218 protein-coding genes and 3 pseudogenes (2 of these 221 cut by a window edge) are annotated in these 222323 nt (G+C 59.8%); 138 read left to right on the plus strand and 83 right to left on the minus strand.

From position 1 onward, the window contains the following. The 3 genes in view from AC07OJ_RS09585 to mfd are tightly spaced (at most 11 nt apart) and all read right to left on the minus strand, a layout consistent with a single transcriptional unit that may run on beyond the window. On the minus strand, nt 1–2613 hold the 5' portion of the coding sequence (locus tag AC07OJ_RS09585; RefSeq protein ID WP_120447900.1) for a DEAD/DEAH box helicase. The gene continues 81 nt to the left of window position 1, outside the view; the window shows 2613 of its 2694 coding nt (coding positions 1–2613); it begins with the start codon at nt 2611–2613; its stop codon lies beyond the left edge, outside the window. Between the two features lie 9 nt (nt 2614–2622). After that, on the minus strand, nt 2623–3189 hold the full coding sequence (locus tag AC07OJ_RS09590; RefSeq protein ID WP_065901998.1) for a CsiV family protein: 567 nt from the start codon (nt 3187–3189) through the stop codon (nt 2623–2625). 11 nt (nt 3190–3200) lie between these two features. After that, a complete protein-coding gene (gene mfd / locus AC07OJ_RS09595; RefSeq protein ID WP_106804813.1) occupies nt 3201–6650 on the minus strand; it encodes a transcription-repair coupling factor in 3450 nt (1149 codons plus the stop codon). Nucleotides 6651–6990: 340 nt separating this feature from the next. On the opposite strand from mfd, the gene AC07OJ_RS09600 reads away from it, so the two are divergent. Next, nucleotides 6991–8454 carry a glyceraldehyde-3-phosphate dehydrogenase gene (locus AC07OJ_RS09600; protein ID WP_106804812.1) on the plus strand — a complete coding sequence of 488 codons (1464 nt, stop codon included), beginning with the start codon at nt 6991–6993 and terminating at the stop codon, nt 8452–8454. A 172-nt stretch (nt 8455–8626) separates the two neighbouring features. Here AC07OJ_RS09600 and AC07OJ_RS09605 read toward each other — a convergent pair whose 3' ends face one another. Beyond that, nucleotides 8627–9160: a chalcone isomerase family protein gene (locus tag AC07OJ_RS09605; protein WP_201143749.1), complete on the minus strand. Its 534-nt coding sequence runs from the start codon at nt 9158–9160 to the stop codon at nt 8627–8629. 234 nt (nt 9161–9394) lie between these two features. On the opposite strand from AC07OJ_RS09605, the gene sthA reads away from it, so the two are divergent. Further along, nucleotides 9395–10789 (plus strand): Si-specific NAD(P)(+) transhydrogenase, encoded by a 1395-nt coding sequence (gene sthA, locus AC07OJ_RS09610; protein ID WP_016975273.1) that lies wholly within the window; start codon nt 9395–9397, stop codon nt 10787–10789. Between the two features lie 42 nt (nt 10790–10831). Here sthA and AC07OJ_RS09615 read toward each other — a convergent pair whose 3' ends face one another. Beyond that, on the minus strand, nt 10832–11554 hold the full coding sequence (locus AC07OJ_RS09615; RefSeq protein ID WP_065901990.1) for a glycerophosphodiester phosphodiesterase: 723 nt from the start codon (nt 11552–11554) through the stop codon (nt 10832–10834). 43 nt (nt 11555–11597) lie between these two features. After that, complete coding sequence (locus tag AC07OJ_RS09620) at nt 11598–12182, minus strand: PilZ domain-containing protein (protein ID WP_065901988.1); 585 nt, start codon at nt 12180–12182, stop codon at nt 11598–11600. Nucleotides 12183–12276: 94 nt separating this feature from the next. On the opposite strand from AC07OJ_RS09620, the gene AC07OJ_RS09625 reads away from it, so the two are divergent. The 3 genes from AC07OJ_RS09625 (at nt 12277) to AC07OJ_RS09635 (ending at nt 15524) form a co-directional block, all read left to right on the plus strand. Then, nucleotides 12277–13527 carry a lipoprotein-releasing ABC transporter permease subunit gene (locus AC07OJ_RS09625; RefSeq protein ID WP_120447903.1) on the plus strand — a complete coding sequence of 417 codons (1251 nt, stop codon included), beginning with the start codon at nt 12277–12279 and terminating at the stop codon, nt 13525–13527. A 7-nt stretch (nt 13528–13534) separates the two neighbouring features. Next, nucleotides 13535–14218 carry a lipoprotein-releasing ABC transporter ATP-binding protein LolD gene (gene lolD, locus AC07OJ_RS09630; protein ID WP_162946070.1) on the plus strand — a complete coding sequence of 228 codons (684 nt, stop codon included), beginning with the start codon at nt 13535–13537 and terminating at the stop codon, nt 14216–14218. Between the two features lie 61 nt (nt 14219–14279). Beyond that, nucleotides 14280–15524 carry a lipoprotein-releasing ABC transporter permease subunit gene (locus AC07OJ_RS09635; RefSeq protein WP_495094443.1) on the plus strand — a complete coding sequence of 415 codons (1245 nt, stop codon included), beginning with the start codon at nt 14280–14282 and terminating at the stop codon, nt 15522–15524. 93 nt (nt 15525–15617) lie between these two features. Here AC07OJ_RS09635 and AC07OJ_RS09640 read toward each other — a convergent pair whose 3' ends face one another. Then, nucleotides 15618–16973: a heavy metal sensor histidine kinase gene (locus AC07OJ_RS09640; protein WP_495094533.1), complete on the minus strand. Its 1356-nt coding sequence runs from the start codon at nt 16971–16973 to the stop codon at nt 15618–15620. Next, the gene (locus tag AC07OJ_RS09645) at nt 16970–17650 is read right to left on the minus strand and encodes a heavy metal response regulator transcription factor (protein ID WP_495094444.1); all 681 of its coding nucleotides are present in this window, start codon (nt 17648–17650) and stop codon (nt 16970–16972) included. Before AC07OJ_RS09645 ends, AC07OJ_RS09640 begins: the two co-directional genes overlap by 4 nt. Before the next feature lie 157 nt (nt 17651–17807). Between AC07OJ_RS09645 and copI the strand changes: the two genes are divergently transcribed. Next, nucleotides 17808–18329, plus strand: coding sequence for a copper-resistant cuproprotein CopI (copI, locus tag AC07OJ_RS09650; RefSeq protein WP_106804810.1), 522 nt, complete (start codon nt 17808–17810; stop codon nt 18327–18329). 66 nt (nt 18330–18395) lie between these two features. Beyond that, nucleotides 18396–19226 carry an NADPH-dependent 7-cyano-7-deazaguanine reductase QueF gene (queF, locus tag AC07OJ_RS09655; RefSeq protein ID WP_065901974.1) on the plus strand — a complete coding sequence of 277 codons (831 nt, stop codon included), beginning with the start codon at nt 18396–18398 and terminating at the stop codon, nt 19224–19226. A 136-nt stretch (nt 19227–19362) separates the two neighbouring features. On the opposite strand, the gene AC07OJ_RS09660 is transcribed toward queF, so the two are convergent. Both AC07OJ_RS09660 and pcrP read right to left on the minus strand, forming a co-directional pair. Beyond that, a complete protein-coding gene (locus AC07OJ_RS09660) occupies nt 19363–19629 on the minus strand; it encodes a DUF4404 family protein (RefSeq protein WP_065901972.1) in 267 nt (88 codons plus the stop codon). A gap of 110 nt (nt 19630–19739) precedes the next feature. Further along, on the minus strand, nt 19740–20348 hold the full coding sequence (gene pcrP / locus AC07OJ_RS09665; protein ID WP_495094445.1) for an HAD superfamily inactivated hydrolase PcrP: 609 nt from the start codon (nt 20346–20348) through the stop codon (nt 19740–19742). A 195-nt stretch (nt 20349–20543) separates the two neighbouring features. Between pcrP and AC07OJ_RS09670 the strand changes: the two genes are divergently transcribed. Next, nucleotides 20544–21233: an MlaA family lipoprotein gene (locus AC07OJ_RS09670; RefSeq protein WP_065901968.1), complete on the plus strand. Its 690-nt coding sequence runs from the start codon at nt 20544–20546 to the stop codon at nt 21231–21233. Between the two features lie 62 nt (nt 21234–21295). On the opposite strand, the gene AC07OJ_RS09675 is transcribed toward AC07OJ_RS09670, so the two are convergent. Further along, nucleotides 21296–21592, minus strand: coding sequence for a PilZ domain-containing protein (locus AC07OJ_RS09675; RefSeq protein WP_065901966.1), 297 nt, complete (start codon nt 21590–21592; stop codon nt 21296–21298). 276 nt (nt 21593–21868) lie between these two features. Between AC07OJ_RS09675 and rssB the strand changes: the two genes are divergently transcribed. Beyond that, nucleotides 21869–23050, plus strand: a complete 1182-nt coding sequence (rssB, locus tag AC07OJ_RS09680) for a two-component system response regulator RssB (RefSeq protein WP_017737359.1) — start codon at nt 21869–21871, stop codon at nt 23048–23050. After that, complete coding sequence (gene rssC / locus AC07OJ_RS09685; RefSeq protein ID WP_003172602.1) at nt 23050–23532, plus strand: anti-sigma factor antagonist RssC; 483 nt, start codon at nt 23050–23052, stop codon at nt 23530–23532. Before rssB ends, rssC begins: the two co-directional genes overlap by 1 nt. Before the next feature lie 183 nt (nt 23533–23715). Here the strand turns inward: rssC and tal are convergent, their stop codons facing one another. Then, nucleotides 23716–24642 (minus strand): transaldolase, encoded by a 927-nt coding sequence (gene tal / locus AC07OJ_RS09690; RefSeq protein ID WP_065901958.1) that lies wholly within the window; start codon nt 24640–24642, stop codon nt 23716–23718. Nucleotides 24643–25023: 381 nt separating this feature from the next. Beyond that, the gene (gene dusA, locus AC07OJ_RS09695) at nt 25024–26034 is read right to left on the minus strand and encodes a tRNA dihydrouridine(20/20a) synthase DusA (protein ID WP_495094446.1); all 1011 of its coding nucleotides are present in this window, start codon (nt 26032–26034) and stop codon (nt 25024–25026) included. A gap of 103 nt (nt 26035–26137) precedes the next feature. Between dusA and AC07OJ_RS09700 the strand changes: the two are divergent. The 6 genes and pseudogenes from AC07OJ_RS09700 to AC07OJ_RS09725 all read left to right on the plus strand — a co-directional run. After that, nucleotides 26138–26326 (plus strand): annotated as a pseudogene (locus AC07OJ_RS09700) (site-specific integrase); the annotation flags it as partial. After that, nucleotides 26302–26829 (plus strand): annotated as a pseudogene (locus AC07OJ_RS09705) (DNA adenine methylase); the annotation flags it as partial. The pseudogenes AC07OJ_RS09700 and AC07OJ_RS09705, both read left to right, overlap by 25 nt. A 234-nt stretch (nt 26830–27063) precedes the next feature. Next, nucleotides 27064–28233: a UDP-N-acetylglucosamine 2-epimerase gene (neuC, locus tag AC07OJ_RS09710; protein WP_083221343.1), complete on the plus strand. Its 1170-nt coding sequence runs from the start codon at nt 27064–27066 to the stop codon at nt 28231–28233. Next, on the plus strand, nt 28233–29165 hold the full coding sequence (locus AC07OJ_RS09715) for a GNAT family N-acetyltransferase (protein ID WP_495094534.1): 933 nt from the start codon (nt 28233–28235) through the stop codon (nt 29163–29165). The genes neuC (AC07OJ_RS09710) and AC07OJ_RS09715 overlap by 1 nt, the downstream gene beginning before the upstream one ends. Nucleotides 29166–29200: 35 nt before the next feature. Continuing rightward, nucleotides 29201–29863: a PIG-L deacetylase family protein gene (locus AC07OJ_RS09720; RefSeq protein ID WP_065901913.1), complete on the plus strand. Its 663-nt coding sequence runs from the start codon at nt 29201–29203 to the stop codon at nt 29861–29863. 398 nt (nt 29864–30261) lie between these two features. Further along, on the plus strand, nt 30262–32241 hold the full coding sequence (locus AC07OJ_RS09725) for an acyltransferase family protein (protein WP_495094447.1): 1980 nt from the start codon (nt 30262–30264) through the stop codon (nt 32239–32241). A 584-nt stretch (nt 32242–32825) separates the two neighbouring features. Here the strand turns inward: AC07OJ_RS09725 and AC07OJ_RS09730 are convergent. After that, nucleotides 32826–33488 carry a Wzz/FepE/Etk N-terminal domain-containing protein gene (locus tag AC07OJ_RS09730; RefSeq protein WP_495094448.1) on the minus strand — a complete coding sequence of 221 codons (663 nt, stop codon included), beginning with the start codon at nt 33486–33488 and terminating at the stop codon, nt 32826–32828. Nucleotides 33489–33743: 255 nt separating this feature from the next. Between AC07OJ_RS09730 and AC07OJ_RS09735 the strand changes: the two genes are divergently transcribed. Continuing rightward, nucleotides 33744–33950 carry a hypothetical protein gene (locus tag AC07OJ_RS09735; RefSeq protein WP_495094449.1) on the plus strand — a complete coding sequence of 69 codons (207 nt, stop codon included), beginning with the start codon at nt 33744–33746 and terminating at the stop codon, nt 33948–33950. Nucleotides 33951–33988: 38 nt separating this feature from the next. Here AC07OJ_RS09735 and AC07OJ_RS09740 read toward each other — a convergent pair whose 3' ends face one another. Then, complete coding sequence (locus AC07OJ_RS09740) at nt 33989–35176, minus strand: MFS transporter (protein ID WP_495094450.1); 1188 nt, start codon at nt 35174–35176, stop codon at nt 33989–33991. A gap of 493 nt (nt 35177–35669) precedes the next feature. Between AC07OJ_RS09740 and mqo the strand changes: the two genes are divergently transcribed. Then, nucleotides 35670–37316 (plus strand): malate dehydrogenase (quinone), encoded by a 1647-nt coding sequence (gene mqo / locus AC07OJ_RS09745; protein WP_201143752.1) that lies wholly within the window; start codon nt 35670–35672, stop codon nt 37314–37316. 71 nt (nt 37317–37387) lie between these two features. On the opposite strand, the gene AC07OJ_RS09750 is transcribed toward mqo, so the two are convergent. Further along, nucleotides 37388–38224, minus strand: coding sequence for a LysR substrate-binding domain-containing protein (locus tag AC07OJ_RS09750; RefSeq protein ID WP_495094451.1), 837 nt, complete (start codon nt 38222–38224; stop codon nt 37388–37390). 98 nt (nt 38225–38322) lie between these two features. Between AC07OJ_RS09750 and AC07OJ_RS09755 the strand changes: the two genes are divergently transcribed. Continuing rightward, nucleotides 38323–39222 (plus strand): DMT family transporter, encoded by a 900-nt coding sequence (locus AC07OJ_RS09755; protein WP_495094452.1) that lies wholly within the window; start codon nt 38323–38325, stop codon nt 39220–39222. 131 nt (nt 39223–39353) lie between these two features. Further along, nucleotides 39354–39683, plus strand: a complete 330-nt coding sequence (locus tag AC07OJ_RS09760) for a YXWGXW repeat-containing protein (RefSeq protein WP_157955096.1) — start codon at nt 39354–39356, stop codon at nt 39681–39683. A gap of 55 nt (nt 39684–39738) precedes the next feature. Here AC07OJ_RS09760 and AC07OJ_RS09765 read toward each other — a convergent pair whose 3' ends face one another. The 3 genes from AC07OJ_RS09765 to AC07OJ_RS09775 form a co-directional block, all read right to left on the minus strand. Then, nucleotides 39739–40113 carry a hypothetical protein gene (locus AC07OJ_RS09765; RefSeq protein WP_106804800.1) on the minus strand — a complete coding sequence of 125 codons (375 nt, stop codon included), beginning with the start codon at nt 40111–40113 and terminating at the stop codon, nt 39739–39741. Between the two features lie 71 nt (nt 40114–40184). Continuing rightward, nucleotides 40185–40580 (minus strand): type II toxin-antitoxin system VapC family toxin, encoded by a 396-nt coding sequence (locus AC07OJ_RS09770; RefSeq protein ID WP_065901895.1) that lies wholly within the window; start codon nt 40578–40580, stop codon nt 40185–40187. After that, a complete protein-coding gene (locus AC07OJ_RS09775; RefSeq protein WP_065901893.1) occupies nt 40577–40834 on the minus strand; it encodes an AbrB/MazE/SpoVT family DNA-binding domain-containing protein in 258 nt (85 codons plus the stop codon). Before AC07OJ_RS09775 ends, AC07OJ_RS09770 begins: the two co-directional genes overlap by 4 nt. Before the next feature lie 145 nt (nt 40835–40979). Between AC07OJ_RS09775 and AC07OJ_RS09780 the strand changes: the two genes are divergently transcribed. Then, nucleotides 40980–41372, plus strand: a complete 393-nt coding sequence (locus AC07OJ_RS09780) for a RidA family protein (RefSeq protein ID WP_065901888.1) — start codon at nt 40980–40982, stop codon at nt 41370–41372. 1 nt (nt 41373) lies between these two features. On the opposite strand, the gene ppnN is transcribed toward AC07OJ_RS09780, so the two are convergent. Next, nucleotides 41374–42747, minus strand: a complete 1374-nt coding sequence (ppnN, locus tag AC07OJ_RS09785; RefSeq protein WP_065901886.1) for a nucleotide 5'-monophosphate nucleosidase PpnN — start codon at nt 42745–42747, stop codon at nt 41374–41376. A 151-nt stretch (nt 42748–42898) separates the two neighbouring features. Next, a complete protein-coding gene (locus tag AC07OJ_RS09790; RefSeq protein ID WP_495094453.1) occupies nt 42899–43723 on the minus strand; it encodes an aspartyl/asparaginyl beta-hydroxylase domain-containing protein in 825 nt (274 codons plus the stop codon). Between the two features lie 310 nt (nt 43724–44033). Between AC07OJ_RS09790 and fabV the strand changes: the two genes are divergently transcribed. Next, the gene (fabV, locus tag AC07OJ_RS09795) at nt 44034–45227 is read left to right on the plus strand and encodes an enoyl-ACP reductase FabV (RefSeq protein ID WP_120447914.1); all 1194 of its coding nucleotides are present in this window, start codon (nt 44034–44036) and stop codon (nt 45225–45227) included. Nucleotides 45228–45283: 56 nt separating this feature from the next. Here fabV and AC07OJ_RS09800 read toward each other — a convergent pair whose 3' ends face one another. Next, nucleotides 45284–46516, minus strand: coding sequence for an anthrax toxin-like adenylyl cyclase domain-containing protein (locus AC07OJ_RS09800; protein ID WP_495094454.1), 1233 nt, complete (start codon nt 46514–46516; stop codon nt 45284–45286). A 304-nt stretch (nt 46517–46820) separates the two neighbouring features. Here AC07OJ_RS09800 and AC07OJ_RS09805 point away from each other — a divergent pair, with 304 nt between their 5' ends. Beyond that, nucleotides 46821–47444 (plus strand): HAD family hydrolase, encoded by a 624-nt coding sequence (locus AC07OJ_RS09805; RefSeq protein ID WP_065901880.1) that lies wholly within the window; start codon nt 46821–46823, stop codon nt 47442–47444. Here AC07OJ_RS09805 and AC07OJ_RS09810 read toward each other — a convergent pair. Next, a complete protein-coding gene (locus AC07OJ_RS09810) occupies nt 47441–48346 on the minus strand; it encodes a LysR family transcriptional regulator (RefSeq protein ID WP_201143758.1) in 906 nt (301 codons plus the stop codon). The genes AC07OJ_RS09805 and AC07OJ_RS09810 overlap by 4 nt on opposite strands. A 103-nt stretch (nt 48347–48449) precedes the next feature. On the opposite strand from AC07OJ_RS09810, the gene AC07OJ_RS09815 reads away from it, so the two are divergent. After that, nucleotides 48450–49619 (plus strand): aspartate aminotransferase family protein, encoded by a 1170-nt coding sequence (locus AC07OJ_RS09815; protein WP_495094455.1) that lies wholly within the window; start codon nt 48450–48452, stop codon nt 49617–49619. A gap of 60 nt (nt 49620–49679) precedes the next feature. Here the strand turns inward: AC07OJ_RS09815 and punR are convergent, their stop codons facing one another. Next, a complete protein-coding gene (gene punR, locus AC07OJ_RS09820; protein WP_065901871.1) occupies nt 49680–50594 on the minus strand; it encodes a DNA-binding transcriptional activator PunR in 915 nt (304 codons plus the stop codon). A gap of 122 nt (nt 50595–50716) precedes the next feature. Here punR and punC point away from each other — a divergent pair, with 122 nt between their 5' ends. Beyond that, a complete protein-coding gene (gene punC / locus AC07OJ_RS09825) occupies nt 50717–51907 on the plus strand; it encodes a purine nucleoside transporter PunC (RefSeq protein WP_106804794.1) in 1191 nt (396 codons plus the stop codon). Nucleotides 51908–52009: 102 nt separating this feature from the next. Here the strand turns inward: punC and AC07OJ_RS09830 are convergent, their stop codons facing one another. Continuing rightward, on the minus strand, nt 52010–52843 hold the full coding sequence (locus AC07OJ_RS09830; RefSeq protein WP_065901867.1) for a nucleoside-binding protein: 834 nt from the start codon (nt 52841–52843) through the stop codon (nt 52010–52012). A 158-nt stretch (nt 52844–53001) separates the two neighbouring features. On the opposite strand from AC07OJ_RS09830, the gene AC07OJ_RS09835 reads away from it, so the two are divergent. Further along, the gene (locus AC07OJ_RS09835; protein WP_065901865.1) at nt 53002–54504 is read left to right on the plus strand and encodes a nucleobase:cation symporter-2 family protein; all 1503 of its coding nucleotides are present in this window, start codon (nt 53002–53004) and stop codon (nt 54502–54504) included. 98 nt (nt 54505–54602) lie between these two features. On the opposite strand, the gene AC07OJ_RS09840 is transcribed toward AC07OJ_RS09835, so the two are convergent. Further along, nucleotides 54603–55529, minus strand: a complete 927-nt coding sequence (locus tag AC07OJ_RS09840) for a proline iminopeptidase-family hydrolase (protein ID WP_201143762.1) — start codon at nt 55527–55529, stop codon at nt 54603–54605. A gap of 95 nt (nt 55530–55624) precedes the next feature. Continuing rightward, nucleotides 55625–56389 (minus strand): LuxR family transcriptional regulator, encoded by a 765-nt coding sequence (locus AC07OJ_RS09845; protein ID WP_065901861.1) that lies wholly within the window; start codon nt 56387–56389, stop codon nt 55625–55627. Nucleotides 56390–56572: 183 nt separating this feature from the next. Between AC07OJ_RS09845 and AC07OJ_RS09850 the strand changes: the two genes are divergently transcribed. The 6 genes from AC07OJ_RS09850 to AC07OJ_RS09875 are packed head-to-tail and all read left to right on the plus strand — an operon-like array spanning nt 56573 to nt 62730. Next, the gene (locus tag AC07OJ_RS09850; protein ID WP_495094456.1) at nt 56573–57460 is read left to right on the plus strand and encodes a proline iminopeptidase-family hydrolase; all 888 of its coding nucleotides are present in this window, start codon (nt 56573–56575) and stop codon (nt 57458–57460) included. A 3-nt stretch (nt 57461–57463) separates the two neighbouring features. Beyond that, entirely contained in the window at nt 57464–58411 is a 948-nt protein-coding gene (locus tag AC07OJ_RS09855; protein ID WP_106804790.1) for an ABC transporter permease, read from the plus strand. Further along, nucleotides 58408–59265 carry an ABC transporter permease gene (locus AC07OJ_RS09860; protein ID WP_201143763.1) on the plus strand — a complete coding sequence of 286 codons (858 nt, stop codon included), beginning with the start codon at nt 58408–58410 and terminating at the stop codon, nt 59263–59265. Before AC07OJ_RS09855 ends, AC07OJ_RS09860 begins: the two co-directional genes overlap by 4 nt. Next, nucleotides 59262–60218, plus strand: coding sequence for an ABC transporter ATP-binding protein (locus AC07OJ_RS09865; RefSeq protein ID WP_495094457.1), 957 nt, complete (start codon nt 59262–59264; stop codon nt 60216–60218). Before AC07OJ_RS09860 ends, AC07OJ_RS09865 begins: the two co-directional genes overlap by 4 nt. Next, complete coding sequence (locus AC07OJ_RS09870) at nt 60215–61234, plus strand: ABC transporter ATP-binding protein (protein WP_495094458.1); 1020 nt, start codon at nt 60215–60217, stop codon at nt 61232–61234. The genes AC07OJ_RS09865 and AC07OJ_RS09870 overlap by 4 nt, the downstream gene beginning before the upstream one ends. Next, on the plus strand, nt 61216–62730 hold the full coding sequence (locus AC07OJ_RS09875) for an ABC transporter substrate-binding protein (RefSeq protein ID WP_120447924.1): 1515 nt from the start codon (nt 61216–61218) through the stop codon (nt 62728–62730). Before AC07OJ_RS09870 ends, AC07OJ_RS09875 begins: the two co-directional genes overlap by 19 nt. A 136-nt stretch (nt 62731–62866) precedes the next feature. Here AC07OJ_RS09875 and AC07OJ_RS09880 read toward each other — a convergent pair whose 3' ends face one another. The 4 genes from AC07OJ_RS09880 to AC07OJ_RS09895 form a co-directional block, all read right to left on the minus strand. Further along, nucleotides 62867–63607: a YciK family oxidoreductase gene (locus AC07OJ_RS09880; RefSeq protein ID WP_065901843.1), complete on the minus strand. Its 741-nt coding sequence runs from the start codon at nt 63605–63607 to the stop codon at nt 62867–62869. A gap of 170 nt (nt 63608–63777) precedes the next feature. Next, nucleotides 63778–64449, minus strand: a complete 672-nt coding sequence (gene mupP / locus AC07OJ_RS09885) for an N-acetylmuramic acid 6-phosphate phosphatase MupP (protein WP_065901841.1) — start codon at nt 64447–64449, stop codon at nt 63778–63780. 4 nt (nt 64450–64453) lie between these two features. Beyond that, nucleotides 64454–65152 (minus strand): bifunctional 2-polyprenyl-6-hydroxyphenol methylase/3-demethylubiquinol 3-O-methyltransferase UbiG, encoded by a 699-nt coding sequence (ubiG, locus tag AC07OJ_RS09890; RefSeq protein ID WP_003172645.1) that lies wholly within the window; start codon nt 65150–65152, stop codon nt 64454–64456. A gap of 64 nt (nt 65153–65216) precedes the next feature. Beyond that, nucleotides 65217–66548 carry a TRZ/ATZ family hydrolase gene (locus tag AC07OJ_RS09895; protein WP_495094459.1) on the minus strand — a complete coding sequence of 444 codons (1332 nt, stop codon included), beginning with the start codon at nt 66546–66548 and terminating at the stop codon, nt 65217–65219. Nucleotides 66549–66657: 109 nt separating this feature from the next. Here AC07OJ_RS09895 and mtnA point away from each other — a divergent pair, with 109 nt between their 5' ends. From mtnA to AC07OJ_RS10025, 26 genes are all read left to right on the plus strand, one after another. After that, nucleotides 66658–67728, plus strand: a complete 1071-nt coding sequence (gene mtnA, locus AC07OJ_RS09900) for an S-methyl-5-thioribose-1-phosphate isomerase (RefSeq protein WP_201143767.1) — start codon at nt 66658–66660, stop codon at nt 67726–67728. 424 nt (nt 67729–68152) lie between these two features. Continuing rightward, nucleotides 68153–70807, plus strand: coding sequence for a DNA gyrase subunit A (gene gyrA / locus AC07OJ_RS09905; RefSeq protein WP_028619469.1), 2655 nt, complete (start codon nt 68153–68155; stop codon nt 70805–70807). 243 nt (nt 70808–71050) lie between these two features. After that, a complete protein-coding gene (serC, locus tag AC07OJ_RS09910; RefSeq protein ID WP_495094460.1) occupies nt 71051–72136 on the plus strand; it encodes a 3-phosphoserine/phosphohydroxythreonine transaminase in 1086 nt (361 codons plus the stop codon). Further along, complete coding sequence (pheA, locus tag AC07OJ_RS09915; RefSeq protein WP_034096534.1) at nt 72136–73230, plus strand: prephenate dehydratase; 1095 nt, start codon at nt 72136–72138, stop codon at nt 73228–73230. The genes serC and pheA overlap by 1 nt, the downstream gene beginning before the upstream one ends. Nucleotides 73231–73239: 9 nt before the next feature. Beyond that, a complete protein-coding gene (hisC, locus tag AC07OJ_RS09920) occupies nt 73240–74352 on the plus strand; it encodes a histidinol-phosphate transaminase (RefSeq protein WP_106804783.1) in 1113 nt (370 codons plus the stop codon). A gap of 28 nt (nt 74353–74380) precedes the next feature. After that, nucleotides 74381–76591: a bifunctional prephenate dehydrogenase/3-phosphoshikimate 1-carboxyvinyltransferase gene (locus AC07OJ_RS09925; protein ID WP_495094461.1), complete on the plus strand. Its 2211-nt coding sequence runs from the start codon at nt 74381–74383 to the stop codon at nt 76589–76591. Beyond that, the gene (gene cmk / locus AC07OJ_RS09930) at nt 76588–77277 is read left to right on the plus strand and encodes a (d)CMP kinase (RefSeq protein ID WP_003172653.1); all 690 of its coding nucleotides are present in this window, start codon (nt 76588–76590) and stop codon (nt 77275–77277) included. Before AC07OJ_RS09925 ends, cmk begins: the two co-directional genes overlap by 4 nt. A gap of 119 nt (nt 77278–77396) precedes the next feature. Continuing rightward, nucleotides 77397–79088, plus strand: coding sequence for a 30S ribosomal protein S1 (rpsA, locus tag AC07OJ_RS09935; protein ID WP_065901832.1), 1692 nt, complete (start codon nt 77397–77399; stop codon nt 79086–79088). A gap of 160 nt (nt 79089–79248) precedes the next feature. Continuing rightward, nucleotides 79249–79536: a hypothetical protein gene (locus AC07OJ_RS09940; protein ID WP_065901830.1), complete on the plus strand. Its 288-nt coding sequence runs from the start codon at nt 79249–79251 to the stop codon at nt 79534–79536. Between the two features lie 132 nt (nt 79537–79668). Continuing rightward, a complete protein-coding gene (gene ihfB / locus AC07OJ_RS09945) occupies nt 79669–79965 on the plus strand; it encodes an integration host factor subunit beta (RefSeq protein ID WP_065901828.1) in 297 nt (98 codons plus the stop codon). Between the two features lie 24 nt (nt 79966–79989). Then, nucleotides 79990–80232, plus strand: coding sequence for a lipopolysaccharide assembly protein LapA domain-containing protein (locus AC07OJ_RS09950; RefSeq protein WP_495094462.1), 243 nt, complete (start codon nt 79990–79992; stop codon nt 80230–80232). A 756-nt stretch (nt 80233–80988) separates the two neighbouring features. Next, complete coding sequence (locus AC07OJ_RS09955; protein WP_065901824.1) at nt 80989–81969, plus strand: NAD-dependent 4,6-dehydratase LegB; 981 nt, start codon at nt 80989–80991, stop codon at nt 81967–81969. A 9-nt stretch (nt 81970–81978) separates the two neighbouring features. Further along, nucleotides 81979–83130, plus strand: a complete 1152-nt coding sequence (locus tag AC07OJ_RS09960; RefSeq protein WP_495094463.1) for a LegC family aminotransferase — start codon at nt 81979–81981, stop codon at nt 83128–83130. Continuing rightward, nucleotides 83127–84281: a UDP-N-acetylglucosamine 2-epimerase gene (gene neuC / locus AC07OJ_RS09965; RefSeq protein WP_495094464.1), complete on the plus strand. Its 1155-nt coding sequence runs from the start codon at nt 83127–83129 to the stop codon at nt 84279–84281. The genes AC07OJ_RS09960 and neuC (AC07OJ_RS09965) overlap by 4 nt, the downstream gene beginning before the upstream one ends. A gap of 3 nt (nt 84282–84284) precedes the next feature. After that, nucleotides 84285–85367, plus strand: coding sequence for an N-acetylneuraminate synthase (gene neuB, locus AC07OJ_RS09970; RefSeq protein WP_495094465.1), 1083 nt, complete (start codon nt 84285–84287; stop codon nt 85365–85367). Nucleotides 85368–85402: 35 nt separating this feature from the next. Next, nucleotides 85403–86056: an acetyltransferase gene (locus tag AC07OJ_RS09975; RefSeq protein WP_495094535.1), complete on the plus strand. Its 654-nt coding sequence runs from the start codon at nt 85403–85405 to the stop codon at nt 86054–86056. Then, a complete protein-coding gene (locus AC07OJ_RS09980; RefSeq protein ID WP_065901810.1) occupies nt 86053–87099 on the plus strand; it encodes a nucleotidyltransferase family protein in 1047 nt (348 codons plus the stop codon). The genes AC07OJ_RS09975 and AC07OJ_RS09980 overlap by 4 nt, the downstream gene beginning before the upstream one ends. Next, nucleotides 87096–88118, plus strand: coding sequence for a Gfo/Idh/MocA family protein (locus AC07OJ_RS09985; protein ID WP_495094466.1), 1023 nt, complete (start codon nt 87096–87098; stop codon nt 88116–88118). Before AC07OJ_RS09980 ends, AC07OJ_RS09985 begins: the two co-directional genes overlap by 4 nt. Then, nucleotides 88115–88816 carry an acylneuraminate cytidylyltransferase family protein gene (locus AC07OJ_RS09990; protein WP_065901806.1) on the plus strand — a complete coding sequence of 234 codons (702 nt, stop codon included), beginning with the start codon at nt 88115–88117 and terminating at the stop codon, nt 88814–88816. The genes AC07OJ_RS09985 and AC07OJ_RS09990 overlap by 4 nt, the downstream gene beginning before the upstream one ends. Next, nucleotides 88803–89564 carry an oxidoreductase gene (locus AC07OJ_RS09995; protein ID WP_495094467.1) on the plus strand — a complete coding sequence of 254 codons (762 nt, stop codon included), beginning with the start codon at nt 88803–88805 and terminating at the stop codon, nt 89562–89564. Before AC07OJ_RS09990 ends, AC07OJ_RS09995 begins: the two co-directional genes overlap by 14 nt. A gap of 66 nt (nt 89565–89630) precedes the next feature. Then, on the plus strand, nt 89631–90899 hold the full coding sequence (locus tag AC07OJ_RS10000) for a hypothetical protein (RefSeq protein WP_495094468.1): 1269 nt from the start codon (nt 89631–89633) through the stop codon (nt 90897–90899). 19 nt (nt 90900–90918) lie between these two features. Further along, nucleotides 90919–92175 (plus strand): lipopolysaccharide biosynthesis protein, encoded by a 1257-nt coding sequence (locus AC07OJ_RS10005; RefSeq protein WP_495094469.1) that lies wholly within the window; start codon nt 90919–90921, stop codon nt 92173–92175. An 84-nt stretch (nt 92176–92259) separates the two neighbouring features. Continuing rightward, a complete protein-coding gene (locus AC07OJ_RS10010; protein ID WP_495094470.1) occupies nt 92260–93552 on the plus strand; it encodes a hypothetical protein in 1293 nt (430 codons plus the stop codon). Nucleotides 93553–93585: 33 nt separating this feature from the next. After that, on the plus strand, nt 93586–94728 hold the full coding sequence (locus tag AC07OJ_RS10015) for an N-acetyl sugar amidotransferase (RefSeq protein WP_065901797.1): 1143 nt from the start codon (nt 93586–93588) through the stop codon (nt 94726–94728). Then, entirely contained in the window at nt 94725–95339 is a 615-nt protein-coding gene (hisH, locus tag AC07OJ_RS10020; protein WP_065901795.1) for an imidazole glycerol phosphate synthase subunit HisH, read from the plus strand. The genes AC07OJ_RS10015 and hisH overlap by 4 nt, the downstream gene beginning before the upstream one ends. Before the next feature lies 1 nt (nt 95340). Further along, nucleotides 95341–96123 (plus strand): AglZ/HisF2 family acetamidino modification protein, encoded by a 783-nt coding sequence (locus AC07OJ_RS10025; RefSeq protein WP_065901793.1) that lies wholly within the window; start codon nt 95341–95343, stop codon nt 96121–96123. 56 nt (nt 96124–96179) lie between these two features. On the opposite strand, the gene AC07OJ_RS10030 is transcribed toward AC07OJ_RS10025, so the two are convergent. Genes AC07OJ_RS10030 through AC07OJ_RS10045 form a run of 4 tightly spaced genes read right to left on the minus strand, consistent with a single transcriptional unit; the run spans nt 96180 to nt 99893 of the window. Next, nucleotides 96180–97706: a hypothetical protein gene (locus tag AC07OJ_RS10030; protein WP_495094471.1), complete on the minus strand. Its 1527-nt coding sequence runs from the start codon at nt 97704–97706 to the stop codon at nt 96180–96182. Nucleotides 97707–97759: 53 nt separating this feature from the next. After that, nucleotides 97760–98176, minus strand: coding sequence for a GtrA family protein (locus AC07OJ_RS10035; RefSeq protein WP_226939983.1), 417 nt, complete (start codon nt 98174–98176; stop codon nt 97760–97762). Between the two features lie 13 nt (nt 98177–98189). Further along, nucleotides 98190–98903 (minus strand): class I SAM-dependent methyltransferase, encoded by a 714-nt coding sequence (locus tag AC07OJ_RS10040; protein WP_495094472.1) that lies wholly within the window; start codon nt 98901–98903, stop codon nt 98190–98192. Between the two features lie 3 nt (nt 98904–98906). Further along, nucleotides 98907–99893: a glycosyltransferase family 2 protein gene (locus tag AC07OJ_RS10045; RefSeq protein WP_065901785.1), complete on the minus strand. Its 987-nt coding sequence runs from the start codon at nt 99891–99893 to the stop codon at nt 98907–98909. A 630-nt stretch (nt 99894–100523) separates the two neighbouring features. Between AC07OJ_RS10045 and AC07OJ_RS10050 the strand changes: the two genes are divergently transcribed. The 8 genes from AC07OJ_RS10050 (at nt 100524) to AC07OJ_RS10085 (ending at nt 109629) form a co-directional block, all read left to right on the plus strand. Next, nucleotides 100524–101558, plus strand: coding sequence for a polysaccharide biosynthesis protein (locus tag AC07OJ_RS10050; RefSeq protein ID WP_065901784.1), 1035 nt, complete (start codon nt 100524–100526; stop codon nt 101556–101558). 3 nt (nt 101559–101561) lie between these two features. Next, nucleotides 101562–102680 carry a UDP-2-acetamido-2,6-beta-L-arabino-hexul-4-ose reductase gene (gene wbjC, locus AC07OJ_RS10055; protein WP_065901783.1) on the plus strand — a complete coding sequence of 373 codons (1119 nt, stop codon included), beginning with the start codon at nt 101562–101564 and terminating at the stop codon, nt 102678–102680. A 24-nt stretch (nt 102681–102704) separates the two neighbouring features. Next, nucleotides 102705–103835, plus strand: coding sequence for a non-hydrolyzing UDP-N-acetylglucosamine 2-epimerase (gene wecB / locus AC07OJ_RS10060; protein WP_065901781.1), 1131 nt, complete (start codon nt 102705–102707; stop codon nt 103833–103835). A gap of 7 nt (nt 103836–103842) precedes the next feature. Beyond that, entirely contained in the window at nt 103843–105105 is a 1263-nt protein-coding gene (locus AC07OJ_RS10065; RefSeq protein ID WP_065901780.1) for a glycosyltransferase family 4 protein, read from the plus strand. After that, a complete protein-coding gene (locus tag AC07OJ_RS10070; protein WP_120447947.1) occupies nt 105105–106067 on the plus strand; it encodes a UDP-glucose 4-epimerase family protein in 963 nt (320 codons plus the stop codon). Before AC07OJ_RS10065 ends, AC07OJ_RS10070 begins: the two co-directional genes overlap by 1 nt. Next, entirely contained in the window at nt 106064–107101 is a 1038-nt protein-coding gene (locus AC07OJ_RS10075; protein ID WP_495094473.1) for an MraY family glycosyltransferase, read from the plus strand. The genes AC07OJ_RS10070 and AC07OJ_RS10075 overlap by 4 nt, the downstream gene beginning before the upstream one ends. A gap of 88 nt (nt 107102–107189) precedes the next feature. Next, on the plus strand, nt 107190–109184 hold the full coding sequence (locus AC07OJ_RS10080) for a polysaccharide biosynthesis protein (RefSeq protein ID WP_065901947.1): 1995 nt from the start codon (nt 107190–107192) through the stop codon (nt 109182–109184). 112 nt (nt 109185–109296) lie between these two features. Then, entirely contained in the window at nt 109297–109629 is a 333-nt protein-coding gene (locus AC07OJ_RS10085) for a ComEA family DNA-binding protein (protein WP_065901777.1), read from the plus strand. A gap of 16 nt (nt 109630–109645) precedes the next feature. Here the strand turns inward: AC07OJ_RS10085 and AC07OJ_RS10090 are convergent, their stop codons facing one another. After that, nucleotides 109646–110224, minus strand: coding sequence for a TetR/AcrR family transcriptional regulator (locus AC07OJ_RS10090; RefSeq protein ID WP_065901775.1), 579 nt, complete (start codon nt 110222–110224; stop codon nt 109646–109648). 132 nt (nt 110225–110356) lie between these two features. Between AC07OJ_RS10090 and AC07OJ_RS10095 the strand changes: the two genes are divergently transcribed. After that, complete coding sequence (locus tag AC07OJ_RS10095) at nt 110357–111001, plus strand: GntR family transcriptional regulator (protein ID WP_495094474.1); 645 nt, start codon at nt 110357–110359, stop codon at nt 110999–111001. A gap of 15 nt (nt 111002–111016) precedes the next feature. Beyond that, on the plus strand, nt 111017–111865 hold the full coding sequence (locus AC07OJ_RS10100) for an urea carboxylase-associated family protein (RefSeq protein ID WP_120447950.1): 849 nt from the start codon (nt 111017–111019) through the stop codon (nt 111863–111865). Between the two features lie 9 nt (nt 111866–111874). Here AC07OJ_RS10100 and AC07OJ_RS10105 read toward each other — a convergent pair whose 3' ends face one another. Both AC07OJ_RS10105 and eat read right to left on the minus strand, forming a co-directional pair. Further along, nucleotides 111875–112042, minus strand: a complete 168-nt coding sequence (locus AC07OJ_RS10105) for a DUF2897 family protein (RefSeq protein ID WP_012722955.1) — start codon at nt 112040–112042, stop codon at nt 111875–111877. A 111-nt stretch (nt 112043–112153) separates the two neighbouring features. Beyond that, the gene (eat, locus tag AC07OJ_RS10110) at nt 112154–113518 is read right to left on the minus strand and encodes an ethanolamine permease (RefSeq protein WP_495094475.1); all 1365 of its coding nucleotides are present in this window, start codon (nt 113516–113518) and stop codon (nt 112154–112156) included. Nucleotides 113519–113960: 442 nt separating this feature from the next. On the opposite strand from eat, the gene kdpF reads away from it, so the two are divergent. From kdpF to AC07OJ_RS10140, 6 genes are all read left to right on the plus strand, one after another. Continuing rightward, nucleotides 113961–114050, plus strand: coding sequence for a K(+)-transporting ATPase subunit F (kdpF, locus tag AC07OJ_RS10115; protein WP_003218754.1), 90 nt, complete (start codon nt 113961–113963; stop codon nt 114048–114050). 10 nt (nt 114051–114060) lie between these two features. Beyond that, nucleotides 114061–115755, plus strand: coding sequence for a potassium-transporting ATPase subunit KdpA (gene kdpA, locus AC07OJ_RS10120; RefSeq protein ID WP_495094476.1), 1695 nt, complete (start codon nt 114061–114063; stop codon nt 115753–115755). Nucleotides 115756–115767: 12 nt separating this feature from the next. Beyond that, nucleotides 115768–117825: a potassium-transporting ATPase subunit KdpB gene (kdpB, locus tag AC07OJ_RS10125; RefSeq protein WP_495094477.1), complete on the plus strand. Its 2058-nt coding sequence runs from the start codon at nt 115768–115770 to the stop codon at nt 117823–117825. Between the two features lie 133 nt (nt 117826–117958). Continuing rightward, nucleotides 117959–118504 carry a potassium-transporting ATPase subunit KdpC gene (kdpC, locus tag AC07OJ_RS10130; protein ID WP_065901764.1) on the plus strand — a complete coding sequence of 182 codons (546 nt, stop codon included), beginning with the start codon at nt 117959–117961 and terminating at the stop codon, nt 118502–118504. Nucleotides 118505–118629: 125 nt separating this feature from the next. Further along, a complete protein-coding gene (locus AC07OJ_RS10135; protein WP_065901761.1) occupies nt 118630–121281 on the plus strand; it encodes a DUF4118 domain-containing protein in 2652 nt (883 codons plus the stop codon). Between the two features lie 37 nt (nt 121282–121318). Beyond that, nucleotides 121319–122008, plus strand: a complete 690-nt coding sequence (locus AC07OJ_RS10140; RefSeq protein WP_106805704.1) for a response regulator — start codon at nt 121319–121321, stop codon at nt 122006–122008. A gap of 332 nt (nt 122009–122340) precedes the next feature. On the opposite strand, the gene AC07OJ_RS10145 is transcribed toward AC07OJ_RS10140, so the two are convergent. Beyond that, nucleotides 122341–123378 carry a patatin-like phospholipase family protein gene (locus AC07OJ_RS10145; RefSeq protein ID WP_065901760.1) on the minus strand — a complete coding sequence of 346 codons (1038 nt, stop codon included), beginning with the start codon at nt 123376–123378 and terminating at the stop codon, nt 122341–122343. Between the two features lie 217 nt (nt 123379–123595). On the opposite strand from AC07OJ_RS10145, the gene AC07OJ_RS10150 reads away from it, so the two are divergent. From AC07OJ_RS10150 to AC07OJ_RS10160, 3 genes are all read left to right on the plus strand, one after another. Further along, nucleotides 123596–123874: a hypothetical protein gene (locus AC07OJ_RS10150; RefSeq protein ID WP_010176194.1), complete on the plus strand. Its 279-nt coding sequence runs from the start codon at nt 123596–123598 to the stop codon at nt 123872–123874. A 53-nt stretch (nt 123875–123927) separates the two neighbouring features. Continuing rightward, complete coding sequence (locus AC07OJ_RS10155; RefSeq protein WP_495094478.1) at nt 123928–124689, plus strand: CHAD domain-containing protein; 762 nt, start codon at nt 123928–123930, stop codon at nt 124687–124689. Between the two features lie 90 nt (nt 124690–124779). Further along, complete coding sequence (locus tag AC07OJ_RS10160; protein ID WP_065901756.1) at nt 124780–125577, plus strand: acyl-CoA thioesterase; 798 nt, start codon at nt 124780–124782, stop codon at nt 125575–125577. Between the two features lie 2 nt (nt 125578–125579). Here the strand turns inward: AC07OJ_RS10160 and AC07OJ_RS10165 are convergent, their stop codons facing one another. The 3 genes from AC07OJ_RS10165 to AC07OJ_RS10175 form a co-directional block, all read right to left on the minus strand. Then, entirely contained in the window at nt 125580–125942 is a 363-nt protein-coding gene (locus AC07OJ_RS10165) for an Mpo1-like protein (protein WP_065901754.1), read from the minus strand. 271 nt (nt 125943–126213) lie between these two features. After that, nucleotides 126214–127695 (minus strand): methyl-accepting chemotaxis protein, encoded by a 1482-nt coding sequence (locus tag AC07OJ_RS10170; RefSeq protein WP_495094479.1) that lies wholly within the window; start codon nt 127693–127695, stop codon nt 126214–126216. Between the two features lie 96 nt (nt 127696–127791). Further along, on the minus strand, nt 127792–128598 hold the full coding sequence (locus AC07OJ_RS10175; protein ID WP_120447953.1) for a TatD family hydrolase: 807 nt from the start codon (nt 128596–128598) through the stop codon (nt 127792–127794). 236 nt (nt 128599–128834) lie between these two features. Between AC07OJ_RS10175 and AC07OJ_RS10180 the strand changes: the two genes are divergently transcribed. The 3 genes from AC07OJ_RS10180 (at nt 128835) to AC07OJ_RS10190 (ending at nt 131364) form a co-directional block, all read left to right on the plus strand. Next, nucleotides 128835–130256 (plus strand): MltF family protein, encoded by a 1422-nt coding sequence (locus AC07OJ_RS10180; protein ID WP_065901750.1) that lies wholly within the window; start codon nt 128835–128837, stop codon nt 130254–130256. Nucleotides 130257–130359: 103 nt separating this feature from the next. Then, nucleotides 130360–130794 carry a DoxX family protein gene (locus AC07OJ_RS10185; RefSeq protein WP_065901747.1) on the plus strand — a complete coding sequence of 145 codons (435 nt, stop codon included), beginning with the start codon at nt 130360–130362 and terminating at the stop codon, nt 130792–130794. 261 nt (nt 130795–131055) lie between these two features. Continuing rightward, nucleotides 131056–131364, plus strand: a complete 309-nt coding sequence (locus tag AC07OJ_RS10190) for a hypothetical protein (RefSeq protein ID WP_065901740.1) — start codon at nt 131056–131058, stop codon at nt 131362–131364. Nucleotides 131365–131367: 3 nt separating this feature from the next. Here AC07OJ_RS10190 and AC07OJ_RS10195 read toward each other — a convergent pair whose 3' ends face one another. The 3 genes and pseudogenes from AC07OJ_RS10195 to AC07OJ_RS10205 form a co-directional block, all read right to left on the minus strand. Beyond that, a complete protein-coding gene (locus tag AC07OJ_RS10195; RefSeq protein WP_495094480.1) occupies nt 131368–133113 on the minus strand; it encodes a Gldg family protein in 1746 nt (581 codons plus the stop codon). Nucleotides 133114–133126: 13 nt separating this feature from the next. Next, nucleotides 133127–133851: pseudogene (locus tag AC07OJ_RS10200) on the minus strand (ABC-2 transporter permease). Then, on the minus strand, nt 133848–134768 hold the full coding sequence (locus tag AC07OJ_RS10205; RefSeq protein WP_495094481.1) for an ABC transporter ATP-binding protein: 921 nt from the start codon (nt 134766–134768) through the stop codon (nt 133848–133850). Before AC07OJ_RS10205 ends, AC07OJ_RS10200 begins: the two are co-directional and overlap by 4 nt. Nucleotides 134769–134990: 222 nt before the next feature. Between AC07OJ_RS10205 and AC07OJ_RS10210 the strand changes: the two genes are divergently transcribed. Together AC07OJ_RS10210 and greB are read left to right on the plus strand one after the other, a co-directional pair. Next, complete coding sequence (locus tag AC07OJ_RS10210; protein WP_495094482.1) at nt 134991–135977, plus strand: hypothetical protein; 987 nt, start codon at nt 134991–134993, stop codon at nt 135975–135977. 113 nt (nt 135978–136090) lie between these two features. Beyond that, the gene (gene greB / locus AC07OJ_RS10215) at nt 136091–136564 is read left to right on the plus strand and encodes a transcription elongation factor GreB (RefSeq protein ID WP_053130756.1); all 474 of its coding nucleotides are present in this window, start codon (nt 136091–136093) and stop codon (nt 136562–136564) included. 45 nt (nt 136565–136609) lie between these two features. Here greB and AC07OJ_RS10220 read toward each other — a convergent pair whose 3' ends face one another. Beyond that, nucleotides 136610–139120 carry an ABC transporter permease gene (locus AC07OJ_RS10220; RefSeq protein ID WP_495094483.1) on the minus strand — a complete coding sequence of 837 codons (2511 nt, stop codon included), beginning with the start codon at nt 139118–139120 and terminating at the stop codon, nt 136610–136612. Continuing rightward, a complete protein-coding gene (locus AC07OJ_RS10225) occupies nt 139120–139803 on the minus strand; it encodes an ABC transporter ATP-binding protein (protein ID WP_065901727.1) in 684 nt (227 codons plus the stop codon). The genes AC07OJ_RS10220 and AC07OJ_RS10225 overlap by 1 nt, the downstream gene beginning before the upstream one ends. A gap of 10 nt (nt 139804–139813) precedes the next feature. On the opposite strand from AC07OJ_RS10225, the gene AC07OJ_RS10230 reads away from it, so the two are divergent. From AC07OJ_RS10230 to AC07OJ_RS10240, 3 genes are all read left to right on the plus strand, one after another. Beyond that, nucleotides 139814–140419, plus strand: coding sequence for an arylesterase (locus tag AC07OJ_RS10230; RefSeq protein WP_065901725.1), 606 nt, complete (start codon nt 139814–139816; stop codon nt 140417–140419). Nucleotides 140420–140477: 58 nt separating this feature from the next. Further along, nucleotides 140478–140771: a hypothetical protein gene (locus AC07OJ_RS10235; protein ID WP_003172705.1), complete on the plus strand. Its 294-nt coding sequence runs from the start codon at nt 140478–140480 to the stop codon at nt 140769–140771. Nucleotides 140772–140882: 111 nt separating this feature from the next. After that, nucleotides 140883–141851 (plus strand): L,D-transpeptidase family protein, encoded by a 969-nt coding sequence (locus AC07OJ_RS10240; RefSeq protein ID WP_065901724.1) that lies wholly within the window; start codon nt 140883–140885, stop codon nt 141849–141851. 136 nt (nt 141852–141987) lie between these two features. Here AC07OJ_RS10240 and oprI read toward each other — a convergent pair whose 3' ends face one another. After that, entirely contained in the window at nt 141988–142239 is a 252-nt protein-coding gene (gene oprI / locus AC07OJ_RS10245) for an outer membrane lipoprotei OprI (protein ID WP_003172710.1), read from the minus strand. A 611-nt stretch (nt 142240–142850) separates the two neighbouring features. On the opposite strand from oprI, the gene AC07OJ_RS10250 reads away from it, so the two are divergent. After that, complete coding sequence (locus AC07OJ_RS10250) at nt 142851–143132, plus strand: GNAT family N-acetyltransferase (RefSeq protein WP_003189869.1); 282 nt, start codon at nt 142851–142853, stop codon at nt 143130–143132. Between the two features lie 72 nt (nt 143133–143204). Here AC07OJ_RS10250 and AC07OJ_RS10255 read toward each other — a convergent pair whose 3' ends face one another. Continuing rightward, complete coding sequence (locus AC07OJ_RS10255; protein WP_016975370.1) at nt 143205–144281, minus strand: 3-deoxy-7-phosphoheptulonate synthase; 1077 nt, start codon at nt 144279–144281, stop codon at nt 143205–143207. A 131-nt stretch (nt 144282–144412) separates the two neighbouring features. Further along, nucleotides 144413–144847: a PilZ domain-containing protein gene (locus AC07OJ_RS10260; RefSeq protein WP_106804747.1), complete on the minus strand. Its 435-nt coding sequence runs from the start codon at nt 144845–144847 to the stop codon at nt 144413–144415. Here AC07OJ_RS10260 and AC07OJ_RS10265 point away from each other — a divergent pair. From AC07OJ_RS10265 to cysB, 5 genes are all read left to right on the plus strand, one after another. After that, entirely contained in the window at nt 144846–145232 is a 387-nt protein-coding gene (locus AC07OJ_RS10265; protein WP_065901722.1) for a YbbN family protein, read from the plus strand. The two genes, AC07OJ_RS10260 and AC07OJ_RS10265, sit on opposite strands and share 2 nt — an antisense overlap. Next, entirely contained in the window at nt 145229–146182 is a 954-nt protein-coding gene (locus tag AC07OJ_RS10270; RefSeq protein WP_120447959.1) for a putative 2-dehydropantoate 2-reductase, read from the plus strand. The genes AC07OJ_RS10265 and AC07OJ_RS10270 overlap by 4 nt, the downstream gene beginning before the upstream one ends. A gap of 15 nt (nt 146183–146197) precedes the next feature. Continuing rightward, nucleotides 146198–147103 carry a 5'-nucleotidase gene (locus tag AC07OJ_RS10275; RefSeq protein WP_201143802.1) on the plus strand — a complete coding sequence of 302 codons (906 nt, stop codon included), beginning with the start codon at nt 146198–146200 and terminating at the stop codon, nt 147101–147103. Between the two features lie 70 nt (nt 147104–147173). Continuing rightward, nucleotides 147174–147674 carry a universal stress protein gene (locus tag AC07OJ_RS10280; RefSeq protein WP_065901717.1) on the plus strand — a complete coding sequence of 167 codons (501 nt, stop codon included), beginning with the start codon at nt 147174–147176 and terminating at the stop codon, nt 147672–147674. Nucleotides 147675–147778: 104 nt separating this feature from the next. After that, complete coding sequence (cysB, locus tag AC07OJ_RS10285) at nt 147779–148753, plus strand: HTH-type transcriptional regulator CysB (RefSeq protein ID WP_003189876.1); 975 nt, start codon at nt 147779–147781, stop codon at nt 148751–148753. A 72-nt stretch (nt 148754–148825) separates the two neighbouring features. Here cysB and AC07OJ_RS10290 read toward each other — a convergent pair whose 3' ends face one another. Next, nucleotides 148826–149308 carry a GreA/GreB family elongation factor gene (locus tag AC07OJ_RS10290; protein ID WP_065901715.1) on the minus strand — a complete coding sequence of 161 codons (483 nt, stop codon included), beginning with the start codon at nt 149306–149308 and terminating at the stop codon, nt 148826–148828. Nucleotides 149309–149320: 12 nt separating this feature from the next. Beyond that, nucleotides 149321–149689: a hypothetical protein gene (locus tag AC07OJ_RS10295; RefSeq protein ID WP_495094484.1), complete on the minus strand. Its 369-nt coding sequence runs from the start codon at nt 149687–149689 to the stop codon at nt 149321–149323. 132 nt (nt 149690–149821) lie between these two features. On the opposite strand from AC07OJ_RS10295, the gene earP reads away from it, so the two are divergent. Together earP and AC07OJ_RS10305 are read left to right on the plus strand one after the other, a co-directional pair. Further along, complete coding sequence (earP, locus tag AC07OJ_RS10300; protein ID WP_495094485.1) at nt 149822–150955, plus strand: elongation factor P maturation arginine rhamnosyltransferase EarP; 1134 nt, start codon at nt 149822–149824, stop codon at nt 150953–150955. Nucleotides 150956–151004: 49 nt separating this feature from the next. Next, nucleotides 151005–151577 (plus strand): elongation factor P, encoded by a 573-nt coding sequence (locus tag AC07OJ_RS10305; protein ID WP_003172723.1) that lies wholly within the window; start codon nt 151005–151007, stop codon nt 151575–151577. Between the two features lie 60 nt (nt 151578–151637). Here AC07OJ_RS10305 and AC07OJ_RS10310 read toward each other — a convergent pair whose 3' ends face one another. From AC07OJ_RS10310 to AC07OJ_RS10320, 3 genes are all read right to left on the minus strand, one after another. Further along, entirely contained in the window at nt 151638–152057 is a 420-nt protein-coding gene (locus AC07OJ_RS10310; protein ID WP_106804741.1) for an organic hydroperoxide resistance protein, read from the minus strand. A gap of 175 nt (nt 152058–152232) precedes the next feature. Further along, nucleotides 152233–152685 carry a MarR family winged helix-turn-helix transcriptional regulator gene (locus AC07OJ_RS10315; RefSeq protein ID WP_065901707.1) on the minus strand — a complete coding sequence of 151 codons (453 nt, stop codon included), beginning with the start codon at nt 152683–152685 and terminating at the stop codon, nt 152233–152235. A gap of 80 nt (nt 152686–152765) precedes the next feature. Continuing rightward, nucleotides 152766–153716: a LysR family transcriptional regulator gene (locus AC07OJ_RS10320; RefSeq protein WP_106804740.1), complete on the minus strand. Its 951-nt coding sequence runs from the start codon at nt 153714–153716 to the stop codon at nt 152766–152768. A gap of 108 nt (nt 153717–153824) precedes the next feature. Between AC07OJ_RS10320 and AC07OJ_RS10325 the strand changes: the two genes are divergently transcribed. Next, nucleotides 153825–154574, plus strand: coding sequence for a sulfite exporter TauE/SafE family protein (locus AC07OJ_RS10325; protein ID WP_065901703.1), 750 nt, complete (start codon nt 153825–153827; stop codon nt 154572–154574). Here the strand turns inward: AC07OJ_RS10325 and AC07OJ_RS10330 are convergent. Beyond that, a complete protein-coding gene (locus tag AC07OJ_RS10330) occupies nt 154564–155445 on the minus strand; it encodes a LysR family transcriptional regulator (RefSeq protein WP_120447963.1) in 882 nt (293 codons plus the stop codon). The two genes, AC07OJ_RS10325 and AC07OJ_RS10330, sit on opposite strands and share 11 nt — an antisense overlap. Nucleotides 155446–155515: 70 nt before the next feature. Here AC07OJ_RS10330 and AC07OJ_RS10335 point away from each other — a divergent pair, with 70 nt between their 5' ends. Continuing rightward, nucleotides 155516–155722: a DUF1127 domain-containing protein gene (locus AC07OJ_RS10335; RefSeq protein WP_495094486.1), complete on the plus strand. Its 207-nt coding sequence runs from the start codon at nt 155516–155518 to the stop codon at nt 155720–155722. 45 nt (nt 155723–155767) lie between these two features. After that, nucleotides 155768–156997, plus strand: a complete 1230-nt coding sequence (locus AC07OJ_RS10340; protein WP_120447964.1) for a winged helix-turn-helix domain-containing protein — start codon at nt 155768–155770, stop codon at nt 156995–156997. A gap of 69 nt (nt 156998–157066) precedes the next feature. Here the strand turns inward: AC07OJ_RS10340 and AC07OJ_RS10345 are convergent, their stop codons facing one another. Then, complete coding sequence (locus tag AC07OJ_RS10345; protein WP_106804736.1) at nt 157067–158413, minus strand: class II 3-deoxy-7-phosphoheptulonate synthase; 1347 nt, start codon at nt 158411–158413, stop codon at nt 157067–157069. 124 nt (nt 158414–158537) lie between these two features. Here AC07OJ_RS10345 and AC07OJ_RS10350 point away from each other — a divergent pair, with 124 nt between their 5' ends. After that, nucleotides 158538–159293 carry a spermidine synthase gene (locus AC07OJ_RS10350; RefSeq protein WP_065901696.1) on the plus strand — a complete coding sequence of 252 codons (756 nt, stop codon included), beginning with the start codon at nt 158538–158540 and terminating at the stop codon, nt 159291–159293. Between the two features lie 99 nt (nt 159294–159392). Here AC07OJ_RS10350 and AC07OJ_RS10355 read toward each other — a convergent pair whose 3' ends face one another. Beyond that, nucleotides 159393–160184 (minus strand): crotonase/enoyl-CoA hydratase family protein, encoded by a 792-nt coding sequence (locus AC07OJ_RS10355; protein WP_065901693.1) that lies wholly within the window; start codon nt 160182–160184, stop codon nt 159393–159395. Nucleotides 160185–160606: 422 nt separating this feature from the next. Between AC07OJ_RS10355 and AC07OJ_RS10360 the strand changes: the two genes are divergently transcribed. Continuing rightward, entirely contained in the window at nt 160607–162280 is a 1674-nt protein-coding gene (locus AC07OJ_RS10360; protein WP_065901692.1) for a DEAD/DEAH box helicase, read from the plus strand. 129 nt (nt 162281–162409) lie between these two features. Here the strand turns inward: AC07OJ_RS10360 and AC07OJ_RS10365 are convergent, their stop codons facing one another. Next, nucleotides 162410–163177, minus strand: coding sequence for a DODA-type extradiol aromatic ring-opening family dioxygenase (locus AC07OJ_RS10365; protein ID WP_495094487.1), 768 nt, complete (start codon nt 163175–163177; stop codon nt 162410–162412). Nucleotides 163178–163280: 103 nt separating this feature from the next. Here AC07OJ_RS10365 and AC07OJ_RS10370 point away from each other — a divergent pair, with 103 nt between their 5' ends. Beyond that, nucleotides 163281–163937, plus strand: a complete 657-nt coding sequence (locus AC07OJ_RS10370; RefSeq protein WP_495094488.1) for a thiopurine S-methyltransferase — start codon at nt 163281–163283, stop codon at nt 163935–163937. A gap of 190 nt (nt 163938–164127) precedes the next feature. On the opposite strand, the gene htpX is transcribed toward AC07OJ_RS10370, so the two are convergent. Together htpX and AC07OJ_RS10380 are read right to left on the minus strand one after the other, a co-directional pair. Continuing rightward, nucleotides 164128–165015, minus strand: a complete 888-nt coding sequence (htpX, locus tag AC07OJ_RS10375; RefSeq protein WP_034102803.1) for a protease HtpX — start codon at nt 165013–165015, stop codon at nt 164128–164130. A 304-nt stretch (nt 165016–165319) separates the two neighbouring features. Continuing rightward, nucleotides 165320–166531, minus strand: a complete 1212-nt coding sequence (locus AC07OJ_RS10380; RefSeq protein ID WP_016978462.1) for a pyridoxal phosphate-dependent aminotransferase — start codon at nt 166529–166531, stop codon at nt 165320–165322. Between the two features lie 202 nt (nt 166532–166733). Here AC07OJ_RS10380 and msrB point away from each other — a divergent pair, with 202 nt between their 5' ends. From msrB to AC07OJ_RS10395, 3 genes are all read left to right on the plus strand, one after another. Further along, nucleotides 166734–167126 (plus strand): peptide-methionine (R)-S-oxide reductase MsrB, encoded by a 393-nt coding sequence (gene msrB, locus AC07OJ_RS10385; RefSeq protein ID WP_495094489.1) that lies wholly within the window; start codon nt 166734–166736, stop codon nt 167124–167126. 191 nt (nt 167127–167317) lie between these two features. Continuing rightward, a complete protein-coding gene (locus tag AC07OJ_RS10390) occupies nt 167318–167803 on the plus strand; it encodes a glutathione peroxidase (protein WP_065901684.1) in 486 nt (161 codons plus the stop codon). Then, nucleotides 167800–168291: a MarR family winged helix-turn-helix transcriptional regulator gene (locus tag AC07OJ_RS10395; RefSeq protein ID WP_201143810.1), complete on the plus strand. Its 492-nt coding sequence runs from the start codon at nt 167800–167802 to the stop codon at nt 168289–168291. Before AC07OJ_RS10390 ends, AC07OJ_RS10395 begins: the two co-directional genes overlap by 4 nt. Here the strand turns inward: AC07OJ_RS10395 and AC07OJ_RS10400 are convergent. After that, nucleotides 168245–170554, minus strand: a complete 2310-nt coding sequence (locus tag AC07OJ_RS10400; RefSeq protein ID WP_495094490.1) for a hybrid sensor histidine kinase/response regulator — start codon at nt 170552–170554, stop codon at nt 168245–168247. The genes AC07OJ_RS10395 and AC07OJ_RS10400 overlap by 47 nt on opposite strands. A 162-nt stretch (nt 170555–170716) precedes the next feature. Between AC07OJ_RS10400 and AC07OJ_RS10405 the strand changes: the two genes are divergently transcribed. Then, on the plus strand, nt 170717–171607 hold the full coding sequence (locus tag AC07OJ_RS10405; RefSeq protein WP_065901679.1) for an ATP-binding protein: 891 nt from the start codon (nt 170717–170719) through the stop codon (nt 171605–171607). Then, a complete protein-coding gene (locus AC07OJ_RS10410) occupies nt 171604–172086 on the plus strand; it encodes a GAF domain-containing protein (protein WP_201143812.1) in 483 nt (160 codons plus the stop codon). Before AC07OJ_RS10405 ends, AC07OJ_RS10410 begins: the two co-directional genes overlap by 4 nt. 26 nt (nt 172087–172112) lie before the next feature. Here the strand turns inward: AC07OJ_RS10410 and AC07OJ_RS10415 are convergent, their stop codons facing one another. From AC07OJ_RS10415 to AC07OJ_RS10450, 8 genes are all read right to left on the minus strand, one after another. Next, entirely contained in the window at nt 172113–175748 is a 3636-nt protein-coding gene (locus tag AC07OJ_RS10415; protein ID WP_213550991.1) for a transporter substrate-binding domain-containing protein, read from the minus strand. Nucleotides 175749–175756: 8 nt separating this feature from the next. Then, complete coding sequence (locus AC07OJ_RS10420; RefSeq protein ID WP_065901673.1) at nt 175757–176383, minus strand: response regulator transcription factor; 627 nt, start codon at nt 176381–176383, stop codon at nt 175757–175759. 249 nt (nt 176384–176632) lie between these two features. Beyond that, the gene (locus AC07OJ_RS10425; protein WP_106804727.1) at nt 176633–177034 is read right to left on the minus strand and encodes a response regulator; all 402 of its coding nucleotides are present in this window, start codon (nt 177032–177034) and stop codon (nt 176633–176635) included. 171 nt (nt 177035–177205) lie between these two features. Further along, nucleotides 177206–178537, minus strand: coding sequence for a deoxyguanosinetriphosphate triphosphohydrolase (locus tag AC07OJ_RS10430; protein ID WP_065901669.1), 1332 nt, complete (start codon nt 178535–178537; stop codon nt 177206–177208). Nucleotides 178538–178608: 71 nt separating this feature from the next. After that, complete coding sequence (locus AC07OJ_RS10435; protein ID WP_495094491.1) at nt 178609–179772, minus strand: EAL domain-containing protein; 1164 nt, start codon at nt 179770–179772, stop codon at nt 178609–178611. 92 nt (nt 179773–179864) lie between these two features. After that, nucleotides 179865–180203, minus strand: a complete 339-nt coding sequence (locus AC07OJ_RS10440) for a hypothetical protein (RefSeq protein WP_065901665.1) — start codon at nt 180201–180203, stop codon at nt 179865–179867. Further along, nucleotides 180200–180583 (minus strand): phage holin family protein, encoded by a 384-nt coding sequence (locus AC07OJ_RS10445; RefSeq protein WP_065901663.1) that lies wholly within the window; start codon nt 180581–180583, stop codon nt 180200–180202. The genes AC07OJ_RS10440 and AC07OJ_RS10445 overlap by 4 nt, the downstream gene beginning before the upstream one ends. A gap of 3 nt (nt 180584–180586) precedes the next feature. Beyond that, the gene (locus tag AC07OJ_RS10450; RefSeq protein ID WP_065901661.1) at nt 180587–180901 is read right to left on the minus strand and encodes an ElaB/YgaM/YqjD family protein; all 315 of its coding nucleotides are present in this window, start codon (nt 180899–180901) and stop codon (nt 180587–180589) included. A 347-nt stretch (nt 180902–181248) separates the two neighbouring features. On the opposite strand from AC07OJ_RS10450, the gene AC07OJ_RS10455 reads away from it, so the two are divergent. Beyond that, nucleotides 181249–182457, plus strand: a complete 1209-nt coding sequence (locus AC07OJ_RS10455; protein ID WP_495094492.1) for an ammonium transporter — start codon at nt 181249–181251, stop codon at nt 182455–182457. Here the strand turns inward: AC07OJ_RS10455 and AC07OJ_RS10460 are convergent. Beyond that, nucleotides 182444–184180, minus strand: coding sequence for a cation:proton antiporter (locus AC07OJ_RS10460; RefSeq protein WP_495094493.1), 1737 nt, complete (start codon nt 184178–184180; stop codon nt 182444–182446). The genes AC07OJ_RS10455 and AC07OJ_RS10460 overlap by 14 nt on opposite strands. Before the next feature lie 342 nt (nt 184181–184522). Here AC07OJ_RS10460 and AC07OJ_RS10465 point away from each other — a divergent pair, with 342 nt between their 5' ends. From AC07OJ_RS10465 to AC07OJ_RS10475, 3 genes are all read left to right on the plus strand, one after another. After that, the gene (locus tag AC07OJ_RS10465; protein WP_065901659.1) at nt 184523–184759 is read left to right on the plus strand and encodes a glutaredoxin family protein; all 237 of its coding nucleotides are present in this window, start codon (nt 184523–184525) and stop codon (nt 184757–184759) included. Between the two features lie 74 nt (nt 184760–184833). Then, complete coding sequence (locus AC07OJ_RS10470; protein ID WP_065901657.1) at nt 184834–185169, plus strand: transcriptional regulator; 336 nt, start codon at nt 184834–184836, stop codon at nt 185167–185169. 71 nt (nt 185170–185240) lie between these two features. Further along, a complete protein-coding gene (locus tag AC07OJ_RS10475; protein ID WP_495094494.1) occupies nt 185241–186131 on the plus strand; it encodes a pseudouridine synthase in 891 nt (296 codons plus the stop codon). 57 nt (nt 186132–186188) lie between these two features. Here the strand turns inward: AC07OJ_RS10475 and AC07OJ_RS10480 are convergent, their stop codons facing one another. Together AC07OJ_RS10480 and mobA are read right to left on the minus strand one after the other, a co-directional pair. Further along, nucleotides 186189–186410 (minus strand): YgdI/YgdR family lipoprotein, encoded by a 222-nt coding sequence (locus tag AC07OJ_RS10480; protein WP_065901933.1) that lies wholly within the window; start codon nt 186408–186410, stop codon nt 186189–186191. Nucleotides 186411–186490: 80 nt separating this feature from the next. Beyond that, nucleotides 186491–187093, minus strand: coding sequence for a molybdenum cofactor guanylyltransferase MobA (gene mobA, locus AC07OJ_RS10485; RefSeq protein WP_495094495.1), 603 nt, complete (start codon nt 187091–187093; stop codon nt 186491–186493). Between the two features lie 76 nt (nt 187094–187169). Here mobA and moaB point away from each other — a divergent pair, with 76 nt between their 5' ends. Continuing rightward, nucleotides 187170–187709 carry a molybdenum cofactor biosynthesis protein B gene (moaB, locus tag AC07OJ_RS10490; protein WP_065901653.1) on the plus strand — a complete coding sequence of 180 codons (540 nt, stop codon included), beginning with the start codon at nt 187170–187172 and terminating at the stop codon, nt 187707–187709. After that, nucleotides 187693–188919: a molybdopterin molybdotransferase MoeA gene (locus tag AC07OJ_RS10495; protein ID WP_495094496.1), complete on the plus strand. Its 1227-nt coding sequence runs from the start codon at nt 187693–187695 to the stop codon at nt 188917–188919. The genes moaB and AC07OJ_RS10495 overlap by 17 nt, the downstream gene beginning before the upstream one ends. A 30-nt stretch (nt 188920–188949) precedes the next feature. On the opposite strand, the gene AC07OJ_RS10500 is transcribed toward AC07OJ_RS10495, so the two are convergent. Both AC07OJ_RS10500 and fliK read right to left on the minus strand, forming a co-directional pair. Continuing rightward, nucleotides 188950–189279 carry an EscU/YscU/HrcU family type III secretion system export apparatus switch protein gene (locus AC07OJ_RS10500; RefSeq protein WP_495094497.1) on the minus strand — a complete coding sequence of 110 codons (330 nt, stop codon included), beginning with the start codon at nt 189277–189279 and terminating at the stop codon, nt 188950–188952. Further along, the gene (fliK, locus tag AC07OJ_RS10505; protein WP_495094498.1) at nt 189276–190853 is read right to left on the minus strand and encodes a flagellar hook-length control protein FliK; all 1578 of its coding nucleotides are present in this window, start codon (nt 190851–190853) and stop codon (nt 189276–189278) included. Before fliK ends, AC07OJ_RS10500 begins: the two co-directional genes overlap by 4 nt. A gap of 200 nt (nt 190854–191053) precedes the next feature. Between fliK and ccmA the strand changes: the two genes are divergently transcribed. The 10 genes from ccmA (at nt 191054) to AC07OJ_RS10555 (ending at nt 198404) form a co-directional block, all read left to right on the plus strand. After that, on the plus strand, nt 191054–191689 hold the full coding sequence (gene ccmA / locus AC07OJ_RS10510; RefSeq protein WP_065901648.1) for a cytochrome c biogenesis heme-transporting ATPase CcmA: 636 nt from the start codon (nt 191054–191056) through the stop codon (nt 191687–191689). Continuing rightward, nucleotides 191686–192354: a heme exporter protein CcmB gene (ccmB, locus tag AC07OJ_RS10515; protein ID WP_017734375.1), complete on the plus strand. Its 669-nt coding sequence runs from the start codon at nt 191686–191688 to the stop codon at nt 192352–192354. The genes ccmA and ccmB overlap by 4 nt, the downstream gene beginning before the upstream one ends. A gap of 86 nt (nt 192355–192440) precedes the next feature. Next, nucleotides 192441–193196 carry a heme ABC transporter permease gene (locus AC07OJ_RS10520; RefSeq protein WP_106804719.1) on the plus strand — a complete coding sequence of 252 codons (756 nt, stop codon included), beginning with the start codon at nt 192441–192443 and terminating at the stop codon, nt 193194–193196. Next, the gene (ccmD, locus tag AC07OJ_RS10525; RefSeq protein ID WP_003172771.1) at nt 193193–193369 is read left to right on the plus strand and encodes a heme exporter protein CcmD; all 177 of its coding nucleotides are present in this window, start codon (nt 193193–193195) and stop codon (nt 193367–193369) included. Before AC07OJ_RS10520 ends, ccmD begins: the two co-directional genes overlap by 4 nt. Then, nucleotides 193366–193821, plus strand: a complete 456-nt coding sequence (gene ccmE / locus AC07OJ_RS10530; protein ID WP_065901643.1) for a cytochrome c maturation protein CcmE — start codon at nt 193366–193368, stop codon at nt 193819–193821. Before ccmD ends, ccmE begins: the two co-directional genes overlap by 4 nt. Before the next feature lie 3 nt (nt 193822–193824). Continuing rightward, a complete protein-coding gene (locus tag AC07OJ_RS10535) occupies nt 193825–195813 on the plus strand; it encodes a heme lyase CcmF/NrfE family subunit (RefSeq protein WP_065901642.1) in 1989 nt (662 codons plus the stop codon). Then, nucleotides 195810–196346: a DsbE family thiol:disulfide interchange protein gene (locus AC07OJ_RS10540; RefSeq protein ID WP_016972113.1), complete on the plus strand. Its 537-nt coding sequence runs from the start codon at nt 195810–195812 to the stop codon at nt 196344–196346. Before AC07OJ_RS10535 ends, AC07OJ_RS10540 begins: the two co-directional genes overlap by 4 nt. After that, complete coding sequence (locus AC07OJ_RS10545; RefSeq protein WP_065901641.1) at nt 196343–196816, plus strand: cytochrome c-type biogenesis protein; 474 nt, start codon at nt 196343–196345, stop codon at nt 196814–196816. The genes AC07OJ_RS10540 and AC07OJ_RS10545 overlap by 4 nt, the downstream gene beginning before the upstream one ends. Further along, nucleotides 196809–197993, plus strand: coding sequence for a c-type cytochrome biogenesis protein CcmI (ccmI, locus tag AC07OJ_RS10550; RefSeq protein ID WP_065901639.1), 1185 nt, complete (start codon nt 196809–196811; stop codon nt 197991–197993). Before AC07OJ_RS10545 ends, ccmI begins: the two co-directional genes overlap by 8 nt. Nucleotides 197994–198008: 15 nt before the next feature. Continuing rightward, a complete protein-coding gene (locus AC07OJ_RS10555) occupies nt 198009–198404 on the plus strand; it encodes a hypothetical protein (RefSeq protein WP_065901637.1) in 396 nt (131 codons plus the stop codon). Between the two features lie 433 nt (nt 198405–198837). Here the strand turns inward: AC07OJ_RS10555 and AC07OJ_RS10560 are convergent, their stop codons facing one another. Beyond that, nucleotides 198838–200043: an MFS transporter gene (locus AC07OJ_RS10560; RefSeq protein WP_495094499.1), complete on the minus strand. Its 1206-nt coding sequence runs from the start codon at nt 200041–200043 to the stop codon at nt 198838–198840. Nucleotides 200044–200153: 110 nt separating this feature from the next. Here AC07OJ_RS10560 and AC07OJ_RS10565 point away from each other — a divergent pair, with 110 nt between their 5' ends. From AC07OJ_RS10565 to AC07OJ_RS10635, 15 genes are all read left to right on the plus strand, one after another. Next, nucleotides 200154–201056, plus strand: a complete 903-nt coding sequence (locus AC07OJ_RS10565) for a LysR family transcriptional regulator (protein WP_495094500.1) — start codon at nt 200154–200156, stop codon at nt 201054–201056. A gap of 751 nt (nt 201057–201807) precedes the next feature. After that, a complete protein-coding gene (phnC, locus tag AC07OJ_RS10570; protein WP_495094501.1) occupies nt 201808–202641 on the plus strand; it encodes a phosphonate ABC transporter ATP-binding protein in 834 nt (277 codons plus the stop codon). A gap of 32 nt (nt 202642–202673) precedes the next feature. Next, nucleotides 202674–203675 (plus strand): phosphonate ABC transporter substrate-binding protein, encoded by a 1002-nt coding sequence (phnD, locus tag AC07OJ_RS10575; RefSeq protein ID WP_065901633.1) that lies wholly within the window; start codon nt 202674–202676, stop codon nt 203673–203675. A 147-nt stretch (nt 203676–203822) separates the two neighbouring features. Beyond that, complete coding sequence (phnE, locus tag AC07OJ_RS10580; protein WP_058427920.1) at nt 203823–204605, plus strand: phosphonate ABC transporter, permease protein PhnE; 783 nt, start codon at nt 203823–203825, stop codon at nt 204603–204605. Between the two features lie 36 nt (nt 204606–204641). After that, the gene (gene phnF, locus AC07OJ_RS10585; RefSeq protein WP_162946071.1) at nt 204642–205346 is read left to right on the plus strand and encodes a phosphonate metabolism transcriptional regulator PhnF; all 705 of its coding nucleotides are present in this window, start codon (nt 204642–204644) and stop codon (nt 205344–205346) included. Between the two features lie 11 nt (nt 205347–205357). Beyond that, the gene (gene phnG / locus AC07OJ_RS10590) at nt 205358–205795 is read left to right on the plus strand and encodes a phosphonate C-P lyase system protein PhnG (protein ID WP_106804714.1); all 438 of its coding nucleotides are present in this window, start codon (nt 205358–205360) and stop codon (nt 205793–205795) included. After that, nucleotides 205795–206385 (plus strand): phosphonate C-P lyase system protein PhnH, encoded by a 591-nt coding sequence (gene phnH / locus AC07OJ_RS10595; RefSeq protein WP_213551012.1) that lies wholly within the window; start codon nt 205795–205797, stop codon nt 206383–206385. Before phnG ends, phnH begins: the two co-directional genes overlap by 1 nt. Next, nucleotides 206385–207461 carry a carbon-phosphorus lyase complex subunit gene (locus AC07OJ_RS10600; RefSeq protein ID WP_120447979.1) on the plus strand — a complete coding sequence of 359 codons (1077 nt, stop codon included), beginning with the start codon at nt 206385–206387 and terminating at the stop codon, nt 207459–207461. The genes phnH and AC07OJ_RS10600 overlap by 1 nt, the downstream gene beginning before the upstream one ends. Then, nucleotides 207454–208320: an alpha-D-ribose 1-methylphosphonate 5-phosphate C-P-lyase PhnJ gene (locus AC07OJ_RS10605; protein WP_106804712.1), complete on the plus strand. Its 867-nt coding sequence runs from the start codon at nt 207454–207456 to the stop codon at nt 208318–208320. Before AC07OJ_RS10600 ends, AC07OJ_RS10605 begins: the two co-directional genes overlap by 8 nt. Beyond that, the gene (gene phnK / locus AC07OJ_RS10610; RefSeq protein WP_168167060.1) at nt 208281–209090 is read left to right on the plus strand and encodes a phosphonate C-P lyase system protein PhnK; all 810 of its coding nucleotides are present in this window, start codon (nt 208281–208283) and stop codon (nt 209088–209090) included. Before AC07OJ_RS10605 ends, phnK begins: the two co-directional genes overlap by 40 nt. Then, complete coding sequence (gene phnL, locus AC07OJ_RS10615; RefSeq protein WP_495094502.1) at nt 209087–209809, plus strand: phosphonate C-P lyase system protein PhnL; 723 nt, start codon at nt 209087–209089, stop codon at nt 209807–209809. Before phnK ends, phnL begins: the two co-directional genes overlap by 4 nt. Next, a complete protein-coding gene (locus AC07OJ_RS10620) occupies nt 209799–210944 on the plus strand; it encodes an alpha-D-ribose 1-methylphosphonate 5-triphosphate diphosphatase (RefSeq protein WP_213551014.1) in 1146 nt (381 codons plus the stop codon). Before phnL ends, AC07OJ_RS10620 begins: the two co-directional genes overlap by 11 nt. Next, on the plus strand, nt 210944–211516 hold the full coding sequence (gene phnN / locus AC07OJ_RS10625) for a phosphonate metabolism protein/1,5-bisphosphokinase (PRPP-forming) PhnN (RefSeq protein ID WP_213551015.1): 573 nt from the start codon (nt 210944–210946) through the stop codon (nt 211514–211516). The genes AC07OJ_RS10620 and phnN overlap by 1 nt, the downstream gene beginning before the upstream one ends. Further along, on the plus strand, nt 211507–212256 hold the full coding sequence (phnP, locus tag AC07OJ_RS10630) for a phosphonate metabolism protein PhnP (protein WP_106804708.1): 750 nt from the start codon (nt 211507–211509) through the stop codon (nt 212254–212256). The genes phnN and phnP overlap by 10 nt, the downstream gene beginning before the upstream one ends. Nucleotides 212257–212604: 348 nt before the next feature. Beyond that, complete coding sequence (locus tag AC07OJ_RS10635) at nt 212605–214095, plus strand: M10 family metallopeptidase C-terminal domain-containing protein (RefSeq protein WP_282397870.1); 1491 nt, start codon at nt 212605–212607, stop codon at nt 214093–214095. Here AC07OJ_RS10635 and AC07OJ_RS10640 read toward each other — a convergent pair. Together AC07OJ_RS10640 and AC07OJ_RS10645 are read right to left on the minus strand one after the other, a co-directional pair. Then, nucleotides 214085–214966: a LysR family transcriptional regulator gene (locus AC07OJ_RS10640; protein WP_120447983.1), complete on the minus strand. Its 882-nt coding sequence runs from the start codon at nt 214964–214966 to the stop codon at nt 214085–214087. The two genes, AC07OJ_RS10635 and AC07OJ_RS10640, sit on opposite strands and share 11 nt — an antisense overlap. Before the next feature lie 14 nt (nt 214967–214980). Further along, nucleotides 214981–215637, minus strand: a complete 657-nt coding sequence (locus tag AC07OJ_RS10645; RefSeq protein WP_213551018.1) for a peroxiredoxin-like family protein — start codon at nt 215635–215637, stop codon at nt 214981–214983. A 226-nt stretch (nt 215638–215863) separates the two neighbouring features. Here AC07OJ_RS10645 and AC07OJ_RS10650 point away from each other — a divergent pair, with 226 nt between their 5' ends. Together AC07OJ_RS10650 and AC07OJ_RS10655 are read left to right on the plus strand one after the other, a co-directional pair. Next, nucleotides 215864–216052, plus strand: a complete 189-nt coding sequence (locus AC07OJ_RS10650; RefSeq protein WP_065901605.1) for a type II toxin-antitoxin system HicA family toxin — start codon at nt 215864–215866, stop codon at nt 216050–216052. Between the two features lie 11 nt (nt 216053–216063). After that, nucleotides 216064–216468 carry a type II toxin-antitoxin system HicB family antitoxin gene (locus AC07OJ_RS10655; protein ID WP_016978509.1) on the plus strand — a complete coding sequence of 135 codons (405 nt, stop codon included), beginning with the start codon at nt 216064–216066 and terminating at the stop codon, nt 216466–216468. A gap of 6 nt (nt 216469–216474) precedes the next feature. On the opposite strand, the gene AC07OJ_RS10660 is transcribed toward AC07OJ_RS10655, so the two are convergent. Beyond that, on the minus strand, nt 216475–217671 hold the full coding sequence (locus AC07OJ_RS10660; protein WP_083221339.1) for an MFS transporter: 1197 nt from the start codon (nt 217669–217671) through the stop codon (nt 216475–216477). Between the two features lie 178 nt (nt 217672–217849). On the opposite strand from AC07OJ_RS10660, the gene AC07OJ_RS10665 reads away from it, so the two are divergent. Further along, complete coding sequence (locus tag AC07OJ_RS10665; RefSeq protein ID WP_201143827.1) at nt 217850–218464, plus strand: DUF5666 domain-containing protein; 615 nt, start codon at nt 217850–217852, stop codon at nt 218462–218464. Nucleotides 218465–218590: 126 nt separating this feature from the next. Here AC07OJ_RS10665 and AC07OJ_RS10670 read toward each other — a convergent pair whose 3' ends face one another. The 4 genes from AC07OJ_RS10670 to pyk all read right to left on the minus strand — a co-directional run. Next, nucleotides 218591–219595 carry a sulfate ABC transporter substrate-binding protein gene (locus AC07OJ_RS10670; protein WP_065901602.1) on the minus strand — a complete coding sequence of 335 codons (1005 nt, stop codon included), beginning with the start codon at nt 219593–219595 and terminating at the stop codon, nt 218591–218593. 105 nt (nt 219596–219700) lie between these two features. Next, entirely contained in the window at nt 219701–220525 is an 825-nt protein-coding gene (locus AC07OJ_RS10675; RefSeq protein WP_495094503.1) for an ion transporter, read from the minus strand. Between the two features lie 31 nt (nt 220526–220556). Next, entirely contained in the window at nt 220557–221432 is an 876-nt protein-coding gene (locus AC07OJ_RS10680) for an urea transporter (RefSeq protein ID WP_495094504.1), read from the minus strand. 122 nt (nt 221433–221554) lie between these two features. Continuing rightward, nucleotides 221555–222323, minus strand: the 3' portion of a protein-coding gene (pyk, locus tag AC07OJ_RS10685; protein ID WP_495094505.1) for a pyruvate kinase. Its footprint extends 647 nt past the window's final position; 769 of the gene's 1416 nt are visible here — the last part of the coding sequence; its start codon lies beyond the right edge, outside the window; the stop codon is at nt 221555–221557.

The raw sequence follows: 222323 nt of genomic DNA on the forward strand, positions 1-222323 counted from the left end.
ACGCCCATCCAGCACGCCCGCCGCCAGATCGGATTTCTCCTTCTGCAGGTGTTGGATTTTCTCCTCTACCGTGCCCCGCGCGATCATCTTGTACACGAACACCGGCTTCTCCTGGCCGATCCGATACGCACGGTCGGTGGCCTGGTTTTCAGTGGCCGGGTTCCACCAAGGGTCATAGTGGATCACGGTGTCGGCTTCGGTCAGGTTCAAGCCCACGCCACCAGCCTTCAGGCTAATCAGAAAAATCTGCAGTTTGCCGCTCTGGAAATCCTTCACCGGTGTGCGCCGATCACGGGTCTGGCCGGTCAGCAGTGCGTAGGCAACACCGCGCTTTTGCAGTTCGACTTCAATCAGGCTCAGCATTGAGGTGAACTGGGAAAACAGCAGGATCCGCCGGCCCTCGGCAAACAATTCCTCGAGCATCTCCATCAGGCTGTCCAGCTTGCCCGAGCTGCTGCCACGCGCGGGCAGGGTGGCGTCGTTGACCAGGCGCAGGTCGCAGCACACCTGGCGCAACTTGAGCAGTGCTTCAAGAATGATGATCTGGCTGCGTGCCACACCTTTGCGGGTGATCTCGTCACGGACCTTTTTATCCATGGCCAGGCGCATGGTTTCGTACACGTCGCGCTGGGCCTCGTTGAGGTCGACCCAGTGGATGATCTCGGTCTTGGGTGGCAACTCGGTCGCCACCTGTTCCTTGGTGCGGCGCAGCAGGAACGGCTTGATCCGACCGTTGAGGTGCTGCAATCGCACATCACTGGCGCGTTTTTCGATCGGCACGCGGTAATCGCGATTGAAGCTTTTGACGTCACCCAGCCAGCCCGGCAACAGGAAGTGGAACAACGACCATAGCTCGCCCAGATGGTTTTCCAGCGGGGTGCCGCTCAGGCACAGGCGCTGCCGGGCATTCAGCTCGCGTGCCGCCTGGGCGGCCTTGCTCGTCGGGTTCTTGATGTACTGGGCTTCGTCCAGGATCAAGACGTGCAGGGGCAGGGCCGCGAGTGTCTCGATGTCCTTGGGCAACAGGGCATAAGTGGTCAATAGCAGGTCGTAGTCCTGCAGGTTGGCGAAATGTTTTTTGCGTCCGGCGCCGTACAACGCCAGCACTTTGAGCTGCGGGGTGAAGTGCGCCGCTTCGTCCAGCCAGTTGGGGATCAGGCTGGTGGGCATCACCACCATGCATGGCCGATCCAGGCGCCCGGCGGCTTTTTCAGTAAGAATATGCGCCAGGGTCTGCAGGGTTTTGCCCAGGCCCATGTCATCCGCAAGAATTCCGCCGACATCCAGCTGGCGCAGTGACTGCATCCAGCTCAAGCCTTCCAGCTGATAAGGCCGCAGCGTGGCGTTCAACCCTGCAGGCGCGACGCTGGTGAAGTCCTTGATGTCGCGCAGGCGCTGGGCAAAGTTGCGGATCTTTTCACCGCCTTGCCACTGCAGCGGCAGGTCATCCAGCGGGTTGAGGCGGATCGCATCCGCCTTGGCCAGGCGCAGCGTGGTGGTGCCGGGTTCCTGCAGATAAAACTCGCCGAGGGTGGCCAGGACCGGTTTCAACCGGCCATAGGGCAATGCCACTTGCAGCGGGCCATGGCCGCCATTCGGCAAGCCGGGGATATTCACCAGGATCAGTTCATCATCGCGGCGCCGCGCGAGTTTCTCCGGGTTGAGGATTTCGGTGTGGGAGCGCATCAGGTTGAGCAGGATCGGCAGCAGGCTCAGGCGCTCGCCATTGACGATGATCCCCAGTTCGAGGTCGAACCAATCGCGCTCGGGGCCTTCGTCGACGGTGGCATACCAGTCGTCCACCGGGCTCAGGTCGAAGCCGAAATCCTCATCGATCTGCAGCTCCCAGCCCTCGGCGCGCAGGGTGGGCGAGGCGTTGAGGGTGAAGTTCAGCCAGGCGCTGTCATTGACCATCTCGAACAGTTCGCCGGCGCTTTCCGGCAAGGCCTTGCTCTGGCGCGTGGCGATCTTGAAGCCCAGCAGGCGCAGTTGCTCGCGATAGGGCTGCTCCAGCTCTGGATGGCGCTTGATGCGCAGGCTCTGGGTTTCCTGGCGCACAATGATATCGGCGTTCTTCTGCCCACTGACATAGTTGCCCAGGTAATTGAACGACAGCGCCGCGCGATGCTGGATATAGCGCTGCATTTTGCCGTTGCGCGGTTCAAACGCGCTGAACTCGACACTCGCCAGCCACAGGCGTGGCACCGGCGGCACGTCTTCCATCACCACCTGCGGTACCACCACGCGGTTATCCAGCACGGCCTGCAGCTTCTCGAGCAGCTCGGCATCCTGGGCGGCGGCCGGGTAGGCGAGGGTTTCCTGGACCTTGAGCAGTACTGCCGCGATGTGTTTGCAATTGGTGTGCACCGGGCAGGTACAGCGGCTGTCGACGAGGATCAACGTGCCCTTGGCCGATTCGCGCAACGAGATGGTCTGCCGATACACGTTGCCGCCCGAGCCTTCGCAACTGGCAACGATGGTGCTGTCGCCGGACTCGACGATGCGCACGCGGTTCTCCAGCGCATAACGCCGCCCGCGCTCCAGGCTCTGCTCTTTGAAGCGGTTGGCCCACGAAGGGGCCAGGGGTTTGGTCAACGACGACGTCAGGGGCATGGCGCTGGATCAGTCCTGAATGTCGGGCGGCGGCGCGCTGGGGGGCTTGGCGGTCAGCGAGGTGATCTTGATCAGCAGCGCCAGGTGGCCGCCGTCGAGGTAGTTGAGTTGGTTGTTCTTGGTGCGCACGTCGTGCTGGCTCAGGTGTTCGCTGGCAATCACGCTGCCGTTGGCGTCGAATTGATTGATCCAGAAATCCGCGTCTATATCGGTGAAACGCCCCAGTTGCAGGTTCAGCACGCCCTCGATGGGAAACTGGCCGAACTGCTCCTGGCCGTCGCTGATCGCGATCTTCACGGGCTGCTCGCCGAGGTTCTGCTCCCAGGCCTTGTGCGCGAGCACGGTGTAGCTAGAGTCGGCGCTGAGCTTGTCGACGATATTGCCCAGGCGTGGCGGGCTCATCCGCTCACCCAGCCGCGCGGCGCCAGCATCCCAGTTTTCCGGCGCGGGGCGGCTGTTGATCACCGGCTCGGCGTTCTGTCGCACCAGGATCATTTCCACCAGGTACGGGCTGTCGGCAAACGCCGAAGGTGCGAGTACCACCAACAACAGGCTCAGAATGCGGAACAGGCGCATGGGGGCGTCCTTCAAGCAGATTTCGGGATGAGGCGCTCAAACAGCGCCTCCAGGGTATTGAAGCGTTCTTCGGCACGCTCCATCGGCACCATGAACTTGAACAGCGTAGCCCCTTCGAACTTGTAGCGGTTGGGCTGGCCCTGGATCAGCTTGATCAGTACCAGCGGGTCGACCGGCGTCTGCGCTTCGAACTCGATACGCCCGCCCTGCGGCCCGGCGTCGACTTTCTTGATACCCAACTGCTCAGCCTGCAGCTTGAGCAGGGTCAGGCGCACCAGGTTCTTGGTCGGTTCGGGCAACAGGCCGAAGCGGTCGATCATCTCTACCTGCAGGTCCTTGAGGCCTTCTTCGTCGGTCGCCGAAGCGATGCGCTTGTACAGGATCAGCCGTGCATGCACATCCGGCAGGTAGTCCTCGGGAATCAGCGCCGGTAAGCGCAGGTTGATTTCCGGACCGCCGCCCAGGGGTTGGTCGAGGTTCGGTTGTTCGCCTTTGCGGATGGCTTTCACCGCGCGCTCGAGCATCTCCATATAGAGGGTGAAGCCCACGGCCTGGATCTGCCCGCTCTGGCCGTCGCCGAGCAATTCACCGGCGCCACGGATTTCCAGGTCGTTGGTCGCGAGCACAAAGCCGGCGCCGAGGTCCTGGGTGTTGGCGATGGCTTCCAGGCGCTTTTCGGCGTCGCCGGTAATTTGCTGGCGCGGTGGCGTCAGCAAGTAGGCATAGGCCTGGTGGTGACTACGCCCGACCCGGCCGCGCAACTGGTGCAGCTGCGCCAGGCCGAACTTGTCGGCACGCTCGATGATGATGGTGTTGGCGCTCGGCACGTCGATGCCGGTCTCGATGATGGTCGAGGCAATCAGCACGTTGAAGCGCTTGTGGTAGAAGTCGCTCATCACCTGTTCGAGTTCGCGTTCGCGCATCTGCCCGTGGCCGATGGCGATACGCGCCTCCGGCACCAGTTCGGCGAGGTCGGCGGCGCATTTCTCGATGGTCTTCACGTCGTTGTGCAGGTAGTACACCTGGCCGCCGCGGAGCAATTCGCGCAGCAGTGCTTCCTTGACCGTGCTTTTGTTCTGCTCCATCACGAAGGTGCGCACCGACAGTCGGCGCGCCGGCGGCGTGGCGATGATCGACAGGTCGCGCATGCCCGACACGGCCATGTTCAGCGTGCGCGGAATCGGCGTGGCGGTGAGGGTGAGGATGTCGACTTCACTGCGCAGGGCCTTGAGCTGTTCTTTCTGGCGCACGCCGAAGCGGTGTTCTTCGTCGATGATCACCAGGCCCAGGTTCTTGATCTTCACATCGTCGGACAGCAGCTTGTGCGTTCCGATCACGATGTCGATCTTGCCTTCGGCGAGGTCGGCGACGGCGGCATTCACTTCCTTGGCGGACTTGAAGCGGCTCATCACCTCCACGGTCACCGGCCAGTCGGCAAAGCGGTCGCGGAAGCTGTTGTAGTGTTGCTGGGCGAGCAGGGTGGTCGGCACCAGGATCGCCACTTGCTTGCCGCCGTGCACCGCGATGAAGGCGGCGCGCATCGCCACTTCGGTCTTGCCGAAGCCGACGTCGCCGCACACCAGGCGGTCCATCGGCTTGGGCGCGAGCATGTCGGCGCGCACCGCTTCGATGGTGGTTTGCTGGTCCGGGGTTTCTTCGAAGGCGAAGCCGGCGCTGAAGGTGGCGTAGTCGGCCTTCGGATCGGCGAAGGCGTAGCCCTCGCGTGCGGCGCGGCGTGCATAGATGTCGAGCAACTCGGCGGCGACATCGCGCACCTGTTCGGCGGCCTTGCGCTTGGCTTTCTGCCAGGTCTCGGAGCCCAGGCGGTGCAACGGCGCCAGCGCGTCGTCGCTGCCGGTGTAGCGCGCGATCAGGTGCAGGTTGGCCACCGGCACGTAGAGCTTGGCGCCCTCGGCGTATTCCAGGGTGAGGAACTCAGCTGCCTGGTTGTCGATCTCCAGGGTTTGCAGGCCCAGGTAGCGGCCGACACCGTGATCGATGTGCACCACCGGCGCGCCTTCGCGCAGCTCGGTGAGGTTCTTGATCACGGCGTCGTTGTTGGCGTCGGCGCGTTTTTCACGGCGCCGACGCTGCATCACGCGCTGGCCGAACAGTGGGCTCTCGGCGATCAGTGCCAGGGCTGGGTCATCCAGCAGCAAGCCTTCATCCAGCGGGGCGATGGTGATCGCCAGGCGGTCTTTGCCGGCGACGAAGTCTGGCCAGCTGTCGACGGTTTTCGGCCGCAGCTTCAAGCGTTCCAGCAGCTCCAGCAGCACTTCGCGGCGCCCGGCGGATTCGGCGGTGAACAGCACGCGGCCGGGGAAATCACCGAGGAAGTTGGACAGCGCCTCCAGCGGTTGCGTGGCTTTGGCCTGGATCGCCAGATCCGGCAGCGTGCCTGCAGGGAAACGCTCGCGGCCACTGCCGGCGTCCACGTCCTGTTGGCTGGCGACCACACGCGGCCAGTTTTTCAGGCGCGCGAAGCAGTCTTCTACCGGCAGGAACAGTTCGGCAGGCGGTAATAAAGGACGGGAAGGGTCGACGCGGCGCTCTTCATAGCGGTTGCGCACGTCGTTCCAGAAATTCTCGGCGGCCTGCTCGATGCCGGGCAGCGAGAACACTTGAGTGTCCTGGGGCAGGTAATCGAACAGGGTCGAGGTTTCGTCGAAGAACAACGGCAGGTAGTACTCGATACCGGCCGGGGTAATCCCGCTGCTCAGGTCCTGAAAGATCGGGCAGCGGCGGAAGTCGACATCGAAGCGTTCACGAAAGCGCGCCTTGAAGCGCGTGACCGCATCTTTTTGCAACGGGAATTCACGCGCCGGCAGCAGCTTGATCGACTCGACTTTATCGATGGAGCGCTGGTTTTCCGGATCGAAGGTGCGCAGGGTTTCGATTTCGTCATCGAACAGGTCGATGCGATACGGCAACTTGCTGCCCATCGGGAACAGGTCGATCAGCGCGCCCCGCACGGCAAACTCGCCGTGCTCGTACACCGTATCGACGCAGCGGTAGCCGCTGGCTTCCAGGCGCGTGCGCATCTGTTCGACATCGAGCTTCTGGCCGATATCCAGCACCAGGCTGCTGCCCAGCAGGAACTTGGTCGGCGCCAGGCGATGCAGGGCCGTGGTGATCGGCACCACCAGCACGCCGTGGGCCAGTTCCGGCAGGCGGTACAGGCTGGCGATGCGCTGGGAAATGATGTCCTGGTGCGGCGAGAACAGATCGTAGGGCAGGGTTTCCCAGTCGGGAAAATGCAGCACCGGCAAATCGGGGGCGAAGAAGCTCAGCTCCTGCTCGAGTCGCTCGGCACTTTGGCTGTCGGCGGTGAGCAGCAGGGTAAAGCGCTTGGCTGCGCTGGCAGCCTCGGCAATGGCCAGGCTCAGGGCGGCACCGGGCAGGTTGCCCCAGTGCTGTTTACCTGCCGCGGCAGGGAGAAGCGGTAGACGCAGAACGGGCACGGAAGGTTGAGCTCCAAGCGTTGCGACAAAGTCGGTAATTGTAACGGCCCGAGGTGCCGCCTGTCAGTTGCTGACTGAGCCTATTACGGTTTGTAGGAAATGTAGTGGCTAAGACAAACAATGGCGTGTTTTGACTCAATATGTAGTGCCATTTCGCGCGTATGTTTCGGAGGGTTACGGACAAGTCGGCGTTACCGGCGAATAGGTGGCCTTCTGGAACCCGCGTATTTACTGGGCTGCAGCGCGGTGTTGGTTTTTGGCAAGCACTTTTTGTTGCCGGGCGCGCATTGCTCCGAGGGCGGTCGGGCGGCATAATGTAGCCCCTTTTTTCTGCCCCTACATGTGGAAGGTTCCCGTGACTCAGAAGCCCGACCAGTGTCTTGGTGAATGGATCGACCGTGAAGCACTCGCTGAAGCGATGATTCCGCTTATCGGTCAGCTGTACCGCAATAACAATGTGGTGAGCTCGATCTATGGCCGCAGCCTGATCAACCAATCAGTCATCGCGATTCTCAAGGCGCATCGCTTTGCTCGCCATCGCTCTGCCGACGACAGCGAACTCTCCGTCCACGAAACATTCCCCCTGCTCAAGGCCATGAGCGAGCTCAAGCTCGGCGCGGCTTCGGTAGACCTGGGCAAGCTGGCCTATAAATTCCGCAAGGAAGGTGCCGGCCGCAGCGCCGAGCAGTTCGTGCGTGAAGAAATGGCCGAAGTGGTTGGCCAGCAAAACGCCGCAGCCCGCAAAGGCACCGACGTCGTGCTGTACGGCTTCGGTCGTATCGGCCGCCTGCTGGCGCGCATCCTGATCGAAAAAACCGGTGGCGGCGACGGCCTGCGCCTGCGTGCCATCGTCGTGCGCAAAGGCGCCGAGAACGACCTGACCAAGCGCGCAAGCCTGTTGCGTCGTGATTCGGTACACGGTCCGTTCAACGGCACCATCGTCATCGACGAAGAAAACAACACCATCACCGCCAACGGTAACCTGATCCAGGTGATCTACGCGAAGAACCCGTCCGAGGTGGATTACACCCAGTACGGCATCAAGGACGCCCTGCTGGTGGACAACACCGGTGTCTGGCGTGATGCCGAGGGCCTGGGCCAGCACCTGGCCTGCCCGGGTATCGATCGCGTTGTCCTGACCGCTCCGGGCAAGGGCAAGCTGAAGAACATCGTTCACGGCATCAACCACGCCGAAATCACCGCTGACGACAAGATCGTGTCCGCCGCTTCCTGCACCACCAACGCCATCGTGCCGGTGCTGAAGGCTGTGAACGACAAGTTCGGCATCGTCAACGGTCACGTCGAAACCGTTCACTCGTACACCAACGACCAGAACCTGATCGACAACTTCCACAAGGGCGATCGCCGTGGCCGTAGCGCCGCGTTGAACATGGTGATCACCGAGACCGGTGCTGCCACCGCTGCTGCCAAGGCCCTGCCTGAGCTGGCCGGCAAGCTGACCGGTAACGCGATCCGTGTGCCGACGCCGAACGTGTCGATGGCGATTCTCAACCTGAACCTTGAGAAAGCCGCCACCCGTGAAGAGATGAACGAGTACCTGCGCTACATGGCGCTGCACTCCGACCTGCATAAGCAGATCGACTTCGTCAATTCGCAGGAAGTGGTGTCCACCGACTTCGTCGGCTCGCGCCACGCCGGTGTGGTGGACGCGGAAGCGACCATTACCCAGGACAACCGCGTTGTGCTGTACGTGTGGTACGACAACGAGTTCGGCTACAGCTGCCAGGTGGTTCGCGTGATGGAAGACATGGCTGGGGTCAACCCGCCTGCATTCCCGCGCTAAGCCTGTGCGCTGAATGAAAAAGCCCCGACTGGTTCGGGGCTTTTTTGTGCCTGCGAGGGCCTCTTCGCGAGCAAGCCCGCTCGCACATTCGACCGGGTGTCTTCAGGGCGCGCGCGGTTAAATGTGAGAGCGGACTTGCTCGCGAAGGCGGTCGTTCAGCCAGCGCAAATCTTCAATTGAGCAACTGGGTACGCAAGCGTTCGGACAGCCCATTGGGCGCCAGCCAGAGGCTCAGGTAGGTCCTGGCAAGCTCATCGTCACCACTGCTGAACACCACCTGCCCATTGATCTCCAGGTTCAAGCCCCGCCCCGGACGAAAATCCAGGGCATACCGATCGCCGCTGCGGATATCGCGAAAACTGGCGTGCAGTTTGTCTATCTCGGGCTTCAGTCGGGCGCTGGCCTGCTGGCGCTGCAGCGTGGCAGTGGCGGCTTTGATCACGTCGTTGCGGTCGATGTCGCGAAAGTAATACAGCGTCAGGCGCAACGCTTTTTGTTGCGACCAGGCCTGCTTGGCGCTCAGGTCGGACGGGGCATACAGCGCCGCCGCGTAGACATCCGCCCACAGGTAGGTAAGCACCGCCTGGTTTTTCAGCGCCAGTTCATGGGATTGCAGCGGAAAATCGGCTTGCCGGAGCCGATCCGCCTCACTCGCCTGCGCCGCCAGCGAAAAAATCATCATTAAACAGAAAACGACATGCCGCATAATGGCTCGTCCTGTAAAGGTGCGTGCCAGCAGTGTAATGCCTGTTTCGTGTTTCTGTAGTAAAGGCAAGACTGGCCTACGACGCGACCAAGGGTTAATGTGCGCGGCGTTGAGCCTTATATAGACTGTGCCCCGGTTCACACACTTGAGCCAAATTGTCCTTCATGACCGCTGGCCGCGGCATGATTTAGCCAGGCGTTCAACCGTGCGCCTGGCCTGTTCTGAGGAGTACGCATGGCTGTCTACAACTACGACGTGGTGGTACTGGGTTCCGGCCCGGCTGGAGAAGGTGCGGCGATGAACGCCGCGAAGGCAGGGCGCAAGGTGGCGATGGTCGATAGCCGTCGCCAGGTCGGCGGTAACTGCACCCACCTGGGTACCATCCCGTCCAAGGCCTTGCGTCACTCGGTGCGCCAGATCATGCAGTTCAACACCAACCCGATGTTCCGGGCGATTGGTGAGCCGCGCTGGTTCTCGTTCCCGGACGTGCTGAAAAGCGCCGAGAAGGTGATCTCCAAGCAAGTGGCTTCGCGCACCGGTTACTACGCCCGCAACCGTGTCGACCTGTTCTTCGGTACCGGCAGCTTCGCCGATGAGCAAACCATCGAGGTGGTATGCCCCAACGGCGTGGTCGAGAAGCTGGTGGCCAAGCACATCATCATCGCCACCGGTTCGCGTCCGTATCGCCCGGCGGATATCGATTTCCACCACCCGCGTATCTACGATAGCGACACCATCCTCAGCCTGGGCCACACCCCGCGCAAATTGATCATCTACGGCGCCGGCGTGATCGGCTGTGAATACGCCTCGATCTTCAGCGGCCTGGGTGTACTGGTAGAGCTGGTCGACAACCGCGACCAACTGCTGAGCTTCCTCGACTCGGAAATTTCCCAGGCGTTGAGCTACCACTTCAGCAACAACAACATCACTGTGCGTCACAACGAAGAGTACGAGCGGGTCGAAGGCCTGGACAACGGGGTGATCCTGCACCTCAAGTCCGGCAAGAAGATCAAGGCCGACGCCTTGCTGTGGTGCAACGGCCGTACCGGCAACACCGACAAGCTGGGCATGGAAAACATCGGGGTCAAGGTCAACAGCCGTGGCCAGATCGAGGTGGACGAGAACTACCGTACCTGCGTGGCGAACATCTATGGCGCCGGTGACGTGATCGGCTGGCCAAGCCTGGCCAGTGCCGCGCACGACCAGGGCCGTTCAGCCGCTGGCAGCATCGTCGACAATGGCAGCTGGCGTTATGTGAATGACGTGCCGACCGGGATCTACACGATTCCCGAGATCAGCTCGATCGGCAAGAACGAACATGAGCTGACCAAGGCCAAGGTGCCTTACGAAGTGGGCAAGGCGTTCTTCAAGAGCATGGCGCGTGCGCAGATCGCCGGTGAGCCGCAAGGCATGCTGAAGATCCTGTTCCACCGCGAGACCCTTGAGGTGCTCGGCGTGCACTGCTTTGGCTATCAGGCGTCGGAGATCGTCCACATCGGCCAAGCCATCATGAACCAGCCGGGTGAACTCAATACCCTCAAGTATTTCGTCAACACCACGTTCAACTACCCGACCATGGCCGAAGCCTATCGGGTAGCGGCCTACGACGGCCTCAACCGGCTTTTTTGAGCGGCTCCGGCCGGTGGCCTGAGCCGGCCGGGGAGACCGATTTCAGTAATTCTCGAGGGTGGCAGTGGCCAAACCGGGAAAGTCTGTAATCAGGCTATCTACGCCGAAGTCGGCGAGCCTGCGCATCAGCGCGGGTTCGTTGACTGTCCACACGGACACGTGCAAGCCCTGGCGCTGGGCTTTTTCCAGACGCTCAGGGGTGCACAACGTCCAGTTCAATGCCAGAAACTCACAACCATAGTTCTGCGCGACCTTCAGCGGGTCGAGCCAGGCGTATTCGGCGACCAGGCCGCGTGACAGGTCCGGGGTCAGTTCAACCGCTGCCTTCAGCACTTCCCGCGAGCTTGAGGTCACGGTGACCTTGTCCATCAGGCCAAAGCGCACCGCCATTTCGCGGATGGCCAGTACGGTGGTTGCGGCGCGGGTGCGCGAGGCACTTTTGACTTCCAGTTGCCAGTGATCGAAGTCGCACTGCTCGAACAGCTCTTCCAGGCGTGGGATCGGGCACGGCTTGACCCAGCCGGGGCCGCCTTTGCGCGCGTCCATCTTCACCAGGTCCGCCGCCGAATACTCGACGACCTTGCCGCGCCGGTCAGTGGTGCGCTTGAGCGTCGGGTCGTGGATGACCATCAGCTCGCCATCCATGGACAGGTGCAAATCCAGTTCGCAGCGGCGTACACCGTGCTTGAGGCACTCCTGGAAGCTGGTCAGGGTGTTTTCCGGTGCTTCGCCTTTGGCACCGCGGTGGCCGTAAATCAGGGTCACAGTTGCTCCTATGCGCCAGGTCTGCTGGCGGGGTGATACGAATTCAGGTGTCTTGGGCGTCGCTCTGTTCCCGCGCCAGGCGCCGTTCCTGGGCTTGTTTCTGCAGGATATAGCGCGCGAGCAGCTGGCGTTGGGCATCGGTCATGGATTCGAATTCCGTGCCCACATCAAAACCTGCGCCCTTGGGATCGCAGTGGGTGACCCGCGCGCGCAACAACAGGCCGAGCGCCTGGGGCATCAGCACCAGCTTGACCGCCAGGTGCGCGCCGGTCGGCAGGGGCGTAGGGTGCTGGAAGTCGATGCCGCCTTCGGAAATGATCACCGGCTGCGGCGCGCCAACTTCATCCAGCAGGCCGCGCGCCATGATCTGGCTGAGCAGGTCCAGGCGTTTGTTCTGCACGCGCAGAAAGGCGGCGAGGGTACGGTCTTTCTCGCTGAGCTGGCGTAACAGGTGCTGGGCTTCGAACTCGCTCAGGTGCAGTTCACTGAGCAGATTGAACAGCGGGGAATCATCCAGCAACACTTCTTTGCTCGCCGCTTCGGGGGCAGACAGGCTTTTGATTTGAAGTGCGATCATGTCGTCGATACGGTAGTATTCGCGGCGCTCTTCTTCATCTAATGTCGACATGGCGAACCCCAGGTAACGGTAATGGTCTGAGTGTAAAGCTGCTTACCAGACCCCGCCACCGGGACGTCTTCTTTTCCTCCGAACAAGCCCCGACATGTTCAGACCTCTCTTCGTATTTATCGGCACGCGTTATACCCGTGCAAAGCGTCGCAATCATTTTGTGTCGTTCATTTCCCTGACCTCGATGATCGGGCTCGCCTTGGGCGTGGTCGTGATGATCGTGGTGTTGTCGGTGATGAACGGCTTCGATCATGAGATGCGCACCCGCGTGCTGGGCATGGTGCCCCACGCGACCATCGAGGGCGATGCGCCCATCAACGACTGGCAAAGCCTGGCCGCCAAGGTCAAGCAGAACCCCAAGGTAGTGGCCGTAGCGCCGTTTACACAGATGCAGGGGCTGCTGACCAATGACGGCAAGGTGCAGAAAATCCTGCTCAATGCCATCGACCCGGTCCAGGAGCGCAACGTCTCGATCATCGACAAGTTCATGCTGCAGGGCAAACTCGACGACCTCGCGCCCGGCAGCTTCGGCATCGTCATCGGTGACAAGGCCGCGGCGAAGCTCGGCGTGGGCCTCGGCGACAAGCTGACCTTCGTCGCCCCGGAAGTCACCGTGACCCCGGCCGGGATGTTCCCGCGCATGAAGCGCTTCACCGTGGTCGGCACCTTCCACGTCGGCGCCGGCGAGATCGACGGCTACCTCGGCCTGACCAACCTCACCGACCTGGCGCGCTTGCACCGCTGGCAGCCGGACCAGGTGCAGGGCCTGCGCCTGAAGTTCAACGACCTGTTCGACGCCCCGCGCGGCGCCTGGGAAATTGCCCAGCACCTGGGCGAATCCCAGTACTACGCCCGCGACTGGACTCGCACCCACGGCAACCTGTACCAGGCCATCCGCATGGAAAAAGCCATGATCGGCCTGCTGTTGCTGCTGATCGTCGCCGTCGCCGCCTTCAACATCATCTCCACGCTGGTGATGGTGGTGAATGACAAGAAAGGCGATATCGCCATCCTGCGCACCCTGGGCGCCACGCCGGGGCAGATCATGGCGATTTTCATGGTGCAGGGCACCGTGATCGGCGTGGTCGGCACCTTGATCGGCACGGCCGTGGGAATCCTGGCCGCACTGAATGTGAGTGCGGCGATCGCCGGCCTCGAAACCCTGATCGGCCACAAGTTTCTCAACGCCGACGTCTACTTCATCGATTACCTGCCGTCCCAGGTGCAAACCCAGGACGTGCTGATGGTGGGTGGCGCCGCGTTGGTCCTGAGTTTCCTTGCCACCCTGTATCCAGCCTGGCGCGCGGCACGTACCCAGCCAGCACAGGCCTTACGTTATGAGTGAATCGGGCATGAGTGAAAAAGCAATCCTGAGCTGCCGCAACCTGGGCAAATCCTATGAGGAAGGCCCGGAATCGGTGGTGGTGCTGTCCAACCTGCAACTTGAACTGCATCCGGGCGAGCGCGTGGCGATCGTCGGCAGTTCCGGCTCCGGCAAAAGTACCTTGCTCAACCTGCTGGGCGGCCTCGATACGCCGTCCCAGGGCAGCGTCTGGCTGGCCGGTGAAGAGCTGTCGGCCCTGGGTGAAAAAGCCCGTGGCCAGTTGCGCAACCGTTCGCTGGGCTTTGTGTACCAGTTTCACCACCTGTTGCCGGAATTCACTGCGCTGGAAAACGTGTGCATGCCGCTGTTGATCGGCAAGACTGCGATCCCGCAGGCGCGCGAGCGTGCCAAGGCGTTGCTGGAGCGCGTCGGCCTTGGCCATCGCCTGGAGCACAAGCCGGCCGAATTGTCCGGCGGCGAGCGCCAGCGTGTGGCGATTGCCCGTGCCCTGGTGAACAACCCGGGCCTGGTGATGCTCGATGAGCCGACCGGCAACCTCGACTCCCACACCGCCCAGGGCATCAAGGACTTGATGCTGGAACTGAGCACCCAGATGCGCACCGCGTTCCTGGTGGTGACCCATGACATGAGCATGGCCCGCCAGATGGACCGTGTGCTGCACCTGCAGGAAGGTCACTTGGTCGCCATCTGACCCGTTTCAAGCCCGGTGCCTATAGCGCCGGGTTTTTTCATTTTTTCAACGGTGCCCGCGAATGTTCAGACCGTTATCGATTTTCATCGGCACGCGCTATACCCGCGCCAAGCGCCGCAACCGTTTTGTTTCGTTTATCTCGATGACCTCGATGATCGGCCTCGCCCTGGGCGTGCTGGCAATGATTGTGGTGCTGTCGGTGATGAACGGCTTCCAGCGCGAAATGAGCTCGCGCATCCTCGGCATGGTGCCCCACGCGACCATCGTCGGCGTGAACCCGATCGATGATTGGCAGCCGGTAGCTGCGGAGGCGATGAAAAATCCAGAAGTCACCGCCGCTGTTCCGTTCACGCAGATGGACGGCATGTTCTCCTACAAGGGCGCGATGCAGCCGATCGAGATCAGTGGCGTCGATCCGGCGCAGGAAGGCAAGGTGTCGATCGTGGCCCAGCACATCGTGCAGGGCAAACTCGACGACCTGAAGCCCGGCGAGTTCGGCGTGGTCGTCGGTGAAATCACCGCGCGGCGTTTTCGCCTGAGTGTGGGCGACAAGCTGACCCTGATCGTGCCGGAAATCAGCAGCGCTCCGGGCGGTATCACCCCACGCATGCAGCGCTTGAATGTGGTCGGCATCTTCAAGGTCGGCGCCGAGTTGGATGGCTCCATGGCCCTGATCCATATGGCCGACGCTGCCGAGATACAGCATTGGCAGCCGAACCAAGTGCAGAGCGTGCGCCTGGCGGTGAAGGACCTGTACGCAGCGCCCAAGGTCTCGACGGACATCGCCGGCAGCCTCGGTGCAGCCTACAAGGCGGACGACTGGACCCACACCCAGGGCAGCCTGTTCAGCGCGATGAAGATGGAAAAGACCATGATCGGCCTGCTGTTGCTGATGATCGTCGCCGTGGCCGCGTTCAACATCATCGCGACCTTGATCATGGTGGTGAATGACAAGGGCGCAGACATCGCGATCCTGCGCACCATCGGCGCCACGCCTCGGCAGATCATGGCGATCTTCATGGTGCAGGGGACGGTGATCGGCATCGTCGGCACCTTGATCGGCGGCGTGCTGGGGGTGATTGCGGCGCTGAATGTCAGTGAGCTGGTGGGCTGGCTGGAGCGCGTGACGGGGCAGCATATCTTCAGTTCGGATGTGTATTTTGTCAGCAACCTGCCGTCGGAGCTGCAGGGTGGGGATGTGTTGTTGATTTGCTCTGCGGGGTTTGTGTTGAGCTTCTTGGCGACCATCTACCCGGCGTATCGCGCGGCGAAGATTGAGCCGGCGCATGCCCTCAGATATTCGTAGCCGTTAACACCGCGATCGCAGGCAAGCCAGCTCCCACATTTTTGAATGTATTCACAAGCTGGCTTGCCTGCGATACGGCCTGCCCAGCTTGCCTCAATCCTCCTTCGGCAACTCAATCACAAACCGCGTCCATCCTGCCTGCGACTCACAATAAATCCTTCCGCCATGCGCTCGCACGATCGATTGGGTAATCGCCAAGCCCAGCCCCGCATGCTCGCTGCTGCCTTCGCGGCGCGCCGGGTCGACTCGATAGAAGCGATCAAACAGGCGCGGTAACAGCGCCGGTGCAATACCTTCACCGTTGTTCTCTACGGTCAGCGTCACCCCGCGGGCATCTTCTGTCATCCGTACCCGCACTTCGCCACCCGCCGGGGTAAACCGCAACGCGTTATCCAGCAGGTTCGACAAGGCCCGGCGCAGCATGCTGCGATCGCCGCGTGTCTGGGCAGCGCCTGCGCACACCAGGCTGACCTGCGCGTCTTCGGCCAGCAGCGTGAAGAACTCCAGCAACGCGTCGACTTCCTCCGCCAACGCCAGCGGTTCGCGCGTGGGCACCAGCAAGCCGTGGTCGGCCTTGGCCAGGTAGAGCATGTCGTTGACCAGTTGCGCCATCCATTGCAGCTCTTCCAGGTTGCTGTGCAGCGCCTCGCGGTAGTCCTCCAGCGGGCGCGGCTGGGTGAGGATGACCTGGGTGTGGGTCAACAGGTTCGACAGCGGCGTGCGCAGTTCGTGGGCGATATCGGCGGAGAACGCCGAAAGGCGCTGGAACGCGTCGTCCAGGCGACCGAGCATCGCGTTGAAGACCTGCGCCAGTTCCGCCAGCTCTGGCGGCATGTGCTGCTCGGGCAGACGCTGGGTCAGGGAATGCGCGGAGACGCTGGCCGCCACATCGCCCATGCGTCGCAAGGGCCGCAACCCACTGCGCGCGGCCCAGGCGCCGAGCAATGCGGTGGCCAGGGCCGAGAGGCCGACAGTCAACCAGATCAGGTGCTGCATGCGCTGCAGGAAGTGTTGGTGGTGAGTGATGTCGAGTATCAGGCTCAGTTGCGGCGAGTCCGGCTGGCTTGGCGCCAGTGGCACGTTGTACACGCGGTAGTCGGTGCCGGCGTTCTGCAGGCGGTGCAAGCCCGGTGCCTCGGGCAAGCTCATGCCCGCCGCGCTGTCAAACCAGCGCTGGCCAGCGGCGCTGATGCGCAGCGTCAGGTCGGGTTGGCGAGTGAGTTCGGTGCGCAGTTGCGCTTCGCGCTGGGCAAACAGCTGCGGCGTGTCGACGCCTTGCAAGGTACTGCGCAAGGCGACTAGTTTGCCGTCGAGCAGTTGCTGGTCCAGCTCGATAAAGTGCGTTTCACTGGCATGATTGAACAGCACGCCGGCCAGCAGCGACACCACCGCAGTACAGCCGGCAAACAGCAAGGCCAGGCGGCTGGCCAGGGACAGGCGCGAGATCAATTGCACCGTGCCTCCAGCACATAACCCATGCCGCGCACGGTGTGGATCAGCTTGGTGGGGTAGTTGTCGTCGACTTTCAGGCGCAACCGGCGGATCGCCACTTCGATGATGTTGGTGTCGCTGTCGAAATTCATGTCCCAGACCTGGGAGGCAATCAGCGACTTGGGCAGCACTTCGCCCTGGCGGCGCAGCAACAGTTCCAGCAGCGAGAACTCCTTGGCGGTGAGGTCGATGCGCTGGCCGTCCCGTTCGACACGGCGGCGAATCAAATCCAGGCGCAGGTCGGCCAACTGTAAGGCGGTTTCCTGCGGGGCACTGCTGCCACGGCGCAACAGGCTGCGCACGCGTGCCAGCAGTTCGGAAAAGGCGAAGGGTTTGACCAGGTAGTCGTCAGCGCCGAGTTCCAGGCCGTGCACGCGGTCTTCCACGGCGTCCCGGGCGGTCAGGAACAGCACCGGAATATCCAGGCCGGCGCCGCGCAGCGCTTGCAGGATTTGCCAGCCGTCGCGGCCGGGCAGCATCACATCGAGGATCAGCAGGTCGTAGTCGCCGGTCAACGCCAGGTGCTGGCCGCTGGCGCCGTCGGCCACCCATTCGGTGGTAAAGCCAGCCTCGGCCAGGCCCTGGCGCAGGTATTGGCCGGTTTTGGCTTGGTCTTCGACAATCAACAATTTCATGGGCAGCTCTTGGCAAACAGGGCACGACCGGCTTTATACCGTGGGGGCCGGGGTAAGGGCGCAACCTGACAAAGTTGTAATCTAGCAGTCAGCTGGCTGGCAGCGGCGTCATCTTAGAGTGCTGATCCTGCGGTTTACATAGTTTCGGAGAAGAGAGATGGCGTTGCGTACTCCCCTGATGTTGGCGGGCTGCCTGTTGGCGCTGAGTTTCGGTGCGGCGGCTGACACGGCTCACACTTACGCGTTCGGCCAGCCGGCACCGGCGAACCAGGCCACGCGCACTGTGCAAGTCACGCTGCAGGACATTTCCTTTTCACCCAAGTCCTTGGACGTCAAGGCTGGTGAGACGGTGCGCTTTGTACTCGTCAACAAAGGCCAGTTGCTCCATGAATTCAACCTGGGTGACGCGGCGATGCATGCCGAGCACCAGAAGGAAATGTTGCAGATGCAAGCCAGCGGCATGCTTACCGCCACCGGTATGGGCAAGATGGACCACAGTGCGATGGGCCATGGCGACATGGGCGGCATGAAGCACGACGACCCCAACAGTGTGCTGGTGGAGCCGGGCAAAACCGCCGAGCTGACCTGGACCTTTACCAAGGCCACCGGGCTCGAGTTCGCGTGCAACCTGCCGGGGCATTACCAGGCGGGGATGGTCGGCAAGCTGACCGTCGAGTAAGGCGGTTCTTAGAGGCGGGATCAAAGGCTGGTAGACTGGCTGGGTTTATTTAGCCAGGTTTCCGCCATGCATCCCGCAGCCGAACATTCGCCGCTGGGCAAGTCCAGTGAATACATCTCCACCTACACCCCCTCGTTGCTGTTCCCGATTCCGCGCGCCGCCAAATGGGCCGAGCTGGGCCTGAGCGCCGAAACCCTGCCTTATAAAGGCGTGGATTTCTGGAATTGCTTCGAATTGTCCTGGTTGTTGCCATCGGGCAAGCCGGTGGTGGCCATCGGTGAATTCAGCATTCCGGCCGATTCGCCGAACATCATCGAATCCAAGTCATTCAAGCTGTACCTCAATTCGCTCAACCAGAGCGCGTTTGCCGACGTACACAGCCTGGAAGCCACCCTGCGCACCGACCTCAGCGCGGCTGCCGGCAAGCCTGTGAGCGTGCGCGTGCGCAGCCTGGCCGAGGTTGAAGCCGAAGGCGTGCAGGCTTTGCCGGGTGTGTGCATCGACGATCTGGATATCAGCGTCAGCAACTACGAACACCCGCGCCCCGAACTCTTGCGCTGCGATGCTTCGCGTGTGGTCGAGGAGAGCGTGCACAGCCACTTGCTCAAATCCAACTGCCCGGTGACCAGCCAGCCAGACTGGGGCAGCGTGGTGGTGGACTATCGCGGGGCGGCACTCGATCACGCCAGTTTGCTCGAATACCTGGTGAGCTTTCGCCAGCATTCGGACTTCCATGAGCAGTGCGTGGAGCGCATCTTCCTGGACCTGCAGCGCTTGCTCAAGCCAGAGAAACTGACGGTGTATGCGCGGTATGTGCGGCGTGGCGGGCTGGATATCAACCCGTACCGCAGCACCGAGGATGTGGCGTTCCAGAACGTGCGCCTGGCTCGCCAGTAGCTATCACGCAAATCAAATGTGGGAGCTGGCTTGCCTGCGACTGCGGTGTATCAGTCACCCGATGGATGACTGAATGATCGCGATCGCAGGCAAGCCAGCTCCCACATGGGTTTCTGCGCTTGCCTTGGGGCTGGGTTCAGATCCCGATGTTGCCCAGGGTGATCATGATATTGCGCAATGTGCCGGAAATGACCGGATGATCGGCATCGAACTCTATGGCCGCTTGGTTCACATCATCGGAAATACTCGGCGTCTGAGTCGCCGGTTCAAGTTCAAGTTGTAATTCAAACTTGGCAATCAAGGCTTCCAGCGCTTCGCGTTTTTCTTCCGGCAGCGGCGGTTCCTGTTCCAACTGCCCGCGCAGGATCTCGACCTGTTCTTCCAGTTTTTTGCGATCAGGCATGACGTGGTTCCTTTTATCGATAGGCACTGGCATAGACCACGGCACGCCGAGAAAGGTCTACGAGCTGACCTGTAGATTAATCCACTGGCGCCCTCCGTGCATGATCTCGATCAGGGCTTCTCGCCCTTGAGCTGGCGCAGGCTGATGTCGGCCAGGCAACTGCCGAGCTCGCCCAGGTGGTCGATCACCGAGTGCACGCCCAGGCCATACAGGGCGACGGTGGCCTTGCCGCGCTTGTACTCGCGCTCCTGCTCGCTCAGTGCCTGCCATTGCTCGGGGGCCATGCCGCACAGCGAGCCGCACGAGGCCAGGCCGATGGTCCACAGGCCGGCGTTCAGCCCCGATTGCAGCAAGCGCGGCTCGCCGCTGACCAGCACGCAGCCTTCCAGGCGTTCGATATTCAGTTCCATCAAGGCTTGCCAGCACGCGTGGGGCGCCGGCCAGCGGATGGAGGAGGGCGATGCAGCCTTGAGCCACTCGGGGAGTGAGGCCGACAGCGCGGTGGTCACCGGGGGTGGCAATTCATCCAGCCAGGCACAGGGCACGCCTTGATCCTTCAGGCTGCGCAGGATTTTCAGGGCGCCGGGTGTGGCATCGGAACCAAGCGTGGGGGAATCGGTGCGTGCCCGGGAACCGAAGTCCACCAGGCAGCCACTCAGGCCAAACAGAACTGCAGTCAAGGCAGGCGCGCTGGCGATGGCAATCTCGGCGTGAGGCATTTCAACATCCCTGAAATAGCCCTGACGCTAACGGGTCACGATGACAGGCCGATGACAGCAGGGTTAATTGTAGGAATTTTGTGCATTTCCCGTATGTCGTTTCCTGCATGCTGCCTAATTGGACACTTCCGTCATATACTGGCCGTCTTATTCAGGGCATAGCGCCCATGACAGACCATTCAAGGAGCAAAAGCTATGCGCTGGAGCCACTACTTCGCTCAGCTGTCGGTGTGTGCCACTGTGCTGCTGGCGCCGTTCGCCGCACAGGCCGCGTCCGAAGACGATCCATGGGAAAGCGTCAACCGCCCGATCTTTACCTTTAACGACACCGTTGATACCTACGCGCTCAAGCCGTTGGCCCAGGGCTATCAGTTTGTGACCCCGCAGTTCGTGCAGGACGGCGTGCACAACTTCTTCCGCAACATCGGCGATGTCGGCAACCTGGCCAACAACGTGCTGCAACTCAAGCCGCATGCGGCGGGTGTGGACACGGCTCGCCTGCTGATGAACACCACCTTCGGTGTGCTGGGCTTTATCGACGTCGGCACCAAAATGGGGCTGCAGCGCAGTGACGAAGACTTCGGCCAGACCCTCGGCTACTGGGGCGTCGGCAGCGGGCCTTACGTGATGCTGCCGTTGCTGGGCCCGAGCACCTTGCGTGACGCGCCGTCCAAGTACGTGGACAGCTACACCCAACCGTACCGCTACATGAACGATATCGGCTGGCGCAACAGCACCTTCGGCCTGAATATCGTGGACACCCGTGCCAGCCTGCTCGACAGCGAGAAGCTGATCACCGGCGACAAATATACGTTTATCCGCAACGCCTACCTGCAGAACCGTGAGTTCAAGGTCAAGGATGGCAAGGTCGTCGACGACTTCTAAGCCGTGACGTTTTGAAATGAAAAAAGGCGACCCTGGCGGTCGCCTTTTTTTGTGCGCACTTTTCAGTGCATTTTCAAGATCTTGAGGCCCAGTTGCTGCTCCTCACCGGTGGTCTTGGTCCAGACCACTTCGGTGTCCGCCTCCAACCCCTTGAGTGCGGCGTGCTCCGATTCGATGCGCACCGTCAGGTGGTCGCCCGCCTTGAATTGGCGAGGCGCCTGGACCTGCATTCCGGAGCTTGAAAGGTCCACGCACACCCCGGCAATCTCCTGCCCGGCGTGGATAAGAGACACATCGGCATCCACGCGCATGCGGATGAAATCGCGTTTTTCGGCGTAGTCGCGCTCGTGTTCGCTCATGGGTTCCATCCTTACTTTGTGTTGTGGTCGTGCCCGTTCTTATAACTCCCGGTGATTTGCGGTGTAAAGACGCCCGGCGACCATCGGCATGAGCTTGAAACCCCTGGCGGATGGGAGTACCGTCTGCGCCTTAGAAGGGCACCTCTGCTTTACCGTTGTGCGTGGGCTAAAATCCCGTATGTTGTAGGACAGAGAGGCTAGAAAGCGAATCCAGTACGTGCGCCCGGCCATTGCCGAGCCACCTACGCCAACCTAATTCTGGCGCCGTTTGCCCACATGCAAAAAACCAGTGCCACGCTGCTGATAATCGATGACGACGAAGTAGTGCGCGCGAGCCTCGCGGCCTATTTGGAAGACAGTGGCTTCAGCGTCCTGCAGGCCAGCAATGGCCAACAGGGTCTCCAAGTGTTCGAGCGCGACAAGCCCGACCTCGTGATCTGCGACCTGCGCATGCCCCAGATGGGCGGCCTCGAGCTGATTCGCCAGGTGACCGAGCTTGCCCCGCAGACGCCGGTGATTGTCGTGTCCGGTGCCGGGGTGATGAACGATGCCGTAGAGGCCTTGCGCCTGGGCGCTGCCGACTACCTGATCAAGCCCCTGGAAGACCTGGCGGTGCTGGAGCACTCGGTACGTCGCGCCCTGGACCGTGCACGCCTGTTGTTGGAAAACCAGCGTTACCGCGAAAAGCTCGAAACCGCCAACCGCGAACTCGAAGCCAGCCTGAACCTGCTCCAGGAAGACCAGAACGCCGGTCGCCAGGTGCAGATGAACATGTTGCCGGTCAGCCCGTGGACCATCGACGAATTCCAGTTCGCTCACCAGATCATCCCGTCGTTGTACCTGTCGGGTGATTTCGTCGACTACTTCCGTGTTGATGAGCGGCGTGTCGCGTTTTACCTGGCCGATGTTTCCGGCCATGGCGCATCCTCTGCCTTTGTAACCGTGTTGTTGAAGTTCATGACCACACGGCTGTTGTTCGAGTCCAAGCGCAATGGCACCTTGCCGGAGTTCACCCCCTCCGAGGTGTTGGGCCACATCAACCGGGGCTTGATCAGTTGCAAGCTGGGCAAGCACGTGACGATGGTAGGCGGCGTGATTGATGAAGAAACCGGTCTTTTGACCTACAGCATCGGCGGTCACCTGCCGATGCCGGTTTTGTACACTCCCGACAGTGTGCGCTACCTGGAAGGGCGTGGCCTGCCCGTAGGCTTGTTCAATGAAGCGACCTACGAAGACCACATCCTGGAGCTGCCGCCGACGTTCAGCCTGACGCTGATGTCCGATGGCATCCTGGACCTGCTTCCAGAGCCTACACTCAAAGAGAAAGAAGCTGCCTTGCCCCAAAAGGTCAAGTCGGCGGGCGGCAGCCTGGATGGCCTGCGGCAGGTTTTTGGATTGGCCACGCTAGGGGAGATGCCGGATGATATCGCCCTATTGGTGTTGAGCAGGAATCTTTGATGAGTACCGGAAGAATCCAATTCGCCGAGCAAGACGGGACCTTCGTCCTGAAATTTGTCGGTGAAGTGCGCCTGACCTTGTGTTCGGCGCTGGATGCGACGATTGAGCGGATTTTCACAGCGTTGAATTTTTCGGCGATCGTGATCGATCTGACCGAAACCCGCAGCATCGATAGCACCACCCTTGGGTTGTTGGCCAAGTTGTCCATTCTGTCTCGGCAGAAGGTCGGCCTGTTGCCGACGGTCGTCACCACCCATGAAGACATCACCCGTCTGCTGCAGTCCATGGGCTTCGACCAGGTGTTCAACATCGTTGATCGCCCGATCCCATGCCCTGAATGCCTGACCGACCTGCCTTCCCAGGATCAGTCCGAGGAAGTGGTGCGGGTCAAGGTGCTGGAAGCGCACAAGATCCTGATGGGCCTGAACGAGTCCAATCGCGAAGCGTTCCACGATCTCGTGAATGCCCTCGAACGCCACTGACCTGGATTCCAACGGTAGGCGCTGGCTTGCTAGCGATGGCGGCGTGTCGATCACCTTATCCGTTGCTGCCGCACCCGTGAGCAAGCGTGCGCCTGCAACTTGAACGGTGGCCAGCTCAAGATCGATGAAACACAAAAAAGGGCGGTACCCGCGAGGGTGCCGCCCTTTTTGCTACCGCCGCTTTTACAGCTTGGCAGTCAGCAACGCCTCCAGTTTCTCCTGGTCGCGAGCAAACTGACGAATACCCTCGGCCAGTTTCTCGGTGGCCATCGCATCCTCGTTGGACTCCCAACGGAACTGCGCTTCTGTCAGATGCACACGGGCTTCGCCGGCATGGCCTGGCGAAAGCTTGCGCTCCAGCTTGCCTTCATCGGCTGCCAGCTTCTCCAGCAGATCCGGGCTGATGGTCAGGCGATCACACCCGGCCAGCTCTTCGATCTGGCTCAGATTGCGGAAGCTCGCCCCCATCACCACGGTCTTGTAGCCATTGGCCTTGTAGTAGTTGTAGATGCGCGTTACCGACTGCACACCTGGGTCTTCGGCGCCGGTGTAGTCATTGCCATTGGCCTTCTTGTACCAGTCATAGATACGGCCCACGAACGGCGAGATCAGGAACACGCCGGCTTCTGCGCACGCTACGGCCTGGGCGAAGGAGAACAGCAGCGTCAGGTTGGTCTGGATGCCTTCTTTCTCGAGCTTCTCCGCCGCGCGGATACCTTCCCAGGTGGAGGCGATCTTGATCAGCACGCGATCACGGCCAACACCAGCCTTGTCGTACAGGTCGATCAGGCGATGCGCACGCTTGAGCACGGCGTCGGTATCGAATGACAGGCGCGCATCCACTTCGGTGGAGATGCGCCCAGGTACCACTTTCAGGATCTCCTGGCCGACGGCCACTGCAAACCGGTCGCTGGCCAGGCCGACATCACCGTTGCAGTCCTTCACACACTCATCCAGCAGCTTGGCATAGCCTGGAATCGAGGCGGCCTTGAGCAGCAGGGAAGGGTTGGTGGTGGCGTCTTGCGGCTTGAGCTTGGCGAGGGTTGAGAAATCGCCGGTATCGGCTACGACAGTGGTGAATTGCTTGAGTTGTTCCAGCTTGGAAGTCATGGGCGTGCTCTGTCCTATGGGTCTGATGACATTACCCGAGCGCTGGCAGGCGCTCAAGGGCGCAAATGCGTTCGATCGTTTGCGAGGGCAACAACCTGAAAACAGCCGTTTGAATGACTGATCTTGCTGGTAAATAGGAGGGCAAAACGGCCGGCAGGTTCAACCCAACTGCCCTGCGGGCAACGCAGCCCCGTGGAAGCCGTCTCCCTGTGGCGAGCAGGCTTGCCCTGCGTTGGGTCGCGCAGCGGCCCTGAAACCTATCAACGCATTCCAACTGAAAAATCGCACCAGTCCTACTGGGGGCGCTTCGCCCCCCAACGCAGGGCAAGCCTGCTCGCCACAACAGCCCAGCCACTCAACATTTCCCTGACACGCAGCCCATCAGCGCCCCTCCAACAACTCCCCAGCCTGGTCCAGCAACGCCAAAGGGTCCGTGGCTTTATGAATGTCCACCGACAACAACTGCCGAAACTTGCGCGCCCCGGGGAAACCCGTGCCCAGTCCCAGCACATGCCGTGTGATGTGATGCATCGAACCGCCCGTGGCCAAGTGCTCCGCTATATAAGGCCGCAATTGCGCCAGCGCCTCAGCCCGGCTGATCACCGGCTGCGAGCTGCCATACACCTGCTGATCCACCTCTGCCAGCAAATACGGATTGTGATAGGCCTCGCGGCCGAGCATTACGCCGTCAAATGTCTGCAAGTGCTCGTGGCACTGCTCCAGCGTCTTGATCCCGCCATTGAGGATAATCTCCAGCTCGGCAAAATCCTGCTTCAACTGCGCCGCCACGTCATAACGCAACGGTGGAATGTCCCGATTCTCCTTGGGCGACAACCCCTCCAGGATCGCAATCCGCGCATGCACGGTAAAACTGGTGCAGCCCGCGTCCTTGACCTGCCCGACGAAATCACACAGCTCGGCGTAACTGTCCCGGCCGTTGATCCCGATACGATGCTTCACCGTCACCGGAATCGACACTGCATCGCGCATCGCCTTCACACAATCGGCCACCAGGGCCGGGTGACCCATCAAGCACGCGCCAATCATGTTGTTCTGCACGCGGTCGCTGGGGCAACCCACGTTCAGGTTCACCTCGTCATACCCCGCAGCCTCAGCCATGCGCGCGCACGCAGCCAGATCCGCCGGCACACTGCCGCCCAACTGCAACGCAAGCGGGTGTTCGGCTTCGTTGTGACGCAGGAAGCGTTCGTGATCGCCGTGCAGGATTGCGCCGGTGGTGACCATCTCGGTGTAGAGCAGGGCGTGCTTGGAGAGCAGGCGCAGGAAGTACCGGCAGTGGCGGTCGGTCCAATCCATCATCGGGGCGACGGAAAAGCGCCGAGACAGTGCGGGGCTTGATTCTGCTGGGCTAAAGCTCTGTTTATCTAGCATTTTACTCAACGTGTTCTTGACGTGTTTTGGGGCGTTTTCAGGCTTTTTTACAGGTTTGGTGGTACGAGGTACCGTTCAAAAACTGACGCGTACCACTTTCGATATGGCGACTATCAGGGCAAGAAAACTGGCAGATGGGACGGTGAGCTACACAGCTCAAATCCCCATCAAGCGCGACGGAGTGCAAGTCTACCAAGAGAGCCAGATCTTCGCCCGGAAACAGGCCGCCCAGGCCTGGATCAAGCGACAGGAGACGGAGTTGGCTCAGTCCTCGACGACAGAAACGGCGACCTAGTGACGCTGTACCGCGTCGTGCAGAACCACCTGGAAGAATTCGTGCGCCAGTTCAAATGGGCGCTAAGCTCCCGCCAGGTGTTCGAGTGGCAGAAGATGACACGTCCTGAGACCCTCACCGACACCCAGTATGCCGGGCACCACGCCTTCGCTGCCAAGGTACGAGGCGGACGTTTGGCGCCGCGACCACATCCTGGTTGGAGCGCGCTGAATGTTACGATCGGGCCCACAACTTTCACTGGATGCATTCGCCTTACTGGCAGACGACAGGCGATGGGGTAGATGTTCCTTTTTGAGAATTATCAGCGCATGGGCGGACTTCATGCGGCGCGGTAAGGGAAGGTGATGGTCCTCATCAATGACCACTCCTATAGTCATAAGGTGTTTGGAGAGTTTTACTGTATCTGCTATAGCACTGCTATTGGACGGCAGAGAAAGGCGCAGGCCGGCGGAGAACTGATTGTTATGAATTGCAAGTCAGATGCTTTGGAAGGGCGATTGAAGCGTGCTGTGAAGCAACGCAATCCGGGCTTCCTAGCCAGCGGCAATGCTCTGCGCAGGTTTAGCAGTTCTTGACTTGACTTGACTTGACCAACAGACTGCATGCATGTAGAACATCCTTCAGCCATTTAAGCGGCAGGGTAGAAAAGCACTCAAGATGAATGCGGTATTAGTGTTTAGTTGAAAAGTAAGACGCCCGTCGCAATATAAAATATTAAAATTTATCGTGTGAATATGACCTCTCTGAAAAAAATATGTGTTGTTACTGGTACCCGAGCAGACTACGGGCTGTTGCTTCCGCTTATTAAAAAAATATCTGAAGATTCCTCCTTTGAACTTCAAATTATTGCTACCGGTTCACACTTGTCTCCTCAGTTCGGTCTCACGTATAGGGAGATTGAGGCAGACGGGTTCACGATAAATAGTAAAGTTGAAATACTCACTCGATCAGACTCTGCAGTGGGGGTTCTAAGCTCCATGGCATTAGGGTTAGTGGGGATTTCAAGTGCTTTTAGTGAGTTGAAACCGGACCTGATTGTAGGGCTGGGTGACCGATACGAACTCATGGTGACCGCACAAGTAGCATTAATGATGCAAATACCGCTTGCTCATTTGTCGGGTGGTGATACGGGTAGCGGAACCTACGATAATACCATTAGGCATTGTGTGACGAAGATTGCGTCTCTGCACTTTGTGACTCATGAGGATGCCAGGCAACGAGTGTTGCAGCTTGGAGAAAGGGATGACCGGGTGTTTTGCCTTGGGTCAACGTGTGTTGAAAATATAAAGAATACACCACTTCTGTCTCGGGAAGCGTTGGAAGAAAGCCTGGGGGTGAAGTTACAGGAAAAGCTATTTTTGGTTACTCATCATCCGTTAACGATGGGTGATGAATCGTCTGAAGATGAGTTGCGCGAACTGCTGAATGCAATCCGGACGTATTTGGACCGAGGTGACGTATCTGTAATTTTCACCAAGGCCAATGCCGATAATGGTGGGCAAGCAATCAACCAGATTCTTGAAGATTTTTCTGATAGCCAACAGAATGCCTTTCTTTTTGACTCCCTTGGACGGCTTCGCTATTTGAGTGCGGTCAAACACGCGGCGGTTGTGATAGGGAATTCGTCAAGTGGGATTTACGAAGCTCCTTATCTCAATACTCCGACAGTAGATATTGGTCTGCGCCAGAGCGGGCGCGCCGCGCCAACCTCCGTCATAAGGTCGACAGCCATTGCACATGATATTTGTGAAGCGATAGATCGTGCACTGAGTGAAAATTTTGACGGTGTGCAAATGATTTATGGAGAGGGTAATACATCTGGGCAGATATTGGAAAAAATTAAACAAATGATAGGTATTCCAAACCTGTCGGCCAAAGAGTTTGTAGACAGGGAGGTCAAGTGATGATTTTGGATTTTTCAGAGTGGTCGAGCTACAAGGAACGTTTGGAAGCGCTGTTTCACGATAGTTTTGGTAAAAGTATTGACCCTGCCTACTTTGACTGGCGTTATATAAATAATCATAAAGAGCAGCTTCTTTTCTCTCTTGAGGTCGATGCTCAGACAGTTGCTGCAAGCTATTCTGCATTCCCGGTAGACTTGGAGTGTGATGGGAAGGTTGTGCGCACTGCACTGTCCATGACCACAATGACGCATCCAGAATGGCGCGGGAAGGGGTTGTTTCCGAAGTTGGCTACTGAGCTCTACACCGAGTCGAAGGGCGAAATAGCTGCGATCTGGGGGTTCCCTAATGCGAACAGTCACTCCACATTTATCAATAAGTTAGAGTGGTCGGATATTTACGAAATCCCAACGATGACGCTTGATCTTGCAAAGGTACAGGCCGGCCATTTTCAAGATGATTTCCTCGTGAAAAGAGACGATGATTTTTTGGAGGAGTACTCTCATCAGCACGATGACGGACTTATCAGGGTTCATAAGTCTCGCGAGTATTTACGTTGGAGATATGCGGACAACCCAGTTAATAGCTATGAAAATCATATTGTTTCTAAGGCTGGGGTCGCTTCCTCGTACCTAGTGACTAAGGTTTTCGGAAATAGTATCGATGTGGTTGACATGTGTTTTTCTAATGCCGCAGAAGCGAAAGCTCTTCTTGGTCACATTATCAAAAAGTCGATTTCCGAGAGCCTGGTGAGCATCAATTGCTGGATGCCTACTCATCATTGGTCTCATGCGATTTTAGAACGGCTGGGTTTCACAAATGTGGCACCGATAACCTATTTTGCCGGGCGGCAGTTGAATCCTGAAAAGCTCCCTGAGCAGTGGGCTAGCTATCGTGGGTGGTACTTACAGATGGGTGATTCGGACGTTTATTGATTTTCCAAATAATTCTGAACTTCAAGTGTTGAACTATGAAAACTTTGATTATTGCACCGCACCCGGATGATGAGATTTTAGGCGTTGGTGGGACGGCACTTCGCAGGAAAGCGGAAGGCTGCAGTGTGGCATGGCTAATTGTAACTTCCATTTCCGTAGACGATGGATGGCCAAAAGAGAAAGTCGATAAAAGGGCGGCGGAAATTAAGCGCGTTAGAGAATTGATCGGCTTCGATGAGGTTTATGAGCTGGGTTTTCCGGCCGCTAACGTTGATAAGTTTCCACTGGGCGATTTGGTTCAGTCGTTTTCGGAAGTGTTCAAATCATTTGAGCCGGATGAGGTGTTTCTTCCTCATTTTTCAGATGTGCATTCCGATCACCGTGTGACATTTGATGCCGTTGCTGGATGCACAAAGTGGTTCAGATATCCATCGGTCAAACGAGTTTTGGCTTATGAAACCCTTTCTGAGACAGAGTTTGGGTTGGGTGGGCAGACTAAGTTTTCACCGAATTTCTATATCGATATCAGTGCCCATCTCGAAAAGAAGCTGGCGGCTATGGCAATTTATGAGTCAGAGCTTGGCGTGTTTCCTTTTCCTCGTAGCAACGAGGCTATACGAGCACTCGCGACGCTGCGGGGCGCTGCCTCGGGTTGCCTGGCAGCCGAAGCGTTTGAGCTTTTAAGAGAGCGCCAGTAAGCCGTTTGGGTGGGGTTAGGGATCGTTGCAGCGAATGACTAGGCTGCACGATCTTTACTCCAATGCCTAGATTTATCAGTCGCTCATATTTCAGGCTACACAATGTAGCACTGTCTACTGGATGCAATCCTTTACCTTCAGGTGTTGGGACTATCGGCGGCTAATGGTCTGCTGCGAGTTCCGGCATCATGCTTGCGTAAATATGCCCTCGAAAGTTTGGTTGCGCCGCCTGTTGAATATGGGTAGGCTCTTCTGGTTTTTTCCCATGCTCACCGAAATGTTATAGCTGAGAGAACAGCTATAGCTAACCGACACTCTTATTAGACTCGGCGGGTTTGAAGGGGCGTAGGCGTATCTGAAAATACGTATGTTGTACTTGATAAAATGGAATTTTTAAATTGATCGATCGGCCTATTGCTGTAAAAGATTTCCGCAGAGATATCAACGCTCTGAGAGCTATTGCCGTTCTGGTTGTAGTGCTATTTCATTTTGGAGTGCCCGGTTTTTCCGGTGGTTTTGTTGGTGTTGATATCTTCTTTGTCTTGTCGGGCTTCTTGATGACAAAGATTATTATCACAGGAATGGAAAACCAAAACTTTTCGCTGCTTAATTTTTATCTTGATCGAGCAAGGCGAATCATTCCCGCGTTGGTTGTGCTATGCGCGGTCTTAGTGCTGGTAGGATGGTTTTGTTTGCCTACCAAAAATTATCAGCAGCTTGGTACGCATATTGTAGCGTCCGTAGCATTTCTTTCAAATTTTAAGTTTTGGAAAGAGACTGGCTATTTTGACGGCGGGGCAAACGAAAAATGGCTGCTCCACACGTGGTCATTGTCGGTTGAGTGGCAGTTTTATATTTTACTTCCGTTGGGGATTTTGATTGTTTGGAAGCTGTTGGGGCCGAAGGCGGTTAAGTGGGTATTAATCGGCGTTGGTATCGGCTCGCTTGCGTTGTCAATTATCATTAGTCAGCGCTCTCCAAGTGGTGCGTTTTATCTGATCCCTACACGTGCTTGGGAGATGTTGGCCGGGGGACTGGTGTGGTGGCTATGTAGATCCCGCATCCAGTTGACGCGGAAATTGTCTGGTTATGTAATGGCTGTTGGTCTAATTATTTTAGGTGTATCAGTTGCGGTATTCGACTCTACAACCATATGGCCAGGGGCTTCCGCAATTTGGCCTGTAGTTGGAACGATGTGCATCCTGGCGGCAAATCTGCAGAACGTGCCAGTGTTGTCTAACAGTTTTATGCAGCGAATTGGTAACAGTTCTTACTCTATTTATTTGTGGCATTGGCCATTTGTTGTTGCATTGGCATATGCTCGATTGGAATCAAATTGGATACTGATTTGTTTGGGGGTCGTATTGTCAATCGTCATGGGCGAGATCTCGCTAAGAATGATAGAGACGCCTGCACGGACCAAACTACGAGCATATTCCAGGGGCAGCCAGTTGAGCATTTTTATTGGCGGGGCATCAGTCGTCCTTTTGATCGGCGCTCTAGCCGCATTTAAAACTTTTCCTGGCAGAATACCAGAAAGTGTCGAACGGGTATCTGCAGCAGCTTATGATATGGATCCTCGGGCTGAGCAATGCTGGGAGTCAACGGACGGTCGGACTACCCCTGTATGTTTCTACGGTACAGGCAATCTTGCCGCGATTATGATTGGAGACAGTCACGCCGGTGCAACAATCACAGCTTTTGCCGAGGCCGCTCGAATTGAATCAAATAATGGCGTTTCTTTGTTTGGGAAAAAAGGTTGCCCAACGTTGACTCATGCGAAGCGAGATGGATATGAATGTGATGATTTTAACTCGTGGATGCTTAAAACTACGTCTGAAATCCCTTCTAATATACCGGCTGTAATCATCAATCGAACCACGTCTTATGTTGACGGACTAATGGCTAACGAGTCTCCAAAAAACCTAGTGGGTGTTCCCATAGTCTACTTTGATAAGAAAGGAGACACGGCGACGCTCTATTTTCGAGAGAAATTCAGGTCTGACCTGATCTCTACAGCTTGCAGCTTAGCTCAGGCGAGAGAGGTTTTTTTGGTCAGGCCCATACCTGAAATGGGAGTGGATGTTCCTCGGTCAATGTCGCTTTCACTGTTATTTAGCGGCAAAAGCACCGATGTTTCGATCTCCTTGGAGGATTATCACAAGCGACATGCCTTCATATGGGAGGCTCAAGATGACGCTGTTCGAAGCTGTGGAGTTAAAATTTTGGACCCTTTACCATTTTTGTGCGGCGAGAGTCGGTGCTGGGGAAGCAAAGATGGCCAACCCCTCTATTTTGATGATGATCATTTGAATGAGTTTGGCAATAAGCTATTGATACCGATGTTTCGCCAAGTGTTCAATCAGGGCCGTCTCTAGGTGCTGACTTGGTATTGATCAACACACTTTAGGCTCTGCGAGCGACGCCATTGTTTCTTCAGAATCGCTACGAGAATAAAATTTCATAGCTTTACGAGTAAGCCTGATCTTGTATTTTCGGATTGCTATGTTCAATCCATCATCGGAGCAATGGAAACGGCGGGACGAGAGTTGCGATAAAGCGCTGGTCGGGGACTTTGTCTGAGTAGGTAGGGTAGGGGGCAAGTTTATGAGAGATCAGGGGCAGGATTCATGCTGTGCCTGCCCTGGTCTTGGATGCCCGCTTCAATCACCCCCGAAACGACAGTCCCTTTTTTTAAAAATCTCAAGACTGTCGCGGCGGTGAAGGTTGCACGCCGGCTTGCCTATCGACCGAAGAGGGGGGGCTCTCCTCGGCCACTAGGGCAAAAAAACGCTGTGAAAAAAAAGCGGCGCAGTGCAATAATGGCTTAAGGCCATTATCTGATTTCTTATAAGTACTATTAATGAAAACGACATTTTCTGCGAAATTGTTTATTGTTTTTGTTGCGTCGCTATTGGTCTGCATTATCTATTTTCTGGTTGAAGCATTTCTGTAGCGAACTTCACGTCCGGCGGGCGTGTTGGTGTTGCTGTATGAGAAATCTACTGATCACAAACAGGCTGCCCAATATCAAGCCTAAAAAGCCACCTAGCAAAATGAATTTTTTTGAGGGTGTGGTATTGGTGGCTTTTACGTCGTCGAGGGCGTTGAACGCTCGCACGTTATTGCCAGGAGCCAAGGCAGGTAAGTTCAGCGCGATGGCGTCCGTGTTCGCTGTATCCAGGGCGGATTTGAGTTGCGATCGCGCCAGCGCTTCAGTTGTCGCGGTGGCCGATGCGACATACAGGATAGCCTCGTTTTTACCTGTTTTCGGCGTAGTTTCCTTCACGTTAACCGACTGCGCCGCCATCACGCCCATGGCCGTATAGAACATGTCGTTTTGTATTGAACTGTAGAGTTCGGTTTCCTTCAGTGGTGGATTCGCTTGGGTGCTTGCATCGTTGTCTTTAATTTCTTTATATAAGCTGTAGAGCGACGACTTGGTGATGTAAGTACTGGCAGTCCATTGTTCGGGAGCCGTTGCATTGATTGCAAATGAGACAGCCGCGCCCGCGAGAGTGGTGGCTATGATGGTTTTCTTACTTGACCACAAGGCGAGGAGAATTGGAATCAGGTCTATTTCATCATCTGTGGAACGCGGTTTTGAATTCGTTGAAATGCTCACGAAAAATTCCTTTATTTACGTTCCCGGATTGTAGAGAAAAAACCGACATATGACATGTATTAATCCCACCGCGATTAAATGCGAATAGTTCCTGTTTGTTGTGGCGGGTGTTGTTTCAATCGACTGTTCGCGCTTTGATTGCAGTTTGAACTGCAACTGGCACGTACAGAAGTTTCATGATGCCTGGCAACACACTGGCATAGGATCACTCGCATGACCGATTCGTTCACGCTCGAGCCGCCAGGAATCTGAAAAATGCGCTTGAACCTGATAAAAACCATGCTTATTGCCGGTGTTGTGCTGCTCAGTGGTTGCTCGGGCGTCAGCACCAGTACATGCCTTTCCGAAGGCTGTCAGTCGTTCGATGGCCATGGCGCCGCGAATGCGACCAAGGTGAACGTTGGCGGGAGCGGGTTGGGCAGTAGTTTCAGCCAGTACAGCTCAGGCTTGCTGCACGATTAAACCCGTGATCGGGGCAGGGTTGCCTGCCCCTTTTTCGTTCAATGACCGCCTTGCATCCGTCGTGCGATCAGGTAAACGCCCAGCCCGACCAGCGCCGTGGCCGCGCCGATATACCCGGTGCTGGTCCATCCCAGCCCCGCTGTAATCGCCATGCCGCCAAACCACGGGCCCAGCGCGTTGGCCAGGTTGAACGCAGCATGGTTGGACGCGGCCGCCAGGCTCGGTGCTTCGTGCGCGATGTCCATCAGGCGGATTTGCAGCGGTGCGGCCAGTGACACCATGGTGCCGACCAGGCCGATGCCCAGCAGCACGCCCCAGAGCGACCCGGCGGCGAATGGGAAGAACAGCAGCACCGCCATCGACCACACCAGAATCAAACCCACCGCCCGAAATTGCAGGCGATCAAACAGCTTGCCGCCGGCAATGTTGCCGATAATCCCGCCGACGCCAAATGCGGCCAGCCCGAACGGAATCCATTGCGGTGACACCTTGGTGACTTCAAGCATCGTCGGCGCCAGGTAGCTGAACACGCAGAACATCCCGGCAAAGCCGATGGCGCCAATGGCCAGGGCCATCCACACCTGGGGTTTGGTGAAGGCGCGCAGTTCCTTGCGCGGGTCGCTGCGTGGTTCATCGCGGCGATCGGGGACGTAGTGCCAGACCAGCGCAATCGTGCACACGGCGATGGCACTGACCAGTGCAAATGCCGAACGCCAGCCCAGATACTGGCCGAGGAAGGTGGCAATCGGGTTGCCCAGCAGCATCGCCAGGGTCAGCCCCATCATTACCCGCGCGACGGCGCCGGCGCGTTTGTCGGTGGGCACCATGCTGGAGGCGACAACGGCAGCGATGCCAAAGTAGGCGCCATGGGGCAGGCCACTGATAAAGCGGAAAGCCACCAGTGAACCAAAGGTCGGGGTGAACGCCGTGGCCAGGTTGCCCAAGGCATACAGCCCCATCAACAGCAGCAACATATGTTTGCGCAGCAGTTTGGCGCCGAGGATTGCCAGCAGTGGCGCGCCGACCATCACGCCCAGGGCGTAGGCACTGATGGCGTGGCCGACCTGGGGTTCGCTGAGGTTGAGGTTGTGGGCAATGTCGGGCATCAGGCCCATGATGGCGAATTCGCCGGTACCGATAGCGAAAGCGCCCACGGCCATGGCCGCTTCCATTTTGGCGGCACTGCGCGCGGGCAGCACGTGCCCGGGAGTTTGGTGGATAGACATGGATCGCTCTGTTTGGATGAATGGCACGAAGGAGAGCCGCCGATGCTACGCAAGCAGCGACGAAGGTGTCTAGAACAGCCTTTTTCGGCAGAGTTCCATCGCCCTGGCCACCCTGTGACCCCACGTCGCGCCCATCGGGCTTGACAGTAAAGCGTTAAAACCCGCGTTTTAGAGCTGTCAATTGGCCAAACAGCGCATAACCGCTGTTTGGCGTGATATTCTGCGCGCCGTCTTGGTCTAGTCTTTCTCCGGTGCGTACACCCGTATACGTCCCGGTGATTGGCTGTCGCCCAGGTAGCTGAAGCCAATAATGATAAGAAGTCAGCGCAGAAGGGACATAAAAGTGAGGTCGACACGTCGGCCTTGTGTGCCCACCCTGCGGTCCCCGAATGAATGTGCACACCCCGCGATGCGTTGCCTGGCGCAGCGTGATTGAGGGGTGCCCATGATCCGGATCGGCAGGGCGGATGGCGTTTTATCATAGGTGCTACTGATGTTTAAAAAAGTAAACACTGCCCTGCTGGGGCTGGCTTTGTCGCTGGGGATAACGTCCGTTCACGCGGAAGAGGCAAAGAAAGTCGATGTGCTGCTGATCGGCGGCGGCATCATGAGTGCGACCCTGGGTGTATGGCTCAATGAGCTGCAGCCGGACTGGTCGATGGAAATGGTCGAGCGCCTCGACGGCGTGGCCGAAGAAAGCTCCAACGGCTGGAACAACGCCGGTACCGGTCACTCGGCCCTGGCTGAGCTGAACTACACCCCCGAAGACAAGAACGGCAACGTTGAGATCCCTAAAGCGGTCGAAATCAACGAAGCGTTCCAGATCTCCCGTCAGTTCTGGTCCTGGCAGGTCCAGCAGGGCGTGCTGAAGAACCCGCGTTCGTTCATCAACTCCACGCCGCACATGAGCTTTGTGTGGGGCGATGACAACATCAAGTTCCTCAAGAAGCGTTACGAAGCACTGAAAGCCAGCCCGCTGTTCGCCGGCATGCAGTACTCCGAAGACCCGGCGCAGATCGCCAAGTGGGTTCCGCTGATGATGGAAGGGCGTGACCCGAACCAGAAAATCGCGGCCACCTGGACCCCGATCGGTACCGACGTGAACTTCGGCGAGATCACCCGCCAGTTCGTCGCTCACCTGCAAACCACGCCGAAGTTTGATCTGAAACTGTCGAGCGAAGTGCAGGACATCACCAAGAACGCCGACGGTTCGTGGCGCGTCAGCTACAAAAACCTGAAAGACGGCACCAAGACTGAAACCGACGCCAAGTTCGTGTTCATCGGCGCTGGCGGCGGTGCCTTGCACCTGCTGCAGAAGTCGGGCATCCCGGAAGCCAAGGAATACGCCGGCTTCCCAGTGGGTGGTTCGTTCCTGGTGACTGATAACCCAGCCATCGCCGAACAGCACCTGGCCAAGGCCTACGGCAAGGCTTCGGTTGGCGCGCCACCGATGTCGGTTCCGCACCTGGACACCCGCGTGCTTGATGGCAAGCGCGTAATCCTGTTTGGCCCATTCGCGACCTTCTCGACCAAGTTCCTGAAAGAAGGCTCGTATCTGGACCTGCTGACCAGCACCACCACCCACAACATCTGGCCAATGACCAAAGTCGGTATTCGCGAATACCCACTGGTCGAGTACCTTGCCGGCCAACTGATGCTGTCGGATGACGACCGCTACAACGCGCTGAAAGAGTACTTCCCGAACGCCAAGAAAGAAGACTGGCGCCTGTGGCAAGCCGGTCAGCGCGTGCAGATCATCAAGCGTGACGAAGAGCAGGGCGGCGTCCTGAAACTCGGTACCGAAGTGGTCAGCTCCGCCGACAACACCATCGCAGGCCTGTTGGGTGCATCGCCAGGCGCGTCCACCGCGGCTCCGATCATGCTGACCGTGCTGCAGAAAGTGTTTAAGGACAAGGTCGCGACCCCTGAGTGGCAGGAAAAACTGCACCAGATCGTACCGAGCTACGGCACCAAGCTGAACGACAGTCCTGAGGCTGTTGCCAAGGAATGGGCGTACACCGCCGGTATCCTGCAACTGACCCCACCGCCTGCGATTCCGCAGCTCACCGCTCCAACGGCCACCGAGGCTGCCAAGCCTGCGGCTGAGCCGAGCAAGCCGGCTTCTGACCTGGCGCTGTAAGCCGAGTACCGAGCCTGTGTAAAAAGCCCGCTGAACCGGTAACGGTCAGCGGGCTTTTTTGTGCGCAGTGTCTACACCTTGAAGTGCCTGACCTGCTCGTGCAGGTGCAACGCCAATGCATTGCCGGTATCGCTGAGGAGGTACAGGTGCTGCGCCGACAGCGGCGGCAGTTCCGTCATGTGTTTCAACCCTTCGCCCATGCGACTTTTTTCCATCAGGCCTACCGCCACGCCACTGCGCACACAGGCTTCAACCGCTGATGAGTTGGGGCTCTCCAGCAACACACGGTGGTAAACCCCGTGATCCTTCAACGCCTGCAAGGCCGCCGCGCGGTAGGGGCAGCCGGCGACAGGCACGGTGATCGGCAGTGCCGCATTCGACGCACAGCTAAAGCCCTCGGCCGCAACCCACAACGGTTGAACCGACCCCAGGCGTTCACCCTGTGCCAGCGGTTGTGCGCTCACGGTAATGGCCAGGTCCAGCTGGTTTGCCATGAATAAATTCAGCAATTCACCACTGGTACGTGCTTCTACTTCCAGTTCGAGCAGCGGGTTGTCGGCGATCAAGTCGGGCAGGAATTCCTGCATGAATGCCGGTGCGTAGGTGTCGGGAATGCCCAGGCGGATTTTGCCCTGCATGCGCTGGGGCATCAGCGTGATCAGCAGGCGGTCGTGGCTCTTGAGAAATTCGGTGGTTTCGCCGAGGAGTTTCAGGCCGTACAGCGTCAGTTCCACACCCTGGTTGCTGCGGCTGAACAGGCGTTGGCCGACTTGGTCTTCGAGTTTTTGAATCTGCGTGGTCACGGTCGACGCGCTGCGGTGCACATGTTCGGCCGCCTCGTTGAAGCGCCGAAAGCGCGCCACGGCGTGGAAGGTGCGTAACAAGTCGATATTCAATTGTCTGGCCATGATTCCACTATTACGGATTGGTAGTGCGGGTTATTCAAATATACAGAATCATGCGTGGCCCTTAGCCTTTCAGTCAACGTGCACTGACCGGAGGCTTCATGACGCGATCAACCTTAAAGCGGCTGCTATTGCAGGTGGCGTTCGTGCTGTCGTGGAGCTCAGGCTATATCGGCGCCAAATTGGGCACGCAGGGTAGTGGTGCGTTCAACTTGCTGTTCTGGCGTTTCCTGTTGGTCTCGGTGTGCCTGGGACTGTTCCTCAATGTGAGGTTACTGCGGATCTCGTGGGCACAGGTTCGCCATTACGCCGTGATCGGGTTTCTCTCGCAGTTCCTGTATCTGAGTTGTCTCTATGTCGCGATTCAGAATGGCTTGCCGCCCGGCATCGCGGCGATCATCGCCGCGTTGCAGCCGTTGATGACGGCGGCATTGTCGACCGGCAGCGCTACCGAGCGCAGTGGGGGCTGGCAGTGGATCGGCCTGATGATCAGCTTCGCTGGCGTTTCCATTGTGATAGCTGGGCAGCATGGCAGTGATGCGGGCAGCGTCGGCTGGGTCATGTACGTGTTGCCACTCGCCGCGGCACTGGGGCTGACGCTGGCGACCCTGTATGAGCGCCGCACGGTGCAAAAAACCGACGCTGGGTTGGTGTTGCCGCTGTTCATCCAGTCGCTGCTGACCTTGATCGGCTTTACCGGCGCCGTGCTCTACACCGACACGCTGAGTATTCCCCACGACCCTGACGTGTTGATCTCAATCGTCTGGCTCACCGTGTTCTCGACCTTCGTCGCCTATTTGAGCCTGTGGATGCTGCTGCGCGTGATGACCGCGACCCACGTGGCCGCGCTGGTCTATCTGGAGCCACCGGTCACCCTGGTGTGGGCGGCACTGATGTTTGGCGACGTGATCCATGCGCCGACCTACGCCGGCATTGCTGTGGTCGCCGCCGGGCTGCTTTTGGTGCGCCTGAAACGACCGACCGTCGCGTGCAGCGCTTGAGGGCTGTGGGTTCAGCAAGCTGACAGACACCTCCTGTTAAAAAGTACCCAGGGCCAAGCAGGAGCGTGGCTGCAACAAGGGGGCATTTTTCAGCGATGCAGGTACTGGGCGCCAGCGCCCGAGGATTGTTTATGTGGCTACGTTATGCGGCACTGGCGGCCATGGTCGTCGCGGCATCCGGGTGTGTGCAAGAACGCGTTGTGCATGAGCGCAGGCCGGTGCAACGTGAGTATGTCGAAGTCGTCGCGCCGCAACCGCCGCCGGTGCAAGTGATTGAAGTCGAGCCGCCGGTTCGCTACGGCTACATCTGGTCACGCGGTTACTGGCGTTGGGAAGGTGGGCGCTACGTCGCGGTGCACGGCCATTGGGAGCCGGTGCGCGAAGGTTATCGCTATGTGCATCCGCATTGGGTGCAGCGCAATGATGGGTATCACTGGCAGGCGGGTGGTTGGGTTCGCTGACCCCGGCTGAATCGGTAGCGTTTTTGCAGGCGCAAGCTTGCGCCTGCAAAAAACCTTAAATCGGCTTCTGGGTACCCAGCAGCCGAACTTCCCGCAACAGCGCCGCGCCCAATTGATCGGTGCCCAACTCCCTATAACCCACCGCCTTGACCTCGCCATTCTCCTCTGCCTGGATGAGGATCACCGGGGTTTCCTTGCCGGTGGCTTCGTCCACATGCATGGCGTACTGGGGAATATCCAGCTTGATCGGTGTACCCGCCGCCTGGCCTTTCACGTTGATCAGGAAGGCGGCGCAACCGGTATCGACATCCATGCTGGTGGCGGAGCGGCCGCTGACAAAGCAGCTCTTCGGCAGGTCGGGCCAGGTGATGGTGTCGGCCAGGACGAGGGTCGGGGCGATGGCCAGGGCGGCGAGTAGAAACGTGCGCACGTCAGTCTTTCTCTCGATCAAGGTTAGAAACGGTTTTTACCAAAGCCCGCCCGTAGTCGCAACGCTGCGGTTCAGCCCAGGCGTTTCATGCCCGTTGTCTTGATCGCGTTGAGGTCGAAGGTGGCCGTGTACTTGCAACCGGCGGCATGGGCGCAGCGTTCGATCAGGCAGTCTGCAAAGTCGGCCTTGTTCGCCACAAACTTGCGCAGTGCCTGCCAGATGATCTCCCCATGCTCCACGGTCAATTCGCGGGTGCGTAGCAGGGTTTCCAGTACCGTCACCACATCGCTCTTGGCCGACTGGTAGCAGCTTTGCAGTACCCACACCAATTCCACGATCGACACCATGCTGACAAAGCCGGGCGAGGCGGTGGTCAGCGATTCGATCAGCTCGGATGCCTTGGCGGATTGAACCGGATCATCCTGGGTGACGTAGCGCACCAGCACATTGGTATCCAGTCCGATCATCCGGCTTTTGCCCCCTGTGCTGCGATGGCCTGGTTCATCTCCTCGATGGAAACGGCCTTGGCAGGTTTGCGGATCAAGCCCTTGAGGTCCTGAACCCTGTGGCTCGCGGCAATGATGGAAAACTGCCCGTTTTCCATTTCAACAAACTCGACCCGGTCGCCTGTTTCCAGGCCAAGGGCTGTCCTGACTTGGACAGGAATGGTGATTTGACCTTTCGAGGTCAGTGTGGCGGTCGCCATAGTGAAGATCTCCATCGTTATATTCCTTACCTTAGGGTAAGGAGTGACAGAGGACAATATCCGTTGGTCCATAGGTCGCTCATCTGGTGTGGGTTAGTCGGAACAGGTAAAACACTAGTCCGAACTGTTCCCGCCCACAGGGTTTAAAGAGATACAAACCATGACCGACCGCTTTCTCATCATTCCCCCTTCCATGCACCCCATCGTCGAGCGCGCCGGCTACGTGCCGGCGGTCAAAGTCGGCAAGACGTTGTACTGCGCAGGCCAGGTCGGGCGGACGGCTGCATTGGCGGTGATCGAGGACCCCGAGGCGCAGTTCGTCGCGGCCTGGGAGAATCTGCGGGAGGTTCTGGAGGAGGGTGGCTGCACCTTCGACGACGTGGTGGACATGACCACCTATCACGTCAACATGAGCCAGCACATGGCGGTTTTTCGCGAGGTGAAAAACCGTCTGTTCCCACGCGGGCATTGCGCCTGGACCACGATCGGAGTGTCTGAACTGGCACACCCCGGTCTGCTGGTGGAAATCAAATGTGTGGCGGTACAACGCTAATTCATTGCACCACGCGGTAGCACGGTACGTACGCCGCGCCGCCCGGTAGCTTCATGCGGTGCTGGGCGACGAAAGCCTGCAATAGCTCGTCCAGCGGTTTCATGATGGCCGGGTCGCCGTGGATCTCATACGGACCATGCTGCTCGATCAGGCGGATGCCCTTGTCCTTGACGTTGCCTGCCACGATCCCCGAGAACGCGCGGCGCAAGTTGGCGGCGAGTTCGTGGGGCGGCAGCGCGTGGCTCAGTTGCAGGCTGGCCATGTTGGCGTGGGTCGGGTCGAACGGGCGCTGGAAACCTTCGTCGATTTTCAGCAGCCAGTTGAAATGGAATGCGTCATTGCGCTCGCGACGGAACTGTTTCACCGCCTTGAGACCCGCGGTCATCTGCCGCGCCACTTCGGCCGGGTCGTCGATGATGATCTGGTAGTGCGCCTGTGCGGCCTCGCCCAATGTAGCGCCGACGAAGGCATGCAGTTGTTGCAGGTACGGCGCGGCGTGCTTCGGCCCGGTGAGGATGACCGGGAACGGCAGGTCGCGGTTGTCCGGGTGCATGAGGATGCCCAGCAGGTACAGGAACTCTTCGGCCGTGCCGGCGCCGCCTGGGAAGATGATGATGCCGTGGCCGACACGCACGAACGCTTCCAGGCGCTTCTCGATGTCCGGCAGGATCACCAGTTCATTGACGATCGGGTTCGGCGCTTCGGCGGCGATGATGCCCGGCTCGGTCAGGCCCAGGTAGCGGCCGCCGGTAATTCGTTGTTTGGCGTGGGAAATGGTCGCGCCTTTCATCGGACCTTTCATCACGCCAGGGCCGCAACCGGTGCACACGTCCAGGCTGCGCAGGCCGAGTTCGTGGCCGACTTTCTTGGTGTATTTGTATTCTTCGGTATTGATCGAGTGCCCGCCCCAGCACACCACGATTTTCGGCTCGACACCCGGGCGCAGCGTGCGCGCATTGCGCAGCAGGTGGAACACGTAGTCGGTGATGCCCTGGGAGTTGCTCAGGTCGATGCGCTGGCTGTCCAGCTCGTTCTCGGTGTAGACGATGTCGCGCAGGGCGCTGAACAGCATCTCGCGGGTACTGGCGATCATCTCGCCATCGACGAAAGCGTCGGCCGGTGCGTTCAGCAGCTCCAGGCGCACGCCGCGATCCTGCTGGTGGATGCGCACTTCAAAATCTTTGTAGGCGTCGAGGATGGTCTTGGCGTTGTCGATGTGCGCGCCGGTGTTGAGGATCGCCAGGGCGCATTGGCGGAAGAGGGTGTAGATGCTGCCGGTACCGGCTTCGCTCAGTTGCTGGACTTCACGTTGCGACAGGGTTTCGAGGCTGCCCTTGGGGCTGACGGAGGCATTGATGACTTGACGTTGGGGCATTCTGATTCCTTGAAAGCACAGCCACCGCGCCCGATAGAACTACGCGATGGCTTGAGAATGATGGGCGCCGAAAACGGTCGCACGAGACGATTATTTACCTCAGGCATGCCGCCGAGTGCAAACACCGTCCAGCACCATCATGCCGCAGAAGTTACTGAATCAGCTTCCAGTTTTTGTAGAAAACCCGACGCAGGGTAAAGACCAGCCCGGCAAACCCCGCGATCACGGCGTTCAATACTGAAGGCAGCGGAGTCGGCCGTACGATATCGATAAACAGGCAGTAGCGTTTTGCATCATTCTTGTTGAAGGACGCGTGCATCAACGTGTCATCGAAGATAAACAGCGGGTCGTCGTGCCAGTAGTGCTTGTGCTTGCCCACCTGGATGTAGACGCCGTCGTGATGGGGCGCCGGTGCCATGTTGTAGAGCACGCGAAACATCATGCGCAGCGGGCCGAAGTGGAAGGAGGTCGAACGGTTTTCGTTGAACACCGATACGCCGACAGTCTTCACGAACGGCAGCTTCTCCCGCAGTTGCGGAATGTTCAGCGTGGTTTCGATCGGCCGTCCGTACCATTGGAAAAACAGCATGCCGCGCTTCTTCTCGGCCATGCGTTCATCCAGGTAACCGATGATTTCATCCTTGTGAGCCATGGCATCACTGATCACCTGCTGCAGGTCTGCGCGCCAGGCGGGCGGCAGGTCGGCCATCGTATACACGTGACGGTTGCGCGAACTCAGCAGGTCGAACAGCGTGTTGAACGGCGCCAGCAGCCAGGTGTTACGACCGCTGCCGATAAAGTATTTCTTGATGGTGGGCGCGTCATACAAGCCATTGCGCAGGAAATCGTAGATGCCGCAGACCAGCACCAGGCCGAGAAACACCAGGGTGGTTTCGGGGAAGACCGCAATAATCAGCAATACGCCCAATACCCAGGCGATCGATACGGCCTTTTTATGCAACGCAGACTTGTTCATGACACTCAGCTCCAGCAGGACGCCATTCGACAGGTCCGGATCCGTGGCCGCGAGTGGTGGGGGTTTGAAACATATTGAAACAACTACGTCATGATAAGGCGTTCAGTGCCGGAGAGGCGTTTTAAATCGTGCAAAATTGTGAAGGCTCTACACCGTTTTTAACCGTTGCCCCGCGTGAGTGGATTGGATTTTGTAAACGGAAGATTTGCGACTATCGTGACGCTTCGGTTTTTCAGGCGTCATAGACCGGTACGATTGAAGTTGAATGGCCACCATTGGCCTTCGGCACCTTGGAAGAGGCAGAAATTTTATGATCATCAAACCGCGGGTTCGTGGCTTTATCTGTGTGACCGCTCACCCTGTTGGCTGTGAGGCGAACGTCAAGGAACAGATCGACTACGTCACCCAACACGGCGCCATCGAAGGCGGCCCGAAGAAGGTGCTGGTCCTCGGCGCTTCCACCGGCTACGGCCTGGCCGCGCGCATCAGTGCTGCGTTTGGCTGCGGCGCCGACACCCTGGGCGTGTTTTTTGAAAAAGAAGGCGAAGAAGGCAAGCTCAGCTCTGCCGGCTGGTACAACAGCGCCGCATTCGAGAAGTTTGCCGTCGAAAAAGGCCTGTACGCCAAGAGCATCAATGGCGATGCGTTTTCCGACGAGATCAAGCGCCTGACCATCGAAACCATCAAGAAAGACCTGGGCAAGATCGACCTGGTCGTCTACAGCCTGGCCGCGCCACGTCGCACCGACCCGCAGGGCGTGGTGCACAATTCCACTCTCAAGCCGATCGGCAAGGCCGTAACCCTGCGCGGGATCAACACCGACAAGGGCGTTGTGGTCGACACCACGCTCGAGCCGGCGACCCAGGAAGAAATCGACGGCACCGTGAAAGTCATGGGTGGCGAAGACTGGCAGCTGTGGATCGACGCCCTGCGTGACGCCGACGTGCTGGCCGAAGGCGCCAAGACCACCGCGTTCACCTACCTTGGTGAGAAGCTGACCCAGGATATCTACTGGAACGGCTCCATCGGCGAAGCCAAGAAAGACCTCGACAAGAAAGTCCTGACCCTGCGCGACAACCTCGCCGCACTGAAGGGCGACGCCCGCGTATCGGTGCTCAAGGCCGTGGTCACCCAGGCCAGTTCCGCGATCCCGATCATGCCGCTGTACCTGTCGTTGCTGTTCAAGGTGATGAAAGAGCAGGGCACCCACGAAGGTTGCATCGAGCAGGTCTATGGCCTGTTCAAGGACAGCCTGTACGGCGCCGAGCCTAAGCTGGACGCCGACGGTCGCCTGCGTGCCGACCTGGCCGAGTTGGAGCCAAAGGTCCAGGACGCGGTAGCAGCCCTGTGGAACCAGGTTACCGACGACAATGTCAACGAGATCAGCGATTTTGCCGGCTACAAGGCTGAATTCCTGCGCTTGTTCGGCTTCGAGATCGATGGCGTGGACTACGACGCTGATGTAAACCCTACTGTGAAGATCAACGGCCTCATTAACGCGTAAGCGCAGTGACCGGTAGCAGCCTCGATCATCTGAGTATCGAGGCTGCCGCCTGGCGCTCAGCTACGGTCAAAGGCTCGCGCCAGGCGCGCCTGCGCTTGGATGAAGCCTGAGCGTTTGACACTGATCACTTCTTTTTCCCACAGCGGATTCAGGGGCACGTGATAGCCGCTGTCTTTCGCGGTCCTTACCAGTTCTGCCATTTCCTTGCTGTTATTGATCAGGCAGATTTCGTCGAATTGTCCCAATTTGGCCGGCAGAAAAAAAGTCGCCGGATAGTTGGTCGCCACATCTGCAGCGGGGCTGCCTGAATCCGCGTTGTGGTGGACCACTCGCTCTGCATCGCCCACCAGCTTTTGGTTGATGAGCTCGATCATGTGCTTGATGCGCGGCGTGGCGTTACCGAGGTCGGGATCTTCTCTGCTATAAAAGTGGCCTGCGCTTTCAAAATCCGCGCGCAACGCTTCTGGCACTTGATAGTCGTCGACATCGGCGTGGCGATGCTTGTAGCTGTTGATGCGATCTGTGTAAACACTATGAGCGATATCGGGTACGGGGAGTCTGTCCTGGCGACCGTAGTCGCTGATATGGGGCGCGATCGTGTGCAGGTCATAGTCTGCCGTCAATGCCTTGCCCTCCGGACTTTTCGCCAGCACTTGCACGGGCTTGCCCTCTTGGCTGATGACATAGCGCTCGTCTGAAGACGAAGCGCGCTTGCCTTCGAATACATACTGCTGCTGGCTGGGCCCCAGGGCCTTGAGGTGGATAGTGCCGTCGTCGTCGGGCAGCGTCAGCTCAGAGAGCTTGCCCAGGCCGAGCAATTCATCCAGGCGCGCGCGGGAGATCTCCAGTGGGACGCTTACTGCATGGCCATCGCGAATGCATGCCTGTATTTGCTCGTTGGCGCGTGCGATTTTCTCCGGTGCCAGTGTTGCAGACTTCTCGAGCTTGCTAAGTGCCTGGTCTGCGCAGATCAGACCCGCCTGCGGCCCCCAGTCAGCGCTTTTTCCTTTGATATGGAAGTCCTTGGTGGGGTGTCCTTCCCGTATCAATCCGGTGGCGACGGATTCCACCGGGCGGATACCAATGATGGTGTTGGTCTGTGTTGCGAGGCTTTGCAAGGGAATCAGGTGGTCCGACAGGATTCCGGTCCCGTCCTGGGCACGTGCTGCCGCCGCTTCCACTGAATTCAACGCCGATTGCGCGTGACTCTGCGGACTGGAAGGGCGGGGCTCCAAGGGCGCCTGATTGCGGCTGGATGCAGAGCAATGGGCGTTGATCACGTTTGTCATGGGGAGCTCCAACTGAGGTTTCAGCATACCGTTGGATAATCCTTTCCAGGCTGAGGCATTCCCTCCTTTGCACGTCGGACCCTAAACAGATCGGTTGGCCTGGGCTAAATAAAAAATATGACTACTTGTATGCCCTAAACTCGCGCGAGGGAGGTCAAAGCGCGATTATCGGGGATGCAGGCGCAGTTTATCTGTAGGTAAACTGCGAAATTCCCAGAAGATTCCTACGTTTCTTTGTTCTTCTAGAAGCATGCCAGCATGCCAGACTGGTGTGCCTGTCACGCCACACTAAAGGGGAGGCCCCATGACCATTCGTGCAGTAGTTTTTGATTTCGGCGGTGTCCTGTTCGACTGGAACCCGCAGCACCTCTACCGCCAGCTGATTGCCGATGATCACGAGCGGCAACACTTTCTCGACACTGTCTGCACCCAGGCCTGGAACACCGAGCAGGACGCCGGCCGCAGCCTGGCAGAAGGCACTCGCCACCTCGTCGAGCAATACCCCGAACACGAACCTTTGATCCAGGCCTATTACGCCCGTTGGCACGAGATGCTGCGTGGCTCGTTGCCAGAAGGCGTGGCGATTCTCGAAGCGCTGCATGCCGCCGATATGCCGCTGTTCGGGCTCACCAACTGGTCCGCCGAGACCTTCCCTTATGCGCGGGCCAACTATCCGTTCCTGCAACGCCTGCGCGATATCGTGGTGTCGGGAGAGCTGAAGCTGATCAAGCCGGATGCGGCCATTTATCACGCGAGCCTCGCCCAGGTGCGGGCGCATCTGCCGGATATCCAGCCCGGTGAAGTGGTGTTTATCGACGATGTTGCCGGCAATATCGACGCTGCGGTCGCCTTGGGCTGGCAGGGTATTCACCATGTGTCGGCCGAGCGCACAGCAGCGCGCCTGCGCGAGTTGGGTGTGAGCTTCTAGCGCGCCCATTTTTCCATGGCGAAATCCACAAAGGCGCGCAGTTTGGGCAGGCGGTAGCGATCCTGTCTGTAGAGCAGGTGCATGGGGCGCGAGGGCAGTTGGTAGCCGGGTAACAGGGCCACCAGCTTGCCGCTCTCCAGGTCCGGTTGCACCAGCGCATCGGCCAGCATGATGATGCCCATGCCGTTGACGGCGGCCTGGCGCAAGCCTTGCGAGCTGTTGATGGTCAACGAGCCGGACACCGGCACCTCCACCTCGCCTTCCGCGCCGGTCATGCGCCAGAGTTTGTCGGTGTCTCGCCAGTTGTCGCTGGCCGGGTAGGCGAACGCCAGGCAGTCGTGCTGCTGCAGGTCTTCGGGTGTCTGCGGCGTGCCGCGACGCGCCAGGTACGCAGGTGATGCACACAGCGTGAGGGTGTAGGCCTGCAGGGGCCTGGCGATCAGGCTGGAAGTTTCCAGCTCGCCGAGGCGGATCGCCACGTCGAAGCCGCTGTCGACCAGGTCCATGCGCTCGTTGCTCAGCACCACGTACAGGTTGATCTGCGGGTAACGTTGGGCAAACTCGCTCAGGGCGGGCGTCAGGCGTTCGGTGCCGAACACCGGTGGCGCAGTGATGCGCAGGCTGCCTTTGGGGATTTCGCTGTGGGCCTGCTCCGCCAGTAGCTCGGAGTCGGCTACCAGGCCCAGCACCTCCAGGCAGCGCTGGTAATACTGGCCGCCAAATTCCGTGAGGCTTTGCTTGCGGGTGGTGCGCTTGAGCAGGCTGACGCCCAGCCGCTGCTCCAGGGCGCGCAGGTGATTGCCGACCATGGTGGTCGACATCCCGCATTCGTGCGCGGCGGCCGTCATGCTGCCGGTCTCCACCACTTTCACGTACACCGACATTGCCTGGAACAGATCCATTATCAAGCCCTGGTTTAAAGTTATTGCAGAGTTGCGCAGTTTATCCAGCTCAGATGGCTAACGATACTGGAGGCATCTCAACGATGCACTGGAGCCCGCCACCATGACTGCCGCCTGCCTGATGACTACCTACCAACCCATGGCCCTGAGTTTTACCCGCGGCCTGGGCACGCGCCTGTGGGACCAGCAGGGGCGCGAATACCTGGACGCGGTGGCGGGTGTGGCAGTGACCAATGTCGGGCATTCCCACCCCAGGTTGGTGGCGGCCATCAGCGAGCAGGCCGGTTTGCTCTTACACACTTCCAACCTCTACAGCATCGACTGGCAGCAACGTCTGGCCGAGCGTTTGACCCAGCTGTCAGGTCTGGATCGCGCGTTCTTCAACAACTCCGGCGCCGAAGCCAACGAGACAGCGCTGAAGCTGGCGCGGTTGCACGGATGGAAAAAAGGCATTGAAGAGCCGCTGGTGGTGGTGATGGAGAACGCTTTTCACGGCCGTACGCTGGGGACCATGGCCGCGAGCGATGGTCCGTCGGTGCGCTTGGGTTTCCAGCGTTTACCGGGGGATTTCCTCAAGGTGGGCTTTGGGGACCTGACGGCGCTGGAGGCCATCACCCGGACGTTTGGGGCGCGTATCGCGGCGGTCCTGCTCGAGCCGATCCAGGGCGAAAGTGGCGTACTGCCGGCCCCCGCCGGCTATCTGCAAGCCCTGCGTGATCACTGCACACGCCATGGCTGGCTGATGATGCTCGACGAAATCCAGACCGGCATCGGCCGCACTGGTGCCTGGTTTGCGTTCCAGCATGAAGGCATCGTGCCCGATGTCATGACCCTGGCCAAAGGTCTCGGCAACGGAGTGCCCATCGGCGCCTGCCTGGCCCGAACCGCGGTGGCCCAGCTGTTTACCCCGGGCAGTCACGGCAGCACGTTTGGTGGCAATCCACTGGCCTGCCGGGTGGGCTGCACCGTGCTGGATATCATCGAAGAACAGGGGTTGTTGCAGAACGCCGCACTTCAGGGCGAACGCTTGCTGGCGCGGTTACGCGTGGAGTTGAGTGAACACCCGCAGGTGCTGGCGATTCGTGGGCAGGGCTTGATGATCGGGATCGAATTGGCGACCCCGTATCGCGACCTGTCGCAGCGGGCGGCCCAGGAGCATGGCCTGCTGATCAATGTCACGCGGGGCAAGGTCATTCGCCTGCTGCCGCCGCTGACGCTGGACGCCAAGGAAGTCGAGATGATCGTACGCGCCATTAGCCGCCTATTGGATTGAAGCGAGATCCGCCCTTGTAGGAACGAGCTTGTCCGCTCCTACGAGGGATCTTCATCATCCTCAGAGGTCGTTTCCGTTCAGCCACTCCTGGTTCATCGTTTCGGTATCTCCCAGGTATTCCAGCAACCAGGCCATGGCCGGGGACAGCTTGCCCTGTGCCCAGGCCACGCACGACGGGCTGGCCGGGAAGGGCCGCGACAGGTGCAGCGCCACCAATTCACCCCGTTCGATCCACGGCAGTACCTGATGCGCCGGTGCCATGCCGACGCAGAGGCCGTCGCGCAGGCAATCAATGGCGGAGGCCCAGTTGGGCACCACCAGGCGGCGTTGGTTATCCAGGGTCCAGGTGTCGCGCTTGGGCAGGTTGCGAGAAGTGTCGGTCATGCACAATGAGGCGAATGGGCGCAGTTGGTCGTCATTGAGCAACCCTTGCATGGCTGCCAATGGATGTTTCGCGCTGACCACACACAGCCAGTTCAGCAAGCCCATGTCGCGAAAGGTGAAATGGCTGGCCACCGGCACCGCGCTGGTGGCACCGATGACGATATCGGTGCGCTCATCCGCCAGGGCATCCCACACGCCGTTGTACACCTCGTACTCCAGCAGCAATTCCACTTCAGGAAACTGCCGGTAGAAATCCAGCACCAGTTGCCGACAACGCTGGGGCTTGACGATGGAGTCCACGGCCACCTTCAGCTGGCCGCTCCAGCCATTGGCAACCTGCTGGCACAAACGCCGGGTGCCGAGCATTTTTTTCATCACGCCGCGAGCTTCGTCGATAAACAGGCGGCCGGCGGGGGTCAGCTCGACGTCACGGTGGCGCCGTACAAACAATGGAACCGCCAGCCACTCCTCAAGCTGACGCACCGTATAGCTGATGGCCGACGGCACGCGGTGCAGTTCCTGGGCAGCGGCGCTGAAGCTGCCGTGGCGCGCCACGGCATCGACCACATCCAGGGAATATTCGGACCACATGGCGGCTGCCTTCAAAAATATTGATAAGAGTGTCCAATTATTATCGCTTCACACAAAAACTGTCAGCTTCATAATGGGCGCCAGTCAGCAAATAGTTTGATGGCAGGATCTACAAGGCTTCAATGAAAAATTCTTTTGGTTTTACCGGGTATCTGGCGGGGCTGAGCATGCTCGGCTATTTGGCGATGGACATGTACCTGCCGGCGTTCGGCGCCATGGGCGAGCAGCTGCAGATCAGCGCAGGCGCGGTCGGCGCCAGCTTGAGTATTTTCCTCGCGGGCTTTGCGCTGGGGCAATTGTTGTGGGGGCCGTTGTCCGATCGGCTGGGGCGCAAGCCGATCCTGCTCGCCGGCCTGAGCCTGTTCGTGCTCGGCTGTGCGGGGATGTTCTGGGTCGAAACGGCGCCGCAGTTGCTGGCCTTGCGGTTTATGCAAGCGGTGGGTGTGTGTGCCGCTGCCGTCAGTTGGCAGGCGCTGGTGATCGACCGCTACCCGGCCGACAAGGCTCACCGCGTGTTCGCCAGCATCATGCCGCTGATGTCGCTGTCGCCGGCCCTGGCGCCGCTGCTGGGCGCGATGGTACTGAATCACTTGGGGTGGCAGGCCATCTTCGGCGTATTGCTGGGGGTGTCGGTGTTGTTGCTGGTGCCAACCTTGTTCCTGCGCAGCCTGCCGAAACGTCCGATAGAAGAGGGCGAACCTACGCGTCTGGGGTATGGGCAATTGCTCACGTCCCGCGTGTTTACCGGCAATGTGATGATCTTTGCCGCGTGCTCGGCCAGCTTCTTCGCCTGGCTGACCGCTTCGCCGTTCATCCTTGGGGGCATGGGCTACAGCCCGAACGATATCGGCCTGAGCTACGTGCTGCCGACCCTCGCGTTCCTGATCGGCGGCTACAGCTGCCGCAGCGCCTTGCAGCGCTTCCAGGGCAAGACGCTGTTGCCGTGGCTGCTGCTGGCTTATTGCATCAGCATGGTCGCGTTGTACCTGGTCGCGACATTCACCGCGCCGACTCTCACCACGTTGCTGATTCCATTCTGCCTGATGGCGCTGGTCAACGGTGCCAGCTACCCGATTGTGGTAGCGAATGCGCTGATGCCGTTTGCGGAAAACTCCGGCAAGGCGGCGGCCCTGCAAAACACCCTGCAACTGGGCCTGTGCTTTCTCAGCAGCCTGCTGGTGTCGTCGATGATCGATGAGCCGCTGATGATCACCGTGATCGTGATGCTGGCGACCGCACCGTTGGCGGTGCTGGGTTACTGGCTGGCGCGGCCGAAAACCGTCCATTCAGCGCTGGCGCCGGATCTGGAGTGACACCCCGGTCAAGCTGTAGGCGCTGGCTTGCCTGCAATGCGGACGACTGGGTGCATCAGGTACACCGAGCCGATGCGGTCGCAGGCAGGCCAGCGCCTGCCGTCAGAAGGTGATTTCCAGGTTCACCGTCGGCGTTGAGGTGCGGCTGCCCCGGCCGCCGTCCACGCCGAACTTGTTATGCCAGTACTCATAACCCACCCCAAGGTACAGGTTCGGCTTCACGCTTTTACCCGGTCGCACCGCCACCATCAGTGCAGTGCGCATCAGCGCTTCCGGTGCCGTGTCACGGCCATGGTAGTCCTCGCCTTTTTCCCCGACGTAATTGATGAACCCCTGGAATTTCGCCGCGTGGTTGGCGATCTCGAAAGGACGCATCCACGTCAGGTTGAGCATGTAGGTGTCATCGAAGGTGTGATTGGACTCCTGCGCGCCGGGGATGCCGGTGTGATTGCGTTCCTTGTAGTACATCAGGCTCAGGTCCAGCACCCCCACGGTGTTGAATTTCAGGGTCGGGCCGATCACCAGCGCACGTTTTTTTGCCGACGCGAAGTTGTTGTTGCGGTTGGCGTCGAAGCCCAGGGTTAGCGCGTAGTCCTTGATCAGGCCAGTGCCCAGCGGCCTATCGAACACCCGTGATGCATACAACTGGTGCCGGTACACGGCGTACACCTCGCTGCCCCCGTGGTCGGTGCCCTTGCGCGGGTCGCGGCTGTCGGACAGGAACACATCCAGGTTGAGAAAATTACTGCCGTACGTGTAGCCGCTGGCATGGGTAAAGCTGTAGATGCGCTTGCTGAATTCGTCGGGGTTATTCGGGTTGGTGAACTGCTGGCCGTAGCGAAATCCTACGCTGTTGTTCATCCATTCCACCGCGACAGCCTCCCCGCCGCCGAGGAGGGTGAGTGCGACGGTTGCTCCCTGTAGGGCTTTTTTCATTGTTATCGGTCCTTGGGCGTTCTGGCTCATCACGGCCGGATTATTTTTGTAACGCCGATGGAGGGTATCTTGTTCGGCGGATTGTATACAACTCTATGGACATCCGCTCCAAATATTGCATACAGTGTCCGCACAACAAAAACAGAGAACCCCTCACCATGACTATCCCGAAGGCGTCACCGCAGCGGCCAGAAGATGAGAATCTCGGCGTCGCCGCCAACATGGCTTACGGCCTGCAGCATGTGCTCACCATGTACGGCGGCATCGTCGCGGTACCGTTGATCGTCGGCCAGGCAGCCGGGTTGTCGCCGGCAGATATCGGTCTGTTGATCGCTGCATCGCTGTTTGCCGGCGGCCTCGCAACGCTGCTGCAAACCCTGGGGCTGCCGTTTTTTGGCTGTCAGTTGCCGCTGGTGCAGGGCGTGTCGTTTGCTGGCGTGGCAACCATGGTTGCGATTGTCGGCAGCGACGGCGCCGGCGGGGTACCGGCGATTCTCGGCGCGGTGATGGCCGCGTCATTCATAGGCCTGCTGATCACCCCGGTGTTCTCGCGGATCACCCAGTTTTTCCCGCCACTGGTCACAGGCATCGTGATCACCACCATCGGCTTGACGCTGATGCCGGTGGCGGCGCGCTGGGCCATGGGCGGCAACAGCCGCGCGGCGGATTTTGGCAGCATGCCCAATATCGGCCTGGCGGCACTGACATTGGTGCTGGTGTTGTTGCTGAGCAAAATCGGCAGCGCGACCATCTCGCGCCTGTCGATCCTGCTGGCGATGGTGATCGGCACCGTGATTGCGGTGTTCCTCGGCATGGCCGACTTCTCCGGTGTTACCCAGGGGCCGATGTTCGGCTTCCCCACGCCTTTCCATTTCGGCATGCCGACGTTCCATGTGGCCGCGATCATTTCGATGTGCATCGTGGTGATGGTGACCCTGGTGGAAACCTCGGCAGATATCCTGGCGGTGGGTGAGATCATCGACACCAAGGTCGACTCCAAGCGCCTGGGCAACGGCCTGCGCGCCGACATGCTGTCGAGCATGTTTGCGCCGATCTTTGGTTCGTTCACCCAGAGCGCGTTTGCCCAGAACGTCGGCCTGGTGGCGGTCACCGGGGTGAAAAGCCGCTTTGTGGTGGCCACCGGCGGACTGTTCCTGGTGATCCTCGGCCTGCTGCCCTTCATGGGGCGGGTGATCGCCGCGGTGCCGACTTCAGTGCTGGGCGGTGCCGGGATTGTGCTATTCGGCACGGTGGCGGCCAGTGGCATTCGCACCCTGTCGAAGGTCGATTACCGCAACAATATGAACCTGATCATCGTCGCCACGAGCATCGGTTTCGGCATGATCCCGATTGCCGCGCCGAGTTTCTACGACCACTTCCCCACCTGGTTCGCGACCATTTTTCACTCAGGCATCAGTTCGTCGGCAATCATGGCGATCTTGCTGAACCTGGCGTTCAACCATTTCACCGCAGGCAACTCCGACCAGCAGTCGGTGTTCGTCGCGGGGACTGAGCGCAGCCTGTGCTTCCACGACGTGGCGGCCTTGCGCGAGGGGGATTACTTCAGCGGCGGCAAGTTGTTCGATGCCGAGGGCAAGGAGATTCCGATGGTAGCGGATGTGCCGAGGAAAATGACAAAGCCCGAAACCAGCCACGTTTAACCCTGTGGAAGCGGGCTTGCTCGCGAATGCGGTGAATCAGTCGAAACATAGACCGGCTGACAGACCGCATTCGCGAGCAAGCCCGCACACACGGAGATTCAACTGGCCTTGAGCACTTGGTGCGAACACACCTCATCCAGAAACTTCACCACCGTGCCCATGCACGCCTGGCGCTCTTCCACATGGGGCATGTGGCTGGAGTCTTCAAACAGCGCCCAGCGCACATCGGCGATTTCATCCAGGAACGGCTTGACCACCAGCGGGGTGGCCTCGTCATGCCGGCCGGAAATCACCAGGGTCGGGACATTGATTGCCGACAGGCGGCCGATCGACTTCCAGTCCTTCAAACTGCCGATCACGTGGAATTCAGTCGGGCCGCTCATGGCGTGGTACACCGTGGGGTCCGAATCGACTTGGGCGAAGGTGCGCGCGACTTCTTCCGGCCATGGGTTGACCCGGCACACGTGGTGGTCATAGAACACCCGCGAGGCGGCGAGGTATTCCGGGTCCTGATAAGTGCCGGCGGCTTCATGCTTGAGCAGGGTTTCATGCACACCTTCGGGCAACAGCTTGCGCAGGCGGTTGGCCTCGCTGACCCAGGTGCGCATGCACGTCGGTGAGTTGGCCGGGATAAACGCCCGCAGGCCCTTGGGTTGCAGGATCGCGTGTTCACTGCCGAGCATGCCGCCCCAGGACTGGCCGAGGATCGCGTAGTCGTCGCTGATCTGCAGGTGGTCCAAGAGGTTGTTCAGCTCTGCGAGAAACAGGTCGACCGTCCAGAAAGAGCGGGCCTCGCCGGGCAGGTGGGTCGAGCGGCCGTTACCCAGTTGGTCGTAGTGGATGACGGCGTGGCCGCTGGCGGCGACATCCTTGAACGCGTCTACGTAGTCATGGGTGCAGCCGGGACCGCCGTGAATGACCACCAGCGGGGTGAGGCCGCTGGAGAGGTCGCCGGTGACGCGGTACCAGGTCTGGTAGGCACCAAACGCCGCATAGCCTTCGCGGATTTTTTCGATGAATTCCATTTCGTACCCTGCTCTCTTTGAAAAAGGATCAGGGACACGATAATGCGTGCGCGAAATTTAAGTAACTAGCAAAACAGCTAGGTTTTGCCCAGGGATCAATCTTCGAGCAGGCGGTAATGGGTGGCACGCACCACCGCCTGCACACGGTTCTTGGCCCCCAGCTTGTGCATCGCCGAGGCCAGGTGCAGGGTGACCACGGCCAGTGAGCGGCTCAGTTGCGTGGCGATTTCGGCGGCGGTCAGGCCTTCGGCTGCCCATTTGAGGCACTCGCGCTCGCGCTTGGTCAGATGAATATGCGGGTAAGTGCGCAGTTCCTTGCTGAACAACGGGTAGGCCGCTTCCTGCAATGCGTGGGAAATCAGGCTGAAGTCCGACAGGGTCTGCTGCGCGTCCTGCAACACGGAATGTGCTGTGCCGGTCCGCAGGCCTGTGAGCGAGGCGAAGCCGCCACGGGGCAGGTGGATCGGCACGCTGACACCGCAGGTCAGTTGCTGGTCGTGCAGGTAGGACGAAACGGGGGCGTGGCAGGGGTCGATGATGGTTTGCAGGGCGGTGTCGGCCTTGGCTTCGTAGGACCAAACAAACGCCGACACCGTGCGCAAGGCCAGGTGTTGCACCGGGTCGATCTGGTAAAACCCTTTGCTGCACCACAACGCATGCCAGTCGGGCGGGGTGTTGCGCAGTTCCAGTACCGAGGGGGTGATCAGTGCACCATCCTGGTCAATCGGCACCGGGGTGTAGTCATACACCAGCGCGTCGAAACCCAGCTGTTGGGCGAGGATAAAAGTGTTGTCCATCTGCTCGTCCAGGCTCCTGCCCGGCATCAGACGCTGATTGAAGGCAGTTAGCTTGGCCAGCATCCGTTCTGCTCCCGAATTCATTTGAATCTCGACTTGCTGCAAGTAGAATGCCACGCCCCGGCGAAGGACAGCCAGGCCAAACCTATAAGAAATGCTAGGTTATGGACGCGCGGCATCCTCGGTAGTGTTGGCTCGACAAAAGGCCGCTACCTGCCAGGCCGACACAACACAAGGAATGTATGCATGTGGCGTGAAATTGCCCCCGACCAGCAGTACAACGTGCAAGTCGACGGTCATAACCTCGTGGCCTACAGCTTTGGCGCAGGCGATGAGGTGCTGCTGTGCCTCAATGGCGGCCCGGGGCTGCCGTGTGACTACTTGCGCGACGCCCATGGCTGGCTCAAGGAGCAAGGCCTGCGAGTGGTTGCATTCGACCAGCTTGGCACGGGCGCATCAGCCAGACCGACCGATGTTTCGCTGTGGGAAATCCGCCGTTATGTCGAAGAAGTTGAAACCGTGCGCCAAGCCCTGGGTCTGGGACGCGTGCACCTGCTCGGGCACTCCTGGGGCGGCTGGCTCGGTATCGAATACGCCATCCATTATCCCGACGTCCTGAAAAGCCTGATCCTCGAGAACACCGTCGGCGACATTCCCCACCTGTCCCAGGAACTCGAACGCCTGCGCGGCGCGCTCGGCAGCGAAACCGTGGCCATGATGCAGCGCCATGAGGCCATGGGCACCCTTGACCACCCGCAGTACCAGGCCGCGATCACCTTGCTCAACTACCGCCACGTCTGCCGCCTGGACGAGTGGCCCGAGCCGGTCAAGCGCTCCCTGGGCGACTGGAACATGGGGCCCTACGAAACCATGCAGGGGCCCAACGAATTCCTCTACATCGGCAACCTCAAGGACTGGAACCGCCTTCCTGAAATGGCCGCGTTCAAGATGCCGATCCTGATTACCACCGGCCAGCACGACGAACTCACCCCGGCCTGCGCCATGCGCATGAAAATGGCGGCCCGGCACGCCGAATTGCACGTATTCCCCAACAGCAGCCATATGCCATTTTATGAGGAGCCCCAAGCGTATTTCCCCGTGCTGCTGGACTTCCTCGCTCGCCATCGAGGTTGACGGATGAACCTGGCGCGCTACCGTTTTGTGCTGTCCCGGCCGCTGCAATTGCTGCCGGTGCTGTTTGGCATCAGCCTGATTACCTTCGTGCTGGTGCGCTCGATTCCGGGCGACCCGGCGCGCGCCTTGCTGGGGTCGCGCAGCACACCCGATGCGTTGCTGAAGATCCGCGCCCAGTACGGCCTCGACCAGCCGCTGTGGCTGCAATATTTCTACTTCCTGAAAAACCTGCTCAAGGGCGACCTCGGCCAATCGCTGCTGTACAAGGTCGACGCCCTGAAACTGATCGTCACCCGCATCGAGCCGACCCTGGTACTGGTGCTCGGCAGTGTGCTGCTGGCGCTGCTGATTGCGCTGCCGTTGGCAAGCTGGGCCGCGCGTAACAAGGGCGGTTGGGTGGATAACCTGATCCGCGTGTTTACCACCGTGGGCCTGGGCATGCCGGCGTTCTGGCTGGGCCTGATGCTGATCCTGCTGCTCAGCGTGCAATGGGGCTTGTTCCCGGTGTCCGGCTACGGGCGGACCTGGCTGGACAAGGCCCACCACATGGTTTTGCCGTGCCTGACCATCGCCCTGGCATTGTCGGCGGTGCTGGTGCGCAACCTGCGGGCGAGCATGTTGATGGAGTTGCAGGCCGACCACGTCACCGCCGCCCGAGCGCGCGGGCTATCGGAAGCGGCGGTGTTTCGCCGCCATGTGTTGCCCAACTCCCTGGTGCCGGCGGTCAACCTGCTGGCGGTGAATATTGGTTGGCTGATCAGCGGTACGGTGGTGATCGAAAGCCTGTTCGCGATTCCCGGTATCGGCCAACTGCTGGTGCGCGGCATTTTCACCCGCGACTACATGGTGGTGCAGGGCGTGGCCATGGTGCTGGCGTGCGCGACGGTGCTGGTCAACTTTGTCGCGGACGTGGTGACAGTGGCCCTCGACCCTCGGGTAAAAATGCAATGAGCAGCCGCCCGTTGATTGCCCCGTGGCGCTTGCGTCTGCGTTTGGGTTTGCGCAATGGCCGGCTGACGGCCGCGTGGGGGCTGCTGGTGCTGCTGCTGTGGTTGGCCCTGGCGGTGTTTGCGCCGTGGATCGCGCCGTATGACCCGATTGCGCAGAACACCGATATCAGCTTGCTCGGCCCAAGCCTGGCCCATCCATTTGGCACGGACAACTATGGCAGGGATATCCTTTCGAGGGTGATCTGGGGCGCGCGTATCGACCTGCAACTGGCGATCATCGGCGTGATCTTTCCGTTCATGATCGGCACCTTTGTCGGTGCGGTGTCCGGTTACATCGGCGGGCGCTTCGACAGCGTGTGCATGCGCGTGATCGACGTGATTCTGGCGTTCCCGTTCCTGGTGTTGATGCTGGCAATCATGGCCATCCTGGGGCCCGGCCTGAAGAGTTTTTATATCGCCATGGCATTGGTGGGCTGGGTGTCGTACGCGCGGCTGATCCGCTCGCAGATCCTGGTGCTCAAGGAAAGCGACTTCGCCCTGGCCGCCAAGAGCCTGGGCTTTGGCCATGGGCGCATTCTGTTTCGGCACTTGCTGCCCAATGCGCTGTTTGGCTCGATCGTGTTTTCCATGTCCGATGCCGTGTTGGTGCTGCTCAATGGCGCCGCCGTGAGCTACCTCGGCCTGGGGGTGCAGCCACCGACGGCCGAGTGGGGGACGATGGTCGCCGAAGGCCAGGCGTTTATCACCACGGCCTGGTGGATCTGCACCTTTCCCGGCCTGGCCATCGTCACCCTGGCCATGGGCTTCAGCCTGCTGGCCGATGGGGTGGCGCAAGTGTTGGGGGATCGCGCATGAGCGTGTTGCAGGTGCGTGACTTGAGTGTGATCGCCAACAACGCCGGGCACGATGTGACCCTGGTGGACCGGGTGTCCTTCGACCTCGCCGAAGGTGAAGTCCTGGGCCTGGTGGGCGAGAGCGGCTCGGGCAAGACCATGGCCTGCCGTGGCCTGATGCGCCTGTTGCCGTCGCCCAGCCTGCGCGTGCAAGGCGGTGCCGTGCATCTGGCTGGTCGTGACCTGCTGCAACTCGACGATGCCGGCATGCGCGCCGTGCGGGGTGGGCAACTGGGAATGATCTTCCAGAACCCCAGCAGCCACCTCGACCCCTTGATGCGCATCGGCGCGCAGATCGCCGAGGGCGTGCGCCTGCATCAAGGCGCATCGAAAAAAGACGCGCACCGCCAAGCCATCGAGGTGTTGCGCCAGGTTGGCATTCCCGATCCCCAGGCACGGGTCGACAACTATCCCCACGAATTTTCCGGCGGCATGCGCCAGCGCGCGATGATCGCCGTGGCCTTGGGTTGCAACCCGAGAGTGCTGATCGCCGACGAGCCAACCACTGCCCTGGATGTGACGGTACAGGCGCAAATCCTGCGGCTGTTGCTCGACCTGCGCGACCAGCGCGGCCTGTCGATCATCATGATCACCCATGACCTCGGCGTGGTGGCGCAGACCTGCGATTCCATCGCGGTGATGTACGCCGGGCGCTTGTGCGAGCACGGCAGCAAATACGCGCTGCTGGCGCATCCGCAACACCCGTACACCGCCGGCCTGATCGACTGCCAGCCGGCCCACAGCAGCGGGCATGCCTTGTTGCGCACCATTCCCGGCCAGCCGCCGTTGCTGGATGCGCTGCCGGCGGGCTGCCGGTTCAACCCGCGCTGCCCACAGGCCGGCGCCCTGTGTACCGAAGTGTTGCCCGAAGGTGCGCGGGTGGCGTGTCACTATCCGTTGGGAGTTCGCCCATGAGCTTGTTGCAGATCAAGGATCTGGAGGTGCGCTTTGCGGCGTCCGGCACGGGTGTGTTCGGCCTGAACAAGCAGTGGGTGAGGGCGGTGAACGGCGTGTCGCTGAACCTGGCGGCGGGTGAGACCCTGGGGCTGGTCGGCGAGTCCGGCAGCGGCAAGAGCACGCTGGGACGGGCGATCCTGCACCTCAATCCGATCAGCGCCGGGCAGGTGTTGTTCGATGGCGTCGACATGGCCCACGGCAGTGCGATCGACATCGCCCGGTTGCGTCACGAAACCGCGATGATTTTCCAGGATCCGTATGCCGCGTTGAATCCGCGCCATTCCATCGGCGAGACCATCGCCGAGGTCTTGCGGGTACAGCGCAAGGTCACGCCGGCGCGGATTCCCGACCGCGTTGCCGAGTTGCTCGAACTGGTCGGCCTGCGCCCCGAACTGGCCGGCCGTAAACCCGCCTCCCTCAGCGGTGGCCAGTGCCAGCGCGTGGGGATTGCCCGGGCGCTGGCGGTGGAGCCGCGCCTGATCATCGCCGATGAATGCGTGGCGGCGCTGGACGTGTCGATCCAGGGCCAGATCATCAATCTGTTGCTGGAACTGCAACAGCGCATGAACCTGGCGATCCTGTTTATCGCCCACGACCTGGCCATCGTGCGCCGCCTGTGCGACCGCGTGGCAGTGATGTACCTGGGCAAGATTGTCGAGGAAGGCCCGGTGGAAGCGGTGTTTACCACGCCGCGTCATCCCTACACGGCGGCCTTGATCCAGGCGATTCCGGAGATCGACCCGTATCGGCCATTGCCTGCCGAGCCGTTGCCCGGCGAACCCCCGAGCCCGCTGAATTTGCCTGCGGGCTGCGCCTTTCACCCGCGTTGTCGGTATGCCCGGGCCATGTGTTCCGTGGTGTTGCCGCCGACTCATTTCCTGCACGAGCATCGGTACAGTTGCGTGCTTGAAGAACCGTTGACCCTTCCTGCCCATCATGAACAAGGAGTTATGACATGCAATCGCGCCACTTGAAGTTGCTTGCCGCCGCCACGCTGACGGCGTGGTCGCTGACCGCCGGTTTTGCCCAGGCCGCCGGCGTCCTGACCATCGGCTGCCGTGAAGACAGCACCACGTTCGACCCGATCAAAAGCGCGCAAAACCGCGACACCTGGGTGTTCGCCAACGTTTACGACACCCTGGTGCGCGTGGATAACCTGGGCACCAAGATGGAACCTGGGCTGGCAGAAAGCTGGGACATCTCCAAGGACGGCCTGACCTACACCTTCAAGCTGCGCGATGCGAAATTCTCCGATGGCTCGCCGATCACCGCCGACGACGCCGCGTTCAGCCTGCTGCGCATCCGCGACAACAAAGCCTCGCTGTGGGCAGACCCTTTCAACCTTATCAACACGGCCAAGGCGGCTGACGCGAAAACCCTGGTGGTCACGCTGAAGACCCCGGCGGTGGCGTTTCTCTCGCAACTGGCGTCGCCGACGGTGTCGATCCTGTCGGAAAAGGCCATGACCAAAATGGGCGAGGACGCCTACTCGGAGAATCCAGTGACCTCCGGTGCGTTCACCGTCGACGAGTGGCGCAAGGGTGACCGGGTGATTCTGAAAAAGAACCCGAACTTCTGGCAGGCCGGAAAGGTGAGCCTGGACGGCGTCGAATGGGTGTCGGTGACCGATGACAACACGCGCATGCGCATGGTGCAGAACAACGAACTGGACACAGCGATCTTCGTGCCGTTCTCGCGGGTGGAAGAGCTGAAGAAAGACCAGAACGTGGTGATCCACGCCGACCCGTCCACCCGTGAAGATCACCTGCTGATCAACCACGAGCACGGCCTGCTGGCCAAGCCGCAAGTGCGTCAGGCGTTGGACATGGCGATCGACAAGCAATCGCTGGTCAAGACCGCCACGTACGGTCAAGGCACCGTGGCTTATTCCTACATACCGAAAGGCTCGCTGTACCACTACGCCAACAACCTGCAGCGCCCGTATGACCCGACCGCCGCCAGGAAACTGCTGGACGAGGCGGGGGCCAAGGACTTGAAACTCAACTACGTGGTCAACGCCGGCAACGAAGCCGACGAGCAGATTGCGGTGATCATCAAGGATCAACTGGCCAAGGTCGGCGTCACCGCCAACCTGCAGAAGGTCGACCCGACCCAAAGCTGGCAGATGCTGGTGGACGGTGACTACGATATTTCGGTGATGTACTGGACCAACGACATTCTCGACCCGGACCAGAAGACCACCTTTGTGCTGGGTCACGACACCAACCAGAACTACATGACCCGCTACAAGAACGACCAGGTCAAGGCACTGGTGGCGGCAGCGCGGATCGAGGCCGATCCGGCCAAGCGTGAGCAGATGTATATCGACCTGCAGAAACTGGCGAAACAGGATGTGAACTGGATCGACCTGTACTACAGCCCTTACATCAACATCTCACGCAAGAATGTGAGCAACTTCCTGCAAAATCCGCTGGGTCGCTTCACCCTTGAGGAAGTGGTGAAAAACTAAACCTCAGGTACACCGAACATCAACTGTGGGAGCTGGCTTGCCTGCGATAGCGGTCGGTCAGTTGGCATGTGTGCTGGCTGACACTGCGCTTTCGCAGGCAAGCCAGCTCCCACAGTTGCCCTGCGGTGTTTCAGGGTTATTGCGCGTCAAACGCCTGCCCGTTGATCCCGGCACTGTCCGGCCCCATCAGGTACAGGTACACCGGCATGATCTCTTCCGGCGCCGGCCGCTCCATCGGGTTTTCACCCGGATACGCCTGGGCGCGCATGCTGGTGCGTGTGCCGCCGGGGTTGATGCTGTTGGAACGTACCGCCGCCACATCCTCGAGTTCGTCGGCCAGGGTTTGCATCAAACCTTCCGTGGCAAACTTCGACACCCCATACGCCCCCCAATACGCCCGGCCCTTGCGCCCGACGCTGCTGGAAGTGAACACCACCGACGCATCCTGGGACAGCTTGAGCAGCGGCAGCAAGGTGCTGGTCAGCATGAACATCGCGTTGACGTTCACGTGCATCACGCGCATGAAGTTTTCACCGGACAACTGCTCGATCGGCGTGCGTGGGCCGATGATCGAGGCGTTGTGCAGCAACCCGTCGAGGTGGCCGAAGGCCTTTTCGATCATCGCCGCCAGCTCATCGTATTGATGCGGCAGGGCCGTTTCCAGGTTGAACGGGATCACCACCGGCTGCGGGTGGCCTGCGGCTTCGATCTCGTCGTAGACCTGGGCCAGGTTGGCTTCGGTCTTGCCCAGCAGCAGCACCGTGGCGCCATGGGCCGCGTAGGTTTTCGCCGCCGCCGCACCAATCCCGCGACCGGCACCGGTCACCAGGATGACGCGGTCTTTCAGCAGTTCTGGACGTGCGGAGTAATCAAACATAAATAGCCTCGACAAAATTCAACAGATTGCTAACACCACGCTTGAGAGTAGTGAAGATCCCCTGTGGGAGCGGGCTTGCTCGCGAAGGCAGCGTGCCAGTCAATGAACGTGTCAACTGACCCACCGCCTTCGCGAGCAAGCCCGCTCCCACATTTATATCTTCATTGGCCTCAGCAACTGCACAGCGCGTTATCCAGCACCTTGCGCAGCTCCAGCGGGTGATCCACCACCACATCGGCGCCCCAGTGACGCGGGTTGTCATCCGGGTGGATGTAGCCGTAGGTCACCGCCGCCGTGCGCGTGCCGGCGTCGCGGCCGGACTCGATGTCGCGCAGGTCATCGCCCACGAACAGCACGCTGGCCGGGTCCAGGTCGAGCATCTTGCAGGCCAGGATCAGCGGCTCCGGGTCCGGCTTGCTGTTCTTCACATGGTCCGGGCAGATCAACAGCGCCGAACGCTCGGCCAGGCCCAGTTGCTGCATGATCGGCTCGGCAAAGCGCACCGGCTTGTTGGTGACCACGCCCCAGATCAGCTTGGCTTTCTCGATGTCTTGCAGCAGTTCTTCCATGCCATCGAACAGCTTGCTGTGGATCGCGCAGCCCTTGAGGTAGCGCTCCAGGAACTCCTGGCGCAACGCTTCAAAACCTGGCGATTCGGGGTCCATGGAAAAGGTCACGGCGACCATGGCGCGGGCGCCACCGGAGATTTCATCGCGGATGTGCTGGTCGTTGATCGGCGCCAGGCCGCGATCGGCACGCATCGCCTGACAGATGGCGATAAAGTCCGGCGCGGTGTCCAGCAGGGTACCGTCCATATCGAAGAGAACCGCTCGCAACTTCACAGGCTTACTCCTCGCGCAGGGTCTGGATCATGTAGTTGACGTCAACGTCGCTGGCCAGCTTGTAGTGCTTGGTCAATGGGTTGTAGGTCAGGCCGATGATGTCCTTGACGGTCAGCCCGGCCTGGCGACTCCAGGCACCCAGCTCGGAAGGACGGATGAATTTCTTGAAGTCGTGGGTGCCGCGCGGCAGCAGCTTCATGATGTATTCGGCGCCGATGATCGCGAACAGGTAGGCCTTGGGGTTGCGGTTGATGGTGGAGAAGAACACCTGGCCGCCCGGCTTGACCATGCGGAAGCAGGCGCGGATCACCGAGGACGGGTCTGGCACGTGCTCGAGCATTTCCAGGCAGGTGACCACGTCGAACTGCTCGGGCATTTCCTCGGCCAGGGCTTCGGCGGTGATCTGGCGGTATTCCACGCTCACGCCGGATTCCAGCTGGTGCAACTGGGCCACGGCGAGCGGCGCTTCGCCCATGTCGATCCCCATCACGGTGGCGCCGCGCTGGGCCATGGCTTCGCTGAGGATGCCGCCGCCGCAACCGACGTCCAGCACCTTCTTGCCGGCCAGGTTGACGCGTTCGTCAATCCAGTTGACCCGCAGCGGGTTGATGTCGTGCAGGGGCTTGAACTCGCTCTCGCGGTCCCACCAGCGGTGGGCGAGGGCTTCGAATTTGGCGATTTCGGCGTGGTCGACGTTGCTCATGGTGAATCCTCTAAACCTGATAAATCGTGTGGTCGGTGCCCGGCGCGCACGCCTGGCACCGGCGTTATTCGTGGTGCCCGCTGATGCGTTGGCCCCAGGCAATGGCCGTGGCGGTCAACTGTTGTTCATCCATGCGGGTCAATTGCCGGTCGTCGAGCAACTGCTTGCCGGCGACCCAAAGGTGTTTCACGCAATCGCGTCCGGTGGCATATATAAGCTGTGAGACCGGATCGTAGATCGGTTGTTGCGCCAGCCCGGAAAGATCGAAGGCCACCATGTCCGCGGCCTTGCCGACTTCCAGCGAGCCGATTTCATTCTCCAGGCCCATGGCGAGCGCGCCGTTGAGCGTCGCCATACGCAGTGCACGGTGGGCATCCAGGGCGGTGGCCGAGCCGGCGACAGCCTTGGCCAGCATCGCCGCTGTACGGGTTTCACCCAGCAGGTCCAGGTCATTGTTGCTGGCGGCGCCGTCGGTGCCGATGGCCACATTGACCCCAGCCTGCCACAGGCGCTCCACCGGGCAGAAGCCACTGGCCAGTTTCAGGTTCGACTCCGGGCAATGGATGATGCTGGTGTTGCTTTCTACCAGCAAAGCCAGGTCGTCCTCGCTGATTTGGGTCATATGAACGGCCTGGAAGCGCGGGCCGAGCAGCCCGAGGCGGCCCAGGCGTGCCAGCGGCCGTTCGCCGGTCTGCTCGACGGCCTGTTGGACCTCGAAGGCGGTTTCGTGCACATGCATATGGATCGCGGCGTCCAGCTCCTCGGCGATTACGCGGATCTTTTCCAGGTTGGCATCGCAGACGGTGTAGGGCGCGTGGGGACCGAAGGTGATCTTGATGCGCGGGTGGTGCTTGAGGTCGCCGAACAGCTCGATGCCCTGGCGGATCGCCTCATCGGCGCTGCTGGCGCCGGGAATCGGGAAGTCGAGGATCGGAATCGCGATCTGCGCGCGCATGCCGCTGTTGTGCACGCAATCGCTGGCGACCTTGGGGTAGAAATACATGTCGGAGAAGCAGGTGATGCCGCCCTTGAGTTGCTCGGCGATGGCCAGGTCGGTGCCGCCCCGCACAAAGGCCTCATCGACCCATTTGGCTTCGGCGGGCCAGATGTGCTTTTCCAGCCACGTCATCAGCGGCAGGTCATCGGCCAGGCCGCGAAACAGGCTCATCGCCGCGTGCCCGTGGGCGTTGATCAGGCCCGGGCTGAGCAGCATGCCCGGCAACTCGCGGACCTCGGTGGCCGCCAGTTTCAGCGCGGCGGCCCGTGGGCCGATAAAGGCAATGCGCCCATCGCGGATCCCCAGGGCATGCTCCTTGAGCACCACGCCGGCAGGTTCGACAGGCACCAGCCAGGTCGGCAGGAGTAATAAGTCGAGCGGGGCGGCAGTGGCGGTCATCGCAGGCTTCTTCCGGGGCAGCTATAAAAGAAGGGCGAAGTATACCCGAGCGTCCAGGCTGGCGGATCGCTATAATCGGCGGCTTTTGTTGATGAGTACGGGGTGAGGGATGCGCGATCGACTGTTGGCAGCGGAGAAAGTGAAGGCCATCGATTGGCGTGATGGCGCACTGCACCTGCTCGATCAGCGTGTTTTGCCCTCCCGCGAAAGCTGGGTGGTGTGTTCGACGGTCGAAGACGTCGCCGCTGCCATCCGCTCGATGACCGTGCGTGGTGCGCCGGCCATCGGCATCAGCGCAGCCTACGGCCTGGTGCTCGCTGCCCGTCGACGCATTGCCGAAGGCGGTGACTGGCAGGCGGCATGGGAAGAGGACTACGCGTTGCTGGCCGATTCGCGTCCGACAGGGTCGAACCTGTTCTGGGCCCTCAAGCGCATGCGTGACCGCCTTGATCGTCTCAAGAAGCACGCCGACCCGGCGGCGGTGCTGGAAGCAGAAGCCATCGCGATCCACGAAAGTGACCGTGAAGCCAACCTGAGCATGGCGCAGCTGGGCCTTGAGCGGATTCGCAAGCACCAGGGCAATGCCCAGGCGATCCTCACCCATGGCAATGCTGGCGCCCTGGCCACCGGGGGTGTCGGCACGGCCCTCGGGGTGATCCGCGCTGCCTTCCTGGAGGGGTTGGTCGAGCATGTCTACGTCAACGAAACGCGCCCCTGGCTGCAGGGCTCGCGGCTGACGGCCTGGGAGCTGGCGGGCGAGGGGATTGCGACCACCGTCAATGCAGACTCGGCCGGCGCGCATATCCTCAAGACCAAAGGGGTGACCTGGGTGGTGGTCGGCGCCGACTGCATCGCGGCCAATGGTGATGTGATCGGCACGATCGGCACTTATCAACTGGCGGTGTGTGCCATGCACCATGGCGTGCGCTTCATGGTGGTGGCGCCGAGTTCGACGCTGGACCTGATGATGGCCACTGGCGAGGACGTCGCCCTGGAAGAGCGCGACGCGGGCGAGTTGCTGGAAGTCGCCGGGCAGCGTTTGGACGCGGCGGCTTTCAACCCCGTGTTCGACGTGACTCCCGCCGACCTGATCGATGTGATCGTGACTGAAAAAGGCATCGTCGAACGGCCGGACACCGCCAAGCTGGCCAAGTTGATGTGCCGTAAACGATTGCATTGAGGGTGTTGCGGCCTTCGAGATTGCTATCGCTGGCAAGCCAGTTCCTGCAGTGGCGGTGCGCACTGTGCAAAATTGTAGGAACTGGCTTGCCGGCGAACCCCCTCAAATGTCAACAAAACCATTGGATCCATACGCAAAAAATAGCACCAAGGCATCTCTGAGCCCCTCTCGTCGCCCTCAAGCCTGTCATCCGTCAACTTACTATGCTCCATGCGCATCAGGGGGATAGGTGCGTGGCGGCGATTGTGATAACATCCGGCGGTTTCCAGGGCTGCCCCGAGGGGTGGCCTATAACGTGCAGATCCGTGTCATAACTCGTTGATTTGTCGTAAGTCGTTGTCAGGCACTGTGCCGGCAGCGGCGAGCTTCGTTCGTCCCATATGGATGTGACGAAGTTTCACCCGAAAAAGGAATCAGGCTTCTCATGGGCGAACTGGCCAAAGAAATCCTCCCGGTCAATATCGAAGACGAGCTGAAACAGTCCTACCTCGACTACGCGATGAGCGTAATTGTCGGTCGGGCACTGCCTGATGCGCGCGATGGCTTGAAGCCCGTGCACCGGCGTGTGCTGTTCGCGATGAGCGAGCTGGGTAACGACTGGAACAAGCCGTACAAGAAATCTGCCCGTGTTGTCGGTGACGTGATCGGTAAGTATCACCCTCACGGCGACACTGCGGTGTACGACACCATCGTTCGGATGGCCCAGCCGTTTTCCCTGCGCTACCTGCTGGTAGACGGCCAGGGCAACTTCGGTTCGGTCGACGGCGACAACGCCGCGGCCATGCGATACACCGAAGTGCGCATGACCAAGCTGGCGCACGAGCTGCTGGCCGACCTGCATAAAGAAACCGTGGACTGGGTGCCGAACTACGACGGCACCGAAATGATCCCGGCCGTCATGCCGACCAAGATTCCCAACCTGCTGGTCAACGGCTCCAGCGGTATCGCCGTGGGCATGGCCACCAACATCCCGCCACACAACCTCGGTGAAGTCATCGACGGTTGCCTGGCCCTTATCGACAATCCTGAGCTGACTGTCGATGAGCTGATGCAATACATCCCCGGTCCGGACTTCCCGACCGCTGCGATCATCAACGGTCGCGCCGGTATCATCGAAGCCTACCGCACCGGTCGCGGGCGCATTTACATGCGCGCCCGCTCGATCATCGAAGACATCGACAAGGTCGGTGGTCGCCAGCAGATCGTCATCACCGAACTGCCGTACCAGCTGAACAAGGCGCGGCTGATCGAGAAGATCGCCGAGCTGGTCAAAGAGAAGAAGCTCGAAGGCATCACCGAGCTGCGCGACGAGTCCGACAAAGACGGTATGCGCGTGGTGATCGAGCTGCGTCGTGGCGAAGTGCCTGAGGTTATCCTCAACAACCTCTACGCCCAGACCCAGCTGCAAAGCGTGTTTGGTATCAACGTGGTAGCACTGATCGACGGCCGCCCGCGCATCCTGAACCTCAAGGATCTGCTCGAAGCCTTCGTTCGTCACCGCCGCGAAGTGGTCACCCGCCGTACCGTGTTCGAACTGCGCAAGGCCCGCGAGCGCGGCCACATCCTGGAAGGCCAGGCAGTTGCGCTGTCGAACATCGACCCGGTGATCGCCCTGATCAAGGCCTCGCCAACCCCGTCGGAAGCCAAGGAAGCGCTGATCAGCACCCCTTGGGAATCCAGCGCCGTGGTGGCCATGGTTGAACGCGCCGGCGCCGACTCGTGCCGTCCGGAGACCCTGGACCCGCAATACGGTCTGCGCGAAGGCAAGTACTTCCTGTCGCCGGAACAGGCCCAGGCCATCCTGGAGCTGCGCCTGCACCGCCTGACCGGCCTGGAGCACGAGAAGCTGCTGGCCGAGTACCAGGAGATCCTCAACCAGATCGGCGAGTTGATCCGCATCCTCAGCAGCGCCGTGCGCCTGATGGAAGTGATCCGCGAAGAACTGGAAGTGATTCGCGCCGAATACGGCGACGTGCGCCGCACCGAAATCCTCGATGCGCGTCTCGACCTGACCCTGGGTGACATGATCCCGGAAGAAGAGCGCGTCGTGACCATTTCCCACGGTGGTTATGCCAAGACCCAGCCCCTGGCTGCGTACCAGGCCCAGCGTCGTGGTGGTAAAGGTAAATCGGCTACCGGCGTGAAGGATGAGGACTACATCGCTCACCTGCTGGTCGCCAACAGCCACACCACGCTGCTGCTGTTCTCCAGCAAGGGCAAGGTGTACTGGCTCAAGACCTACGAGATCCCGGAAGCCTCGCGTGCCGCCCGTGGTCGTCCGTTGGTCAACCTGCTGCCGCTGGACAGTGATGAGTACATCACCACCATGCTGCCGGTCGAGGAATACACCGAAGGTCACTTCATCTTCATGGCGACCGCCAAAGGCACCGTGAAGAAGACCCCGCTGGAATCCTTCAGCCGTCAACGCAGCGTGGGCCTGATCGCCCTGGAGCTGGACGAAGGCGACGTACTGATCTCCGCCGCCATTACCGATGGCGAGCGTGAAGTCATGCTGTTCTCCGACGGCGGCAAGGTCACGCGCTTCAAGGAATCCGACGTCCGCGCCATGGGCCGTACCGCCCGCGGTGTGCGTGGCATGCGCCTGCCGGAAGGGCAGAAGCTGATTTCGATGCTGATCCCGGAAGAAGGCAGCCAGATCCTCACGGCTTCCGAGCGTGGTTATGGCAAGCGCACCGCCATCAGCGAGTTCCCGGAGTACAAGCGTGGCGGCCAGGGCGTGATCGCCATGGTCAGCAACGATCGCAACGGCCGTCTGGTCGGCGCGGTCCAGGTGCTCGACGGCGAGGAGATCATGCTGATTTCCGACCAGGGCACACTGGTACGTACCCGTGTGGCTGAAGTGTCGAGCCTGGGCCGTAACACCCAGGGCGTGACGCTGATCAAGCTGGCTAAAGACGAAAAACTGGTGGGCCTGGAGCGTGTGCAGGAGCCATCGGAAGTCGAAGGCGAAGAGCTGGAAGGTGAGGAATTCGACGGCGAGGTGATCGCAGCAGGCGATGACAACGTCGACGAGCCAACCCTCGACGCTGCCGCAGACGAAGAAGAACCGCAGGAATAAGCGGACACACAGGGGGCGGATGAAGATTCGCCCCCTTGTTGTTTGTCCCTTGTGAAATAACACGTCCTTTGGCTGGACGCGCTCAATGTGGGAGCTGGCTTGCCCGCGATGGCAGCGCCACGGTATCACTGCGCTACCGAGGTGCCCTTATCGCCGGCAGGCCAGCTCCCGCAAGGGTCCGCTCCAGAGAAAGGTTGTTGCCGAACATGATTGCAGCCCCACCAGATCAGAGTGAGATTGGATGTGAGCAAGAGAGCCTATAACTTCTGTGCCGGTCCCGCGGCGCTTCCTGAAGCAGTCCTGCAGCGTGCGCAGGGTGAACTCCTCGACTGGCATGGAAAAGGCCTCTCCGTGATGGAAATGAGCCATCGCAGCGATGAGTTCGTGTCCATTGCCACCAAGGCCGAGCAGGATCTGCGCGACTTGCTGGACATCCCATCCAACTACAAAGTGTTGTTCCTGCAGGGCGGCGCCAGCCAGCAGTTCGCCCAGCTGCCCCTGAACCTGCTGCCGGAAGGCGGCACCGCCGACTACATCGACACCGGTATCTGGGGCCAGAAGGCCATTGAAGAGGCTTCGCGCTACGGTCACGTCAACGTTGCCGGTACCGCCAAGCCCTACGACTATTTCGCCATTCCCGGCCAGAACGAGTGGAAGCTGTCGAAGGACGCGGCCTACGTGCACTACGTAGCGAACGAAACCATCGGCGGCCTGGAATTCGACTGGGTACCGGAAGTAGGCGACGTCCCGCTGGTGTGCGACATGTCCTCGGACATCCTCTCGCGCCCGATCGATGTGTCCAGGTACGGCATGATCTACGCCGGCGCGCAGAAGAACATCGGCCCGAGCGGCATCCTGGTCAACATCATCCGCGAAGACCTGCTGGGGCGTGCCCGTTCGCTGTGCCCGACCATGCTCAACTACAAGGTCGCGGCCGATAACGGCTCGATGTACAACACCCCGCCGGCGTTCGCCTGGTACCTGTCCGGCCTGGTCTTCGAGTGGCTCAAGGAGCAGGGTGGCGTGGCTGCCATGGGCAAGCTGAACGAAGAGAAGAAGCGCACCCTGTACGACTTCATCGACGCCAGCGGCCTGTACAGCAACCCGATCAACCTGACCGACCGCTCGTGGATGAACGTGCCGTTCCGCCTGGCCGATGACCGCCTGGACAAGCCGTTCCTGGCCGGTGCCGACGCGCGCGGCCTGCTGAACCTCAAGGGCCACCGTTCGGTCGGTGGCATGCGCGCCTCCATCTACAACGCTGTCGACATCCACGCCATCAACGCGTTGGTGGCCTACATGGCAGAGTTCGAAAAGGAACACGGCTAATGTCTGAGCAAGAACTCAAGGCCCTGCGCGTGCGCATTGACAGCCTGGACGAGAAAGTCCTGGAGCTGATCAGTGAGCGCGCGCGGTGCGCCCAGGAAGTGGCACGGGTAAAGATGGCCTCCCTGGCCGAAGGCGAAGTGCCAGTGTTCTACCGGCCCGAGCGTGAAGCCCAGGTGCTCAAGCGTGTGATGGAGCGCAACAAGGGCCCATTGGGCAATGAAGAGATGGCGCGGTTGTTCCGTGAAATCATGTCTTCCTGCCTGGCGCTGGAGCAGCCACTGAAAGTGGCTTACCTCGGGCCTGAAGGCACCTTCACCCAGGCGGCGGCCATGAAGCACTTCGGCCACGCGGTGATCAGCAAGCCAATGGCGGCGATCGACGAAGTGTTTCGTGAAGTGGCGGCCGGTGCCGTGAACTTTGGCGTGGTGCCGGTGGAAAACTCCACCGAAGGCGCGGTCAACCACACGCTGGACAGCTTCCTCGAGCACGACATGGTGATCTGTGGCGAAGTCGAGCTGCGCATCCATCACCACCTGCTGGTGGGCGAGAACACCAAGACCGACAGCATCAGCCGTATCTACTCCCACGCCCAGTCGCTGGCCCAGTGCCGCAAGTGGCTGGACGCGCATTACCCGAATGTGGAGCGCGTGGCGGTGTCCAGCAATGCCGAGGCGGCCAAGCGGGTCAAGGGTGAGTGGAATTCGGCGGCCATTGCCGGTGACATGGCTGCAGGCCTGTATGGCCTTACGCGCCTGGCCGAGAAAATCGAGGATCGCCCGGACAACTCCACGCGGTTCCTGATGATCGGCAACCAGGAAGTGCCGCCGACCGGCGACGACAAGACGTCGATCATCGTCTCCATGAGCAACAAGCCCGGCGCGCTGCATGAGCTGCTGGTGCCGTTCCACGACAACGGGATTGACCTGACGCGTATCGAGACTCGTCCTTCGCGCAGCGGTAAATGGACTTACGTGTTCTTTATCGACTTCGTCGGCCATCACCGCGACCCGCTGGTCAAGGGTGTGCTCGAGAAAATCAGTCAGGAAGCCGTGGCACTCAAAGTGCTGGGCTCTTACCCGAAAGCGGTTTTGTGAGGCTTTAACATGAGTGGCAACTTCCTCGCCCTGGCTCAGCCGGGCGTGCAACAACTGTCGCCTTACGTTCCAGGCAAGCCTGTGGACGAGCTGGCGCGTGAGTTGAACCTGGATCCTTCGAAGATCGTCAAGTTGGCCAGTAACGAAAACCCGCTGGGCCCAAGCCCCAAGGTGTTGGCGGCCATTCGTGAGGAGCTGGCCGAGCTGACCCGTTACCCCGATGGCAACGGCTTTGCGCTCAAGTCCCTGCTGGCGCAAAAGTGCCGGGTCGAGCTGAGCCAGGTGACCTTGGGCAACGGTTCCAACGACATTCTCGAGCTGGTCGGCCGTGCCTACCTGGCGCCGGGCCTCAACGCGGTGTTCAGCGAACACGCGTTTGCGGTCTATCCGATCGTGACCCAGGCGGTCGGCGCTGATGCGCGCATCATTCCTGCGAAGGAGTGGGGCCACGACCTGCCGGCCATGCTGGCGGCCATCGACGCCCAGACCCGTGTGGTGTTCATCGCCAACCCGAACAACCCGACGGGCACCTGGTTCGACGCGCAGGCGCTGAACGACTTCCTGCAGGATGTGCCGGAGCACGTGCTGGTGGTGCTGGACGAGGCCTACATCGAGTACGCCGAAGGCAGCGACTTGCCGGACGGCCTCGACTTCCTGGCGGCCTACCCGAACCTGCTGGTCTCGCGCACCTTTTCCAAGGCCTATGGACTGGCGTCGCTGCGGGTGGGCTACGGCCTCTCCACGGCGGTCGTCGCGGACGTGCTGAACCGCGTGCGCCAACCGTTCAACGTCAACAGCCTCGCGTTGGCGGCGGCCTGTGCCGCCGTGCAGGATGCCGAATACCTGGAAGAGGGCCGGCGCATCAACGAAAGCGGCATGTTGCAGTTGCAGGCAGGCTTTCGCGAACTGGGCCTGGGCTGGATTCCGTCCAAGGGCAACTTCATCTGTGTCGACCTCGGCCAAGTGGCTGCTCCGGTATTCCAGGGCCTGCTGCGCGAAGGTGTGATCGTGCGTCCGGTGGCTAACTACGGTATGCCGAACCACCTGCGTATCACCATTGGCTTGCCGGCAGAAAATAGCCGCTTCCTGGAGGCGTTGGCCAAGGTTCTGGCTCGTGGTTGATGTCACTGCATTGCAACCTGTTGTGCCTATGATCGGTCGCCTGGTGGTGGTCGGTCTGGGGTTGATCGGCGGCTCCTTCGCCAAAGGCCTGCGTGAGAGTGGGTTGTGTGGCGAAGTGGTCGGTGTGGACCTGGACCCGCAATCGCGCAAGCTGGCGGTCGAGTTGGGCGTGGTGGATCGCTGCGAAGCGGACCTCTCGCTCGCATGTCAGGGCGCTGACGTGATCCAGTTGGCGGTGCCGATCCTGGCCATGGAGAAATTGCTGGCGGTATTGGCGGGCATGGACCTGGGGCAGGCGATCCTGACGGACGTCGGCAGCGCCAAGGGCAATGTGGTGCGCGCTGCGCAACAGGCGTTTGGCGGCATGCCCGCGCGCTTCGTGCCGGGCCATCCGATTGCCGGTTCCGAGCAGAGCGGGGTTGAAGCATCGAATGCGCAGCTGTTCCGGCGCCATAAGGTGATCCTGACGCCGCTCGAGCAGACCGATCCTGCGGCGTTGGCCGTGGTTGACCGGCTGTGGCGTGAGCTGGGCGCTGACGTGGAGCATATGCAGGTCGAGCGCCACGACGAAGTGCTGGCGGCGACCAGTCACTTGCCGCATCTGCTGGCATTTGGCCTGGTGGACTCGCTGGCCAAGCGTAATGAAAACCTCGAGATTTTCCGTTACGCCGCCGGTGGCTTTCGCGATTTCACGCGGATTGCCGGCAGCGACCCCGTGATGTGGCACGACATCTTCCTCGCTAACCGCGAAGCGGTGTTGCGCACCCTGGACACCTTTCGCAGCGACCTCGACGCCCTGCGCGACGCGGTTGATGCCGGGGATGGCCACCAGTTGTTGGGCGTGTTCACCCGTGCGCGGGTGGCGCGTGAGCATTTCAGCAAGATCCTGGCGCGCCGGGCCTATATGGAAACTGCCGTAAACGCCGATGACCTGACCTTCCTCGCCAGCCCGGGCGGCCGCTTGAGCGGACGTATCCGGGTGCCGGGTGACAAGTCGATCTCGCATCGCTCGATCATGCTCGGCTCTTTGGCCGAGGGTGTGACAGAGGTTGAAGGTTTCCTCGAGGGTGAAGACGCCCTGGCGACCTTGCAGGCTTTTCGCGACATGGGTGTCGTCATCGAAGGTCCGCACCATGGGCGCGTGACCATTCATGGCGTGGGCTTGCATGGCTTGAAAGCCGCGCCGGGGCCGATCTACCTGGGTAACTCCGGCACATCCATGCGGCTGCTGTCGGGGTTGTTGGCGGCGCAAAGCTTCGACAGCGTGTTGACCGGCGATGCGTCCTTGTCCAAGCGCCCGATGAGCCGCGTGGCCAAGCCGCTGCGGGAAATGGGCGCGGTAATCGAGACCGGTCCGGAAGGGCGTCCGCCATTGACCATCCGCGGCGGCCAGGTGTTGAAAGGCCTGGCCTATTCGATGCCGATGGCCAGTGCACAGGTCAAATCCTGCCTGTTACTGGCCGGGTTGTACGCCGAGGGCGAGACTTCGGTGACCGAGCCCGCGCCGACCCGTGACCATACCGAGCGCATGTTGCGCGGTTTTGGCTACCCGGTGGCGGTGAGCGGCGCGACCGCGTCGGTGCAATCGGGTCATGCACTGACCGCTACCCATATAGAAGTGCCGGGGGATATTTCCTCGTCGGCGTTTTTCCTGGTGGCGGCGTCGATTGCCGAGGGTTCCGAGTTGTTGCTGGAGCATGTCGGCGTCAACCCGACGCGGACCGGGGTGATCGATATCCTGCGGCTCATGGGCGCAGATATCACCTTGGAAAACCCGCGTGAAGTAGGCGGCGAGCCTGTCGCGGACTTGCGTGTGCGTGCTGCGGCCCTGAACGGTATCGAGATCCCCGAGGCTTTGGTGCCGTTGGCGATCGACGAGTTTCCGGTGCTGTTTGTTGCGGCGGCCTGTGCCAAGGGCCGCACTGTGTTGCGCGGGGCGCAGGAGCTGCGCGTGAAGGAATCCGACCGTATCCAGGTCATGGCCGACGGTCTGTTGGCGCTGGGCGTGAAGTGTGAACCGACTCCCGATGGGATTATCATTGACGGTGGCCTGATGGGCGGTGGTGAAGTGCACGCCCAGGGTGATCACCGGATTGCCATGGCGTTCAGTGTGGCTTCCCTGCGGGCGACGGCACCTATTCGTATCCGTGACTGCGCCAATGTTGCTACGTCTTTTCCGAACTTTCTTACACTGTGTGCCCACGTCGGCATCCGTGTTGCCCAAGAGGCTCAATTGTGAATATCAAAGCACCGGTGATTACCATCGACGGGCCAAGTGGCTCGGGCAAAGGCACGATCGCCGGCATCCTGGCCAAGCGCCTGGGCTGGTGTCTGCTCGATTCCGGCGCGCTGTACCGCCTGCTGGCGTTTGCCGCACGCAACCATGGCGTCGACCTGACCAACGAAGAATCGCTGAAGCTGCTGGCGGCGCATCTTGATGTGCAGTTTGTCGGGGCGACGGAAGGTCATCCCCAGCGCATCATCCTTGAAGGCGATGATGTGACCGATGACCTGCGCAATGAACAAGTCGGTTCCTGGGCCTCCCAGGTTGCCGCGCTGCCGGCCGTGCGCGATGCCTTGCTGCAGCGTCAGCGGGCGTTTCAGGAGCCGCCGGGCCTGGTCGCCGATGGTCGCGACATGGGCACGGTGGTGTTTCCGGAGGCGCCGCTGAAGATTTTCCTCACCGCCAGTGCCGAGGAGCGGGCGCGCCGCCGCTACTTGCAGTTGAAGGGCAAAGTCGATGGTGTTAGTCTGTCGAGTCTGCTAGATGAGATCCGTGCACGCGATGAGCGTGATACCCAGCGCGCAGTAGCCCCGCTAAAGCCGGCGGCTGATGCCATACAGCTGGATTCCACGGAGTTGTCCATCGAGCAGGTGCTGGAACGCATCTTGAGCGAAATCGCCATTCGCGATATCGCCGGGTGACCAAGAAGGCCGCAGGGGACCAGTCATAGTCCTGGGGCGCTTCTTCTAATTGAAACTAACCCACACCGTCTGGGGTGTGGAGATGGGCGTATTCTTCGCCCTTATCAACAGGAATTAAAATGAGCGAAAGCTTTGCGGAACTCTTTGAAGAAAGCCTAAAAACCCTGAACCTTCAGGCAGGCTCCATCATCACCGGTGTTATCGTTGATATCGATTACCAAGCTCGCTGGGTAACCGTTCACGCTGGTCTGAAGTCTGAAGCTCTGATCCCGCTGGAACAGTTCTACAACGATGCTGGCGACCTGACTATCAATGTCGGTGACGAAGTTCACGTTGCTCTGGACTCGGTTGAAGACGGTTTCGGTGAAACCAAGCTGTCCCGTGAAAAAGCCAAGCGCGCTGAATGCTGGATTGTTCTCGAAGCAGCCTTCGCAGCTGAAGAAGTGGTCAAGGGCGTTATCAACGGTAAGGTTAAAGGCGGCTTCACTGTCGACGTTAACGGCATCCGTGCGTTCCTGCCAGGTTCTTTGGTCGACGTTCGTCCAGTGCGCGACACCACGCACCTGGAAGGCAAAGAACTCGAATTCAAGGTCATCAAGCTCGACCAGAAACGCAACAACGTTGTCGTTTCCCGTCGCAGCGTCCTGGAAGCAGAAAACTCCGCCGAGCGTGAAGCTCTGCTGGAATCCCTGCAGGAAGGCCAACAAGTCAAAGGTATCGTCAAGAACCTCACCGATTACGGCGCATTCGTCGATCTGGGTGGCGTCGATGGCCTGCTGCACATTACCGACATGGCTTGGAAGCGTATCAAGCATCCTTCCGAAATCGTCAACGTTGGCGACGAGATCGATGTCAAGGTTCTGAAATACGATCGCGAGCGCAACCGTGTTTCCCTGGGCCTGAAGCAGCTGGGTGAAGATCCATGGGTTGCTATCAAAGCCCGTTACCCAGAAAGCACTCGCGTGACCGCGCGTGTTACCAACCTGACCGACTACGGCTGCTTCGCAGAGCTGGAAGAAGGCGTGGAAGGCCTGGTACACGTTTCCGAAATGGACTGGACCAACAAGAACATCCACCCTTCGAAAGTCGTACAAGTCGGCGACGAAGTGGAAGTTATGGTTCTGGACATCGACGAAGAGCGTCGTCGTATCTCCCTGGGCATCAAGCAGTGCAAATCTAACCCATGGGAAGATTTCTCTGGCCAGTTCAACAAGGGCGATAAAATCTCCGGCACCATCAAGTCGATCACCGATTTCGGTATCTTCATTGGTCTGGACGGCGGCATCGACGGCCTGGTTCACCTGTCCGACATCTCCTGGAACGAAGTGGGCGAAGAAGCTGTTCGTCGTTTCAAGAAGGGCGACGAGCTGGACACCGTTATCCTGTCGGTTGACCCAGAGCGTGAGCGTATCTCCCTGGGTATCAAGCAGCTGGAAAGCGATCCGTTCTCCGAGTACGTTCAAGAGAACGACAAAGGCGCAATCGTTAAGGGCACTGTGAAAGAAGTTGACGCTAAAGGCGCCATCATCACTCTGGCCGACGATATCGAAGCGACTCTGAAAGCCTCCGAAATCAGCCGTGACCGCGTTGAAGACGCGCGCAACGTTCTGAAAGAAGGCCAGGAAGTAGAAGCCAAGATCATCAGCGTTGACCGCAAGAGCCGCGTAATCCAACTCTCCATCAAGTCGAAAGACGAGATCGAAGAGAAAGAAGCCATCCAGAGCCTGCGCGACAAGCCAGCCTCGTCGGATGCTCCAGTTGACACCACTCTTGGTGCTCTGCTGCGTGCGCAAATGGAAAAACAGAACTAAGTTCTGTCAGACCATAGAAAAAGGGCGACTTCGGTCGCCCTTTTTTGTGCCTGAAATTCGTTGAATCAACATCGAGAACCAAGACGCACAGCTCACTGTCAGAACTGACTATAGTCTTCATGAAAGCTGTTCCAGCGTTGTTGTTTTGATAAGGATTTAAATGAACAGGCTTATCGTGCTATTTGCAGTGCTAGTAGTGCTTGCAGGTTGCTCCAGTACCAGCGCCAAGACCCACGCCAAGCGTGGAGTCAGCGGCATCGAGATCGATTGCTCGGGCTTGGGCAACAAATGGGAGAAGTGCGAGAAGCGCGCCGCCCGCGAGTGCAAGATGCAGGGCTACAAGGTGATCACCCGCTCCAGTGATGCCAAGGACGAAGAGGGTGACTACCTGTTCGGCTGGAACCCTGCTGGCGCCGTAACCCGTACCATGCTGGTGATCTGCAATTGATGGCGTTGCGCCGGCCAGACAGGCTTCCATCTATCCCGCAGATAAGTTGCCGCGCGGGCTGTTCAAATTCATCAAGTCATGCTAAAACCTTCGAAGCGCTTTTCCTAGCTGCTTGAAAAAGAAGGGAAAAATATGACGAAGTCGGAGTTGATCGAACGAATTGTCACCCATCAAGGGCTGCTCTCATCCAAGGATGTCGAGCTGGCCATCAAGACCATGCTCGAGCAAATGTCCCAGTGCCTGGCTACCGGGGATCGGATTGAGATCCGTGGGTTTGGCAGCTTCTCCCTGCACTACCGCGCACCGCGTGTGGGGCGGAACCCCAAGACTGGGCAGTCGGTGAGTCTGGATGGGAAGTTTGTGCCTCATTTCAAGCCGGGGAAGGAGTTGCGGGATCGGGTGAATGAGGATGAGGATGAAGGTGTTTGAGTCGTTTTAAATCAGGAGAGGGATATGTATCACGCTAGGCGAGCTTTGCTTGCTCTAATTCTGCTTATCGTAGCGCTGGGCGTTTTGGTATTTGTACTGGAGAATCAGCAAGTGCTCGCCCTTTCCTTTCTGGGTTGGACCACTCCGCAAATACCGGTCTCTATCTTTATCGCGCTTTCTCTGTTAGTGGGTCTCCTTTTAGGGCCTCTTCTTGGCTTTATTTTTCGGCGTAAGGCAAGTCGTCTGTCGGTCTCCTCGGGTCGCTAGCTAAGTCGCTTATCACTCAAGTAGCCATGCGCTTGTAGGCCTCCTCATGATGCTGACTGCCCTGGTGGTGTGCGAGCGTCATGGTTCGCGTCTTTGTGCTATATCATTGTAATCAAGTCATTTCCGTTAGCGGTTGAGGGTGTTGTGCTCTCGCGGTAAGATTTTTATTGTTAAGATTAATGAAATCGCTAAGTGGTGTGCGCTGACGGGTGGGCGTCGGCGTGCAGTCTTTGTCTGCATCTTTAGTCGGAACGAAAGATCAAGTGATATCGTTAGCAGGGTTAGTTCGGCAGCTGTTGATTGTGGTCCTTTTTAGACGGGCTTGTGTTTGAATTATCGAATTTATTTATTTGTTTTTTTTGGTTAGACATGGATCGATATTTCGAGTCGCCGCCTTGGAGGCTCGGCCCGGGATTTTAATATGCTGGGCGGCATTGAAATCTAAATCTATCGCCGATGAATACTGGTATGCATAGTTGTGTTTCGGTGAGTTATTTTTTTTGGGTTTCGGCTGGCTTTCACGTGGGTCAGGGTAGGAGTGGCTTCCAGGTCGGGGTTGCGCCCCATGCGGCCGGCGCTGGCCAGCCTCGCGACTGGTTTTATGAGGTCAAAGTCTGTAAATTGTCAGTAGAAGAATTCCATGCATTCATCGATTAAATGGGCGGTGAGTGCAGGCTGATGGGGGCTATAGCATATTTTTGCTCGCGTCACATAGCGAAGTCACGTCGTAGTTAGGTTTACAGTCAAGGTGAAATGATGAAAACAGTTTTAGTGACCGGAGCGGATGGATTTATTGGATCGCACCTGACTGAGCTATTGGTTCGGGAAGGGTACAAGGTAAAGGCGCTATCTCAATATAATTCCTTTAATTACTGGGGCTGGCTTGAGGATGTAAGTTGCCTGAAAGATATTGAGGTTTTGAATGGTGACGTGCGCGATCCGCATTATTGCAAACACATCACTAAAGGTGTCGATGCTGTTTTTCACTTGGCGGCGTTGATTGCTATTCCTTATTCCTATGTGGCGCCCGACAGCTATGTGGATACTAACGTCAAAGGTACGCTGAATATTTGCCAGGCTGCAATTGACAATGGTGTGCAACGGGTGATCCACACGTCCACCAGCGAAGTCTACGGTACTGCGCAATACGTGCCTATTGATGAGAAACACCCGCTTCAGCCGCAATCACCTTACAGCGCCTCTAAGATGGGCGCCGATGCAATGGCCATGAGCTTTTTCAACGCATTTGATTTGCCTCTGACCATCGCACGTCCCTTCAATACTTATGGGCCTCGTCAGTCTGCACGTGCTGTGATTCCCACAATCATCACTCAGATTGCCAGTGGCAAGAAGCAGATCAAGCTGGGTGATGTTTCACCCACTCGCGACTTCAACTATGTAGCTGATACCTGCCGCGGCTTTCTAGAACTCCTGCGCTGCGACAAGGCTGTAGGTGAGATCGTCAATATCGGCTCAAACTTTGAAATCACTGTGGGTGACACGCTGAACCTCATCCGCGAGTTGATGAGCAGTGATGTCGAGTTCTTGATGGATGACCAGCGTCTGCGCCCTGAGAAATCCGAGGTGTTCCGGTTGTGGTGTGATAACACCAAGATTCAGGGTCTAACGGGGTTCCAGCCACAGTACTCGATCCGACAAGGGCTGCAGGAAACAATTGATTGGTTTACTCGGCCTGAGAACCTGGCTAAATACAAAGCCGATCTCTACAACGTCTGAGGCGCCATCATGCTTGACGCTCTGGTGAAATTTGTACGCGAGCAATACCGTACCAACGAGTTCATTCCTTTGCATGCGCCAATATTTGGCGGGAACGAAAAAAGCTACGTCCTCGAAACCATAGATTCAACGTTTGTTTCCAGCGTTGGGGCTTTCGTTGATCGATTCGAGCGAGACATGGAAACCTACACCGGCAGTCCCCGGGCGGTTGCGACCGTCAATGGCACGGCCGCATTGCATGTCGCACTGATGTTGGCGGGTGTTAAGGCCGGTGATCTGGTGCTCACACAGCCACTTACCTTTGTGGCGACTTGCAATGCCATTGCTTACTGCGGTGCGGAGCCAGTATTCATTGACGTAGACAAGCACACGCTGGGGCTTTCGCCGGTAGCGATGGAGTGCTGGTTGCAGGAGTTTGCTTACCTGGATAGCGATGGCGCTTGCCGGGTTAAAGAAAGCGACAAAATTATCCGTGCCTGCCTGCCCATGCATACTTTTGGTCATCCGGTCGAACTCGACCTGTTGATTGAAGTTTGCACCCGCTGGGGGCTGGTGATAGTCGAGGATGCTGCCGAGTCGCTGGGGAGTCTCTATAAAGGGCGGCACACCGGTACATTTGGTGCTGTTGGCACTCTGAGCTTCAACGGAAACAAGACCATCACAACAGGTGGTGGGGGCATGATCCTGGCGGGAGAGGCTTTGGGTGCCCGGGCAAAGCACTTGACCACGACTGCGAAAAAAGCTCACCCCTTTGAGTACGTTCATGATGAGGTGGGCTACAACTATCGCTTACCTAATCTTAACGCCGCTTTGGGATGTGCCCAGCTTGAACAGCTGGACTCGTTTATTAGCGCAAAGCGTCTTCTTGCGGCGCGTTACCAGTCATTCCTGGAGGGCGGACCCTTCCAGTTTGTTGTTGAACCTCAAGGGTGTCGTTCCAACTATTGGCTTAACGCGATCATCTGTGAGGACCTTGGACAGCGTGATGAATTGTTGGCTTTCAGCAATCAGGCTGGTGTCATGACGCGACCTATCTGGAAGTTGATGAGCCATTTGCCCGCTTACTCTTCAAGCCTGCGGGGCGAATTGACTAATGCATTATGGCTCGAGCAACGTGTTGTCAATCTGCCGAGTAGTGTGGTGCCGGAGTTGCAGGTTTGAAGCGTAACGTTGCAGTGTTCACAGGCACGCGTGCCGAATATGGATTGCTCTATTGGCTGATGAAAGATATTCACGCCAGCCAGAGCATGGCGCTGCAAGTGATTGTAAGTGGCATGCACCTCTCGCCTGAGTTTGGTGAAACGTGGAGGGGCATAGAAGCCGACGGGTTCACCATTGACGCAAAAGTTGAAATGCTTTTGTCTTCCGATAGCGATGTTGGTGTTGTCAAGTCGATGGGGCTCGGTACGCTGGGCTTCGCTGATGCTTTGGACCGGTTGCGGCCCGGGATCTTGATCGTGCTGGGAGATCGGTTTGAGGCACTCGCCATCGTACAAGCGGCATTGATCATGAAGATTCCGGTTGCGCACCTGCATGGTGGCGAGATTACCGAGGGGGCCTACGATGACGCCATCCGACACGCTATTACCAAAATGGCGTTCTTTCATTTCGTAGCCGCCGAACCCTATCGCCAACGCGTTATTCAGATGGGCGAATCACCTGAACGAGTATTTAATGTGGGTGCGATTGGGCTTGACCATTTGCTGCGTAGCCCACGTATGACTCGGGACGAACTAGCGCAAAGCCTGGACTTTGCGTTGGATGGGCCGTTCCTGTTGGTGACTTACCATCCGGTGACCGCACTCGAGGAAGATCCTGCCCGAAGTTTCAATGCGCTATTGTCGGCGCTTGATCAGTTTCCTGAACATAAAGTCATTCTTACCTACCCTAATGCCGATAATGGCGGTCGCGCGATAATTCCCCTGCTGGAGGAGTATGCGCAGCGTAGCCCCCAACGAGTAATACCCATACCTTCGCTCGGATTTCGGCGTTATCTGAGTGTGGTAGCGCTGGCGGATGCGGTCGTAGGCAACTCCTCCAGTGGCATTATTGAGGTGCCGGCGTTTGGCGTGCCGACAGTTAACATAGGTGCACGACAGACCGGTCGTTTATCCTCGGCATCGGTTGTCCACTGTGCTCCGGATGCTGAATCCATCGGAAATGCAATACGCCTTGCACTGACTGACTCGTTCGCTGAAACCTGTAAGAAGGCGGTAAACCCCTACGGTGCTGGCAATGCTGTGCGTGGCATTATGGACGTCCTCGAGCGTTTCCACGGGGAATATCACAAGTCATTTCACGATTTGAGCTAAACCATGAAAGTATCTAACGAAGACTCGGTCTATATCATCGCTGAGGCCGGCGTTAACCATAATGGTGAGCGAGCCCTTGCGTTTGCCCTCGTGGACGCAGCGGCTGAAGCGGGTGCTGATGCAGTGAAATTTCAAACCTTTGATGCCGCACGTCTAGCGTCGAAGGCGGCTCCCAAGGCCTCTTATCAAAAGCAGAGTACCGACGCGGCCGAAAGCCAACTTGCCATGCTCAAAAAACTTGAATTGCCCAAAGAATGGCATGCGGATCTTCAGGCTCATGCACATAGTAGAGGGATTGAGTTTTTATCCACGGCATTCGATACCGATAGCCTGACTTTTTTGTGTGAGATGGATCTGCCATTTTTCAAAGTGCCTTCCGGCGAACTCACGAACGGTCCGCTTTTGTGGCAGTTTGCACATACTGGAAAGCCACTCGTGTTGTCGACCGGTATGGCTACATTGAGCGAAGTCGAGCAGGGCCTGGCGATCGTTGCACATGCGCTGGCGTCTGATCGAGAGCCTGCGAACATGGACGAGGTTTGGAAGAGCTGGAGCGAGCCGCAAACTCGCGCACGTCTCAAGGGACATGTCACCTTACTACATTGCACCTCCCAGTACCCTACGCCGTGGGAGGAAGTGAACTTGCGCGCAATGGATACGTTAAAAGCGTTCGATCTGGCGGTGGGTTACTCCGATCATACGGAAGGTGGCTTGATTTCCGTCGCTGCGGTAGCCCGAGGCGCTAGGGTCATCGAGAAACATTTCACGCTGGACCGCGCTATGCCAGGGCCGGATCATAAGGCATCCCTTGAGCCCGGCGAATTAAAGGCAATGATTAGCCAGATCCGCGTGCTGGAGTTGGCCTTGGGCGATGCCTGCAAGGCGCCTCAACCCAGTGAATGGGACACCCGCAGGGCCGCGCGCCAGCAGGTAGTGGCGGCGCGCGATATTGCTGAAGGCTCCATCATTGGCAGGGACGATTTGACAACGGCGCGCGCCGGCTCGGGATTGCCGCCCACAGCGTTATGGGAGTTGGTTGGAACCCGCAGCAAATTTGCCGTGCAGGCCGGTGAGACCATCAATTAATGAATCAGCCATCTAACCCATCATTGAACTTGGTGATGCTGGGCGCGGGCGGGCATGCCAAGGTCCTGCTTTCACTTGCAAAGGCCTCGGGTTTGCACGTGATAGGCGTCTGTGATCCAGAGCTTCACCGTTCAGGCGTCCTGATGTGGCGCGGACTTACCGTGTTGGGTGGGGATGATGCGTTGGAACCGCTTGATCGCGCGCGCGTCGGTCTGATAAACGGCATTGGTCAGGTAGTTGGGAGTACTCTTCGACGGACCATTTATGAGTCGGCGGTAGCCAGGGGGTTTCTATTTCCTCCACTTGTACACCCGTCTGCTTGTGTGGATGAATCCGCTGTGCTGGGTCACGGAGTACAAGTAATGGCCGGCGCTATCATCCAGCCAGATGTGATCCTGGGATGCAATACCATTATCAATACCCGAGCCAGCGTGGATCATGATTGCACTGTGGCTGCCCATGTACACATCGCCCCCGGAGCGACCCTCTGCGGGAACGTTCAGATAGGCACCGGCGCATTTGTAGGTGCGGGAGCAACTGTTATTCAGGGCTTGATGCTGGGCGAGTACGCTGTCGTCGGTGCCGGGACGGTCATGGTTCGTGACCTGGCAGCCCGTAATGTTTTATTAGGACAAGCGGCGCGTTCCAAATTCGTTCCTGACGAGACAAATAGAGAAGGTAATCAATGAAACAGTGGGAGTTAACACTCGTCGGTCCAGAGTGCTCAATGGAGGAGGCCATCGCGACACTTGATCGTGTTGCTGTGCGTATCGTTATGATTGTCGACGAGGAACGCTGCCTGTTAGGTACTTTGACTGATGGCGACGTGCGTCGAGCGTTGTTGAAACAGAAGGCTTTGTCCACGCAAGTCAAAGATGTGATGTGCACGACGCCGCGCACTGCCGGTCCTAACTGGAGCCGTGAGCGCATTATGGCGGTTATGGACACCTACCAATTATTGCAGTTACCGGTAATAGACACTGAAGGTAAAGTTATCGGGCTTGAGACGTTGCATGAGTTGTTGACCCGCAGGCGTCGTGATAATCCAGTTTTTTTGATGGCGGGCGGTTTCGGCACTCGTTTGCGACCGTTGACACATAACTGTCCAAAACCGCTGCTCAAGGTGGGAGACAAGCCCATTCTCGAGTTAATTCTAGAGAGGTTCATTAGTTCTGGCTTCCACAGATTTTTCATCTCGACTCACTACATGCCTGAAATGATTAGGGAGCACTTTGGCGATGGTAGTCAGTGGGGAGTCTCCATTCGCTACATTCATGAAGATGAACCCTTGGGAACGGGAGGAGCACTGGGGCTGTTGCCTCACGATGAAATAGATGCTCCGCTGTTCTTGATGAACGGTGATCTGTTAACCACGTTGAATTTTGAAAATCTTCTTGAGTTTCATCAAGAGCACCAGGGCGCCGCGACTATGTGTGTGCGTGAATACGAGTATTGCGTTCCTTATGGTGTGATACAAAGTGATGGTCATCGCATACGCTCTATGGTCGAAAAGCCGATTCAGCACTTTTTCATCAATGCGGGTATTTATTTGCTCTCGCCAGAATTAGTGAAGAGTGTCGCCGCGAAAACACGAGTGGACATGCCCACGTTATTGGAAGGCGAAATCGCGGCGGGTCGAGATGTAAATATGTTTCCCGTTCATGAATATTGGCTTGATATAGGCCGGATGGAAGATTTCCAGCGGGCGCAGCAAGAGTTCGGTGGGCTATGAGCGAGCAGGTGAATTATCTAGTCATCGGCAGCGGTAGTATTGCAAAGCGTCATCTTGCAAATCTCAAAAGGCTTTTCGGCGGTAGTCACACGACAATAGGGTGTGTTTCTGCTTCAGGCAGAACTATCTCTGCAAGTGAAGTGGGCGAAGGGATAGTGATTTATAACACGCTGGCGCAGGCGCTCGAAAATGAATATGCGTTTGCTATTATTGCTTCACCAGCACCTTGGCATATAGAGAATGCCGCACAGTTGCTGCAGAAAAATATTCCATTATTAATTGAAAAGCCGTTGTCTGATTCATTAAAAAATTTTAGGTTGTACGAAAGTACGTTGTTAGCACATCAGGATAAAATTGAAGTTGCGTACAATCTTCGCTTCTTGCCATCGGCTGTTAAATTTAAGGCTTTGCTTGAAGATCAGGTAGTGGGGGCAGTGCAGGGGGTCAGCGTTGACGTCGGTCAGTATTTGCCCGATTGGCGCCCGGCGAGTGACTATCGGAGGAATGTCTCTGCTCGTAAAGAATTGGGCGGTGGTGTATTGCTCGAGCTCAGTCATGATCTTGATTACTTAGGTTGGCTGTTTGGTAGATTTGAAACTGCCTATTGCGTCTCTAGAAATACTGGTACGTTGGATGTAAATGTTGAAGATGTCGCGGATGCGCTGTTAGTGCGCGAGGATCGCCTCACTGTTGCGGTGCATATGGATTTTCTACAGCGATCTCCCGTGCGCACGTGCAAAGTAATCGGAGCGCTCGGAACATTGGTTTGGGATATCATCAGCAATACAATTACTCTCCGTACGGGCGCAAATGAAAAAAGGGTACTGTTCGAAGATTCCGAGTATGACAGGAATAATATGTACCTTGATCAACTTCGGCATTTTTCAGATGTTGCCAGTGGGAACGTCTCCCCGGCCATCAGCATTAACGAAGGGCTTAACACGCTATATCTGATTGAGGCAATGAAGGCGTCTGTTTTGACAGGGCTGTCGGTCAAGATTGAGGAGAGTCAAGCGTGAGCACCTATGCTTTTATTTTTGCGCGGGGCAATTCCAAGGGGTTGCCGGGAAAAAACATTAAGTTACTGGGAGGGAAGCCGCTCTTAGCGCATTCCATCTGTGTCGCTCAGCAGGTGCCGGGTATAGACAAGATTTTTGTCTCTACCGATTCTGCCGAAATTGCGGCAGTGGCAGAAGCTTTCCAGGCCACAGTAATCATGAGACCTGACGAACTGGCCACGGATACTGCTTCAGAATGGCTCGCGTGGCGGCATGCGATCGAGACGTTACAAGCTCAGGGAGATAGTTTCGATGTATTTGTGAGTTTACCCGCGACGAGCCCCTTGAGGAACGTTGGAGACGTTCAGCAATGCATGGCAAGCCTTGATGAACAGTCGGACGTAGTCGTTACAGTTACACCCGCTTCACGAAGTCCATACTTCAATATGGTTGTACGTGATGAAGAAGGAGCCAGCCAATTGGTGTGCTCGGGCTCGCAGGTAAGTCGTCGTCAAGATGCGCCGGTCGTGTATGACATGACGACAGTGGCTTATGTGGCTCGCCCAGAATTCATTATGTCCAATGAGCGTATTTTTTCAGGTCGCGTAAAATCCGTTGTTATACCACGCGAGCGTGCGGTCGATATTGATGATATTTATGATTTCAAGTTGGCCGAAATGTTTTTAGAAAGTAAGGACACTGTACATGTTGGAAAATAAAACTATTCTTGTTGTGGGTGCGGGTGGTTTGCTCGGATCAAATCTTGTGTCGGCCTTGCTGGGGCAAGGCGCGTCTGTCATCGCCGCAGATATAAACCGGCAGGCAATGCTTTCTCGCCTGGAAAAGGTATCTGGTTTCGACGCCAGTGGTAATTTAACACTCGTAGAACTTGACTTGAATGATGCCCAAGCCGTCAAAGCTTTTTTTAAGGGGGCCAAGGGGTTGGATGGCGCGGCCAACTGTGCATATCCGAGAAATAAGCATTATGGTGCAAAGTTGTTTGATGTCGAGCTAGAGCACTTTAATGAAAATGTAAGTCTTCATCTGGGTGCCACGTTCTTGTTTATGCAGCAATGTGCCGCGTATTTCCAGAGGGAGCAGCAGGCATTTTCGCTGGTCAATATTTCTTCGGTTTATGGCGTTATTGCTCCGCGGTTTGAAATATATGAAAACACCGCCATGACAATGCCAGTCGAGTATGCGGCAATAAAGGCGGGTGTCCTGCAGCTGAGTAAATATTTAACCGCTTACGTGTCTAATAGCTTGTTCCGATCCAACTGTGTGAGCCCAGGCGGTATATTTGACAACCAGCCTCAGCCTTTTTTGGAGAAGTATAAATCATACTGTATGGGTAAGGGCATGCTTGATATTAGTGATGTCACCGGCACTGTTCTATTCTTGCTGTCTGAAAGCGCGAGATATGTTAATGGGCAAAATATAATTGTTGATGATGGGTTTTCACTATGAGGCCTGTATCGTTGTTGGTCGAGCGTCTAATGCTTAATGCTACTTCATTGGCGGCGACTTAACTTTATGAAACTCCTCGTTATTGGATACATGCTTTGTGTTTATTTTCTGTTGAGAAATAAGCATGTGCTGAGTCCTTCAAATATAGTGTTTGCAAGTTACTTTCTATATTTTGTTTTCCCCGCGTCACTTTTTTATATCCTTGAAGCTCTGAGTTGGCAATATGTGCTTCCCTGGGGAAAAATAAATGACTGGGCGGCGCTCTCCAACGAGGCAGTGTTGTCTTATGCTTATGTGTTCACACTTTTTTTCCTGATAACTCGCTTGCTTGAGTTAATAATAGACCGTCGCCACACGTCTGATATTTTTTTTGAGTATCAGGTAAGGCCCATCGGAATCGCGCTATTGGCCTTCGTCGTTTTGCTAGGAGGTATTTATTTCTTCCAGGTTACCGGCGGTATGGATGCTTGGTTCAGCGATTACAGTAAAACCTATCTTGAGAAAAAGAAAGGGTATGGGGTATTGAATTTTCTGCTCTTGATGGGGGCGAACTTTCTTGCTTTTGCATTGGGCGTACATTGGCGAACAAAAACGCGACTTAATGTGCCATTGGTGCTTTTGGTCCTGGTAGTGTTGGTTTTTTGTGCTTATATTCAAGGGATTAAGAGTAGGATATTTTATTTCCTGATATTTTTTAGCCTGCCGTGGCTAAGTACATTTAAATTGACACTTATAAAATCCAGTTTGATCTTTGCAGGATTTGTCCTGCTGTTTAGTTTTTCCATGTATTTCCGGTCCAATGGATTTTATAATACGCCTGAAATGTTATTGGAGTACTTTCTAAATTATTTCAACACTATCTTTCTGCACGATATGATTTTAAGGGACATGCCACCTGATTTTTTCCTTACGTTCGACTTCCCGTTTAAAAAATGGATGACATTTGTGGGGGTTCCGTCAGAGGGATATTTGCATGATATCAGTCGTTGGCTGACGTCCATTTACTTCCCTTCTCAATGGTTTGATGAATCTGCGACCCAACAATGGCCTATAGAAACAGAGTTGTATTTGAATTACGGTAGTTACATTTTCTGGTTTATTCCTGTTCTGTTGTGCTCGCTCTATATATGTGGTTTGTATTATTTCAGGTTCAGAGGTGGGCCTGTTTTTCTATTTATTTATGTCTCTGAACTGTTGCTGTTCTTAAGTATGTTCAGGGGGAGTATGTTTCAGTGGATAGCGCTCTTTAATATGGGCTTCTATATTTGTATTTGGGCCGGCCGACGCTTGTTGTTTTCCCGTACACGGCAGCTTAGCTCTATACCTACTACATGAACGTCTGGCGGTTGGTTTTATGTTAAGAGAACACGTAGTCCGTGTCGCCAATATCACATTGCGTGGGATGACGCTCGTCAGTAAGTTTGTACTGCTATTTTTTCTTGCTAAATTTCTTCAGGCAAGTGAGGTAGGGTTATATGGATTGCTTTCTGCAACTATTGGCTATGCCCTCTACGTTATCGGTTTTGAGTTCTATAATTTTTCCACGCGAGAAATGATCGGTGAGGACTCCAAACATTGGTTGGGGATGATCCGGGATCAGTTGGCCTTGTATGGGGTTTTGTACTGCATATTCCTGCCTTGCGCGCTTTTCATATTCTATATGGGGTGGCTCCCATGGTCACACGTATTCTGGTTTCTCGTCCTGGCGTTGCTTGAGCATATAGCTCAGGAACTCAATCGTATATTGGTTGCCATCTCTCAACAGCTGTTAGCCAGCGTGGTGCTTTTTTTACGCAGCGGCGCTTGGTGTCTGGCAGTGGTCGTCGTCATGTGGGTGGATGTGTCGGCCCGAAACTTGGACGTATTGCTCGGAGGTTGGGTCGTAGGTTGCTTGCTGGGCTGTATACTGGCTATCAAGAAGATTTCTGAATTTGACCGGAATTCCCTGCGCCGAAAAATAAACTGGAGCTGGGTTTCCCGGGGGGTGAAGATTGCGATCCCATTGCTGGTTGCCAGCCTTGCCATGAGAGGTGTCTTCACCTTTGACAGGTATTTTATTGAGAGTACCGCTAGCCTTGAAGTCCTGGGGGCCTACGTGTTGTTTGTCGGAATGGCATCTGCAGTGCTGTCTTTTTTGGATGCGGGTGTGATTGTGTTTTTCTATCCGAAATTGGTGTCGTCTGCGAAAAAAGGAGATCTGCCACTATTCCGCAAGCAGATGAAGATGCTTGCATTTAACGTTTTAGGCGTCACGGCATTCCTTGTGTTGGCATGTTATGGAGTTAGTGGTCTCGTTTTACACTGGTTGAATAATGCTATTTATTCAGAGAATATTCATATTTTATATTGGTTGTTGTTGGCAGTCGCTGTGTACTCGGTGAGTATGATTCCACATCTTGGACTTTATGCGTTTGGGTTTGATAAACCCCTTTTGTACAGCCAAGTGGTTGGCTTGTTTGTTTTCTTGGCTGGCGCTTACTGGCTCCAGGGCGAAGAGGGTTTTTATGCTGTACCCATATCTATGTGTATTGCCTTTTTTGTGATTCTAATATGGAAGTCATTTGCTTATGTTTTAAGGGTGCGACGTATAAGCTCCAGCGTGCTTATATAATGTGAACTCAATGATCGGATGAGAAGGTTCTCGTGGAATTGAGTGATTCGAATAATAAAGTAGAAACGGTTTGATGGTTGCTCTATGAAAGAAGAATTATTAGTTATTGTTGCAGATTACATTCGGGCAACTGAGAATGAAATTTCCATAGATAAGAGTGTTTACGATCTCGCGAATACGTCTCCCGAGCGCTTGGGTTACATGCCGCGTCCGGCTAAGATACTCAATAAATTCATAAAACGACCTGTATTGTTCAAGCTATTGGTCATGGTGTTGAGAGGACTTTGGCGCGCAGGCGGCGCTTCATTGTTCTTTTTCTATGAAATGATCGTTTTTTACAAATACTCTCGACGTGTCCCTGCGCAGTTAGAAAGTGAAAATCACTCGCGTGAGTACGCGTTAGCTTTTTCAGCACGGGCCGCTGATATATTAACGTCGAAAGTTCTTTCTTTTGAACCGGAGTGCTGGATTACGTTTCCATGGGTGCAAACGAATTTCGAGCGGGAAGTAGAGTCGATTGATGTGTTCTCCTTATTGAAAGGAAAGGATATCTTCGCCGCTTTTGTTCTTGCTGTCATTGCGTCGAGAAAAATCGCTCACAGTAAAAAAAATCAGAGATGGATGCTTCAAAGCTATACCGCATTTCGTTGGTTTGCTGTTCGTATTGCCTTGGGAAAATTGCGTACCCATAAATTAATTATTGCTGAACATTATGATCGGTGGGCTATGCTCGCAGACAGTGTGGCGTCGCGATGCGGGAGAGATCCAGGAAACCAGAGTGATTCAGGCATGGAATTAGTCATGGTGCAGCATGGTTCCCTGTCCGGACTTGCATCACTGGAGTATCAGGCACGCCCCTCGTTACCATTTAAACTTGGGCATAAGCTGAAAAATGTAACTCATGCGTTCGTCTACAACGAAGACGCTAAAATGATATTTGCGTCGGATATCCTCTCGTTTAGTTGTACAGCCGCGGGGGTTGCATTTACCTATTTTAGCCCAGCCATAAAGTTGACTACATATCCCTCTGAAAACCCTGTACGGGTTTTATTTGTTGGTCATCCTATTTGTGAAGGACTGCATGCGCATTTACTTCGGGATCTCGTTCAAGCCTATCAAGTGAGTTTTTATTACAAACCACACCCTACCGCGGGTGCTGCGGAGTCTGTGCAACACGAGGCATGGCAGGTAATTGTGGGGCGTGAGTCTTTCCCGGAGGTCGATTTTCTTATAGCTTACCCCTCAACCTTGGTGATTGAGTACGCCGCATCAGGAATTTCTGCGATACTCCACCCGTTGGATTTGAATCCAGAGGTTTCCTCTGGCCTTCTGGAGTCAATCAAGTCAAAATTAGACACAATGGGCTGTAAAAAATAGAATGAGCGTTATGGTTACTTTAAAGGAGTGGGTATGAGCGGTAAAGACTATCAAATGTGCTCTCGCTGTATTATGGATAGTAGTGATCCGCATATCCACTTTAACGAACAAGGGTTGTGTGATTATTGCGTCAATTTTGATTTGGCGATTATGCCTAACTGGCACCCAAACGAGCGCGGCCACGCCGAACTCATGAAGTTGAGTGAAAAAATAAAGAAAGACGGACAGGGGCGAGATTTCGATTGTATTATTGGGTTGAGCGGGGGCCTGGACAGTTCGTATGTGAGCTACTTGGCCAAGGAAGTTATGGGCCTGCGCCCCTTACTTTTCCATGTGGACGCAGGGTGGAATACAGACCAGGCTGTTGGCAACATTGAAAAGTTGGTCGACGGCTTGGGCTTGGACCTGTACACCGAAGTCATCAATTGGGAAGAAATGAAAAGCCTGCAATTGGCCTTTCTCAAGGCGCAGGTCGCTGATCAGGATATCCCCCAAGACACTGCGTTTTTCTCTGGGCTCTATAAGTTCGCCAAAGCTCACAAAATTAAATACGTACTGACGGGGGGGAACTTTTCCACTGAGTGTTGCCGTGAGCCTGAGGAGTGGGGCGCCTATCCTGGTATCGACAAGACGTTGATCAACGACATTCACGGTCAGTTCGGCTCGCGGAAGTTGAAGAGCTTCCCGATTGTTGACGTATTGGCCTATAAAATTTACTACCGTTACGTTCTAGGCATGCAAGTGGTGCGCCCGCTGAATTTGGTGCCCTACGTCAAGCACGATGCTGAGGCAACCCTGGAGCGATTGTTTGGTTGGAAGAAATTTCAACATAAGCACCATGAGTCGCGTTTTACCCGTTTTTACGAAGACTATTGGATGCCGCGTAAGTTTGGTTATGAAAAGCGGCGCGCGCATTTTTCCAGCCTCATTATGACGGGGCAGATGACGCGTGAAGAGGCATTGCAGCGTATTTCCAAGCCCGAACTTGATGAACAGTTCCTGATGTCAGAGTTTGAGTATGTTGCCAGCAAGCTAGACCTCAGTGTTACAGAGTTGCAGGCGCTGTTTGAGGGGAAGAATAAGACCTTTCACGATTATAAGAATAAGCATTTCATGATTGGCTTGGGAGCTCGAGTACTGTCTGCGTTGGGATTGGAAAGAAGGCTGTTTAGATGATCACCATTATTGATTATGGCCTCGGAAATATTCAGGCTTTTGTGAATGTTTATAGGCGTTTACATATACCTGTCACCATTGCTCGTACTGTGGAGGACTTGCACTCTGCGACCAAGCTTATCCTACCAGGCGTGGGCGCCTTCGATCATGCGATGGAAAGATTGAACGCCTCAGGTATGCGCGCAATGCTTGATGAGTTGGTATTGGTCCGGAAAATCCCGGTGATTGGTATCTGCGTGGGCATGCAGATGCTAGCAGACAGTAGCGATGAAGGCTCACTTCCCGGGCTTGGGTGGGTTCCGGGGCGCGTGCGACATTTTGGCTCTGTACCCGGATTAACAAACCTCCCTTTGCCGCATATGGGGTGGAATGATATTGAGTCTTCACCTGGGCACTCTTTGTTCAGAGGGCTGGAGAATGAGGCAAGGTTCTACTTCCTTCACTCCTTCTATTTTGAATGCGCACAAGATGTTAATGAGGTTGCTCGAACCGAGTACGGTCTGAATTTCAGCTGCGCAGTTTCTGAGGGAAATATCTACGGTGTTCAGTTTCACCCGGAAAAAAGCCATCACTTTGGTGTCGCGCTTCTAAAAAATTTCGCGGAATTATGAAATGTTAAGACCTAGAATTATTCCCTGCTTGCTGATTCAAGATAGCGGACTGGTGAAAACGGTACGCTTCAAGGACCCTAAATACGTCGGGGATCCCATTAATGCTGTCAAGATTTTTAACGAAAAGGAGGCTGACGAATTAATCGTCCTGGATATTGATGCGACGGTTAATAATCGTGAGCCAAATTATAAGCAAATAGCAATTTTGGCTGCGGAATGCCGAATGCCACTTTGTTATGGCGGTGGTATACGTACTGTTGACCAAGCCCGGAAAATTATTGCATCAGGTGTGGAGAAAGTGGCCATCAGTGCTGCCGCTTTGGAGAACCCGCAGCTGGTGGCTCAAATAGCAAATGAAGTAGGTCGGCAAAGTGTCGTTGTAGTTCTTGATCATAAAAAGCGACTGCTGAGCAAGCAGCATGATGTATGGACGCATAATGGCAAGGTCAACACAAAGCGCAATGTACTCGATGTGGCCAAGGAGATGGAGGTTCTGGGGGCGGGCGAAGTGGTGATTAACTCCATTGACAACGACGGTCGCATGAAAGGCTATGATCTTGAGTTGCTTATGCAGCTACGCAAGACTGTCAATACGCCTGTGACGATCCTCGGGGGGGCTGGATCCTTGGAAGATATGGGCAAGGTCATATCGAACTGTGGGGCGGTGGGGGTTGCGGCAGGTAGTTTCTTTGTTTTCAAAGGGCCATATCGGGCTGTGTTGATCAGTTATCCCGATATTACCCAGAAAGAAAAGTTTATTTTTTCAGCGTTGCGCTCTAATTGATCAGCCATTGATCGCAGTAAAAGTTATTCAGCTCAATGCTTCTACTGCGATCAATATCAGGGTCGACTCATTTCCGAGATTGATACGGTTACGATAGAGTCGCCCTTTCCTGAAAGGTATTTAGCAAAAGTTTTTCCAGCGTTCCATTTACCAACTGATGTGCTGATGTTCATATCCACGATGCAGTTCGGCATCTGCGCGGGCATGAAATACTTCTTCTTATAGCTCTCTTTGGTGAATTTCCCATAAAGTTCTTTCATGTCGAAGATTGGGTCTTTCGAATCCCCCAGTGGTAATTGATTTGTGTCGCCGTAGGCTCGATAGAATATATCGCCATATTCATAATTTGTTAACGTTCCAACCCCTTTGCTTCGGATGTTGATAGCGCAATAAGGAAGTGGCGCAAGGCCTTTCAGTTCGCTAATCAAGCCACGCTGAAAGAGTACCTCCTTCATTTTTCCCTCATGTGCATAAATATTAATTGCGCATGCGTGTATCAATATTGATGCTAGTGCCAGGTACCGCAAGCGGGGCATGTGAGCTAGAGACTGCCAAATCGCCGGTAGCAGTAGTACTGCAAAAACAGTGCTGGTGAATGTAAATCGGAGGCTCTCGCCGTGCATCAACCCGATTTCAGATACGCCCGGTACTTTATTGACGGCGATATAGGCAACGCCATTAAATAAAATGCCCAGAAAGAGAATTGAAAAAAGATAGAATGTTTTCTTTTCGCGCCGATAGTATAAGGCTAAACAGGCGGCAGCAAGGCTAGGTAAATACAGGATTGCATAATATTTTGTGAGTTTAAGATAGCTTCCGATGTTGAAGATATTTTTGAGATGAATTTCGTTGTATGTGGCGTATAAGCCGTAGGTGGGGAATATTTTTCTGAGGGCAAAAAAACCTGCTGTTATGAATATGATAAGACCGGCATTGATGAGGCGGTCTTTTGTGTGGGTGTGTTGATACAGGCAGCTTAGTAATATAAGTGATATTGACAGTGGCGCATTCGACGACTGTTGAAATGAAAGGAGAAGCAAGGGGAGACATAATGCCAGTGCTTTTCGATCCAGTAGATAGCGTGTGCAGATTAACGTGGCAAACAACGTAAGTGAATGCATCAAGTAAATGTTTGAGTAGTAAAGCACCCAGGCAGGCGATAAATAAAACAGGATGGCTGTGTAGAATTTTATCTGTCGGGGTATTTCAAAATACCTTGACGCAATATGACCGACTTCAAGGGCTGACAGAATCAGAAAAAGAACAGTAAATAGTTTTGCAAGTGTCTCGTAGTTTATAATTTCATGAAAAATATAAACCGCGTCGTAAATGTAGGGGGTGAAAAACAATCCGGCTTCGCTGAACCATTCGTGGTAGATGTCAGGTCGTTCAAGGGACACGGCATGGGAGACGATGACACCGTCCCATAGATCGGTCCCCATGGTCAGAAAGCCAGCGAGACCAACAGTGAGTGTTATTGCCATCAACAGCTGGAGGCTGATGCTGACAAAATTTATCTGGAGAGTTGTTTCTTTAATATCTGTCCAGGATTTATCAAAAAACATTGTTTTCAGAGAGAACATCCTAGGTCCTTAAGGTATGAGTCTTCGGAGTGGAATGAGCGATAGTTTTATTATTATCTGGGGTCGCGATATGTCCACGTGCTGTGCAGAATAAACGTGATAATGGGAACAGTCAGAATTACTCCGAGGATACCTAACAGGTAATTTAACCCTATCCATTGTGCTAGCCACGCGATGGAGACCGATGCAATGAAGCCTATTACGGACACACAAATGAATTTATAGAGTGTGTGTCTTTGCAGGGGCTGAGAGAAACTCCACAGGGTATTGATTGCATAAGATGTCAGTGTGGCGATAATAAATGCGACGCCGTTCGATAAAGGAGGCGAATACAAGAATACACTGACCATGGCCCAGACGATGAATGCATGGAGGAGGGTGATGAGCAGGCCCGTGGCGCAAAAGCGCAGGACTCTTTTTTTCGCGTCATGCTGGCCGATCATCTGGTGCTGCACCTTGGGTATGCTCACTTCAATCGCCTGCTCATGGTTTCACTGCGATACAGAACACCGAAAGACCCGCTATCCGGTTTAAGCTCATCAAGGGCACCTCTAGCGCGCAAATGCCTTTCAGGACCGCATTCGTGAAGCGGCCATGCTGTGCCAGTTGCGATTTTGGCGCGCGATCTTTCGGTTTGACGCAATCAGCCAATCGAAGAGCTGCTGCGATGGGGAATACGCCTCCGAAAAAATACGCTCCCTTTTTCAGCTCCAATCCGCATGCACCTACGACGGACTCAAGTTGTTTTAAGGTGTAGCGGCGTTTATGTTCGAGAAAAACATCATGCCCGCTCCACAAAAATTGAAACGCGGGCACTGTTATCAAGAATTGGGTGCCAGTAGGAACTTTTTCGACGTATTCCTTCAACAGGCCAATGTCGTCGTCAACATGCTCAAGCACGTCCATGAGCATGACGAGGTCAGCGTCGATGGAGTCAATGGCTTTGCGCAGGAACAGCGGTTTGCCTGCGTAGCTCTCATCGGATTCGTACGCGTAGCTAATATCCACGCACCAGGCTTCTTTGGCGGCAGTGTTTTCAAGCAGATATTTTGAAAAAAAACCAGATCCTGCGCCAATGTCGAGAATTTTAGTGATCGGTGCCTTGCTGAGAAACTTCTCCACCGCCTTTACTTTGGAGCTGTAATACCAATGCTGATTGATTGCATCACCCAGAATTTCAGTTTCTTTAAGGTCCATAAATCAGCTCTTGCTCCCGTAAATTTGACGCACGAGAAATACTGGGCGTCGTTTCGATTCTATGTAGGTCCTGCCCAGGTATTCACCTAGTATACCGATACCGATTAATTGCAATCCGCCCAAAAAGGTCACCGCAACCATAAGAGACGCATAGCCAGGCACATCAATGCCATGAACAATAACTTTCAAAGCAATAAAGATGGCGAGCAGAAACGAGATCGCAGAAAACACTAATCCCAGATAAGTCCATATTTTAAGTGGGTCAGTGCTGAAGCTGGTGATACCCTCAAGCGCGAAGTTCCACAGCTTCCAGCCGTTGAATTTGCTTGTACCGGCAGAGCGTTGAGGCCGGGCATAATCGATGTGGGTGGTTTTAAAGCCCACCCAGGCGAAAAGCCCTTTCATAAACCGCCTCGATTCGGGAAGTTCTTTGAGTGCTTCCACGACGCACCGGTCCATCAAGCGAAAGTCACCTACATTTTCCGGTATTTTCGAGCTGGTCATTTTGTTATGGATGCGATAGAACCAATTCGCCGAAGAGCGCTTGGCCCAAGAGTCCGAGTTTCTGTCGGTGCGGCGGCCGAGGACAACCTCAAAGCCTTCTCGCCATTTGGCGACCATGGCGGGAATCAGTTGCGGAGGATCTTGCAGATCAACATCGATGGGCACGATTATTTGCCCCGAGCACAGCTGCAGTCCTGCCGTAAGAGCGGCTTCCTTGCCAAAGTTTCTGCTGAGATCAACTATATGGATTCGAGAGTCGACACTCTGCAGTTTGAGCAGGTGCGACAGTGTGTCATCGGTGCTGCCATCGTTGATGAACAGAATCTCAAGATCAATCAGCGGCTCGGCCGCAAACACACTCGAGACCGAATCGATAAATAAGGCGACTGTTTCTGACTCGTTGAAAACGGGTACCACCAACGATAGCTTTACTACAGTCTCGGGCGCTGTACTTTGTGTCAATTCACCGTACTCACTTTCGGTCATTGTTTCAGATGCTGTAAGGGTGCTTGCTTTTATTCTCCCACAATCCAGAATCACGTTCCGGTCTTTTTTTCAATAAACATTTGTGTAGGTTGTTTCTGTAATTGCCAAGCACACAAATCTACGGACTTCAAGTGCGGATGTGGACGCTCCTCCCCTGTCGGAGGCATGTGGTAACCTGCAGGCATTGCCTGCAGCGGCTCCTGGTTTCACTACGGATTTGAGCTGGGTGAGATGTGAGTTTCACGGCATACCCGCGATACCCAGTGATACCTGGCGCTTTACGCCTCGACCTTCACAAGGCCGGTGCTCTTCTCTGGCGGTTGGGTACAGTGCTTTTCAAGGGTGATGTCGTGCTAAACTCGCGCTCAAACCTAAGGCCGGCTGGCGTTTTTGCTGGGTAATGTTCGGCAATGATGCGCGCCTCTGGTGCTACGTCCGGTGAGGCATGTTTGCAGGGCCAGCGCGATCGACCTCAGGTTTGAGACTCGTCTGTGCGTTTTGCTCCCTCGCCGCTTAAAGGTATTTCGTCATCACCCTGTTCGCACATCGCTCCTACCCGTGGAGCTTTTCACTCAGGCCCTGTTAGGCCTTTTTCATATTCAGAATTGTATGCGCGGTTTGAGGTAAATTATGTTTGAAGGAAGTAAACTACTCATCTCTGGCGGCACGGGTTCTTTTGGAAATGCTGTTTTAAAGCGTTTTTTGAATACCGAAATTAGTGAAATTCGCATTTTCAGTCGTGATGAAAAAAAACAAGACGATATGCGTAAGCACTACAACAACCCCAAGTTGAAATTTTACATTGGCGATGTCCGCGACTACCAAAGCGTGCTGAACGCCACCCGAGGCGTTGATTACATTTTTCACGCGGCCGCCCTCAAGCAAGTTCCTTCCTGCGAATTTCATCCGATGGAGGCAGTCAAGACGAATGTTATTGGCACTGACAACGTGCTTGAGGCGGCTATTCAGAATGAGGTCAAGCGCGTTGTCTGCTTGAGTACCGACAAGGCGGTGTATCCCATCAATGCCATGGGTATTTCCAAGGCCATGATGGAAAAGGTCATGGTTGCGAAATCTCGCAATGTCGACGAAGCCAAGACCGTCATATGCGGCACTCGCTACGGTAACGTCATGGCTTCCCGAGGGTCGGTCATTCCATTGTTTATCGATCAGATTCGAGCAGGCAAAGCACTGTCGATCACTGACCCGAGCATGACGCGTTTCATGATGACACTCGCGGATGCGGTGGATTTGGTTCTCTATGCGTTCGAGCATGGAAACAATGGTGATTTGTTCGTCCAGAAGGCACCCGCAGCCACCGTAGAAACGCTGGCTCGCGCCTTGACGGCAATGCTGGGGGTCCCCGAGCACCCGATCCAGATTATTGGTACCCGCCATGGCGAGAAACTGTACGAAGCGCTCTTGAGCCGGGAAGAAATGGCATGCTCTGAAGACCGTGGTCAGTACTTCCGCGTGCCGCCTGATCTGCGCGATTTGAACTACAGCAAGTATGTCGAACAGGGGGAGGAAAAAATCTCCACCATGGAAGATTACAACTCCCATAATACCGAGCGCCTTGACGTCGAGGGGATGCAGGCCCTGCTTCTGAAATTGGAGTTCATGCGCGCGATCCAGCGTGGCGAACATGCCACTCCGGAGGAATAAGCAATGAAGGTATTGGTCACTGGCAGCCAGGGTTTTGTTGCCAAAAACCTCCTTGTTCATTTGGCAGTGCGCGAGGACATTGAAGTCTTGGAGTTTTCCCGCGAGGACAGTATTTCCAGCCTGAAGGGAATGCTCATGCAGGCAGACTTCGTATTTCATTTGGCCGGTGTGAATCGACCAACGGATCCAGAAGACTTCAAGTCTGGAAATACGGACCTGACGCGTGTGGTCTGCGAGGGCATTGCCGCCAGCGGCAGGAAAACGCCCGTGCTGTATACCTCGTCAAGCCAGGCGGAACTGGCAAACGCTTATGGCGCGAGCAAGTTGGCTGCAGAGCAGGCTCTATTGGAACTGAGGGAAAAACATGCGGTTCCGGTACATATTTTTCGGCTGCCCAACGTATTTGGAAAATGGGCCCGTCCAGACTACAACTCGGCGGTGGCTACGTTTTGCCATAACATCGCTCGCCACCAGCCTATCAAGATCAACAATCCTGACGCTGCCCTGACGCTGGTCTACATCGATGATGTGATCGCGCACTTTGTTAGGATCATGGACGGTCAACTCACAGGCGATCCATTTCTTTCGGTCCAACCCAGCTATTCCACCACGGTCGGGAAGGTAGCCGAGCAATTGCTGGCGTTCCGTGACAGCCGTGAAACCTTGATCACTGAAGCGGTGGGGACTGGGCTGACCAGGGCGCTTTATTCGACGTACCTGAGCTATGTCCCTCCTGAGTCCTTTACCTACGAAGTTCCTAAGTATGGTGACCAGCGAGGCGTCTTTGTCGAGATGCTCAAGACCCAGGATTGCGGTCAGTTTTCTTATTTTACTGCGCATCCGGGCATCACTCGAGGCGGGCACTACCATCATTCGAAAACCGAGAAGTTCCTGGTGATCAAGGGGGATGCCTGTTTTCGCTTCCGCCATATCGTATCGGGAGAGTTTTACGAATTGTTCACTTCCGGGGAGAAGCCGGAAGTTGTAGAAACAGTGCCAGGCTGGACCCACGATATTACGAACGTGGGGAGCGAGGAGATGATCGTCATGCTCTGGGCCAACGAAATTTTCGATCGTGAACGGCCGGATACTTATGCCTTACCGGTGGGTACAGAAGCCTAAACACACTCTCAAGTAGATAGAGTCATGAAGAAATTGAAGATTGTTACGGTCGTTGGTACGCGCCCTGAAATTATACGTCTGTCGAGGGTGATCGCGGCCCTGGACGAGCACTGTGAACACGTATTGGTGCATACCGGACAAAACTACGACTACGAGCTCAACGAGATTTTCTTTCAGGATCTGGGCATCCGCAAACCTGATCACTTTCTGAATGCTGCGGGAGCAAGTGGCGCGGAAACGATCGGCAATGTGATCATCACTGTTGATCGTGTGCTGGCTCACGTTCAGCCGGAAGCCCTGTTGGTACTCGGGGATACCAACAGCTGCATGGCGGTTATTCCGGCCAAGCGCCGCAAGATCCCGACGTTCCACATGGAGGCGGGCAATCGTTGTTTCGATATGCGCGTCCCCGAGGAGATCAATCGGCGTATTGTTGACCACACTGCCGACATCAACATGACCTACAGCACCATTGCGCGGGACTACCTGCTACGTGAGGGCTTGCCGCCAGACATGGTGATCAAGACCGGCAGTCCAATGTTCGAGGTGCTGAATCATTATCGTGCGGGCATTGATAGTTCGGACGTACTTGAGCGCCTCGGTCTGCAGCAACATCGATTCTTTGTATGCAGCGCCCACCGTGAAGAGAATATCGACTCCGACAAAAACTTCCTCAAGTTGGTGGAAGTACTCAATACCGTAGCCGCTCACTATGACCTTCCCGTTATCGTCTCAACGCACCCGCGCACCCAGAAGCGGGTCGATGCCATGGGGGTGACCTTCCACAAGAATGTGCAACTGCTCAAGCCTCTCGGGTTCAAGGACTATAACAAGCTCCAATTGGCGTCCAAGGCCGTCTTGTCCGACAGCGGCACAATCAGCGAAGAGTCCTCCATTCTGAATTTCCCAGCCTTGAATATTCGAGAGGCTCATGAACGTCCGGAAGGCATGGAGGAGGCGGCCGTCATGATGGTCGGGCTTGAGGTTGACCGTGTACTTCAGGGGTTGGGTATTCTAGAAGGTCAGCGCACAGGGGAAAGTCGTACGTTACGGCTGGTCAGTGACTACAGCATGCCGAATGTATCGGAAAAAGTTGTCAGGCTTGTTCATAGTTATACGGACTATGTGAACCGCATTGTCTGGAAACGCTACTGATCGAGTTATGCTGATGCCTGATGATAACAAGCTGAATATTCTGGTCGTGACGCAATATTTTTGGCCCGAGAATATGCGTATCAACGATCTCGTCCGCGATTTTTCGGAAAAGGGCCACAACGTTACCGTGTTGACCGGGTTGCCGAACTATCCCGAAGGTCAGGTATATGAACGCTATCGAGCCCAGCCGGAGAACTTCGGTGAGTATTACGGGGCGAGTATTGTGCGGGTGCCGCTGATCCCTCGAGGAAAACGCAGCATCAACCTGATTCTCAACTACCTGTCCTTTTTCACCATGGCTTCCACGCTGGGAGCATGGAAAGTTCGCGGTCAAAAGTTTGATGCGATTTTTGTGTATGCCGTTTCTCCCATCATGGCAGCGATCCCCGCCTTGGTAATTGGGCGACTGAAAAAAGCGCCTGTGTTCATTTGGGTCCTGGATTTATGGCCTGAAACGCTTCGTGCTGTCGGCGTATTGCGTCAGCCACTGTTGCTGGGCTGCGTAGGTCGAGTAGTGTCCTGGATCTACAATCGCGCGGACTATCTCTTGCTGCAATCCCACGGTTTTTTTGAAAACGTGCAGCGCTATTGCACGCGAGAAATGCAGCCGCAGCGACTCATCTACTTCCCAAGCTGGGCAGAGGACGACTTTTCCAACGTTGCGCCGCCACCTTCAACACTGTTGACGCACGACCCATCGGTGTTCACCGTTTTGTTCGCAGGCAATCTGGGTGAGGCGCAGGATTTACCCGCGGTGATAGACGCGGCCCAGACCTTGGTGGGGACTGTAGCGGTGCGTTGGGTCATTGTTGGCGATGGCCGTATGAGCGAATGGCTTGCGGAACAAGTTCAAGCACGTGGCCTGGACAATGTCCTGCTGTTGGGGCGTCACCCCTTGGAGGAAATGCCCGGCTTGTTCGCTTGTGCAGACGCCTTGCTTGTCTCGCTTAAGACCAATGACGTCTTCGAAAAAACCATTCCGGGCAAGGTCCAGGCTTATCTGGCCTCCGGCAAACCCATTCTTGGGATGATCAATGGTGAGGCGGCGCACGTTATCGAGGCGTCAGGTGCAGGTTTGGCATGTCCGTCCGGTGATGCCGCTGCGCTCGCACGTATTACGCTCGAATTGGCGAACGCCGGCGAGAACGAGCGCACTCGCATGGGCAAGTCTGGCCGTGAGTACTACCTGGCCAACTATTCGAAGCCCACTCTCTTGGCTCGCCTGGAACAACTGTTTCACGATGCAACCTTGCGCAAAGGACGTCCGTGATGTCGCAATCTGTTTTCTTGACCGGTGCCACCGGTTTCGTCGGTGGCGCGGTAATGCGCCGTCTGGTCACGGATGACGTGCGCGTCACCGCAGCGGTACGTGATGGATCCAAAGTCGCCTGCGGCGATGTGGATGTTGTTCGGTTTGATACTTTTGAAGACGTAAATTGGCATTCAAGCCTCGCTGGCGTCGATGCAGTGGTCCACTGTGCCGCACGTGTGCATGTCATGAGTGATACCGAAGTCGATCCATTGGCGGCTTTTCGCAAGGTAAACGTGGAGGGCACCCTGAACCTTGCCCGGCAAGCCGCGCAGGCCGGCGTCCGACGCTTTGTCTTCATCAGCTCCATCAAGGTAAACGGGGAGGGTACTCGACCCGGTCAACCCTATACGGCCGATGATCAATGCGCTCCGAGCGACGCCTACGGGGTTTCCAAACTTGAGGCAGAGCAGGGACTGCTCGCATTGGCAGCCCGCACCTCCATGGAAATCGTGATTATCCGCCCGGTGCTGGTGTACGGGCCGGGAGTCAAAGCCAACTTTCTGAATATGATGCGTTGGTTGGATAAGGGCATTCCGCTGCCCTTTGGCGCTATCGATAATCGCCGGAGCCTGGTAGCCCTGGATAACTTGGTGGATCTGATCATCACGGCTATTAACCATCCTGCAGCTGCAAACCAGACATTCCTGGTGAGCGATGGCGACGACTTGTCTACGACGCAGTTATTGCGCAGTACCGCCTTGGCCCTGGGCAAGTCCGCCCGTTTGTTGCCTGTTCCTGCCTGGATGCTCAGCACAGCGGCCAGGCTCGTGGGTAAGGACGCTCTATCCCAAAGGCTTTGCGGCTCGCTGCAGGTTGATATCCAGAAGACTCGAACCTTGCTGCAATGGGCACCTCCCGTGTCAGTGAACGATGCACTCAAGGCAGTTGCAATACATTACAAGAGCGATAAACAACAATGAGTGATTGGTGGCTTATCGGCCTTGTCGGTTTTTTGTCGTTTGTGTTGACTGCCGCGTTGCGGCGCTATGCCTTGGCTCACAGCATCATCGACGTGCCCATCGCTCGCAGTTCCCACTCTGTACCCACTCCGAGGGGGGGGGGCGTGGCCATTGTAGTGTCCTTCCTTATAGCGCTGCCTTTGCTTGGATGGGCCGAGGAGGTTTCATTTGACACCTTGATGGCCGCAGGCGGAGCCGGTGCATTAGTTGCAGTCATCGGCTTCATGGACGATCACGGGCATATCGCGGCCCGGTGGCGTTTATTGGGGCACTTTTGCGCCTCGGTATGGGCGCTATACTGGCTAGATGGTCTGCCTGAGGTGACACTTTTTGGTATGACTGTCGACGCGGGTTGGTCTGGTGGCGTTCTTGCTGCGTTCTATCTGGTCTGGATGCTTAATTTGTACAATTTCATGGATGGAATTGACGGCATTGCCAGCGTTGAAGCCATTTGTGTGTGCCTCGGCATGGGCTTGCTTTGCGCGTTGAGTGGCCACACTGGCCTGGTTCTATTGCCCCTTGTGCTGGCAGTCGCAGTGGCTGGTTTCCTATGCTGGAATTTTCCGCCTGCTCGAATCTTCATGGGTGATGCAGGCAGCGGATTCCTGGGGATCATTCTGGGAGTTTTTTCACTCCAGGCGGCTTGGGCCTCTTCTCAGTTGCTATGGGCGTGGTTGATTCTGTTGGGTGTATTCATTGTGGATGCCACCTTTACATTAACTCGCCGCCTTCTGCGGGGCGACAAGGTATATGAGGCACATCGAAGCCACGCGTACCAATTTGCTTCCCGGCGCTATGGCAGGCATTTACCGGTGACACTCGCTGTGGCCGGTCTGAACCTATTCTGGTTACTGCCGGTAGCGGCGTGCGTGGTTTTGCTGGGGGTGGATGGCGCTGTGGGTGTCGTTGTCGCCTACGTGCCCTTGGTCGCGCTGGCGCTCAAGTTTCATGCGGGTGAACTGGAAAAGACTGACGCTACGCAAGGCAGCGTCTGACTTCACATTCATGAGGCCTGGCATGGTAAACGCATAAAAAGATCACGCAGTCATCAATTACAGGAACGGTTAGGTGGGCGAAGGGATTATGGAAAGGTTACGGGCATTCCTGGTGGGGCTGCCGCGACGCTACAAGCGACTGATTCAAGTGACGACCGACGTCGTGGTCGTTTGGGCGGCTCTCTGGCTGGCGTTTATCGTACGGCTGGGAATTGATGAAATGGCCAACCCGCTACGAGATCATCTCTGGTTGTTTTTCGCGGCACCAGTAGTCGCAATCCCACTTTTTGTCCGCTTTGGGATGTACCGCGCTGTCATGCGGTATTTCGGTAACGATGCACTGATCGCCATATTCAAAGCCGTCAGCCTGTCAGCCTTGATTTTGGTAATTGTTGTTTATTTGAACAGCAACCAGCAGCACACCGTTCCCCGGTCGATCATTTTCATTTACTGGTGGTTGAGCTTGATCATGGTGGGCGGGCTTCGCTTGGCTATGCGCCAGTATTTTCTCGGTGATTGGTTCTCCGCCTCGCAGCATGTGCCCTTTACCAATCGAGATGACGGCCTTCCGCGTGTTGCCATCTATGGTGCTGGCGCTGCTGGCAACCAGTTGGTTGCAGCACTGCGGATGGGGCGCTTGATGCGCCCAGTAGCGTTTATCGATGACGATGCTAGCATTGCCGAGCGTGTTATCTCTGGCCTTCAGGTCTACAAGCCCAAGCATATCGAACGTATGATCGATGACACGGGCGCTCAGGAAATCCTGCTGGCGATCCCTTCTTCCAACCGTGGTCGCCGGCGTGAAATCCTGGGGTTCCTTGAAGGTTTTCCGCTGCATGTGCGCAGTATTCCAGGTTTTATGGACCTGGCCAGCGGTCGGGTGAAGGTCGATGATATCCAAGAGGTCGACATCGCGGACCTGCTGGGCCGTGACGCCGTTCCTGCTCAATCCGATCTACTGGAACGTTGCATCAAGGGGCAATGCGTCCTGGTGACGGGAGCAGGTGGCTCTATTGGTTCTGAACTCTGCCGTCAGATCATGTCCCTGCGGCCGAAGACGCTGCTGTTGTTCGAACACAGTGAGTTCAACCTGTACAGCATTCTCTCGGAGCTTGAGCAACGCGTGACCCGTGAATCGTTGCCCATAACGCTGCTGCCGATCCTCGGTTCCGTACGCAACCCGTCCAAACTGATGGACGTCATGAAGACATGGCGTGTCGATACGGTTTACCACGCTGCGGCTTATAAGCACGTACCGATGGTCGAGCACAATATTGCCGAAGGGGTCCTGAATAATGTGATCGGCACACTGAATACCGCACAAGCGGCGCTTCAGGTCGGGGTTGCCAACTTTGTCCTCATTTCTACAGACAAGGCGGTGCGTCCAACCAATGTCATGGGGAGCACCAAGCGTCTTGCCGAGTTGACGCTCCAAGCCTTGAGTCGTGAACTGGCACCGGTCATGTTCGGTGACAAGTTCAATATCTCTCGCGTCAACAAAACCCGTTTCACCATGGTCCGCTTCGGCAATGTATTGGGCTCATCCGGTTCAGTGATCCCACTCTTTCACAAACAAATCAAATCGGGTGGGCCCATCACGGTGACTCACCCGAAAATCACCCGCTACTTCATGACCATTCCCGAAGCCGCGCAACTGGTCATCCAGGCCGGTTCCATGGGGCAGGGCGGTGATGTGTTTGTACTCGACATGGGCGAACCGGTAAAGATTACTGAGTTGGCTGAAAAGATGATCCACCTCTCTGGCCTCAGCGTCCGTTCCGATAGAAACCCGCACGGTGATATCGCGATTGAGTTCACCGGCCTACGTCCCGGCGAAAAGCTTTACGAAGAGTTACTCATCGGCGACAACGTAGTCGCCACTCGGCATCCCATGATCATGAGTGCCAACGAAGACCATCTCTCATGGGAAGTGCTCAAGGGCAAGCTGACAGAGCTGCTCGACGCGGTGGATGAGGACGATTACACCCGTGTCCGCCAACTCCTTCGCGACACCGTCAGTGGCTACTCTCCCGATGGTGAAATCGTCGACTGGATCTACCAGCAGCGCCGCTTGGAACCTTGATTTAACACGCTGTTACTCAAGCCTTTTTGACGAATCCCCACCATCGCCTAAGTTAGAAAGGCAGCTTCGGAAAAGCTGCTTTTTTCTCTTACGCATGTCATGGAGCGTCAAAATGCAAAACACCTACCTTACTTCCCTGATCTTCGCTTTCCTCACCACTCTTTCCGTCACCACTACTGCAGCCCCGTCCATCAAGGCCGAAGCCCCAGCCCCCATCACTGCTCAAGTCGTCAATGCCGAGCAAGCCGCCAAGGTCAATCTGAACGCCGCCGACGCTGAAACCCTGCGTCGCGACCTCTTTGGCATCGGTGCAGCAAAGGCGAAAGCGATCATCGCTTACCGTGAAAGCAACGGCCCGTTTACGGCGGTGGATGAGCTGCTGGAAGTGAAGGGGATTGGCAAGGCGCTGATGGAGAAGAATCGCGACAGGTTGGTAATCAACTAAGCCACAAAGAGGCCGGTCATTGATCGGCCTTTTTATCGTCCTGGAGGAGCGTCTTCAGGCTTTCTCGCACGACTTCCATAATCCGCAAGCCCAACGCTGAATCTTCGACACTCCTGGCCAGCACCAATGCTCCCACCAGTGTCGACATTACCATCAGGCCAGCAGCATCGCCGCGCCCGTCACCCAGGGCCGCTTCAATCTGCTTGAGCCTTGCTCCGAGTACCGCATCCGTCGTCGCACTCGGTTGGCCTCTCAGCCCGAGTTCGGCCGACATCGTCGGCAGCGGGCATCCTTCTCCGGGTGAGGTCTGGTGCCACGGCGACAGATAATTATCAATGAAGGCTTCCAGCGGGCGCTCCTGGCTGAACAGCATCTCGCAATGGGCATCCAGCTGAGCCCCTGCGGCCTGCAGCGCCTTCTCCACCAGTTCGTCCTTGGACGTGAAGTGGGCGTAAAACCCGCCGTGCGTGAGGCTCAGCGCGTTCATCAGCGGCTGCAGGCCGGTCGCGCCGATGCCGTCGCGGCGAAAGCGTACCGAGGCTTCCTTGATGATGCGCTGTCGGGTCTGGGCTTTGTGGTCTGGTGAATAGCGCATAGGACTGCCTCGTGGTCAGGTCGGTATTTAACCATCTCACACGGCTTTACACACTTACCCCCACGTTTGAAGGGTTGGCATGAAACGTGATTACGTCTACAGCAAAGATTGTTCAACAATCGTGAGGTGTTGATGGTACTCAGCCTGTCTTTAGCCGACCAGATTGCCCTCGAACTGCGCGCCGACATTATCGGTGGGCGGCTGTTGCCAGGTGTTTCGCTGGTCGAGGGGGAGTTGGTGAAGCACTACAACGCATCGCGCAATACTATTCGTGAGGCGCTGCATCGCTTGGGCCAGGAAGGGCTCACCCGTTACGTGCGCAATAAAGGCGTGATGGTCCGGCGTCTTGAACGCGATGAGGTGCGCGATTTGTTTGTCGTGCGTCGCACCCTGGAGTTGCAGGCCATTGCCCAGAGCAGTGCGCTTGCCCGGGATCAATCCGCACGTATGCAGGACGCGATCGACGCCACCACTTTGGCCCGCGAACGCGAGGATTGGCGTGCGGTGGCGACCCACAGCCTGGTGTTCCATCAGCAGATTGTCGGGTTGATGCGCAGCCCGTTGTTCGATGAGTTTTTTGCCCAGGTGATTGCCCAGTTGCGCCTGGTGTTTTGCGCGGCGCCGGATGAGCAGCGTTTCCAGTCGCCCTGGCTGGAGCGCGATCGTGAGATTTACACCTTATTGGCCCGAGGAGACAAGCCGGCGGCAGGGGAGGCGATGAGTCTTTACCTGGATGATTCGGAGCGTCTGTCCCTGGCCCTGTTCGACCACTCCTGATTGAGGAGCCGCATCATGTACAAAGACTATCCGGCCGCTTACCAGGTCAGCAAAGGTTCAGCACTGCAGGTCGACACTGCATTCTATGAGCGGATTCGCGACAAGGTGAACCAGCGCACGCTGGTCGAGCAGTTCGAGGTGCCGATCCGAACGGGCAGGGCGTGGAAAGTACCGGCCGGGCATGTGTTTCGAGTGACTACGCCGGTCGGCCCGCAGGTCGGCGACTTCAACGTGTGGAACGCCAACGACCCTCGCGAGCGCCTATGGGCGGCGCGCACTCGTCAATTGCAGGGCGCCCATGTCAGCACCCATGACCGCCTGTGGTCGAACCTGCCATTTTTGAGGCCTTTGGTGACAATCACAGACGACAGCCTCGCCAGTTACGGCATCGATGAACACGGTGGGCGCCTGCACGATTTGCTTGGTACGCGATGTGATCCCTACGTCAACCGCATGCTCACTGGTGAGGACTTCCACCACCATTGCCATTCGAACCTGACTCGCGCGGTTTTACCCCACGGTCTTACGGAGTTCGATGTGCATGACGTGCTGAATATTTTCCAGTGTACGGGCCTGAATCATGACGACATGTATTTCATGAAGGCGTGCCCGGCGCAGAAGGGCGACTACCTGGAGTTCTTTGCCGAGATTGATTTGCTGTGTGCGCTGTCGACGTGCCCGGGCGGGGATTTATCGCTGCCGATGTGGGGCCCGCAGGCACAGGATCCGCTGACGGTGTGCCGTCCGCTGGGGGTGGAGATCTATAAGCTGGAGGATGAGCTGCTGAACGGCTGGAGCCAGCCGGAGCGTGCTGCCTACAAGGGGCAGCACGGTTTGCATATTGCCAAGGCGCCTTGGGAGTAACCCCAAGGTTCAGCGATCCTGCGCGTCCTTGGCATCCGCCTGGGCATTGCGTTCGGCGACGCGCTTGCGTTGTTCGTCGGTGAGTTCCACCTTGTTGGCGCTGTCACGCAGCATCATCAACCCACCGACGATCGACCCGATCGCTACCACTAAAATCAACCATGCATACCACGGCATAAGGCTCTCCTTGAGGCAGATTGCCGTGGGAGAGTTTTCCCACGGTAATAACTGCTTTGAGTGACGGGCTTTCTTACTAGTTCAGTGTAGGCCCGTTCTGCCTCCAGTAGATCAGAGCCCGGTCAACATCGCATCCGCCGGTGCATCCGCGCGGTCCTGCGCGGTCAGTTGGAAGTAGATGAAGCCCGCCAGCATGAAGCCCAGGAAAATCAGGCCGATCAGCGCGTTGAACCAGGCCATGGCCACCAGGCAGACCACCGCCAGCACCAATGCAATACCCGGCACGATCGGGTAGCCCGGCGCGCGGAAGGTGCGTTCCAGCAGCGGTTCGGTCTTACGCAGTTTGAACAGGCTGAGCATGCTCATGATGTACATCACGATGGCGCCGAACACGGCCATGGTGATCATCGCTGCGGTCAGCGTCATGCCACCGAGGTTGATCAGGCCGTCGCTGTAGATTGCGGCGATGCCCACCACGCCACCGGCGATGATTGCCCGGTGCGGTGTCTGAAAGCGCGACAGTTTGGCGAGGAAAGACGGCAGGTACCCGGCGCGGGCGAGGGCAAAGAACTGGCGCGAGTAGCCGAGGATGATCCCGTGGAAGCTGGCTACCAGACCAAACAGGCCGATCCACACCAACATGTGCAGCCAGCCGGAGCTGTCGCCCACCACGGTTTTCATCGCCTGCGGCAACGGATCGTTGATGTTCGACAGGGTGCGCCAGTCGCCCACGCCGCCCGCAAAGAACATCACGCCCATGGCCAGGACCACCAGGGTGAGGATGCCGCTGATGTAGGCTTTTGGAATGGTGCGCTTCGGATCTTTCGCTTCCTCGGCTGCCATGGCCGCGCCTTCGATGGCGAGGAAGAACCAGATGGCGAACGGAATCGCGGCAAACATCCCGGCAATCGCTGGCGCGCCGAAGGTGTCGGAACCGGCCCAGCCGTTCAGGGCGAAGTTGCTGAAACTGAAAGCGGGGGCGACCACGCCCATGAACACCAGCAGTTCGGCGACGGCGAGTACGCACACCACCAGCTCGAAGGTGGCGGCGAGTTTCACGCCGAGGATATTCAGGCCCATGAACACGATATAGGCGCCGACGGCGGCGTGTTTCGGGTCGAGTGCGGGAAACTGTACGTTGAGGTAGGCGCCGATGGCCAAGGCGATGGCGGGTGGCGCAAAAACAAACTCGATCAAGGTAGCGAGGCCGGCGATTAATCCGCCTTTCTCACCAAAGGCACGACGGCTGTAGGCAAATGGGCCACCGGCGTGAGGAATTGCGGTAGTCAGCTCGGTGAAACTGAAGATGAAGCAGGTGTACATCGCCGCGACCATCAATGAGGTCACCAAGAAGCCCAGGGTTCCGGCAACACCCCAGCCATAGCTCCAGCCGAAGTACTCGCCGGAAATCACCAGCCCGACCGCGATGCCCCATAAGTGCAGGGTGCCCAAGGTGGGTTTGAGTTGTGTGTTCATGATGTTGCTCTCCCTGAACCGTTTGGAATGATTCAAGGTGTTGCAGCGGCCATGCCAGCCTGAAGATCGTTGTCGTAAAGCCACGTTACTGTCGCGTGGGGGATGGTTTGGCGTTTGAATTTTGCCGGTGTCGCACCAGATAAGTGCGGTGGTACTTGAGCTGCCGCCATCGCGGGCAAGCCCGCTCCCACGGGGGACCGCGTCTTTTCCTGCTTAAACACAGGGGACCGAGTCTTTCCAGATCAAGCACGGTCAAGTGTGGGAGTGGGCTTGCCCGCAATGAGGCCCTCAAATTCCCCACAAATCCCCCTGTAAATCCCGCATAAACCCACTCTTTACGCCGTCTTTACGCCCCAGCCACACCCTCGCTCTCGTTCCTTTACGCCCCTCCTGCCGACAATTGCCCCACACGCGGCACTCGCCGCTAAACGGAGAGACTTCCATGAGCGTTTTGGACGGGGTGTCACTGCTATTGGCCGTGGCACTGTTCATTTATCTGCTGGTTGCGCTGTTACGCGCGGATCGGAACTAGGAGCAGGGCTATGCACAGTTATGACTATTGGCTGATCATCGCCTTCTTTGCCGTGGTGCTGGTGCCGGCACCGTTCCTGGGGCGGTTCTACTACAAGGTGATGGAAGGCCAGCGCACCTGGCTCACGTCGGTGTTCGGCCCCGTCGAGCGCGCGTGTTATCGCCTGTCGGGCGTTGACGAGCATCAGGAACAGAGCTGGCAGAAATACACGCTGGCCTTGCTCGCGTTCAACCTCGCAGGTTTCTTGCTGTTGTTCGCGATCCTGTTGTTCCAGGACTATCTTCCGCTGAACCCGCAGAAATTGCCGGGTCAGGAATGGACCCTGGCCTTCAACACCGCGGTCAGTTTCATGACCAACACCAACTGGCAGTCCTACAGCGGTGAGGCGTCCCTGAGTTATCTCAGCCAGATGGTGGGCCTGACCGTGCAGAACTTCGTCAGTGCGGCCACCGGTTTGGCAGTCCTGGTCGCTCTGTGCCGTGGGATCGGTCGCAAATCCACCAAGACATTGGGTAACTTCTGGGTCGATATGACGCGGGCCACCCTCTACGGCCTGCTGCCGCTGTGCCTGGTGCTGGCGTTGTTCCTGGTGTGGCAGGGCGTGCCGCAAACCTTCGCACATTATGTGGATGCCGTGACCATGCAAGGCGTGGATCAAGTGATCCCCCTGGGTCCGGCCGCCAGCCAGATTGCGATCAAGCAATTGGGCACCAACGGTGGCGGCTTCTTCGGCGTCAACTCGGCGCACCCGTTTGAAGACCCGACTGCCTGGGCCAACCTGTTCGAGTTGGCGTCGATCATCCTGATCCCGGTGGCGCTGGTCTTCACCTTCGGCCATTACGTGAAGGACCTGCGTCAGAGCCGCGCGATTCTCGGCTGCATGCTGGCGTTGTTCATCATCGGCGGCGCGACCTCGCTGTGGGCCGAATACCAGCCTAACCCAACCCTCAACAACCCGGCCGTGGAGCAAACCGCACCACTGGAAGGTAAAGAGGCACGCTTCGGTACCACCGGTACCGTGCTGTGGTCGGTGACGACGACGGCGGCGTCCAACGGCTCAGTCAACGGCATGCAGGACAGCCTCAACCCTCTCAGTGGGATGGTGGCGCTGGTCAACATGATGGTCGGCGAGGTGATCTTCGGCGGCGTCGGTGCTGGCATGTACGGCATGTTGCTCAACGTCTTGATCGCGGTGTTCCTTGCCGGCCTGATGATCGGCCGCACTCCGGAGTACCTTGGCAAGAAACTCCAGGCCAAGGAAGTGCAATTGCTGGTGGTGACCCTGCTGGTGATGCCAGTCGGCGTGCTTGTGCTGGGCGCTATCGCCGCCAGCCTGCCGGGTCCGGCCGGTGCCATCAGCAACCCCGGGCCCCACGGTTTCAGTCAGTTGCTCTACGCCTACACCTCGGCCAGCGCCAACAACGGCTCGGCATTTGGCGGCTTCAGCGCCAACACCGCGTTCCATAACTTGATGCTGGGCCTGGGCATGTTGATCGGCCGCTTCGGCTACATCCTCCCGGTACTGGCCCTGGCCGGCAGCCTGGCGATGAAGAAGACCGCACCGATCGGCCAGAACAGCTTCCCGACCCATGGCCCGCTGTTCGTGACCCTGTTGACCGTGACCATTTTGCTGGTGGGCGGCCTGACCTTCCTGCCGACGCTGGCACTGGGCCCTATCGCTGAACACTTGAGCATGGGCTTCTAAGGGGATATGAAAATGAATATGCCTGCAAAAAACGCGGCTCCGGTGAACACCCAGGAACCGCCAAAAACCGCGATGTCCGCCCTGTGGCGCCCGGCGCTGGTCCAGGCCTTCGTCAAGCTGGACCCGCGCCAGCTGCAACGCTCGCCAGTGATGCTGGTGGTCGAGTTGACCGCCATCCTCACTACCGTGCTGTGCTTTGTGCCCGACACGGCAGTGCCGACCTTCGTCGCCGTGCAGATTGCCGTGTGGCTGTGGTTCACCGTGCTGTTCGCCAACTTCGCCGAGGCCTTGGCCGAAGGTCGTGGCAAGGCCCGCGCTGACAGCCTGAAGGCCGGCAGCGAAGGCCTCAGCGCACGCCGCAAGGAGGCCGATGGCAGCTTCAAGGTCGTGCCGGCCGCCAGCCTGCGCAAAGGCGATGTCGTGCGCGTCACCGCCGGGGAAATGATCCCCGGTGACGGCGAGGTCATCGAAGGCATCGCCGCGGTCAACGAGGCGGCGATCACCGGCGAATCCGCACCGGTGATCCGCGAGTCCGGCGGCGACCGCTCGGCCGTTACCGGCAATACGCGTCTGGTGTCGGACTGGCTACTGATCCGCATCACTGTCAACCCTGGCGAGTCGACCCTGGACCGCATGATCGCGTTGGTGGAAGGCGCAAAACGCCAGAAAACCCCCAACGAAGTCGCGCTGGATATCCTGCTGATCGGCCTGACCTTGATCTTCCTGTTGGTGGTGGTGACCCTGCAGCCGTTCGCCCACTTTGCCAATGGCAGCTTGCCGCTGGTGTTCTTGGTCGCACTGCTGGTGACCCTGATTCCTACCACCATCGGCGGCTTGTTGTCGGCCATCGGCATCGCCGGCATGGACCGCCTGGTGCGCCTCAACGTGATCGCCAAGTCTGGCCGCGCCGTGGAAGCAGCGGGCGACGTGCATGTGTTGCTGCTCGACAAGACCGGCACCATCACCTTCGGTAACCGTCGTTGTGCGGCGGTGGTCGCGGCGCCTGGTGTCAGCGGCCGGGACTTGGCCGAAGGCGCGCTGCTGGCGTCACTTGCGGACGACACGGCGGAAGGTAAATCCATCGTCGAATACCTGCGTGCCTTGCACCCCCAGGCCGAGCCGTCCCTGGATGAGCTGACCGCCGTACCGTTCAGTGCTGAAACCCGCTTGTCCGGTGTCGACTACCAGGACCGCGTGTTCCGCAAAGGCGCAGTGGACTCGCTGCTGGCGTTTATCGGCCAGCAACGTCGCGACCTTGCCCCTGCGCTGTCGCGGGAAATCGACAAGATCGCCCAGAGCGGCGGCACCCCGTTGCTGGTGTGTGCCGATGGCAAGCTGCTGGGCGCGATCCATCTCAAGGACGTGGTCAAGCCCGGCATTCGCGAGCGTTTCGCCGAGCTGCGCAAGCTGGGCATCCGCACCGTGATGGTCACCGGTGACAACCCGCTGACCGCCGCCGCGATTGCTGCCGAAGCGGGCGTGGATGACGTGCTGGCCGAGGCCACCCCGGAGAAAAAACTCGCGCGCATCCGCCACGAACAGAATGACGGTCGCCTGGTCGCGATGTGCGGCGACGGTGCCAACGATGCCCCGGCGCTGGCCCAGGCTGACGTCGGCATGGCGATGAACGACGGCACCCAGGCCGCACGCGAGGCGGCCAACATGGTCGACCTCGACAGCGACCCGACCAAGCTGCTCGACGTGGTGCAGATCGGCAAAGAGTTGCTGGTGACGCGCGGTGCGCTGACCACGTTCTCTATCGCCAACGACGTGGCCAAGTACTTCGCGATCCTGCCGGCGCTGTTCGCCTCGATCTACCCGCAACTGGGCGTGCTCAACGTGATGCACCTGCAGAGCCCGCAGAGCGCGATTCTGTCGGCGATTGTGTTCAACGCCTTGATCATCGTGGTGCTGATTCCCCTGGCCCTGCGAGGTGTGCGTGTGCAGGCGGCGAGTGCCGCGGCGTTGCTGCGCCGCAACCTGCTGATCTATGGGCTGGGCGGGATCCTGGTGCCGTTCGTGGGCATCAAGGCGATCGACATGCTGCTGACTGCGCTGCACCTGGTGTAACCCCAACCCTGGTAGGAGCCGGCTTGCCGGCGATGGGTCCGATGCGGTCCGACTGACCCGTCGTCATCACCGGCAAGGACCAAGCGTCCTCCGGCTCCTACAGGTCGTGATGATTCAATGTGAGGAATGTGCAATGTCTAACATGATCCGTCCGGCCCTGAGCCTGCTGGTGCTCATGACCCTGATCACTGGCGTCGCTTACCCGCTGGTAGTGACTGGCGTCGCCCAAGTGGCGTTCCCGGACCAGGCCAATGGCAGCCTGGTGCGCGACGACAGCGGCAAAGTGCGTGGTTCCAGTCTGATCGCCCAGGATTTTACCGGCGACAACTGGTTCCACCCACGCCCATCGGCCGGCGCGTTTGCTACGGTTTCCAGCAGCGCCAGTAACCTGGGCCCAAGCAACCCGGCATTGGCCACCCGTGTGTTCGACGACGCGAATAAACAGTTGGTGCCAGCCCAGGGCCCGGTGCCTCTGGCTTCGCTGACTACCTCTGGCAGCGGTCTTGATCCACACTTGCCACCTGCGGCAATTGCCTATCAACTGGCGCGAGTGGCGGCGGCGCGGAATGTGCCGGTATCGACCTTGCAGCGCTTGCTCGATGAACACATCGAAAGCCCGCTGGTAGGCCCGCCGGTGGTGAATGTGCTGGCGCTGAACATGGCCCTGGAAAAGTTGTAAGCGGTGGTGCCGTCATCGCGGACAAGCCCGCGCCCACAGGGGTATGCATGCCTAATGTGGGAGCGGGCTTGCCCGCGATGACGGCGTGACAGACTCCCTATGAATACCTGAAGGAACCCTCGCGCATGAGCGACTCCGGCCGCGCCGACGCCCTCTTAGCCGATCTGCCCCGGGATGGCCGTGGCCGGCTCAAAGTCTTCCTCGGCGCCGCGCCGGGAGTGGGCAAGACCTACGCCATGCTCCAGGCGGCCCACACGCAGTTGCGTCAGGGGGTGCGGCTGATCGCCGGCGTGGTCGAGACCCACGGGCGCGCCGAGACTGAAGCCTTGCTCAGCGGCCTGCCGCAGCAGCCATTGTTGCGCACGGAATACCGCGGCGTGATGCTTGAGGAAATGGACCTCGATGGCCTGCTCGCCGCCAAGCCCAAGCTGGTGCTGGTCGACGAACTGGCCCACAGCAATGCCCCCGGCAGCCGGCATGAAAAGCGCTGGCAGGACATCCAGGAACTACTCGCCGCGGGCATCAACGTGTTTACCACGGTCAACGTCCAGCACCTGGAAAGCCTGAACGATCAGGTGCGTGGCATCACCGGCGTGCAGGTGCGCGAAACCCTGCCGGACTGGGTGTTGCAAGAGGCGGATGAACTGCTGCTGATCGACCTGCCATCGCGCGAACTGCTGGAGCGCCTGCGCGACGGCAAAGTCTATGTGCCGGAGCAGGCCCGCGCGGCCATCGATGCGTTTTTTACCCAGACCAACCTGATGGCGTTGCGCGAGCTGGCGATGCAGACCGCCGCCGCCCACGTCGATGACGATTTGGCCCAGGGCTATCGCCAACTGGGCCAGGCTGCGCCAGCGGTGCGCGGTCGTTTGCTGGTCGGCGTGGATGGCGATGCGCAGGCCGAGCGCCTGGTGCGTCATGCCAGCCGCGTGGCCCAGCGCCGGCATTTGCCATGGAGCCTGGTGCATATCGATAACGGCCGCGCGCGCGATGAGCAATCGCGCCTGCGTCTGCAAAACGCCCAGCAACTGGCCGAGCGCCTGGGCGGGGAAGTGGTGCTGCTGCGTGCGGGGGAGGTGGCCAAGACCTTGATCCAGCATGCCGCCGAACGCCGTGCCAGCCTGGTCTTGGTTGGGCAATCGCGGATGCGCTGGCGCCGCCGCGTGTTCGGTGGTGGCCTGGCCGCACGGCTGTTGCGTAATGCGCGGGGTCTGGAAATCAACGTGCTCGACAGCGACGACATCCCCGCACCGCCGCGTCTGCCGGATGTGCGCGGCTTGGTGTGGTTTGACTACGCCTTGGCGGTGCTCGCCACCGTGGTGGCTGCAGCTGTGGCCTGGGCGGTGTCCAGTGTGTTGCCGCTGCCGAATATTTCCCTGGTGTTTCTCGCCGCCGTGTTGCTGGTGGCGGTGCGCAGCAGTCTCGGGCCGTCGCTGGTGTGTGCCGCGTTGTCATTCCTGACATACGATTTTCTGTTTATCCCGCCGAATTTTTCCTTCGCCATCCAGCGCGAAGAGGACGTGCTGACCCTGCTGTTCTTCCTGCTCATGGCCGCGCTGACCGGTAACCTGGCTGCCCGCCAGCGCCGGCAATTGCAGGCGTTGCGCGATACCCAGGAAGAAACCAGCGAATTGCTCGACCTGTCGCGCAAACTCACGGCCGCCACCGATCGGCAGGCGGTGATCAGTGCGGCGGCGCATCATCTGGAAGGTTGGAGCGACCTGGACCTGTGCCTGGTCAATCGCGATGGCCAGGGCGGCTGGAAGGTCGAGACCGGTGGCCCATTGACCCTCACCGAAGCCGAACGCGCTGCCGCGGACTGGGCCTGGCAGCATGACCAGCCAGCGGGCATGGGCACCGGCACCTTGCCGTTCGGTCGTTGGTGGTGGTGGCCGCTGTCGAGTGAGGAGGGGCCCTTGGGCTTGCTCGGGGTGAGTGCCAAGCCCGGCCGGGAATTGAGTGGCCAACGCCGCCGCTTGCTCACTGCGCTGAGCCAGCCGCTGGCCCAGGCGTTGGCGCGGGCGCAACTGGCGCAGGAGCTGGAGTCGGCGCGCCTGCACGGCGAAACCGAGCAACTGCGCAGCGCGTTGCTGGCCTCGGTGTCGCATGATTTGCGCACGCCGTTGACGTCCATGCGCGGCAGTATCGACAGCCTGCTGGCGCTCGGTGAGGCGATCCCGCTGGAGGATCGCCGCGAATTGCTCGAAGGTACCCGCGATGAGGCCGAGCGCCTCGACCGTTACATCCAGAACCTGCTCGACATGACGCGCCTCGGCCACGGCGCCCTGAAGCTGGCGCGCGATTGGGTGTCGCCGGGCGACATCGTCGGCAGCGCACTCGGGCGTTTGCGTGCCGTATTGGCGCCGCTGCAGGTCAGCACCCAGGTGCCGGCGGAGTTGCCGTTGCTGTATGTGCATGCCGCGTTGATCGAGCAGGCGCTGGTCAATGTGCTGGAAAACGCCGCGCGCTTTTCGCCGCCCCAGGGCCGTTTGCAGCTCAGCGCCGGTGTCTCTGACAACCAGCTGTTTTTTGCGGTGGCCGATGAGGGCCCGGGGATTCCCGAGGAGGAGCGTGCGAAGATTTTCGATATGTTCTACACCGCCGCCCGAGGCGATCGCGGCGGGCAGGGCACGGGGCTGGGCCTGGCGATCTGCCAGGGCATGGTTGGTGCCCATGGTGGGCATATCAGCGTGGCCGATGGCATCGACGGGCGCGGCACCTGCATCACTTTATTCCTGCCGTTGCCGACCCAGCCTGGCCTGGAAGGCGAGCCGTGAGCTACCCTCTTTTCTCCACGGAATTTGATTGGACACCATGAGCCAGACCGCGACGATTTTGGTCATTGATGACGAACCGCAGATCCGCAAGTTCTTGCGCATCAGCCTGGCCTCCCAAGGCTACAAAGTGATCGAGGCCGGCACCGGCAACGAGGGCTTGGCCCAGGCGGCGTTGAGCAAGCCGGACTTGCTGGTGCTCGACCTCGGCCTGCCTGACATGGACGGCCAGCAGGTGCTGCGCGAGTTTCGCGAATGGTCGATGGTGCCGGTGCTGGTGTTGTCGGTGCGGGCCAGCGAAGGGCAAAAGGTCGAGGCCCTCGACGGTGGCGCCAATGACTACGTGACCAAACCCTTCGGCATCCAGGAATTCCTCGCCCGCGTGCGCGCGCTACTGCGCCAGGCCCCGGCGGGGGAAGCCCAGGAAGCGGCGTTGCGGTTTGGCCCCTTGACCGTCGACCTGGCCTACCGCCGCGTGCTGCTGGACGGCGTCGAAGTGGCGCTGACCCGCAAGGAATACGCGGTGCTCGCGCAACTGGCGCGGCATCCGGGGCGGGTGATTACCCAGCAGCAACTGCTCAAGGATATCTGGGGCCCGACCCACACCGATGACAGCCACTACCTGCGCATCGTGGTGGGCCATCTGCGCCAGAAACTGGCGGATGACCCGACCCAGCCGCGATTTATCGTGACCGAGGCGGGGGTGGGTTACCGGTTGTTGAATGCTTGAGTTTATCGGCGCCTGGACGGGCGTCATCGCAGGCAAGCCAGCGCCTGCATTCGTCCGCATTCCAGAGGGCGAGCTCGATTGAATGTGGGGCCTGGGCTTGTCTGGTTTTTGTGACGGGGGACGACATTTTTGCAGGCCAGTTCCTGCATTCGTCCGCATTCCAGAGGGCAAGCTCGATTGAATGAGGGGGCTGGGTTGGCCTGGTTTTTGTGACGGGTAGACGACATTTTTGCAGTCCAGCTCCTGCATTCGTCCGCATTCCAGAGGGTGAACTCGATCGAATGTGGGAGCCGGGCTTGCCCGCGATGAGGCCCTCAGCAACCACCCACCTGTCAGCGCTGCTCACTCTCATACCGATCCAGCGTGTCACTGGCAATTTCCCGCCCCAGCGCGATCAACTCCGGCGCCTTGTAGAACTCGAAGAACCGGCACACCCGCTTCGGCACGTTGATCAGGATATCCGGCGGGTAGCCCGCGATCTTGTACTGCGCCAGCGACGTCTGCATCACCTCGAAGCTTTGGTTGATCAGGTCCAGCAATGACGCCGGGCCGACGTTGTCGATGATGAACGAGCCAGTCGCCGACTTCGGTGCCCCGGCCTTTTCCGGCGCGGCGGCAGGTTGCTGGGATTCCGGCTCGGCCGACTCCAGCCACGGGTTGATCTCGGCCGCCTGGGCCTGCAGGGCTTCCTGCTCCAGCTTCAACAACTGCTCGGCCTGTTTGCGGCGAAACGGCAAGTGCGAGCCGAGGGATTTCACCAGGCTGTCGAAACGGCTCTTGAACGCCGGCGGACGCTGGATCACCGGCAACTGGTAGTGCTTCTGATTGGTGGCGTTGAGGTTGACCGCAATGATCAAGTCGCAATGGCTCGACACCACCGGCACGATAGGCAGCGGGTTGAGCAGGCCGCCGTCCACCAGCATGCGGTTGCCTTGCATCACCGGGGTGAACAGGCTCGGGATCGCCGCCGAGGCGCGCATGGCCTGGTGCAGGCAGCCCTCCTGGAACCAGATCTCCTGCTGGTTGGTCAGGTCAGTGGCGACGGCGGTGTAAGGGATGCGCAGCGCTTCGATATTGATCTCGCCGACGATCTTGCGGATCTGCCCGAAGACTTTCTCGCCGCGAATCGCGCCGAGGCGAAAGCTCACGTCCACCAGGCGCAATACATCGAGGTAGTCGAGGCTCTCAATCCAGTTGCGATATTCGTCCAGCTTGCCGGCGGCGTAGATCCCGCCGACCACGGCGCCCATGGAGCAGCCGGCGATACAGGCAATGTCGTAGCCGCGCCGTTCGATTTCCTCGATCACCCCGATATGGGCGTAGCCCCGCGCCCCACCGGAGCCCAGCACCAAGGCAACACGCTTTTTCATGGTCGATGTCCTCCCCTAGGCAAGCACCCACAATGCACCTTTTGAGGGGGTGGCTTCAATCTTCGTGCGGGCATGCAGTATTTTTCCAGGAAAGCCATGCGGCTCGGGTATGCTCTGGCAATAGGCGAGTTCGATTTCAGGTTGACTGATAAGGCACTTTTCCTTGTAGGAAACGTCTACAGCGTACGACTGTTTTTCTTTATTTGAGGTGTCATCAATGAAAGCCTGGATGTGTGTGCCTGTGATCGTGTTGGCCCTGGCCGGTTGTGCCGGGAAAACCGCGTACCGCGACAGCTGCGGCACGCAACTGGATGCAGCGTGGCACGAACTGGACTTGGCCAAGGCCGAAGGTTTTGCCGGCACCGTGAGCTACTCCAAGGCCCTGTCTTTGTTGACCGGCGCCAAGACCCAACAGCAATTCGAAGCGTTTGAAGGCTGCTCCAACAAGGCCGAGAAAGCGCGGTTCTATATTCGTGAGTCGCGCGCCGGCCGCTAAGCCGTCTACGCTGGCGTGAGCCAGCCGGGATTTTCATCGTCAAGGGGGAAGGGATGTCAGCTTTGGTCGATCAGTTAGTCGCTCAGGTCATTGGCCTGGAAGTAGGGTTACTGAGCTGCCAGGCTCGCCTCGCTGCCGTCACCGACGATGAAGCCCTGCACGACCTGCGCACTACTGTGCGCCGCCTGCGCAGCCTGTTGCGCCCCTTGCGCGGGCTGCCTGGGGTGGAGCAGGTTGAGGCGGCCGCCCGCGCGGTCGGCCAATTGACTACACCGCTGCGTGACCGTGAGGTGCTGGCGGCGTATTTGCACGCGCATGGCCACCACGCTGCCGCTGATCGGCGCATGCGCCTGCAACCCGATGCGTATCGCCATGTGGCGCAAGGCGCAGAACTTGCGCATTTGCTGCTGATCCTCGATGCATTCCCACGGTTTATCCGCGCCAGCGAACATCAGAAATTGCTCAAGGGCCTGCGTCCGCGAATCCAGAAACGACTGGCCAAGCAATGGCACCAACTTGATCAAGCCCTGAAGGATCCTGAGCATGATCGCCACCGCCTGCGTTTGTTGATCAAGCGCGTGCGTTACGCCGCCGAGGCTTATCCCGAGTTGGACAAGCTGCCCGCCAACGCCATGTCGCGGCTGAAAAAGGCCCAAGGTGCCCTGGGCGACTGGCATGACTGCTGGCAGTGGCTGGCCCAGGCTGAACACCAGGCGGATTTGCAGCCGTGTGTTGCCGTGTGGCATCGCACCATGGCCAAGGCGCAAGGGCAGGCGGACCGCGTGCTGGACAAGCTCAGCGCCGATTGTTTCTAAAACGGTCCGGGTTTTGGCCGGAATAAGCGCTGTACCTTGCTGGCTCGATGGTTAAGATCCTTCATCTGTTTCTTTTGATGTGAGGTCGCCATGCGCTTTAGTGATTTGCTCGACGCCGCCCGAAACCACCCGCTGGACGTCACCATTCCCGCCGAGTGGGCCCAGGGCCGCGCCACGTTTGGCGGCCTGGTCGCCGCCTTGCAGTACGAAGCGTTACGCGCCAAGGTGCCGGCGGATCGCCCATTACGCTCGCTGGCAATCACTTTCGTCGGCCCGGTAGCGCCTGACGTAGCGGCCAGTTATGAAGTCGAAGTCTTGCGCGAAGGCAAGGCGGTCAGCCAATTGCTTGGCCGTGTGGTGCAGAACGGTGAAGTGGCGACATTGGTCCAGGCCAGTTTCGGCGGTTCTCGCGCGTCGGAAATCGATGTGGCGAGCGAGCCAGCGCCGGTGTTCAAACACTGGGATGAGTGCCAGGAGTTGCCCTATATCAAGGGGGTCACCCCTGAATTCATGCGCCACCTGGCGATGCGCTGGAGTGTCGGCGGCTTGCCGTTCACCGGTAATAAGTCCCGCGACATGGGCGGTTGGGTGCGATTGCGTGGGGATGTCAAAGAAGAACCGCTGACCGAGGCGCATATTCTCGCCCTGGTCGATGCCTGGCCCCCGGCCTTGCTGCCGCACCTCAAGAAGCCAGCGCCAGGCAGCACCCTGACGTGGACCATCGAATTTATCCAGCCGCTGCAGGACCTGACGACCCTGGACTGGTGCCAATACCACGTCAACATCGAACACGCCCGTGACGGCTATGGCCATGCCGCTGCCGCACTGTGGAGCCCGACCGGCGAGCTGATCGCCCTGAGCCGCCAGACTGTGGTGGTCTTCGCCTGACCTCAATGCCGGTGGCGCTGGCGCCAGGCACGCCACCAGCCGCCGCTCAGCACAAAGCGCGGGAAGGTCACAAACTGCTCGACCACCAGGCGTTGCACTGCGTCTTTACGATCACTGAATGGCTCACTGGCCTGGGCTTCCAGGCTATGCCCATGACGCTGCAGCGCCAGGCCGGCGAGAATGCCGACAACGCCAATGGCGAAACTGGCCAGGCTCAGGCTGAACACCCCCGACACAATCAACAGAAACCCGATGATGAACAGCGGCACCGCAATCAGGTGCAACGCCAGGTTGGTCGGGTGTTGATGGTTCTGCGGGTAGTTACGCCATTGCCAGGCGGGGAGATTGGGATGACGTTTGCCCATGGTGGTGAATCCTCTGTCCGTTGAAACAACATGCAGAGAGTCTAGGTGGGGTTGGGTAAGGGGGCGAATTGGGGCTGGCTATGGGGGTCATAGAGGGCAATTTTTGACAGGTTACCCTCATGTCCAAATAACGCAGTCAGGGTCGTCCCTGTGCATCGGATACGTAAGAATAGGTATGCGGTCGTATGACCGCTGCAATACCTTTGCATCGTGCAGAACCTCAGGTTCACCGAGGCCTAGTTGTAGGGTGGGGACTACAGGTTGAACAGTTCTACAGCTTCAACTGCCCGATCGCCTTACTCAATTCCCCAGCCAGCGTCGCCAGTTCATTGCTGGTCGTCGCGGAGTCCACGGTCTGTTGCACGGTGTTCTCGGTCACATCACGGATGCTTACCACTGCGCGGTTCATCTCTTCGGCGACGTGGCTTTGCTGTTCGGCGGCGACGGCGATCTGGGTGTTGCTTTCGCGCATTTGCGCCACGGCGCCGGTGATTTCGGCGAGTGCGGCGCCGGCCTCCTGGGCTTGTTGCACGCAGTCGTCAGCCTTGAACGAGCTTTCCTGCATGAAGTCCACTGCGTCGCGAGTGCCGGCTTGCAGCGCCGAGACCATGCGGGTGATTTCGTCGGTGGAGCTCTGCACGCGCTTGGCCAGGTTGCGCACTTCGTCGGCAACCACGGCGAACCCCCGGCCCATTTCGCCGGCGCGCGCGGCTTCGATGGCGGCGTTGAGCGCGAGCAGGTTGGTCTGTTCGGCGATGCTGTGGATCACGCCGACCACGCCGTTGATTTTCTGGCTGTCCTCGGCCAGTTTCTGGATCATTTCGGCGGTCTGTTGCACGCCGGTGGACAGCCCGGCGATTGAGCGTTGCACGCGGGTGACCACTTCCTGGCCGCTGCCGGCGAGGGTGTCGGCGGTCTGGGACAGATCGCGCGTGGCACCGGCATGTTGAGCAATGTGGTAGACGGTGGCGGTCATCTCGTTGATAGCAGTGGCGGCCTGGTCGGTCTCGCTTTGCTGGCCGAGCATGCCGTGCTGCACTTCGTTCATGCTGCTGGCCAGCCGCGCGGCACCCTCGTCGAGTTGCCGGGCAGTGCGTGCCACCGTATTGACCACCCGTTGGTAGCCGGCTTGCATGGCGTTGAAGGCGCTGGCCATCTGGCCGACCTCGTCCTTGCAGGCCAAGGGCACACGGGCCGACAGGTCGCCGGTTTTCTCCACGTGCAGCATCACGTCCTTGAGGGTATTGAGCTGGCTGAGCAGGAAGCGGATCAATAACTGCGAAGCGCCGAGCATCGCCAGCATCAGAATCAATACGGCCACCGCATAGTTGGCGAAGCGTTCGCCGAACACTTGGCTCAGGCTGGGGGCATAGGCCAGCACGGCGATCTGTTGGCCGTCGGGGCGCGCGATCACTTCGGCGCCCATCATCGGGTTCTCGCCAAACAGCGGCATACGGTTGAGGTCGACCCAGCTGTTGGCGCCGCTCAGGGCTGAAAGATCCTGGTCAGCTCGTTGTGGGATCTGGCCTTGTGCATATGTCAGCCAGTGCTCATCTGTGGGCAGGGCCTTTTCCGCCGGCCAGGCACTGAGCAATCGCGCCTGGGCCTGCGCCGAGGCCTGGGACGCATCGCTGCGCGCCTGTTGTTCAAGCTGCACGGCGTACAGCACCAGCAGCAGGGTGGTGATGAACGCGACCGCGTTGACGGCCCAGAATTTGTACTTCAGCGAGATATTGCTAAGCCAGGCACCCATGGAAGGTTTTCTCTGATAGCGGAAACAGCATTGGCAAGGTGCCATTATTGTGCCGCTACTCAGGAAGCCGGTTTTGACATGGGTCAATGCGCCGCATCAATCCACGGCAGGCAAGCCAAAAAACGCGCGCGCGCTGGCGGTGCTGTGCGCGGCCAGGTCTTCCACGCTTTCGTTGCGGTGCAGCGCGACTTCGCGCAGTACTTCCGGCAAGTAGGCCGGTTCGTTGCGGCCGTTTTTTGGTTTGGGCCGCAGGGTGCGCGGCAGCAGGTAGGGGGCGTCGCTTTCCAGCATCAGACGGCCACGGGGAATTTCCCTCACAAGCGGGTGCAAGTGTGTCCCACGGCGTTCGTCGCAGATCCAACCGGTGATGCCGATGTGCAAGTCGAGGTCGAGGTAGCTGAACAATGCCGACTGTTCGCCGGTGAAGCAGTGCACCACGGCGGCGGTGAGGTGGTCGCGGTAGTCCTTGAGGATTTCCAGCAGGCGTTGGTTGGCGTCGCGTTCATGCAGAAATACCGGGAGTTTCAACTCGACGGCCAGGGCCAAGTGCTCTTCCAGGACTTTCTCCTGCTGCGGGCGTGGGGAAAAGTCGCGATTGAAGTCCAGCCCGCATTCGCCCACGGCACGCACGCGGCTTTCACTGAGCAGGCCGCGCAAACGCTGGGCGCTGTCGCCGTTCCAGTCACTGGCGGAATGCGGGTGGATGCCGGCCGTACTGAACAGGCGCTGGCCGCTTTCATCGAGTTTCAAACACAGTTCCAGGGCCTGCTCACTGCCGTCGACGCTGGTGCCGGTGAGTACCAATTGCTGTACGCCAGCGGCATAGGCTCGCTCGAGAACGGCCAGGTGCTTCTCGTCGAAACTGGGGTTGGTCAGGTTGACGCCGATATCAATGAGTTGCATGGTGCTATCTCCGCCTGCGGCCGGAAAGCATATCAGAGCTGTAGATTTATAAGAAAATCGAAGAACTACAACGAGTTATAGCTGTCTTTGAACGTCGCAAGTGACATTGTGGTCGGCCGACCGCCTGACCCAGTGTCGCCGTTGCGTACCTTGCCAGCGCATAAAGCGCTCTGTTTCTGACGCCCACCGCCTCGTTTTTCGCGAGAGCGTTGGCCAGTATTCTTTCCGGAGAGCGGATGATCCGACCCTCGGCGTTGCTTATGTTGTGCCTGACGTTATTGCTGCCCATGGCGGCGGTTGCGCGTCTGGACGGGCCGCTGGAAGTGACCAAGCCCAGCAAGGTGCGCGACCTGGCGGAGATCCGCTCCAGCCGCACCTTGCGCGTATTGGTCAACCAAAGCCGCAATAGCTCTGGTGAAGTGCAGGGCCAGGCTATCGGGGTGGAATATCACCGCCTGCGCGCCTTCGAGCAGTACCTCAATGGCCACGCCCGTGATGGCCAGGAAATCAACCTCAAGATCATTCCCAAGGCCAAGGACCAACTCCTTGGCGCGCTGGCCCGTGGCGAAGGCGACCTGGTGGCCCCTGGTGAACTGCTGGATGTGAAGGCCGCACACAAGATCAGCACCAGTGACCCGATCGCCAGCGGTGTGCCGTTGTGGCTGGTGGGGGTCAAGGGCGAGCGGCGGTTTACCAAGTTGGAGCAACTGTCTGGCCGGACGGTGGCGCTGACCACTGGCAGCGCGGCGGCGGATGCCATCAGTCAGGTCAATCAGAAGCTGGCGCTGCACAAGCAGCCGTCGATCAAGGTGGAATGGGTCGACCCGACGCTCGCGGTGGAGGACGTGCTGGAGATGGTCCAGGCGGGGATTTTTCACCTGACCATTGTCGAAAAGCCGATTGCCGAGCGCTGGTCGAAGATCCTGCCCAAATTGCGCTTCGATAAGCAGGTGGCGATCAGCGAACCGGGTGACGAGTACTGGTTCGTGCGCCAGGACGCGTCGATGCTGCGGGCCAGCATCGATCGATTTCTCAAGACCTATCGCACGCCCTCCGACCAGGATGTCGCGTTCCAGCGTATCTATCGGCGCCTGTACCAAGTGCGCAATCCGCTGGCCCGGGTCGACCGCCAGCGCCTGGAGAAGCTGCGCCCGGTCCTGCAAAAACATGCGCGCGAGCAGGGCATGGACTGGCTGAACCTTGCGGCATTGGCCTTCAAGGAGTCGGCACTCGACCCCGGCGCGCGCAACAGCGGCGGGCCCACCGGCCTGATGCAGATCACGCCGTCGGCGGCGCAGCGGGTGGGGGTCAACAATATCGAGAACCTCGACAGCAATGTGCAGGCCGGCGCGCGCTATCTGGCGATGATCCGCCGCAAGTTTTTCGCCAGCCCCAAGCTCAATGAGCGCGAGCGCATGGCCTTTGTGCTGGCGGCCTACAACATGGGCCCGGAGCGCGTGCAGGGCATGCGCACCGAGGCCAAGCGCCGGGGCCTCAACCCCAACCAGTGGTTCTTCCAGGTTGAACGCATTGCCATGGAGCAGGTGGGCATGAGCGGCGTCAGCTATGTTAATAGCGTCAACAAGTACTACTTGGCGTTCGATCGGGAGCGGGAGTCCCTGGAGCCGCCAGCGCCGAAAATTGCTTCACGGAAGTAATCGATTAATTCGATATTGATATGGCAGTTTTTGCGCTTTTAACATTGCTTAAACTGATTAATATGGCGGCCAACCAACCCCTGTTTCGAAAAGGATTACAAGCATGAGCCCACTGATCAAAAGCCTCCTGACCACCCGTGCCGGTTACGGCCTGACTGTCCTGCGCATTGTTGTCGGCATTATCTTCGCGGCCCACGGCTCGCAAAAACTCTTTGGCTGGTTCGGTGGCTACGGCCTGGCCGGCACGGCGCAGTGGATGGAAAGCATCGGCCTCGCACCGGGTACCCTGATGGCACTGTTGTCGGGCGGGACCGAGTTCTTCGCCGGCCTGGCACTGATCATCGGTTTGCTCGCTCGCCCGGCGGCACTGGGCTTGACCATCCTGTCGCTGGTGGCGATCTTCTCGGTGCATATCCATAACGGTCTGTTCATGGCCAATAACGGGTATGAGTTCGCATTGGCGCTGCTCGGCGGCGCGCTGGCAGTGCTGCTGGAAGGTGCCGGCAAATTGTCTGCAGACCGCGCCATCGCCCGCTGATCGACGTCTGGAAAACCGACAAGGCCCGCCCCTGTGCGGGCCTTTTCGTTGCCCGCCATTCTTGACACCGCCCCTGCGGCTTCTCTAGGATGCCGCTCATGCGCCGATTTAAACAGCTAATTGCGGGGCGCCACCGGGACTCTATGCAGCCCGACAGAAGCTTGTACTCCCATGCCGAGACAGCTTTGAAATTCCGCTAAAGCGCTGGTTCGGTGTTGCCTCTCACCTGCCCGCAGACTTTTGAGGCAGAGACACGACACGATGAATGCACTACGCCCCCTGATACGCCTGGCCCCGATCACCGCGGACCTGACTCAACGCAATCCGAAAATTCTCCTGGGCGGCAAGCACCAGCCGACGCTGTTGCGTTACCTGGATGGCTGGCCGCGTCGTACCGGGCGGCCATCGGCGTTCCTGATCCAGTTTGTGGAAGACGGCGACTCTCTCGCCCGTTTTGCCAACAACAGCTTTGACCTCGCGGTCATCCAGGCTCCGAGCGCCGTCAATGCAGCTGAAGTGATCGGCCATCTGACCCGCATTGCCCGGCAAGGGCTGATTGCCAGGCGTTGAGGTTCAGCGACGTGTGGCCTCGCCGTTCAAGCGCCGTCGACGATGGCCGAGAAACACCAGCCAGGCAACCAGGCACAACATCAGCGGGATCGCGAAGGTCACGCCCAGTTTTATCGCCAGCTCCAGGCGATTGATCTGCGCGTATGCCTCGGCCTTCAAGGCGTGCAACTCCATGGGCAAACGCAGGCGCTCCTTATTGAGGGCCTGCAATTGCGTCCTGGTGTCCACTGCCTGGGTGCCCAGGTTGATCACTTGTGGCGTCAACTGCCGCCATTCCTGTTCCGTTCGCTGCAGGCGTCGTTCCACCTCATAGGCCTTGCCGCGATAGACCTGTTCGGCGGCGTTGCGCATGGCCTCCAGCAGGGTCGGTGAGTTGCTCGCTGGTGTACGCGGCCGAACGTTGGCCAGTGCTTCAAGGGCGGACAGGTTATCCAGTGTATTCAAGATAAACAGTGCGTTGCTTTCAGGCGTCGCGGGGCTGAGCTGATCGGTGAGCATGTCGGTGTCGGCGACCACCACGACATGGATCTGTGTCGCTTTTTGCACGCCCGGCGGTTGACCCTTGATGCCTTCCGGAAATGCCGAATAAGCCGGCCCCTCGATACGGGCCGCAATTACATGATGTTTGCCTTGCTTGGGCAGCACGTCAGCCAATGCGTCACGCGCGGTGAAGTCCACGAAACGCTCGGTATCCATCAGCTCGGCGTGCTCGGAGCTGTACAGCAGGGGGGTAAATGTCGTGCGACTTTTAGCCAGGCGAGAGACAGCGCCGCTGCTGGATACGATCACGGTGTTCAATTTCCAGGTGCTCACATCCTGCGTGTTCATCGCCTGCCGTGGCAGGTTTAACCGGGCCGGGTACCGCTCCGCGTTTCTTCCGGGGCCCGGCTCAGTCCAAGACGAATAGAGGCCGTCGACCAGCAGCTTATCCGCTGGCATCTGGATACCCCAGGCGGCCAGCAGTTCGTGCAATCGAGTATTGGCTGGCGCACGGCCTGAGCGTTGCTCGCCCAGGGGGTCGATAAACATCATCAACCTGCCGCCCTTCAATACAAATTGTTCAATGCCATACAGGGTCTGTTCGGACAACGCGGCGGGCTGCACCACCATCAGTGCCTGGACGTATTCCGGGATGCGCACGGTCGTCGACTCCAGCAGCGCGAGGTTAAAGTGCTGCTGCACGGTCTTGAGCAGCCGCCCTGCGGATTCCTCCATCGCTTGCCCTGAGATCAGACCGACAATGGGGCGCTCAGGGTGTTGCAACTTATAGATCAAGTGGCTGATTTCGTAATCGAGCAAGGGCTCACGATCAAGGCTGAATGATTCGATGCGTTGCGCACCGTGACCGGCACGGGTACCGATAAGGCCCAGAAAACCGGCCTCGTCGTCGAGGCCAAATAGCTCCGCTTTGTAGGCATCCTCTGAAAAACGTGCAGGTTCGATAAGGTGCAGGTTGAGCATACCTCGTGCGGCTTTTTCATATTCCTTGAGCCGGTCTTCGATACGCTTGCCATAGCGTTTCATCGCGGGACTTCTTGCTGGGGCGTTGTTGGCGTTGAAGTAATACAAGTCTACCGGGCTTTCCAGGGCATTCAGAAAGTGCCGTACGGTGGGGGATAAAGTGTGGATCTGTGAACGGGAATAGTCCCAGCGAATGTCGGGAAGTTTAACTATCCAGACCAGGTTGAACGCGAGAAATAGTAAAAGCAAGACAATAAGTGTCATGCCGGTACGCAGAGTGGATCGCATGGGGCTTTCCTTCTCAGCGATGCTTGTAATTAAGGGTGATGGTCGCCGCAGTGAGGAAGGCCAGGATCATGCTAATGAAGTAAAGAATGTCGCGAAGTGCAAATTTTCCATCGTCGAGGCTGCTGAATCTTGAAAGCGGATTGAGGGAACTCAAACTGTCGATAACCCAAATGGGCGCTTGATGTTCCAGAGCATCGAGTAAAGATGAAAGTCCACTGACGGTGAGCAGTAAGCCCATCGTCAGTATGACGACGACGGTACGCTGACGGACGCAAGTGAAGATGAAACAACCGGCAGATAGATAACTGCCCGCCAGCAGCCAACTCGCTAAAAATTGCGAGGCTATAACGGCGTTGTCCGCCCTGCCCAGATAATTGGCGATGATGACCAGGGGAAACGTCAACAGCAGAGCCACGCCGACTACAACCCAGGCAGCCAGGAACTTGCCGATCACCCACTCAAAGGGGGTGACGGGCAATGTTTTCATCAGTTCGAGAAAACCGGCATTCGCCTCATCCGACCAGAGTTGCGCCGCCAGGGCGGGGATCAAGAGTAAGTAAAGCCAGGGATGCAGTTGGAAAAAAACCTGCAAGGTGCTGCTGTCTTGCTCCAGCCACGGGCTGAGGTGAAAACCCAAGGCCACGGACAGTACTAAAAAATCGCCACGCTCAGGTAGGTGCCGGGTGTGCAGGCATAACTGGCGAGTTGGCGCTTGAAAATGACGGGCAGCAATTTCAAAGAGTGGCCTCTCGGCTCAGGTGGTGGACCACATCGTTCAGGCGGCCTGACTCCTGGTGCAGCGAGCTGATTTGCCACCGACGACTGGCGATGAGTGTGTGAATGTGTGAGGAGATGTTATGGCCCGGCATGGCCAGTACGGTCACGGTGCCGGGAGCATGGCGATGCTCTTCGATGCCCGCCACGCCTGGCAGGACGGCGAGCGCCAGCAGGTCCAGAGGCGTTTGCGCGGTCAGGGTAACTGCCTGGAAATGACGGGAATCGCGTTGCAGATCAGGCAGTGGCGTATCGGCCACCAGACGCCCGCCCGCAAGCACCAGCGCCCGTGTGCAGAGTTCGGACAATTGATCGCAGTGCCGGGACGCGATGATCACCGTCATCTCCTGCGTCAACGACCTGATAAGCGCCCTGAAGGTGTGTCTTTGATCGGGTGCCAGTCCTTCGGTCGGCTCATCCAGTAACAACAAGGCCGGACCATGCAGGATGGCTTGGGCAATCGCGACTTTACGTTTCCATCCAGTGCAGAGTGTGTCGAGGGGCGCGTTGAGAATGGGCCATAACTCCAGTCGCATGGCGGCGTGTTCCACGCGCGCGCGTTTTTCTGCGCCGTGGAACCCACGAATGCTGGCAATGAAATGCAGGAACGCGTTTGCCGACATCGTTGGATGACCGAGATCCCGGTCAAGTTGATAGCCGATCGCTTTCTTTATCTTGAGAACTTGCGGGTTGATACCCTGGACAGTGACGTGGCCACTGGAAGGCGAAGTTGTACCGGAAAGTATATTCAACAGTAGCGTTTTAACAGCAGGGTCTTCTCCAAAAAGCCCCAGGCATTCGTGTTGATTGGCGCTGAATGAGAGATCACTGATAATGTTTTTCTTGTCCAGGTATTTTGTCACGTTGCTTATTTCGATCATGTGTTTACCGAATAAGTTTGGTATGACGTTAAGGGAGAGATTTTAAAAAGGGTACGGATAATCATCGCTTTTGGGAACGACGATCAGCATTAATAAGAGAAGTCCTACGTGTGTGCCCGGTACATCGCTGAAACAATTGGAGTGTGTGTTGACTTTTAATTTTCGAATGTTTATTTGATGTTTGTATAGACGTTCTGCGCTGTGTAACGAGGCCTGATAATCATGATGCTGCTACGTACCCTAGTTCTTGAACGCGATGGTCAGGATGCACCGGTCAACGGCGCACTGCTCTGTGGGTTTGCTGTTGGTCAGATTGCCTCCAACTTCCTCGTCTACAGCCTCGATGAAGAAGTTGAACCGGGGAGTTCCAGGGTTTACATCGCGGCATTGCGTAAAAAAGCCGAACGGTATTTTCTCGGTGGTGTCGAGTCCAGGGACGACTTGCAAGTTGCCATGCATGTGTTCAAGCAAATTCTGACGTTGGCGGCGTCGGGTGCAAAAGCCGCTGGCGTCACGGAAACCCAGTTGCCCTATCATTTTGTCGATTTGAAAGGCTGCAAGCTGCCGCCTGCCAGGCCCGAGGATCACCACTCGGTGATCATCAAGAAAGCGCTGGTGATGAAGGTGATTACCCTGGGCATTTCCGCGCCTGCGTTGCCGGCAATCGAAAGCGCGTCATTGATCGTGCCGTCCATTCGCTTTTCATCGAAATTAAGCTCGTCCCCCAGGGCAGCGATCGCGGCCGACCCTGCCCGTGTACCTGAGCACGAACAGCCTGTCGAAGAGGCGCGCCCGGTGGCGATCGAAATGCCGGTAAACCGCGTGCAGGCTGCACCTGTGATGCCGCCCGCGCTGGAGCCGCGGGGGCAACCTGGATTGCCCGCGGCCATGGACCAGAACGCGATGTTCGAGGTGGACAGTACACTGACCAACCTGGCGCGTGTCGCACAGGAGTTGACCCAACAAAAGCTCGCCGTCATCGAACAGCAGGCGGCGCTTGATCAATGGCAGGCTCGATTGCAGCAGGAACAAAGCCAGTCCGATGAGAGGTCTCGAGAGCTGGAGCAGCGCATTGCCCAGTTGCATGACCAGTCGCTGGCGGTCAGCCAGAGAACAGAAGCGCTGAAGGTCATGACGTCGCAGGTGTCGAACCTGCGCCAAAGCTTGCGCGCGATGCTGCTGGACCTGGACCAGGTCCTGGATGGCTAGACCGGCCTGGCTACTTTCCCGGGTTCATTTATCATCAACGCCAGCCAGCCGACGCCAGGGCATGATTGCCTGGCCGATCGGCACCTATGGACATTGCCTGGGGATGCATGCGTTTGAGTACCAAGCTGATTACCAAAGAAGGTCATGAAGCGCTGAAGAAAGAGCTGGACTACCTGTGGCGCGAAAAGCGCCCGGACACCACGCGCAAAGTGACATGGGCTGCATCGCTGGGCGACCGCAGCGAAAACGCCGACTACCAGTACAACAAGAAATTGCTGCGCGAGATCGATCGTCGTGTCCGGTACCTGCGCAAGCGCCTGGAAGACATGCGCGTGGTGGAGTACATGCCCGAGCAGGAAGGGAAGGTGTTTTTCGGCGCCTGGGTCGATATCGAAAACGAGCAGGGCGAGACCAAGCGTTTTCGGATTGTCGGCTATGACGAGATTTATGACCGGATGGACTATATCTCCATCGACTCACCGATGGCCCGCGCGTTGTTGCGCAAGGAAGTCGATGACGAGGCCATTGTGCAGACGCCCGGCGGTGAAGTGTGCTGGTGGATCACCGCGATCGAGTATGTGAAGTGAGCGGCGTTGGCCCGCGTCCCTTGAAGGACGCGGGCCATTGTGTTTTCAGCCTTCGCGCAATACGGTCAGAGGGCTGGCATTCAGTGCGCGGCGTGTACCGAAGACCCCGGCCCCGCCGATCAGTACTGCACCGATCACCGGCAGCACCAACAACCACGGATGCGGGTGCCAGGCCAGGTCAAAGGCATAGCGGTACAGCACCCAGGTCACCAGCTCGGTTCCCAGCGCCGCCAGCAACCCGCTGACGGCACCCAGCAAGCCGAACTCGATGCGCCTGGCCTTGACCAGCAGCTTGCGCTCGGCGCCCAGGGCGCGCAGCAGTGCACCTTGGCGGATCCGCTCATCAAGGGTGGCCTGTAGGCCGGAGAACAACACCGCCATTCCGGCCGCCAGCACAAACAGCAGCACGTACTCCACCGCCAGGGTCACCTGCGCCAGGATGCTGCGCAACTGCTCCAGCAGTGCCTCGACCTGCAGGATGGTCACGGCCGGGAAGGCACGTGACAGATCGACAATCTGCTGGTCGTGCCCAGGCGCCAGGTAAAAGCTGGTCAAGTAGGTCGCGGGCAGATCCTTCAGCGTGCCTGGCTGGAAAATCATGAAGAAGTTCGGCTGGAAGTTGTCCCAGTTGATGGTGCGCAGGCTGGTGACCCGCGCTTCACGGTTTTCCCCGCCCACGGTAAACACCAAGTGGTCGTTGAGTTTGAGCTTGAGGCTTTCCGCGACCTTGGCTTCTACCGAGACCCCGGGGATCTCGTCTGTGGGTTGCTGCGACCACCAGGTGCCCGCTGTCAGGGCGTTGCCCGGTGGCAGGTCGGCGGCCCAGGTGAGGCTCAAGTCACGTTGCACCGCGCGGTCGCCGCTGGAGTCCTTGCTGACAATCTCCTGCACCGGTTCGCCGTTGATGCTGATCAGCCGGCCCGGCACCACGGGATACAGCGGTGCGGACTGCGCCTGCAGCTCCAGCAGGCGAGCGCCGAACGCGTCTTTGTCGGCCGGAAGGATGTTGAGGGCGAAATAGTTGGGCGCATCCTTGGGCAACTGGTTTTGCCAGGTGTCTAGCAACTCGCCGCGCAGCAGGGCAATCAAACCCATCGACAGCAGGATCAGGCCAAAGGCCAGGGACTGGCCAGCCGCCGCCAGCGGGTGACGCAGCAATTGTCCCAGGCCCAGGCGCCAGGGCAGGGAGGCGCGAGCCAGCAGGCGTCGCAGGCTCTGCAACAGCAACAGGAGCAGGCCACCGAGTACCAGCGCTGCCACCACGCCACCGCCGAGCAGGGCGAAAGTCAGCACCAGGTCGAGGCTCAGGCGCCACATGATCAGGCCCAGGGCGAACAGGGCTGCGCCGTAGACCATCCAAGTGCTGGAAGGAATCGGCAGCAGGTCGCGACGCAGTACCCGCAGCGGCGGCACCCGACCCAATGCCGCCAGTGGCGGCAGGGCGAAGCCGGCGAGGGCGACCAGCCCGGTGCCGATCCCGGCGATGGCCGGCAGCAGGCCGCCAGGCGGTACGTCCGCCGGCAGCAGATCGTGCAGGAAGTAGAACAGGCCAAACTGCGCGAGCCAGCCGAGCAGGGCGCCGGTCAGGCTCGCCAGCAGGCCCAGTACGCTCAATTGCAGGCTGAACAGCAACATCGCTTCACGGCGCGATAACCCCAGGCAGCGTAACAATGCACTGGCGTCGAAGCGGCGGGTGGCGAAACGGTTGGCCGACAAGGCCACGGCGACACCGGCCAGCAGCACTGCCACCAGGCTCGCCATGTTCAGGTAGCGCTCGGCCTTGCCCAGGGCGCCGCCAATCTGCTGGTTGCCGTCTCGCGAGTCCTGCAGGCGCTGGTTGGCGGCGAGGCCGGGCTTGACCAGGTCGCGATAGGTTTGCAGCGCTGTGCTGCCTTGTGGCCCGCGCCACAGTTCGCGGTAGCTGACGCGGCTGCCGGGCTGGACCACACCGGTGGCATCCAGGTCCGCCAGGTTGATCATCACCCGGGGCGTGAGGCTGTAGAAATTACCGGCGCGGTCGGGTTCGTAGGTGAGGATGCGGGCCAGGCGCAGGCTCTTCATGCCGACATCGATACTGTCGCCGACCTTGAGGTCGAGTGCAGTCAGCAGCCGCGCCTCCACCCAGGCTTCACCGGGCTTCGGGCCACCTCCCGGGGTTTCATCGCCAAACGGCGCAGCCGCGCTTTTCAGCTCACCGCGCAGCGGGTACTGCTCGTTGACCGCCTTGATGCTGGAGAGCTGGATGCCGTTGTCGGTGGCAATCACGCTGGAGAATTCGACCACCCGGGCGTGATCCAGGCCCAGCTCGGTCCCCGACCGGATTTGTTCGGGCCGCGCCGGCGAGCTGCCTTCAAGCACCAGGTCGGCGCCGAGGAACTCGGTGGCGCGCAGCATCATGGCGCCATTCAGGCGGGCACCGAAATAGCCGATGGCGGTGCTGGCAGCTACCGCTACCAGCAGGGCGAAGAACAACACGCGCAATTCGCCGGCGCGGGCATCGCGCAGCAATTGGCGCATGGCAAGGCTGAACAGGCGCAACAGCGGCAAACGTGCCATCAAGGCTCCAGGGGCGCGACCATCAGGCCGGCTTCAAGGCGGATCAGGCGTCGGCAACGGTGGGCCAGGCGCTCGTCGTGGGTGACCAGCACCAGGGTCGTGCCGCTTTCTTTGTTGAGCTCGAACAGCAGGTCGCTGATGCGCTCGCCGGTGTGGCTGTCGAGGTTCCCGGTGGGTTCATCGGCAAACAGCACGTCCGGTTCGGCAGCGAACGCGCGGGCGATCGCCACGCGTTGCTGTTCACCGCCGGACAACTGGCGCGGCGAGTGGGTCAGGCGTTGGCCCAGGCCGACTCGCTCCAGCAAATGGGTGGCGCGCTCGCGGGCGTCTTTGCGGCCGTCCAGCTCCAGCGGCAGCATGACGTTTTCCAGGGCGTTGAGGCTGTCGAGCAACTGGAAGGACTGGAACACGAAGCCCACGTGCTCGGCGCGGATGCGCGCACGCTGGTCTTCGTCGAGGGTGCTGAGGGCTTGCCCGGCGAGCGTGACTTCGCCGCTGCTGGGCAGGTCGAGGCCGGCCAGCAGGCCCAGGAGGGTGGATTTACCGGAGCCGGAAGCACCGACGATAGCCAGGCTATCGCCCTTGTTCAGTTCCAGGCTCAGTTCGTGCAGGATAGTCAGTTCACCTTCCGCGCTGGGAACCACTTTGCTAAGGTTCCGCGCGGTGAGAATGCTTGCGCCCATGGAGAATCCGATGCGAATGTGGTTTTTGAGTGCTGGCCTGGCCTTGATGTGCATGGCCCAGAACGCAGCGGCGGGTACAGTCCTGATCGTTGGCGATAGTATCAGTGCCGGTTTCGGCCTGGATACCAGCAAAGGGTGGGTAGCGTTGCTGGGACAACGGCTCAAGAAGGAAGGTTTCGACGATAAAGTGGTCAACGCTTCCATCAGCGGCGACACCAGTGCCGGAGGCTTGGCGCGCCTGCCGGCGGCGCTTGCAGAGCATAAGCCGGATGTCGTGGTGATCGAGCTTGGCGGCAATGACGGCCTGCGCGGCCAACCGCCTGCGCAATTGAAACAAAATCTTGCGTCGATGATCGATCAGTCCAAGGCCGGCGGCGCCAAGGTGCTGTTGCTGGGCATGCAGTTGCCGCCCAACTACGGCCCGCGCTACACCACGGCATTCGCTGAAGTGTATGGGGCACTGGCGAAGGAAAAAAACGTCCCGCTGGTACCGTTTTTCCTCGAGGGCGTCGGTGGTCATCCCGAGCTGATGCAGGCGGATCAACTGCACCCGGCGGTCGGCGCCCAGGGCAAGTTGCTGGAAAATGTCTGGCCGACGCTAAAACCGCTGCTTTGACGCTTTTCTACCGGCAGGCTTTCGGCTAAGGTGGCGCCCCCCCGATTTGGAGCCCTTGATGTCGCGTCCTGCCTGGTCCCTGTTTAACTACCAACTGATCGAGCCGGACGAGCAGCTGGATCTGTTCGCCTGCCAGGAAGTGCGGGTGCATCTGGTCACGCGGCAATTGGAACTGGGCGGCTCCATCGATCGTACCCTGTGCGGTACGTTACTGCCGGCGCAACCGCGGTGGTCGCTGGTCGATCGCTCGATCTTCCAGGACCAGCGCCTTTGCCCGTTGTGCCGGGCGATTCTGGAGTCCCAGAAGCGCGGCACGCCGCCAATCTGGCCGGAGCTGCGTTTCGAGCTCTAGATGCAGCTGCAAGCTTCACGCTATAAGCTGTAAGCTAGCGGCTGAAAGCTTGTAGCTTGCAGCTTGCAGCTTGTTTTTAACCTACCCGTCGTTCTGCGAAGGATTTTCCGGATGTTGTCGCGCCTTTCCGTCGTCACCTGCTGCCTGTCTCTTGCTGCACTTTGTGCGGCCGGTTCTGCGTCAGCCTTGCAGTTGCCCCTGCCCCCGCCAGGCGAGGACATCGTCGGTCAGGTCCAGGTGATCAAGGCCAAGTACGAAGACACCTTTGCCGACCTGGGCACGACCTATGACCTGGGCTATTCGGAGATGGTCGCGGCCAACCCGGGCGTGGATGCCTGGTTGCCGGGGGCGGGCACTGACATCGTGCTGCCGACGCGTTTCATCCTGCCGCCCGGTCCTCGGGAAGGGATCGTGATCAACCTGGCTGAGTACCGGCTCTATTACTTCCCCAAGGGCCAGGATGTGGTCTACACCTTCCCGCTGGGGATCGGTCGTGAGGGCTGGGGCTCGCCGGTCGCCCACACCACGATTACCGGCAAGATCCCCAACCCGACCTGGACCCCGCCCGCCTCGATCAAGGCCGAGCACGCCGCCAATGGCGATCCGCTGCCCAACGTGGTGCCGGCCGGTCCGGACAATCCTTTGGGGCCGTTCAAGTTCACCCTGGGCACCCCGGGCTACCTGATCCATGGTTCGAACATGAAATTTGGTATCGGCACGCGTACAAGCCACGGTTGCTTCCGCATGTTCAACAACAACGTGCTGGAGATGGCCAGCATGGTGCCGGTGGGTACCTCGGTGCGCATCATCAACGATGCCTACAAGTTCGGCAGCAGCGGCGGCAAGGTCTACCTCGAGGCGCATACGCCGCTGAACGACGACGGCACGCCTTCGGTGGTCGACAAGCACACGGCGGTCATCAACGCCCTGCTCAAGCGTGAAGACCTGGCCAATAACCTGCGGGTGAACTGGGATCAGGTGCGTGATGTGGTCGCGGCCGAAGACGGCCTGCCCACCGAAATCGGGGTGCCGGGTGCAGCGCCGGTAGCGTCCAGCGCGCCGATCGACCTGCAGCAATAAGCCTGCTCGACCCTGAGCCCGCCACGGCCTTGCGCTGCGGCGGGCTTTTTATTGCGCGGCAATCGAGGCACGAATCGCGGGCAATAAAAAAGCCGACCCAAGAATGGATCGGCTTGATAACAACCCCGAGGGATTATTACTTGCGGCTTGCTTTTTCAAGCATGCGCAGAGCGCGCTCGTTAGCTTCGTCAGCAGTCTGTTGTGCTTTTTGAGCAGCAGCCAGAGCTTCATCAGCTTTACGGTAGGCTTCGTCTGCACGAGCCTGGGAGCGAGCTGCTGCGTCTTCAGTTGCAGTCAGACGAGCTTCGGTTTCTTTGGAGACGCTGCTGCAACCGGTAGCCAGAACTGCGGCCAGAGCCAGAGCAGAGAATTTCAGAACGTTGTTCATCGTGTTCCCCTTCAAGGACTTTCTATTAAATGGCTATTTCCTCAGAGTGAGTTCATAGCCGGCGTACATACTACTCATTACTTGTAGTAAGTAAACTGACGTAGCGCAAGAAGCAAAAAAAATTCTTGTGCCGAATCTATTTTGGCTAATCTTTTGGAGGTTTGTATAAAAACCGTCCAATTTTTTGCAGTCGGGCGAAAATTGGATCCAGGCTGAAAGGGCCGGCCCGCATGTGTTAAGCCTTGTAAATAGATGAAAATTTATATATCGAGGCCGACACTTTCGCGCTGCTTGCCTTTACCACGCCTGGCATCTTTTACGCATGTAGAGTGACTTTAAGAGCGGCAGTTCGTCTCAAGGTTCAACGGCCGGCAAATGTTCAGGCTATCGGTCACCGGTTGATCGAGGCCCTTTCTATATCCACCCATGGCAAGGATGACGAGTGCGGCTTGAGCAATGGCAGGATTGGTGCCTACTATTCTCTACGTGCTGGTTGTGAGCGCTAAAGGTTTTCTCGTTGTCGAAACCGGCACGGGGTGGCGTAGATGTTCCTTCGCCGGAAAAACATCGGTAAGGTAGGGGTCGCAATCTTAGACCCGCGAGGAGTAGTGATGAGCGAGGCGTTGTCCATCCACCATGACCAGGCTGGTCATCAGTTCGAGACCAATGTGGACGGTCATCGTGCCTATCTGACCTATATGGACCTCGGGAAGCAGACCCTGGACATCTATCGGACCTTCGTGCCCAACGCGCTGCGCGGCCGTGGTATTGCGGCGGCATTGACCGAAGAAGCGCTGAAGTTCGCCGAAGAGGCCGGCTACACGGTGATCCCGTCCTGCTCCTATGTCGAACGCTACATGGAGCGCCACCAGCGCCATGCCGCGAAGCTGTAAGCCACACGCTGCAGCATGAAAAACGCCGGGCTTAGCCCGGCGTTTTTGTGTGCGCTCGATTCAACCGCGCTATCAGGTACGTTTGCGCTTGGGCAAGACGTCCTTGAGCTTGGCGTGCATGCTGCGCAGGGTGTTCTCGGTAGCAGCCCAGTCGATGCAGGCATCGGTGATCGACACGCCGTACTGCAAGTCGGCGAGGTCCTTTGGAATCGCCTGGCAGCCCCAGTTCAGGTGACTCTCGACCATCAGGCCGATAATCGACTGGTTGCCTTCGAGGATCTGGTTGGCGACGTTTTCCATGACCAGTGGCTGCAGGGCCGGATCCTTGTTGGAGTTGGCGTGGCTGCAGTCGACCATGATGTTCGGCTTGATCTTGGCCTTGTTCAGGGCCTGCTCGCACAGCGCGACGCTGACCGAGTCATAGTTGGGCTTGCCGTTGCCACCGCGCAGCACCACGTGACCGTAGGCGTTGCCCTTGGTGGTGACGATGGAGACGCCGCCTTCCTGGTTGATGCCCAGGAAGCGGTGAGGGCTGGAGACCGATTGCAGCGCGTTGATCGCCACGGTCAGGCCGCCGTCGGTGCCGTTCTTGAAGCCGACGGCCGACGACAGGCCGGACGCCATTTCGCGGTGGGTCTGGGATTCGGTGGTGCGGGCGCCGATGGCCGACCAACTGATCAGGTCCTGCAGGTACTGCGGGGAGATCGGGTCGAGGGCTTCGGTGGCGGTGGGCAGGCCCATTTCCGCCAGGTCCAGCAGCAACTGGCGACCGATGTGCAAGCCGTCCTGAATCTTGAACGAGTCGTCCAGGTACGGGTCGTTGATCAAGCCTTTCCAGCCCACGGTGGTCCGTGGTTTCTCGAAATAGACGCGCATCACCAGGTACAAGGTGTCGGACACTTCCGCTGCCAACACCTTGAGGCGCTCGGCGTACTCGTGGGCAGCCTTGAGGTCGTGGATTGAGCAGGGCCCGATCACCACGAAGAGGCGGTGGTCGGTGCCGTCGAGAATGTCACGGATGACTTCGCGGCCCTTGGTGACGGTCTGCAGGGCAGCGTCGCTCAGGGGGATTTCGCGCTTGAGCTGATCGGGTGTGATCAGCGTCTCGTTGGATTCGACGTTAAGGTCATTGATCGGTAAATCAGCCATCGTGTTACTCGCCAGGGTCACGGGTGCCGGCCGCCAGCCATCCCCGTGCGGCGGGCACAGCATGATTTTGAATACAGGGGGGAGGAACCTTAGCGCGTAACACGGGCCCGCGACAATGGGCAAAGCCCGCTTTAATCCCGTGCAGGCCGCACAAATGCTTCATGGGAGAACTCGCTGGCATGGCGCGCCACCCACTCGCGGGCCAGGGCTTCGAGTTGTGCAGGTGTCGGTTCGGCATCTTCGTGCTGGCGGCAGTAGCGTTCCATCCGGCATGCTTGTTCGCCCATGCGCGCGCCGAACAACGCATGCTCATCGGTAAACGAGATGCCGATGCGATAGCCGTTTTCGACCTTGCGGCACCAGGCTACATAGCCCGGATACCGGGCGTTGGCGCCCAGGGACGGGATGTGCAGGTCAACGGCTGTGCCCTGGCGCCAGGCGCGTGGCCAATGGCAGGCGATGCCGCCCAGGCCGACCGTGTGCAGGCGCTGGCGGGGGAGGGCAGGAGAGGGACGTTGGATTAACTCGACAGCGACATCATCAGGGTGAGGTAAAAAACGACCCATGTACACGGACTCCGAGCACCGTCCAGTTGACGGCGGTGGCAGCAGTATAGTGAAGGAACTGGAATTGACCGACCTGGATATTGACCAGCAATTGCTGGGATTGCCAGGTATTTCGCTGGTGGTGTTCACCAGCGTCGGGTGTTCCAGTTGCCGTTGGGCGCGCCAGCAGCTACCGGGTTGGTCCCTGCCGATTGACCGCGTGTGCTGGGTGGATGCCGGCCACAACGGCGGCGCGGTCGAACGCTACCAGATCTTTCATTTGCCCGCGTTGTTCGTGGTGTGCGAGGGTCAATTCCTCGGGCAGTTACAGACACGTCTTACACTCACTGACCTTACCGACGCGATCAATCAAGCGCTTACCCGTACTCCAGAGGATCTGCCATGACAGCACAGTCGCCCCGCATTGGCATTATCGGCACCGGCGCCATCGGTGGTTTCTATGGCCTGATGCTGGCGCGCGCCGGTTTCGATGTGCACTTCCTGTTGCGCAGCGAATACGCGGCGGTCAGTGAGCATGGCTTGCGCCTGAACAGCAGCGTGCATGGCCACTTGCACCTGCATCCGGTGCAGGCCTACGCACGGGCCGCCGACATGCCGCCGTGCGACTGGCTGCTGGTGGGCACCAAGTCCACGGGTAACGTTGAGCTGGCCCCGACTATCGCCCAGGTCGCGGCGCCGGATGCCAAGGTGGTATTGCTGCAAAACGGCCTGGATGTGGAAGACAGCCTGCGTGAACACTTGCCGGCGTCGCTGCATTTGCTCGGTGGGCTCTGCTACATCGGCGTACACCGCTCCGCGCCTGGCGTGGTCGAGCATCAGGCGCTGGGGCGGGTCAACCTGGGGTATCACAGTGGCACCGCGGCCAACGACGACGCCCGTCGGCAGGCGATTGTCGAAGCCGGCGCCGCGTTGTTCCACCAGGCCGGCATCGACTCCCAGGCCATGGCCAATGTGCATCAGGCGCGTTGGCACAAGTTGGTGTGGAACGTGCCTTACAACGGCCTGTCCGTCCTGCTGGGGACCGGCACCACGGCGATGATGGCGGACGAATCCAGCCGCGAGTTGATCCAGGCATTGATGGCCGAAGTGGTGCAGGGCGCCCATGCTTGCGGGCATGAAATCCCCGCCAGTTACGCCGAGCAGATGTTCGCCATGACTGAAACCATGGACGACTACCTGCCGAGCATGTATCACGACCACGTGCATAAACGCCCGCTGGAACTGGCGGCGATCTATGCGCGGCCACTCGCCGCGGCCAAAGCCGCTGGTTGCGAATTGCCACGGATGCAGGCGCTGTATCAGGCCTTGAGTTTTATTGATCGGCATAACCGCTGAGTGAGGAAACACACCATGGCCAAGGGGTTGGGTGACAAGTTGGTGCTGGCGATTTCCTCGCGGGCACTCTTCGACTTGAGTGAAAGCCACAAGGTCTATCTGGCCGAGGGGGTCGAGACCTACCGTCAGTACCAGATCGAACACGAGGAAGAAATCCTCGAGCCCGGCGATGCCTTCCCGCTGGTCAAGAAGCTGCTGAGCCTGAATGCCAGCCTTGGCCGTGCCCGGGTCGAGGTGGTGCTGGTGTCGCGCAACAGTGCCGACACCGGCTTGCGTGTGTTCAATTCCATCCAGCATTACGGCCTGGATATTTCCCGCGCCGCTTTCGTCGGAGGGCGTAGTCCTTATCCTTATTTGGCGGCGTTCGGTTGCCATCTGTTTCTTTCCACCCATGCTGAGGATGTACGCAGTGCCCTCGATGCGGGGTTTGCGGCAGCGACGATTTTGTCCGGCGGTCCACGCCGTGCCTCCAGTGAGGAATTGCGGATTGCCTTTGACGGTGACGCGGTGTTGTTCTCCGATGAGTCGGAGCGCGTGTACCAGTCCGGCGGGTTGGAAGCGTTCCAGGCCAGCGAGCGCGAGTCGGCGCGCCAGCCGTTGCATGGCGGTCCGTTCAAGGGGTTCCTGGCCGCGCTGAACCTGTTGCAGCGCGAGTTTGCGGACGAGGACTGCCCGATTCGCACGGCGTTGGTCACTGCGCGTTCGGCGCCGTCCCATGAGCGGGTGATCCGCACCTTGCGCGAGTGGGATATTCGCCTGGACGAGTCGCTGTTCCTGGGTGGGCTAGAAAAATCCGCGTTCCTGGAAGCGTTCGCCGCCGATGTTTTTTTCGATGACCAGGCCGGTCATTGCGAGAAAGCCAGGGAGGTGGTGGCCACCGGGCATGTGCCCCATGGCATCAGTAATGAAGTGAAGAGCTAAGTCAATCCAAGTCGTCCGGGCGCTGCTAAGCTGATTCAATCTCCGCCGTCCTGGCAGTCCAGGAGGTTCTATGATTCGCTCGATGCTCTTTGCCACGGACCTTGGTCTGTACGCGCCTTATGTGATGCAGCATGCGTTGGCGCTGGCGCGGACGTTCAAGGCAGATCTGTACGTGATCCACGTGGTCGAGCCGATCGGGTTGTTCGCCGAATCGGTGTTGCAGAGCTACCTTGATGAGAAGGCCCTGAGTGAGTGGCAGAGCCAGGGGCTGACCACGGTGATGGCGACGATCGAGCAGCGGGTGCTGGACAGTTTTCGCGAGGAGTTGGGGGAAGGGGAGCAGGACCTGAAGGTGATTCGCTCGGTACGGGTGATCCAGGGGGATCCGTGCGAGGTCATACTCGATCAATTGCGCAAACTCTCCGTAGACCTGCTGATCGTCGGCAGCCACAGCCACGCGACTTCGGCTGCCACTCCGCTGGGGCGTACCGCAGCTCGGGTGTTGCAGCTGTCTACCGTGCCGGTTTACCTGGTGCCTTCGTTACAACGTCGACGCAGTGATGACGTGTGATGGGTAAATAACGATAAAAAGTTCTAGATTTATCCGTCAAACCTTTAATATAGTTATATACCGTCGCTGATACCCGTGGCGTCTATTTGCTTTGAGGGACACATATGAAGCTTCAACAACTGCGCTACATCTGGGAAGTGGCGCACCACGACCTCAACGTTTCCGCTACCGCTCAAAGCCTCTACACCTCGCAACCCGGTATCAGCAAGCAGATCCGCCTGCTCGAAGACGAGCTGGGCGTCGAAGTGTTCGCGCGCAGCGGCAAGCACCTGACCCGTGTCACCCCGGCGGGTGAGCGCATCATCACCACCGCCGGCGAGATCCTGCGCAAAGTCGAAAGCATCAAGCAGATCGCCCAGGAATTCTCCAACGAGAAGAAGGGCACCCTGTCCATCGCTACCACCCACACCCAGGCGCGTTATGCCTTGCCGCCGGTGATCCGCGATTTCATCAAGCAATACCCTGACGTCGCGTTGCACATGCACCAGGGCTCGCCGATGCAGATCGCCGAAATGGCAGCTGACGGCACCGTCGATTTCGCCATTGCCACCGAAGCCCTGGAGCTGTTCGGTGACCTGGTGATGATGCCGTGCTACCGCTGGAACCGTTGCGTGGTCGTGCCTCAAGGTCACCCGTTGGCCAAGCTGCCGAAGCTGACCCTGGAAGCCCTGGCCGAATACCCGATCGTGACCTACGTGTTTGGTTTCACCGGCCGTTCCAAGCTCGACGAGGCTTTCAGCCATCGCGGCCTCACGCCGAAAGTGGTGTTCACCGCCGCCGACGCCGACGTGATCAAGACTTACGTGCGCCTGGGCCTGGGCGTGGGCATCGTGGCCAAGATGGCCGTCGATACCAACCTCGACAAAGACCTGGTGGTGCTCGATGCCAGCGAGTTGTTCGAGTCCAGCGTGACCAAGATCGGCTTCCGTCGCGGCACGTTCCTGCGGGGCTTCATGTGCGACTTCATCGAGAAATTCGCGCCGCACCTGACCCGTGAAGTCATGGCCAAGGCGATCCAGTGCCACAACAAGCAGGAACTGGAAGAACTGTTCGACGGCGTCGAATTGCCGGTTCACTGATATTGCAGGGGCTGGCTTGCCGTGGTGAGGGCGCGTGCTCCTTCGCCACTACAAGCTCGCTCCTGCAGGCGTTTATTTGGCCTCGGTCACCGTAAAGTGCTGCCGGGCGCCCGCCACCAGAATCTCCACCTCATCCCCTTCGAATTTGTGCAGCAGGCTCTTGCCCAGCGGCGAGCGCGGGGTGATGACGGTCACCGGTTGCCCGACCACATCCACTTTCAAACCCGCCGCGTCCGGCGCCAGGAACAGCCACTGCTGGCGACCGTGCTCGTCTTCCAACCCGAGTAGCGCGCCGATTTCTATACCGCGCTGATCATCATAAGCACGCAACGGCATGCTCTGGCACAGCGCCAGCGCCTGCTTGATTTCCTCGACTCGCTTGGCTTGGCCCGCCGCGAGGTAGGACGCCTCGAGGCCCAGGGTGTCGTATTTGTTTTCGGCGATGTTTTCTTCGTGGGTCGCGGTTTCGTAGGCGGTCTGCGCGGCGCGTTGGGCAATGTCGAGATCGACGCTGAGCTTCTCCAGCACAAGCTGGTGGACGGCGTGTTTATTCATGGCTGTGCTTGATCATTCGCAAAATTGCAGGACATTTGCCCGGCTCTTTTCATTGGGCGCGTTCTGGTCCTGTTGCAGCCAGAACTGGCACTTGGGGTTGGACAGGTTGCGCGCGTTGGTGCGGGCCTGATCCAGGCTCTGCTGTTGCTCCTGCTTCTGCAGGTTCTGTTGATACTGCTCGAACATTCGGTTCGGCGGCTCCGGCGCAGCCACCGCCGGTTTGCCCAGTTGCTGGACGGCTTGGGCCACGGGCGCCAGGGTTTGCGGGAAGAGGTAGCGCGATGCCAGCCAACTGGTCAGCACAATGGCGATAAACCCCAGCCACACCCCCATGGCGATGGCGAACGTAAGCTTGGGCAGCGACAACGATTGATCCGACATGATGGCCTCCTGGCAGGCAATTGCGGCGTGGCGGCGATTGTCGCACAGCCGCTGTGCAGAATAATCGCGATCAAGCCTTCTGCATCAGGGCATTTATGCGGACAATCGGGCCTTTGATCGTAGGAGCCCGGAATGAAAGCCCGCTGGGATATTTTTTGCAGCGTCGTCGACAACTACGGCGACATCGGCGTGACCTGGCGCCTGGCCCGGCAATTGGTGGTGGAGCACGCCTGTTCCGTGCGTTTGTGGGTCGACGACCTGCGGGCCTTCGAGCGCATGTGCCCGGAAATCGATGTGCACCTGGACGAGCAATGGCAAGAGGGCGTGGAAGTGCGCTTTTGGCCGACCGAATGGCGGGACACGGCCTCCGCCGATGTAGTCATCGCCGCGTTCGCCTGCCAGTTGCCGCCCGAGTACATGGAAGCCATGGCCGCAAGCGCGCGTGCGCCCTTGTGGATGAACCTGGACTACCTCAGCGCCGAAGAGTGGGTGGTGGGTTGTCATCGCCTGCCATCAGTGAAGTTCAAGGGGGTGCAGAAGTACTTCTTTTTCCCGGGCTTCCGACCGGGCACCGGTGGGCTGCTGCGCGAGGCTGGATTGCTGGAGCAGCGCCAGGCGTTTCAGCAGGACGCAGCTGCACAGCGCCAGTTCCTGCAGGCCCTGGGCGTATTTGCGACAGAGGGTGCGCGCCTGATTTCATTGTTCGCCTACGAAAATGCCGGGCTCGGCCGTTGGCTGGATGTGTTGTCGAGCGACGAGCGGCCCACGCACCTGTTGGTCCCGGAAGGGCGGATCCTCGGTGATGTGCAGCGCTGGCTTGGCGTGGAGGGCCTGGTGGCGGGGGACGTGCATCAGCGCGACGCCCTGACCGTGCAGGTGCTGCCGTTCGTGCGCCAGGAGCAATATGACCGCCTGCTCTGGTGCTGCGACTTCAATGCGGTGCGCGGCGAAGACTCGTTCGTGCGTGCCCAGTGGGCCGGACGGCCGCTGTTGTGGCACATCTATCGGCAGGACGAAGACATCCACCTCGACAAGCTCGATGCCTTCCTCGCGCTGTACACCGCGGCTTTATCACCGGCTGCCAGCGCTGCATTGATCGCACTCTGGCAAGCCTGGAACACTGATGGCGATATGGCACAAGCGTGGAAAATGCTGCTGGAGCACTGGCCGGAGGTGAACCAGCATGCGCAGACGTGGTGTCTGGAACAAGGCTTGCAGGCCGATCTTGCGACGGCGCTGGTACAGTTTTATGAAAGTTGGATATGATACGCGACCTTGATTTTTGTAAATCCCATCCAAATTTCGGATATACGCAATGAAAACTGGTAAAGAACTGAAACCCGGTACAGTGATCCGTCTCGAAAACGACCCTTGGCTGGTTCAGAAAGCTGAGTTCACCAAGTCTGGTCGTAACAGCGCAATCATGAAGACCAAGCTGAAGAACCTGCTGACCGGTTACAAGACCGAGATCGTCTACAGCGCCGATGACAAACTGGACGACGTGATCCTCGACCGCAAAGAAGCGACCCTGTCCTTCATCAGCGGTGACACCTACACGTTCATGGACACCACCGACTACACCATGTACGAGCTGAACGCTGAAGATATCGAAGCCGTTCTGCCGTTCATCGAAGAAGGCATGGAAGACGTCTGCGAAGCTATTTTCTTCGAAGAGCGCCTGGTTTCCGTAGAGCTGCCGACCACTATCGTGCGTAAGGTTGCCTACACCGAAGGTTCCGCTCGCGGTGACACTTCGGGCAAGGTAATGAAGCCAGCCAAGCTGAGCAACGGTACCGAACTGCAAGTAGCCGATTTCATCGAAATCGACGACCTGATCGAGATCGACACCCGCGAAGGTGGTTCGTACAAAGGCCGCGCCAAGAAGTAATTCTGGCTCGCCAACAAAAAACCCGACTTAGCGTCGGGTTTTTTTATGCGCGGCTGTTTATCAGACGGCAACGTGCAGGCGTACTTCGACATTGCCACGGGTGGCGTTGGAGTACGGGCACACCTGGTGGGCGGCATCGACCAGGCTTTGCGCCTCGTCCTGGGCCAGGCCCGGCAGGCTGATATGCAGGTCGATATCCAGGCCGAAACCACCGGGGATCTGGCCGATGCCGACGTGGGCAGTGATCGAGGCGTCATCCGGGATTTTGCGTTTGGTCTGGCTGGCGACGAATTTCAGTGCGCCGATGAAGCAGGCCGAATAGCCGGCGGCGAACAGTTGCTCAGGGTTGGTGGCCTGGCCACCGGCACCGCCCAATTCCTTGGGGGTGGAGAGTTTGACGTCGAGGATGTTGTCGCTGGAGACAGCGCGACCATCACGGCCGCCGGTGGCGGTGGCTACTGCGGTATAGAGCGTTTGCATGGTGTCGTCCTCTTGGTTTTTTAGCGCTAAATATTTGCGCGCTAAGTAGTTGGTGAGGCGAATGTATAGCGCTAATGTTTAGCGCGCAAGATAAATTTTGAAAATTTTCGCCTCGATGCACTAACGGTAGGAGCCGGCTTGCCGGCAAGCCGGCTCCTACAAGGGGGAAGGGGGGTTAGACGCTGGCTTGCAAATGACTGCGCAAGGCAATCAGGTCAGCCTGCAGCTTGAGCAACTGTTCCAGCTCCAGTCCGCTGGCGCCAAGGATGCACTGCGGAATGCCCATGGCCTTGTCCTGCAGCGCACGGCCGGCAGCGGTCAACTCGACGACGACGACCCGTTCATCTTCGCGGCTACGGGTCCGGCTGAGCAGACCTTCAGCCTCCAGGCGCTTGAGCAGGGGCGTGAGCGAGCCTGGATCAGTCAGCAGGCGGCTGCTGATTTCGCCGACGGTCAAGCCATCTTCTTCCCACAGCACCATCATGGCCAGGTACTGCGGGTAGGTCAGGCCGAGGGCTTGCAGCAGGGGTTTGTAGACCTTGGTCATCAGCAGCGAGGTCGAGTGCAGGGCGAAGCACAGCTGGTTATCCAGCATCAGGGACTCGCAAGGATCAGGATTTTTGCTCATGGCAGTGCCTCAAAAAAGCGTATCTGGCCTGGAATCTAGCGGGCAAATCTTTAATGCGCCAGATAATTCTGTCCGAGTGGTCAGACAAGCCCGCTCTGCAGCGCCAGATCCCAGGGCGGCACCGGGCTGAAGCGCGATTTCAGGTATTCCAGCAACAACCGGCTGCGGGCATTCGCCTGCTGTTCCAGGCGCAAGGCGTAAATCCCGGTGGTTTCCGGGCTGGGCAGGCCATCCTCGCAAAACAGTGGCAACAGTTCGCCGCGTACCAGGTATTCACTGGCCAGCCAGGTGGGCAAGTGGGCGATCCCCAGCCCGGCGAGGGCGCCGGACAGCAGGGCTTCGGCGTTGTTGGCGCTCATGCGGATGCGCTGCGGACGGTAGGTGGCGCGGCGCCCATCCAGCTCGAAGCGCCATGCGAACATGGGGGCCAGGCCGTCCCAATCCAGGCCATCATGCTCGCTCAGTTCGCGCGGATGAGTGGGGGTGCCACGGCTTTTCAGGTAGGCCGGACTGGCACAGGCGATGCGCACGATGCTGGCCAGCGGCGTGGCGATCAGTCGGGTATCGACGATATGCCCGGCGCGCAATACCAGGTCGACCTTGCCCAAGTGGGCACCCTGCATGTCGACAAAGCTGTCGATCAAATGCAGGTGCACATCCAGCCCCGGGTACACGTTGAGGAAATCCGCAATCACCGGCGCCAGGTGCCGTCGGCCAAATGCTGCGGGCGCATCCACGCGAATCAGGCCTTCTGGCGCATGGCTCAGGGACACCGCCTCGGCGCGCGCCAGTTGCAACTCGCTGACAATCCGCCGCGCCCGCTCGGCAAACGCCAGGCCGGCAGGCGTCGGCACCACGGCGTGGGTGCTGCGCTGGAACAGGCGACTGCCCACCGAGCTTTCCAGGCTGTCGATGCGCCGAGCCACCGCCGAGGGTGTCAGCGGATGACGGCGGGCGGCGGCGGAGAAGCTGCCGGTTTCCAGGACATCCAGAAACAGGCCGAGCTGATCGGTGAGAGTGTTGGGGTTCATAGGCGTACGCTTATGCGAAATTGGCACAGCCATTGTGCGTTGCTGTGCGTTTCCGTGCCAGAGGCGACTGCGTAGCATGCGAGGCCTGGAATGGGGGAGTAGCGAACGGTGTTGGATCTAGCGATGTACCTGATATTGGGCGCGGCCCTCGGCACAGTGGGCGGCCTGTTCGGGATTGGGGGTGGCTTGATCGCCATCCCGGTCCTTGGCGTATTGTTCGGCCTCGATCAGCAACTTGCCCAGGGCACGGCGCTGGTGATGGTGGTGCCCAACGTGATGCTGGCGCTGTGGCGTTATCACCAGCGCAACCGTATCGAATTGAGGCATGCGCTGCCCTTGGGCGTGATGGGCTTCAGCTTCGCCTGGCTTGGCTCGATCTGGGCCGTGGGGCTGGACGCAGGCGCCATGCGCATCGGCTTTATCGCATTCCTGCTGACGCTGTCGGCCTACAACCTGCTGCGTATGTTCACACGCAACGCGCCGCCCACCGCGCAAATGCGTTATTCCTGGCCGTGGCTTGGCGTCTTGGGCGCAGCTTCCGGCTCCATGGGCGGGCTGTTTGGCGTCGGGGGCGCGGTGGTTGCTACCCCGGTGCTGACCAGCCTGTTCGGCACCACCCAAGTGGTCGCCCAAGGCCTGTCCCTGGCCCTGGCGCTGCCCAGCACCAGCGTGACCCTGGTCACCTACGCCTGGCACCACGAAGTGGACTGGATGATCGGCGTGCCGCTGGCCGTTGGCGGAATGCTCAGTATCAGTTGGGGCGTGAAAGTGGCCCATGCGCTGCCGGAGCGTGTATTGCGCGGCCTGTTTTGCGGCTTCCTGGTGGTGTGCGCGGTGATGCTGACGTTTAAAGTTTGAAGCCTTCGATGATGTAGTCGGCCAGGCAATCGGTAATCGGCGAGGCCAGCAATGGGTTGCGCAGCAGGCGCAGATTCATCGAGGGCAATGGGGGGAAGCCGTCCTCGCTGCCGAGTATGCACAGGTCAGGGGTCACCAGGCTTTCCATGCTGACCATGGCCGCCAGGCCCGCGCTGACAACGGCCTGGATCGCCGCCCCGTTGGAACTGTGGTAGGCCAGGCGATAATTGCGCTCGGCCGAATCGAGTGCCGCCAGGGCCCATTGCGTGTAGAGGCAGTCGCCACCGGGAATCGCCAGGGGCAGGGCATCGTGCTCGTCCACGCAAAAGCACGGCGCCGCCGCCCACACCATGCGTTCAGTGCGCAACAGCTCACCGACATCATTGCCCGGCTCGCGGCTGATAACGGTCAGCGCCAGGTCCCGTCGCTGCATCAACACGCTTGATCCCTCGCAGTGCATCTCGATCTGGATCAGCGGGTAGGCCTTGGAAAACTGTTTGAGAATGCCCGGCAGGAAGCGCATCACGTAGTCATCCGGCGTGCCGATGCGCACCAAGCCGACCATGTGGGGCTCGCGCAAGGTATTGAACACCTCGCTGTGCAGCTTGAGGATGCGTCGCGCGTAGCCCAACAGCACCTGACCCTCGGGCGTCAGCCGCACCTGACGCCCGTCGCGCTCGAACAGCTTGCGTTGCAGCACGTCTTCTTCCAGGCGCTTCATCTGCATGCTCACCGCTGATTGAGTGCGGTTGACCAATTCGCCGGCGCGGGTAAAACCGCCCTGGTCGGCGATGGCGACGAAGGTACGCAGCACTTCGGTGTCGATGCTCGGGTAGCCGGACAATTGATCAATCTCTGAGATGTATTGCATAAGAAACATTCGTTGGATTGATCATAAGGCCAAGCACACACTCGCGTCATCCCCACTGGAGGGCGAGAAGATGAAAGGTCAAAGAGGCTTTGTGTTGCTGGCGAAACGTCCGTTTTTCGGGCTGTTCCATAAGGTTGTGCGGTGGCAGACGCTGCATGCGGAGCGCCAGACACTGGCAGCCTTGAGTGATGATGCGCTCAAGGATATAGGGCTTAACCGCGGCGACGTCGAGCAGGATCGCCACCTGCATTTCTGGCAAGACCCGCTGCGAAAATGATGCGGGATGCAGTAGGGTAGTCGGCGCGCCCATATGGAGATTCGCATGCCCGCCGACCTGTCTTTTTCACTCAAGCAAGCTCGACGCCTGGCGCTGGCCGCCCAAGGTTTTTCCGGGCGCCAGGCGCCTGCACTGATCAAGGCCGCTCACATCAACCGCCTGGTCGAACGCCTGGGTGTGTTGCAGATCGATTCGGTGAATGCCGTGGTGCGTTCTCACTACCTGCCACTGTTTTCCCGCTTGGGCACTTACTCCCCGTTGATCCTCGAACAGGCGGCCTGGAGCCAGGGGCGCCGGCGTTCGCTGTTCGAATATTGGGGGCATGAGGCCTCGCTGCTGCCGATGGCGTTGTACCCGTTGATGCGCTGGCGCATGCAGCGGGCCCAGCAAGGGCAGGGCATTTATTCGCAAATGGCGCGCTTTGGCCGTGAGCAGCAGGCGGTCATTCAACGCGTCCTCAAGACCGTGGAGCAGCAGGGTGCGCTGGGCGCGGGGAGTCTGTCGACTCGCGAGGAGCGCGCCGGCCCGTGGTGGGATTGGAGCGAGGAAAAACACGCGCTGGAATGGCTATTTGCTGCGGGGCTGGTCACCGTGGCCGGTCGACGTGGGTTCGAGCGGCTCTACGATTTGCCGGAACGGGTGATCCCTGGCGAGATCCTGCTGACAACGGTGGGCGAAGCCGAGGCCCAGCGCGGCTTGTTGTTGCACAGCGCGACTGCACTTGGCGTCGCTACCGAAAAAGACCTGCGCGATTACTTCCGCCTCGACCCTGCCGACAGTCGCAATCGCCTGGCCGAACTCGTGGAGGACGGGCAGTTGCAGGTGTGCCAGGTGCAAGGTTGGAAACAACCGGCGTACTGTCTGCCCGAGCCGAAAGTGCCACGCAAGGTGCCGGCCAGCGCATTGCTGTCGCCGTTTGATTCGCTGGTCTGGGAGCGCGCGCGTACCGAGCGCCTGTTCGATTTTCGCTATCGGCTGGAGATCTATACCCCGCAAGACAAGCGGGTCTATGGCTACTACGTGCTGCCGTTCCTGCACAACGAACGCATCGCCGCGCGCATCGACTTGCGCGCCGAACGTGCCAACGGGCGGCTGGCTGTCCATGCGGTGCACGAAGAAGAACCGGGGCTGGATGAAGAGGGGATGCTGGCGCTGGCCGCGAACCTTCGGCAAATGGCCGACTGGCTGGGGCTGGAACAGATCCAGCTCAATTGCCAGCGGCCAAGTGCCGACAGGTTGCGGGCAGCGATGATCAGTCGGGACAGGCTTGTTTAGAGCCCCATCGCGGGCACTTGTGGGCGCCGGGCTTGCCCGCGATAGCGCCAGCCCCGGCGATTCAGCCTCTCAACGCTTGACCTGTTTGAGCGTCTCCGCAATCAGGAACGCCAGTTCCAGCGACTGATCGGCATTCATCCGTGGGTCGCAGTGGGTGTGGTAACGATCCGACAAGCCATCCTCGGTGATCGGTCGCGCGCCGCCGATGCACTCGGTGACGTTCTGCCCGGTCATCTCGATATGAATCCCGCCGGCATAGCTGCCCTCGGCCTGGTGCACCTGGAAGAACTCCTTCACTTCGCCGAGGATCTGCGCGAAGTCGCGGGTCTTGTAGCCGCTGCTGGCCTTGATGGTGTTGCCGTGCATCGGGTCCGAGCTCCACAGCACCTGCTTGCCTTCGCGCTGCACGGCGCGAATCAGCTTGGGCAGATGCTCGCCGACCTTGCCTGCGCCCATGCGCGCGATCAGGTTCAGGCGGCCGGGGTCGTTGTCCGGGTTGAGGATGTCGATCAGGCGGATCAGGTCGTCGGGGTTCATGCTCGGGCCGACCTTGACCCCGATCGGGTTGTTCACCCCACGCAGGAACTCGACGTGGGCGCCGTCCAGTTGGCGGGTGCGGTCGCCGATCCAGAGCATGTGCGCCGAGCAGTCGTAGTAGTCGTTGGTCAGGCTGTCCCGGCGCACGAAGGCTTGCTCGTAGTTGAGCAGCAGCGCTTCGTGGGCGGTGAAGAAGCTGGTTTCGCGCAGTTGCGGTGAGCTGTCCATGCCGCAGGCGCGCATGAACGCCAGGGTTTCATCGATGCGGTCGGCCAGTTGGCTGTATTTTTCCGCCAGCGCGGAGTTGGCGATGAAGTCCAGGTTCCACTTGTGAACCTGGTGCAGGTCGGCAAAGCCACCCTGGGCAAAGGCGCGCAGCAGATTGAGGGTCGCGGTGGACTGGTGATAGGACTGCAGCAGGCGCTCGGGGTCCGGCACCCGGCTTTTTTCGTCGAAGCCGATCCCGTTGACGATATCGCCGCGGTAGGCGGGCAGGGTGATGCCGTCGATGGTCTCGTCATTGGCCGAGCGTGGCTTGGCGAACTGACCGGCCATGCGTCCGACTTTGACCACCGGGCAGCCGGCGGCGAAGGTCATCACAATGGCCATCTGCAACAGCACCTTGAAGGTGTCGCGGATCTTCGCGGCGGAGAACTCGGCAAAGCTCTCGGCGCAGTCACCGCCTTGCAGCAGGAACGCCCGACCCTGGGTCACTTCGGCAAACTGACGGCGCAACTCACGGGCTTCCCCGGCAAATACCAGCGGCGGGTAGCTGGCCAGGTTCTGCTCCACTTGCAGCAAGTGCGCAGCGTCCGGGTACTGGGGTTGTTGCTGGATCGGCAGGGCGCGCCAGCTGTCGGGGCTCCAGGGTTGGCTCATCATGAACTCGATAGGGTGGTTGACGGTCGGGCGTCAATGTTATCAGCAATTAGTGCGTGACCTGTTGCCGCCGGTTGGCCGACAATCGCGCCTTTGCCGTGCGGTAAACCCTTTAGGAGTAGTGATGACCGAGGAGCGTGTCGAGCGCCTGCTGGCCGAAGTCCATGATGATTTCGGCATGATCCGTGTGCTCGAAGTGGCCGATTACCGCTTTCTCGAATTTGGCGACGCCATCGAGCAAAGCTGCGTGTTCACCGCCGACCCCAGCTGGCTGGAGTACGACTACACCCGTGCGATGCTGATCGGCGCGTTGTGCCATGAGCTGCCGGAGAGCGCGCTGTTCCTCGGCCTGGGTGCCGGTACGCTGACCCAGGCGTGCCTCAAGTTTTTGCCGCTGGAAGACGTCGAAGCCATCGAACTGCGCCCCGACGTGCCGCGCCTGGCCATCGAGTACCTGGGGCTGGACGACGATCCGCGCCTGTACATCCGCATCGGCGACGCCCTGCAATTGCTCGATACAGCCGAGTCGGCCGACCTGATTTTCGTCGACCTTTATACCGATGTCGGCCCAGGCGTCGGGCACCTGGCCTGGACCTTCCTGGAAAACTGCCAGAAAAAACTCAACCCCGGCGGCTGGCTGGTGATCAACCAGTGGGCCACCGACGACGGCAAGCCCCTGGGGGCGGCGTTGTTGCGCGGGTTGTACCACCGGCATTACTGGGAACTGCCGGTGAAGGAGGGCAATGTGATTCTGCTGGTGCCTTCGGAACTCGATCAGGCGCTGGACCTGGATGCGCTGTCGGCGCGTGCCGAGGCGCTGGCACCGCGATTGGGTTATTCGTTGCAGCCGTTGATCAAGGCGATTCGGCCGGCAACTTAGTCGCCAGTGCCGACGCTATCGCGGGCAAGCCCGGCTCCCACGGACTGAAATGCGCACCCTGTGGAAGCGGGCTTGCCCGCGATAGCGCCATCAGCCGGTTCAGATACCCTTGAACACCCCGGGACGCTTCTCGATCATCGCCCGCACGCCTTCCTTGGCATCCTCGCTGTTGAGCAACTTATCCACCATCGGCGGCAAGGCGGCGGCCGCGACGGTTTCGCCTTCGATGCGCGCCAGGCGTGCCGACATCAAGGTCGCCTGCACCCCAAGCGGTGCCTGGCGGGCGATGCGGCTGGCGAGTTCGATGGCGCGCGGCAGCAGGTCTTCACTCGCCATCACCTCCTGCACCAGGCCCAGGCGCAGGGCGTCATGGGCGTCGAACTCATCGCCGGTGAGCAACCAGCGCATGGCGTTGCCCCAGCCGGCGACCTGATGAAAGCGCAATGTCGCACCACCAAAAGGAAAGATCCCACGTTGCACTTCCATCTGCGCGAAGCGGGTATTGCTCGCGCACAAGTTGATATCCGCCGCCAGCATCAACTCGATGCCGATGGTCAGGCAGTAACCCTGGGCCGCCACGATCACCGGTTTGCTCACCCTGGGGCCGGCGAACACGCCCCACGGATCGCAGCCGCCCAGCGGCGGTTGCCAGCCTCCCGCCATCACGCCGCTGACGTTGGCCAGGTCCAGCCCGGCGGTGAAGTGGTCGCCGTGGGCGAATACCACCGCCACGCGCGCGTCTGCATTTCGATCAAATTCGCCATACGCCAGGCTCAGCTCATTGAGCAGATCCAGGTCGAACGCGTTGCGCTTGGCGACTCGATCCAGGCCCAACAGCAGGACATGACCCTGGAGTTCACGGCTGACGCGGCTGCTGCTGGGTTGATTCATCGGGGGTGCCCTCGGGCGCAATGGAAGGTTTCGGACCAAAGGTGTTGATCGCCAGGTGAACCGTTTAAGCGTTACGACCAACGGGGCCGGGCCTTTGAAAAATAGACCCTTGCGGGCCGCCGCGCAAAGACTGTGACGCAGCGCGGTTTATCGGCACTTTGCGATAAAAAAAGCTCCCTTTTTCAGCTATTTCCGGTATAGTGCGCGCCGGCCTTTAACCGGGCCGCGTTTAGGTAGCGCAATTCCCCGAAGTCAGCTTCGGCTGCACGTCCGCACAGCGGACTCTCCCTTGACGAATCTTTTTCATTCATTCGTTTTCGCAAATCCCCGCCGACAAAGCAGCCAGGGCGACTCTTGAGTCTCAACACGGCATGCGCAGCTTTGGAGCATGGGTCTTTGCGGATGCACTTAGAGGCAGACCCATGACCCAGGAAACCGGCGGCTTCGCCGCTTTTAATCTTAACCCGAATATTCTTGCAGCCGTCGCAGCGACCGGCTACGAAGAGCCTTCGGCGATTCAGCAGCAATCGATCCCGATCATCATGGCCGGCCAGGACATGATTGGCCAGGCGCAAACCGGTACCGGTAAAACCGCCGCGTTCGCCCTGCCTATCCTGCACTGCATCGATCCTGCCAAGCGCGAACCGCAAGCCCTGATCCTCGCGCCAACTCGTGAGTTGGCGCTGCAAGTAGCAACCGCTTTTGAAACCTACGCCAAGCAAATGCCAGGCGTTACCGTTGTGGCTGTCTACGGCGGCGCGCCGATGGGCCCGCAACTGAAAGCTATCCGTAACGGCGCACAGATCGTCGTTGCCACCCCGGGCCGTCTGTGCGACCACTTGCGTCGTGACGAGAAAGTCCTGTCGACCGTGAACCACCTGGTTCTGGACGAGGCCGACGAAATGTTGAAGCTGGGCTTCATGGATGACCTGGAAGTCATCTTCAAGGCACTGCCACCGACCCGTCAGACCGTACTGTTCTCGGCCACCCTGCCACAGTCGATCCGTGCCATTGCCGAGCGCCACCTGCGCGATCCGCAACACGTGAAGATCCAGACCAAGACTCAGACCGTTACCGCGATCGAACAGGCTCACCTGTTGGTTCACGCTGACCAGAAGACCTCGGCTGTATTGAGCCTGCTGGAAGTCGAAGATTTCGACGCCCTGATCATGTTCGTGCGCACCAAGCAAGCGACCCTGGACCTGGCCAGTGCCCTGGAAGCCAAAGGCTACAAGGCCGCTGCGCTGAACGGTGACATCGCCCAGAACCAGCGTGAGCGCGTAATCGACTCCCTCAAGGATGGCCGCCTGGACATCGTTGTGGCAACCGACGTAGCCGCTCGTGGTCTCGACGTTCCACGTATCACCCACGTGTTCAACGTGGACATGCCGTACGATCCAGAGTCCTACGTTCACCGTATCGGCCGTACCGGCCGTGCTGGTCGCGAAGGCCGTGCACTGCTGCTGGTGACTCCACGTGAGCGCCGCATGCTGCAAGTGATCGAGCGTGTAACCGGTCAGAAAGTCGCCGAAGTCCGCCTGCCGGATGCCCAGGCCGTTCTCGATGCCCGCATCAAGAAACTGACCAACAGCCTGTCGCCGCTGGTGGCTGATGCTGAATCGACCCACGGCGACCTGCTGGACCGCCTGACCGCCGATATCGGTTGCACCCCGCGTGCCCTGGCTGCAGCGCTGCTGCGCAAGGCTACCAACGGTCAGGCCCTGACCCTGGCAGCGATCGAGAAAGAACGTCCACTGGTTCCGAACAGCGCGCCACGCGGTGATCGTCCAGAGCGTTCCGGCGACCGTCCAGAGCGTGGTGATCGTGAGCGTCGTGCTCCGGTTCCATTGGCTGAAGGTCGTGCCCGTTGCCGTACCGCGCTGGGCGCGCGTGATGGTATCGCGGCCAAGAACCTGCTGGGCGCTATCCTCAACGAGGGTGGCCTGGCACGTGAAGCCATCGGTCGCATCCAGGTTCGTGACAGCTTCTCCCTGGTGGAGCTGCCGGAAGATGGTCTGGAGAAACTGCTGGCCAAGCTGAAAGACACACGCGTTGCCGGTAAGCAGCTGAAGCTGCGTCGCTACCGCGAAGATTGATCCGCCCCTGGGCTGATTGATCGCACATAAAAAATCCCCGACTGGTTCGGGGATTTTTTTTTGCCTGTTATTTTTGAGCGGTCTGCGCGCCCGTAGGAGCCGGTTTGCCGGCTCCTACAAAGGGTTGCTTTAGCCGAAGCGGTAGATGTCCATGCCCAGCGCCCCCAGGGTGAAACCCTGATGCGCCACGCTGAAAGCGCCACCGGCGCCGCGCGCAAAATACAGCGGCAGCAGATGCTCATCACTGGGATGGCTGCGCACGGCATTCGGTGCCTGGCGGCGATAGTCGTGCAAGGCGTTTTCATCGTTGGCTGCCAGCTTGTCGACGACCCAGTCGCGAAACTCCAGCGCCCATGGCGTGATGGTCTCGGGCCCGGCGCGCCAATCAAGCTCACCGAGGTTATGGGTGATGCTGCCCGAGCCGATCAATAACACGCCTTGCTCGCGCAGGCTGGCGAGGGCGTGCCCGACGCGGGTCTGCAGGGCAGGGCCCATGCGGCTGGGCAGGGACACCTGCACCACCGGGATATCTGCCGCCGGGTACATCAGCGACAACGGCACCCAGGTGCCGTGGTCAAAGGGCCGGCGCTCATCAATGCGTGCGTTCAGGCCATCGGCGTGCAGCAGTTCGACAATTTCTCCGGCCAATTGCGGGTTGCCCGGCGCCGGGTACTGCACGGCAAACAGCTCGGGGGGAAAGCCGCCAAAGTCGTGCCAGGTTTCGGGTGCGGGGCTGCCGGTGACCAGCAGCTCCTGGCTTTCCCAGTGCGCCGACACCACCACAATCGCCTGCGGTCGTGGCAGTTCGGCAGCCAGACGCTGGAGGGCAGGGCCGCTGGCACCGGGTTGCAGGGCGAGCATGGGCGAACCGTGGGAAATAAACAGGCTGGGGAGCATGGGGAGGGTCCTGAGCGTTAACATGGGCCCATCTTCAATCAGATCATTGATCTAAATCTAATATAAGTTTTAGCACCATTTGATCGAATTTTCGGGGTGATCCATGGAGCCTAAGTTTTGGCAGGAGCGCTGGGCGCGCAATCAGATCGGTTTTCACTTGCCTGAGGTCAACCCTTACCTGCAACGGCACTGGCCGCAGTTGTCCCTCGCGCAGGGCGCCCAGGTGCTGGTCCCCTTGTGTGGCAAGAGCCTGGACTTGATGTGGCTGGCCAGCCATGGGCTGCGGGTACTCGGCGTGGAGCTGTCGGAACAGGCGGTGAAGGCGTTTTTCAGCGAGCAGAACCTGGTGCCGCGCATCACACGGCGCGGCGTCTTCAGCGTGTACCAGGCTGATCTGATCGAGGTGTGGTGCGGCGATTTCTTCGCCCTGGACGCCGAGGCCGTGGCCGATTGCACCGCGCTTTATGACCGCGCCGCGCTGATCGCCTTGCCGCCGTTGATGCGCGCGCGGTATGCCGAGCATTTGCACCAGTTGCTGCGTCCCGGTTGCCAGGGGCTGCTGATCACCCTCGATTACGATCAGACGCAAAAGGCCGGCCCGCCGTTTGCGGTGACGGATGACGAGGTCAAGGTGCTGTTCGGCTCGCAATGGACGCTGCGCGTGCTCGAAGAGCAGGACATCCTCGGCGAGAGCTGGAAGTTCGTTCAGGACGGCGTTACGCAGCTGGATGAGCGTGTCTATCAGCTGACGATGCGTTGACCAGGCCTGGGTATTTACACCGCTTCGGGTACGCTGCCAGACCTGTGGCGGGGGAGATTGCTCCCGCAGGCGGCCTGGCATCTGGCCGCTACGCGATCCAAATGTGGGAGCCGGGCTTGCCCGCGATGACCATATAAGCGCCCACAAAAAAGGGGCGATCAGATCGCCCCTTCTTGTCTTGCGCCGGCTGTCAGCCGCGACGACGCAGTGCGTCGATACGCTCTTCCAGCGGTGGGTGGCTCATGAACAGGCGAGCCATGCCCTGTTTGATGCCACCGTTGATGCCGAAGGCAGTCAGGCTGTCCGGCATATGCACCGGCAGGCCTTGTTCGGAGCGCAGGTGTTGCAGTGCTGCAATCATCGCCCCGGTACCGGCCAGGCGTGCACCGGCTTCGTCTGCACGGAACTCGCGTTTGCGCGAGAACCACATGGTGATCGCGCTGGCCAGGAAGCCCAGCACCACTTCAGCGAAGATCGTCGCCACGAAGTAGGCAATACCGCGGCCTTCTTCGTTCTTGAAGATCACCTTGTCGACAAAGTTGCCGATGATCCGCGCGAAGAACATCACGAAGGTGTTCACCACGCCCTGAACCAGCGCCAGGGTGACCATGTCACCGTTGGCGACGTGGCCGATCTCGTGGGCCAGCACGGCTTTCACTTCATCGTAGGAGAAGCGTTCGAGCATGCCCTGGCTCACTGCAACGAGTGCGTCGTTCTTGTTCCAGCCGGTGGCAAAGGCGTTGGCTTCATATGCCGGGAAAATCCCGACCTCGGGCATCTTGATCCCCGCCTCGCGGGACAGCTGCTCGACGGTTTGCAGCAACCATTGCTCATGCCGGGTGCGTGGCTGGGTGATGACCTGGGTGCTGGTGCTCATTTTCGCCATCCACTTGGAGATGAACAGCGAGAACAGCGAGCCGGCAAAACCAAAGACGGCACAGAAAACCAGCAGCTGATTGAGGTTCAGGTCAACCCCGTTGGCCGCCATGAACCCGTTGAAGCCGAAAAGGCTCAGGGTGATGCTGGCAATCAGCACGACCGCCAGGTTAGTGGCCAAGAACAGCAGGATGCGCATCATGGTTGTAGAGTTCTCCTCATGCTTAATATGTCGCGTACTGCGGGGTATATAAGGTGCGGCATGGGGTGATTCAACCGAGCGACTATTTCAAACTGTGTCCTACAGCCTGAATGTAGAGTCTTGAAGGGATTTTCCGGCTCGCTAGCCGCGGTTGGATCACTTCGCCGTTGCCTTGCAGCCCTGTAATTATAGGGTGCAAGTGCGAGAACGGGCGCCACAGGTGCCAAGGCTTAGGGCGCGGGTGGAGAAGTGTTGCCAGATACTCGCCGTACGACCGCATGTCGGTCGTACGGCGACATCTACCCTACTGGCGATAGGACTTGAGGAAGTTGCCGATGCGACCAATGGCCATGTCCAGGTCATCCACACGCGGCAGGGTCACCACACGGAAGTGATCCGGCCACGGCCAGTTGAACGCCGTGCCTTGCACCACCAGCAGCTTTTCCGACAGCAGCAGGTCGAGCACGAACTTCTCGTCGTTGAGGATCGGGCAGACCTTCGGGTCGATGCGTGGGAAAGCGTACAGCGCCCCCATGGGCTTCACGCAGCTCACGCCCGGGATCGCGTTGAGCAGTTCCCAGGTGCGGTTGCGCTGTTCCAGCAGGCGGCCCTGGGGCAGTACCAGGTCGTTGATGCTCTGGTAGCCGCCGAGAGCGGTCTGGATGGCGTGCTGGCTCGGCACGTTGGCACACAGGCGCATGTTGGCCAGCATGTCGATGCCTTCGATATAGCTCTGGGCGTTGTGCTTGGGCCCGGAAATGGCGATCCAGCCAGAACGGAAGCCCGCCACGCGATACGACTTGGACAGGCCGTTGAAGGTCAGGCACAGCAGGTCAGGTGCCAGCGACGCGGTGCACACGTGGACGGCGTCATCGTAGAGGATCTTGTCGTAGATCTCGTCGGAGAACACCACCAGGTTGTGCTGGCGCGCCAACTCGAGCATGCCCAGCAGCACTTCCTTGGAGTAGACGGCGCCGGTGGGGTTGTTCGGGTTGATGATCACCAGGGCCTTGGTGTTGGGGGTGATCTTGGCCTTGATGTCGGCCAGGTCCGGGAACCAGTCGGCGCCTTCATCGCACAGGTAATGCACCGGGTGGCCGCCGGCCAGGGTCACCGCTGCCGTCCACAGCGGGTAGTCGGGTGCCGGCACCAGCACTTCATCACCGTTGTTGAGCAGCGCCTGCATGGACATCACGATCAGCTCGGACACGCCATTGCCCAGGTAGATGTCTTCGATACCGACGCCTTCGACCTGCTTCTGCTGGTAGTACTGCATCACCGCCTTGCGCGCGCTGAACAAGCCCTTGGAGTCGCTGTAGCCCTGGGCGGTGGGCAGGTTGCGGATCACGTCCTGGAGGATTTCGTCCGGCGCTTCGAAACCAAACGGCGCCGGGTTGCCAATGTTCAGCTTGAGGATGCGATGGCCTTCCTCTTCCAGGCGTTTGGCGTGCTTGAGCACTGGGCCGCGAATGTCGTAGCAGACGTTGGCGAGCTTGTTCGATTTGCTGACCTGCATGGCGATGTGATCCTGAAAATGAACGATCCAGACGGTGTGGACACTACCGTACTGCGAATCCTGCGGGGCCCGCACCCATAAATACGTTTGAATGCCGGTTGCGCGGGTGCCAGACTGGCGTTTTGAAGAGGCGCAATCATACGTGCCGCCTGATCCATGGAAAAGACACAGATCAGGCTTTTTCAGTTGCCGAGGTGTACCGATGGATAAGTTGCAGAAAACCCTTGAAGAGTGGCGGGACATGCTCGATCCCGCGCAGTACCAGGTTTGCCGTCTCAAGGGTACCGAGCGTCCTTTCAGCGGCAAGTACAACGAAACCAAGACAGATGGCGTGTACCACTGTATCTGCTGCAACGAGCCCCTGTTCGATTCCACTACCAAGTTCGATTCCGGCTGTGGCTGGCCGAGCTTCTACGCGCCGATCGCCCAGAGCGCGATGGTCGAGATTCGCGATGTCAGCCACGGCATGATCCGCACGGAAGTCACCTGCGCCAAGTGCGATGCGCACCTGGGCCACGTGTTCCCGGACGGCCCGCCGCCGACCCACTTGCGTTACTGCATCAACTCGGTGTGCCTGGACCTGGTGCCGCGCTGAGCGATATAGGCCAACGTAAACCCCTGTAGCCGCACGGCTTGCCGGCGATGGCATCCTTCAGATCGCTATCGCCACAAGCCGGGCTCCTGCAGGGAAAAGGTGATAGTGGGGTATCAATGCCGCCAATTAAATTGCACGCAATTTAATTGCCTACTATGTTTACCGTCTTTTCTCCCTATCGAGGCACTGCCATGAGCGACAACCTGCTGAGCATCCCGTGCACCACCATCAAGGGTGAGCAAAAGACCTTGGCCGATTTCGCCGGCAAGGCCATCCTGGTGGTCAACACCGCCAGCAAGTGTGGGTTCACCCCCCAATACAAGGGCCTGGAGCAGCTCTGGCAGCAGTACAAGGACCAGGGCCTGGTGGTACTGGGCTTTCCCTGCAACCAGTTCGGCAAGCAGGAGCCGGGCAACGAAGGCGCGATTTCCGAATTCTGCGAGCTGAACTACGGCGTCAGCTTCCCACTGTTCAAGAAAATCGACGTGAACGGTACTGAGGCCCATCCCCTGTTCGTGCAACTGAAAAAACAGGCGCCGGGCCTGCTGGGGTCCAAGGGGATCAAGTGGAACTTCACCAAGTTCCTGATTGGCCGCGACGGCCAGGTGGTCAAGCGCTTTGCCCCGACGACCAAGCCGCAGGACCTCACCCAAGAGATTGAAGCCCTGCTCAAATGACCGACCTGCCTACCGTGTCCCTGGCCCTGGACGATCAGTTGTGTTTCAAGCTGTATGCCGCCTCCCGGGCCGTGACCCGCGCTTATAAGCCGATGCTGGATCAGCTTGGCCTGACCTACCCGCAATATGTGGTAATGCTGGTGCTGTGGGAGTGGCACGAAGTGGCTCCGGCGCAACCGACGGTCAAGGCCCTGGGCGAGCGCCTGATGCTCGACTCGGGCACGCTGACGCCGCTGCTCAAGCGCCTTGAGCAGCTCAAGTGGGTCAGGCGCCAGCGCAGCGCCAGAGACGAGCGCGAAGTGCACCTCAGTCTCAGTGATGCCGGTCTGCACCTGCGCGACCAGGCCCATGGCCTCAAGACCCGATTGTTATGTGACAGCGGGATCGACCTGAACCAGGCCGATGCCTTGCGCCACGGCCTGGACCAGTTGCTTGGGCAGATCAGAGACTTGTCGTCGTCGGCACCCACAGGTCCAGCAGGCCCTTGAGTTCTTCGCGGCGAAACGGCTTGGCCAGGTAGTCATTCATGCCCGCTGCCCGACAACGCTCGCGTTCTTCGGAGAGGGCGTTGGCGGTCAGCGCGACAATCGGCAGGTCCGGCCAGCGTCCGCTTTGGCGGATCTGCCGGCTGGCCTCATAGCCATCCATCACCGGCATGTTGCAGTCCATCAGCACCAGGTCAAAGCGTTGGTCCTCGAGGAACTTGAGCGCTTCGCCACCATGGGCGGCCACGACCACTTCGCACCCCAGCTTGCTCAACATGCCCTTGGCGACCAATTGGTTGACCGGATTGTCCTCCACCAGCAGGATGCGCGCCCGGTGTGCCAGGGGCGCGGCTTCCAATTGGAGGGGATCGAGGATCAGTTGCGGGTCGCTGCGTAAATTGCGCTGCAGGATCTGGTACAACGCATTGCGGCTCAAGGGGCGCGCCTGTTGCTGCAAGGGCGCCAGCGCCGCCACTTCTTCGCTGGGCATGAAATTGCCATAGGCGGTCACCAGCAGGATCGGTGCGGTAATGGCAGGCCGCAGGCGGAACAGGCATTCCGGACAATCGGTGATCAGCAGGTCCGGGGCCAGGCCACTCAAATCCTCGTCCTGCGAGTAGCAGCGGGGTGTCAGCCCCCAATGCGGCAGCAAGGTGCTGAGCAGTTCCGTCAGGCCACTGCCGGCGCTGGTTATGGCGATGACCTCACCCGCCAGCGGCGCCTGTTGCACGGCGGGCAAATGCAGGGGCAGGGGCAGCTCGGCGCAGAACTGGCTACCAAAGCCGACCTCCGAACTGATGCTCAGACGGCCTTTCATGGCTTCGCACAGGTTGTGCGTCAACGCCAGGCCCAGCCCCGTGCCGCCAAACTGGCGGGTGATGCCCGCGCCGGCTTGGGTGAAGGGCTGGAAGATTTTCACCTGGGCTTCCTGCGCAATGCCGATACCGGTATCACACACTTCGATGCGCACCCGGCCATTCAGGGCGCTGAGGCGCACATCAACGCGACCGAAACGGGTGAACTTCAACGCATTCGACAGCAAGTTGCTGACGATCTGCCGCACGCGCGTCGGGTCGCCCAGCACCTGGGCGGGAAACTGCGGGTCGATCAGACAGGTCAGCTCGACGCTGGGCGCGGCATTCTGCGACAGCAGGTTGGCGGTGTCTTCGACCAGCGAGCCCAGGTCGAACGGAATCACCTCCAGCTCCAACTGGCCGGCGTCGAACTTGGACAGGTCGAGGATATCGTTGAGCAACTCCACCAGCACCTTGCCCGAGTCATGGGCGATCGACAGTTGCTGGCGCTGCTCGGCGTTCAGCGAGCTGTCCAGTGACAGCGCGATCATCCCCAGCAGCCCATTGAGCGGGGTGCGGATTTCGTGGCTCATGTTCGCCAGAAACGCCGCGCGGGCCTGGGCCATGCCCAGGGCGGTCATCTTCGCCGCTTCCAATTCTTCGTTGGACTGGCTCAGGCGCTGGTTGCTCGCCTTGAGTTCAAGGGTGCGCGCGGAGACGATGTTTTCCAGTTGCCCCAAGTATTCGGTCAGTCGGTCTTCGGCATGCCGGCGTTGCTGGATCTCCGTCTCCATGTTTTCAAATTGCTGGTTGGCCACGCTGACCAGCACACCGATCTCGTCGTGTTCATGCCCGGCTGGGCAGTCCAGGCGGGCGTGCCGGCGGTTGCTCAGCTCGCGAATGACGCGTACCAGTGGCTGGGTCAGCATCCCGTAGAAGAGGGCCAGGAGAATGCCGGTGAGCAGCAGGCTACGGGCAAACCCGTTGAGCAGGGTGATCTCGGCACGGTGCAGGAAACGGCTGCCGAAAGCGTAGGTGTCCACGTCCAGACGCAGCACGCCGAGGGATTCGTTGGGCATATGGCTCAGGTACAGCCGGTCTTCGAACTGACGGTTGGCGCCAAACAGGAAATCGCTGATGGGGCGGTAGGGGCTTTCCATGCGCGGCCGCTCGACATCGGCCAGTACCACGCCGTTGTTGTCGATCAACTGCGCGTGAATGATCGCGGGGGAGTGCAGCAGGCCCAGGGTCAATTCCTGGGCCAATTCGGCGTCAATGTTATAGGCAATACGCGACGTAGGATTATGGCTGATTTCGATCAGCGAGCGTATTTCACGGTTGATGGATGCGTCTTCGCTGGCATAATCAATGCCGATTTGGATCAGGCTGAGCAAGGTTCCCAAGACGAAACCGACCAGCACAGTCAATCTGGCTTGTTTATAAGACAAGCGGTGGGCGAACTTGATATCCATCGAGTGTTGAACCACTTCACGTTTCCCTTCGCCCGGCAAGCATAGCTGAACATCCACAGGCTCTGGCTTGCCGGCATGAATCGTTTTTTACGCGGCCTCGTGCGATCCGCCGCAGGGTTGCCAATACGCCATCTTTTGCAAGAACTTGCCAGAGGAATAATCGTGGATTCTCGACTGAATGCTTTTCTTGAGCGGGCCGACGCAGTGCTCGCCCGCCTTGAACCCTTGTTGCCCGCGCCACGCCAAGCCATCGACTGGAACCAGTGCCTTGCCGCCCGTTGGCAGCGTGAAGGTCGCACCGGCTTCCTGTTGCCGCTGGAGGTGAGCCTGGACATGCGCCTGTCCGACCTGATCGGCGTGGACAAGCAACGCGAACAACTGGCCCGCAACACCCAGCAATTCATCGACGGCCTGCCAGCCAACCACGCGCTGCTGTGGGGTTCGCGCGGCACCGGCAAATCGTCGATGGTGCGTGCCTTGCTGGCCCAGCATGCCAAGGCCGGCCTGCGCCTGATCGAAATCGAGCGCGATCACCTGGCCGACCTGCCACGGGTGGTCGAGCAACTGGTCAAGCTGCCGCAGCGCTTTATCCTGTTCTGCGACGACCTGTCGTTCGAGGCCGGCGAGGGCGATTATCGCGTACTCAAGAGTGTGCTGGATGGTTCGCTGGAACAGGCTCCGGAAAACGTGCTGCTGTACGCCACGTCCAACCGTCGCCACCTGGTACCGGAAAACCAGAGTGACAACGACAACTGGAAACGCGTGGACGGTGAGCTGCATCCGAGCGAGGCGGTGGAAGACAAGATTGCCTTGTCCGACCGTTTTGGCCTGTGGCTGTCGTTCTACCCGTTCACGCAAGAGCATTTCCTGGACGTGGTCGAGCACTGGATCGGCGAGCTGGCGAATAAAGCCGGTTTGCAGTGGCAGCGCGATGAGGCGCTCGACATACTCGCCGTTCGCTGGGCGACCGGGCGCGGCAACCGCAATGGCCGCTGCGCGTACCAATTTGCCCGTTACTGGGTAGGCCTCAAACTGCTGGAGCGTCAGCCATGATCGATCTACAACACGCCGGCACCGGCCTCGACGGCTACGCGATGCTGTGTGCGCAGCTGGAATCGCTGCTGGCCGATGAGCGCGATTTCATCGCCAACAGTGCGCAGTTTTCGGCGTTTCTGTTTAACCAGCTGGACGACTTGAACTGGGCCGGCTTTTACCTCAACCGCAATGAAGAGCTGGTGCTGGGGCCGTTCCAGGGGCAGATCGCGTGTGTGCGTATTCCGTTCGGTCGTGGTGTGTGCGGAGCGGCGGCGTCGTCGCGCCAGACCCAGCGCGTCGAGGATGTCCACGCGTTTCCCGGGCATATCGCCTGTGACAGCGCCTCCAACAGTGAGTTGGTGGTGCCGCTGGTCAAGGGCGACAGGCTGATTGGCGTCCTCGACCTCGATAGCCCGTCCCTGGCACGCTTTACCGAGCAGGACCAGGCGGGTATCGAACAGCTGGCGGCGATCTTCCTGCGCTTGACCGACTGCTGATCAACGAGGGGGCGGATGCCGCCCCCTTATTGACTCTCCAGCTCCTGCAACTGCACCTGCAGCAGCCGTTCCAGCTCCAGCATCAGTTTTTCCAGGGCTTTCACCTGCGTGTCGATCAGGGGGCGGTCAGCATCCTGCGCGCACACCTGTTCGAGGCTTTCGCATTGCGAAGCCAGCGTTCGGGCTTGAACGATGCGGGCAGCGCCCTTGATCTTGTGCGCCTGTTCGCTGATGTCCCGGGATGAAGCCTGGGCGGCTATCAAGGCGAGCAACTCCTGGCGATCGCGACGACTGCTGCTCAGCAACTCCTCCAGCAGGCGTCGACTCATCTGCGGATCGCCGCCGGTCAAGGCCTCGAAATTACCCAGGTCCAGGATCAGGCCGGCCGAGCGCGGACTGATCTGCGCCAGTTGCCGCTCCAGCGCGGTGAGGCTGATGGGTTTGAACAGGCAATCGTTCATGCCTGCCTGGGCGCAGCGCTGCTTTTCCTCGGGTTGGGCGTTGGCGGTAAAGCCCAGTACGACACAGGGCGTCAGTTGCTCGCGCTGCTCGTACTCGCGGATCGAGCGGCTCAACTCGTAGCCATTCATGATGGGCATGTTGCAGTCGGCTATCACCAGGTCGAAGTGCTCCTGGCGCCAGGCCTGGAAACCGGCCGAGCCGTTGTGGGCGGCGGTGAACTGGTGGCCCAGGTAGCCGAGCTGCTGGCACATCAACAGCCGGTTCGCCGGGTGATCGTCCACCACCAGGACATTCAGCACGGGCGCCGTCGCGGGGGCCTCGGGCTTGAATTCGTCCACCGCCAGCACCGGCTGCAGGCGCGTCATCTTCAGGTTGACGTATACCTGGGTGCCGACCATCGGCACGCTGCTCAGGCTCAGTTGGCCGCCCATCATCGCGCACAGGCTGCGGCAGATCACCAACCCCAAGCCCGCGCCGCTCCTCGCCAGGTGCCCGGAGTTGTCGGCCTGGGCAAAGGGTTCGAACAGGCGCATCTGATCGTCACGGCTGATGCCGATGCCGGTGTCTTCGACCACCAGTTTCATCTCGATCTGCTGCGGCAGTTGGGTGGGTAACACCTCGACCTTGATCTTTACCTGGCCTTGCTCGGTGAACTTGATCGCGTTGCTGACCAGGTTGGACAGCACCTGCTTGAAGCGCAACGGGTCGATCAAGACCTCGGTGGCGTCCAGCTCGGGCTTGAACTCCAGCAACAGGCTGAGGGTTTTCTGCCGGGCGAGGCCATCAAACACGCGCACCACCGACTCGATCACTTCCCGCAGGTTGACGCGTTCGGGCGCCAGGCTCAGGCGGCCGGATTCGATACGGGCGATATCGAGGATATCGCCGATCAGCTCCAGCAGGTCCTTGGCCGAGTTGTACGCCACTTCGATGGCCGGGCGATCGAGATGACCCTGGTCGGCTCGCTTGAGGGTCAGCTCGAGCATGCCGATCACGGCGTTCATCGGCGTGCGGATTTCGTGGCTCATGGTCGCGAGGAAGGTGCTCTTGGCCCGGTTGGCTTCGTCGGCACGCTCCTTGGCGGCGCGCAGTTCGTCGAACAACTGGCGTCGTTCGCTGATGTCGATCCAGCCGCCGATGATGCCCTGGACCTCGCCGACGGAGTCGCGGTACGGCAGGATCCAGTGGTAGATCGTCAGTTTTTTCTCGCGAATGTGCAGGGTGCGGTCGAGGATCAGCGGGTTGCCTTCGGACACCACGCGCTTGTAGTCGGCATGGTATTGCGCCGCCTCTGCCGCCATCGCCGTGCTGATCTGCAGGGCGCTTTTGCCGATCACCTCCTCGCGCTTGACGTCGAACACCTGCAAGTAACTGTCGTTGCAGGTCTGCAGCAGGCCCTTGCGGTCGCGGACGTAGATCGGGTGCGGGGTCTCGTTGACCAGCGCACGCATGAACTCGAACTGATCATTGAGCGCGCGCTCCGCCATCCTGCGGTGCTTGATCTGGCGGCGCATATAGGCGTTCCAGCCCAGGGAAATCAGCAATAGCAGGCCGGTGCCGAAGATGATGCGGGCAATCAGTTGATGGTAGTCGCGCCAGTAACTGTCGGAGGCCGCGGTGTAGCCGCGCCAGCGACTGTTGATCACCCCCAGCTCATCCGGGGCGATGCTCAGCAGGGCCTTGTCGAGAATCGAGGTGAGTTCGGTGGCGCTGCGTGCTGTCGCCAGCGCAAAAGTGGCAGGGGTGGTGCCGATGCTGGAACTGATTTGGAGCTTGTCCTGGAACATCGGCGAAGACAGGAAGTAATTGGCGACCACCAAGGTATTCACTGCGCCGTCCACGTTGCCTTGCACCAGCAATTCGGCCGACTTGAAGGTGTCGCCGGTTTCTACCAGTTGGATCCTGGGAAAGTTGTCGCGCAGGAATGTTTGCAACGGGCTGCCCTGGGTCACCGCCAGCCGCTTGCCTTGCATTTCCTCAAGACTGCTGGGGGCCTGGCCATCCTTGCGCGTCAACATGACGTAGGAGTTTTCCAGGTAGGGGCGACTGAAGTTCAACTGGGCTTCGCGCTCGACGCTGGGGATGACCGCCCCGATGATATCGGCCTTGCCCGCCTCGACCTGATTGATCATCACGTTCACATCACGTTCGCGCTGGACGTCGAAGCGCAAGCCGGTGCGCAGGCGAACCAGTTCCAGCAAGTCGGCGGCGATGCCGCGAAAATTCCCGTCGGAGTCAAAAAACGTCAGCGGTGCAAAGGTTTCGTTCACGATCACCTTGACCACCGGGTTGTCCCGCAGCCAGCGTTCTTCGCGCAAGGTCAGTTGCAGTTTTTGGTCGGTCAGCAGGATGTCGCTGCCGGCGCTCCAGCGCTTGGCGATCGTTTCACGTTCGCTGGTGGGCACAGCGCGCAAGACTTCGTCGACGATGCTCAGCAGGGTGTGCTGGTGCTGGGGCATCGCGAAGCTGAACCCATAGGCTTCATGCTTGCCGAAGTTCGCCATCCGCACGTTCTTCAGGTAGCCCTTGTTGATCATGTAATGCGTGGAAATGGTATCGCCGAGAAAAACGTCGGCCTGTTCGAAGGCCACCGCGTTCAGCGCATTCTGATACGAGGGGTAGGCACGGATGATCGCCTTGGGGTACAGCTTTTCCACCTCACCCAGGGGCAGGTAGTGGTAGACCAGTGCCAGGCGCATTCCGGCCAGGCCCTCGCTGAGGCTGCGGGTTTCGCCTTCGCGGGTTACCAGCACCGGCCGGTCCACGGCGTACGGCTCTGACAATGCCAGGTGGGGGTTTGCCGCCTCAAAGCTGTTGGAGGAGCCCAGCAAGTCGATCTCGCCGGTTTCAAGGGCGCTGATCGCGGCCTCTCGGGAGGGATAGCGCAGGACCTTGACCGGCAGGGCCAGCGCCTTGGCGAGCAGGCCGGCGTAGTCGGCGGTGAGTCCTTCATAGTCGCGCCCACTGGACGTGAGATCGAAGGGCGGGTAGTCAGGGAAAGCGGTGCCCAGCACCAACTCGCGTTTGTTCTGTAGCCATTGGCGTTGGGCTTTGTTCAGGCGGTTTTCCAGTGGTACGTAGCTCGCGCGGCTCAGCAGGTTGAAATGTTCCGGGCCAGTTTGAGGGGTTGCGGGCACGGCGGCGCTGAAGCACAAGCCGGCACTCAATATAATCAGATAGTCCTTTATACACCTGGGCATCCGTTTTCTCACACTAGCGCGTTTCGTTTTGCCATCTCGATAAGTTCTACCAAGGACTTGGCTTGAAGTTTCTGCATCAGCCTCTTTTTATAAGTGCTTACAGTTTTATTACTCAGAAACATACCCTTGGCTATTTCCTTGTTGGTGCGGCCTTGTGCAAAAAGTTGCAATACCATCAACTCGCGGTCATTGACTGCCTTGAACAGTTCAAGCTCCTGGGTATCCACGCCGTCTGCACCGTGGGAGTTCAAGGCCTGGCTGGGAAAGTAGTTGTAGCCGGACAATACGGCGCGAATGGCGCTCAGCAGTTCGCTCAGGTCGCCTTCCTTGCACACGTAGCCGTCGGCGCCCGAGCGCATGCAGCGTGTAGCGAACAGGGTGGGGGATTGGGCGGTCAGGACCAGGGTTTTCATCGAGGTATTCATGGCGTTGAATCGGCACAGCACCTCGAGCCCATCGAGTTTCGGAATGCTGATGTCCAGGATGATCAGGTCGGGCAGGCATTCGCGGACCATTTGTATGGCGTCGCACCCGTTGTCCGTTTCGCCGACGACTTCGTAACCTTCGTGTTCCAGCAACATCCTGATGGCCAGCCTTATAACCGGGTGGTCATCGATAATAAAAACGGTGTTCATAATCACATTCCATGCAAGTGCAAATAAAGCGGGCACATTAGCTCAGAAGTTGAGGGGGGAGCATGAACTCGAGGGGGCATAGATATAAAACAGGAAAGTTCCTACATTAAAAAAGGTAATAGCCTACTGGTCGCTAAGGCTTCGGGAGTCGGGTGGTCAGCGATTCGGCGGCGCGCCGCCCGAATCGTGGTGCCGGGGATTTAACGGCCCTCATACGTGTGCTTTTCGACGGTTTATATGTTTTAAGTCCTACACGTTTAAGCGGGGCAATGAGTGGGTCAAACGTGAAAACTCATCTTTGTTCAACGGCTTTGATAAGTAGCCGAGTAAGGGCAGCCCACGCTCCCGGGCTTGCTCGTGCAGGGCCGATAATTCAGCTTCGGGTAGCCCGCTGAGCAGGATGGCGGCGCTGATAAAGCGTCGGCGGCTGGCGATTTCGATCAATTCGAGCCCCGGCAGGTCCGGCAGGCACTGGTCGCAGAGGAGGATATCGAAAGGGCTGTCGGCCAGCGTCATCAAGCGGATCGCCTGTTCGGCGTTTTCCGCCGGGGTCAGCTGCCCGAAACCGAAACTCTTGAGCAGGCACTGGGTGGCAAGCAGCTGAAACGGATGGTCCTCCACCACCAGGATGCGTAAGGGGTAACTGGGCATAGAAGGCACACAGTGAGTCAAGCGTCGATGGGGGGCACGTAGGAACGGTTCGCCAGGTTGGCCCGGAGTGCGCGCGATTATTCCTCGTGTGGTTGTGCGAATTCGATCAGGCCGCTCTGTTACCGTCGTAGGCAGATTCTGTTCAGGCAACAGGCGGCGTGATCGGCGGGGTTATTGGGGGCTGGAGCGTCCCGTCATCTCCCGCGCCATTTCGGTGGCATAGCTGTCGGTCATGCCGGCGATGAAGTCGATCATGCGCAGGAACGAAGCGTGCAACGGCCACGCAGGGTTCGGCGCGTTGTTGCCCAGCAGGTCGAGAATGCGCCGGTTCTTGAAGGACGGGGTCCGCCCGCCATGCTGCTCCAGGGCTGCGCCGCAAAAGGCGTTCAGGAGGATCTCCAGAGTGGTGTAGGCACCAATCTCATGCAGGGTCTTGCGTTTGTCCTGGAAGATTTTCTTGCGCGCCATGTCCTTGGCATCCAGTACGCAGCGCTTGGCCGGGCCGTGCATGTGCTCGACGAGGTCGCCGGGCAAGGTGCCGGCCAACAGGGCGTCCTGCTGTTCGACGAAGGCTCGCGCCGCAGCATTGGTCAAATGCTCGATGGCCTTGCCACGCAGAATCGCCAGCTTGCGCCGACGCGAGTCCTGGGAGCCCAGTTGCCGATAGGTCTGCGGCAGGTCGTCGCCCACCAGGTCGAGCAGCAGCGACTCGACCTCGGCGTATTCCAGCAACTCCATTTCCAGGCCGTCTTCCAGGTCGATCAAGGCGTAGCAGATGTCGTCCGCCGCTTCCATCAGGTAAACCAGCGGGTGACGCGCCCAGCGCTGTTCTTCGAGCTGCGGCAGGCCGAGCTTGTGGGCGATCTGTTCGAGGATCGGCAGTTCGCTCTGGTAGCAGCCGAACTTGTGCTTCTTGTAGCCCAGGGAGTCGGCGTGGCGGGCGGTCCAGGGGTATTTGAGGTAGGTGCCCAGGGTCGCGTAGGTCAGCCGCGTACCGCCATCGAACTGGTGGTATTCAAGCTGGGTGAGCACGCGAAAGCCTTGGGCGTTGCCCTCGAAATTAAGGAAGTCATTGCGCTCGGCGGTGCTCATGTCGTCCAGCCAGCCGCGTCCGGCAGCTTGCTGGAACCAGTGGCGGATGGCGTCTTCGCCGGAATGCCCGAACGGCGGGTTGCCGATGTCATGGGCCAGGCAGGCCGATTGCACGACCATGCCCAGGTCGCTCGGATCACACCAGTCGGGCAGGGCGCTGCGCAGGGTTTCACCGACGCGCATGCCGAGGGAGCGACCCACGCAGCTGACTTCCAGGGAATGGGTCAGGCGCGTGTGGATGTGGTCGTTGCTGGACACCGGGTGAACCTGGGTCTTGCGGCCGAGGCGGCGAAACGCGCCGGAAAAAATAATTCGGTCGTGGTCTTTGTGAAACGGGCTGCGGCCCAATTCTTCCGGGCTGTGCAGGGGCTTTCCAAGACGTTCGCGGGTAAGCAGGGTGGGCCAATCCAAGGCGGGTACTCTCCGTACGGTGAATGTCCCTCCCAGCTTCCCGGTTCAGCGAGGCCTGGGCAAGCGAAAATCTACAAGCCGGCCGCGTCGATATCGATTAACAGCAAGCGCTGACCGTTATCGAAGAATTGTCCGGCGGTGAGGCAATACTGGTTGGTGGTGGCGTCGCGGTAGGTCGAGGACAAGGTCAGGCGGCGTTCTTCCCAGCCTTCGGCCAGCAAGTGATAAAAATACGGGCGCCAGGACCAGTTATGGCCCAGGTAGCGGCTGTCGGCTTGCCAGGCGTCCTGGCGCCACTCGAAGTTCGGTGTCAGCTGGGTGCCATGGCGGTCGCACTGATAAAAACGCAACAGCCAGGGAAAGTCCGGCAGTTGCGGCAGCTCGCTCAGCGGTGCCTGACCCTGGGCCCAGGCCTGCAGGATCTTCATCAGCTCGGCCAATTGCTGGCGCAGTTGCATGACGCGCCCGCGTTCCTCCAGTTTCTGTTGCACATACGCCGCACGCAGCTGCGCAAAATGCGCCACGAAGGCATCGGTGGCAAACCAGTCCAACTGCGCCTGCGCGAACAGGTAGCCCTGCACATAGCGCGAACCGCACTCCAGGGCGAAATTCAACTGGGCTTCGGTTTCCACGCCTTCGGCAATGATCCAGCAGCCGGTTTTTTCCGCCATCTGCGCCAATGCGCGCACCACTTCACTGCTCGGCCCACCCTTGGCCGCTTCCTGGAACAGACGCATGTCGAGCTTGAGAATATCCGGCTGCAACGCCAGCACCCGGTCGAGCTGGGAATAGCCGGCACCAAAGTCGTCGATGGCGATGCGCGCGCCCGCCTCGCGATAGCGCGCCACCACCTGGGCCAGGCGCTGGATATCGCCGCCCAGCTCAGTGATCTCGAACACGATGCGCCGTGGGTCGACGCCATGCTGGTGGATCTGCCTCAGGCTCGGCAGGGCCTGGCCCGGGCGCAGGCGGTTGATCCAGCGCGGCGAGATGTTCAGGCTCAAGAACCAGTCTTCGGGGGCCTCATGCAAACGGCTCAGCGCATTGTCGCGAATCTGCCGGTCGAGGCGGCGCAAGCCCACACCCGGCGTACGCGGATCGGCAAACAGCGGGCCGACGGACTGCAAGCGCCCATCCGCCTGGCGCAGGCGGCCGAGGGCTTCGACGCCGGCGATACGGCCCGTGGCGGTGTCGATGAACGGTTGGAAGCAGGCGAGCGGTTGCCCGTCGATCACGGGGCCTCCTTAGATGCGTTGCCGAAAAAAAGGTCCGGCCCTCGAAAACGAGGACCGGGCCGTTTCTGTTAGCAAGAATGCAGCCAGCTGGCTCAGCTTTTGCGCGAACTGCCCTGCATGGCCAATTTGATCAGCGGGATCAGGCCGGCACCGAGGCGCACCAGGCGCGTCAGGCTGCTGATCCCGCCGCCCTTGGCGCCTTTGCCGGTAAAGAAGCCCATCAGCGTGACGGCGGCCACGCCCCACAGCGGCGCGTGCTTGATGCCCAACCCGCCCTGGAAGCTCTGGCCCATGTTGCGCACCTTGTTCAGAGGCACCATCAGTTGCTGGGACTCATGGCGGATCTCCTGGCGGTGCATCTCCATGCGCAGGCGAATCAACGCCTTGCGCATTTCCCGGCGCGAGGTTTGCTGGATTTCATTCGAGCTCATGGCAGCAGGCGCTCCCGATCATTGGCCAACTCTTCGAGGGTGGCGTGGAAGGGCGTGGACTCATCGAACACTGCCGCTTTCAAGCGCACCCCGCAGAAGGCGGCGGCCAGGCTGTAGAAGACGCACAGGCAGATGATCCCGGTGAGGCGGTAACCGGTGTCCCACACGAGGATCATCACCAATGTCGACAACCCCACCAGCAACAGCAGGGCAAACACCAGCGCCAGGCCGGCAAACAGCAGCAGGCTGACAGTGCGCGCCTTCTGCTCCTGCAATTCGATGCCAAACAGTTCGACATGGCTGTGCAGCAAGCCCAGCACGGCCGCGCCCAGACGTCGAGAGGTTGTGCCCGTGGACGAGCTGCTTTCGCCGATAGACATGATTTAGCGCCTTGTAGCCAGCAGACCGATCAAGAAGCCCACACCGGCAGCGATACCGACGGACTGCCATGGGTTGGCCTGGACGTAATCCTCGGTGGCCGTGACCGCCGCCTGGCCGCGTTCGCGCAGGGATTCTTCGGTCAGTTGCAGGGTTTCACGGGCCTTGAGCAGGCTCTCGTGGATCTTGCTGCGCAGCTCATCGGCCTGGTCGCCGGCCAGGACCTTGGTGTCGTCCAGCAACCGTTCGGTGTCACTGACCAGGGTTTGGAAATCCGCCATCAGTATTTCTTGAGCAGTCTTTGCAGTTCTTCTGGCCATGGTTATCTCCGTGATTGGCTGATCGGTACGTGTGTTTTCGAGTCACCGGCATCGGTGAAGGTTCAGTTCAATTGTGTGGTACAGCTTTTGCTTTGCCTTGGTGCGCACGCCCCGGGGCCTGCGCTGAATCTGGGCGGCCTGAGGCCAATGCCTTGAAAAACCTTACCCTAAATCACTCAAACCCGCGGAAAAACCCTGTCGGCAACGGCCTGTTGTGTTAATCGCTGCGCTAAAGCGGTTCATGCCCTCTGAAGAGGGGTGGGACCGGTGGTGCTAATTTAGTGCGCGAAACCCTGGCTTGAACCGCTTTGGTGCTTTTTGCCTTTAATGCAGGCCTGCCCACCTCCATGGAAAATTTGCAAAGCGCGGTGGATACCCTTGTCCACAGTTCCAACACCCTGTTCATCCTGATCGGTGCGGTCATGGTCCTGGCCATGCACGCCGGCTTCGCGTTCCTGGAAGTCGGCACCGTGCGCCAGAAGAACCAGGTCAACGCCTTGTCGAAGATCCTCAGCGACTTCGCGATCTCGACCCTGGCCTATTTCTTTATAGGCTATTGGATCTCCTACGGTGTGAGCTTCATGCAACCGGCGGCGGTAATCAGTGCCGACCACGGCTATGGCCTGGTGAAGTTCTTCTTCCTGCTGACCTTCGCCGCGGCGATCCCGGCGATCATCTCCGGTGGCATCGCCGAACGCGCACGGTTTGTTCCGCAACTGTGCGCCACCGCGCTGATCGTCGCGTTCATCTACCCGTTTTTCGAAGGCATGATCTGGAACGGCAATTTCGGCTTGCAGGCCTGGCTGCTGGCGACCTTCGGCGCCAGCTTCCATGACTTCGCCGGTTCCGTGGTGGTGCACGCCATGGGCGGCTGGCTGGCGCTGGCGGCGGTGTTGCTGCTGGGCCCGCGCAACGGCCGTTATCGTGACGGGCGGCTGGTGGCGTTTGCACCGTCGAGCATTCCGTTCCTGGCGTTGGGCTCCTGGATCCTGATCGTCGGCTGGTTCGGCTTCAACGTGATGAGCGCGCAAACCCTCAATGGCGTCAGTGGCCTGGTGGCGGTCAACTCGCTGATGGCCATGGTCGGCGGCACCGTGGCCGCGCTGGTGATCGGTCGCAATGACCCAGGCTTCCTGCACAACGGCCCGCTGGCCGGGTTGGTGGCGATCTGTGCCGGCTCCGACCTGATGCACCCGGTGGGCGCGCTCGTCACCGGTGTCGTCGCCGGTGGCCTGTTTGTGTGGTGCTTCATTGCGGCCCAGGACCGCTGGAAGATCGATGACGTACTGGGTGTGTGGCCGTTGCACGGCCTGTGCGGCGTGTGGGGCGGCATTGCCTGTGGCATCTTCGGGCAGACCGCACTGGGTGGGCTGGGCGGCGTGAGCCTGATCAGCCAGTTGATCGGCACCGCCCTCGGCGTCGTGGTCGCGCTGGGCGGCGGCCTGTTGGTGTACGGCGTGATCAAGCGCCTGCACGGGCTGCGCCTGAGCCAGGAAGAGGAGTATTACGGCGCCGACCTGTCGATCCACAAGATCGGCGCGGTCAGTCAGGATTGATCGGCGCCGCGTCGTCGCTGGGGGCCTGCGAGTAAAACCCGTGCAGCAGGCGATAGCGGTTGTGCCGGACCTCGTCGACCCGCGCCTGTACCTGTTGGTCGGGCAAGCCGAGCATCACCAGGGCGTGGGAGGCGAGCATCAGGCTCGACTCCAATAGCTCGGGCACCACCTCGCTGGCGCCCGCGGCTTTCAATTCGGCCAACTGGCTGTCATCGCGGGTGCGCACCAGGATCGGCACGTCGGGGTTGATCCGCCTTGCCTCTGTGAGCACCACCAGGGCCACATCGCTGTTGTCCACCGCAATCACCACCAGGCGTGCGCGCTCCAGGCCGACTGCGCTGAGCAGGGCGCCACGCCGACAGTCGCCATAGTGCACGCTGCTGTCTTCGGTGGCCGCTTCCTGTACGCGTTCCGGGTCGTCATCCAGGGCGATAAAGGCTTGCTGTTCGTGCCGCAGGAACCGCCCGATGGATTGCCCGACCCGGCCATAGCCACAGATCACTGCGTGGCCGCGCAATTGGGCGTTGAGGGCGGTGATCGCCTCCAGTTGCACTTGCTGGTTGGGCTTGCGGTGCAGGCGCAGCGCGACGGCCGGCGCGGCGCGCAACAGCAGCGGAGTGAGCAGCATCGAGCAGAACGTGGCGGCGAGCAGCAGGCCGTTGAATTCATCCGGGATCAATCGGCTCTGCTGCATCTGCGCCATCAATGCAAAACAGAACTCGCCGCCCTGGGCCAGGGCCAGGCCGCTGCGCCAGGCGGTCTCACCGTCACTGCCGCGCCATTTGACCAGGGCGGCGACCACGCACGCCTTGACCAGCATGAGTGTGAGGGTGAAACCGAGGATCAGCAGGCTATGGCTGACGAACAGTTGCAGGTCGATCAGCATGCCGATGCTGACAAAAAACAGCCCGAGTAAAATGTCGCGAAACGGGCGGATATCCGCTTCGATCTGATGGCGGTAATGGCTTTCGCCCAGCAGCATCCCGGCGAGGAACGCACCGAGGGCCGGGGACAGCCCCAACAGGTGCGTGAGCCAGGCGGTGAGCAGCACGATCACCAGTGCCAGCAGCACAAACAGCTCGGCCGAATGGGACGCGGCCACTTCATGAAACAGGCGCGGCAAGAGCCAGCGGCTGGCAAACAGCAGGCCGACGAACAGGACCACGGTCTTGCCCAGGGTCAGCGGCAGCGCCCAGTACCAGGCTTGCTCGCTGCTGCCGGCAAACACCGGCACCAGGGTCAGCAGCAACACCGCCACCACGTCCTGGAACAGCAGCACACCAATCGCGTTCTGGCCGTGGCTGCTGAAGATTTCCCCGAGGCTGGTCAGTTCCTTGCTGACGATAGCGGTGGACGACAACGCCAGCCCGGCACCGAGCAACAGCGCAATGCCCGGCGCCACCCCCAGGACCATCAACAAACCACCCAGCAGCGCCCCGCAGCCCAGCACCTGCCAGCTGCCCAGGCCAAACACCACGCGGCGCAGGGCGAGCATCTTGGTCAGGGAAAATTCCAGGCCCAGGGAAAACAGCAGGAACACCACCCCCAATTCGGCGAGGTCGGGCAGCTCTTCGCTGTCGTTGACCCAATCCAGCGCAGTGGGCCCCACGGCCAGGCCCACACACAGGTAGCCCAGCACCGGCGGCAATTGCAGGCGGCGAAACAGCGCAATCACCACCAGGGATGAGGCCAGAATGATCAGCAGGTTGGCAAACACACGCATCTCCGTTGCAGGTGGCGGACAAAAAGCCGCGAGAATCGCTGAATCAGTTATAGGCCATGCTGACCTGGGTCAGGTGTTTCTGTGGCCGATTGGATTTCAAGTGGTAAGCGAGGGCTGTTGTGGCGAGTGGTCTTATTGTTGGTGATCTGGCTTCCTGTGGCGAGCGGGCTTGCCCCGCGTTGGGGCGCGCAGCGGCCCCGAAACGTATCGCCCCATTTGTGTCTGGATGAGCGTGGAGGCCTTACTGGGGCCGCTGCGCAGCCCAACGCGGGGCAAGCCCGCTCGCCACAGGTATTGGGTGCGCTTAGAATGATCACCTACTTCTGACAGGGTCTATTCGTCATGCTGCCTGAATGCCAATTGTTCGGCACCCTGGGTTGCCACCTGTGTGAGTTCGCCGAAGCCGAAATCATGCCGCTCGTCGAACACGGGCTGCTGGTGGAGTTGGTGGATATCACCGACCCGGTCGACCTGACCGAGGCCTACGGCCTGCGAATTCCGGTGCTTCGCCGGGTCGACACCGGGGCGGAACTGGATTGGCCATTCGACACACAACAGGTCGTGGCCTTCCTTCGTTGAGGTTTCTGCGATGGCAGGTTTCCAAATATTGCGTTACTGTATGTTTGTACAGCGATTGAATAGAGGGAACGCCCGTGGTGAATGTTGAACAACTGAAAAGCAGCGTCAATCGCATGTCCGCCGACGTCGTGCGCAACGCGGTGAACGAGCTGCGCCTGGACGGCCTGGTCACGGAAGGCAAGACGCCGTTTAACAAAGTGCATTTCAATACCTGCTTCGCCGAGATCGAGGCCTTGTTCCAGCGCGCCGGTTACCACAAGCAGCTGGACGTGGTGGGTTACCAGGGCTTGCTGTACGCGCTGTATGATCCGGGCCGCTGGGAAGCGGTGGACGTGCTGCGCTGGCTCAAGGAGTTCACCGAGGCCGCGAGTGCTTCGCCGATCCTGCGTGCCGAGTTGGTCAAGGCCTGAGATCCGCCCTAGGCTCAATCCCGCTGCATGCGGGATAATGCCCGCGTGTTTTTCCAGGCTTCGAGCATTTCATGTCCTCTACCGGTTTCTCCGCCTCCCAGCATCAAGCCAGCACCTTGTACCTGCCACCGGGCCCCTGGGCGACGGTGCTGGATTGCCTGTGCGAGCACTTCCCGGCCATCAGCCGCGAACACTGGCTGGACCGCATCGCCCGTGGCCGCGTGCTCGACATCCACGGCAGCCCGATCCGCCTGGACCTGGCCTACAAGGAAGGCCTGTGCATCTATTACTTTCGCGAAGTGCCGAACGAAAAGGTCATCCCGGTGCAGGAAATCATCCTGTACGCCGACGAACACCTGGTGGTCGCCGATAAACCGCATTTCCTGCCGGTGACCCCGGCCGGTGAGTACGTCGAGCAAACGCTGCTGCGCCGCTTGATTCGCCGCCTCGACAACCCCGCGCTGGTGCCGCTGCATCGCATCGACCGGCATACGGCGGGGCTGGTGCTGTTCTCGGCCAATCCGGCCAGCCGCTCGGCTTATCAGCAGCTCTTTCCCACCCGCCGTATCGATAAATTCTACGAGGCCATCGCCCCGGCATTGCCCGCGTTGACGTTCCCCCTGGTGCACAAAAGCCGCCTGGTGGAGGGCGAACCGTTTTTTCGCATGCAGGAAGGCGCCGGCGCCAGCAACACTGAAACGGCCGTGGAAGTGCGTGAGAAAAATGCCGATCTATGGCGCTACGGCCTGTTCCCGGTGACCGGCAAGAAGCACCAGTTGCGCGTGCACATGACCGCGCTGGGCGCGAGTATCTGCAACGACCCGTTCTACCCCGAGGTGATCAAGGATGCCGTGGACGACTACGCCAACCCGTTGAAGCTACTGGCCCAGGGCGTGCGCTTCATTGACCCGGTCACCGGCGAAGCACGCCACTTCAACAGCCGCATCACCCTCGACTGGTAACCCCCCGGAAACGACAAGGCCCGCGCGAGGCGGGCCTTGTGGGCAAGCGTTTGAGGCTTACAGGTCTTTAACGGTACGGACCTGGTCCTTGTTGATACGGGTCTGTTTGCCGTCCAACTGCTCGAACTCGTAGAAGCCCGAAGCCTTGTCGAATTTAGGGGTGTCGACGGCCTGGATTTCGCGACCGTCATTCAGGGTGATCACTGTTGGCGAGGCGCAACCGGCAAGAGTGGCGAGGCCCAGTGCAAGCATGAGAGCGGCGATGGTCCGTTGAGTCATGAGTGTGTCTCCGAGAGAATACTTTTTAAATGCTGACCTTGTGACGTGTGAGACGCCGCCAAAGTTCCTTGTTCGAAAGTTCATTCTGACACGTCAGTCCTTGGGTGCAACAGCTCTGGCGTATTCAGGTTGGCCAAGCGTGGATCATCCGCCGGGCATTCCAGGCCCACGCCCCCCAGTTGCAGGAAGATCTTGCGCGGGCTGCGCTCACCGGCGTGCCACGCCTGTTCTACCTCGGCCCGCAGGTGGGTGGGGATGATGCAGATCAAGGGTTCCCAGAATTCGCCATGACGCACCATCACGGGCACCTGCGGTTGGCGTTGCGCGGTGTCACGCAGGGCGCTCAGCAATTGCGCGTCGAGGTTTGGCACGTCACACGGCAATACCAACAGGTGTGTATGGCGCGCGGCTGCCAGCCCTGCGCGGATGCCGGCGAGCGGGCCGGGGAAGTCCGGGCTGTCGTCGCTCACCAGGTGGTCGGCGTAGTGGGCGTAGCGGTCCTGATTGCGGTTGCAGGAGATGATCAAGTCATCGGTCAATGGCCGGGTCAGGCGTTGCAAATGTGCAATCAACGGTTCGCCGCGCCACGCCAGCAGGCCTTTGTCCTGGCCACCCATGCGTTGGCCACGGCCACCGGCCAGTAACAGGATCGAACAGGGCAGGGGCGAAGAATCGAGAGACATGGCGGTTCCGCTGCGGCAGGTAAAGAGGGCCCTGTGATATAACATCGGGCTGTTCCTTCGACAACCGGACCGAGCCATGAAAGCCAAGGCTGATGCGCCCTTCGTACCCCTGAATATCGCTGTATTGACCGTCAGCGACACCCGCACCCTGGACACCGACACCTCGGGCCAGGTGTTCGTCGACCGCCTGACCGCCGCCGGCCACGCCTTGGCCGAGCGCGTGCTGCTCAAGGACGACCTGTACAAAATCCGCGCCCAGGTCGCGCACTGGATCGCCGAAGATGTGGTGCAAGTGGTGCTGATCACCGGCGGCACCGGTTTTACCGGCCGCGACAGCACCCCGGAAGCCGTCAGTTGCCTCTTGGACAAGCAGGTCGACGGCTTCGGCGAATTGTTCCGCCAGATTTCCGTGGCCGATATCGGCACCTCCACCGTGCAATCCCGTGCCTTGGCCGGCCTGGCCAACGGCACGCTGGTGTGCTGCCTGCCGGGTTCCACCAACGCTGTGCGCACCGGTTGGGACGGCATCCTCGCCGAACAGCTGGATAACCGCCATCGCCCGTGCAACTTCGTACCCCACCTCAAACAGGCTGAACCCTGTGAATCCCGTGGGTAAGCCTGGCAAGACCGGCGCCCTGATGCCGGTGGAAGACGCGCTCCAGCAATTGCTCGACATGGCCGCCGCCGCGCCGATTCGTGAGCAGGAATCGTTGCTCCTTGCCGAGTGCGATGGCCGCGTCCTGGCGCAGGATCTGATCTCCACCCTCGACCTGCCGCCGTGGCCCAACAGTGCCATGGACGGCTACGCCTTGCGCCTGGCGGACTGGACCGGCGAGCCGCTGGTGGTCAGCCAACGCATCTTCGCCGGCAACGCGCCGCAGCCCCTGGCTGCTGGCACCTGCGCGCGCATCTTCACCGGTGCACCGGTGCCGCCAGGCGCGGACTGCGTGGAGATGCAGGAAAATGCGGTGGTCCACGCCGATGAGCGCGTGAGCTTTACCGAGCCCTTGCAGGTCGACCAGAACATCCGCCCCCAAGGTCAGGAAACCACCGTCGGCGAATTGGTCTTGAGCGCCGGCACGCGCCTGGGCCCGATCGAGTTGGGTCTCGCCGCTTCGCTGGGGCACGCTCGTCTTGACGTGATCCGCCGTGTGCGCGTGGCCGTGCTGTCCACCGGTGATGAGCTGATCGAGCCCGGTTTGCCGTTGGGGCCTGGGCAGATCTACAACAGCAACCGCCGTGTGCTGTGCAGTTGGCTTGAGCGCATGGGCTGTGAAGTGATCGATGCCGGCATCCTGCCGGATGACCTGGAGCAGACTCGCACCTGCCTGGCGAGCCTGGGCGCGGTTGACCTGATCCTGTCCACCGGCGGCGTATCGGTGGGCGAGGCGGACTTCCTCGGCATCGCCCTGCGCGAAGAGGGCGAGCTGGCCTTGTGGAAGCTCGCGATCAAGCCGGGCAAGCCGCTGACCTTCGGGCACTTCCGTGGCGTGCCGGTGATCGGCCTGCCTGGCAACCCGGCGTCGACCCTGGTGACCTTTGCCCTGTTGGCGCGGCCTTACCTGTTGCGCCGCCAGGGCGTGCAAGACGTGGAACCACTGCGTTTCGAAGTGCCGGTGGGCTTCACCTGGCCCAAGCCGGGCAACCGCCGCGAGTATTTGCGCGGGCGCATCGAGCAGGGCAAGGCGATCATCTACCGGAACCAGAGCTCCGGCGTGCTGCGCAGCGCGGCATGGGCGGAAGGCTTTGTGGAAGTGCGGGAAGGCACCACGCTGGAGGTGGGCGACAGCGTCAATTTCATCCCGCTGAGTGAAGTCCTGAACTGACAATAGAGAGCTGAGTGGGGGAGCGAGTCGTTAGTAGTCTTCGCCGCGTGCGGTCACATCGCGTTCCGCCGGCTGGGCGTTGGGGTCATAGCCCACGGGGAACTTGCCCTTCAAGGTCCAGGCGAACGCGATGATTTCGGCAATGGTGCGGTACAACTCCTCGGGAATGCTGTCGCCCAATTCCATCCTCGCCAGCAGCTTTACCAGCTCGGCGTTTTCATAGATTGGGACTTCGTTTTCCCGTGCCAACTTCAGGATCGCCTCGGCGAGGGCGTCGTCGCCCTTGGCAGTCAGGATCGGGGCTTGTTGGCCGTCGTATTTGAGGGCAATCGCCTGACGCGGTGGTGTCGGGTTTTTCATGCGGTCTCATCCACCCAGCGTTGTTCCAGTCCGGTTTTCGGCCCGCGCGGCGGGGTACCGAGGTGGCAGTCGAGGTCGCCGACGTTGAGGCCCGATGTCACCAGGCGCTCGCGCAGGTTGCCCAAGTGGCTTTCGATCAGGCTGGCGGTAAACGGCCGGGTTGCCCATAACTGGCTGGACAGCTTGCCCTGGGTCAATTGCGCCTGCACCTGCAACGGCCCCAATGGCTCCATATCGAAGGCCAGCTCGACGCGCCAGAGCATCTGCTTGGGATCTTTCTTGTCTTTGCGCTCGGGCTGGTCCTTGTCCGGCGCCGGCTCTTCGCGCTGGAACTTGACCTGCAGCGGCACGATGTCCTGCAAGGTGCGCATCGGGATTTCCAGTTGCCAGGTGGTTTGCAGGCGGCCATCGGCGGTGGTGCCGGTCTGTTCCAGGCTCGACAACTGATGGCTCTGCAACCGCGAGATCGCCCCGGCGGCGAGGCGCAGCAGGTTTTCCAGGTCGCCTTCGCCTTCCAGTTTGGCCATCAGCCGCTCGGGCAGCGGGAAGCCTGCGGGTGTCTGCCGGGCGCTGACCTGGCCGAGGGTGTTCAACGGGCTGCGCACGAAGTTCGGTAACACCTGGGCCAGCGTATTGGCGGCGAGGATGGCATTCATATTGGTGCTGGCGGGGAGGGCGGGCAGCAGGTCCGCGACCAGGCGCAGCAGGGCGCCCTTCATGTCCAGCGGCGGGATCTGCGGGTTTTGTCCGGCGAGCAGCTTGGCTTCGAGGAAGGCGCCGCTGTTCTGAATCACCTGGGCCAGCACCTTGGGATTACTGACCTGCGCCAGGTCCGGCAAGGCCGCCAGTAACCGCTCGGCTGCGGCGCGCAGGTCGGCGGAGGTGCTGTCGCCACGTGGCAGGTTCTGGAGCGCAGTGAAGACCGCATCCAGCGAGCCCTGGCGACTTTGCTGGGTGGCGAGTTGCTGGGTCACCGCCAATTGATCCTTGAGCCCGCTCAACGGCACAAAATTCAAGGTCTGTGCGTTCTGCACCACGGCGCTGAGCAAGCTGCCCACGCGCAAGGGTTGCGGGCTTTCCACGGTCAGGGTGGCCCCGACCAGGGCGTTATTGAGCACGGTCACCAGCGAACGGTAGATGGCCGGTTGCGTGGGGCCCTGGGGCAACATCTGGGTGGTCAGCACCTTGGCTTGCAACAGCGTGCCCACCGGCATTTGCGTGGTGTCGATGCGCGTCAGCGCGGCCACGTTCGCGCTCAAGGCCTGCTGCAGGCTGAGCGTGAGGTTGCCGGCGGGCGTCTGGCTGACGGCCACGTTACTGCCCAGCGGCAAGGGCTGCGCGCTGCTCGCCTGGACCAGGGTCTGGCGGCCACCCTCGAGGGTCAGCTTGAGCAACAGCTGAAAGGCTTCACCGCCTTGTTTCAGGGCGATGACCTCGGCGTTCGCGGTTTTCCCGGGGTCGATCAGGCCGATCTGCGGCTCCAGCAGTTTCAGCAACTCACCGGTCGCGGGCGCCAGGGCAGGCCCGGTTGCCGCAGCAGGTGCTAGCGTAGGAAGGTTGATCTCACCGGTCATCGCGCGCGTCGTCTCTGGGGAAATTGCCCTCTTTAGAGTAGGGCATCACATGTATAATGCCGCCCGTCTGCAAAGAGAGCGGTAAAAACCTCACAACTATTTGATCCAGCTCTCTAAAATCGGTCGCCAAAGCCGTTATTGTGCATTTCTCTTTAACGGCCGCTGCACCGCCGACTTGAACCGTAAAGGCCCGCGATCTCTTGACCAGCCCTCTTCTTGAAGCCGTAGCGCTTGCCTGTGAACGCGATCTGCGCCTGCTGTTCGAACACCTCGAACTGCGGCTGACGGGCGGCGACATGGTGCAGATCAGCGGCCCCAACGGCAGCGGCAAGACCAGTCTGCTGCGCCTGCTGGCCGGGTTGATGCAGCCGACGGCCGGCGTTGTACGCCTCAACGGCAAACCCCTCAATGAACAGCGCACCGAGCTTGCCCGCAACCTTGTCTGGATCGGCCACGCCGCCGGCATCAAGGATGTGCTGACGCCTGAAGAAAACCTCAGCTGGCTCAGCGCCCTGCATCATCCGGCCGCGCGCGACGCCATCTGGCAGGCCCTGGCCGCTGTCGGCCTCAAGGGCTTTGAAGACGTTCCCTGCCACACCCTGTCCGCCGGCCAGCAGCGCCGCGTGGCCCTGGCGCGCCTGTATCTGCCCGGCCCGCCGCTGTGGATTCTCGACGAACCCTTCACCGCCCTCGACAAACAAGGCGTCGCCCAGTTGGAAGAGCACCTGGCGCGACATTGCGAGCAGGGCGGCCTGGTCGTACTCACCACCCACCATAACCTCACGCGCATGCCCGCCGGTTACCGCGACCTGGACCTGGGCCGGTGGTCGGCATGAGCGTGTTTGCCCTGTTGGTCGCCCGCGAAGCGCGGCTGTTGTGTCGTCGCCCGGCGGAGTTGGCCAACCCGTTGGTGTTCTTTGCCATCGTGATCGCCTTGTTCCCGCTGGCGGTCGGCCCCGAGACTAAACTGTTGCAAACCTTGTCCCCGGGACTGGTGTGGGTGGCAGCGCTATTGTCGGTCCTGCTCTCGCTGGACGGGCTGTTTCGCAGTGATTTCGAAGACGGCTCCCTCGAACAGTGGGTCCTTTCGTCGCACCCCCTGCCACTTCTGGTACTGGCGAAGGTACTGGCACACTGGGCTTTTTCCGGCTTGGCGCTAGTCTTGCTCTCGCCGCTGCTGGCGATGATGCTCGGATTGCCCACCGAGTGCCTGCCGATCCTGCTCCTGAGCCTGTTGCTCGGCACGCCGGTACTCAGCCTGTTGGGGGCCGTGGGTGCAGCGTTGACCGTCGGTTTGAAACGGGGTGGCCTGTTGCTCGCCCTGTTGATTCTGCCTTTGTACATCCCGGTGTTGATCCTCGGTAGCGGCGCCTTGCAGGCCGCGCTCATGGGCATGCCGGCGACCGGTTACCTCCTGTGGCTTGGCAGCCTGACCGCCCTGGCGGTAACCCTGACACCCTTTGCTATAGCGGCTGGCCTGAAGATCAGCGTCGGCGAATAATGAGGTCTGGCCAAGCGTTTTAACCGTGGCCAGTAAAGACCCTGAGCCTCCCGCAATGACGGGAGGCCACCGTGATGGAAACAGCAATGAACTGGACCTGGTTTCACAAGCTCGGCTCGCCCAAATGGTTCTACGGCATCAGCGGCAAGCTGCTGCCGTGGTTGAGCGTCTTCGCCGTATTGCTGATCGGCATCGGCCTGGTCTGGGGCCTGGCCTTCGCGCCGCCGGACTACCAGCAAGGCAACAGCTTTCGCATCATTTATATCCACGTGCCCGCCGCGATGCTCGCCCAGTCCTGCTACGTGATGCTGGCCGTGTGCGGCGTCGTCGGCCTGGTGTGGAAGATGAAACTTGCGGATGTGGCCCTGCAATGCGCCGCGCCCATCGGCGCGTGGATGACCGCCGTGGCGCTGGTGACCGGCGCGATCTGGGGCAAACCCACCTGGGGCTCGTGGTGGGTGTGGGATGCGCGACTAACGTCGATGTTGATCCTGCTGTTCCTGTACTTCGGTCTGATTGCCCTGGGCAACGCGATCAGCAATCGTGACAGCGCCGCCAAGGCCTGCGCGGTGCTGGCGATTGTCGGCGTGATCAACATCCCGATCATCAAGTACTCGGTGGAGTGGTGGAACACCCTGCATCAGGGCGCCACCTTCACCCTCACCGAAAAACCGGCCATGCCGGTGGAGATGTGGGCGCCGCTGCTGCTGATGGTGCTGGGGTTCTACTGTTTCTTCGGCGCCGTGCTGTTGCTGCGCATGCGCCTTGAAGTGCTCAAGCGTGAAGCCCGCACCAGTTGGGTCAAGGCCGAAGTGCAAACCAGCCTGGGAGCGCGTGGATGAGCTTTGCATCTTTCAGTGATTTTCTCGCCATGGGCCATCACGGCCTGTATGTCTGGACGGCCTATGGCATCTGCCTGGCGGTGCTGGCCCTCAACGTCGCCGCGCCGATCCTGGCCCGCAAGCGTTACCTGCAACAAGAGGCGCGTCGTCTGCGCCGGGAGACCGAAAAGTGAATCCGCTGCGTAGAAAGCGTCTGTTGATCATCCTTGCCATCCTGGCCGGCGTCGGCATTGCCGTGACCCTGGCCCTGAGCGCCCTGCAGCAGAACATCAACCTGTTCTATACCCCGACCCAGATCGCCAATGGCGAAGCGCCGGTGGACACGCGCATTCGCGCCGGCGGCATGGTCGAGAAGGGCTCGCTCAAGCGTTCCGGAGATTCCCTCGACGTGACCTTCGTGGTCACCGACTTCAACAAGGCCGTGACCATCACCTACCGTGGCATCCTCCCGGACCTGTTCCGCGAAGGCCAGGGCATCGTCGCCCTGGGCAAGCTCAACGCCGAGGGCGTGGTGGTGGCCGATGAAGTGCTGGCCAAGCACGATGAGAAATACATGCCGCCCGAGGTTACCAAGGCCCTCAAGGACAGCGGTCAACCCGCGCCAACCCCCGCCAAGGAGGGCTAAGTGATGACGTCCGCACTGTTTATTCCGGAGCTGGGCCAACTGGCGATGATCCTCGCCCTGTGCTTTGCCATCGTCCAGGCCGTGGTGCCGTTGCTCGGCGCCTGGCGCGGCGACCGCCTGTGGATGAGCCTGGCGCAACCGGCGGCCTGGGGGCAGTTTGCCTTTTTGCTGTTCGCGTTCGGTTGCCTGACCTACGCGTTCATGACCGACGACTTTTCCGTCGCCTATGTGGCGAACAACTCCAACAGCGCGCTGCCTTGGTACTACAAGTTCAGCGCCGTGTGGGGTGCCCACGAAGGCTCCTTGCTGTTGTGGGCGCTGATCCTCGGCGGCTGGACTTTCGCGGTGTCGGTGTTCTCGCGCCAACTGCCGCAAGTCATGCTGGCGCGCGTGCTGGCAGTGATGGGCATGATCAGCATCGGCTTCCTGCTGTTCCTGATCATGACGTCCAACCCGTTCAGCCGCATCCTGCCGCAGATCCCGGTAGACGGGCATGACCTCAACCCATTGCTGCAGGACATTGGCCTGATCGTGCACCCGCCGATGCTCTACATGGGGTACGTGGGGTTTTCGGTGGCCTTCGCGTTCGCCATCGCCGCCTTGCTCGGCGGGCGCCTCGATGCCGCCTGGGCGCGCTGGTCGCGGCCGTGGACCATCGTCGCCTGGGCCTTCCTCGGGATTGGCATCACCCTGGGCTCATGGTGGGCCTACTACGAACTCGGCTGGGGCGGCTGGTGGTTCTGGGACCCGGTGGAAAACGCCTCGTTCATGCCATGGCTGGTCGGCACCGCGCTGATTCACTCGCTGGCGGTCACCGAAAAACGCGGCGTGTTCAAGAGCTGGACCGTACTGCTGGCCATCGCGGCATTTTCCCTCAGCCTGCTCGGCACTTTCCTCGTGCGTTCGGGCGTGCTGACGTCGGTGCACGCGTTTGCGTCCGACCCTGAGCGCGGCGTGTTCATCCTGATCTTCCTGCTGTTCGTGGTCGGCGGCTCGCTGACGCTGTTTGCGTTGCGTGCCCCGGTGGTCAAGAGCCAGGTCGGCTTCAACCTGTGGTCGCGCGAAACCCTGTTGCTGGGCAATAACCTGGTACTGGTGGTGGCCGCGTCGATGATCTTGCTCGGCACCTTGTATCCGCTGGTGCTGGACGCGTTGAGCGGTGCCAAGTTGTCCGTGGGCCCGCCGTACTTCAACGCGTTGTTCATTCCGTTGATGGGCCTGTTGATGGTGGTGATGGCCGTCGGCGTGCTGGTGCGCTGGAAAGACACTCCGGTGAAATGGCTGGCGGGCATGCTGATGCCGGTGCTGCTCGGCAGTGTGGCCCTGGCAGTGATCGCCGGTATTGCCTACGGCGACTTCAACTGGGCGGTACTTGCGACCTTCCTGCTCGCCGCCTGGGTATTGCTCGCCGGTGCGCGCGACATCGTCGACAAGACCCGCCACAAAGGCTTGATCAAAGGCTTGCCGACATTGACCCGCAGCTACTGGGGCATGCAGGTCGCGCACATCGGCATCGCCGTGTGCGCGCTCGGCGTGGTGCTGTCCAGCCAGAACAGCGCCGAGCGCGACCTGCGCCTGGCGCCGGGCGAGTCCATGGACCTCGCCGGTTACCACTTCATCTTCGAAGGCGCCAAGCACTTCGAAGGGCCGAACTTCACGTCGGACAAAGGCACGGTGCGCGTCGTCCGCAACGGCAAGGAAGTGGCGGTGCTGCACCCGGAAAAACGCCTGTACACCGTGCAGAGTTCGATGATGACCGAAGCCGGTATCGACGCCGGTTTCACCCGCGATCTCTACGTGGCGTTGGGTGAACCGCTGGGTGATGGCGCCTGGGCGGTGCGTGTGCACGTGAAACCATTTGTACGCTGGATCTGGTTCGGCGGTTTGCTCACCGGTTTTGGTGGGTTGCTGGCCGCGTTGGATCGGCGTTATCGGGTCAAGGTCAAGAGCCGGGTGCGTGAAGCCCTCGGTCTGCAGGGAGCGGCGGCATGAAGCGTTGGTTGATGGTTTTACCGCTGGCGGCTTTCCTGGTGGTGGCCGTGTTCCTGTATCGCGGCTTGTACCTGGACCCGGCCGAGCTGCCCTCGGCGATGATCGGCAAACAGTTCCCGGCCTTCAGCCTGCCGACGGTGCAGGGCGACAAGACCCTGACCCAGGCTGACCTGCTGGGCAAACCGGCGCTGGTCAACGTGTGGGGTACCTGGTGCATCTCGTGCCGTGTCGAACACCCGGTGCTGAACAAGCTGGCCGAGAAAGGCGTGGTGATCTACGGCATCAACTACAAGGACGACAATGCGGCGGCCTTGAAGTGGCTGGCGGAGTTTCACAACCCGTACCAGCTGGATATCCGCGATGAAGACGGCAACCTCGGTTTGAACCTTGGCGTGTACGGCGCTCCGGAAACCTTTTTCATCGATGCCAAGGGCGTGATCCGCGACAAGTACGTCGGCGTGATCGACGAGGTGGTCTGGCGTGAACAACTCGCCGCCAAGTACCAGGCGCTGGTCGATGAGGCCAAGCCATGAAGCGCCTGTTAGCGGCTGCCGTCCTGGCGCTGGGCTTGGCCGGCGTGGCCCACGCGGCCATCGATACTTACGAATTCGCCAAGGACGGTGACCGCGAACGTTTTCGCGAGCTGACCAAGGAACTGCGCTGCCCCAAGTGCCAGAACCAGGACATCGCCGACTCCAACGCACCGATCGCCGCCGACTTGCGCAAGGAGATCTTCCGCATGCTGGGGGAGGGCAAGGACAACCAGCAGATCATCGACTTCATGGTCGACCGCTACGGTGATTTCGTGCGCTACAAACCGGCCCTTACCGGCAAGACCGCGTTGCTGTGGTTCGGCCCCGCCGGGCTGCTGCTGGCTGGCGTGGTGGTGATGGCCGTGATCGTGCGCCGCCGCCGCGCTGCGCCGACCGATGGCTCCGATGCGCTGTCCCCTGAAGAGCGTAAACGTCTCGACCAATTGCTGGACACCAAGACTGATGATTGATTTCTGGCTCGCAGCCGGCTTGCTGCTTCTGATTGCCCTGAGTTTTCTGTTGATTCCGGTACTGCGCGGCCGCCGCGCCCAACGTGAAGAGGATCGCACCGCGCTGAACGTGGCGCTGTACCAGGAACGCGTCGCCGAGCTGCAGGTGCAGCAGGACGAAGGCGTGCTCAACGCCGCGCAACTCGACACCGGCCGCGCCGAAGCCGCCCGCGAGTTGCTGGCCGACACCGAAGGCGTGGAAAAACCGCGTGAATCGCGCCTGGGCAAGCCGCTGCCATTGTTGGCGGCATTTTTGGTGCCTGTCCTCGGCGTTGCGCTGTACCTGCATTATGGCGCCAGCGACAAGGTCGAGCTGACCCGCGAATTCTCCCAGCCGCCGGTGTCCATGGAAGACATGACCCGCCGCCTGGAACGCGCCGCCGCTGCCCAGCCGGACTCGCCGGAAGGCCTGTACTTCCTCGGTCGCGCCTACATGGCCCAGGATCGCGCCGCCGATGCCGCGAAGGTCTTCGAGCGCACCGTGGCCTTGGCCGGGCGCCAGCCGGAACTGCTCGGCCAGTGGGCCCAGGCGCAGTACTTCGCCGACAACAAACAGTGGTCGCCCAAGGTCCAGGCGCTGACGGACGAAGCCTTGAAGCTCGACCCGAAGGAAGTCACCAGCCTTGGCCTGCTCGGGATCGCGGCCTTTGAAGGCCAGCGTTATCAAGAGGCAATCGACTACTGGAATCGTCTGTTGGCGCAACTGCCACCGCAAGACAATTCCCGTGCGGCGTTGCAAGGCGGTATTGATCGGGCAGCGGAGAAACTCAAGGAAAGCGGCGGTACCGTCGCGCAGAAAACCGGGATGAAAGTCCGCGTGGACCTGGCGGCCGAGGTGAAAGCCAAAGCCCTGCCAACCGACACCGTGTTCATTTTTGCTCGCGCCGTCAGTGGCCCGCCGGCGCCGTTGGCCGCCAAGCGCGTCACCGTCGCCGACCTGCCGATCACCGTCGAACTGGGCGATGCGGACGCGATGATGCCGCAGTTGAAACTGTCCAACTTCCCCGAAGTCCAACTGGTTGCGCGCATATCCCGGGCAGGTCTTCCAACCGCTGGCGAGTGGATCGGCCGCAGCCAACCCTTGGCCAGCACCACCACTGCCCTGCAGCAGCTGACCATCGACAGTCCGGACCAGTAAATCGAGGAAACGCCTATGACCGCATTTGCACGCATCACCTTGCTCAGCCTGGTATTGGGCCTGAGCGCTTGTGCGGTCCACCGCCCACCTCCCGCGCCGACCGGCCCGACCATCCCACCGTCGGGCCCGTCGACCCAGCCGAGCACCAAACCATCCGGCCCGGTGACCCCGCCGCCGAAACCGGTGCCTACCTCATCGCCAACCTTCGCCCCACCGCCCGGCGCCGCCAGCCACTGGGACGGCAAGATGCAGGTGTATGTGCTGGAAGAGCAACCCGACACCTTCTACCGCCAGCGCACGTATTACCGCTGGAGCAACGGCTGGAGCCGCTCCATCAGCCCGAACGGGCCGTGGGAAGAAACCAATGTCCAGGGCGTGCCGCCGGGATTGAGCAAGCAGTACGCGCAGTGACAAACAGGCGACCTTTGAAAGGTCGCCTTTTTTATGCCTGACTTGAAATGCAGTCGCCTGTGGGAGCCGGGCTTGCCCGCGATGGCGGTGTGTCAGGCGCCGAATCAATTGCAGCTATACCGCCATCGCAGGCAAGCCAGCTCCCACATTTGATCTGCGTACACCCAGGAGTCCAAGCCATACCCGGATCCCCTGTGGGAGCGGGCTGGCCCGCGATGGCGGCCTGGCAGTTGATGCAGTGGGTGCCTGATCTACCGCATTCGCAGGCAAGCCAGCTCCCACAGGGGAGCTGTGTACGATCCAGAAATGCATTCCCGCCAACTACAAAGCCCAAGTGTGGGAGCCGGGCTTGCCCGCGATGGCGGTGTGTCAGGTGCCGAATCAATTGCAGCTATACCGCCATCGCAGGCAAGCCAGCTCCCACATTCGAGCTTCATTCGTTCTGGAGTTTGAGCGAACGCTCGAAGCCACCGAGCCAGTGAATCAACCCGGCCAATACGCCCAGCACCACCCCGAACTGCACAATCCCCATCCACCCAAACTGTGCCATCAACCATCCACTCACCGTCGCCCCAATCGCCCCACCGACAAACGTCGCAGTCATATACAGACTATTGATCCGCCCCTGCGCCTTCGGGTCTACCGCAAACGCCCGCGTCTGATTCGCCACCAACCCCGCCTGCACGCCGATGTCCAGCACGATCACGCCCACCACCAGCAAAACCAGCGACGTCTGCGCCCCGGCCAGCAACAGGTACGCCAAGGTCACAATGCCCACGCTGGCGCCGATCACCTTGCGACAGCCGACCTTGTCCGCCGCCCGACCACCGTACGAGGCGGCGAATGCGCCCATCGCGCCGATAATCCCGAAACCACCGGCCCAGGCACTGCCCAGCTGCCACGGCCCATTGGCCAGCAACCCCGCCAGATTCACCCAAAACGCGTTGAAGCACGCCCACAACAACGCCTGCACCATCATCGATTGCCGGATTGGGCTGTTATCGCGCATCAGCGGCCAGAGCGAAGCCAGCAGGCGCGGGTAGGAAAGATTGCTGCTCGGCACGCCCGGCGGCAGCAGCTTGGCCGCGATAAACCACACCGGGATCATGAATGCCGCCTCAAGCGCATACACCGCGCGCCAGCCATAGGCCTCGCCGACCACGCCGCTGATCGTGCGCCCGAGCAAAATCCCCAGCATGATCCCGCTGACCACCGTGCCCACGTTGCGCCCGCGCTCATGCGGCGGCGACATCACCGCCGCGAACGGCACCAGTTGCTGTGGCACGCAACACACCATTCCCAGGCCAAACGAGGCACCGATCAGCGCCCAGATACTCGGCGCAAAGGCCGCCGCCAGGGCAAAACAAAACGCCAGTGCGATTTGCCCCAGCACCAACTTGCGCCGATCGAAGCGGTCGCCCATCGGCAGCAACAGGGCCAGCCCGGTGGCAAATCCCAGCAAGGCCGCGCCCGCTACCAGGTTGACCGTCGACACGGGGACGCGCATGTCCGAGGCAATCAACGGCAGCACCGGCTGCGTGCAATAAATATTGGTCACCACCGCCCCGGCGATCACCGCCATCATGATGATCTTGCCTCGCGGCGGGGAACTCTCGGACGTTATCGGCAGGCTGCTCACGGCACTTTCCTTTTGTTGCAGGGGGTTGAGTGAGCAAGCTTACGCAGTCGCATTTATGTCGATAATCCCCTAGGATCGGGAATCATCCTTCCAAAATTTGATAGGGCGTCATGAACCGTCTTGAGTCGATGTCGGTGTTTGTTGCAGTAGTCGACGCGGGCAGCCTGTCGGCGGCCGCACGCAAGTTGGACATGCCGCTGGCGTCCGTCAGCCGCAAAGTCGCGGAACTCGAAGCCCACTTGAAGTCCCGGCTGCTGCACCGCACCACGCGGCAGTTATCGCTGACGGACGTGGGCGCGTCTTATCTGGCCGCGTGCCGGCGAATCCTTGAGGACATTGGTGAAGCGGAGCGGGCGGCGACCGGTGAATATGCGGAGCCCAAGGGCGAGTTGGTGGTGACCGCGCCCATCGTGTTCGGGCGCCTGCATATCGTGCCGGTGGTGGCGGAGTTTCTCGCGCAGTACCCCGAAATCAGCATCAACCTGATGCTCACCGACCGCGTGGTGCACTTGATGGAAGAACAGTGCGACGTGGCCGTGCGCATTGGTGACCTGCCGGACAGTTCGCTCAAGGCCGTGCAGGTCGGCGCGGTGCGGCGGGTGGTGTGTGCCAGTCCCCGGTATTTGCAAACCCATGGCGTGCCGGCCACGCCGCAGGCGCTGGCAGACCATAACTGCATTACTTTCGAAGTGCTGGCCTCGGTGGGCGCCTGGGTGTTTGGTGCGGGTAAAGCGCAACAGAGCGTGCCAGTGCATTCGCGGCTGTCGGTGAACACCGCGGAAGCGGCAATCACGGCGGCGACACTGGATGTTGGTGTGATTCGGGTGCTGTCGTATCAAGTGGCGGATGCAGTGCAAAAGGGTGATTTGCAGGTGGTGCTGCAGCCGTTCGAATCGGCCGCGTTGCCCATCAACCTGGTGCATAAAGGCCAGGCGCCATTGCCGCTGAAAGTGCGCGCATTCCTGGATTTCGTCACCCCGCGACTACGCGCCCGCGACGCCAATATCCCCTGATGCACACGGAGCGAATGTGGGAGCTGGCTTGCCTGCGATAGCAGTGTGTCAGCCATAAATCTGCCAACTGACCCACCGCCATCGCAGGCAAGCCAGCTCCCACATAGATCGCCTCAGCCATCAGGCCACGGGGCACTCCCGATTCAGCGCTTGATCTACCAACAACTGCGCAATCTCAACCCTCTGCACCCCATCCGCGACCAAGCAAAAGGGGGGCGAGCTATACGCAGGTTGGTCGACCAGGGAATGGAAATCCGGCAGGGCCTGAGCCCTCCCACGCACAGCTCGCCACAACGCGAACACACTAATGCCGCTTGCGCGGCACTGTGCGTCATTCTGACCCAGGCGACCAAGCCTGATCGCTGAGATGAGCAGCGACTGCGAGAGGCCAACGGTGCGTTATAGCAACCGCAACCCACACGGGTTGTAGGACAGTTCCTAGAAGCAGCGGACAGGTTGTGGCGAGCAGGCTTGCCCTGCGTTGGGCTGCGAAGCGGCCCTGAAGCCTGACGACGCGTTCTGCCTGAATAAACGCGGTGGTCTTATTGGGGCTGCTGCCCAGCCCAGCGCAGGGCAAGCCTGCTCGCCACAATAAGACCACGCAGGGTCGCATCCAACCTTTCACAAAACCTTCATCCAACCGACCCCTTGTAGTCATGTGCAAGTCATAGGGCTGACACAGCCCAGGCCTACTGTCGTTTGAACTCAACCGCAGCCATCCATTGGCTGTTCAAACAAGACAGAGAAGCCCATGACTCACGCTATCCATGTCGATCACTTGAACAAGACCTTTGCGAAGAAATCCGCATTGGTCGACCTCGAACTCACCATTGCCGCCGGTGAGATGGTCGCGCTGATTGGCGCTTCCGGTTCCGGCAAGTCCACCTTGTTGCGCCACCTGGCGGGCCTGGCGTGTTGCGACAAGAGCAACGGCGGCAGCGTCAAGGTGTTGGGGCGGGAGGTGCAGGCCAGTGGACGGTTGAACGGCAAGGTACGGCGGTTGCGCGCGGACATCGGCTACATCTTCCAGCAGTTCAACCTGGTCAATCGCCTGAGCGTGCTCGACAACGTGCTGCTCGGTTGCCTGGGCCGCATGCCGCGCTGGCGCGGCAACCTCGGGTTGTTCAATGCCGAGGAGAAGGCCTTTGCGCTCGAATCCCTGGCTCGTGTGGGCCTGGTCGACCTGGCTGCGCAACGCGCGTCCACCTTGTCCGGCGGCCAGCAGCAGCGCGTGGCGATTGCCCGGGCATTGACCCAGCGTGCCGAGGTGATTCTTGCCGATGAACCGATCGCCTCGCTCGACCCGGAGTCGGCGCGCAAGGTCATGGAGATCCTCGCCGACATCAACCGCCGCGACGGCAAGACCGTCGTCGTGACCCTGCATCAAGTCGATTACGCCATGCGTTATTGCCCCCGCGCCGTGGCGCTCAAAGGCGGGCGCATTCACTTCGACGGGCAGGGCAGCGCGATGAGCAGCCAGTTCCTGAATGATTTGTACGGTGCCGACGTCGACACCAGCCTGATGTTTTCCGACCAGACCCGCCGCACCGAGGTGACCCCTCGGCTGGCCCTGGCGCGCGCTTGAAACCCTACTCACGACCCACAGGAATCCCGTCCATGTTGAACCGTATCGGCCACGTGTTTCTGTCTGCCGCGTTATTGGCGAGTGCCGCGATGGGCAATGCCTACGCGGCGGACAAAGCCATCAACTTCGGCATCATGTCCACCGAGTCTTCGCAGAACCTCAAGAGCATCTGGCAGCCCTTCCTGGATGACATGCACAAGAAGACCGGCCTGACCATCAACGCCACCTTCGCCTCCGACTACGCCGGCCTGATCCAGGGCATGCGGTTCAACAAGGTCGACGTGGCCTGGCTCGGCAACAAGGCCGCGATGGAAGCGGTAGACCGCTCCAACGGCGAGATCTTCGCCCAGACCGCCGCCGCCAACGGCGCCGCCGGTTACTGGAGCGTGCTGATCGTGCGCAAGGACAGCCCGATCAACAACGTCGACGACATGCTCAAGAACGCCAAGAACCTGACCTTCGGCAACGGTGATCCGAACTCGACCTCGGGCTATCTGGTGCCGGGCTACTACGTGTTCGCCAAGAACCACGTCGACGCCGCCACCGCCTTCAAGCGCACGCTGAACTCCAGCCATGAAGTCAACGCGCTGAGCGTGGCCAAGGGGCAGTTGGACGTCGCCACCTTCAACACCGAAAGCTGGGACCGTCTGGAAGTCACCCAGCCGGACAAGGCCGCGATGCTCAAGGTGATCTGGAAGTCGCCGCTGATCCCGGCCGACCCGATGGTGTGGAGCAAGGCGCTGAGCGACAGCGAGAAAACCAAGATCCGCGATTTCTTCGCCCACTACGGCGACACCGATGAAGAGAAGGCCGTGCTGAAAAACATGCAGCTGGGCAAGTTCCTCGCCTCCAACGACGACCAACTGTTGCCGATCCGCCAGCTGGAGCTGTTCAAGCAGCGCACCACCATCAGCGCTGACGATCACCTCGAAGCGGCTGACAAGGCCAAGAAGCTGGCGGACATCGACGCCGACCTGGCCAAGTTGCAGCAGCGCATCAGCGAGCTGGACAAGAAAACCGCTGCCAACGGCTAACCCCCTGTAGGAACCGGGCTCTAGGGGGAGCCGGCTTGCTCGCGAATACGGTGTGTCATTCAACGCATCCGGCGACTGATTTACCGCATTCGCGAGCAAGCCCGCTCCCACATTAAGCAGGTTCCAACCATATACCGAGAGTGACCCATGACGACTTTGCACGCTGAAGCGGTTGGCAAAAGGACCTGGCCGCAATACCTCGGCTGGGGCCTGTTCCTGGTCCTGCTGGCCTGGGCCTGGCACGGCGCGGAAATGAACCCGCTGGCGCTGTACCGCGACTCCGGAAACATGGCGACCTTCGCCGCGGACTTCTTCCCGCCGGATTTCCACGAATGGCGCTCCTACCTCAAGGAGATGATCGTCACCGTGCAAATCGCCCTCTGGGGCACGGTGTTGGCCATCGTCTGCTCAGTGCCGCTGGGCATCCTGTGTGCCGACAACATCACCCCCTGGTGGGTCCACCAGCCGCTGCGCCGGGTCATGGATGCCTTCCGCTCGATCAATGAAATGGTGTTCGCGATGTTGTTCGTGGTTGCCGTCGGCCTCGGTCCCTTCGCCGGTGTCCTGGCCCTGTGGATCAGCACCACCGGCGTACTCGCCAAGCTGTTTGCCGAAGCCGTCGAGGCCATCGACCCGGGCCCGGTGGAAGGCGTGCGGGCCACGGGCGCGAGTGCCTTGCAGGAAGTCATCTACGGCGTGATCCCGCAGGTCATGCCGCTGTGGGTGAGCTACGCGTTGTACCGCTTCGAAGCCAACGTGCGGTCGGCCACGGTGGTGGGCATGGTCGGTGCCGGCGGGATCGGCGTGATCCTCTGGGAAAACATCCGCGCCTTCCAGTTCGTACAAACCTGCGCGGTGCTGCTGGTGATCATCGTGGTGGTGAGCTTGATCGACGTGCTGTCCCAACGCCTGCGCAAGCAGTTCATCTGACCTTGGAGGGGTGCCCGCGCGGCGCTTTTTTTAAGCATGCAGTTGTCTAGACAAGAAGAGCCGGTGTACCGCGAACTCGCGGACATCCTGCGCCGTGAACTGAGCAGCTACCAAGCCGGTGACTTCCTCCCCGGCGAGGTGCACATGGCCGAACGCTTCGGCGTCAACCGCCACACCCTGCGCCGCGCCATCGATGAGCTGGTGTTCGAGGGCAGCCTGTTGCGCCGCCAGGGCAAGGGCACCCAGGTGCTCGACCGGCCGCTGATCTACTCGATGGGCGCCGAGACCTCCTACAGCCAATCCTTGTCGGCCCAGGGGGTCGGTGTCGAGGCGGTGCTGCTCAAGCGCCGCTACTGCTACGCCAGCCGCGAGGAAGCCGGGCACCTGGGCATCGCCGAAATGGCGCCGATGATCGAGCTGCAAACCCTGCGCAAACTCGACCACCAGCCCGTCAGCCTGATCCGCCATCGCTACTGCGCCAGCCGCGCGCCGTTGCTGGCCGACTACACCGGCGGCTCGTTGCGCCAGTACCTGCGTGAGCGTGACCTGCCGCTGACGCGCACCCAAAGCCTGATCGGTGCGCGCTTGCCCAACCGCGATGAAGCCGCGCTGCTGCTGATGCCCCGGCATTTGCCGGCCCTCACCGTGTTTACCCTTTCCTGCGATCGCGATGGCCGCCCGGTGGAGCTGGCGCAGTCCACCAGCCGTTCGGATCGCTTCCAGTACCAAGTGGTGACTTGATGGAGACCACGATGAACCTGTCCCCGCGTCAACACTGGATTGGCGTGCTTGCCCGCGCCCAACTCAGTGAACTGCAACCGCATGAAGCCGCGTTGAAAGACGTGGAATACCAGACCATTCGCGCTCCGGAAATCGGCATGACCCTGGTGCGCGGCCGCATGGGCGGCAATGGCGCGCCGTTCAATCTCGGCGAAATGAGCGTGACCCGCTGCGTGGTGCGCCTGGCTGATGGTCGCACCGGCTACAGCTACCTGGCCGGGCGCGACAAGGTCCACGCCGAACTGGCCGCCCTGGCCGACGCCCACCTGCAAGGCGCTCATCCGAGCATTTGGCTCAGCGACCTGATCACCGCGCTGGCCAGTGCCCAGGCACAACGCCGCGCGCAAAAAGAAGCCGACACGGCGGCCACCAAGGTCGAGTTTTTCACCCTGGTGCGAGGAGAAAACTGATGAGTGCTCACCTGTTGCAACCGGCGTTTGTCGACCCGGTCCTGGATGCCCAGCGCGGCTTTCGCGCCGCCCTCAAGGCCCTGGCCGAACCGGGGTTGATCCAGCACCTGCCTTCGGCCCCGCGCCTTGACGGGCTGGCGCCCGCCACCTACGCCTTGTGCCTGGCGCTGCTGGATGTGGACACGCCGCTATGGCTGGCGCCGAGCTTCGACACGCCGCTGATCCGCGCCAACCTGGCTTTCCACTGCGGTTGCCCGCTCACGGATAAGCGCGAGGACGCCGTGTTTGCACTGCTGGGCGAGCAAGACCTGCTCGACCTCGGCGGCTTCGACCACGGCAATGACCGCTATCCCGATCAGTCCTGCACTTTGCTGGTGCAGCTCACCGACCTGGAAGCCGGTCGCGGCCTGCTCTGGCGCGGCCCGGGCATCCAGGCCCAGCGCCGGGTGCACGTGCCGGTGCCACAAGCTTTCTGGCACGAGCGTCAGCGCCGCGACGCCTTCCCCCGTGGCCTGGACGTGCTGTTCGCCGCCGGCCATCACCTGATCGGCCTGCCGCGCAGCAGCCGCATCGCAGAGGAGCACGCCTGATGTACGTAGCCGTCAAAGGTGGCGAACAGGCCATCGACAATGCCCACCGCCTGCTGGCAAAAAAACGCCGGGGCGATACCGCGATTCCTGAACTCAGTGTCGAGCAGATTCGCCAGCAACTGCCCCTGGCCGTGGCCCGCGTGATGACCGAGGGCTCGCTGTTCGACGCCGAACTCGCCGCGCTCGCGATCAAGCAAGCGGCGGGGGATCTGGTGGAGGCGATCTTCCTGTTGCGCGCCTACCGCACCACGCTGCCGCGCTTCAGCCCGAGCCTGCCGATCGACACCGCGCAAATGTCCTTGAGCCGGCGCTTGTCCGCCACGTTCAAGGACGTGCCCGGCGGACAACTGCTCGGCCCGACTTTCGACTACACCCATCGGCTGCTGGATTTTGCGCTGCTGGCCGAAGGCGAATATCCGGGGCCGCAGACCACGCCCGAGGCGACGCTGGAAGCCTGCCCGCGCGTGCTCGGTTTGCTCGCCAAGGAAGGCCTGATCAAGCACGAAACCGACGACAACGCGCGTGTCGCCGACATCACCCGCGACCCGCTGGAGTACCCCGCCAGCCGCGCAGAGCGCCTGCAGGCCCTGGCCCGTGGCGATGAAGGGTTTCTGCTGGCGCTGGGGTATTCGACCCAGCGCGGCTACGGCCGTAACCACCCGTTTGCCGGCGAGATTCGCATCGGCGACGTGGAGGTGTGGATCGACCCCGAAGAGCTGGGCTTCCCGATCTGCCTGGGCAGCATCGAAGTGACCGAGTGCGAGATGGTCAACCAGTTCGTCGGCTCGGCCACCGAGCTTGCGCAATTCACGCGCGGTTATGGCCTGGCGTTCGGGCATGCCGAGCGCAAGGCCATGGGCATGGCGCTGGTCGACCGCTCACTGCGCGCCGGGGAATACAACGAAGAGATCGTCTCGCCGGCCCAGCGCGAGGAGTTTGTGCTGGCGCATTGCGACAACGTCGAGGCGGCGGGCTTTGTTTCGCACCTCAAATTACCGCACTACGTGGACTTCCAGTCCGAACTGGAACTGATCCGCAAACTGCGCCAACCGGCCGAGGGCACCCGCCATGAATGACCTGACGCAAGCGCCGGTACGCGACCCGGCCTACAACTTCGCCTACCTCGACGAGCAGACCAAGCGCATGATCCGCCGCGCCTTGCTCAAGGCCGTGGCGATCCCCGGTTACCAGGTGCCGTTCGGCGGTCGCGAGATGCCGTTGCCGTATGGCTGGGGCACCGGCGGCATGCAACTGACCGCCGCGATCCTCGGCGCCGATGACGTGCTCAAGGTCATCGACCAGGGCGCCGACGACACCACCAACGCCGTCTCGATTCGCCGCTTCTTCGCGCGCACCGCGGGCGTCGCTACTACCGAGGCGACCCCTGAAGCAACGGTGATCCAGACCCGCCACCGCATCCCGGAGACCCCGCTGCAGGCCGGCCAGGTCATGGTTTACCAGGTGCCGATCCCGGAACCGCTGCGCTTTATCGAACCGTCGGAAACCGAGACGCGCACCATGCACGCCCTGAATGATTACGGCGTGATGCACGTGAAGCTCTACGAAGACATCGCCACCTTTGGCCATATCGCCACCAGCTATGCGTACCCGGTGATGGTCGATGAGCGCTACGTGATGGACCCGTCGCCGATCCCCAAATTCGACAACCCCAAGCTCGACATGAGCCCGGCCTTGATGCTGTTCGGCGCGGGTCGCGAAAAGCGCCTGTACGCGGTGCCGCCCTACACCCAGGTCACCAGTCTGGACTTCGAGGATCACCCGTTCGAAGTGCAGCAGTGGGAGCACAACTGCGCCATCTGCGGCAGCCATGATTCGTTCCTCGATGAGCTGATTCTGGATGACGCCGGAACCCAGAGTTTCGTGTGTTCCGACACCTGGTATTGCGCCCAGCGGGTCAAGGAGAACAACCAGTGAGCCAGCCGTTATTGCAAGTCCGCGACCTGTCCCTGTTGTACGGCCCGGAGAAGGGTTGCCAGGGCGTCAGTTTTGACCTGTACCCCGGCGAAGTGCTGGGCATCGTCGGCGAGTCCGGCTCGGGCAAATCCACCTTGCTCTCGCTGCTGAGCGGGCGTTTGCCACCGCAGGCGGGGAGCATCGGCTATCGCAGCAAGGACGGCGAATGGCTTGACCTCTACAGCGCCAGCGAAGCCGAGCGCCGCACCTTGCTGCGCACCGAATGGGGCTTTGTCGAGCAGAACCCCCGCGACGGCCTGCGCATGGGCGTGTCGGCCGGCGCGAATATCGGCGAGCGCCTGATGGCCCAGGGCGTGCGCAACTATGCGCAACTGCGCGGTGCCGGCCTGGACTGGCTGGGCCAGGTGGAAATCGATCCGCAGCGTATCGATGACCTGCCGCGCACTTTCTCGGGCGGCATGCAGCAGCGCCTGCAAATCGCCCGCAACCTGGTTTCCAGCCCGCGCCTGGTGTTCATGGATGAGCCTACCGGCGGCCTCGATGTGTCGGTGCAAGCGCGGCTGCTTGATCTGCTGCGCGGCCTGGTGCGTGAGCTGGACCTGGCGGTGGTGATCGTCACCCACGACCTGGCCGTGGCACGCCTGCTCGCTGATCGCCTGATGGTGATGCGTCGCTCGCGGGTGGTGGAAACCGGGTTGACCGACCAGATTCTCGACGATCCACAACACCCTTACTCTCAACTGCTGGTGTCTTCGGTACTGCAGCCATGACGAATGCCTTGATCGAGGTCCGTGACCTCTCGAAAACCTTCACCCTGCACCAGCAGCATGGGGTGGTACTCAACGTGCTGCGCGGCGTGGGGTTCAGCGTGCAGGCGGGCGAATGCCTGGTACTGCATGGCCAGTCCGGCGCGGGTAAGAGCACCTTGCTGCGTACCCTGTATGGCAACTATCTGCCGGCGGGCGGCAGCATCCGCGTACGTCATGCGCAGGCGTGGCTGGAGCTGGTCGGCGCGGCGCCGCGCGACATTCTGCAGGTGCGCCAGCAGACCCTCGGTTACGTCAGCCAATTCCTGCGGGTGATCCCGCGCGTGGCGTGTCTGGATGTGGTCATGGAGCCAGCGCTGGCGCGTGGCTGGTCCAAGACCGATGCGCAGTCGCGTGCCGAGCACTTGCTGGCGCGCCTGAACATCCCCCAGCGCCTGTGGCAACTGGCGCCCGGGACCTTCTCCGGAGGCGAGCAGCAGCGCGTCAACATCGCCCGCGGCTTCATGGTGGAGTGGCCGGTGATGCTGCTGGACGAACCCACTGCGTCGCTGGATGACAGCAACCGCCAGGTGGTGCTGGAACTGATCAACGAAGCCAAGGCTGGCGGTGCCGCGCTGATCGGCATTTTCCACGACCGCGCTGCCCGTGAAGCGGTTGCCGACCGCCATTTCGACATGACCCCCACGCCCGTTGCCGAAGAGGAATACGCACATGCCCGCTGAACAGATCCTCAGTAATGCCCAGGTGGTCACCGCTGATCGCATGTTCCTCGGCTGCGTGGTGCTGCGCGACGGCAAGATCGTCGACATCGCCGAAGGTCGCAGCCAGTTGCCCCAGGCCCAGGATCTGGGCGGGGATTGCCTGCTCCCCGGCCTGGTGGAATTGCACACCGACAACCTGGAAAAACACATGACCCCGCGCCCCGGCGTGGACTGGCCGTCGACCTCGGCGGTACTCAGCCACGATGCGCAAATTATCGCGGCGGGCATCACCACGGTGTTCGATGCGGTGTCCATCGGCGACGTGAACCCCAAGGGCAATCGCATGAAGAAGCTGCCGGCGATGCTCGACGCGATCGCTGCGGCAGAAGGCGCCGGCCTGACGCGCGCCGAGCATCACCTGCACCTGCGCTGCGAGTTGTGCCATCCCGATACCCTCAGCGTGTTCCGCGACCTGGTGGAAAACCCGCTGGTGCGCCTGGTCTCGGTGATGGACCACTCGCCGGGCCAGCGCCAGTTTGTGCTCGAATCCAAGTACCGTGAGTACTACATGGGCAAGTACCACCTCAACGACGAAACCATGGACGCTTTTATCGTGCTGCAGATGGCCAACTCGCGGGAGTACAGCGACCGTTATCGCGCGGCCATCGTCGAGCACTGCCTGGGGCGCGGCCTGTCGGTGGCCAGCCATGACGACGCGACCCTGGCGCATGTGGAGGAGTCGGCGCGCTACGGCATGACCATCGCCGAATTCCCGACCACGCTGGAGGCGGCGAAGGGGTGTCAGGCACTCAACATGAAAGTCTTGATGGGCGCGCCGAACGTGGTGCGCGGTGGGTCGCACTCGGGTAATGTGGCCGCCGCCGGCCTGGCTGCCGAGGGATTGCTGGATATACTTTCCAGTGATTACTACCCGGCCAGCCTGTTGCAGGCTGCGTTCGTGCTGGCCGACCAGCAGGACGGCGGCGACCTGTCGCGGGCGGTCAAGATGATCAGCCTGGCGCCGGCGCAAGCGGCCGGGCTGGCGGATCGCGGTGAAATTGCCATTGGCCTGCGCGCGGACCTGGTACAGGCCCGCAGCCGCGAAGGGCTTCCTGTAGTGCAACAAGTCTGGCGACAGGCGAAGAGGGTGTTTTGATGGTGGGCAGGTTGATCTATCTCATCGGGCCATCCGGTTCGGGCAAGGACAGCCTGCTGGATGCCGCACGCCCGCGCTTGGCCGAGCGCGGCTGCCGCATCGTGCGCCGCGTGATCACCCGCTCGGCGGAAGCGGTGGGTGAAGCGGCCCAGGGCGTGAGCCCGCAGCAGTTCGCGGCGCTGCAGGCCGAGGGTGGGTTTGCCCTCAGTTGGCAGGCCAATGGGTTGTCCTACGGGATTCCCCGGGAAATCGACGACTGGCTGGCGGCGGGGCAGGACGTGCTGGTCAACGGCTCGCGTGCGCACCTGGCGCAGACCCGCGAGCGCTATCCGACCCTGCTGGTGCTGTTGCTGACGGTGGATCAAGCCGTGTTGCGCCAGCGCCTGGTCGCGCGAGGACGCGAGTCCCTGGCGGATATCGAGGAGCGCCTGGCACGCAATGCACGCTTCACGGCGCAACTGATCAGCGGCAATGGCGCGGGGTTGTTCGTGCTGGACAATTCCGGCCCGCTGGAACACACCGTCGAGCGCCTGCTGTGCTGCCTCGACCACGGGCACTCGGCATGCGCCTGACGCTGCTCGGCACCGGTGACGCGCGGCAAGTCCCGGTGTATGGCTGCGAGTGCGCGGCGTGCGCAATGGCGCGCAGCGATGCGAGCCTGCGCCGCCGACCGTGCAGCGCGCTGATCGAGTGCGGCGACCAGCGCTGGCTGATCGACAGCGGCTTGCCCGACCTCACCGAACGTTTCCCGCCGCGCAGTTTCAACGGGATTTTCCAGACCCACTATCACGCCGATCATGCGCAAGGCTTGCTGCACTTGCGCTGGGGCCAGGGGCTGGTGATACCGGTGCACGGCCCGGCGGATCCGGAAGGTTTGTCCGACCTCTACAAGCATCCCGGCATCCTCGATTTCAGCCAGCCGTTTGCCGCGTTCGAAACCCGGCAGTTCGGCGCGCTGAGCGTTACCGCGTTGCCGTTGCAACATTCCAGGCTGACCCTGGGTTACCTGCTCGAAGGCGAGGGGCGCCGCATCGCCTACCTCACCGACACCGTCGGCCTGCCGCCTGACACGCTGGCCTGGTTGCAACGCGAGCCGCTGGATGTGCTGGTACTGGATTGCTCCATGCCGCCGCAGCCGCAAGCTCCGCGCAATCACAATGACCTGACGTTGGCGTTGCAGAGTATTGCCGACACCGGTGCACAGTTGGGGGTACTGACCCATGTGGGGCATACGCTGGATGCATGGCTGCTGGAACATCGGCGCGAGTTGCCACGGCATGTGACAGTGGGGTGGGATGGCCGGGTGCTTTAGCGCAGGCGCCTGTCAAGCGGCAAGGTCCTGGCCCACGGGAAAACCGCCATGAAAAAGTTGAGCGAATGTATCCGTGTCAGGGCGGCTTTGAAGCAGTAAGCGCCGGGCAATTGTGTGGGTTTATATTTTTATCGCGTGGAATCAACAGGTTTTCAGCTTCGCCCATGTGTGTCTGGTTTTTTGAAGTGCAAGTGTTTTTTCGCGTGTTTTAGCAGGTGTTGCCCCACGCCGCGCTGTTTCAGGACGAACTAAATAAAGGCTGTTGCGCACTCATTTTTGCAGGGAAATTCAATCAGCCGATGCTCACGTGTCTGGCTCATTTATCCTCTAGAAAGAGCGCAAATTCCCATGATCAGTTCTGAGTCTTTATCGCGTACACCCCCACAGCAAACCTTGCCGCTTGCCGATCCCGGACCGTTTGGCGTGGGCGCCAGCGGCAAGCCGACCTACACCACCGACCAGGCGGGCAAGCACATCACCCGCGATAACCTGCACTTTCACGACCGCAATAACGACAACAAGATAGATCTTTCCTACACCGTCGATCCCACTTTCTCTGCTGCGCAGCAGCAACGTGTGCGCCAGGCCGCCCAGTCCTGGCAGGACGTGGCCAATATCAGTTTCAAGGAGCGGGCGGCAGGTGCGGACTGCACGGTTCACGTCAGGAACAACCCACGTGGAGACCGTGGCGTCGCCATCTCACCCACGCGCGCCACCAGCAGCACCACCGCGACGATTGGCACACTGAAATCAGGCAGTTCGCCGGGGCTGGACAGCCACTTTTCGCTCACCGCCGTGCATGAAATCGGACACGCCATCGGCCTGCAGCATCCGGGTAACTACAATGGCGGTGATTCCACTTATGACAAGAGCGCTGTGTATGCCGGTGACACCAAGGCGCGCAGTGTCATGAGCTACTGGTCTGAAAAGCATCAGGCCGGTCACGATTTTCGCCACTGCAACCCCAGCGCGCCGATGATGGATGACATTGCCGCGGTGCAGCGGTTGTATGGGGCCAATCACCAGACCCGCAAGACCGACACCACCTATGGCTTCAACTCCAATACCGAGCGCGAAGCCATGACCCTCAAGAGCGCCACGGACAAACCGATCTTCTGCGTCTGGGATGGCGGGGGGGACGATACCCTGGATTTTTCCGGGTTTGCCCAGAACCAGAACATCAGCCTGAAGGCCGAGTCGTTTTCCGATGTGGGTGGTTTGAAGGGCAACGTCTCCATCGCCAAAGGCTGTACGGTTGAGAACGCCATCGGCGGTTCCGGACGGGATGTGTTGACGGGCAATGACGCGAACAATCGGCTCAAGGGCGGTGCGGGGGCCGACACATTGCGCGGCGGTGGGGGCGCGGATACGTTTATCTACGACAAGGCCAGTGACTCCACACCGCAGCAGCCGGACGTGATCGAGGACTTCACCACCGGGGTCGACAGGCTCGATGTCTCGGGCGCCTTGAGAGAGGCGGGGGTCGGCGCCCTGGTGTTTACTGACCGGTTCAGTGGCCGGGCCGGGGAGGCTGTGCTCAAGCATGACGCTGCCACGGGTCGTTCAAGCCTGGAGATAGACCTGAAGGGCACGGGCAATGCCGGCTTCATGGTCAAGGGCATCGGCCAGATCAAGCCGGGGGATGTGCTGTGGCAGGGGCAAACGGTGCCGAAGGTCGTGCCAGCACCGGTACCGGCACCGACGCCAGCACCCGTGCCCGCACCACCGCTACCGGCACCGCTTGATCCGACGGCAGGCATGATTTCAGTGTTAAGCGAAATGCTCGCCACGACGCTGTCGACCTTGCTGCAGTTAGTGCTGAACGTTGTCAGGCGTTGATCAGCGCTTCGACATACTCCACAAACGCGCGTGCCTTGGCGCTCGCCATCCGGCCGGTGGGGAACACTGCCCACAAATCCCGGGGCGGCAAATGCCAGTCCGCCAGCACGCGCTTGACCTCGCCGCTGGCCAGCTCCGGCGCGAACATCCAGCTGGAAGACAGTGTCAGGCCCAGATGGCTCAGTACGGCGGCGCGCACGCCTTCCGCCGCCGTCACGCGCACGCGGCCATGGGCAACGAGCGGGTAATGCGTGTCGCCTTGGGTAAAGTTCCAGTGCGAGCCTTCGCCTCGGGTGTAGATGATCGCCTGGTGCTGCAGCAAGTCCGCCGGGGTGGCGGGCTCGCCGAAGCGTTCGAAGTAGGCCGGCGTGCCGAGGATCACGCAGGGTGATTCACCGATCTTGCGCGCCGTGAGGCTGGAGTCATCCAGGTTGCCCATGCGCAGGGCGACGTCGATGCCTTCTTCCACCAGATTGAGCGTGCGGTCATCGAGCACCACGTCGACATTCACTCCCGGGTACTGCTCCAGGAACGCGCCCAGGTGCGGAATGATATGCATGCGGGCAAAGGTCACCGCTGCGCTGATACGCAGGTTGCCCGACAGCCCGGCGCCGGCTCCCCGGGCGGCGTCGTCGGCCTCGTTGGCTTCGTCGATGGCGCGCCGGGCTTTCTCGAAAAACGCCAGGCCGGCCTCGGTGGGCGTAAGGCCACGGGTCGAACGCAACACCAGGCGCACCGCCAGGCGTGCTTCCAATTGCGCGATGCTCTTGGACACGGCGGGCTGGCCGATGCCCAGGCGCTTGGCAGCGGCCGAGAACGAACCGGTTTCGACAACGTGGACGAAAGTTTCCATGGCGGTAAGACGGTCCATCGGGTGTCCTTGGGTTATCGGGTGAGGGCGTCGAGCAGCGCCGAGGGTTCCGGGCGTTGAGTGTAATCCGGGTTGACCTCGGCGTAACGAATCACGCTGTCCTGGCCGATCACATAGCGGGCGGGCATGGGCAGTGTCCAGGCCGGATCGTCGTTGATCAGCGGCAGGTTGTTGCCCAGCGCCTTGTAGAGTTCGATCAAATAATCCGGCAATTGAAAGCGCAGCCCGAACGCATCGGCGACGTCGTTGTGGGTGTCGCTGAGGATCGGGAACCCCAGCCCGGCAATGCGCGTGGATTTGCGGCTGTTGGCGGCCGTTTGCGGCGACAGGGCCAGCAACTGGGCGCCGGCCGCCGTCAGTGTCGGCAGAAACGCCTGCAACGCCTGCAATTCCAAAGTGCAGTACGGGCACCACACGCCTCGGTAGAACGTTAGCACCAGCGGCCCCTGGGCCAACAGCCTGGCCGAGGACACCGCGTTGCCGTCGGCGTCCTTGAGGCTGAACAGCGGCGCTTTGTCTCCCACCTTGAGGGCACGTTGTGCTGCACCGCTGGCGATCAGCTCGGCGGTGGCGCGCTCCATGATCGGATGGATATGCGCGGGCGCGTTATAGGGCGGCTTGCCCGCTTTGAAGTCAGCGCGGAAGGCATCAAGTGTGGCTTGAAGTGTCATGGCGGTAGTCCCTCGGGAGATGAGCCGGCTTGGCTGGAGGGGATGATGGGCGCGTCGGTGCGGGGGTAGAAGCGGGGTGCCGGGCATAGGATTTATGCGTTGAGGGAATGAACGCGTGCAATACCAACATTCGGTAAAACAGCCGCCAGTCGGGTTCCGCGATTCTGTGCTTGAGTAAAGATAACTCTAGGGTTACTTTTATTCAGGCCAAGCCAAGGAGGTTGCGGTGCAAAGCAGGCTATTGATCAAGGAGCTGCAAGAGGCGGGTTGGGTGCTGGATCGGGTCACGGGCAGTCATCACATTTTTACTCACCGCTATAACCCGTACACGATCCCGGTGCCGCACCCCAAGAAGGACCTGCCGCTGGGCACCGTCAGAAGCATCAGGAAACGCGCCGGGCTGTTTCAGTTCTAAGGAGAGCATTCATGCAATACCCAATCTGTATCGAATGGGGCGATGACTTTACCGCCACCGGTATTCAGATCCCCGATATTCCAGGCGCGGTCACCGCCGGTGACAGTTTCGAAGAGGCGTACAACGCCGCCGTGGAAGTCGCGCACATCATGCTGCAAGAAATCGCCGCCGAAGGTGGGCCGATTCCGATGCCCACGTCGGTGGCCAATCATCACGCCCATGAAGACTACGCCGGGATGGGCTGGGGCATGCTCGAGCTGGACATCTCGCCCTATCTGGGCAAGACCGAGAAGGTCAACGTGACCTTGCCCGGTTATGTCATCCAGCGCATCGACCGTTATGTGCGCGAGCACAAGGTCAAAAGCCGCTCGTCATTCCTGGCGGACGCGGCCTTGGAGAAGCTGGTGCGCTCCTGAGGGTGATCAGGCCGTGGCGACCGTGACCTGGCGCGAAGCGCTCAGGAAGCGCAACAGCGCCACCAGCGGGAACGCACTGCCCACCAGCATCACGCCCAGCCAGCCACCGTGCTCGTAGACGCTGCTGGCAATCGCCGAGCCGAAGGCGCCGCCGATGAAGATACTGGTCATGTACAACGCGTTGAGGCGGCTGCGGCTGTTGGCGTCGAGGGCATAGATCGCGCGTTGCCCGAGGACCATGTTCATCTGCACGCAGAAGTCCAGGACCACGCCGGTCACCGCCAGGCCGATCACGCTGTACAGCGGGTGCACGAAGGCTGGCAGGAAACTCAGCACGGCAAACAGCATGGCCAGCAGTGAGGCGCGGTGAGTGTGGCCGGCATCGGCCAGGCGGCCGGCGATGGGCGCAGCGATGGCACCCAGGGCACCGACCAGTGCGAACAACGCGATCTCACTTTGGCTCAGCCCATGATTGCGCGCCAGCTCCAGCGGTGCGGCGGTCCAGAACAGGCTGAAGGTGGCAAACATGCAGCCCTGGTAGAACGCACGTTGGCGCAGCAGGGGTTGTTCACGCAACAAGGTGCCGAGCGAGCCGAGCAATTGGCCATAGCTGGCGCTGTGGTCGGGCTGGCGCTTGGGGATGGTCAGCATCAGCACCACGCTGATGAACGCCATCAACGCGGCCGCCGCCATGAACATCGCCCGCCAGCCGAAGTGGTCCGCGACCACGCTGGACACCGGCCGCGCCAGCAGAATGCCGAGCAGCAGCCCGCCCATGATGCTGCCCACCACCCGGCCACGGGATTCGGCGGGTGCCAGGTGGGCGGCCAGCGGGATCAGGATTTGCACCGACACCGAACTGAAGCCGATCAGCAACGACACCAGCAGGAACAGATTCGGCTGCTCGGTGAAGGCCGCGCCCAGCAGGCTCGCAATGGCCACCACGGTGGTGGTGATCATCAGCTTGCGGTTTTCCAGCAGGTCGCCCAGCGGTACCAGGAAAAACAGGCCGAGGGCATAACCGATTTGCGTCAGGGACACGATCAGGCTGGCCATCGCCGGGGTGAGGCCGATGTCCGGTGCGATCAGTTCGATGATCGGCTGCGCGTAGTAGATGTTGGCGACGATGGCGCCGCAGCAGAACGCAAACAGCATCACCATCGCGCGGGTCATGGTGGTTGTAGGGTGTGAGGTAGCGTTCATGGTGTTCTCATAAAAGCGGAGGAAGTAGGCGAGCGAGAGTAGAGACAAGGTGCAACGGCGAGTAGGCCGCTGGTGGTGATAACACTCATGCCGGGAATTAATGACTGAAACGTTAACTTTCGCGTCGAACGGCAATGATACATTCAGACACAACTGCCGAAACAGGAAATCCATTGCGATGAAGATCACGTTGAACAAGATGCTCCTGGCTTCCACCCTTGCCGCCGCCATGGCTGTCGGCCTGGCGAACGCGGCCGATGCCCCACGCGTGGGTGTGCGTGGCGCCATCACGGCGATCGACGGCGACGCGATGCACGTCAAGGTCAACAGTGGTGAAGACGTCACCGTGCACCTGACAAAAGACACCCAGGTCCGTGCCGTGACGCTGGCCAGGATCGACGAGATCAAGCCCGGCAGCTACATCGGCTCGGCTGCCATGCCCAACGCCGACGGCACCCTGACTGCGCTCGAAGTGCATGTGTTCCCGCCGGCGATGGCCGGCACGGGCGACGGGCACCGGGCGTTCGACCTCAAAGAAGGCAGCAGCATGACCAACGGCACGGTCGGCGACCTGGTGGTCAGCAACGGGCGGACGTTGACCGTCAAATACAAAGGGGGCGAGCAGAAGATCGTGGTGCCGGATGATGTGCCGATCGTCAACCTGGAGCCAGGCGACCGCAGCTTGCTCAAGCCGGGGGTGAAGGTGGTGATGTTTGCGGCGAAGGACGCGGACGGGACGGTGACGGCGCAGGCTATCTCGGCCGGCAAAGATGGCGTGACACCGCCGATGTAAGGGCCAGGCGCATCCCCCAATGCAGGCGCTGGCTGGCCTGCGACAGCATCACCTCGGTATGCCTGATACGTCGAGGTGTCTGCATCGCAGGCCAGCCAGCTCCCACACGGGGCTGCGTTTGTTCAGTTATTGACCGCTGTAGATCTGGTCGAAAACACCGCCATCATTGAAGTGGGTTTTCTGCACGGTGCGCCAGTCGCCGAAGGTCTTCTCTACCGAGAGGAATTCGACTTTCGGGAAACGGTCGGTGTACTTGGCCAGTACCTTCGCGTCGCGTGGGCGCAGGTAGTTGTTGGCGGCGATTTCCTGGCCTTCCGGCGACCACAGGTACTTCAGGTAGTCTTCGGCGGCCGCGCGGGTGCCTTTCTTCTCGACCACTTTGTCGACCACCGACACCGGCGGCTCGGCTTCGGCAGAGACGCTTGGGTAGATCACTTCGAACTGATCACGGCCGAATTCGCGGGCGATCATTTCTGCTTCGTTTTCAAAGGTCACCAGCACGTCGCCGATCTGGTTGGTCATGAACGTGGTGGTCGCGGCGCGGCCACCGGTGTCCAGCACAGGTGCCTGCTTGAACAGCTTGCCGACAAAGGCCTTGGCCTTGTTCTCGTCGCCGCCGTTTTTCAGCACGTAGCCCCAGGCCGACAGGTAGGTGTAGCGGCCGTTACCGGAAGTCTTCGGGTTGGGCACGATCACTTGCACGCCGTCTTTCAACAGGTCCGGCCAGTCTTTCAGGGCTTTCGGGTTGCCTTTGCGCACGATAAACACCGTGGCGGAGGTGAACGGCGCGCTGTTGTTCGGCAGGCGCGTGACCCAGTTGTCCGGCACCAGCTTGCCATTGTCGGCGAGGGCGTTGATGTCGGTGGCCATGTTCATGGTGATCACGTCAGCCGGCAGGCCGTCGATCACCGAGCGCGCTTGTTTGCTGGAGCCGCCGAAGGACATCTGCAGGGTCAGCTTGTCGTTCGGGTGCTCGGCGTCCCAGTGTTTCTGGAAGGCGGCGTTGTAGTCCTTGTAGAAATCGCGCATCACGTCATACGAGACGTTGAGCAGAGTGACCGGGGCTGCCTGGACGGCGCCCGCCAGGGCAAGGCCGGCGGCCAGTAGAGAGGCGCTAACGAGTTTTTTCACTGCTCATTCCTTGTTGTTCGAGAAGGTTATCGATTGAGTGAGGGCATTTTGCCAGCGACTATAGCTGGGCCTGCATAGACGCTTAAAGATTAAAACGCACTTTGCTTATTCCACTTTCTTAAACAGCGCATTGCCACAGCGCGAGCAGAACGCCGCGTTGGGCTCGTGGCTGTTCTTGTTGCACACCGGGCAGTCGGTTTGCAGCTGCTCACCGCGCATGGCACTGGCCAGTTCGGCGGTAAAAATCCCCGTCGGCACGGCGATGATCGAGTAGCCGGTGATCATCACCAGTGACGAAATCACCTGGCCCAGCGGGGTCTTCGGCACGATATCGCCAAAGCCCACGGTGGTCAGGGTCACGATCGCCCAATAGATGCCCTTGGGAATGCTGGTAAACCCGTGCTCCGGCCCTTCGATCACGTACATCAAGGTGCCGAATACGGTAACCAGGGTGCACACGCTGACCAGGAACACCACGATCTTCTGCTTGCTGCCGCGCAGCGCGGCCATCAGGTAATTGGCCTGCTTGAGGTAAGGCCCAAGCTTGAGCACGCGGAAGATCCGCAGCATCCGGATGATGCGGATGATCAGCAGGTACTGGGCGTCGCTGTAATACAGCGCGAGGATGCCGGGGACGATGGCGAGCAAATCCACCAGCCCATAGAAGCTGAAGGCATAGCGCAGCGGCTTGGGCGAGCAGTACAGGCGCAGGCCGTACTCGATGGCGAAAATGATGGTGAAGCCCCACTCGATGTAGGCCAGCACGTCGGCGTAGTTGTCGTGGACGGTCTGGATACTGTCGAGGATCACAATCACCAGGCTGGCGAGGATGATCAGCAGCAAGGTGCTGTCGAAGCGCCGGCCGGCCGCTGTGTCGCTTTGAAAAACCATGACGTAGAGCCGCTGCCGCCAGTCGTTGTTGCTGTCCATAAAGCCCGCCTGAATCGAATATCGAGCAAGCCTAGGGGGATTCGAAGGGGCTGTCCATGCGGGGTTTACCCAGCATCCGGCGACCGGCACGCACCAGCCAGCACGCGAGGATGAACGGGGCGGTCAACGCCGGCAGGTGCAGCGCAGCAAAGCCTGGCGTGAAGACGATTGCCAGCAGGATGCCGAGCAGCGGTTGCCAGGCGTGGCGGCGCGTCTGACACAGGGCCAGGGCCGCCAGCGCGGGGTTGTAGCTGTGCAGGCCGAGCAGGGCGCTGGCGGTCTCGTCGAGCAGCAGCGCGATCAGCACTCCGCAGAGGGCGCCGGTCAAGGCCCAGAGGGCGGCACGCCGATTGGCCAGCCACAGGCCAAGCGCGATCAGCGCACCGGCGAGGGGCTGGTCGAGCAGCATGATTTGCGCGAGCCCGGTAAAGGGCGCAGTCAGTACGGCCAGGGTGTCGGCTTCGCCGAGTGCAAACGTGCTCGGCGGCACGCTGCCCAATAACAGCCAGCCCAGGCCGACAAACGGCGCGGTGTAGGCGGGCAGGTCATCGGGGCGGGTTGCGTGTTTGAGCCATTGTCGCGTGAGCATCGCACTCAAGCCGCCGCACGCCAGGATCAGCGGTGGCAGCACGGCCGACCAGGCAAAGTGCTGGCTGATCAGCAAGCCCAGCAGTACGCCGTTGTAGCTATATAGGCCGGCCTGGCGTTCGGCCTTGGGATAACCCCGGCGCTGGGCCGTGAGCAAACCGGCGACGCCTCCCAGCAACGCCCCGCCGAGCAGGGCCGGGGCGCCGATCAGGATGGCCAGCAGGCACAGCAGGCCACACAGGGGATGGCGCTGCAGGAAGATCTGGCTGAAGCCGTTGAGCAAGGCTTCGGCCCAGTCGGGGCAGGATTGGTTGGGCATGGTGGGTGAGTCTGAGGGACCGAGTTGCCCCCAATCGCCGGCAAGCCAGCTCCCACATTTGAATCGGTTCACCAATCAAAATGTGGGCGCCGGGCTTGCCCGCGATGAGGCCTGAACAGACGCTAGATCAACGTCTCGATACGCAGCGAATTGGTCGACCCCGGTTGCCCGAACGGCACTCCCGCGGTAATCACCAACGTATCCCCGCGCTGCGCCATCCCCTGGGCCTGGGCGATCTCCAGCGCGGTCGAACACACTTCATCGACCTGGCGCAGCCGATCATTGACCACCGAATGCACGCCCCACGCCACGCTCAAGCGGCGCGCAGTGGAGAGGTTCGGCGTGAGGTTGAGGATCGGCGCCACCGGCCGTTCCCGCGCCGCACGCAGGCTGGAGCTGCCGGACTCGCTGTAGTTCACCAGCACCGCCACCGGCAGGATGCTGCTGATCCGCCGGATCGCACAGCTGATGGCGTCCGACACCGTGGCGTCCGCCTTGGGCCGGCTGACGTCCAGTTGCGTCTGGTAGTCCGGGCCGTTTTCGACCTGGCGGATGATCTTGCTCATCATCTGCACGGCTTCCAGGGGGTACTCGCCGGACGCGGTTTCCGCCGACAGCATCACCGCATCGGCGCCTTCGGCCACGGCGTTGGCGACATCGGTGACTTCGGCGCGAGTCGGTGCCGGGGAGAAACGCATGGACTCGAGCATCTGCGTGGCCACCACCACCGGCTTACCCAACTGGCGGCAGGTGCTGATGATGTCTTTCTGGATCTGCGGCACGCTCTCGGCGGGCACTTCCACACCCAGGTCGCCTCTGGCCACCATGATCGCGTCGCTCAGCTCAGCAATTTCCTGCAGGCGCTGCACGGCCGAGGGTTTCTCGATCTTG

The sequence above is a fragment of the Pseudomonas sp. GW821-FHT09C08 genome (genome assembly GCF_059418125.1).

What these genes read in the sequence shown, in the direction of transcription:
- AC07OJ_RS09590 (WP_065901998.1), bottom strand. Translation starts at nt 3,189, where the DNA reads ATGCGCCTGTTCCGCATTCTGAGCCTGTTGTTGGTGGTACTCGCACCT.
- AC07OJ_RS09600 (WP_106804812.1), top strand. Translation starts at nt 6,991, where the DNA reads ATGTGGAAGGTTCCCGTGACTCAGAAGCCCGACCAGTGTCTTGGTGAA.
- AC07OJ_RS09605 (WP_201143749.1), bottom strand. Translation starts at nt 9,160, where the DNA reads ATGCGGCATGTCGTTTTCTGTTTAATGATGATTTTTTCGCTGGCGGCG.
- sthA (WP_016975273.1), top strand. Translation starts at nt 9,395, where the DNA reads ATGGCTGTCTACAACTACGACGTGGTGGTACTGGGTTCCGGCCCGGCT.
- AC07OJ_RS09620 (WP_065901988.1), bottom strand. Translation starts at nt 12,182, where the DNA reads ATGTCGACATTAGATGAAGAAGAGCGCCGCGAATACTACCGTATCGAC.
- AC07OJ_RS09625 (WP_120447903.1), top strand. Translation starts at nt 12,277, where the DNA reads ATGTTCAGACCTCTCTTCGTATTTATCGGCACGCGTTATACCCGTGCA.
- lolD (WP_162946070.1), top strand. Translation starts at nt 13,535, where the DNA reads ATGAGTGAAAAAGCAATCCTGAGCTGCCGCAACCTGGGCAAATCCTAT.
- AC07OJ_RS09635 (WP_495094443.1), top strand. Translation starts at nt 14,280, where the DNA reads ATGTTCAGACCGTTATCGATTTTCATCGGCACGCGCTATACCCGCGCC.
- AC07OJ_RS09645 (WP_495094444.1), bottom strand. Translation starts at nt 17,650, where the DNA reads ATGAAATTGTTGATTGTCGAAGACCAAGCCAAAACCGGCCAATACCTG.
- copI (WP_106804810.1), top strand. Translation starts at nt 17,808, where the DNA reads ATGGCGTTGCGTACTCCCCTGATGTTGGCGGGCTGCCTGTTGGCGCTG.
- queF (WP_065901974.1), top strand. Translation starts at nt 18,396, where the DNA reads ATGCATCCCGCAGCCGAACATTCGCCGCTGGGCAAGTCCAGTGAATAC.
- AC07OJ_RS09660 (WP_065901972.1), bottom strand. Translation starts at nt 19,629, where the DNA reads ATGCCTGATCGCAAAAAACTGGAAGAACAGGTCGAGATCCTGCGCGGG.
- pcrP (WP_495094445.1), bottom strand. Translation starts at nt 20,348, where the DNA reads ATGCCTCACGCCGAGATTGCCATCGCCAGCGCGCCTGCCTTGACTGCA.
- AC07OJ_RS09670 (WP_065901968.1), top strand. Translation starts at nt 20,544, where the DNA reads ATGCGCTGGAGCCACTACTTCGCTCAGCTGTCGGTGTGTGCCACTGTG.
- AC07OJ_RS09675 (WP_065901966.1), bottom strand. Translation starts at nt 21,592, where the DNA reads ATGAGCGAACACGAGCGCGACTACGCCGAAAAACGCGATTTCATCCGC.
- rssB (WP_017737359.1), top strand. Translation starts at nt 21,869, where the DNA reads ATGCAAAAAACCAGTGCCACGCTGCTGATAATCGATGACGACGAAGTA.
- rssC (WP_003172602.1), top strand. Translation starts at nt 23,050, where the DNA reads ATGAGTACCGGAAGAATCCAATTCGCCGAGCAAGACGGGACCTTCGTC.
- tal (WP_065901958.1), bottom strand. Translation starts at nt 24,642, where the DNA reads ATGACTTCCAAGCTGGAACAACTCAAGCAATTCACCACTGTCGTAGCC.
- dusA (WP_495094446.1), bottom strand. Translation starts at nt 26,034, where the DNA reads ATGCTAGATAAACAGAGCTTTAGCCCAGCAGAATCAAGCCCCGCACTG.
- neuC (WP_083221343.1), top strand. Translation starts at nt 27,064, where the DNA reads ATGACCTCTCTGAAAAAAATATGTGTTGTTACTGGTACCCGAGCAGAC.
- AC07OJ_RS09715 (WP_495094534.1), top strand. Translation starts at nt 28,233, where the DNA reads ATGATTTTGGATTTTTCAGAGTGGTCGAGCTACAAGGAACGTTTGGAA.
- AC07OJ_RS09720 (WP_065901913.1), top strand. Translation starts at nt 29,201, where the DNA reads ATGAAAACTTTGATTATTGCACCGCACCCGGATGATGAGATTTTAGGC.
- AC07OJ_RS09735 (WP_495094449.1), top strand. Translation starts at nt 33,744, where the DNA reads ATGCGCTTGAACCTGATAAAAACCATGCTTATTGCCGGTGTTGTGCTG.
- AC07OJ_RS09740 (WP_495094450.1), bottom strand. Translation starts at nt 35,176, where the DNA reads ATGTCTATCCACCAAACTCCCGGGCACGTGCTGCCCGCGCGCAGTGCC.
- mqo (WP_201143752.1), top strand. Translation starts at nt 35,670, where the DNA reads ATGTTTAAAAAAGTAAACACTGCCCTGCTGGGGCTGGCTTTGTCGCTG.
- AC07OJ_RS09750 (WP_495094451.1), bottom strand. Translation starts at nt 38,224, where the DNA reads ATGGCCAGACAATTGAATATCGACTTGTTACGCACCTTCCACGCCGTG.
- AC07OJ_RS09755 (WP_495094452.1), top strand. Translation starts at nt 38,323, where the DNA reads ATGACGCGATCAACCTTAAAGCGGCTGCTATTGCAGGTGGCGTTCGTG.
- AC07OJ_RS09760 (WP_157955096.1), top strand. Translation starts at nt 39,354, where the DNA reads ATGTGGCTACGTTATGCGGCACTGGCGGCCATGGTCGTCGCGGCATCC.
- AC07OJ_RS09770 (WP_065901895.1), bottom strand. Translation starts at nt 40,580, where the DNA reads ATGATCGGACTGGATACCAATGTGCTGGTGCGCTACGTCACCCAGGAT.
- AC07OJ_RS09775 (WP_065901893.1), bottom strand. Translation starts at nt 40,834, where the DNA reads ATGGAGATCTTCACTATGGCGACCGCCACACTGACCTCGAAAGGTCAA.
- AC07OJ_RS09780 (WP_065901888.1), top strand. Translation starts at nt 40,980, where the DNA reads ATGACCGACCGCTTTCTCATCATTCCCCCTTCCATGCACCCCATCGTC.
- ppnN (WP_065901886.1), bottom strand. Translation starts at nt 42,747, where the DNA reads ATGCCCCAACGTCAAGTCATCAATGCCTCCGTCAGCCCCAAGGGCAGC.
- AC07OJ_RS09790 (WP_495094453.1), bottom strand. Translation starts at nt 43,723, where the DNA reads ATGAACAAGTCTGCGTTGCATAAAAAGGCCGTATCGATCGCCTGGGTA.
- fabV (WP_120447914.1), top strand. Translation starts at nt 44,034, where the DNA reads ATGATCATCAAACCGCGGGTTCGTGGCTTTATCTGTGTGACCGCTCAC.
- AC07OJ_RS09800 (WP_495094454.1), bottom strand. Translation starts at nt 46,516, where the DNA reads ATGACAAACGTGATCAACGCCCATTGCTCTGCATCCAGCCGCAATCAG.
- AC07OJ_RS09805 (WP_065901880.1), top strand. Translation starts at nt 46,821, where the DNA reads ATGACCATTCGTGCAGTAGTTTTTGATTTCGGCGGTGTCCTGTTCGAC.
- AC07OJ_RS09810 (WP_201143758.1), bottom strand. Translation starts at nt 48,346, where the DNA reads ATGGATCTGTTCCAGGCAATGTCGGTGTACGTGAAAGTGGTGGAGACC.
- AC07OJ_RS09815 (WP_495094455.1), top strand. Translation starts at nt 48,450, where the DNA reads ATGACTGCCGCCTGCCTGATGACTACCTACCAACCCATGGCCCTGAGT.
- punR (WP_065901871.1), bottom strand. Translation starts at nt 50,594, where the DNA reads ATGTGGTCCGAATATTCCCTGGATGTGGTCGATGCCGTGGCGCGCCAC.
- punC (WP_106804794.1), top strand. Translation starts at nt 50,717, where the DNA reads ATGAAAAATTCTTTTGGTTTTACCGGGTATCTGGCGGGGCTGAGCATG.
- AC07OJ_RS09830 (WP_065901867.1), bottom strand. Translation starts at nt 52,843, where the DNA reads ATGAAAAAAGCCCTACAGGGAGCAACCGTCGCACTCACCCTCCTCGGC.
- AC07OJ_RS09835 (WP_065901865.1), top strand. Translation starts at nt 53,002, where the DNA reads ATGACTATCCCGAAGGCGTCACCGCAGCGGCCAGAAGATGAGAATCTC.
- AC07OJ_RS09840 (WP_201143762.1), bottom strand. Translation starts at nt 55,529, where the DNA reads ATGGAATTCATCGAAAAAATCCGCGAAGGCTATGCGGCGTTTGGTGCC.
- AC07OJ_RS09845 (WP_065901861.1), bottom strand. Translation starts at nt 56,389, where the DNA reads ATGCTGGCCAAGCTAACTGCCTTCAATCAGCGTCTGATGCCGGGCAGG.
- AC07OJ_RS09850 (WP_495094456.1), top strand. Translation starts at nt 56,573, where the DNA reads ATGTGGCGTGAAATTGCCCCCGACCAGCAGTACAACGTGCAAGTCGAC.
- AC07OJ_RS09855 (WP_106804790.1), top strand. Translation starts at nt 57,464, where the DNA reads ATGAACCTGGCGCGCTACCGTTTTGTGCTGTCCCGGCCGCTGCAATTG.
- AC07OJ_RS09860 (WP_201143763.1), top strand. Translation starts at nt 58,408, where the DNA reads ATGAGCAGCCGCCCGTTGATTGCCCCGTGGCGCTTGCGTCTGCGTTTG.
- AC07OJ_RS09865 (WP_495094457.1), top strand. Translation starts at nt 59,262, where the DNA reads ATGAGCGTGTTGCAGGTGCGTGACTTGAGTGTGATCGCCAACAACGCC.
- AC07OJ_RS09870 (WP_495094458.1), top strand. Translation starts at nt 60,215, where the DNA reads ATGAGCTTGTTGCAGATCAAGGATCTGGAGGTGCGCTTTGCGGCGTCC.
- AC07OJ_RS09875 (WP_120447924.1), top strand. Translation starts at nt 61,216, where the DNA reads ATGCAATCGCGCCACTTGAAGTTGCTTGCCGCCGCCACGCTGACGGCG.
- AC07OJ_RS09880 (WP_065901843.1), bottom strand. Translation starts at nt 63,607, where the DNA reads ATGTTTGATTACTCCGCACGTCCAGAACTGCTGAAAGACCGCGTCATC.
- ubiG (WP_003172645.1), bottom strand. Translation starts at nt 65,152, where the DNA reads ATGAGCAACGTCGACCACGCCGAAATCGCCAAATTCGAAGCCCTCGCC.
- AC07OJ_RS09895 (WP_495094459.1), bottom strand. Translation starts at nt 66,548, where the DNA reads ATGACCGCCACTGCCGCCCCGCTCGACTTATTACTCCTGCCGACCTGG.
- mtnA (WP_201143767.1), top strand. Translation starts at nt 66,658, where the DNA reads ATGCGCGATCGACTGTTGGCAGCGGAGAAAGTGAAGGCCATCGATTGG.
- gyrA (WP_028619469.1), top strand. Translation starts at nt 68,153, where the DNA reads ATGGGCGAACTGGCCAAAGAAATCCTCCCGGTCAATATCGAAGACGAG.
- pheA (WP_034096534.1), top strand. Translation starts at nt 72,136, where the DNA reads ATGTCTGAGCAAGAACTCAAGGCCCTGCGCGTGCGCATTGACAGCCTG.
- hisC (WP_106804783.1), top strand. Translation starts at nt 73,240, where the DNA reads ATGAGTGGCAACTTCCTCGCCCTGGCTCAGCCGGGCGTGCAACAACTG.
- AC07OJ_RS09925 (WP_495094461.1), top strand. Translation starts at nt 74,381, where the DNA reads ATGATCGGTCGCCTGGTGGTGGTCGGTCTGGGGTTGATCGGCGGCTCC.
- rpsA (WP_065901832.1), top strand. Translation starts at nt 77,397, where the DNA reads ATGAGCGAAAGCTTTGCGGAACTCTTTGAAGAAAGCCTAAAAACCCTG.
- AC07OJ_RS09940 (WP_065901830.1), top strand. Translation starts at nt 79,249, where the DNA reads ATGAACAGGCTTATCGTGCTATTTGCAGTGCTAGTAGTGCTTGCAGGT.
- ihfB (WP_065901828.1), top strand. Translation starts at nt 79,669, where the DNA reads ATGACGAAGTCGGAGTTGATCGAACGAATTGTCACCCATCAAGGGCTG.
- AC07OJ_RS09950 (WP_495094462.1), top strand. Translation starts at nt 79,990, where the DNA reads ATGTATCACGCTAGGCGAGCTTTGCTTGCTCTAATTCTGCTTATCGTA.
- AC07OJ_RS09955 (WP_065901824.1), top strand. Translation starts at nt 80,989, where the DNA reads ATGAAAACAGTTTTAGTGACCGGAGCGGATGGATTTATTGGATCGCAC.
- AC07OJ_RS09960 (WP_495094463.1), top strand. Translation starts at nt 81,979, where the DNA reads ATGCTTGACGCTCTGGTGAAATTTGTACGCGAGCAATACCGTACCAAC.
- neuB (WP_495094465.1), top strand. Translation starts at nt 84,285, where the DNA reads ATGAAAGTATCTAACGAAGACTCGGTCTATATCATCGCTGAGGCCGGC.
- AC07OJ_RS09975 (WP_495094535.1), top strand. Translation starts at nt 85,403, where the DNA reads ATGCTGGGCGCGGGCGGGCATGCCAAGGTCCTGCTTTCACTTGCAAAG.
- AC07OJ_RS09980 (WP_065901810.1), top strand. Translation starts at nt 86,053, where the DNA reads ATGAAACAGTGGGAGTTAACACTCGTCGGTCCAGAGTGCTCAATGGAG.
- AC07OJ_RS09985 (WP_495094466.1), top strand. Translation starts at nt 87,096, where the DNA reads ATGAGCGAGCAGGTGAATTATCTAGTCATCGGCAGCGGTAGTATTGCA.
- AC07OJ_RS09995 (WP_495094467.1), top strand. Translation starts at nt 88,803, where the DNA reads ATGTTGGAAAATAAAACTATTCTTGTTGTGGGTGCGGGTGGTTTGCTC.
- AC07OJ_RS10000 (WP_495094468.1), top strand. Translation starts at nt 89,631, where the DNA reads ATGAAACTCCTCGTTATTGGATACATGCTTTGTGTTTATTTTCTGTTG.
- AC07OJ_RS10005 (WP_495094469.1), top strand. Translation starts at nt 90,919, where the DNA reads ATGTTAAGAGAACACGTAGTCCGTGTCGCCAATATCACATTGCGTGGG.
- AC07OJ_RS10010 (WP_495094470.1), top strand. Translation starts at nt 92,260, where the DNA reads ATGAAAGAAGAATTATTAGTTATTGTTGCAGATTACATTCGGGCAACT.
- AC07OJ_RS10015 (WP_065901797.1), top strand. Translation starts at nt 93,586, where the DNA reads ATGAGCGGTAAAGACTATCAAATGTGCTCTCGCTGTATTATGGATAGT.
- hisH (WP_065901795.1), top strand. Translation starts at nt 94,725, where the DNA reads ATGATCACCATTATTGATTATGGCCTCGGAAATATTCAGGCTTTTGTG.
- AC07OJ_RS10025 (WP_065901793.1), top strand. Translation starts at nt 95,341, where the DNA reads ATGTTAAGACCTAGAATTATTCCCTGCTTGCTGATTCAAGATAGCGGA.
- AC07OJ_RS10030 (WP_495094471.1), bottom strand. Translation starts at nt 97,706, where the DNA reads ATGTTCTCTCTGAAAACAATGTTTTTTGATAAATCCTGGACAGATATT.
- AC07OJ_RS10040 (WP_495094472.1), bottom strand. Translation starts at nt 98,903, where the DNA reads ATGGACCTTAAAGAAACTGAAATTCTGGGTGATGCAATCAATCAGCAT.
- AC07OJ_RS10045 (WP_065901785.1), bottom strand. Translation starts at nt 99,893, where the DNA reads ATGACCGAAAGTGAGTACGGTGAATTGACACAAAGTACAGCGCCCGAG.
- AC07OJ_RS10050 (WP_065901784.1), top strand. Translation starts at nt 100,524, where the DNA reads ATGTTTGAAGGAAGTAAACTACTCATCTCTGGCGGCACGGGTTCTTTT.
- wbjC (WP_065901783.1), top strand. Translation starts at nt 101,562, where the DNA reads ATGAAGGTATTGGTCACTGGCAGCCAGGGTTTTGTTGCCAAAAACCTC.
- wecB (WP_065901781.1), top strand. Translation starts at nt 102,705, where the DNA reads ATGAAGAAATTGAAGATTGTTACGGTCGTTGGTACGCGCCCTGAAATT.
- AC07OJ_RS10065 (WP_065901780.1), top strand. Translation starts at nt 103,843, where the DNA reads ATGCTGATGCCTGATGATAACAAGCTGAATATTCTGGTCGTGACGCAA.
- AC07OJ_RS10070 (WP_120447947.1), top strand. Translation starts at nt 105,105, where the DNA reads ATGTCGCAATCTGTTTTCTTGACCGGTGCCACCGGTTTCGTCGGTGGC.
- AC07OJ_RS10075 (WP_495094473.1), top strand. Translation starts at nt 106,064, where the DNA reads ATGAGTGATTGGTGGCTTATCGGCCTTGTCGGTTTTTTGTCGTTTGTG.
- AC07OJ_RS10080 (WP_065901947.1), top strand. Translation starts at nt 107,190, where the DNA reads ATGGAAAGGTTACGGGCATTCCTGGTGGGGCTGCCGCGACGCTACAAG.
- AC07OJ_RS10085 (WP_065901777.1), top strand. Translation starts at nt 109,297, where the DNA reads ATGCAAAACACCTACCTTACTTCCCTGATCTTCGCTTTCCTCACCACT.
- AC07OJ_RS10090 (WP_065901775.1), bottom strand. Translation starts at nt 110,224, where the DNA reads ATGCGCTATTCACCAGACCACAAAGCCCAGACCCGACAGCGCATCATC.
- AC07OJ_RS10095 (WP_495094474.1), top strand. Translation starts at nt 110,357, where the DNA reads ATGGTACTCAGCCTGTCTTTAGCCGACCAGATTGCCCTCGAACTGCGC.
- AC07OJ_RS10100 (WP_120447950.1), top strand. Translation starts at nt 111,017, where the DNA reads ATGTACAAAGACTATCCGGCCGCTTACCAGGTCAGCAAAGGTTCAGCA.
- AC07OJ_RS10105 (WP_012722955.1), bottom strand. Translation starts at nt 112,042, where the DNA reads ATGCCGTGGTATGCATGGTTGATTTTAGTGGTAGCGATCGGGTCGATC.
- eat (WP_495094475.1), bottom strand. Translation starts at nt 113,518, where the DNA reads ATGAACACACAACTCAAACCCACCTTGGGCACCCTGCACTTATGGGGC.
- kdpF (WP_003218754.1), top strand. Translation starts at nt 113,961, where the DNA reads ATGAGCGTTTTGGACGGGGTGTCACTGCTATTGGCCGTGGCACTGTTC.
- kdpA (WP_495094476.1), top strand. Translation starts at nt 114,061, where the DNA reads ATGCACAGTTATGACTATTGGCTGATCATCGCCTTCTTTGCCGTGGTG.
- kdpB (WP_495094477.1), top strand. Translation starts at nt 115,768, where the DNA reads ATGAATATGCCTGCAAAAAACGCGGCTCCGGTGAACACCCAGGAACCG.
- kdpC (WP_065901764.1), top strand. Translation starts at nt 117,959, where the DNA reads ATGTCTAACATGATCCGTCCGGCCCTGAGCCTGCTGGTGCTCATGACC.
- AC07OJ_RS10135 (WP_065901761.1), top strand. Translation starts at nt 118,630, where the DNA reads ATGAGCGACTCCGGCCGCGCCGACGCCCTCTTAGCCGATCTGCCCCGG.
- AC07OJ_RS10140 (WP_106805704.1), top strand. Translation starts at nt 121,319, where the DNA reads ATGAGCCAGACCGCGACGATTTTGGTCATTGATGACGAACCGCAGATC.
- AC07OJ_RS10145 (WP_065901760.1), bottom strand. Translation starts at nt 123,378, where the DNA reads ATGAAAAAGCGTGTTGCCTTGGTGCTGGGCTCCGGTGGGGCGCGGGGC.
- AC07OJ_RS10150 (WP_010176194.1), top strand. Translation starts at nt 123,596, where the DNA reads ATGAAAGCCTGGATGTGTGTGCCTGTGATCGTGTTGGCCCTGGCCGGT.
- AC07OJ_RS10155 (WP_495094478.1), top strand. Translation starts at nt 123,928, where the DNA reads ATGTCAGCTTTGGTCGATCAGTTAGTCGCTCAGGTCATTGGCCTGGAA.
- AC07OJ_RS10160 (WP_065901756.1), top strand. Translation starts at nt 124,780, where the DNA reads ATGCGCTTTAGTGATTTGCTCGACGCCGCCCGAAACCACCCGCTGGAC.
- AC07OJ_RS10165 (WP_065901754.1), bottom strand. Translation starts at nt 125,942, where the DNA reads ATGGGCAAACGTCATCCCAATCTCCCCGCCTGGCAATGGCGTAACTAC.
- AC07OJ_RS10170 (WP_495094479.1), bottom strand. Translation starts at nt 127,695, where the DNA reads ATGGGTGCCTGGCTTAGCAATATCTCGCTGAAGTACAAATTCTGGGCC.
- AC07OJ_RS10175 (WP_120447953.1), bottom strand. Translation starts at nt 128,598, where the DNA reads ATGCAACTCATTGATATCGGCGTCAACCTGACCAACCCCAGTTTCGAC.
- AC07OJ_RS10180 (WP_065901750.1), top strand. Translation starts at nt 128,835, where the DNA reads ATGATCCGACCCTCGGCGTTGCTTATGTTGTGCCTGACGTTATTGCTG.
- AC07OJ_RS10185 (WP_065901747.1), top strand. Translation starts at nt 130,360, where the DNA reads ATGAGCCCACTGATCAAAAGCCTCCTGACCACCCGTGCCGGTTACGGC.
- AC07OJ_RS10190 (WP_065901740.1), top strand. Translation starts at nt 131,056, where the DNA reads ATGAATGCACTACGCCCCCTGATACGCCTGGCCCCGATCACCGCGGAC.
- AC07OJ_RS10195 (WP_495094480.1), bottom strand. Translation starts at nt 133,113, where the DNA reads ATGCGATCCACTCTGCGTACCGGCATGACACTTATTGTCTTGCTTTTA.
- AC07OJ_RS10205 (WP_495094481.1), bottom strand. Translation starts at nt 134,768, where the DNA reads ATGATCGAAATAAGCAACGTGACAAAATACCTGGACAAGAAAAACATT.
- AC07OJ_RS10210 (WP_495094482.1), top strand. Translation starts at nt 134,991, where the DNA reads ATGATGCTGCTACGTACCCTAGTTCTTGAACGCGATGGTCAGGATGCA.
- AC07OJ_RS10220 (WP_495094483.1), bottom strand. Translation starts at nt 139,120, where the DNA reads ATGGCACGTTTGCCGCTGTTGCGCCTGTTCAGCCTTGCCATGCGCCAA.
- AC07OJ_RS10225 (WP_065901727.1), bottom strand. Translation starts at nt 139,803, where the DNA reads ATGGGCGCAAGCATTCTCACCGCGCGGAACCTTAGCAAAGTGGTTCCC.
- AC07OJ_RS10230 (WP_065901725.1), top strand. Translation starts at nt 139,814, where the DNA reads ATGCGAATGTGGTTTTTGAGTGCTGGCCTGGCCTTGATGTGCATGGCC.
- AC07OJ_RS10235 (WP_003172705.1), top strand. Translation starts at nt 140,478, where the DNA reads ATGTCGCGTCCTGCCTGGTCCCTGTTTAACTACCAACTGATCGAGCCG.
- AC07OJ_RS10240 (WP_065901724.1), top strand. Translation starts at nt 140,883, where the DNA reads ATGTTGTCGCGCCTTTCCGTCGTCACCTGCTGCCTGTCTCTTGCTGCA.
- oprI (WP_003172710.1), bottom strand. Translation starts at nt 142,239, where the DNA reads ATGAACAACGTTCTGAAATTCTCTGCTCTGGCTCTGGCCGCAGTTCTG.
- AC07OJ_RS10250 (WP_003189869.1), top strand. Translation starts at nt 142,851, where the DNA reads ATGAGCGAGGCGTTGTCCATCCACCATGACCAGGCTGGTCATCAGTTC.
- AC07OJ_RS10255 (WP_016975370.1), bottom strand. Translation starts at nt 144,281, where the DNA reads ATGGCTGATTTACCGATCAATGACCTTAACGTCGAATCCAACGAGACG.
- AC07OJ_RS10265 (WP_065901722.1), top strand. Translation starts at nt 144,846, where the DNA reads ATGTACACGGACTCCGAGCACCGTCCAGTTGACGGCGGTGGCAGCAGT.
- AC07OJ_RS10260 (WP_106804747.1), bottom strand. Translation starts at nt 144,847, where the DNA reads ATGGGTCGTTTTTTACCTCACCCTGATGATGTCGCTGTCGAGTTAATC.
- AC07OJ_RS10270 (WP_120447959.1), top strand. Translation starts at nt 145,229, where the DNA reads ATGACAGCACAGTCGCCCCGCATTGGCATTATCGGCACCGGCGCCATC.
- AC07OJ_RS10275 (WP_201143802.1), top strand. Translation starts at nt 146,198, where the DNA reads ATGGCCAAGGGGTTGGGTGACAAGTTGGTGCTGGCGATTTCCTCGCGG.
- AC07OJ_RS10280 (WP_065901717.1), top strand. Translation starts at nt 147,174, where the DNA reads ATGATTCGCTCGATGCTCTTTGCCACGGACCTTGGTCTGTACGCGCCT.
- cysB (WP_003189876.1), top strand. Translation starts at nt 147,779, where the DNA reads ATGAAGCTTCAACAACTGCGCTACATCTGGGAAGTGGCGCACCACGAC.
- AC07OJ_RS10290 (WP_065901715.1), bottom strand. Translation starts at nt 149,308, where the DNA reads ATGAATAAACACGCCGTCCACCAGCTTGTGCTGGAGAAGCTCAGCGTC.
- AC07OJ_RS10295 (WP_495094484.1), bottom strand. Translation starts at nt 149,689, where the DNA reads ATGTCGGATCAATCGTTGTCGCTGCCCAAGCTTACGTTCGCCATCGCC.
- earP (WP_495094485.1), top strand. Translation starts at nt 149,822, where the DNA reads ATGAAAGCCCGCTGGGATATTTTTTGCAGCGTCGTCGACAACTACGGC.
- AC07OJ_RS10305 (WP_003172723.1), top strand. Translation starts at nt 151,005, where the DNA reads ATGAAAACTGGTAAAGAACTGAAACCCGGTACAGTGATCCGTCTCGAA.
- AC07OJ_RS10310 (WP_106804741.1), bottom strand. Translation starts at nt 152,057, where the DNA reads ATGCAAACGCTCTATACCGCAGTAGCCACCGCCACCGGCGGCCGTGAT.
- AC07OJ_RS10315 (WP_065901707.1), bottom strand. Translation starts at nt 152,685, where the DNA reads ATGAGCAAAAATCCTGATCCTTGCGAGTCCCTGATGCTGGATAACCAG.
- AC07OJ_RS10320 (WP_106804740.1), bottom strand. Translation starts at nt 153,716, where the DNA reads ATGAACCCCAACACTCTCACCGATCAGCTCGGCCTGTTTCTGGATGTC.
- AC07OJ_RS10330 (WP_120447963.1), bottom strand. Translation starts at nt 155,445, where the DNA reads ATGCAATACATCTCAGAGATTGATCAATTGTCCGGCTACCCGAGCATC.
- AC07OJ_RS10335 (WP_495094486.1), top strand. Translation starts at nt 155,516, where the DNA reads ATGAAAGGTCAAAGAGGCTTTGTGTTGCTGGCGAAACGTCCGTTTTTC.
- AC07OJ_RS10340 (WP_120447964.1), top strand. Translation starts at nt 155,768, where the DNA reads ATGCCCGCCGACCTGTCTTTTTCACTCAAGCAAGCTCGACGCCTGGCG.
- AC07OJ_RS10345 (WP_106804736.1), bottom strand. Translation starts at nt 158,413, where the DNA reads ATGAGCCAACCCTGGAGCCCCGACAGCTGGCGCGCCCTGCCGATCCAG.
- AC07OJ_RS10350 (WP_065901696.1), top strand. Translation starts at nt 158,538, where the DNA reads ATGACCGAGGAGCGTGTCGAGCGCCTGCTGGCCGAAGTCCATGATGAT.
- AC07OJ_RS10355 (WP_065901693.1), bottom strand. Translation starts at nt 160,184, where the DNA reads ATGAATCAACCCAGCAGCAGCCGCGTCAGCCGTGAACTCCAGGGTCAT.
- AC07OJ_RS10360 (WP_065901692.1), top strand. Translation starts at nt 160,607, where the DNA reads ATGACCCAGGAAACCGGCGGCTTCGCCGCTTTTAATCTTAACCCGAAT.
- AC07OJ_RS10365 (WP_495094487.1), bottom strand. Translation starts at nt 163,177, where the DNA reads ATGCTCCCCAGCCTGTTTATTTCCCACGGTTCGCCCATGCTCGCCCTG.
- AC07OJ_RS10370 (WP_495094488.1), top strand. Translation starts at nt 163,281, where the DNA reads ATGGAGCCTAAGTTTTGGCAGGAGCGCTGGGCGCGCAATCAGATCGGT.
- htpX (WP_034102803.1), bottom strand. Translation starts at nt 165,015, where the DNA reads ATGATGCGCATCCTGCTGTTCTTGGCCACTAACCTGGCGGTCGTGCTG.
- AC07OJ_RS10380 (WP_016978462.1), bottom strand. Translation starts at nt 166,531, where the DNA reads ATGCAGGTCAGCAAATCGAACAAGCTCGCCAACGTCTGCTACGACATT.
- msrB (WP_495094489.1), top strand. Translation starts at nt 166,734, where the DNA reads ATGGATAAGTTGCAGAAAACCCTTGAAGAGTGGCGGGACATGCTCGAT.
- AC07OJ_RS10390 (WP_065901684.1), top strand. Translation starts at nt 167,318, where the DNA reads ATGAGCGACAACCTGCTGAGCATCCCGTGCACCACCATCAAGGGTGAG.
- AC07OJ_RS10395 (WP_201143810.1), top strand. Translation starts at nt 167,800, where the DNA reads ATGACCGACCTGCCTACCGTGTCCCTGGCCCTGGACGATCAGTTGTGT.
- AC07OJ_RS10400 (WP_495094490.1), bottom strand. Translation starts at nt 170,554, where the DNA reads ATGGATATCAAGTTCGCCCACCGCTTGTCTTATAAACAAGCCAGATTG.
- AC07OJ_RS10410 (WP_201143812.1), top strand. Translation starts at nt 171,604, where the DNA reads ATGATCGATCTACAACACGCCGGCACCGGCCTCGACGGCTACGCGATG.
- AC07OJ_RS10415 (WP_213550991.1), bottom strand. Translation starts at nt 175,748, where the DNA reads ATGCCCAGGTGTATAAAGGACTATCTGATTATATTGAGTGCCGGCTTG.
- AC07OJ_RS10420 (WP_065901673.1), bottom strand. Translation starts at nt 176,383, where the DNA reads ATGAACACCGTTTTTATTATCGATGACCACCCGGTTATAAGGCTGGCC.
- AC07OJ_RS10425 (WP_106804727.1), bottom strand. Translation starts at nt 177,034, where the DNA reads ATGCCCAGTTACCCCTTACGCATCCTGGTGGTGGAGGACCATCCGTTT.
- AC07OJ_RS10440 (WP_065901665.1), bottom strand. Translation starts at nt 180,203, where the DNA reads ATGAGCTCGAATGAAATCCAGCAAACCTCGCGCCGGGAAATGCGCAAG.
- AC07OJ_RS10445 (WP_065901663.1), bottom strand. Translation starts at nt 180,583, where the DNA reads ATGTCTATCGGCGAAAGCAGCTCGTCCACGGGCACAACCTCTCGACGT.
- AC07OJ_RS10450 (WP_065901661.1), bottom strand. Translation starts at nt 180,901, where the DNA reads ATGGCCAGAAGAACTGCAAAGACTGCTCAAGAAATACTGATGGCGGAT.
- AC07OJ_RS10455 (WP_495094492.1), top strand. Translation starts at nt 181,249, where the DNA reads ATGGAAAATTTGCAAAGCGCGGTGGATACCCTTGTCCACAGTTCCAAC.
- AC07OJ_RS10460 (WP_495094493.1), bottom strand. Translation starts at nt 184,180, where the DNA reads ATGCGTGTGTTTGCCAACCTGCTGATCATTCTGGCCTCATCCCTGGTG.
- AC07OJ_RS10465 (WP_065901659.1), top strand. Translation starts at nt 184,523, where the DNA reads ATGCTGCCTGAATGCCAATTGTTCGGCACCCTGGGTTGCCACCTGTGT.
- AC07OJ_RS10475 (WP_495094494.1), top strand. Translation starts at nt 185,241, where the DNA reads ATGTCCTCTACCGGTTTCTCCGCCTCCCAGCATCAAGCCAGCACCTTG.
- AC07OJ_RS10480 (WP_065901933.1), bottom strand. Translation starts at nt 186,410, where the DNA reads ATGACTCAACGGACCATCGCCGCTCTCATGCTTGCACTGGGCCTCGCC.
- mobA (WP_495094495.1), bottom strand. Translation starts at nt 187,093, where the DNA reads ATGTCTCTCGATTCTTCGCCCCTGCCCTGTTCGATCCTGTTACTGGCC.
- moaB (WP_065901653.1), top strand. Translation starts at nt 187,170, where the DNA reads ATGAAAGCCAAGGCTGATGCGCCCTTCGTACCCCTGAATATCGCTGTA.
- AC07OJ_RS10500 (WP_495094497.1), bottom strand. Translation starts at nt 189,279, where the DNA reads ATGAAAAACCCGACACCACCGCGTCAGGCGATTGCCCTCAAATACGAC.
- fliK (WP_495094498.1), bottom strand. Translation starts at nt 190,853, where the DNA reads ATGACCGGTGAGATCAACCTTCCTACGCTAGCACCTGCTGCGGCAACC.
- ccmB (WP_017734375.1), top strand. Translation starts at nt 191,686, where the DNA reads ATGAGCGTGTTTGCCCTGTTGGTCGCCCGCGAAGCGCGGCTGTTGTGT.
- AC07OJ_RS10520 (WP_106804719.1), top strand. Translation starts at nt 192,441, where the DNA reads ATGAACTGGACCTGGTTTCACAAGCTCGGCTCGCCCAAATGGTTCTAC.
- ccmD (WP_003172771.1), top strand. Translation starts at nt 193,193, where the DNA reads ATGAGCTTTGCATCTTTCAGTGATTTTCTCGCCATGGGCCATCACGGC.
- AC07OJ_RS10535 (WP_065901642.1), top strand. Translation starts at nt 193,825, where the DNA reads ATGACGTCCGCACTGTTTATTCCGGAGCTGGGCCAACTGGCGATGATC.
- AC07OJ_RS10540 (WP_016972113.1), top strand. Translation starts at nt 195,810, where the DNA reads ATGAAGCGTTGGTTGATGGTTTTACCGCTGGCGGCTTTCCTGGTGGTG.
- AC07OJ_RS10545 (WP_065901641.1), top strand. Translation starts at nt 196,343, where the DNA reads ATGAAGCGCCTGTTAGCGGCTGCCGTCCTGGCGCTGGGCTTGGCCGGC.
- ccmI (WP_065901639.1), top strand. Translation starts at nt 196,809, where the DNA reads ATGATTGATTTCTGGCTCGCAGCCGGCTTGCTGCTTCTGATTGCCCTG.
- AC07OJ_RS10555 (WP_065901637.1), top strand. Translation starts at nt 198,009, where the DNA reads ATGACCGCATTTGCACGCATCACCTTGCTCAGCCTGGTATTGGGCCTG.
- AC07OJ_RS10565 (WP_495094500.1), top strand. Translation starts at nt 200,154, where the DNA reads ATGAACCGTCTTGAGTCGATGTCGGTGTTTGTTGCAGTAGTCGACGCG.
- phnC (WP_495094501.1), top strand. Translation starts at nt 201,808, where the DNA reads ATGACTCACGCTATCCATGTCGATCACTTGAACAAGACCTTTGCGAAG.
- phnD (WP_065901633.1), top strand. Translation starts at nt 202,674, where the DNA reads ATGTTGAACCGTATCGGCCACGTGTTTCTGTCTGCCGCGTTATTGGCG.
- phnE (WP_058427920.1), top strand. Translation starts at nt 203,823, where the DNA reads ATGACGACTTTGCACGCTGAAGCGGTTGGCAAAAGGACCTGGCCGCAA.
- phnF (WP_162946071.1), top strand. Translation starts at nt 204,642, where the DNA reads ATGCAGTTGTCTAGACAAGAAGAGCCGGTGTACCGCGAACTCGCGGAC.
- phnG (WP_106804714.1), top strand. Translation starts at nt 205,358, where the DNA reads ATGAACCTGTCCCCGCGTCAACACTGGATTGGCGTGCTTGCCCGCGCC.
- phnH (WP_213551012.1), top strand. Translation starts at nt 205,795, where the DNA reads ATGAGTGCTCACCTGTTGCAACCGGCGTTTGTCGACCCGGTCCTGGAT.
- AC07OJ_RS10600 (WP_120447979.1), top strand. Translation starts at nt 206,385, where the DNA reads ATGTACGTAGCCGTCAAAGGTGGCGAACAGGCCATCGACAATGCCCAC.
- AC07OJ_RS10605 (WP_106804712.1), top strand. Translation starts at nt 207,454, where the DNA reads ATGAATGACCTGACGCAAGCGCCGGTACGCGACCCGGCCTACAACTTC.
- phnL (WP_495094502.1), top strand. Translation starts at nt 209,087, where the DNA reads ATGACGAATGCCTTGATCGAGGTCCGTGACCTCTCGAAAACCTTCACC.
- AC07OJ_RS10620 (WP_213551014.1), top strand. Translation starts at nt 209,799, where the DNA reads ATGCCCGCTGAACAGATCCTCAGTAATGCCCAGGTGGTCACCGCTGAT.
- phnN (WP_213551015.1), top strand. Translation starts at nt 210,944, where the DNA reads ATGGTGGGCAGGTTGATCTATCTCATCGGGCCATCCGGTTCGGGCAAG.
- phnP (WP_106804708.1), top strand. Translation starts at nt 211,507, where the DNA reads ATGCGCCTGACGCTGCTCGGCACCGGTGACGCGCGGCAAGTCCCGGTG.
- AC07OJ_RS10635 (WP_282397870.1), top strand. Translation starts at nt 212,605, where the DNA reads ATGATCAGTTCTGAGTCTTTATCGCGTACACCCCCACAGCAAACCTTG.
- AC07OJ_RS10640 (WP_120447983.1), bottom strand. Translation starts at nt 214,966, where the DNA reads ATGGACCGTCTTACCGCCATGGAAACTTTCGTCCACGTTGTCGAAACC.
- AC07OJ_RS10645 (WP_213551018.1), bottom strand. Translation starts at nt 215,637, where the DNA reads ATGACACTTCAAGCCACACTTGATGCCTTCCGCGCTGACTTCAAAGCG.
- AC07OJ_RS10655 (WP_016978509.1), top strand. Translation starts at nt 216,064, where the DNA reads ATGCAATACCCAATCTGTATCGAATGGGGCGATGACTTTACCGCCACC.
- AC07OJ_RS10660 (WP_083221339.1), bottom strand. Translation starts at nt 217,671, where the DNA reads ATGAACGCTACCTCACACCCTACAACCACCATGACCCGCGCGATGGTG.
- AC07OJ_RS10665 (WP_201143827.1), top strand. Translation starts at nt 217,850, where the DNA reads ATGAAGATCACGTTGAACAAGATGCTCCTGGCTTCCACCCTTGCCGCC.
- AC07OJ_RS10675 (WP_495094503.1), bottom strand. Translation starts at nt 220,525, where the DNA reads ATGGACAGCAACAACGACTGGCGGCAGCGGCTCTACGTCATGGTTTTT.
- AC07OJ_RS10680 (WP_495094504.1), bottom strand. Translation starts at nt 221,432, where the DNA reads ATGCCCAACCAATCCTGCCCCGACTGGGCCGAAGCCTTGCTCAACGGC.